This window comes from Streptomyces sp. NPDC088725, assembly GCF_044751305.1.
Lineage (GTDB): Bacteria > Actinomycetota > Actinomycetes > Streptomycetales > Streptomycetaceae > Streptomyces.
In genome coordinates this window covers 1-226,138 of record NZ_JBIVLO010000003.1, presented here as the reverse complement: position 1 = coordinate 226,138, position 226,138 = coordinate 1, and the positions used below count along the sequence as shown (strand labels likewise).

General features: G+C 70.1%; 210 protein-coding genes and 2 pseudogenes (1 of these 212 cut by a window edge). 116 read left to right on the top strand and 96 right to left on the bottom strand.

Going from position 1 to position 226,138, the window contains the following annotated elements:
- The 3 genes from ACIP6N_RS08040 to ACIP6N_RS08030 all read left to right on the top strand — a co-directional run.
- On the top strand, positions 1–1,137 hold the 3' portion of the coding sequence (locus ACIP6N_RS08040) for an ABC transporter permease (protein WP_401813803.1). It extends 153 nt beyond the left edge of the window; only the last 1,137 of its 1,290 coding nucleotides appear in the window; its start codon lies beyond the left edge, outside the window; its stop codon occupies positions 1,135–1,137.
- Entirely contained in the window at positions 1,134–1,541 is a 408-nt protein-coding gene (locus ACIP6N_RS08035) for a cytidine deaminase (protein ID WP_401813801.1), read from the top strand. The genes ACIP6N_RS08040 and ACIP6N_RS08035 overlap by 4 nt, the downstream gene beginning before the upstream one ends.
- A gap of 64 nt (positions 1,542–1,605) precedes the next feature.
- A complete protein-coding gene (locus tag ACIP6N_RS08030; protein ID WP_401813800.1) occupies positions 1,606–2,892 on the top strand; it encodes a thymidine phosphorylase in 1,287 nt (428 codons plus the stop codon).
- 64 nt (positions 2,893–2,956) lie between these two features.
- On the opposite strand, the gene ACIP6N_RS08025 is transcribed toward ACIP6N_RS08030, so the two are convergent.
- Entirely contained in the window at positions 2,957–3,679 is a 723-nt protein-coding gene (locus ACIP6N_RS08025) for an HAD family hydrolase (RefSeq protein ID WP_401813798.1), read from the bottom strand.
- Positions 3,680–3,727: 48 nt separating this feature from the next.
- Between ACIP6N_RS08025 and ACIP6N_RS08020 the strand changes: the two genes are divergently transcribed.
- Positions 3,728–4,060 carry an STAS domain-containing protein gene (locus tag ACIP6N_RS08020; protein WP_401813796.1) on the top strand — a complete coding sequence of 111 codons (333 nt, stop codon included), beginning with the start codon at positions 3,728–3,730 and terminating at the stop codon, positions 4,058–4,060.
- 184 nt (positions 4,061–4,244) lie between these two features.
- On the opposite strand, the gene ACIP6N_RS08015 is transcribed toward ACIP6N_RS08020, so the two are convergent.
- Together ACIP6N_RS08015 and ACIP6N_RS08010 are read right to left on the bottom strand one after the other, a co-directional pair.
- The gene (locus ACIP6N_RS08015) at positions 4,245–5,231 is read right to left on the bottom strand and encodes a sigma-70 family RNA polymerase sigma factor (protein WP_401813795.1); all 987 of its coding nucleotides are present in this window, start codon (positions 5,229–5,231) and stop codon (positions 4,245–4,247) included.
- A gap of 117 nt (positions 5,232–5,348) precedes the next feature.
- Positions 5,349–6,647 carry an MFS transporter gene (locus ACIP6N_RS08010; protein ID WP_401813793.1) on the bottom strand — a complete coding sequence of 433 codons (1,299 nt, stop codon included), beginning with the start codon at positions 6,645–6,647 and terminating at the stop codon, positions 5,349–5,351.
- A 62-nt stretch (positions 6,648–6,709) separates the two neighbouring features.
- On the opposite strand from ACIP6N_RS08010, the gene ACIP6N_RS08005 reads away from it, so the two are divergent.
- The gene (locus ACIP6N_RS08005) at positions 6,710–7,684 is read left to right on the top strand and encodes a LysR family transcriptional regulator (protein ID WP_401813791.1); all 975 of its coding nucleotides are present in this window, start codon (positions 6,710–6,712) and stop codon (positions 7,682–7,684) included.
- A gap of 17 nt (positions 7,685–7,701) precedes the next feature.
- Here the strand turns inward: ACIP6N_RS08005 and ACIP6N_RS08000 are convergent, their stop codons facing one another.
- A complete protein-coding gene (locus ACIP6N_RS08000; RefSeq protein ID WP_401814400.1) occupies positions 7,702–8,445 on the bottom strand; it encodes an alpha/beta hydrolase in 744 nt (247 codons plus the stop codon).
- A 175-nt stretch (positions 8,446–8,620) separates the two neighbouring features.
- Here ACIP6N_RS08000 and ACIP6N_RS07995 point away from each other — a divergent pair, with 175 nt between their 5' ends.
- Together ACIP6N_RS07995 and ACIP6N_RS07990 are read left to right on the top strand one after the other, a co-directional pair.
- Entirely contained in the window at positions 8,621–9,766 is a 1,146-nt protein-coding gene (locus ACIP6N_RS07995; protein WP_401813790.1) for an adenosine deaminase, read from the top strand.
- A gap of 133 nt (positions 9,767–9,899) precedes the next feature.
- On the top strand, positions 9,900–10,211 hold the full coding sequence (locus ACIP6N_RS07990; RefSeq protein ID WP_401813789.1) for an ATP-binding protein: 312 nt from the start codon (positions 9,900–9,902) through the stop codon (positions 10,209–10,211).
- Between the two features lie 85 nt (positions 10,212–10,296).
- Here the strand turns inward: ACIP6N_RS07990 and ACIP6N_RS07985 are convergent, their stop codons facing one another.
- The 5 genes and pseudogenes from ACIP6N_RS07985 to afsQ1 form a co-directional block, all read right to left on the bottom strand.
- Positions 10,297–10,500, bottom strand: a complete 204-nt coding sequence (locus ACIP6N_RS07985) for a PspC domain-containing protein (RefSeq protein ID WP_401813788.1) — start codon at positions 10,498–10,500, stop codon at positions 10,297–10,299.
- 332 nt (positions 10,501–10,832) lie between these two features.
- Positions 10,833–11,220 (bottom strand): annotated as a pseudogene (locus tag ACIP6N_RS07980) (VanZ family protein); the annotation flags it as partial.
- A 206-nt stretch (positions 11,221–11,426) separates the two neighbouring features.
- Complete coding sequence (locus ACIP6N_RS07975; RefSeq protein ID WP_401813787.1) at positions 11,427–12,104, bottom strand: hypothetical protein; 678 nt, start codon at positions 12,102–12,104, stop codon at positions 11,427–11,429.
- Positions 12,101–13,819 carry a sensor histidine kinase gene (locus tag ACIP6N_RS07970; protein ID WP_401813785.1) on the bottom strand — a complete coding sequence of 573 codons (1,719 nt, stop codon included), beginning with the start codon at positions 13,817–13,819 and terminating at the stop codon, positions 12,101–12,103. The genes ACIP6N_RS07975 and ACIP6N_RS07970 overlap by 4 nt, the downstream gene beginning before the upstream one ends.
- Positions 13,816–14,493 carry a two-component system response regulator AfsQ1 gene (gene afsQ1 / locus ACIP6N_RS07965; protein WP_401813784.1) on the bottom strand — a complete coding sequence of 226 codons (678 nt, stop codon included), beginning with the start codon at positions 14,491–14,493 and terminating at the stop codon, positions 13,816–13,818. The genes ACIP6N_RS07970 and afsQ1 overlap by 4 nt, the downstream gene beginning before the upstream one ends.
- A gap of 161 nt (positions 14,494–14,654) precedes the next feature.
- Here afsQ1 and ACIP6N_RS07960 point away from each other — a divergent pair, with 161 nt between their 5' ends.
- On the top strand, positions 14,655–15,347 hold the full coding sequence (locus tag ACIP6N_RS07960; RefSeq protein ID WP_401813783.1) for a SigE family RNA polymerase sigma factor: 693 nt from the start codon (positions 14,655–14,657) through the stop codon (positions 15,345–15,347).
- A 179-nt stretch (positions 15,348–15,526) separates the two neighbouring features.
- Here the strand turns inward: ACIP6N_RS07960 and ACIP6N_RS07955 are convergent, their stop codons facing one another.
- Positions 15,527–16,270 (bottom strand): uridine kinase, encoded by a 744-nt coding sequence (locus ACIP6N_RS07955; RefSeq protein WP_401813782.1) that lies wholly within the window; start codon positions 16,268–16,270, stop codon positions 15,527–15,529.
- A gap of 173 nt (positions 16,271–16,443) precedes the next feature.
- Complete coding sequence (eno, locus tag ACIP6N_RS07950) at positions 16,444–17,751, bottom strand: phosphopyruvate hydratase (RefSeq protein WP_401813781.1); 1,308 nt, start codon at positions 17,749–17,751, stop codon at positions 16,444–16,446.
- Between the two features lie 162 nt (positions 17,752–17,913).
- Here eno and ACIP6N_RS07945 point away from each other — a divergent pair, with 162 nt between their 5' ends.
- Positions 17,914–18,336, top strand: coding sequence for a MarR family winged helix-turn-helix transcriptional regulator (locus ACIP6N_RS07945; protein ID WP_401813780.1), 423 nt, complete (start codon positions 17,914–17,916; stop codon positions 18,334–18,336).
- 379 nt (positions 18,337–18,715) lie between these two features.
- Positions 18,716–19,120 (top strand): hypothetical protein, encoded by a 405-nt coding sequence (locus ACIP6N_RS07940; RefSeq protein WP_401813779.1) that lies wholly within the window; start codon positions 18,716–18,718, stop codon positions 19,118–19,120.
- 108 nt (positions 19,121–19,228) lie between these two features.
- Here ACIP6N_RS07940 and ACIP6N_RS07935 read toward each other — a convergent pair whose 3' ends face one another.
- From ACIP6N_RS07935 to deoC, 3 genes are read right to left on the bottom strand one after another with little or no spacing between them, the layout of a single operon-like run.
- Positions 19,229–20,113: an aldehyde dehydrogenase family protein gene (locus ACIP6N_RS07935; RefSeq protein ID WP_401813778.1), complete on the bottom strand. Its 885-nt coding sequence runs from the start codon at positions 20,111–20,113 to the stop codon at positions 19,229–19,231.
- Positions 20,106–21,536, bottom strand: a complete 1,431-nt coding sequence (locus ACIP6N_RS07930) for an aldehyde dehydrogenase family protein (RefSeq protein WP_401813776.1) — start codon at positions 21,534–21,536, stop codon at positions 20,106–20,108. The genes ACIP6N_RS07935 and ACIP6N_RS07930 overlap by 8 nt, the downstream gene beginning before the upstream one ends.
- 7 nt (positions 21,537–21,543) lie before the next feature.
- A complete protein-coding gene (gene deoC / locus ACIP6N_RS07925; RefSeq protein ID WP_401814398.1) occupies positions 21,544–22,488 on the bottom strand; it encodes a deoxyribose-phosphate aldolase in 945 nt (314 codons plus the stop codon).
- Positions 22,489–22,633: 145 nt separating this feature from the next.
- Between deoC and ACIP6N_RS07920 the strand changes: the two genes are divergently transcribed.
- On the top strand, positions 22,634–23,266 hold the full coding sequence (locus tag ACIP6N_RS07920; RefSeq protein ID WP_401813774.1) for a PH domain-containing protein: 633 nt from the start codon (positions 22,634–22,636) through the stop codon (positions 23,264–23,266).
- An 89-nt stretch (positions 23,267–23,355) separates the two neighbouring features.
- Here ACIP6N_RS07920 and ACIP6N_RS07915 read toward each other — a convergent pair whose 3' ends face one another.
- The 3 genes from ACIP6N_RS07915 to ACIP6N_RS07905 all read right to left on the bottom strand — a co-directional run bounded on the left by ACIP6N_RS07915 (position 23,356) and on the right by ACIP6N_RS07905 (position 26,642).
- The gene (locus ACIP6N_RS07915) at positions 23,356–24,990 is read right to left on the bottom strand and encodes a phospho-sugar mutase (RefSeq protein ID WP_401814397.1); all 1,635 of its coding nucleotides are present in this window, start codon (positions 24,988–24,990) and stop codon (positions 23,356–23,358) included.
- 216 nt (positions 24,991–25,206) lie between these two features.
- Positions 25,207–26,037 (bottom strand): purine-nucleoside phosphorylase, encoded by an 831-nt coding sequence (locus ACIP6N_RS07910; protein ID WP_401813772.1) that lies wholly within the window; start codon positions 26,035–26,037, stop codon positions 25,207–25,209.
- Between the two features lie 167 nt (positions 26,038–26,204).
- Positions 26,205–26,642 carry a gamma-glutamylcyclotransferase gene (locus ACIP6N_RS07905; protein WP_401813770.1) on the bottom strand — a complete coding sequence of 146 codons (438 nt, stop codon included), beginning with the start codon at positions 26,640–26,642 and terminating at the stop codon, positions 26,205–26,207.
- A gap of 260 nt (positions 26,643–26,902) precedes the next feature.
- On the opposite strand from ACIP6N_RS07905, the gene ACIP6N_RS07900 reads away from it, so the two are divergent.
- Both ACIP6N_RS07900 and ACIP6N_RS07895 read left to right on the top strand, forming a co-directional pair.
- Positions 26,903–28,342 carry an NAD(P)H-quinone dehydrogenase gene (locus ACIP6N_RS07900; protein WP_401813769.1) on the top strand — a complete coding sequence of 480 codons (1,440 nt, stop codon included), beginning with the start codon at positions 26,903–26,905 and terminating at the stop codon, positions 28,340–28,342.
- Between the two features lie 102 nt (positions 28,343–28,444).
- Positions 28,445–29,416 (top strand): DeoR/GlpR family DNA-binding transcription regulator, encoded by a 972-nt coding sequence (locus tag ACIP6N_RS07895; RefSeq protein WP_401813768.1) that lies wholly within the window; start codon positions 28,445–28,447, stop codon positions 29,414–29,416.
- Positions 29,417–29,597: 181 nt separating this feature from the next.
- On the opposite strand, the gene ACIP6N_RS07890 is transcribed toward ACIP6N_RS07895, so the two are convergent.
- Both ACIP6N_RS07890 and ACIP6N_RS07885 read right to left on the bottom strand, forming a co-directional pair.
- Positions 29,598–30,194, bottom strand: a complete 597-nt coding sequence (locus tag ACIP6N_RS07890; RefSeq protein WP_401813767.1) for a TetR/AcrR family transcriptional regulator — start codon at positions 30,192–30,194, stop codon at positions 29,598–29,600.
- 147 nt (positions 30,195–30,341) lie between these two features.
- Positions 30,342–32,096, bottom strand: a complete 1,755-nt coding sequence (locus tag ACIP6N_RS07885) for an acetyl/propionyl/methylcrotonyl-CoA carboxylase subunit alpha (protein ID WP_401813766.1) — start codon at positions 32,094–32,096, stop codon at positions 30,342–30,344.
- A 349-nt stretch (positions 32,097–32,445) separates the two neighbouring features.
- Between ACIP6N_RS07885 and ACIP6N_RS07880 the strand changes: the two genes are divergently transcribed.
- Positions 32,446–32,907: a hypothetical protein gene (locus ACIP6N_RS07880; protein WP_401813765.1), complete on the top strand. Its 462-nt coding sequence runs from the start codon at positions 32,446–32,448 to the stop codon at positions 32,905–32,907.
- Between the two features lie 61 nt (positions 32,908–32,968).
- On the opposite strand, the gene ACIP6N_RS07875 is transcribed toward ACIP6N_RS07880, so the two are convergent.
- The 4 genes from ACIP6N_RS07875 to ACIP6N_RS07860 all read right to left on the bottom strand — a co-directional run bounded on the left by ACIP6N_RS07875 (position 32,969) and on the right by ACIP6N_RS07860 (position 35,670).
- Positions 32,969–33,583 (bottom strand): Maf family protein, encoded by a 615-nt coding sequence (locus ACIP6N_RS07875; RefSeq protein WP_401813764.1) that lies wholly within the window; start codon positions 33,581–33,583, stop codon positions 32,969–32,971.
- 49 nt (positions 33,584–33,632) lie between these two features.
- Positions 33,633–33,761 carry a morphogenic membrane protein MmpB gene (gene mmpB, locus ACIP6N_RS07870; RefSeq protein ID WP_401813763.1) on the bottom strand — a complete coding sequence of 43 codons (129 nt, stop codon included), beginning with the start codon at positions 33,759–33,761 and terminating at the stop codon, positions 33,633–33,635.
- A 72-nt stretch (positions 33,762–33,833) separates the two neighbouring features.
- Complete coding sequence (locus tag ACIP6N_RS07865; RefSeq protein ID WP_401813762.1) at positions 33,834–34,043, bottom strand: acyl-CoA carboxylase subunit epsilon; 210 nt, start codon at positions 34,041–34,043, stop codon at positions 33,834–33,836.
- 13 nt (positions 34,044–34,056) lie between these two features.
- Positions 34,057–35,670: an acyl-CoA carboxylase subunit beta gene (locus ACIP6N_RS07860; protein WP_401813761.1), complete on the bottom strand. Its 1,614-nt coding sequence runs from the start codon at positions 35,668–35,670 to the stop codon at positions 34,057–34,059.
- Between the two features lie 166 nt (positions 35,671–35,836).
- Between ACIP6N_RS07860 and ACIP6N_RS07855 the strand changes: the two genes are divergently transcribed.
- From ACIP6N_RS07855 to hutH, 5 genes are all read left to right on the top strand, one after another.
- Positions 35,837–36,715 (top strand): biotin--[acetyl-CoA-carboxylase] ligase, encoded by an 879-nt coding sequence (locus ACIP6N_RS07855; protein WP_401813760.1) that lies wholly within the window; start codon positions 35,837–35,839, stop codon positions 36,713–36,715.
- Between the two features lie 672 nt (positions 36,716–37,387).
- Positions 37,388–38,548 carry an adenylate/guanylate cyclase domain-containing protein gene (locus tag ACIP6N_RS07850; RefSeq protein ID WP_401813759.1) on the top strand — a complete coding sequence of 387 codons (1,161 nt, stop codon included), beginning with the start codon at positions 37,388–37,390 and terminating at the stop codon, positions 38,546–38,548.
- 74 nt (positions 38,549–38,622) lie between these two features.
- The gene (locus tag ACIP6N_RS07845) at positions 38,623–39,417 is read left to right on the top strand and encodes an enoyl-CoA hydratase/isomerase family protein (RefSeq protein ID WP_401813758.1); all 795 of its coding nucleotides are present in this window, start codon (positions 38,623–38,625) and stop codon (positions 39,415–39,417) included.
- Between the two features lie 61 nt (positions 39,418–39,478).
- Positions 39,479–40,612, top strand: a complete 1,134-nt coding sequence (locus ACIP6N_RS07840; protein WP_401813757.1) for a diguanylate cyclase domain-containing protein — start codon at positions 39,479–39,481, stop codon at positions 40,610–40,612.
- Positions 40,613–41,274: 662 nt separating this feature from the next.
- Entirely contained in the window at positions 41,275–42,822 is a 1,548-nt protein-coding gene (gene hutH, locus ACIP6N_RS07835) for a histidine ammonia-lyase (RefSeq protein ID WP_401813755.1), read from the top strand.
- A gap of 102 nt (positions 42,823–42,924) precedes the next feature.
- On the opposite strand, the gene ACIP6N_RS07830 is transcribed toward hutH, so the two are convergent.
- Positions 42,925–43,215 (bottom strand): hypothetical protein, encoded by a 291-nt coding sequence (locus ACIP6N_RS07830; protein WP_401813753.1) that lies wholly within the window; start codon positions 43,213–43,215, stop codon positions 42,925–42,927.
- A gap of 106 nt (positions 43,216–43,321) precedes the next feature.
- Here ACIP6N_RS07830 and ACIP6N_RS07825 point away from each other — a divergent pair, with 106 nt between their 5' ends.
- The 4 genes from ACIP6N_RS07825 (at position 43,322) to ACIP6N_RS07810 (ending at position 47,565) form a co-directional block, all read left to right on the top strand.
- Positions 43,322–43,699 (top strand): hypothetical protein, encoded by a 378-nt coding sequence (locus tag ACIP6N_RS07825; RefSeq protein WP_401813752.1) that lies wholly within the window; start codon positions 43,322–43,324, stop codon positions 43,697–43,699.
- A 188-nt stretch (positions 43,700–43,887) separates the two neighbouring features.
- Positions 43,888–45,174, top strand: coding sequence for an Ig-like domain-containing protein (locus tag ACIP6N_RS07820; RefSeq protein ID WP_401813751.1), 1,287 nt, complete (start codon positions 43,888–43,890; stop codon positions 45,172–45,174).
- Between the two features lie 126 nt (positions 45,175–45,300).
- Positions 45,301–46,779: an ABC transporter permease gene (locus tag ACIP6N_RS07815; protein WP_401813749.1), complete on the top strand. Its 1,479-nt coding sequence runs from the start codon at positions 45,301–45,303 to the stop codon at positions 46,777–46,779.
- A gap of 102 nt (positions 46,780–46,881) precedes the next feature.
- Entirely contained in the window at positions 46,882–47,565 is a 684-nt protein-coding gene (locus ACIP6N_RS07810) for an ABC transporter ATP-binding protein (protein ID WP_401813747.1), read from the top strand.
- 73 nt (positions 47,566–47,638) lie between these two features.
- On the opposite strand, the gene ACIP6N_RS07805 is transcribed toward ACIP6N_RS07810, so the two are convergent.
- The 4 genes and pseudogenes from ACIP6N_RS07805 to ACIP6N_RS07790 all read right to left on the bottom strand — a co-directional run bounded on the left by ACIP6N_RS07805 (position 47,639) and on the right by ACIP6N_RS07790 (position 52,227).
- On the bottom strand, positions 47,639–49,324 hold the full coding sequence (locus tag ACIP6N_RS07805) for a hypothetical protein (RefSeq protein WP_401814395.1): 1,686 nt from the start codon (positions 49,322–49,324) through the stop codon (positions 47,639–47,641).
- Positions 49,325–50,170: 846 nt separating this feature from the next.
- Entirely contained in the window at positions 50,171–50,383 is a 213-nt protein-coding gene (locus tag ACIP6N_RS07800) for a FeoA domain-containing protein (RefSeq protein ID WP_401813746.1), read from the bottom strand.
- A gap of 161 nt (positions 50,384–50,544) precedes the next feature.
- Positions 50,545–51,321, bottom strand: a pseudogene (locus tag ACIP6N_RS07795) (ParB/Srx family N-terminal domain-containing protein); the annotation flags it as partial.
- A gap of 120 nt (positions 51,322–51,441) precedes the next feature.
- Positions 51,442–52,227: a phosphodiesterase gene (locus ACIP6N_RS07790; protein WP_401813745.1), complete on the bottom strand. Its 786-nt coding sequence runs from the start codon at positions 52,225–52,227 to the stop codon at positions 51,442–51,444.
- A 121-nt stretch (positions 52,228–52,348) separates the two neighbouring features.
- Here ACIP6N_RS07790 and ACIP6N_RS07785 point away from each other — a divergent pair, with 121 nt between their 5' ends.
- Positions 52,349–52,906: an NADPH-dependent FMN reductase gene (locus ACIP6N_RS07785; protein ID WP_401813744.1), complete on the top strand. Its 558-nt coding sequence runs from the start codon at positions 52,349–52,351 to the stop codon at positions 52,904–52,906.
- Between the two features lie 370 nt (positions 52,907–53,276).
- Here the strand turns inward: ACIP6N_RS07785 and msrA are convergent, their stop codons facing one another.
- Both msrA and ACIP6N_RS07775 read right to left on the bottom strand, forming a co-directional pair.
- Positions 53,277–53,936, bottom strand: a complete 660-nt coding sequence (gene msrA / locus ACIP6N_RS07780) for a peptide-methionine (S)-S-oxide reductase MsrA (protein ID WP_401813742.1) — start codon at positions 53,934–53,936, stop codon at positions 53,277–53,279.
- Positions 53,937–54,236: 300 nt separating this feature from the next.
- Positions 54,237–55,340 (bottom strand): hypothetical protein, encoded by a 1,104-nt coding sequence (locus ACIP6N_RS07775; RefSeq protein WP_401813740.1) that lies wholly within the window; start codon positions 55,338–55,340, stop codon positions 54,237–54,239.
- Between the two features lie 149 nt (positions 55,341–55,489).
- On the opposite strand from ACIP6N_RS07775, the gene ACIP6N_RS07770 reads away from it, so the two are divergent.
- Entirely contained in the window at positions 55,490–56,650 is a 1,161-nt protein-coding gene (locus ACIP6N_RS07770; protein WP_401813739.1) for a cystathionine gamma-synthase, read from the top strand.
- Between the two features lie 22 nt (positions 56,651–56,672).
- Here ACIP6N_RS07770 and ACIP6N_RS07765 read toward each other — a convergent pair whose 3' ends face one another.
- The 3 genes from ACIP6N_RS07765 to ACIP6N_RS07755 form a co-directional block, all read right to left on the bottom strand.
- Positions 56,673–56,912: a hypothetical protein gene (locus ACIP6N_RS07765; RefSeq protein ID WP_401813738.1), complete on the bottom strand. Its 240-nt coding sequence runs from the start codon at positions 56,910–56,912 to the stop codon at positions 56,673–56,675.
- Positions 56,913–57,066: 154 nt separating this feature from the next.
- Positions 57,067–57,549, bottom strand: a complete 483-nt coding sequence (locus tag ACIP6N_RS07760) for an RNA polymerase subunit sigma-70 (RefSeq protein WP_401813736.1) — start codon at positions 57,547–57,549, stop codon at positions 57,067–57,069.
- A gap of 158 nt (positions 57,550–57,707) precedes the next feature.
- Positions 57,708–58,304, bottom strand: coding sequence for a MarR family winged helix-turn-helix transcriptional regulator (locus ACIP6N_RS07755; RefSeq protein ID WP_401813735.1), 597 nt, complete (start codon positions 58,302–58,304; stop codon positions 57,708–57,710).
- Between the two features lie 158 nt (positions 58,305–58,462).
- Between ACIP6N_RS07755 and ilvA the strand changes: the two genes are divergently transcribed.
- From ilvA to ACIP6N_RS07740, 3 genes are all read left to right on the top strand, one after another.
- Positions 58,463–59,692: a threonine ammonia-lyase gene (gene ilvA / locus ACIP6N_RS07750; RefSeq protein ID WP_401813733.1), complete on the top strand. Its 1,230-nt coding sequence runs from the start codon at positions 58,463–58,465 to the stop codon at positions 59,690–59,692.
- Between the two features lie 764 nt (positions 59,693–60,456).
- Positions 60,457–61,461, top strand: coding sequence for an ATP-binding cassette domain-containing protein (locus ACIP6N_RS07745; RefSeq protein WP_401813731.1), 1,005 nt, complete (start codon positions 60,457–60,459; stop codon positions 61,459–61,461).
- 53 nt (positions 61,462–61,514) lie between these two features.
- Positions 61,515–62,309 (top strand): ABC transporter permease, encoded by a 795-nt coding sequence (locus ACIP6N_RS07740; protein ID WP_401814393.1) that lies wholly within the window; start codon positions 61,515–61,517, stop codon positions 62,307–62,309.
- A 123-nt stretch (positions 62,310–62,432) separates the two neighbouring features.
- Here ACIP6N_RS07740 and greA read toward each other — a convergent pair whose 3' ends face one another.
- Both greA and ACIP6N_RS07730 read right to left on the bottom strand, forming a co-directional pair.
- Complete coding sequence (gene greA, locus ACIP6N_RS07735; protein WP_401813729.1) at positions 62,433–62,930, bottom strand: transcription elongation factor GreA; 498 nt, start codon at positions 62,928–62,930, stop codon at positions 62,433–62,435.
- 166 nt (positions 62,931–63,096) lie between these two features.
- On the bottom strand, positions 63,097–63,504 hold the full coding sequence (locus ACIP6N_RS07730) for a DUF4307 domain-containing protein (protein ID WP_401813725.1): 408 nt from the start codon (positions 63,502–63,504) through the stop codon (positions 63,097–63,099).
- A gap of 98 nt (positions 63,505–63,602) precedes the next feature.
- Between ACIP6N_RS07730 and mca the strand changes: the two genes are divergently transcribed.
- Both mca and ACIP6N_RS07720 read left to right on the top strand, forming a co-directional pair.
- Complete coding sequence (gene mca, locus ACIP6N_RS07725) at positions 63,603–64,484, top strand: mycothiol conjugate amidase Mca (RefSeq protein ID WP_401813724.1); 882 nt, start codon at positions 63,603–63,605, stop codon at positions 64,482–64,484.
- Positions 64,477–64,725: a hypothetical protein gene (locus ACIP6N_RS07720; protein ID WP_401813723.1), complete on the top strand. Its 249-nt coding sequence runs from the start codon at positions 64,477–64,479 to the stop codon at positions 64,723–64,725. Before mca ends, ACIP6N_RS07720 begins: the two co-directional genes overlap by 8 nt.
- A 309-nt stretch (positions 64,726–65,034) precedes the next feature.
- Here the strand turns inward: ACIP6N_RS07720 and ACIP6N_RS07715 are convergent, their stop codons facing one another.
- Positions 65,035–65,601 (bottom strand): Uma2 family endonuclease, encoded by a 567-nt coding sequence (locus tag ACIP6N_RS07715; RefSeq protein WP_401813721.1) that lies wholly within the window; start codon positions 65,599–65,601, stop codon positions 65,035–65,037.
- 230 nt (positions 65,602–65,831) lie between these two features.
- On the opposite strand from ACIP6N_RS07715, the gene ACIP6N_RS07710 reads away from it, so the two are divergent.
- The 5 genes from ACIP6N_RS07710 to ACIP6N_RS07690 all read left to right on the top strand — a co-directional run bounded on the left by ACIP6N_RS07710 (position 65,832) and on the right by ACIP6N_RS07690 (position 74,788).
- Positions 65,832–67,859, top strand: a complete 2,028-nt coding sequence (locus ACIP6N_RS07710) for a thioredoxin domain-containing protein (protein WP_401813719.1) — start codon at positions 65,832–65,834, stop codon at positions 67,857–67,859.
- A 212-nt stretch (positions 67,860–68,071) separates the two neighbouring features.
- Positions 68,072–69,328: a glycosyltransferase gene (locus ACIP6N_RS07705; protein ID WP_401813717.1), complete on the top strand. Its 1,257-nt coding sequence runs from the start codon at positions 68,072–68,074 to the stop codon at positions 69,326–69,328.
- Positions 69,325–70,971, top strand: coding sequence for an ArnT family glycosyltransferase (locus tag ACIP6N_RS07700; protein ID WP_401813716.1), 1,647 nt, complete (start codon positions 69,325–69,327; stop codon positions 70,969–70,971). Before ACIP6N_RS07705 ends, ACIP6N_RS07700 begins: the two co-directional genes overlap by 4 nt.
- The gene (locus ACIP6N_RS07695) at positions 70,968–72,329 is read left to right on the top strand and encodes a glycosyltransferase (protein WP_401813715.1); all 1,362 of its coding nucleotides are present in this window, start codon (positions 70,968–70,970) and stop codon (positions 72,327–72,329) included. The genes ACIP6N_RS07700 and ACIP6N_RS07695 overlap by 4 nt, the downstream gene beginning before the upstream one ends.
- A 68-nt stretch (positions 72,330–72,397) precedes the next feature.
- Positions 72,398–74,788 (top strand): galactose oxidase-like domain-containing protein, encoded by a 2,391-nt coding sequence (locus tag ACIP6N_RS07690; protein WP_401814392.1) that lies wholly within the window; start codon positions 72,398–72,400, stop codon positions 74,786–74,788.
- A 123-nt stretch (positions 74,789–74,911) separates the two neighbouring features.
- Here the strand turns inward: ACIP6N_RS07690 and ACIP6N_RS07685 are convergent, their stop codons facing one another.
- A complete protein-coding gene (locus ACIP6N_RS07685; RefSeq protein ID WP_401813714.1) occupies positions 74,912–75,625 on the bottom strand; it encodes a hemolysin III family protein in 714 nt (237 codons plus the stop codon).
- Positions 75,626–75,849: 224 nt separating this feature from the next.
- On the opposite strand from ACIP6N_RS07685, the gene ACIP6N_RS07680 reads away from it, so the two are divergent.
- Positions 75,850–77,679: a phosphoenolpyruvate carboxykinase (GTP) gene (locus ACIP6N_RS07680; RefSeq protein ID WP_401813712.1), complete on the top strand. Its 1,830-nt coding sequence runs from the start codon at positions 75,850–75,852 to the stop codon at positions 77,677–77,679.
- 82 nt (positions 77,680–77,761) lie between these two features.
- Here ACIP6N_RS07680 and ACIP6N_RS07675 read toward each other — a convergent pair whose 3' ends face one another.
- From ACIP6N_RS07675 to ACIP6N_RS07645, 7 genes are all read right to left on the bottom strand, one after another.
- Positions 77,762–78,358, bottom strand: a complete 597-nt coding sequence (locus tag ACIP6N_RS07675) for a hypothetical protein (RefSeq protein WP_401813711.1) — start codon at positions 78,356–78,358, stop codon at positions 77,762–77,764.
- 77 nt (positions 78,359–78,435) lie between these two features.
- Positions 78,436–79,332 carry a hypothetical protein gene (locus tag ACIP6N_RS07670; protein ID WP_401813710.1) on the bottom strand — a complete coding sequence of 299 codons (897 nt, stop codon included), beginning with the start codon at positions 79,330–79,332 and terminating at the stop codon, positions 78,436–78,438.
- 10 nt (positions 79,333–79,342) lie between these two features.
- A complete protein-coding gene (locus ACIP6N_RS07665) occupies positions 79,343–80,551 on the bottom strand; it encodes an enoyl-CoA hydratase/isomerase family protein (RefSeq protein ID WP_401813709.1) in 1,209 nt (402 codons plus the stop codon).
- Positions 80,552–80,603: 52 nt separating this feature from the next.
- On the bottom strand, positions 80,604–80,909 hold the full coding sequence (locus tag ACIP6N_RS07660) for a hypothetical protein (RefSeq protein WP_401813708.1): 306 nt from the start codon (positions 80,907–80,909) through the stop codon (positions 80,604–80,606).
- 355 nt (positions 80,910–81,264) lie between these two features.
- Positions 81,265–81,657 carry a hypothetical protein gene (locus tag ACIP6N_RS07655; protein ID WP_401813707.1) on the bottom strand — a complete coding sequence of 131 codons (393 nt, stop codon included), beginning with the start codon at positions 81,655–81,657 and terminating at the stop codon, positions 81,265–81,267.
- A 101-nt stretch (positions 81,658–81,758) separates the two neighbouring features.
- Entirely contained in the window at positions 81,759–82,970 is a 1,212-nt protein-coding gene (locus ACIP6N_RS07650) for a pyridoxal phosphate-dependent aminotransferase (RefSeq protein ID WP_401813706.1), read from the bottom strand.
- A gap of 154 nt (positions 82,971–83,124) precedes the next feature.
- Complete coding sequence (locus ACIP6N_RS07645) at positions 83,125–83,985, bottom strand: helix-turn-helix domain-containing protein (RefSeq protein WP_401813705.1); 861 nt, start codon at positions 83,983–83,985, stop codon at positions 83,125–83,127.
- A gap of 155 nt (positions 83,986–84,140) precedes the next feature.
- Here ACIP6N_RS07645 and ACIP6N_RS07640 point away from each other — a divergent pair, with 155 nt between their 5' ends.
- Positions 84,141–84,488 (top strand): DoxX family protein, encoded by a 348-nt coding sequence (locus ACIP6N_RS07640; protein WP_401813704.1) that lies wholly within the window; start codon positions 84,141–84,143, stop codon positions 84,486–84,488.
- Positions 84,489–84,523: 35 nt separating this feature from the next.
- On the opposite strand, the gene ACIP6N_RS07635 is transcribed toward ACIP6N_RS07640, so the two are convergent.
- Positions 84,524–86,149, bottom strand: coding sequence for an amidohydrolase family protein (locus tag ACIP6N_RS07635; RefSeq protein WP_401813702.1), 1,626 nt, complete (start codon positions 86,147–86,149; stop codon positions 84,524–84,526).
- Between the two features lie 125 nt (positions 86,150–86,274).
- A complete protein-coding gene (locus ACIP6N_RS07630; protein WP_401814390.1) occupies positions 86,275–87,567 on the bottom strand; it encodes an amino acid deaminase in 1,293 nt (430 codons plus the stop codon).
- A 120-nt stretch (positions 87,568–87,687) separates the two neighbouring features.
- On the opposite strand from ACIP6N_RS07630, the gene ACIP6N_RS07625 reads away from it, so the two are divergent.
- From ACIP6N_RS07625 to ACIP6N_RS07615, 3 genes are read left to right on the top strand one after another with little or no spacing between them, the layout of a single operon-like run.
- On the top strand, positions 87,688–88,833 hold the full coding sequence (locus tag ACIP6N_RS07625) for a sugar kinase (protein ID WP_401813701.1): 1,146 nt from the start codon (positions 87,688–87,690) through the stop codon (positions 88,831–88,833).
- Entirely contained in the window at positions 88,830–89,591 is a 762-nt protein-coding gene (locus ACIP6N_RS07620) for an IclR family transcriptional regulator (protein WP_401813700.1), read from the top strand. Before ACIP6N_RS07625 ends, ACIP6N_RS07620 begins: the two co-directional genes overlap by 4 nt.
- Positions 89,588–90,007, top strand: coding sequence for a RidA family protein (locus ACIP6N_RS07615; protein ID WP_401813698.1), 420 nt, complete (start codon positions 89,588–89,590; stop codon positions 90,005–90,007). The genes ACIP6N_RS07620 and ACIP6N_RS07615 overlap by 4 nt, the downstream gene beginning before the upstream one ends.
- Before the next feature lie 133 nt (positions 90,008–90,140).
- Here ACIP6N_RS07615 and ACIP6N_RS07610 read toward each other — a convergent pair whose 3' ends face one another.
- Positions 90,141–91,151, bottom strand: a complete 1,011-nt coding sequence (locus ACIP6N_RS07610; RefSeq protein WP_401813696.1) for a chitinase — start codon at positions 91,149–91,151, stop codon at positions 90,141–90,143.
- A gap of 285 nt (positions 91,152–91,436) precedes the next feature.
- On the bottom strand, positions 91,437–93,161 hold the full coding sequence (locus ACIP6N_RS07605; protein WP_401813695.1) for a chitinase: 1,725 nt from the start codon (positions 93,159–93,161) through the stop codon (positions 91,437–91,439).
- Between the two features lie 328 nt (positions 93,162–93,489).
- On the opposite strand from ACIP6N_RS07605, the gene ACIP6N_RS07600 reads away from it, so the two are divergent.
- From ACIP6N_RS07600 to ACIP6N_RS07545, 12 genes are all read left to right on the top strand, one after another.
- Positions 93,490–94,380, top strand: coding sequence for a hypothetical protein (locus ACIP6N_RS07600; protein WP_401813694.1), 891 nt, complete (start codon positions 93,490–93,492; stop codon positions 94,378–94,380).
- A gap of 182 nt (positions 94,381–94,562) precedes the next feature.
- Positions 94,563–95,285: a Flp pilus assembly protein CpaB gene (gene cpaB / locus ACIP6N_RS07595; RefSeq protein ID WP_401813692.1), complete on the top strand. Its 723-nt coding sequence runs from the start codon at positions 94,563–94,565 to the stop codon at positions 95,283–95,285.
- A 7-nt stretch (positions 95,286–95,292) separates the two neighbouring features.
- A complete protein-coding gene (locus ACIP6N_RS07590) occupies positions 95,293–96,546 on the top strand; it encodes a CpaE family protein (RefSeq protein ID WP_401813691.1) in 1,254 nt (417 codons plus the stop codon).
- Positions 96,547–96,559: 13 nt separating this feature from the next.
- On the top strand, positions 96,560–96,961 hold the full coding sequence (locus ACIP6N_RS07585; RefSeq protein ID WP_401813690.1) for a TadE/TadG family type IV pilus assembly protein: 402 nt from the start codon (positions 96,560–96,562) through the stop codon (positions 96,959–96,961).
- A 77-nt stretch (positions 96,962–97,038) separates the two neighbouring features.
- Positions 97,039–97,464 carry a TadE/TadG family type IV pilus assembly protein gene (locus tag ACIP6N_RS07580; protein ID WP_401813689.1) on the top strand — a complete coding sequence of 142 codons (426 nt, stop codon included), beginning with the start codon at positions 97,039–97,041 and terminating at the stop codon, positions 97,462–97,464.
- A gap of 52 nt (positions 97,465–97,516) precedes the next feature.
- Positions 97,517–98,857, top strand: a complete 1,341-nt coding sequence (locus ACIP6N_RS07575) for a CpaF family protein (RefSeq protein WP_401813688.1) — start codon at positions 97,517–97,519, stop codon at positions 98,855–98,857.
- Between the two features lie 81 nt (positions 98,858–98,938).
- On the top strand, positions 98,939–99,880 hold the full coding sequence (locus ACIP6N_RS07570; RefSeq protein WP_401813687.1) for a type II secretion system F family protein: 942 nt from the start codon (positions 98,939–98,941) through the stop codon (positions 99,878–99,880).
- A gap of 18 nt (positions 99,881–99,898) precedes the next feature.
- The gene (locus ACIP6N_RS07565; protein WP_401813686.1) at positions 99,899–100,786 is read left to right on the top strand and encodes a DUF5936 domain-containing protein; all 888 of its coding nucleotides are present in this window, start codon (positions 99,899–99,901) and stop codon (positions 100,784–100,786) included.
- Positions 100,787–101,331: 545 nt separating this feature from the next.
- Complete coding sequence (locus ACIP6N_RS07560; protein ID WP_401813685.1) at positions 101,332–101,565, top strand: hypothetical protein; 234 nt, start codon at positions 101,332–101,334, stop codon at positions 101,563–101,565.
- On the top strand, positions 101,562–102,212 hold the full coding sequence (locus tag ACIP6N_RS07555) for a pilus assembly protein TadG-related protein (RefSeq protein WP_401814389.1): 651 nt from the start codon (positions 101,562–101,564) through the stop codon (positions 102,210–102,212). Before ACIP6N_RS07560 ends, ACIP6N_RS07555 begins: the two co-directional genes overlap by 4 nt.
- A 2-nt stretch (positions 102,213–102,214) precedes the next feature.
- Positions 102,215–102,838: a hypothetical protein gene (locus tag ACIP6N_RS07550; protein ID WP_401813684.1), complete on the top strand. Its 624-nt coding sequence runs from the start codon at positions 102,215–102,217 to the stop codon at positions 102,836–102,838.
- Positions 102,838–103,518, top strand: coding sequence for an OmpA family protein (locus ACIP6N_RS07545; protein ID WP_401813683.1), 681 nt, complete (start codon positions 102,838–102,840; stop codon positions 103,516–103,518). Before ACIP6N_RS07550 ends, ACIP6N_RS07545 begins: the two co-directional genes overlap by 1 nt.
- 68 nt (positions 103,519–103,586) lie before the next feature.
- Here the strand turns inward: ACIP6N_RS07545 and ACIP6N_RS07540 are convergent, their stop codons facing one another.
- Positions 103,587–104,300: a 1,4-alpha-glucan branching protein gene (locus ACIP6N_RS07540; RefSeq protein ID WP_401813681.1), complete on the bottom strand. Its 714-nt coding sequence runs from the start codon at positions 104,298–104,300 to the stop codon at positions 103,587–103,589.
- A gap of 61 nt (positions 104,301–104,361) precedes the next feature.
- Positions 104,362–104,739: a DUF192 domain-containing protein gene (locus ACIP6N_RS07535; RefSeq protein ID WP_401813680.1), complete on the bottom strand. Its 378-nt coding sequence runs from the start codon at positions 104,737–104,739 to the stop codon at positions 104,362–104,364.
- An 83-nt stretch (positions 104,740–104,822) separates the two neighbouring features.
- Between ACIP6N_RS07535 and ACIP6N_RS07530 the strand changes: the two genes are divergently transcribed.
- The gene (locus ACIP6N_RS07530) at positions 104,823–105,596 is read left to right on the top strand and encodes a prepilin peptidase (RefSeq protein ID WP_401813678.1); all 774 of its coding nucleotides are present in this window, start codon (positions 104,823–104,825) and stop codon (positions 105,594–105,596) included.
- A 67-nt stretch (positions 105,597–105,663) separates the two neighbouring features.
- Entirely contained in the window at positions 105,664–106,560 is an 897-nt protein-coding gene (locus ACIP6N_RS07525; RefSeq protein WP_401813677.1) for a methyltransferase domain-containing protein, read from the top strand.
- Positions 106,561–107,294: 734 nt separating this feature from the next.
- On the opposite strand, the gene mgrA is transcribed toward ACIP6N_RS07525, so the two are convergent.
- The gene (gene mgrA, locus ACIP6N_RS07520; protein ID WP_401813675.1) at positions 107,295–108,332 is read right to left on the bottom strand and encodes an L-glyceraldehyde 3-phosphate reductase; all 1,038 of its coding nucleotides are present in this window, start codon (positions 108,330–108,332) and stop codon (positions 107,295–107,297) included.
- A gap of 164 nt (positions 108,333–108,496) precedes the next feature.
- Here mgrA and ACIP6N_RS07515 point away from each other — a divergent pair, with 164 nt between their 5' ends.
- The 4 genes from ACIP6N_RS07515 (at position 108,497) to ACIP6N_RS07500 (ending at position 113,719) form a co-directional block, all read left to right on the top strand.
- Positions 108,497–109,258, top strand: coding sequence for an isoprenyl transferase (locus tag ACIP6N_RS07515; RefSeq protein WP_401813674.1), 762 nt, complete (start codon positions 108,497–108,499; stop codon positions 109,256–109,258).
- Positions 109,259–109,729: 471 nt separating this feature from the next.
- Positions 109,730–111,052 carry a PhoH family protein gene (locus ACIP6N_RS07510; RefSeq protein ID WP_401813673.1) on the top strand — a complete coding sequence of 441 codons (1,323 nt, stop codon included), beginning with the start codon at positions 109,730–109,732 and terminating at the stop codon, positions 111,050–111,052.
- A 372-nt stretch (positions 111,053–111,424) separates the two neighbouring features.
- A complete protein-coding gene (locus ACIP6N_RS07505) occupies positions 111,425–112,144 on the top strand; it encodes a lytic transglycosylase domain-containing protein (protein WP_401814387.1) in 720 nt (239 codons plus the stop codon).
- Between the two features lie 153 nt (positions 112,145–112,297).
- The gene (locus tag ACIP6N_RS07500) at positions 112,298–113,719 is read left to right on the top strand and encodes an AI-2E family transporter (RefSeq protein WP_401813672.1); all 1,422 of its coding nucleotides are present in this window, start codon (positions 112,298–112,300) and stop codon (positions 113,717–113,719) included.
- Positions 113,720–113,750: 31 nt separating this feature from the next.
- On the opposite strand, the gene ACIP6N_RS07495 is transcribed toward ACIP6N_RS07500, so the two are convergent.
- From ACIP6N_RS07495 to ACIP6N_RS07485, 3 genes are all read right to left on the bottom strand, one after another.
- Positions 113,751–114,335 (bottom strand): carboxymuconolactone decarboxylase family protein, encoded by a 585-nt coding sequence (locus tag ACIP6N_RS07495; RefSeq protein WP_401813671.1) that lies wholly within the window; start codon positions 114,333–114,335, stop codon positions 113,751–113,753.
- A gap of 83 nt (positions 114,336–114,418) precedes the next feature.
- Positions 114,419–114,709 carry a hypothetical protein gene (locus ACIP6N_RS07490; RefSeq protein ID WP_401814385.1) on the bottom strand — a complete coding sequence of 97 codons (291 nt, stop codon included), beginning with the start codon at positions 114,707–114,709 and terminating at the stop codon, positions 114,419–114,421.
- Positions 114,655–115,590, bottom strand: a complete 936-nt coding sequence (locus ACIP6N_RS07485; RefSeq protein WP_401813670.1) for an SPFH domain-containing protein — start codon at positions 115,588–115,590, stop codon at positions 114,655–114,657. The genes ACIP6N_RS07490 and ACIP6N_RS07485 overlap by 55 nt, the downstream gene beginning before the upstream one ends.
- Positions 115,591–115,881: 291 nt before the next feature.
- Between ACIP6N_RS07485 and ACIP6N_RS07480 the strand changes: the two genes are divergently transcribed.
- On the top strand, positions 115,882–118,116 hold the full coding sequence (locus ACIP6N_RS07480) for a transglycosylase domain-containing protein (protein ID WP_401813668.1): 2,235 nt from the start codon (positions 115,882–115,884) through the stop codon (positions 118,114–118,116).
- Positions 118,117–118,237: 121 nt separating this feature from the next.
- Here ACIP6N_RS07480 and ACIP6N_RS07475 read toward each other — a convergent pair whose 3' ends face one another.
- From ACIP6N_RS07475 to ACIP6N_RS07460, 4 genes are all read right to left on the bottom strand, one after another.
- Positions 118,238–119,719 carry a catalase gene (locus ACIP6N_RS07475; RefSeq protein WP_401813667.1) on the bottom strand — a complete coding sequence of 494 codons (1,482 nt, stop codon included), beginning with the start codon at positions 119,717–119,719 and terminating at the stop codon, positions 118,238–118,240.
- A gap of 146 nt (positions 119,720–119,865) precedes the next feature.
- Positions 119,866–121,752, bottom strand: coding sequence for a SpoIIE family protein phosphatase (locus ACIP6N_RS07470; RefSeq protein WP_401813666.1), 1,887 nt, complete (start codon positions 121,750–121,752; stop codon positions 119,866–119,868).
- Between the two features lie 463 nt (positions 121,753–122,215).
- Positions 122,216–122,908 (bottom strand): DUF402 domain-containing protein, encoded by a 693-nt coding sequence (locus tag ACIP6N_RS07465; RefSeq protein ID WP_401813665.1) that lies wholly within the window; start codon positions 122,906–122,908, stop codon positions 122,216–122,218.
- A gap of 52 nt (positions 122,909–122,960) precedes the next feature.
- A complete protein-coding gene (locus tag ACIP6N_RS07460) occupies positions 122,961–124,358 on the bottom strand; it encodes a class II fumarate hydratase (RefSeq protein ID WP_401813664.1) in 1,398 nt (465 codons plus the stop codon).
- A 579-nt stretch (positions 124,359–124,937) separates the two neighbouring features.
- Here ACIP6N_RS07460 and ACIP6N_RS07455 point away from each other — a divergent pair.
- A complete protein-coding gene (locus ACIP6N_RS07455) occupies positions 124,938–125,765 on the top strand; it encodes a LuxR C-terminal-related transcriptional regulator (protein ID WP_401813662.1) in 828 nt (275 codons plus the stop codon).
- A 46-nt stretch (positions 125,766–125,811) separates the two neighbouring features.
- Here ACIP6N_RS07455 and ACIP6N_RS07450 read toward each other — a convergent pair whose 3' ends face one another.
- Positions 125,812–127,476 carry a fumarate hydratase gene (locus ACIP6N_RS07450; protein WP_401813661.1) on the bottom strand — a complete coding sequence of 555 codons (1,665 nt, stop codon included), beginning with the start codon at positions 127,474–127,476 and terminating at the stop codon, positions 125,812–125,814.
- A gap of 323 nt (positions 127,477–127,799) precedes the next feature.
- Between ACIP6N_RS07450 and ACIP6N_RS07445 the strand changes: the two genes are divergently transcribed.
- Both ACIP6N_RS07445 and ACIP6N_RS07440 read left to right on the top strand, forming a co-directional pair.
- Positions 127,800–128,462 carry a DUF1707 domain-containing protein gene (locus ACIP6N_RS07445; RefSeq protein ID WP_401813660.1) on the top strand — a complete coding sequence of 221 codons (663 nt, stop codon included), beginning with the start codon at positions 127,800–127,802 and terminating at the stop codon, positions 128,460–128,462.
- A gap of 187 nt (positions 128,463–128,649) precedes the next feature.
- A complete protein-coding gene (locus tag ACIP6N_RS07440) occupies positions 128,650–129,021 on the top strand; it encodes a WhiB family transcriptional regulator (protein ID WP_401813659.1) in 372 nt (123 codons plus the stop codon).
- A 162-nt stretch (positions 129,022–129,183) separates the two neighbouring features.
- Here ACIP6N_RS07440 and glpX read toward each other — a convergent pair whose 3' ends face one another.
- Positions 129,184–130,215 carry a class II fructose-bisphosphatase gene (gene glpX / locus ACIP6N_RS07435; protein WP_401813658.1) on the bottom strand — a complete coding sequence of 344 codons (1,032 nt, stop codon included), beginning with the start codon at positions 130,213–130,215 and terminating at the stop codon, positions 129,184–129,186.
- Between the two features lie 123 nt (positions 130,216–130,338).
- Between glpX and ACIP6N_RS07430 the strand changes: the two genes are divergently transcribed.
- Positions 130,339–130,869: a DUF4245 domain-containing protein gene (locus ACIP6N_RS07430; protein ID WP_401813656.1), complete on the top strand. Its 531-nt coding sequence runs from the start codon at positions 130,339–130,341 to the stop codon at positions 130,867–130,869.
- 123 nt (positions 130,870–130,992) lie between these two features.
- On the opposite strand, the gene ACIP6N_RS07425 is transcribed toward ACIP6N_RS07430, so the two are convergent.
- The 4 genes from ACIP6N_RS07425 to ACIP6N_RS07410 all read right to left on the bottom strand — a co-directional run bounded on the left by ACIP6N_RS07425 (position 130,993) and on the right by ACIP6N_RS07410 (position 134,848).
- Complete coding sequence (locus tag ACIP6N_RS07425; protein ID WP_401813654.1) at positions 130,993–131,586, bottom strand: malonic semialdehyde reductase; 594 nt, start codon at positions 131,584–131,586, stop codon at positions 130,993–130,995.
- A gap of 114 nt (positions 131,587–131,700) precedes the next feature.
- Positions 131,701–131,961 carry an exodeoxyribonuclease VII small subunit gene (locus tag ACIP6N_RS07420; RefSeq protein ID WP_401813653.1) on the bottom strand — a complete coding sequence of 87 codons (261 nt, stop codon included), beginning with the start codon at positions 131,959–131,961 and terminating at the stop codon, positions 131,701–131,703.
- 125 nt (positions 131,962–132,086) lie between these two features.
- Positions 132,087–133,295 (bottom strand): exodeoxyribonuclease VII large subunit, encoded by a 1,209-nt coding sequence (gene xseA, locus ACIP6N_RS07415; protein ID WP_401813652.1) that lies wholly within the window; start codon positions 133,293–133,295, stop codon positions 132,087–132,089.
- A gap of 146 nt (positions 133,296–133,441) precedes the next feature.
- Positions 133,442–134,848 (bottom strand): APC family permease, encoded by a 1,407-nt coding sequence (locus tag ACIP6N_RS07410; RefSeq protein WP_401813650.1) that lies wholly within the window; start codon positions 134,846–134,848, stop codon positions 133,442–133,444.
- Positions 134,849–135,030: 182 nt separating this feature from the next.
- Between ACIP6N_RS07410 and ACIP6N_RS07405 the strand changes: the two genes are divergently transcribed.
- Together ACIP6N_RS07405 and ppgK are read left to right on the top strand one after the other, a co-directional pair.
- Positions 135,031–136,026 (top strand): 4-hydroxy-3-methylbut-2-enyl diphosphate reductase, encoded by a 996-nt coding sequence (locus tag ACIP6N_RS07405; RefSeq protein ID WP_401813649.1) that lies wholly within the window; start codon positions 135,031–135,033, stop codon positions 136,024–136,026.
- Positions 136,027–136,060: 34 nt separating this feature from the next.
- Positions 136,061–136,801 carry a polyphosphate--glucose phosphotransferase gene (ppgK, locus tag ACIP6N_RS07400; RefSeq protein ID WP_401813648.1) on the top strand — a complete coding sequence of 247 codons (741 nt, stop codon included), beginning with the start codon at positions 136,061–136,063 and terminating at the stop codon, positions 136,799–136,801.
- A 224-nt stretch (positions 136,802–137,025) separates the two neighbouring features.
- On the opposite strand, the gene ACIP6N_RS07395 is transcribed toward ppgK, so the two are convergent.
- Positions 137,026–137,622: a DUF6542 domain-containing protein gene (locus ACIP6N_RS07395; RefSeq protein WP_401813647.1), complete on the bottom strand. Its 597-nt coding sequence runs from the start codon at positions 137,620–137,622 to the stop codon at positions 137,026–137,028.
- A 190-nt stretch (positions 137,623–137,812) separates the two neighbouring features.
- On the opposite strand from ACIP6N_RS07395, the gene ychF reads away from it, so the two are divergent.
- From ychF to ACIP6N_RS07365, 6 genes are all read left to right on the top strand, one after another.
- On the top strand, positions 137,813–138,901 hold the full coding sequence (gene ychF, locus ACIP6N_RS07390) for a redox-regulated ATPase YchF (RefSeq protein ID WP_401814384.1): 1,089 nt from the start codon (positions 137,813–137,815) through the stop codon (positions 138,899–138,901).
- Between the two features lie 469 nt (positions 138,902–139,370).
- Positions 139,371–140,123, top strand: a complete 753-nt coding sequence (locus tag ACIP6N_RS07385) for a GntR family transcriptional regulator (RefSeq protein WP_401814382.1) — start codon at positions 139,371–139,373, stop codon at positions 140,121–140,123.
- A 475-nt stretch (positions 140,124–140,598) separates the two neighbouring features.
- The gene (locus ACIP6N_RS07380) at positions 140,599–140,778 is read left to right on the top strand and encodes an SPOR domain-containing protein (protein WP_401813646.1); all 180 of its coding nucleotides are present in this window, start codon (positions 140,599–140,601) and stop codon (positions 140,776–140,778) included.
- Between the two features lie 130 nt (positions 140,779–140,908).
- Complete coding sequence (locus tag ACIP6N_RS07375; protein ID WP_401813644.1) at positions 140,909–141,394, top strand: (deoxy)nucleoside triphosphate pyrophosphohydrolase; 486 nt, start codon at positions 140,909–140,911, stop codon at positions 141,392–141,394.
- 171 nt (positions 141,395–141,565) lie between these two features.
- Entirely contained in the window at positions 141,566–141,970 is a 405-nt protein-coding gene (locus ACIP6N_RS07370; protein ID WP_401813643.1) for an ATP-binding protein, read from the top strand.
- Between the two features lie 146 nt (positions 141,971–142,116).
- Positions 142,117–144,966: a SpoIIE family protein phosphatase gene (locus ACIP6N_RS07365; protein ID WP_401813642.1), complete on the top strand. Its 2,850-nt coding sequence runs from the start codon at positions 142,117–142,119 to the stop codon at positions 144,964–144,966.
- An 86-nt stretch (positions 144,967–145,052) separates the two neighbouring features.
- Here ACIP6N_RS07365 and ACIP6N_RS07360 read toward each other — a convergent pair whose 3' ends face one another.
- Positions 145,053–145,355 (bottom strand): hypothetical protein, encoded by a 303-nt coding sequence (locus ACIP6N_RS07360; RefSeq protein ID WP_401813641.1) that lies wholly within the window; start codon positions 145,353–145,355, stop codon positions 145,053–145,055.
- A 170-nt stretch (positions 145,356–145,525) separates the two neighbouring features.
- Between ACIP6N_RS07360 and ACIP6N_RS07355 the strand changes: the two genes are divergently transcribed.
- The 3 genes from ACIP6N_RS07355 to ACIP6N_RS07345 all read left to right on the top strand — a co-directional run bounded on the left by ACIP6N_RS07355 (position 145,526) and on the right by ACIP6N_RS07345 (position 147,820).
- Complete coding sequence (locus tag ACIP6N_RS07355) at positions 145,526–146,605, top strand: hypothetical protein (protein WP_401813639.1); 1,080 nt, start codon at positions 145,526–145,528, stop codon at positions 146,603–146,605.
- 72 nt (positions 146,606–146,677) lie between these two features.
- Positions 146,678–147,121: a MarR family winged helix-turn-helix transcriptional regulator gene (locus tag ACIP6N_RS07350; protein WP_401813637.1), complete on the top strand. Its 444-nt coding sequence runs from the start codon at positions 146,678–146,680 to the stop codon at positions 147,119–147,121.
- 138 nt (positions 147,122–147,259) lie between these two features.
- Complete coding sequence (locus ACIP6N_RS07345) at positions 147,260–147,820, top strand: isochorismatase family protein (RefSeq protein ID WP_401813635.1); 561 nt, start codon at positions 147,260–147,262, stop codon at positions 147,818–147,820.
- A gap of 60 nt (positions 147,821–147,880) precedes the next feature.
- On the opposite strand, the gene ACIP6N_RS07340 is transcribed toward ACIP6N_RS07345, so the two are convergent.
- From ACIP6N_RS07340 to ACIP6N_RS07325, 4 genes are all read right to left on the bottom strand, one after another.
- Positions 147,881–148,669, bottom strand: coding sequence for a succinate dehydrogenase/fumarate reductase iron-sulfur subunit (locus ACIP6N_RS07340; RefSeq protein ID WP_401813634.1), 789 nt, complete (start codon positions 148,667–148,669; stop codon positions 147,881–147,883).
- On the bottom strand, positions 148,666–150,612 hold the full coding sequence (locus ACIP6N_RS07335; RefSeq protein ID WP_401813633.1) for a fumarate reductase/succinate dehydrogenase flavoprotein subunit: 1,947 nt from the start codon (positions 150,610–150,612) through the stop codon (positions 148,666–148,668). The genes ACIP6N_RS07340 and ACIP6N_RS07335 overlap by 4 nt, the downstream gene beginning before the upstream one ends.
- A 175-nt stretch (positions 150,613–150,787) precedes the next feature.
- A complete protein-coding gene (locus ACIP6N_RS07330) occupies positions 150,788–151,639 on the bottom strand; it encodes a hypothetical protein (RefSeq protein ID WP_401813632.1) in 852 nt (283 codons plus the stop codon).
- Between the two features lie 58 nt (positions 151,640–151,697).
- Positions 151,698–151,928, bottom strand: coding sequence for a hypothetical protein (locus tag ACIP6N_RS07325; protein ID WP_401813630.1), 231 nt, complete (start codon positions 151,926–151,928; stop codon positions 151,698–151,700).
- A 334-nt stretch (positions 151,929–152,262) separates the two neighbouring features.
- On the opposite strand from ACIP6N_RS07325, the gene ACIP6N_RS07320 reads away from it, so the two are divergent.
- The 7 genes from ACIP6N_RS07320 to ACIP6N_RS07290 all read left to right on the top strand — a co-directional run bounded on the left by ACIP6N_RS07320 (position 152,263) and on the right by ACIP6N_RS07290 (position 162,983).
- Positions 152,263–154,521, top strand: a complete 2,259-nt coding sequence (locus ACIP6N_RS07320; protein ID WP_401813628.1) for an ABC transporter substrate-binding protein — start codon at positions 152,263–152,265, stop codon at positions 154,519–154,521.
- Positions 154,522–154,837: 316 nt separating this feature from the next.
- Positions 154,838–156,712: a translational GTPase TypA gene (gene typA / locus ACIP6N_RS07315; protein ID WP_401813627.1), complete on the top strand. Its 1,875-nt coding sequence runs from the start codon at positions 154,838–154,840 to the stop codon at positions 156,710–156,712.
- 430 nt (positions 156,713–157,142) lie between these two features.
- The gene (locus ACIP6N_RS07310) at positions 157,143–158,777 is read left to right on the top strand and encodes an ABC transporter substrate-binding protein (RefSeq protein ID WP_401813625.1); all 1,635 of its coding nucleotides are present in this window, start codon (positions 157,143–157,145) and stop codon (positions 158,775–158,777) included.
- Positions 158,778–158,914: 137 nt separating this feature from the next.
- The gene (locus tag ACIP6N_RS07305) at positions 158,915–159,841 is read left to right on the top strand and encodes an ABC transporter permease (protein ID WP_401813623.1); all 927 of its coding nucleotides are present in this window, start codon (positions 158,915–158,917) and stop codon (positions 159,839–159,841) included.
- Positions 159,834–160,772, top strand: a complete 939-nt coding sequence (locus ACIP6N_RS07300; protein ID WP_401813622.1) for an ABC transporter permease — start codon at positions 159,834–159,836, stop codon at positions 160,770–160,772. The genes ACIP6N_RS07305 and ACIP6N_RS07300 overlap by 8 nt, the downstream gene beginning before the upstream one ends.
- A gap of 11 nt (positions 160,773–160,783) precedes the next feature.
- The gene (locus ACIP6N_RS07295) at positions 160,784–161,842 is read left to right on the top strand and encodes an ABC transporter ATP-binding protein (protein WP_401813620.1); all 1,059 of its coding nucleotides are present in this window, start codon (positions 160,784–160,786) and stop codon (positions 161,840–161,842) included.
- On the top strand, positions 161,835–162,983 hold the full coding sequence (locus ACIP6N_RS07290) for an ABC transporter ATP-binding protein (protein WP_401813618.1): 1,149 nt from the start codon (positions 161,835–161,837) through the stop codon (positions 162,981–162,983). Before ACIP6N_RS07295 ends, ACIP6N_RS07290 begins: the two co-directional genes overlap by 8 nt.
- A 150-nt stretch (positions 162,984–163,133) precedes the next feature.
- Here the strand turns inward: ACIP6N_RS07290 and ACIP6N_RS07285 are convergent, their stop codons facing one another.
- From ACIP6N_RS07285 to ACIP6N_RS07265, 5 genes are all read right to left on the bottom strand, one after another.
- On the bottom strand, positions 163,134–164,138 hold the full coding sequence (locus tag ACIP6N_RS07285; RefSeq protein WP_401813616.1) for an ABC transporter ATP-binding protein: 1,005 nt from the start codon (positions 164,136–164,138) through the stop codon (positions 163,134–163,136).
- 26 nt (positions 164,139–164,164) lie between these two features.
- Positions 164,165–165,190 (bottom strand): ABC transporter ATP-binding protein, encoded by a 1,026-nt coding sequence (locus ACIP6N_RS07280; RefSeq protein WP_401813614.1) that lies wholly within the window; start codon positions 165,188–165,190, stop codon positions 164,165–164,167.
- 10 nt (positions 165,191–165,200) lie between these two features.
- On the bottom strand, positions 165,201–166,181 hold the full coding sequence (locus ACIP6N_RS07275) for an ABC transporter permease (RefSeq protein WP_401813613.1): 981 nt from the start codon (positions 166,179–166,181) through the stop codon (positions 165,201–165,203).
- 84 nt (positions 166,182–166,265) lie between these two features.
- Complete coding sequence (locus ACIP6N_RS07270) at positions 166,266–168,053, bottom strand: ABC transporter substrate-binding protein (protein WP_401813611.1); 1,788 nt, start codon at positions 168,051–168,053, stop codon at positions 166,266–166,268.
- 76 nt (positions 168,054–168,129) lie between these two features.
- The gene (locus tag ACIP6N_RS07265; RefSeq protein WP_401813610.1) at positions 168,130–169,158 is read right to left on the bottom strand and encodes an ABC transporter permease; all 1,029 of its coding nucleotides are present in this window, start codon (positions 169,156–169,158) and stop codon (positions 168,130–168,132) included.
- A gap of 372 nt (positions 169,159–169,530) precedes the next feature.
- Here ACIP6N_RS07265 and ACIP6N_RS07260 point away from each other — a divergent pair, with 372 nt between their 5' ends.
- The 5 genes from ACIP6N_RS07260 (at position 169,531) to ACIP6N_RS07240 (ending at position 175,403) form a co-directional block, all read left to right on the top strand.
- Positions 169,531–171,174, top strand: a complete 1,644-nt coding sequence (locus tag ACIP6N_RS07260; protein WP_401813608.1) for an ABC transporter substrate-binding protein — start codon at positions 169,531–169,533, stop codon at positions 171,172–171,174.
- Positions 171,175–171,256: 82 nt separating this feature from the next.
- Positions 171,257–172,180, top strand: coding sequence for an ABC transporter permease (locus tag ACIP6N_RS07255; RefSeq protein ID WP_401813606.1), 924 nt, complete (start codon positions 171,257–171,259; stop codon positions 172,178–172,180).
- On the top strand, positions 172,173–173,189 hold the full coding sequence (locus ACIP6N_RS07250) for an ABC transporter permease (protein WP_401813604.1): 1,017 nt from the start codon (positions 172,173–172,175) through the stop codon (positions 173,187–173,189). The genes ACIP6N_RS07255 and ACIP6N_RS07250 overlap by 8 nt, the downstream gene beginning before the upstream one ends.
- A gap of 14 nt (positions 173,190–173,203) precedes the next feature.
- Positions 173,204–174,178, top strand: coding sequence for an ABC transporter ATP-binding protein (locus ACIP6N_RS07245; RefSeq protein ID WP_401813602.1), 975 nt, complete (start codon positions 173,204–173,206; stop codon positions 174,176–174,178).
- Positions 174,171–175,403 carry an ABC transporter ATP-binding protein gene (locus ACIP6N_RS07240; RefSeq protein ID WP_401813600.1) on the top strand — a complete coding sequence of 411 codons (1,233 nt, stop codon included), beginning with the start codon at positions 174,171–174,173 and terminating at the stop codon, positions 175,401–175,403. The genes ACIP6N_RS07245 and ACIP6N_RS07240 overlap by 8 nt, the downstream gene beginning before the upstream one ends.
- Before the next feature lie 240 nt (positions 175,404–175,643).
- Here ACIP6N_RS07240 and ACIP6N_RS07235 read toward each other — a convergent pair whose 3' ends face one another.
- Entirely contained in the window at positions 175,644–177,779 is a 2,136-nt protein-coding gene (locus tag ACIP6N_RS07235) for a prolyl oligopeptidase family serine peptidase (RefSeq protein ID WP_401813599.1), read from the bottom strand.
- Between the two features lie 157 nt (positions 177,780–177,936).
- Here ACIP6N_RS07235 and ACIP6N_RS07230 point away from each other — a divergent pair, with 157 nt between their 5' ends.
- The 4 genes from ACIP6N_RS07230 (at position 177,937) to ACIP6N_RS07215 (ending at position 181,826) form a co-directional block, all read left to right on the top strand.
- Entirely contained in the window at positions 177,937–178,131 is a 195-nt protein-coding gene (locus tag ACIP6N_RS07230; RefSeq protein WP_401813598.1) for a hypothetical protein, read from the top strand.
- A gap of 29 nt (positions 178,132–178,160) precedes the next feature.
- Positions 178,161–179,048, top strand: a complete 888-nt coding sequence (gene mshB, locus ACIP6N_RS07225; RefSeq protein ID WP_401813596.1) for an N-acetyl-1-D-myo-inositol-2-amino-2-deoxy-alpha-D-glucopyranoside deacetylase — start codon at positions 178,161–178,163, stop codon at positions 179,046–179,048.
- Positions 179,045–179,458: a DUF6113 family protein gene (locus ACIP6N_RS07220; RefSeq protein ID WP_401813595.1), complete on the top strand. Its 414-nt coding sequence runs from the start codon at positions 179,045–179,047 to the stop codon at positions 179,456–179,458. The genes mshB and ACIP6N_RS07220 overlap by 4 nt, the downstream gene beginning before the upstream one ends.
- Before the next feature lie 196 nt (positions 179,459–179,654).
- Positions 179,655–181,826: a hypothetical protein gene (locus tag ACIP6N_RS07215; protein WP_401813594.1), complete on the top strand. Its 2,172-nt coding sequence runs from the start codon at positions 179,655–179,657 to the stop codon at positions 181,824–181,826.
- Positions 181,827–181,994: 168 nt separating this feature from the next.
- Here the strand turns inward: ACIP6N_RS07215 and ACIP6N_RS07210 are convergent, their stop codons facing one another.
- Together ACIP6N_RS07210 and ACIP6N_RS07205 are read right to left on the bottom strand one after the other, a co-directional pair.
- A complete protein-coding gene (locus ACIP6N_RS07210; RefSeq protein WP_401813593.1) occupies positions 181,995–182,852 on the bottom strand; it encodes a tetratricopeptide repeat protein in 858 nt (285 codons plus the stop codon).
- Positions 182,853–182,869: 17 nt separating this feature from the next.
- Complete coding sequence (locus tag ACIP6N_RS07205) at positions 182,870–183,883, bottom strand: GNAT family N-acetyltransferase (RefSeq protein ID WP_401813591.1); 1,014 nt, start codon at positions 183,881–183,883, stop codon at positions 182,870–182,872.
- 141 nt (positions 183,884–184,024) lie between these two features.
- On the opposite strand from ACIP6N_RS07205, the gene fdxA reads away from it, so the two are divergent.
- Together fdxA and dapC are read left to right on the top strand one after the other, a co-directional pair.
- Entirely contained in the window at positions 184,025–184,345 is a 321-nt protein-coding gene (gene fdxA, locus ACIP6N_RS07200) for a ferredoxin (RefSeq protein WP_369034909.1), read from the top strand.
- A gap of 103 nt (positions 184,346–184,448) precedes the next feature.
- Positions 184,449–185,543 (top strand): succinyldiaminopimelate transaminase, encoded by a 1,095-nt coding sequence (gene dapC, locus ACIP6N_RS07195; RefSeq protein WP_401813589.1) that lies wholly within the window; start codon positions 184,449–184,451, stop codon positions 185,541–185,543.
- Positions 185,544–185,703: 160 nt separating this feature from the next.
- Here the strand turns inward: dapC and ACIP6N_RS07190 are convergent, their stop codons facing one another.
- Both ACIP6N_RS07190 and ACIP6N_RS07185 read right to left on the bottom strand, forming a co-directional pair.
- Positions 185,704–186,138, bottom strand: coding sequence for an ATP-binding protein (locus tag ACIP6N_RS07190; protein WP_401813588.1), 435 nt, complete (start codon positions 186,136–186,138; stop codon positions 185,704–185,706).
- 290 nt (positions 186,139–186,428) lie between these two features.
- On the bottom strand, positions 186,429–187,370 hold the full coding sequence (locus ACIP6N_RS07185; RefSeq protein WP_401813586.1) for a hypothetical protein: 942 nt from the start codon (positions 187,368–187,370) through the stop codon (positions 186,429–186,431).
- 277 nt (positions 187,371–187,647) lie between these two features.
- Here ACIP6N_RS07185 and dapE point away from each other — a divergent pair, with 277 nt between their 5' ends.
- The gene (dapE, locus tag ACIP6N_RS07180) at positions 187,648–188,727 is read left to right on the top strand and encodes a succinyl-diaminopimelate desuccinylase (RefSeq protein WP_401813585.1); all 1,080 of its coding nucleotides are present in this window, start codon (positions 187,648–187,650) and stop codon (positions 188,725–188,727) included.
- 95 nt (positions 188,728–188,822) lie between these two features.
- Complete coding sequence (locus tag ACIP6N_RS07175) at positions 188,823–189,572, top strand: TIGR00730 family Rossman fold protein (RefSeq protein ID WP_401813583.1); 750 nt, start codon at positions 188,823–188,825, stop codon at positions 189,570–189,572.
- Between the two features lie 6 nt (positions 189,573–189,578).
- Here ACIP6N_RS07175 and folP read toward each other — a convergent pair whose 3' ends face one another.
- Positions 189,579–190,448: a dihydropteroate synthase gene (gene folP, locus ACIP6N_RS07170; protein WP_401813582.1), complete on the bottom strand. Its 870-nt coding sequence runs from the start codon at positions 190,446–190,448 to the stop codon at positions 189,579–189,581.
- Positions 190,449–190,542: 94 nt separating this feature from the next.
- Between folP and ACIP6N_RS07165 the strand changes: the two genes are divergently transcribed.
- Both ACIP6N_RS07165 and ACIP6N_RS07160 read left to right on the top strand, forming a co-directional pair.
- A complete protein-coding gene (locus tag ACIP6N_RS07165) occupies positions 190,543–190,896 on the top strand; it encodes a hypothetical protein (protein WP_401814380.1) in 354 nt (117 codons plus the stop codon).
- Positions 190,893–191,471, top strand: coding sequence for a DNA-3-methyladenine glycosylase I (locus ACIP6N_RS07160; protein ID WP_401813580.1), 579 nt, complete (start codon positions 190,893–190,895; stop codon positions 191,469–191,471). The genes ACIP6N_RS07165 and ACIP6N_RS07160 overlap by 4 nt, the downstream gene beginning before the upstream one ends.
- A 315-nt stretch (positions 191,472–191,786) precedes the next feature.
- Here the strand turns inward: ACIP6N_RS07160 and ACIP6N_RS07155 are convergent, their stop codons facing one another.
- On the bottom strand, positions 191,787–192,590 hold the full coding sequence (locus tag ACIP6N_RS07155; protein ID WP_401813579.1) for an enoyl-CoA hydratase/isomerase family protein: 804 nt from the start codon (positions 192,588–192,590) through the stop codon (positions 191,787–191,789).
- 299 nt (positions 192,591–192,889) lie between these two features.
- On the opposite strand from ACIP6N_RS07155, the gene ACIP6N_RS07150 reads away from it, so the two are divergent.
- The gene (locus tag ACIP6N_RS07150) at positions 192,890–193,057 is read left to right on the top strand and encodes a DUF3117 domain-containing protein (protein ID WP_003966491.1); all 168 of its coding nucleotides are present in this window, start codon (positions 192,890–192,892) and stop codon (positions 193,055–193,057) included.
- A gap of 148 nt (positions 193,058–193,205) precedes the next feature.
- On the opposite strand, the gene ACIP6N_RS07145 is transcribed toward ACIP6N_RS07150, so the two are convergent.
- Positions 193,206–193,907 (bottom strand): O-methyltransferase, encoded by a 702-nt coding sequence (locus ACIP6N_RS07145; protein WP_401814379.1) that lies wholly within the window; start codon positions 193,905–193,907, stop codon positions 193,206–193,208.
- 104 nt (positions 193,908–194,011) lie between these two features.
- On the opposite strand from ACIP6N_RS07145, the gene sigE reads away from it, so the two are divergent.
- From sigE to ACIP6N_RS07120, 5 genes are all read left to right on the top strand, one after another.
- On the top strand, positions 194,012–194,770 hold the full coding sequence (gene sigE / locus ACIP6N_RS07140) for an RNA polymerase sigma factor SigE (RefSeq protein ID WP_401814378.1): 759 nt from the start codon (positions 194,012–194,014) through the stop codon (positions 194,768–194,770).
- Positions 194,767–195,657, top strand: a complete 891-nt coding sequence (locus ACIP6N_RS07135) for an anti-sigma factor family protein (protein ID WP_401813578.1) — start codon at positions 194,767–194,769, stop codon at positions 195,655–195,657. The genes sigE and ACIP6N_RS07135 overlap by 4 nt, the downstream gene beginning before the upstream one ends.
- Positions 195,658–195,758: 101 nt before the next feature.
- A complete protein-coding gene (locus tag ACIP6N_RS07130; protein WP_401813577.1) occupies positions 195,759–197,423 on the top strand; it encodes a trypsin-like peptidase domain-containing protein in 1,665 nt (554 codons plus the stop codon).
- 126 nt (positions 197,424–197,549) lie between these two features.
- Entirely contained in the window at positions 197,550–198,023 is a 474-nt protein-coding gene (locus ACIP6N_RS07125; RefSeq protein ID WP_401813575.1) for a sec-independent translocase, read from the top strand.
- 117 nt (positions 198,024–198,140) lie between these two features.
- On the top strand, positions 198,141–198,806 hold the full coding sequence (locus ACIP6N_RS07120) for a hypothetical protein (protein WP_401813573.1): 666 nt from the start codon (positions 198,141–198,143) through the stop codon (positions 198,804–198,806).
- A gap of 84 nt (positions 198,807–198,890) precedes the next feature.
- On the opposite strand, the gene ACIP6N_RS07115 is transcribed toward ACIP6N_RS07120, so the two are convergent.
- The 3 genes from ACIP6N_RS07115 to ACIP6N_RS07105 form a co-directional block, all read right to left on the bottom strand.
- Positions 198,891–200,051, bottom strand: a complete 1,161-nt coding sequence (locus ACIP6N_RS07115) for an Mrp/NBP35 family ATP-binding protein (protein ID WP_401813571.1) — start codon at positions 200,049–200,051, stop codon at positions 198,891–198,893.
- A 135-nt stretch (positions 200,052–200,186) separates the two neighbouring features.
- The gene (locus ACIP6N_RS07110) at positions 200,187–200,810 is read right to left on the bottom strand and encodes a DUF1003 domain-containing protein (protein ID WP_401813570.1); all 624 of its coding nucleotides are present in this window, start codon (positions 200,808–200,810) and stop codon (positions 200,187–200,189) included.
- Positions 200,800–202,077 carry a magnesium transporter MgtE N-terminal domain-containing protein gene (locus ACIP6N_RS07105; protein ID WP_401813569.1) on the bottom strand — a complete coding sequence of 426 codons (1,278 nt, stop codon included), beginning with the start codon at positions 202,075–202,077 and terminating at the stop codon, positions 200,800–200,802. The genes ACIP6N_RS07110 and ACIP6N_RS07105 overlap by 11 nt, the downstream gene beginning before the upstream one ends.
- Positions 202,078–202,266: 189 nt before the next feature.
- Here ACIP6N_RS07105 and ACIP6N_RS07100 point away from each other — a divergent pair, with 189 nt between their 5' ends.
- Positions 202,267–203,037 carry a hypothetical protein gene (locus ACIP6N_RS07100; protein WP_401813567.1) on the top strand — a complete coding sequence of 257 codons (771 nt, stop codon included), beginning with the start codon at positions 202,267–202,269 and terminating at the stop codon, positions 203,035–203,037.
- A gap of 57 nt (positions 203,038–203,094) precedes the next feature.
- On the opposite strand, the gene ACIP6N_RS07095 is transcribed toward ACIP6N_RS07100, so the two are convergent.
- The 3 genes from ACIP6N_RS07095 to ACIP6N_RS07085 all read right to left on the bottom strand — a co-directional run bounded on the left by ACIP6N_RS07095 (position 203,095) and on the right by ACIP6N_RS07085 (position 206,121).
- A complete protein-coding gene (locus tag ACIP6N_RS07095) occupies positions 203,095–204,222 on the bottom strand; it encodes a 3-deoxy-7-phosphoheptulonate synthase (protein ID WP_401813565.1) in 1,128 nt (375 codons plus the stop codon).
- 219 nt (positions 204,223–204,441) lie between these two features.
- A complete protein-coding gene (locus ACIP6N_RS07090; RefSeq protein ID WP_401813563.1) occupies positions 204,442–204,951 on the bottom strand; it encodes a hypothetical protein in 510 nt (169 codons plus the stop codon).
- 45 nt (positions 204,952–204,996) lie between these two features.
- Positions 204,997–206,121 carry a magnesium and cobalt transport protein CorA gene (locus tag ACIP6N_RS07085; protein WP_401813561.1) on the bottom strand — a complete coding sequence of 375 codons (1,125 nt, stop codon included), beginning with the start codon at positions 206,119–206,121 and terminating at the stop codon, positions 204,997–204,999.
- Positions 206,122–206,549: 428 nt separating this feature from the next.
- On the opposite strand from ACIP6N_RS07085, the gene ACIP6N_RS07080 reads away from it, so the two are divergent.
- The 4 genes from ACIP6N_RS07080 to ACIP6N_RS07065 all read left to right on the top strand — a co-directional run bounded on the left by ACIP6N_RS07080 (position 206,550) and on the right by ACIP6N_RS07065 (position 209,885).
- Positions 206,550–207,158 (top strand): suppressor of fused domain protein, encoded by a 609-nt coding sequence (locus ACIP6N_RS07080; protein WP_401813560.1) that lies wholly within the window; start codon positions 206,550–206,552, stop codon positions 207,156–207,158.
- Positions 207,159–207,407: 249 nt separating this feature from the next.
- Positions 207,408–208,049 (top strand): DUF6758 family protein, encoded by a 642-nt coding sequence (locus tag ACIP6N_RS07075; RefSeq protein ID WP_401813558.1) that lies wholly within the window; start codon positions 207,408–207,410, stop codon positions 208,047–208,049.
- Positions 208,050–208,345: 296 nt separating this feature from the next.
- Entirely contained in the window at positions 208,346–209,206 is an 861-nt protein-coding gene (locus tag ACIP6N_RS07070) for a PHP domain-containing protein (protein WP_401813556.1), read from the top strand.
- Positions 209,207–209,279: 73 nt separating this feature from the next.
- Positions 209,280–209,885, top strand: coding sequence for a MarC family protein (locus ACIP6N_RS07065; protein ID WP_401813555.1), 606 nt, complete (start codon positions 209,280–209,282; stop codon positions 209,883–209,885).
- A gap of 195 nt (positions 209,886–210,080) precedes the next feature.
- Here ACIP6N_RS07065 and ACIP6N_RS07060 read toward each other — a convergent pair whose 3' ends face one another.
- A complete protein-coding gene (locus tag ACIP6N_RS07060) occupies positions 210,081–210,233 on the bottom strand; it encodes a hypothetical protein (protein WP_401813554.1) in 153 nt (50 codons plus the stop codon).
- Between the two features lie 179 nt (positions 210,234–210,412).
- Between ACIP6N_RS07060 and ACIP6N_RS07055 the strand changes: the two genes are divergently transcribed.
- On the top strand, positions 210,413–211,324 hold the full coding sequence (locus ACIP6N_RS07055; RefSeq protein WP_401813553.1) for an NYN domain-containing protein: 912 nt from the start codon (positions 210,413–210,415) through the stop codon (positions 211,322–211,324).
- A gap of 33 nt (positions 211,325–211,357) precedes the next feature.
- On the opposite strand, the gene ACIP6N_RS07050 is transcribed toward ACIP6N_RS07055, so the two are convergent.
- Positions 211,358–212,197, bottom strand: coding sequence for an alpha/beta fold hydrolase (locus ACIP6N_RS07050; RefSeq protein WP_401813552.1), 840 nt, complete (start codon positions 212,195–212,197; stop codon positions 211,358–211,360).
- Positions 212,198–212,308: 111 nt separating this feature from the next.
- On the bottom strand, positions 212,309–214,285 hold the full coding sequence (locus ACIP6N_RS07045) for a DEAD/DEAH box helicase (RefSeq protein WP_401813551.1): 1,977 nt from the start codon (positions 214,283–214,285) through the stop codon (positions 212,309–212,311).
- Between the two features lie 534 nt (positions 214,286–214,819).
- On the opposite strand from ACIP6N_RS07045, the gene ACIP6N_RS07040 reads away from it, so the two are divergent.
- Positions 214,820–215,560 carry a ferritin-like fold-containing protein gene (locus ACIP6N_RS07040; RefSeq protein ID WP_401813550.1) on the top strand — a complete coding sequence of 247 codons (741 nt, stop codon included), beginning with the start codon at positions 214,820–214,822 and terminating at the stop codon, positions 215,558–215,560.
- 126 nt (positions 215,561–215,686) lie between these two features.
- Here the strand turns inward: ACIP6N_RS07040 and ACIP6N_RS07035 are convergent, their stop codons facing one another.
- From ACIP6N_RS07035 to ACIP6N_RS07020, 4 genes are all read right to left on the bottom strand, one after another.
- The gene (locus ACIP6N_RS07035; protein WP_401813548.1) at positions 215,687–215,956 is read right to left on the bottom strand and encodes a hypothetical protein; all 270 of its coding nucleotides are present in this window, start codon (positions 215,954–215,956) and stop codon (positions 215,687–215,689) included.
- 146 nt (positions 215,957–216,102) lie between these two features.
- Positions 216,103–216,330 (bottom strand): DUF3107 domain-containing protein, encoded by a 228-nt coding sequence (locus ACIP6N_RS07030; protein WP_401813547.1) that lies wholly within the window; start codon positions 216,328–216,330, stop codon positions 216,103–216,105.
- Between the two features lie 144 nt (positions 216,331–216,474).
- Positions 216,475–217,116: a TetR/AcrR family transcriptional regulator gene (locus tag ACIP6N_RS07025; RefSeq protein ID WP_401813545.1), complete on the bottom strand. Its 642-nt coding sequence runs from the start codon at positions 217,114–217,116 to the stop codon at positions 216,475–216,477.
- A gap of 159 nt (positions 217,117–217,275) precedes the next feature.
- On the bottom strand, positions 217,276–217,479 hold the full coding sequence (locus ACIP6N_RS07020) for a hypothetical protein (protein ID WP_401813543.1): 204 nt from the start codon (positions 217,477–217,479) through the stop codon (positions 217,276–217,278).
- A gap of 210 nt (positions 217,480–217,689) precedes the next feature.
- Between ACIP6N_RS07020 and ACIP6N_RS07015 the strand changes: the two genes are divergently transcribed.
- From ACIP6N_RS07015 to ACIP6N_RS06985, 7 genes are all read left to right on the top strand, one after another.
- On the top strand, positions 217,690–218,649 hold the full coding sequence (locus tag ACIP6N_RS07015; protein WP_401813542.1) for an alpha/beta fold hydrolase: 960 nt from the start codon (positions 217,690–217,692) through the stop codon (positions 218,647–218,649).
- 7 nt (positions 218,650–218,656) lie between these two features.
- Positions 218,657–220,246, top strand: a complete 1,590-nt coding sequence (locus ACIP6N_RS07010; protein WP_401813541.1) for a DUF3152 domain-containing protein — start codon at positions 218,657–218,659, stop codon at positions 220,244–220,246.
- A complete protein-coding gene (locus tag ACIP6N_RS07005; protein ID WP_401813539.1) occupies positions 220,210–220,398 on the top strand; it encodes an Ms4533A family Cys-rich leader peptide in 189 nt (62 codons plus the stop codon). The genes ACIP6N_RS07010 and ACIP6N_RS07005 overlap by 37 nt, the downstream gene beginning before the upstream one ends.
- Before the next feature lie 175 nt (positions 220,399–220,573).
- Positions 220,574–222,295, top strand: a complete 1,722-nt coding sequence (locus tag ACIP6N_RS07000; RefSeq protein ID WP_401813538.1) for an ABC transporter substrate-binding protein — start codon at positions 220,574–220,576, stop codon at positions 222,293–222,295.
- Positions 222,292–223,293 carry an ABC transporter permease gene (locus ACIP6N_RS06995; protein WP_401813536.1) on the top strand — a complete coding sequence of 334 codons (1,002 nt, stop codon included), beginning with the start codon at positions 222,292–222,294 and terminating at the stop codon, positions 223,291–223,293. Before ACIP6N_RS07000 ends, ACIP6N_RS06995 begins: the two co-directional genes overlap by 4 nt.
- A complete protein-coding gene (locus ACIP6N_RS06990) occupies positions 223,293–224,282 on the top strand; it encodes an ABC transporter permease (RefSeq protein ID WP_401813534.1) in 990 nt (329 codons plus the stop codon). The genes ACIP6N_RS06995 and ACIP6N_RS06990 overlap by 1 nt, the downstream gene beginning before the upstream one ends.
- The gene (locus tag ACIP6N_RS06985; RefSeq protein WP_401813533.1) at positions 224,279–225,949 is read left to right on the top strand and encodes a dipeptide ABC transporter ATP-binding protein; all 1,671 of its coding nucleotides are present in this window, start codon (positions 224,279–224,281) and stop codon (positions 225,947–225,949) included. Before ACIP6N_RS06990 ends, ACIP6N_RS06985 begins: the two co-directional genes overlap by 4 nt.
- Positions 225,950–226,138: the final 189 nt, after the last annotated feature.

Here is a 226,138-nt window from a genome sequence, read left to right as displayed (position 1 = left end):
GAACAGCTCGACTCCGTGGGCCAGATCAGCGCCGCACTCGGCCTCGCCGTCCCGATCGGTCTCGCCGGACTCGCCGGTCTGTGGTCCGAGCGCGCCGGTGTGGTCAACATCGGCCTCGAAGGCATGATGATCCTCGGCACCTTCGGCGCCGGCTGGATCGGCTGGCAGACCAGCCCCTGGCTCGGCCTGATCGCCGGTGTCGCCTTCGGTGTGCTGGGCGGACTGCTGCACGCGGTGGTCACCGTCACCTTCGGCGTCGACCACATCGTCTCCGGTGTGGCGATCAACCTGCTCGCGCTCGGTGTCACGCAGTACCTCGCCAAGCTCTTCTTCAACTCCGGTGAGGCGCTGGCCAAGGGCGGCAACCCCAAGCAGTCGCCACCGGTCGGTTCCATCCCGGACGTGACCGTCCCGGGGCTCTCCGACGGGCTGAAGACGCTGGCCGGCCACCACTGGTTCCTGATCTCGGACCTCGCGGGCATCGTCGGCGGCCTGGTCACCAACGTCTCCGTGCTGACGCTCTTCGCGGTGGTCCTGTTCATCGCCACCTGGTGGATCCTGTGGCGCACGCCGTTCGGGCTGCGGCTGCGTTCCGCCGGTGAGAACCCGATCGCCGCCGAGTCGCTCGGTGTCAACGTCTACTCGTACAAGTACATGGCGGTCGCCATCTCCGGCGGTCTCGCGGGACTCGGCGGCGCGTTCCTCGCCACCGTCCCCTCGCACGTCTACCTGGAGAACCAGACCGGCGGCCGCGGTTACATCGGTCTCGCCGCGATGATCTTCGGCAACTGGCGTCCGGGCGGACTCGCCATGGGCGCGGGCCTGTTCGGCTTCTCCGACGCGCTCCAGCTGCGCAACGGCGGCGACACCGTGCACGCCCTGCTGCTGATGCTGGTGGTCCTGCTGGTGCTGCTCGCCGCGTGGAAGGCGTACCGCAGGGCGAAGGTCCAGGCCCTGGCGAGCGCGGCCGTGGCGGCGCTCATCCTCGTCTGGTACCTGGTGACGGACACCGTGCCCGAGGACTTCGTCGGCGCGACGCCGTACGTCGTCACCCTGCTCGTTCTGTCACTGTCCGCGCAGCGCCTGCGGATGCCCAAGGCGGACGGCATGCGCTACCGCAAGGGACAGGGCAAGTGACGGGCACCGCGGAGTCCGCCGCCGTCGACTGGGAAGCCCTGCGGGCCGCGGCACGGGACGCCATGTCCCGTGCGTACGCCCCGTATTCGGGCTACCCGGTCGGCGCGGCGGCGCTCGTCGACGACGGCCGTACGGTCACCGGATGCAACGTCGAGAACGCCTCGTACGGCATCGGCCTGTGCGCGGAATGCGGCCTCGTCTCCGCGCTCACCCTGGGCGGCGGTGGCCGGCTCACCCACTTCACCTGCGTCGACGGCGCGGGCGACGTGCTCGTGCCGTGCGGCCGCTGCCGGCAGCTGCTGTACGAATTCGGCGGCCCCGCACTGGTGCTGGAGACCCCGGACGGGCTCCGCACGCTGGACGAGATGCTGCCGCAGGCGTTCGGCCCCCAGCACCTCAACTGACCGCCGGATCCACGGAATCACCGGACCACCGAACCACCACAGCAGAAGCACTGGAAGGACCGTCATGGACGTCATCTCCGTCATCCGCACCAAGCGGGACCGGGGCGAACTGAGCCCGGAGCAGATCGACTGGGTGATCGACGCCTACACGCGCGGCGAGGTCGCCGACGAACAGATGTCGGCGCTGGCGATGGCGATCCTGCTCAACGGCATGAACCGTACGGAGATCGCCCGCTGGACCGCCGCGATGATCGCGTCCGGCGAGCGCATGGACTTCTCCGCCCTGTCGCGCCCCACGGCCGACAAGCACTCCACGGGCGGTGTCGGCGACAAGATCACCCTGCCGCTCGCCCCGCTGGTGGCGGCCTGCGGAGCGGCCGTACCGCAGCTCAGCGGCCGCGGCCTCGGCCACACCGGCGGCACGCTCGACAAGCTGGAGTCCATCCCCGGCTGGCGGGCGGCGCTCTCCAACGCGGAGATGCTGAACGTCCTGGACACCACGGGCGCGGTGATCTGCGCGGCGGGCGACGGCCTGGCCCCGGCCGACAAGAAGCTGTACGCGCTGCGCGATGTCACCGGCACGGTCGAGGCGATTCCGCTGATCGCCTCCTCGATCATGTCGAAGAAGATCGCCGAGGGCACGGGCTCGCTCGTGCTCGACGTCAAGGTCGGCTCGGGCGCCTTCATGAAGACCATCGAGGACGCCCGCGAACTGGCGGCGACGATGGTCGGCCTCGGCAACGACCACGGCGTACGCACGGTCGCCCTGCTCACCGACATGGCCACCCCGCTCGGCCTGACGGCGGGCAACGCCCTGGAGGTACGCGAGTCCGTCGAGGTCCTGGCGGGCGGCGGCCCCGCGGACGTCGTGGAGCTGACCCTCGCGCTGGCGCGGGAGATGCTCGACGCGGCCGGTCTGAAGGACGCGGACCCGGAGAAGGCGCTGGCCGACGGCTCGGCGATGGACGTCTGGCGGCGCATGATCGCGGCGCAGGGCGGCGACCCGGACGCGGCGCTCCCGGTCGCCCGCGAGCAGCAGGTGATCACCGCCCCGGCCTCGGGTGTCCTCACCCGCCTGGACGCGTACGACATCGGCGTGGCCGCCTGGCGCCTGGGCGCGGGCCGCGCCCGCAAGGAGGACCCGGTCCAGGCGGGCGCGGGCGTCGAACTCCACGCCAAGCCGGGCGACACGGTCAGGGCGGGCGAGCCGCTGCTCACCCTGCACACGGACACCCCGGAGAAGTTCGACTACGCCCGCCAGTCCCTGGCCACGGCGTACGACATCGCGGCGGCGGGCACCCCGGAGTCCGCGTACCGGGCGACCCCGGTGGTGCGGGAACGTATCGCCTGATCGAGGCCGTCACACGCGCCTGTCGGAGCGGGACCGGTGGATGGCCGCCGGTCCCGTTTTCCGTTCAGCCGGTGGACGCGGGCCCGGCGTCCGCGCCGCCGCTTGCGTCCGCGCTCGTGTCCGCGCCCACGCTCGCCAGGAGCTTCGGCAGGTCGCGCATCGTGCCGAAGACCACCGTGCCGGGGCCTTCGAGCCGGTGCGCGGCCGTCAGGCCGCCGGCGTAACCGAAGGAGCGCATGCCTGCGGCGCGGGCCGCCCGCACGCCGTGCGGGCTGTCCTCCACGACCACACAACGCGCCGGGTCCGCGCCCATCGTCCGGGCCGCGTGCAGGAACAGGTCGGGCGCCGGCTTGCCCCGGGCCACGTCCGAGGCGCAGAAGACGCGGCCCGCGAAACGGTCGTAGAGGCCCGTGGTGGTCAGGTTCTGCCGTATGCCCGCGTGGTTGTTGTTCGACGCGAGGCAGAAAGGTGTGGCGAGGGCCTCCAGGACGTCGGCTATGCCGTCGACGGCGGTCAGTTCGGCCGCGAACGCCTCTTCGTAGAAGTGCTCGTACGGGCGGTGCCAGTCCCGTTCCAGCGGGCGGCCGAGGCGTTCCTCGACCTGCCGGTGGAAGTCCTCCGCCGAGCAGCCGACGAACAGCTCGATCATCTCCGCATCGGTGAAACGACAGCCCATCGCCTCGAACACCCGCGCGTTCACCCGCACGGCTATGCGTTCGCTGTCCACGAGGACGCCGTCACAGTCGAAGATGACCAACTCGACCGGGGGCGCGGATTCCTGGGCCATCCCCGCAGCGTACGGGCTGTGCCCGGACGGATGCGATGAGTTTCGGACGTGAGCGCGGTCTCAGTGGGCGTGGATCCCGTGCGACCGATCGTCCTCGTCCTCACGGGCCGGCTGACCTCCGCCGACGTGCCCGGACTGTGCGACGCGCTGACGGCGCGACTTGCCGCGGAAGCAGGGGACGGAAGCTTCGGCGGGCGCGAGGTGATCTGCGAGGTCGGCGGGCTCGTCCGCCCCGGCCTGGCGGCCGTCGACGCGCTGGCCAGGATGCAGCTCACCGCCCGCGGGCACGGATACCGGATCCGGCTGAGAGGAGCAGATCAGGAGCTGCGGCTGATGCTGGAACTGGCCGGTCTGCCCTGGCTCGCAGCTGACGGTCCCTGACCTGGGGCCTGTCTGACACATCCCGCCTGGCTGGCGACGCCCGACACGCACACTGGCCGCGTTGCCGAAGTCGCCCGAGTACGTCCGGGCCATCGACGGCGCCGACCCTCCGCCTGGCGATCGCACGCACCGGACGCCACGAGCCCCGCCCTTCGGGCGGACGGCGCTGCGCACGCCCTCGCGCTCACGCCTTTTCGAGGCGCGGCGGCAGACCGAACATCGGGAACCAGCGCTCCGTGTCCAGGAAGGAGTTGATGCCCGATACCCGCCCCTCGGTGATCTCGACGACCATCAGCGCCCACGGCACATGCCCGTCGCCGTCCTCGCTCCGGTGGTAGTGCGCGAACGCCGGAGTGCCGTTGGCGACCGTCGGGACGAGCCGTGAGCCACGGCAGACGGAGCCGACGCCCAGCATCCAGCCCACGATGTCCGCGTGGCCCTGGAGCCACAGGCCGTACGGCGGCATGGACAGCGTGGCGTCCTCATGGAGCAGCGCCGTCAGCGCCTGCATGTCGTAGCCCTCGAAGGCCGTCACATACCGGTCCAACAGCTTCTTCTGCTCCTCGTCCAGCGGCTCCGCCAGGTCCGTCCCGGCGGGCTCGCACTCCGCCAGCGTCGCCCGCGCACGCTGGAGCGCGCTGTTGACGGAGGCGACCGTCGTGTCCAGCAGCTCGGCGACCTCGCTCGCCTTCCAGGCCAGCACCTCGCGCAGGATCAGCACCGCCCGCTGTTTCGGCGGCAGCCGCTGGAGCGCCGTCATGAAGGCGAGCCGGATCGTCTCGCGCTCCACCGCGGCCTCGGCCGGGTCGGCCACCGACGGCAGCACCCGGCCGTCCGGCACCGGCTCCAGCCAGGTGGCCTCGGGGAGGGCGCTGAGCTGCGCCTGAGCCACCGGCGTCGCCTCGGACAGGTCCATCGGACGGGCCCGGCGGTTGCCGGCGTGCAGCATGTCCAGGCAGACGTTCGTGGCGATGCGGTAGAGCCACGACCGCAGCGAGGAGCGGCCCTCGAACTTCGCCAGGCCCCGCCACGCGCGCACCATCGTGTCCTGCACGGCGTCCTCGGCCTCGAAGGAGGAGCCCAGCATGCGGTAGCAGTAGCCGGTCAGCTCCGTCCGGTATTTCTCCAGCCGGAAGTCCGGATCCTCTGCCGTCGTCGCCAGATCACTCATCAGGTCACCCCTGTCGCCACCGCGGAACCGGTCGGTCCTCCGGAAGCTATCGCGGCCCACTGACAATGGGGCCGGGCGCCCGGTCCGCCACGTCGGCCGACCGCGACTGCCGCGCGACTACCGGGCGGCGAGTGGCCGCCGCCCCCGTCGCTCGGCGCGCGCCGCGTGCGACCCGTACAGCGTGATCGACACGACGCCGAGGCCGGCGATCAGCCCCAGCAGGACCGTCGCTTCCCATCCTCCCGCGTGGAACGCGATGGCGCCCAGCGCGCCGCCCGCGCTGCTGCCCGCGTAGTACGCCGACTGGTAGAGCGCCGACGCCTGCGCGCGGCCGGTCCTGGCCGTACGGCTCACCGACGAGGACGCGACCGCGTGACCGGCGAAGAAGCCCGCCGTGATCAGGACCAGACCGAGCAGGACGAGGGCCAGTGTGTCCGACAGGGACAGCAGCAGGCCGGCCGTGGTCGTGCTCACCGCCAGATACAGCGCGCCGCGCCGGCCGAGCCGTGCGACGAGCCCGCCGGCCGCCGCGGAGGAGACCGTACCGACCAGATAGACCACGAAGACCGAGCCCACGACACCCTGCGGAAGGCTGAACGGCTCGGCCACCAGCCGGTACCCGATCACCGTGTACACCGCGCCGAACACCGTCATGAACAGCGCGCCGATCCCGTACAGGCGCAGCAGCAGCGGGTCGGACAGATGGCCCCTGACCGTCGTCGCCAGGCCCCGGAAACTCAGCGCCCCGGGCGTGAAGTTCCGCGCGGGCGGGAGCAGCGCGCGGAAGACCGCCGCGCACACCACCGCCAGCATTCCGACGGCCAGCAGTGCCGCGCGCCAGCCCCACAGCTGGGCGACCCAGCCGGTGAGGATACGGCCGCTCATGCCGCCGATGCTGTTGCCCGCGACGAACAGACCGATCGCGGTGACCAGCGCCTTCGGCTGCACCTCCTCGGCGAGGAACGCCATCGCCGACGCCGGGAGCCCGGCGAGCGCCGCGCCCTGCACGGCGCGCAGCGCCACCAGTATCTCCAGGTTCGGCGCGAACGGCACCACGAGACCGACCACCACGGCGATCAGCAGCGCGGACGTCATCAACGTACGCCGCCCGAACCGCTCGGACAGCGCGCTCAGCGGCAGCACGAAGAGGGCCAGTGCGCCCGTCGCCGCCGACACCGTCCAGCTGGCCTGGCTCGCCGTGACCCCGAGGCCGGTGGAGACGGCGGGCAGCAGGGCCTGGGTGGAGTAGAGGAGCGCGAAGGTCGCGACTCCGGCGGCGAAGAGCGCGAAGCTCATCCGGCGGTAACCGGGGCGGCCGGGGGAGAGGAGCGACGGGGAGGACATCGGGGACGGCGAAGGAGAGGGTGCGGCGGAGGCACCCGGAGTGGCGGGCGCCTCGGTACTGACGGAAGTCATACGACGAACGTAGGGACCCCGTTTTCATGCGTCCAATGCATGGAATGGCCATAATCGTTCCCATGGTGCATGAACAGAGGTCAGAGGATCGGCCGTCACGGAAAAGTGACGTAGACGACTTCCCGCTGGACCCCGAGTCCTGGCCGGCCGTCCTGGCCCCGCGCCTCGCGCACTTCGCCGGAGTGGCCCGTCACGAGCACGTGACACGGGCCGCGCTGGACATGGACGTCCCGCAGTCCACGCTGTCCCGCGCCATGGTCAGGCTCGAACAGGACCTGGGTGTCGCACTGTTCGCCCGCAAGGGCCGTACGGTCTCGCTCACTCCCGCCGGGCGTACGTTCCTCATCTCGGTCGAACGGGCCCTCGCCGAGGTGGAAAGGGCCGCCGAGTCCGTACGGGCGGACGCCGACCCGGCCTCGGGCAAGGTCGCGTTCGGCTTTCTGCACACCATGGGCTCGGAGACCGTACCGGCGCTGATCCGGGGCTTCCGCGCCGACCACCCGCGCGTCCGGTTCCAGCTCGTGCAGAACTACGGCGAGGCGATGCTCGAACGGCTGCGCGCGGGCGAACTCGACCTCTGCCTGACCTCGCCGGTGCCCGACGCGCCCGATCTCGTCGCCCGAAGGGTCGACGAGCAGCGGCTGCGGCTCGTCGTCCCCGACGACCACCGCCTCGCGGGCCGCAAACGGGTACGCCTCGCCGAGGCCGCCGACGAATCCTTCGTCACCCTCGAACCGGGCTACGGGCTGCGCCGCATCACCGACGACCTGTGTGCCCAGGCGGGCTTCAGGCCGCGTGTCGCCTTCGAGGGCGAGGAGGCGGAGACGCTTCGCGGCCTGGTCGCCGCGGGCCTGGGCGTCGCACTGCTGCCGCCACCGGCCGTGGCGCGTCCGGGAGTTGTCGAACTGACCGTCACCGCGCCGCGTGCCGTCCGCGAGATCGGCCTGGCCTGGCTGGACGGCCACCCCGACACCCCGCCGGTCGCGGCCTTCAAACGCTTCCTGCTGTCCCGCAGGGGCCAACTCCTGCCGGACTGAGGGGCTTTCGCGACCCATTACCGCAGCGACCGCCCGAAACCCGCGGCCAGCGGCATCCGCAGCCCCAGCGGCGGCGGCGCGGCCAGCGCGTCGGCGACCGGGCGCGAGTACGACCGGGGGAGCAGCGCGCCGAGGACGAAGTCCGTTGCCAGCGCGACTATTTCGCTGTGGTGCTGACGCAGCGCGTGACCGTCGGAGTGCACTTCGAAGCGGCAGGTGTCGCGGTTGATCTTCTTGGCGCGTTCGGCCAGCCGGTAGGAGAGTTCCGGATCGGTGCGCGCGTCATTGGTGCCGTGCGCGATCAGCACCTGGCGTCCGGTCAGCTGCTTCACCGGCTCGGGAGCGCGCGCGATGTCGTCCTCCGGCAGCCAGGGGGCCAGCGCGAGAACGGAGTTGACGGCGCTGTGCCCGGCCGCGCGCAGCGCCGCCCGGCCGCCCATCCCGTACCCGACGAGACACACCGGCACATCGCCGTAGCGCCTCCCGACCTCCTCCGCCGCCCATTCGGCGTCGGCGGCCGGCCGCGCTTCCGTGCCGTTCCAGCCCCGGCCCCGGTAGCGGACGATGTGGACGGCGAGCCCCTCCGGAGCCCCGGCTCTGGCCAGCGACCGCGCGAGGGGCCGCACGGCGAGGCCCGCGAGCCGCGAGGGGCCGCGACCGGACACCGGCCGGCCCGTGGGCAGTACGAGAACCACACCGCCGATCGCGGATCCGGCGGCCGGTGAGGCCACCGCCCGCCCCAACCCGGCCTTCGCCTCCATGCTTTCCCCGCGCGCCGCCCCGGCCCGGCCCGCCGCGCTGTCGCGCGGCCCGGGAACTGATTCCTGTCCCATGGTGGAACAGTCTCAGAAATACAGGTGTACCCGACCCATCCGCGCGATCACTGTTACGTATCGACACCGGACGATCTACGCGCGTAGGAGTTACAGTACGCAGATGACGAGCCAGACCTACCGTCCGCCCACCGCCGATCAGATCCGCCGCGCGCCCAAGGTCGTTCTCCACGACCATCTGGACGGCGGGCTGCGCCCGGGCACGATCATCGACATCGCCCGGGAGACAGGCTACGAAGGACTCCCCGAGCACGATTCGGACAAGCTCGGCGTCTGGTTCCGCGAGGCGGCGGACTCCGGTTCGCTGGAGCGCTACCTGGAGACGTTCGCGCACACCTGCGCCGTCATGCAGACCCGGGACGCGCTCTTCAGGGTCGCGGCGGAGTGCGCGGAGGACCTGGCACAGGACGGCGTCGTGTACGCCGAGGTGCGGTACGCCCCCGAACAGCACCTGGAGAAGGGGCTCACCCTCGAAGAGGTCGTCGAGGCCGTCAACGAGGGCTTCCGTGAAGGCGAGCGGCGGGCGCGCGAGAGCGGTCACCGTATCCGCGTCGGCGCGCTGCTCACCGCCATGCGGCATGCGGCGCGCTCGCTGGAGATCGCTGAACTCGCCAACAGGTATCGCGACTTGGGCGTTGTCGGATTCGACATCGCGGGCGCGGAGGCCGGCTTCCCGCCCACCCGCCACCTCGACGCCTTCGAATACCTCAAGCGCGAGAACAACCACTTCACCATTCACGCGGGCGAGGCGTTCGGGCTGCCGTCGATCTGGCAGGCGCTCCAGTGGTGCGGCGCCGACCGGCTCGGCCACGGCGTGCGGATCATCGACGACATCACGGTGGCCGAGGACGGCTCGGTCACGCTGGGCCCGCTCGCCGCGTACGTACGGGACAAGCGCATCCCGCTGGAGCTGTGCCCCAGCTCCAACCTCCAGACCGGTGCGGCCGCCTCGTACGGAGAGCACCCCATCGGGCTGCTGCGTAAACTGCATTTCCGGGCCACCGTGAATACGGATAACCGTTTGATGAGCGGTACGAGCATGAGCCGTGAATTCGAGCTGCTGGTCGACGCGTTCGGCTACTCGCTCGACGACATGGCCTGGTTCACAGTCAATGCTATGAAATCAGCATTCATTCCTTTCGATGAACGACTCGCCATGATCAATGATGTGATCAAGCCGGGGTATGCAGAGCTGAAGTCCGAATGGCTGTTCAAGCAGACGTCTGTGACCAGCGAAAGTCGCATCTGAATCAGTCCATCACATATATCGGAAAGCCGTGGGAAACGCCTCTTCCTTCGGCTTTCCGGTATTTGCGGAGAGGAGCCTGGATGGCTAACTTGCGGAGTCGCCCCATTTCCCTCTCTCCAAGGACGAAACTCAAATGACGTATTCCGCAGCCAGGACTCTCGGCGTCGCCGTCCTCGGTGCCGTCTTCGCCGCCGCCGCGGCGGGCAGTGCTTCCGCCGCAGCAGGACCGCTCCCCGTCCCGGTCAAGGGTGACGCGCTCGGCACCCTCACGCAGGCTGTCCCGCTCAACGGGGTCACCTCCCAGGTCCCCGGATCCCCCGAGGCGCTGACCGCGACCGGCAACTCTCTCGGCGGCGTCGGCCAGGTCGCCCCCATCGCCCTCTCGGCGCTCCAGACCGCCAACCCGGTGGGAAGCCTGCTCGGCGGCCTCGCGCTCAACCGCTGAACCACGTACTACGCCGTCGCAGGCGCCCGCGGGGCCCGGCGCGGGCCCAGCGGGGCGGTGGGCTGTCGGGCGGCCGGGCAGTGGGCTACCAGGCGGTGGGCGCCGCGCGCTTCTCGCTGGGCAGCAGGACCCACAGGGCCAGATAGATCAGGAACTGCGGGCCGGGCAGCAGGCACGAGACAACGAAGATCACGCGCATCGTGCCGGCCGAGGTGCCGAAGCGCTGGGCCAGCGCGGCGCACACGCCGCCGATCATGCGTCCTTCGGTCGGACGGACCAGTGCGGCCATGACGGGCTCCTTTGTGAGACGTGAGGAGAAAGCCTCTCCTTGTGCTTTCCCCTGTATTCATGGTGCCCTCGGAGCTGGGGACAAAGCATCGCTCTACGGGGCGATACCGACCCTGGGAATCGTCGGGGTCGCCCCCTGAGGGACGCCCTCCCAGGGGCAGGGTTCGTCCCACGGACAGGTTTCGCGGGCTCTGTCCGCGTGAGGACGGCCCCTGTCCGGATGGAGCCGGCCCGTATGCCCGTGGGACGTATCCCCGTGGGACCGTCCCGTGTCCGCGTGCGCGCGCCCCTTGTCCGGGTGAGGCGCCCGGCGCGGGGCGTGGGAAGCGCGCCTGCGGCGCATCCTGGCGCGGCCCGCCGGGACTACCACCAGATGCGCCAGCGCCACCCCGCCCGTGTTCAGCAGCAGCGAATCCACATCCACCACCTGCCCCGGCACACCGGTCTGCAACAGCTCGATCCCCAGCGAGATCAGACCGCCCGCCGCGACGGTACGGGCCAGCGACAACCAGGGTGAGACGGCGAGCCGCCCGCCCGCCATCGGCAGCAGCACCCCGAGCGGCGCCAGCAACAGCAGCCCTTCGCCGATCCTGCGCACGGCGCCCACCGCGCCCAGCGCCAGATCGGCTCTGATGCCCGCCAGCGGCCGAAGATTGGCCGCCGTCACCCACAAGACGTCCAGTGGGCGCAGCGTCAGCCAGGCGACCAGCAGCAGATGCATGACGAGGAGGACGATTCCAGCCACGCGGAAACGGATGACGGCACTGCCGCCCGGACCTTGACCCACGCCATCCAGGACGCGGCGGGCCGCCGGTACGGTTCCGGTTTCCGCGAGGAAGAGGCCGATGAGACAGGCGTCACGGCCCGGCGCCGGGCTGTCACCGGAGCGCGCCGCCCCGGCGCCAGAACGGCAGGTGAGGCCCGGCCCTACGACGGCGTCGGCAGCGGCCCGAGCGTGGGCACCCCGGCGTCGGGACGGCTCTTGGCCGCCTCGTCGCACGTGTAGCCGCGCGGCGGATAGCCCTCGGGGCCGCCCAGGAGGACCTTTCCGCCTGTGCCACCGTTCTCCGCGACCGTACAGACAATCTGCGCCAGCGCCTCCGTCGGCAGATCCTCCGGCTGCCGGCTGAGCCGCAGAGTGCCCTCCGGGTCGTCCTGGTCCGGCCCCGAGACGAGCAGCGGCCCTCGCACGCGCGTGGTGAAGCCGGCCGCGCGCTCGTCGGGCGACGGCTGCGCCACCAACTCGTCGATGAGCGCCTGCGCGAGCTGCCACCGGTCCGGGGTCTTCTGCTCGGGAATCGGCGCCGCGCGCTCCACCGACCGCAGCTCGGACGCGCACAGCAGATAGACGCGGACCGGCCTGCCCGTGGGCGGCTGCGCGCCGGCCTTCTCCGGGACATCGCACGCCACCCGTGAGGGCGCGGGCCCGGCGTCCACCGGCACTGACGTGGTCCTGATCCCGCACCCGGCGGCGCAGACGGCCAGCGCGAGCACCGCGGCCGGCCGGAGCCCGTTCCGCAGCTGTGCGAGGAGGCGCGTACGGCGGTCCGTGCGGAAGCCCGTGTGTGAGCCCGTACGGAAGCCCGTGCGGCTGTGGCGTGTCACCGTGCGTCGCCTCCCTCGTCCGGCTCGCCCGGTGCTCCGAAACCCTCGTCGCGACCATCCTCCCGGTCCGGGTCGCCGTCCGGGACCGCGGGCGTGGAACCGTCGCGCGGCAGCCGCAGGACGAACACGGCCCCGCCGTCCGGTACGTTCGCCGCCGTGATGTCACCGCCGTGAATGTGCGCGTTCTCCCTCGCGATCGACAGGCCGAGACCGCTGCCGTCGGAACGCGGCCGTGACGCGCTCGCCTTGTAGAAACGGTCGAAGACATGCGGCAGGACGTCCTCGGGGATGCCGGGGCCGTGGTCCCGTACCTCGATCACCAGCGCGTCGCCCACCGTCGTGACGGACACTCCCACCGGCGAGCCGCCGTGCTTCAGCGCGTTGCCGATCAGATTCGCGAGGATGACGTCGAGCCTGCGCGGGTCGAGCCGCGCCATGATGCCGCGCTCCGCGTCGAGTTCCACCGCGTCCAGCCAGGCACGCGCGTCGATGCAGGCCGTGACCTGGTCGGCGACATCGACATCGTCCAGCACGAGCCTGGCGGTACCGGCGTCGAAGCGGGTGACCTCCATCAGGTTCTCCACCAGCACGTTGAGCCTGCGCGTCTCGCTCACCACCAGGGTCACGGCCGGCGCGATCATCGGGTCGAGGCTCTCCGTCTCGTCCTCAAGGATCTCCGTGACGGCCGTGAGCGCGGTCAGCGGTGTGCGCAGCTCGTGCGACATGTCGGCGACGAAGCGGCGGCTCGACTCCTCACGCGCGCTCATCTCCGCGACCCGCGTTTCGAGCGATTCCGCGGCCCGGTTGAACGTCCTTGAAAGATCGGCCAGTTCATCCGTACCCGTCACCCGGAGCCGGGTGTCGAGCCGGCCCTCGCCCAGCAGCCGCGCCGCCTCGCCGAGGCGCCGTACCGGCTTGAGCACGGTTGTCGCGGCGGCCTGCGCGAGCAGCGCGGAGCCCATGAGCGCGAGCGCCGTGGCGATACTCAGCGACCAGGCCAGCGAGTTGAGGTCCGCACGCTCCTGGTCGAGGGACTTGAACAGATACCCGGTGGTACGACCGCCGTTGATCACCCGCGTACCGCCCACCAGATACGGCTTGCCCGCACGCTCGACGCGCTGCCAGAACAGGTGGTACGGAAACTTGTTCCCCGAGGCCACCGGCTGCCGGTCGTTCACCGCGTTCTGGAGCGAGGGCGGTACGTCACCCAGCGTGAAGGTGTCGGGGTCGGAGGCGCCGGTGACCGGCCTGCCCTTGGCGTGCTCACCGATCAGCAGCACGCTGTAACCGGGAGTCTCGCCCGCCATCAGCTCGGCGGTGACCTGGAGATCGCTCTGGCTCGGCCGCAGCGGCAACTGTGCGGCGCGGTTCTGCATCTCCTGCCGGAAACCGTCCAGAGTCGCGTCCTGCGTCCTGGTCAGCACGGCCTCGCGGTTGAGCCAGTACGCGATCCCCGACGCGGAGACCGCGGCGGTCAGCGCGACGACCCCGAAGACGACAACGAGCCGCAGCCGCAGGCTTGTCCAGCGCATCCCGGCCAGAGCCGTGCCCTTCTTCGCGGCGCTCTCTCCCGCTTTCCTCCCGGCGCCTTTCCCGGGGCCGTGACCCGGGTCACCGTCCGTGCCGTGGTCCCTGGAGTGTTCCGTGCCGTGGTGCTCCGTGCCGTGCTCCGCGGGCCCGCCGCCGGGACCGTCCGCAGCGGGTACGCCGGTCACGAAGGCGCGTCCAGCCGGTAGCCCACTCCGCGCACCGTACGGATCAGGGTCGGCGAGGACGGTACGTCCTCCACCTTCGCCCGCAGGCGCTGCACGCACGCGTCGACGAGGCGGGAGTCGCCCAGGTAGTCGTGTTCCCAGACCAGCCGGAGCAGTTGCTGCCGTGACAGCGCCTGGCCCGGCCGCCGGCTCAGCTCCAGCAGCAGCCGCAGCTCGGTCGGTGTGAGCTGAAGATCCTCACCGTTCTTGGTGACCGTCATCGCGGAGCGGTCGATCACCAGACTGCCGAACGTCGCCGAGTCGGTGGACTCCCGCTCACCGCGCCGCAGCACCGCCCGGATCCTGGCGTCAAGCACCCGCCCCTGTACGGGTTTCACCACGTAGTCGTCCGCACCGGACTCCAGGCCGACCACCACGTCGATGTCATCGCTGCGCGCGGTCAGCAGGATGATCGGCAACTGGTCGGTACGCCTGATGCGCCGGCACACCTCGAAACCGTCGATTCCGGGCAGCATCACATCCAGAACGATCAGATCCGGCCGCTGCTCTCGCAACAGATTCAGGCCGTCCTCTCCCGTCGCCGCAGTGGCCACACGGTGGCCCTGGCGGGAAAGCGAGAGCTCAAGGGCCGTGCGGATGGCGTCGTCGTCCTCGATCAGCAGCAGGAAAGGCACAGGGGTCATTCTGACCCATGAGGGGACCGGAGATCGACAGTTGGGGTGCCGCGATCCCCTGTGACAGCCCTGTGACAGTCGGCGGACAGCGTGATGAAACTGCCCGTGCAGGATTCTCGGCAGACGGCAAGAAGCACACTCCAACCGACGGGGGGCGCGGGATGAACGCACCGCACGGCACACCAACGAGCGCAGTTGTCACGCGTCTGCACGACGTCACGCGGAGCAACGAGAAGTCCGGCGCCGTGAACGGGCGGGGGTGCGTTCGCGGCGCCGGGCGCCAGCAGCGGCCGCCGTACATGGCGGTGGTGGAGGAGAGCGCTCCGGGCGACGCGGACACGGCGTTCACCGCCTACGTCCAGGAGCGCAGGGCCTCGCTGTACGCGACGGCCTACCACCTGACCGGCGACCGGTTCGAGGCCGAGGACCTGCTCCAGAGCGCGCTGTTCTCGACGTACCGCGCATGGGACAGGATCAGTGACAAGGCCGCGGTCGGGGGCTACCTGCGGCGCACGATGACCAATCTGCACATCAGCGCCTGGCGCAGGCGCAAGCTCAACGAGTACCCGACGGAAGAGCTGCCGGAGACGGTGGGCGACACCGACGCGATGCGCGGTACGGAGCTGCGCGCGGTGCTCTGGCAGGCGCTGGCACGCCTTCCCGAGCTGCAGCGGACGATGCTCGTCCTGCGCTACTACGAGGGCCGCACCGATCCCGAGATCGCGGACATCCTCGACATCAGTGTCGGCACGGTGAAGTCGAGCATCTGGCGGTCACTCCGCCGGCTGCGCGAGGACGAGGTCCTCAGCTTCGGCCGTGACGAGGAAGAGTCCTTCGGCGAGCTGGTGGCCTGAAGGCTGCGGGGGAACGGGGGCCGCTGCCGTCTCGGGGGATACGGCGGCGGGGACCACGGGGGCGCGGGGGACCCCCGGGGAAAAGGGGGATCACGGGGGGATACGGGGGATCGCGGGGGGGAAGAAGCGCGACCGGACACGCCAGAGCCATACGGCGCTGTCCGGTCGCGCTTCTTTGTTCAGTGACCGCTCGTGGCGGGTGCGGGCGCGACCGGGGTGTCGCGCACGTGCGCCGCGCGACGGCCGGCCGCCGCGGCCGCGATACGGCCCAGCGCCTCGTCGCGGTCGCACGCATACGCGCCCAGCGCCGACTGCCGCGCGACGATCGAACGCTCGGAACGCATCAGCCGCCACCCGCGCCGCAGCAGGAACGGGACCGACTTCCGCCCCTCACGCAGATCGCGTACGAGCCGCCGCCGGAAGGTCGTGGAGGGGCGCCCGCGCAGACAGATCGCGTCGGCCAGCACGTCCAGCTCCTTGCACCGCGCGACGATGTCGGCGGCGAAGATGCCCTCCGCTATGAACAAGGGGGTGTGCCCGACGCTCAATACCTCCCTGTCCACCCGGGAACTGGTGGCGATGGAGTACACGGGAACGGTCGTACGTCCCGTACGGCACAGCTCCACGATCGCCGCGACGGCGGCGTCCGCGTCCCAGGAGAGCGCCGAGTCCCAGTCGATGTCCGTACTGTCCGCCACCAGCGGCAGCGTGGGGTCGTGGCCCTCTTTGTAGAAGTCGTCGAGGTGCAGCACGGGCAGGTCGGTGCGGGCGGCGAGAGACGACTTGCCGGAGCCGGAGGGGCCGGCGAGAAGCACGACCCGGGCCGTGTGGAATTGAGGGCTCACGGGACACCAGTGTGCGGCATGCGTCCGCGCGGGTGACGGGCGGGGACCGTTCAGCGGGCCGCGGCGAGCCCCCTCCATCCCACCGGCCGGGCCGATCGGCCCGGGAAGGCACAGGTCACACGGGGGTGAACAGCCCGAGAAGATTCGCCTCCCCGACGCGCGAGCGTGCCCCGATCGTGATCGGGACACGCGTGCCTCCGGCCGGCCGTCCACGACCGGCCGGCCGCTGTTCACGCCCGGCTGCCCGTTGTTCACGCGCGGCGCAGTGCGGAGCGGCCCGCGAAGCGCGCCGAGTCGCCCAGCTCCTCCTCGATCCGGATCAGTTGGTTGTACTTCGCCGTGCGGTCGGAGCGGGAGAGCGAGCCGGTCTTGATCTGACCGCAGCCGGTCGCCACCGCCAGGTCCGCGATGGTGGTGTCCTCCGTCTCGCCCGAGCGGTGCGACATGACGGCCGTCCAGCCCGCCTGGTGGGCCGTGGTCACCGCGGCCAGCGCCTCGGTCAGGGTCCCGATCTGATTGACCTTGACCAGGACCGAGTTGCCGACGCCGGTGCGGATGCCTTCGCGCAGCAGTGTCTCGTTGGTGCAGAACACGTCGTCGCCGGTGAGCTGACAGCGGTCGCCGACGCGGGCGGTCAGCTCGCGCCAGCCGTCCAGGTCGTTCTCCGCCATCGGGTCCTCGATGGAGACGACCGGGTAGGCGTCGATGAGCCCGGCCAGGTAGTCGGCGTGCTCGGACGGGGTGCGCCGCACCCCCTCGCCCGCGTAGTCGTACTTCCCGTCGCGGAAGAACTCCGACGACGCCGGGTCCATGACCAGGCCGATGTCCGTGCCCGGGCGGTAGCCGGTGCGTTCGATGGCGGCCATCACGAAGTCGAGCGCCTCCTCGGCGGTACGCAGCGCGGGCGCGAAGCCGCCTTCGTCGCCGACGCCCGTGGAGTGCCCGGCGGTCAGCAGGTCGCGGCGCAGGGTGTGGAAGACCTCACTGCCCATGCGGACGGCTTCGGCGAAAGTGTCCGCGCCCACGGGCGCGATCATGAACTCCTGGAAATCCAGCGGATTGTCGGCGTGGGCGCCGCCGTTGACGATGTTCATCATCGGCAGCGGCAGGAGGTGGGCGCCGGCGCCGCCGAGGTAGCGGTAGAGGGGCCGGCGGTGGGCCGCCGCGGCGGCCTTGGCGGCGGCCAGGGAGACGCCGAGGATCGCGTTGGCGCCGAGCCGGGACTTCGTGGTGGTGCCGTCGAGGGCGACCAGCGCGGCGTCGAGACCCGCCTGGTCTGCCGCGTCCCGGCCGCGCACGGACGCCGCGATCTCCCCGTTGACGTGGGACACCGCGCGGTCGACGCCCTTGCCGTGCCAGCGCGCGGAGTCTCCGTCGCGCAGTTCCACGGCCTCCCGGGCGCCGGTGGAGGCGCCGGAGGGGACGGCCGCGCGCCCCAGGGACCCGTCCGCGAGGACGACGTCGACCTCGACCGTGGGGTTGCCCCGGCTGTCGATGATCCGGCGGGCGGTGACGGTCTCGACGGAAGCGTTGACGGTTCCGACTGCCTCTGTGGACATGGGAGTTCCTTCCCTTTGCCGTGTGCCGTGGCCCCGGTTGCGACAGTGCTGGCGCTGAGCCCGACAAGGCAAACCATACAGCAATGCTGTTCAGTTTTGCTGTACAGTATTGCTGTGCAAGTCGGCTGTGCAGCTTTGCTGACCAACGGGGTAAAGTGCCCTATGCCCACCTCGGAAGCCGCCGTCATCGCCGCCGAACTGCGCACCGCGATAGGCAAGCTCACCCGGCGTGTCAAGCACGAGGACCACATCCCGCTCAGCCAGGTCGCCGTGCTCGGCGCACTTGACCGCGACGGCGCCATGACCACCAGCGACCTCGCCGCCGATCAGCGCGTGCGCCCCCAGTCGATGGCCCGTGCGGTGGGGCTGCTCATGGAGCAGAACCTGATCACGCGCCGCGCGCACCCCGTGGACGGCCGTAAGTCGCTGGTCGAGCTGTCGGACGCGGGCCGGGCCGCGCTCGAAGCGGAGCGGGGTCGCAGGGCCGGCTGGCTCGCGCAGGCCATTGAGGCCGAACTCACGGATGAGGAGCAGGCGGTGCTGGCTCGGAGCGCCGCCCTGCTGGAGCGTCTCGCCATGCGTTAGGTCCTGTCCGGCGGATCTTCGTGGATCGGCCCGGGTGTCTGGTGCGGTGCATCGCAAGGCGAAGGGGCGTTCTCGTACTGGCGTACTTGGATGACTCCGGCGACAGGGAGAGGTGTCGTGCCGGGCGTTCCGGGCCTGCGAAGATCCGCCGGACCGGGTTTGGGCGTCCAGGAGTTCCGGTGCCGGGGGTGTCCGGTTGAAGGAGTCCACCTGGCGCCGCGTTGGTCTCTGTCTCCCCATTCGGCCGTTGGCGGCCTGGTCGGTTGACGTGAATTGTCGGTCCCGCTCAACTACTCTGCGTGTCACCTTGATTACGTAAAGCTTCGGGCCGCGTTGGGGCACCCCGGCGGGACCCGACACAGCAGACAGGAATCCCCCCATGGCACGTCACGCAGCCCCCACCCCTCCGCGCCGCGCTCTGCTGCGGGCAGGACTGACCGTCACGGCGGCGGGTGCGGTTCTCGGTCTGGCCGGTACGGCGGCCCAGGCGGCGCCTGCCTCGCCGCTGGCCGTGTCGGACATCGACTCCCCGCTGCCCGGAGCGGGCACGGCGGCGGTCAACGGCCTCACAGGCGCGGTCGGCTACTCACTCGACCCGATCACCAAGCTCAAGCTCAACCCGCTGGCGCACACGGGCGTCGATCCGCTGGACAACGCGGTGGGCACCCAGGTCGCGGACTTCAAGCCGGTGTCCACGGCATCGCTGACCGCCCCGCTGACCGACGGTGCGGCGCTCAGTGACCTGCCGGTGGTCGGCGGGGTGACGAAACTGGTGACGGGGTGACCGGGTGACGGGACCGCCCGGCCGGGATCGGCGAAGGCCCCACTTCCGCCGGACGGGTGAAAGTGGGGCCGTGCGCCTGGCAGGGCTGTCAGGACCGTCGGGGCGGCATCAGTAGGCCGAGCCCGAGGCTCCCAGGTTGCCCGTGGGGTGCCAGACCGTCTTGGTCTCCAGGAAGGCCGTCAGCCGGTGTGTGCCGGGGGCGGCCTGCCAGTCCGTGGCGTGGGGGCGCAGGACCCGCTTCAGGTTGTCCGCCGCCGCCACCTCCAGTTCCTTCGCCAGGACCTCGTCCGCGCCGGTCAGGTCGATGCCGTTGACGTCCTGGTGCGCGGCGAGCGAGGGCGCGATCTCCGCGGCCTTGCCGGTGAGGACGTTCACCACGCCGCCCGGCAGGTCGGAGGTGGCCAGCACCTCGCCCAGCGAGAGCGCGGGCAGCGGGGACTTCCCGCTCGCGATGACGACCGCCGTGTTACCCGTGGCGATCACCGGCGCCACGACGGAGACGAGGCCCAGGAACGACGAGTCCTGCGGGGCCAGCACCGCCACCACGCCGGTCGGTTCGGGCGTCGAGAGGTTGAAGTACGGGCCCGCCACCGGGTTCGCGCCGCCCGCGATCTGGGCGATCTTGTCCGTCCAGCCCGCGTACCAGACCCAGCGGTCGACCGCCGCGTCCACGATCGCCGCGGCCTTGGACTTGGAAAGCCCCTCGGCCTCCGCGACCTCGCGCGTGAACTGGTCCCTGCGACCCTCCAGCATCTCCGCGACGCGGTAGAGCACTTGGCCCCGGTTGTACGCGGTCGCGCCCGCCCAGCCGCCGAACGCCTTGCGCGCCGCGACGACCGCGTCACGCGCGTCCTTGCGGGACGACAGCGGAGCGTTGGCCAGCCAACCGCCCTTGGAGTCCGTCACTTCGTACACCCGGCCGCTCTCGCTGCGGGGGAACTTGCCCCCGACGTACAGCTTGTAGGTCTTGAAGACGCTCAGCCGATCAGACATCTAGGTACGCCTCCAGGCCGTGGCGACCGCCCTCGCGGCCGTAACCCGACTCCTTGTAACCGCCGAAGGGCGAGGTCGGGTCGAACTTGTTGAACGTATTGGCCCAGACGACACCCGCCCGGAGCTTGTTCGCGACCGCGAGGATGCGCGAACCCTTCTCCGTCCAGATGCCCGCCGACAGGCCGTACTGGGTGTTGTTGGCCTTCGCGACCGCCTCGTCCGGCGTACGGAACGACAGCACGGACAGCACCGGGCCGAAGATCTCGTCCCGCGCGATCGTGTGCGCCTGCGTGACGTTCGTGAAGAGCGTCGGTGCGAACCAGTAGCCGGACGACGGCAGTTCGCACTCCGGCGACCAGCGCTCCGCGCCCTCCGCCTCGCCCGTGTCCGACAGCGCCTTGATACGGGCCAGTTGCTCGGCCGAGTTGATCGCGCCGAGGTCGGTGTTCTTGTCCAGCGGGTCGCCGACGCGCAGCGTGGAGAGCCGGCGCTTCAGCGCGTCGATCAACTCCTCCTGGATCGACTCCTGTACGAGCAGCCGGGAACCGGCGCAGCAGACCTGGCCCTGGTTGAAGAAGATGCCGGTGACGATGCCCTCGACCGCCTGGTCGACGGGGGCGTCGTCGAAGACGAGGTTGGCGCCCTTGCCGCCCAGTTCGAGCGTGACCTTCTTGTCCGTGCCGGCGATCTGCCGCGCGATCGCCTTGCCGACCGCCGTGGAGCCGGTGAACGCGACCTTGTTGACGTCCGGGTGGCCGACCAGCGCCTCACCGGTGCTGCCGTCGCCCGTGACGATGTTCACGACGCCCCTGGGCAGCCCCGCCTGGCGGCAGACGTCCGCGAAGAAGAGGGCCGACAGCGGGGTCGTCTCGGCGGGCTTCAGCACCACCGTGTTGCCGGTGGCCAGCGCGGGAGCGATCTTCCACGCGAGCATCAGCAGCGGGAAGTTCCACGGGATGATCTGGCCGGCCACACCGAGCGGGCGCGGATCCGTCCCGTACCCGGCGTGCTCCAGCTTGTCGGCCCAGCCCGCGTAGTAGAAGAAGTGCGCGGCGACCATCGGAAGGTCGAAGTCGCGCGTCTCCTTGATCGGCTTGCCGTTGTCCAGCGTCTCCAGGACGGCCATCTCGCGCGAGCGCTCCTGGATGATCCGCGCGATACGGAACAGGTACTTGGCGCGCTCGGCGCCGGGCAGCGCCGACCACTTCTCGAACGCCTTGCGCGCGGCCTTCACCGCGCGGTCCACGTCCGCCGCGCCGCCCTGCGCGACCTCGGAAAGCACCTCTTCCGTGGACGGGGAAACGGACTTGAAGACCTTGCCGTCCGCGGCTTCGGCGAACTCGCCGTCGATGAACAGGCCGTAGCTCGGCGCGATGTCGACGACGGAGCGGGACTCCGGTGCGGGTGCGTACTCGAATGCCATCTCTGCCTCAGTCCACCGTGACGTAATCGGGGCCGGAATACCGGCCGGTGGCCAGCTTCTGACGCTGCATCAGCAGGTCGTTCAGCAGGCTGGAAGCGCCGAAGCGGAACCAATGGCTGTCCAGCCAGTCCTCGCCCACGGTCTCATTGACCAGCACCAGGAACTTGACCGCGTCCTTGCTGGTACGGATGCCGCCCGCGGGCTTCACACCGATCTGCACGCCGGTTTGCGCGCGGAAGTCGCGCACCGCCTCCAGCATCAGCAGGGTGTTCGCCGGGGTGGCGTTGACGCCCACCTTGCCGGTGGAGGTCTTGATGAAGTCCGCGCCCGCGATCATGCCGAGCCAGGAGGCACGGCGGATGTTGTCGTAGGTGGACAACTCGCCGGTCTCGAAGATGACCTTGAGCCGGGCGGAGCCCGCCGCTTCCTTCACGGCGCGGATCTCGTCGTACACCTTCAGGTAGCGGCCCGCGAGGAACGCGCCGCGGTCGATGACCATGTCGATCTCGTCCGCGCCCGCGGCGACGGCGTCACGGACATCCGTGAGCTTCACCTCCAGGGAGGCGCGTCCCGCCGGGAACGCGGTCGCGACGGACGCGACCTTCACCCCGGAACCCGCGAGCGCGGACGCGGCGTACTGCGCCATGTCCCCGTACACGCAGACCGCGGCGGTGGCGGGCGTGGTCCTGTCGGTCGGGTCCGGGCGCAGCGCCTTGGCGGCGAGCGCGCGGACCTTGCCGGGGGTGTCGGCGCCTTCGAGGGTCGTCAGGTCGATCATCGAGATGGCGAGATCGATGGCGTACGCCTTGGCCGTGGTCTTGATCGAGCGCGTACCGAGCGACGCGGCGCGTGCCTCCAGGCCGACGGCGTCTACGCCGGGGAGCCCGTGGAGGTAGCGGCGCAGTGTGCTGTCGGACGCTGTCACGTCAGCGAATGCGGGTGCGATGGGCATGGTCACCAGGGGAGCATATCTACGCGCGTAGCGGTATGTACAGATCCGTGGCGCCGCTCCCGGCCCCACGGGCGGGGACAGCGAGCAGGACGGCCGGTGATGTGCGCCACACGGGCCCGGCGTCGGCATGCGGCAGAATCGTCGTATGACCAGTTCCGATCAGTCCACCGAGCCGACCTATGCCGACCGGGTCTTCCGGTCGTCCCCGGGTATCGCCGGCGGTGCGCTCCTGCTCGCCCTCGCACTCTGGCTCGGGGTCGACGCGCTGATCTCTGGGGCCGGCAGCGCCCCCTGGCTGGCGCTCGCCGGGCTGCTGCTCGTCGTGCCGCTCATCGTCGCCTTCACCCTGCGTCCGGCCGTCTTCGCGAGCGCGGACCGGGTGCGGATCAGGAACCCGTTCCGCACGATCACGCTGCCCTGGGGGTCCGTGGAATCCGTACGGGCCGGTTACTCGACCGAAGTGCTCACCGGGAGCGGCAAGCGGTTCCAGATGTGGGCCGTCCCGGTCTCCCTGCGTCAGCGCAAGCGTGCTTCCCGCCGGCAGGCGAGGGATTCGATGGACGACCCGAGCGGCAGGACCTCGGTGCACGCCGACGTCACCGACAGGGCGCGTCTTGCCACGGCCGACCGGACCGTAGGTGACCTGCGCGAACTGCTTGAGCAGTCCGCGATCCGGCCGACCGCGAAGGGGGAGCCGCAGGTGCGCTGGGCGTACGAGATCGTCGGCCCCGGCCTGGCCGGTCTCGTCCTGCTGATCGTGCTGCTGGCCATCGGCTGAGCGGGAATCCCTCCGCCTCGGCCGACGCGGGTGGCGGTGCCGGGCGGCGGTGCCGGGTCTGCCGGCCCCGCCGCCTCGGAGCACCGCCCTCAGAGCCCCGCCGCCGCGCCCAGCTCGCGCTTCATCGCGTCCAGCAGCTCCGCACCCGTCGCCCGCGCCGCCGCCAGCTCAGTGGCGTCCGCCACCGGGATGACGACCTCCAGGTAGCACTTCAGCTTCGGCTCTGTCCCGCTCGGACGCACGATCACCCGCGCCCGGTAGTCACCCTCCAGGTGATACCGCAGCCCGTCCGTGGGCGGCAGCGCGGCCGAGCCGCGCGACAGGTCCTCGGCCGAGACCACGCGCAGCCCGGCCAGGGACACCGGCGGCCGCTCCCGCAGCGTGCGCATCGCGTCCGCGATCAGCGACAGGTCCTTGACCCGCACCGAGAGCTGACCCGTGGCGTGCAGGCCGTGCGCGACCGCGAGATCGTCCAGGAGGCCGGAGAGCGTACGGCCTTCGGCCCTCAGCCCGGACGCCAGCTCGGCCACGAGCAGCGCCGCCGTGATGCCGTCCTTGTCGCGTACGCCGTCGGGGTCGACGCAGTAGCCGAGCGCTTCCTCGTATCCGTACCGCAGTCCCTCGACGCGGGCGATCCACTTGAAGCCGGTCAGCGTCTCCTCGTACCCGAGACCCGCCGCTTCCGCGATCCGGCCGAGCAGTGAGGACGAGACGATCGACTCGGCGAGGACACCGGTCGCGCCCTTGCCCACCAGGTGCGCGGCGAGCAGGGCGCCCACCTCGTCGCCGCTGAGCATGCGCCAGCCGCCGTCGACGGCGGGATCGGGGACGGCCACCGCGCACCGGTCCGCGTCCGGGTCGTTGGCGATGATCAGATCGGGCCCGACGCGCCGGGCCGTGGCGAAGGCCAGGTCCATCGCGCCGGGCTCCTCCGGGTTGGGGAACGCGACGGTCGGGAACGCCGGGTCCGGCTCGGCCTGCTCCGCGACGGGGACCGGCGCGGGAAAGCCCGCGCGGGCGAACGCGGCGAGGACGGTCTCCGTACCGACGCCGTGCAGCGCCGTGTGGACGACGCGCGCGGTCCGTGGCGAGCCGGGCGTCAGCGCCGCGTCCGTACGCTCCAGATACGCCGCGAGGACCTCGTCCCCCAGCGTCTGCCAGCCGTCGTCGGGACGCGGTACGGAGGCCAGCGGCCCGACCGCGGCGATGGCCGCGGCGATCCCGCTGTCCGCGGGCGGCACGATCTGGGAGCCGTCGCCGAGATAGACCTTGTAGCCGTTGTCCCGGGGCGGGTTGTGGCTGGCGGTGACCTCGACGCCCGCGACCGCGCCGAGATGCCGTATCGCGAAGGCCAGCACGGGCGTCGGCAGCGGACGCGGGAGGACGGCGGCGCGCAGCCCGGCGCCGGTCATCACGGCCGCGGTGTCCCGGGCGAAGTCCGCCGACTTGTAGCGCGCGTCGTAACCGATGACGACGAGGCCCGAGCCCTGTCCCTGAGCCCTGAGGTACGCGGCGAGCCCGGCGGCGGCCCTGATGACCACCGCGCGGTTCATCCGCATGGGTCCTGCGCCCAGCTCCCCGCGCAGCCCGGCGGTGCCGAACTGGAGCGTGCCCGCGAACCGTTCGGCCAGGGCGTCGAGATCACCGGCGTCGATGAGCGCGCCCAGTTCCGCGCGGGTGTCGCTGTCCGGGTCCTCGGCCAGCCACGCCTTCGCGCGGGTCATGATGTCCTCTTGTGAGCTGTGCACGCTCTGCACGCCTCCTCGCGCCCGAACGGGCGCCTCTGCTCTGCCGGATCGTCTGCCGGACTGCTCTGCGGGACTGCTCCGGGACCGGTCTGCCGGATCGCGACCGCCGGATCGCCGCTGGATCCCGGATCGCCGCTGGACCGCCGCCCCGGGTAACGCTGCCCCCGGGTAACGCTGCCCCGGGAACGGTGCTCAGATGCGCTGAAGCACCTTCGCGAGCAGCGCGCCCATCTGGGCCGCCGAGTCGCGTCCCGCCTGAAGGACCTCCTCGTGGTTGAGGGGTTCGCCCGACAGGCCCGCGGCCAGGTTGGTGACCAGCGAGATGCCGAGCACCTCGGCGCCCGCCTCGCGCGCGGCGATCGCTTCGAGGACCGTGGACATCCCGACCAGGTCGCCGCCGAGGACGCGGACCATGTTGATCTCCGCCGGGGTCTCGTAGTGCGGCCCGGGGAACTGCACGTACACGCCCTCTTCGAGGGCGGGGTCGATCTCCTTGCACAGCGCGCGCAGGCGCGGCGAGTACACGTCCGTCAGATCCACGAAGTTCGCCCCGACGATCGGCGAGACCGCGGTCAGGTTGAGGTGGTCGCTGATCAGCACCGGCTGCCCCGGGCGCATGCCCTCGCGCAGTCCGCCGCAGCCGTTGGTCAGCACGACGGTCTCGCAGCCCGCCGCGACGGCCGTACGGACGCCGTGCGCGACGGAGGCCACACCGCGGCCCTCGTAGTAGTGCGTACGGCCGAGGAAGACCAGCACGCGCTTGTCGCCGATCTTGTACGAGCGGATGCTGCCGCCGTGGCCGCGTACGGCCGGCGCCGGGAAGCCGGGCAGCTCCGTGACCGGGAACTCCGCCTCGGGGGTGCCGAGCGCCTCGACGGCCGGGGCCCATCCCGAGCCCATCACCAGGGCGACGTCATGGGTCTCGGTGCCGGTCAGCTCGCGCAGGCGCGCGGCTGCCGCGGCGGCGGTGGCGTGGGGGTCGGCGGGTCCGTCGGCGTTGGCCGGGATAACAGATGCGTTCACGCGGATGAGCGTAACCGCTCGCGCCCTACGCGCGTAGATGTTCTCCACAGGGCCGTCAGGATCGTTGTGTTGTCGTTTCTTGCGAAAAGCCCGGTCGCGTCCCGCGAGAAGCCCCTCGCGCCTCGCGAAAAGCCCGGCGCGGGTCCGCCGGGCCCGCCGCGCCCCGCTCAGCAGGGGCGCTTGCGCAGCTCCATCACGTAGTCGTGCGGCGCGCCCGCGGACTCCGCCGCGTCGGCCAGTTCGCCCAGGTAACGGGCGGAGGGCAGCCCGCCCTCGTAGCCGTTGAGCACGTACAGCCACGCCGGCTCCTCGCCGTCCAGCGTGTCGACCCGCACCCGCATGCGCCGGTAGATGTCGAGGCCGACACCCTCCCAGCGGTCCATGGAGTCCTCATCCATGGGGGCGATGTCGTAGAGCGCGATGAAGATCTGGGAACGCGGCGCCTCCACGATCGTGGCCAGCGCTCCCTCCCAGCCCATCTGCTCCCCACCGAAGGTGAGCCGCCAGCCGTTGAGCCAGCCGGTGCCCCGCAGCGGGGAGTGCGGGGCGCGGCGGGACATCAGCCGCGCGTCGAGGTTGCCGGCGTACGCGGCGTAGAGCGACATGTGTCGAGGGTACGGGAGGTACGGGCGTGACGGCCGATGCCCCGGTCCGACGCCTGGAACGGGTGCCTTTGGGGCTTGTCGTACCGGCGCGCCGTCTCAAGATCCGGTCGCCCCGGGATCCCGGACGGAGGCCCCGGGGCGAAACGACTTGGCGCGTGCGGGACAATGGGGTACGTACTGCATCTCCCCCGGGGGCACCCCCGGAACCCCGGACGGGGTGACAGCCGGGCCGGGTCAATTTATGCGAGGCGGACTTTTTCGTGACCCGGATCGTGATCATCGGCGGCGGCCCCGGCGGCTATGAGGCGGCTCTGGTGGGGGCCCAGCTCGGCGCGGAAGTGACCGTGGTCGACACCGACGGACTCGGGGGCGCCTCGGTGCTCACCGACTGCGTGCCGTCGAAGACCCTCATCGCGACGGCCGAGGTGATGACCTCCTTCGACTCCTCCTACGAGGAGCTGGGCATCATCGTCGCGGACGACACCCCGCCCCTCGAACAGGTGGCGCAGGTCGTCGGCGTCGACCTGGGCAAGGTGAACCGCCGGGTGAAGCGCCTCGCGCTCGCCCAGTCCCACGACATCACGGCCTCCGTCACCCGGGCCGGCGGGCGCGTCCTGCGCGGCCGCGGCCGCCTCGACGGACGTCAGGCGCTCGACGGCTCGCGCCAGGTGATCGTGACCGCGGCCGACGGCACCGAGCAGTCACTGACCGCCGACGCCGTACTGATCGCCACGGGCGCGCACCCGCGCGAGATCCCGGACGCGCAGCCGGACGGCGAGCGCATCCTCAACTGGACGCAGGTCTACGACCTCGACGAACTGCCCGCGGAACTGATCGTGGTCGGCTCCGGTGTCACGGGCGCCGAGTTCGCCGGCGCCTACCAGGCGCTGGGCTCGCACGTCACCCTCGTGTCGTCCCGTGACCGCGTGCTGCCCGGCGAGGACCCGGACGCCGCCGCCGTCCTGGAGGACGTGTTCCGGCGGCGCGGCATGAACGTGATGTCACGTTCGCGCGCCGAGTCCGCGAAGCGGGTGGGCGACCGCGTCGAGGTGACCCTCTCCGACGGCCGCGTGATCTCCGGCACACACTGCCTGATGGCGGTCGGCGCGATCCCGAACACCGAGAACATGGGCCTGGAGGAGGCCGGCGTCCTGGTCAAGGAGTCCGGCCACATCAAGACCGACCGCGTCTCCCGCACCTCGGCGCCCGGCGTCTACGCGGCGGGCGACGTCACCGGCGTCTTCGCCCTCGCCTCGGTCGCGGCCATGCAGGGCCGTATCGCGATGTACCACTTCCTGGGCGACGCGGTGGCCCCGCTCAACCTCAAGACGGTCTCCTCGAACGTCTTCACCGACCCGGAGATCGCCACCGTCGGCTTCAGTCAGTCGGACGTCGACAGCGGCAAGATCGACGCCCTCGGCGTCAAGCTGCCGCTGCTCCGTAACCCCCGCGCCAAGATGCAGGGCATCAGGGACGGCTTCGTCAAGATCTTCGCCCGTCCCGGTACCGGCATCGTGGTCGGCGGAGTGGTCGTCGCGCCGCGCGCGAGCGAGCTGATCCATCCGATCTCGATCGCGGTCGACAACAACCTGACGGTGGAACAGATCGCCAACGCCTTCACCGTGTACCCGTCCCTCTCGGGCTCGATCGCCGAGGTGGCGCGGCAGTTGCACAACCGGAAGACGGCCGACGAGAGCTGAGAACGGTCGCCTATACCACGCGGAACGCTCTTCCGAGTGCAACTTCTCCAATTCGGCGCAATCTGCTGAAAGCAGGCGGACAACGGGGTTACTGTCAGTTTCGTGTTCGCTGCAGAACGTCGTCAATTGATCCTCGAAATGGTGCGCGCCAACGGGGCCGTGTCGCTCCGTGAGCTCGCCCGCGTCGTCCAGACCTCCGAAGTGACCGTCCGGCGGGACGTGCGGGCGCTGGAGGCAGAAGGACTCCTCGACCGCCGGCACGGCGGTGCGGTACTGCCGGGCGGATTCACGCGAGAATCCGGCTTTCCGCAAAAGTCCCATCTCGCAACGGCGGAGAAGACGGCCATCGCCGACCTCGCCGCGAGTCTCGTCGAAGAGGGCGAGGCCGTGGTGGTCGGCGCCGGTACGACCACGCAGGAGCTGGCCCGCCGGCTCGCGCGTATCCCCGGTCTGACGGTCGTCACCAACTCCCTGCTGGTCGCCCAGGCGCTGGCGCACGCCAACCGCGTCGAAGTCGTCATGACGGGCGGCACGCTGCGCGGTTCGAACTACGCGCTGGTCGGCAGCGGTGCCGAGCAGTCCCTCCAGGGGCTGCGGGTCAGCCGCGCCTTCCTGTCCGGGAGCGGTCTGACCGCCGAGCGCGGTCTGTCCACGTCCAACATGCTCTCGGCGAGCGTGGACCGGGCGCTGGTCCAGTCCGCGGCGGAAGTGGTGGTGCTGGCCGACCACACGAAGCTCGGCGCCGACACGATGTTCCAGACGGTGCCGACGGACATGATCAGCCGCCTGGTCACCACCGAACCACCGGCGCAGGACGAGCGCGCGGCGACCGAGCTGCAAGCGCTCGCGGACCAGGGCGTGCAGATCGCGGTCGCGGGCGGCGCGGCCGGCGCCCAGGCGGGCGGCGACGCGCCACCACCGGGCCGTCCACCACGCCGTGACGTCCCGCTCCCGGCGCAGCGCCGCACCCGCGGCACGGGCGTCGCGGGCCCGCAGCTGCGGAGCGCGGCGGCGCCGCTGCCGGACCAGCAGCAGAGCGACCGGGCGAGGGTCGCGGACCTGCGCCGACGGTGACGGCGGGCGACCGGTCGCTCAGGCGGCGCGGGTGGCGGTGCCGGGGCCCCGCCCCGACACGCGCCCGTACTCAGGATGGCCGCTGTTCCGTCGCACGGTGAACCGCCGGCCGACGAACGGCCGGTTGAAGCGCCGGACGACGAACCGCCGCACGGTGAACCGCCGGACGGCGATCTCGTCGTCACACAGGACCGCGCGCCGTCCTGAGGCCCGTCAGCATCAGCGTCAGCAGACGGGTGCCCAACTCGGTCTCTTCCGGAGCCTGTTCCGCCGCCAGCGCGATCGCGTTCGTCAGCCGCATCACGTCGTCGATGGACACGTCCGCCCGTACGGAACCGTCCCGCTGCGCCCGTACGAGCAGCCGCTCGCCCGCGTCCCGCAGCGGCACGCCGCACTTCGAGAGCGCCGAACTCTCGTCCTGCGCAGCCGACATGAGCGCCCGGGACAACCCTCGGTATTCACCCGCATGAGTGATTATTTCGCCCAGCCACGCCATCAGTGCGGCGCAGGGCTCCTCGGCCTCCGCGCTGACGCGCGCGTGCTCGGTCAACTCGGTCAGGGCGTCCTGGAACACCGCGCTGATCAGCGTGTGCCGGTCCGGGAAGTGCCGGTACAGCGTGCCGATCCCGACGCCCGCGCGGCGGGCGATGTCCTCCAGCGAGGCGTCCGTGCCGTGCTCGGCGAAGCTGCCGCGGGCCTCGGTGAGCAGCCGCTCGTAATTGCGGCGCGCGTCTGCGCGCATGGGCCGCGGCGGCGTCTGCGCCGTACTCCTCGCCATCGCGCGGTCCTCTCTGTCGCCCGGCCGTGCCTTCGCTCCAAGGATGCTTCCACGCACGCTTCCAAGGATGCTACGGGGACGACCGAGGCCCCGCCCGGTGTCGGATGTGCCGACAGTGTCCGGACGGGGCCTCGACGTACAGCGGTGTCAGTCCTTGATCTCGCAGATCGCGGCGCCGGACGAGACCGACGCGCCGATCTCCGCCGCGAGGCCCTTGACGGTGCCCGAGCGGTGCGCGTTCAGGGGCTGTTCCATCTTCATGGCCTCGAGGACGACGATGAGTTCGCCTTCCTTGACCTCCTGGCCCTCCTCGACCGCGACCTTGACGATCGTGCCCTGCATCGGGGACGCGAGGGTGTCGCCGGTGGCCGCGGACGCCGACTTCTTGGCGGCGCGGCGCTTGGGCTTGGCGCCGGCGGCCAGGCCGGTACGGGCCAGGCTCATGCCCAGGCTCACGGGCAGCGACACTTCGAGGCGCTTGCCGCCGACCTCGACCACGATGGTCTCGCGGCCGGCTTCGGTGTCCGCGTCCGCGTCGAGGCCCGGTGCGAAGGGCTTGATCTCGTTGACGAACTCGGTCTCGATCCAGCGCGTGTGGACCGTGAACGGGTCGCTGGTGAACGCCGGGTCGGTGACGACCGCACGGTGAAACGGGATGGCCGTGGCCATGCCCTCCACCTGGAACTCCGCCAGCGCGCGGGAGGCCCGCTGGAGAGCCTGCTCGCGGGTGGCGCCCGTGACGATCAGCTTGGCGAGCAGGGAGTCCCACGCCGGGCCGATGACCGAGCCGCTCTCGACGCCCGCGTCCAGCCGGACGCCGGGGCCGGTGGGCGGCGCGAAGGCGGTGACCGTACCGGGAGCGGGCAGGAAGCCCCGGCCCGGGTCCTCGCCGTTGATCCGGAACTCGAAGGAGTGCCCGCGCACGGCCGGGTCGTCGTAGCCCAGCGCCTCGCCGTCGGCGACGCGGAACATCTCGCGCACCAGGTCGATGCCGGTGACCTCTTCGGAGACCGGGTGCTCCACCTGGAGGCGGGTGTTGACCTCGAGGAAGGAGATCGTGCCGTCGGTGCCGACGAGGAATTCGACGGTACCGGCGCCGACGTAACCGGCTTCCTTGAGGATCGCCTTCGACGCCGCGTACAGCTCGTCGTTCTGGGCCTGCGTCAGGAACGGCGCGGGCGCCTCCTCGACCAGCTTCTGGTGACGGCGCTGGAGCGAGCAGTCACGGGTGGAGACGACCACCACGTTGCCGTGGGTGTCGGCCAGGCACTGGGTCTCCACGTGCCGCGGCTTGTCCAGGTAACGCTCGACGAAGCACTCGCCGCGCCCGAAGGCCGCGACGGCCTCGCGGACGGCCGAGTCGTACAGCTCGGGGATCTCCTCGAGCGTGCGGGCGACCTTCAGTCCGCGGCCGCCACCGCCGAACGCGGCCTTGATCGCGATCGGCAGTCCGTGCTGCTCGGCGAACGTCACGACCTCGTCGGATCCGGAGACCGGGTCGGGCGTACCGGCGACGAGCGGCGCACCGGCGCGCTGCGCGATGTGCCGGGCGGCGACCTTGTCGCCGAGGTCACGGATCGCCTGCGGCGGCGGTCCGATCCAGGTGAGTCCCGCGTCCAGTACGGCCTGGGCGAACTCCGCGTTCTCCGACAGGAATCCGTAGCCGGGATGGACCGCGTCCGCTCCGGAATCCTTCGCGGCAAGCAGCACCTTGGCCATGTCCAGGTAACTGGTGGCCGGGGTCTCACCGCCCAGAGCGAACGCTTCGTCGGCGGCACGGACATGCAGGGCGTCCCGGTCCGGGTCGGCGTAGACGGCTACGCTCTTGATCCCGGCATCCCGGCAGGCACGGGCAACGCGGACAGCGATTTCGCCACGGTTGGCGATGAGCACCTTGCGCACGATGGCTCCCTCCTATGAACAAGCTGATTTTAGGGACAGCCGACACGGGCTTTCGACCCGTCCCGAGTAGTGTGCTTGCCCACACGGAGTGCGGATCGAGGCCCGCTCACGACGCGAAATCCCTTGTGGCACCACGGTACGCCGGGAACCTTCCCCGCACAGTAGCGGTCCGGCATGCTCCAACTCTCTGTCCGAGTGCCCTGCCCTGGATCATGTTTCTTTGTCGAGTCTCTACGAAGCGACCGGGGATTCTTTGCCTGGGCGCAGGCTCTTGTCCGTGCGTTTACCGATTAGTAGCGTGCTTGATGGCATCTTTACTTGCGGTAACAGGGGAAGAGGGTGGGCGCGGGTGGACGCTGTGGGGCGCAGACCGGTGGCGTGGGTGGCCGCGATCGTGCTGTTGCTGGAGGCGCTCGGCGTGGTGCTCGTCAACGCGCTGCTGGCCAGGGTGGTCGACAACCAGCAGATGTCCCTGGCGGGACTCGCGGCGAGCGCGATGGCGGTGGGCGCGTGGGTGATGGGCGCGCTGGCGGCCTTCTACCTGGCGGTGTGCGGGGTGCTCCTGCTGCGCGCGGCCGTGACGAACCGGGCGCCGGGGCGGGTCGGCAGGGTCGTGCTGATCAGCTGCGCGGTCGCGCACGGGGTGCTGGGGGCGCTGACGGTGGGGCTGGCGGGATGGCCGGCGTTCGCGTTCATGATGGTGGTGCTGGGGCTCGTGGTCTGGGTGCTGGTGGCGTACGGGCCGCGCGAGGCCGCCCCGGCGCCGGCGGCCGCCGCCTCCGACATACCGCCGCCGGTCGCGTCCGTCTGACAGGCGGATCCGGCGGCCGTACGTGCGGTGAACGCTCGCACAGGCACCGGGTGTTGACCGCTCAGGCCCACAAGTCGGTGATGCCGACGTTCAGTTCGGCAAGCAGCCGGCGAAGCAGCGGCAGGGAGAGCCCGATGACGTTGCCGTGACTGCCCTCGATCGAGTCCACGAAGGGCGCGGAGCGTCCGTCCAGCGTGAAGGCGCCCGCCACGGCCAGCGGTTCGCCGGAGGCGACGTACGCGGCGATCTCGGCGTCCGTGGGGTCACCGAAACGCACGGTGGTCGAGGCCGTCGCGGCGGCGCTCAGACCGTTCGCCGTGTCGATCACGTGGTGGCCGGTCTGGAGGATCCCCGTACGGCCACGCATGGACTTCCAGCGCGCGGTGGCCTCTTCGGCGCCGGCGGGCTTGCCGTAGGCCGTGCCGTCCAGTTCGAGTACGGAGTCGCAGCCGATCACCAGCGCGCCCGCCACCTCGGACAGCCCGGCGACGGCGGTGGCCTTGGCCCCGGCGAGGACGAGCGCCAGTTCCGCGGGCGTCGGCGCCGACAGCGCGTCCTCGTCCACGCCGCTGACGATCACCTCGGGAGCCAGTCCGGCCTGCCGGAGCAGCCCGAGCCGGGCGGGGGAGGCGGAGGCGAGCACGAGCCGGCGGCGCTGATCTGTCTTGCTGGTCATGCCGGCCATCGTAGGTCGCGCGAGCGTCCTCGGTGTCCTCGATACCGCCTCAGCGGATCCCGAGCACGATCATGGCCACCACCATCCCCAGGGCGAGCAGTGTCCCGGCGCGACGCAGCATGGCCTGCGCCCGGCGGATGTCCTCGGGCGGCTCGTTCTCGGGATCGGACCACAACATGCCTCCGATCCTGCGGCCGCCGAGCCCCGCGGCGCCTGAGTACACGTACTCAGGCGCCGCGAACACCCACGCCTAGCCGGGCCAGTACGTACGCGCCCAGGCGCCCGGTGACGGGGCCGGGAGCGGGTGGCGGGTGATGCGGGCCGGGGAGGACCAGGCGGCGCGCGCCTGGGCCGTGGAGGGCCGCCCGGCGCCCTCCGCCGCGGCGGCGCGTGCCTGCACCACGGTGACGGCGGCGGCCAGTTCCTCCGGGGTCGGGTTGCCCCGTATGACCTTGATCACGTCAAGTGCCTTCCTAGAGGGGGATGTTGCCGTGCTTCTTCGGCGGCAGGCTCTCCCGCTTCGTACGCAGCTGGCGCAGGCCCTTCACGATGTGCGCCCGGGTGTCCGACGGCATGATCACCGCGTCCACGTACCCGCGCTCCGCCGCCACATACGGGTTCAGGAGCGCGTCCTCGTACTCCTGGATCAGCCCGGCGCGCGCCTCCTCCTGCGCCGCCTCGTCGCCGGCCGCCGCGATCGTCCTGCGGTGCAGGATGTTCACCGCGCCCTGCGCGCCCATCACCGCGATCTGCGCCGTCGGCCAGGCCAGGTTCAGGTCCGCGCCCAGATGCTTGGAGCCCATCACGTCGTACGCGCCGCCGAACGCCTTCCGCGTGATCACCGTGATCAGCGGGACCGTGGCCTCCGCGTACGCGTAGATCAGCTTGGCGCCGCGCCGGATGATGCCGCCGTACTCCTGGTCCACACCGGGCAGGAAACCAGGCACGTCCACGAACGTCAGCACCGGGATGTTGAAGGCGTCGCACGTCCGGACGAACCGCGCGGCCTTCTCGCTCGCGTTGATGTCCAGGCAACCCGCCAGCTGCGTCGGCTGGTTGGCGACGACCCCGACCGGAAAGCCCTCGACCCGGCCGAAGCCCGTGAGGATGTTCGGCGCGAACATCCCCTGCGTCTCCAGGAATTCGGCGTCGTCCAGCACATGCTCGATCGCGGTGTGCATGTCGTACGGCTGGTTCGCCGAGTCCGGGATCAGCGTGTCGAGTTCGCGGTCCTCGTCCGTCGTCTCCAGCGCGGCCTCCTCCGGGAAGGCGGGCGCCTCGGTGAGGTTGTTCGACGGCAGGTACGAGAGCAGCGACTTGACGTACTCGACGGCGTCCTTCTCGTCGCCCGCCATGTGGTGCGCGACGCCGGACGTCGTGTTGTGCGTACGGGCTCCGCCCAGCTCCTCGAAGCCCACGTCCTCGCCCGTGACCGTCTTGATGACGTCAGGGCCCGTGATGAACATGTGCGAGGTCTGGTCGACCATCACCGTGAAGTCCGTGATCGCGGGCGAGTACACCGCGCCGCCCGCGCACGGCCCGACGATCAGGCTGATCTGCGGGACCACTCCGGACGCGTGCACGTTGCGCCGGAAGATCTCCGCGAACAACCCGAGCGCGGCCACGCCCTCCTGGATCCGGGCGCCGCCGCCGTCGTTGATCCCGATGATCGGACAGCCCGTCTTCATCGCGAAGTCCATGACCTTCACGATCTTCTCGCCGTACACCTCGCCGAGCGAGCCGCCGAAGATCGTGAAGTCCTGCGAATACACGCACACGGGACGGCCGTCGACCGTGCCGTAACCGGTCACCACACCGTCACCGTACGGACGGTTCTTCTCGATCCCGAAATTCGTGGAACGGTGCCTGGCGAACTCGTCCAGCTCGACGAAGGACCCCTCGTCCAGCAGCAGACCGATCCGCTCGCGGGCCGTCAGCTTGCCCTTGGCGTGCTGCTTCTCCACGGCGCGCGCGGACCCCGCGTGCGTGGCTTCGTCGATGCGGCGCTGAAGATCCGCGATCTTGCCCGCGGTGGTGTGCGCGGCGTGGCTGCTCTCGGGATCGGGCACGGTTACCGGTTCGGACATCGGGGTGCGGCTCCCTGCGGGTTGCGGGCGGTTGCGCGTGCGGTGGCGACGGGACGCCGCCGTGACAACGGGACACCGCCGTGACGGCCGGACGCTACTGAGCCGTAGCGTATCGGCGTCGATACCGTTCAGCAGTGCCGCCTTTGCCACACCTAGGCTGGCCCGCATGACTGAGCCGAAAACCCCGCACTCCGAGGGCGGCCGCTGGTCCGACCTCGACCGTCCGCCGCTGAACGCGCCCGCGCTGCGCCGCGCCCTCATCCGTCCCGGCTCCCTGTGGACCTCGCTCGACGTCGTGCCCGCGACCGGATCCACCAACTCCGACCTGGCGGCGCGCGCCGCGGAGGGGCTGGCCGAGGGCGCGGTGCTGGTCGCCGAGGAACAGACCGCGGGACGCGGCCGCATGGACCGGCGCTGGTCGGCCCCCGCGCGCTCCGGCCTCTTCTTCTCCGTACTCCTCAGACCGGGCGCGGACGTGCCGGTCGAGCGGTGGGGCTGGCTGCCGCTGCTCGCGGGTGTCTCGGTGGCGACGGCACTGGCGCGGGCCGCCGGCGTCGACACGTCCCTCAAATGGCCCAACGACCTGCTGGTGAGCGTGGACGGCCGTGAACGCAAGGCGGGCGGCATCCTCGCGGAGCGCGCGGGCGACGGCGCCGTCGTGATCGGCATCGGCCTCAACGTCACCCTGCGGGCCTCGGAGCTGCCGGTGCCCACGGCGGGCTCCCTCGCCCTGGCGAACGCGGTGGCCCTGGACCGCGACCCCCTGCTGCGGGCCGTCCTGCGGACGCTGGAGCACTGGTACGGCGACTGGCGCGCGGCAGGCGGCGACCCGGCCGCGTCCCGGCTCCAGGAGGCGTACGCGGCGGGGTGCGCGACGCTGGGGCGCTCGGTGCGGGCGGAATTGCCGGGGGGACGGGAGCTGGTGGGCGAGGCGGTGGCTCTCGACGGGGACGGACGCCTGGTGGTGGCCGCGGCGGACGGGGCGCGGACGGCGGTGGGGGCGGGGGACGTGGTGCATTTGCGGGCGGCGGAGCCGGGGGCCTGAGCGGTTGCCGGGGGTCTCGCCTTGCGGCGGGCGGGCGGGCGGGCGGGCGTTGGCGCTGGAGTGGGCGTCGGGGCGCCGGGGGCGCCGTTCGGTGCGGCCCGTGCGGGTCGGCGTTCGGCCGGGGTGTTGTGCGCTGGGGTTGGTGCCGGGGTCCGTGGAGGGGTCATGTCCGCCACTGCATTATTTACGGCGCGCTGACCCATAGTGGACACCGGGCCGGTGGTGTCCGCGCCGCAAAGTAACGCTTTACGTTCTGGACATCACCCCTCCACGGCCCCCTTCCACCCGCGGACCGCCGGTCGCTGGGGTGATCGGGGTGCCGGCCTTCGCCGGGGTGGTCTGCGTCGCGGGTGTGCTGTCCAGCCCTGGGGGCGCCGTTTGGACCACGCCTCCACGGCCCCCTTCCGCCCGCGGGCCATCCGTTACCGCGCAGCGCAATCGGGCGAGGTGGGAAGCGGGTCGGTAATCGTTCGCTCCGGTGGTCGTATGGGGCCTTGCGGGCCGTTCGTCTCCGCGAGCGGGACGGTGGAGTGCCCGCAGGCAACCGGTCGCCCGGGCGTCGGAGGTGGTGATCGCCTCCGGGACGTGAGCCAGCGCACAGCTGTCGTATCGTTGAGGCGATCCACGACAGATCGGCAGGGCAGTGCGCAGGGAACGGGCAGGAGGCGGCGTGTGACCGTCGACGACACGACTTCCGGCGCGGATGACGCGCAGCCGCCGTCGGACTTCTCGGTCCACCCCCACCCGCACCACGCCGTCGACCACACGGCCGAGCCGACCGACAACCCGCTGGCCATCCGCCTCGAACAGCTGATCCTCGGCGCCGAGCGGCGCTACACGCCCTTCCAGGCCGCTCGTACCGCCGGCGTCTCCATGGACCTCGCGTCCCGCTTCTGGCGGGCCATGGGCTTCGCCGACATCGGGCAGGCCAAGGCGCTCACCGAGGCGGACGTACTGGCGCTGCGGCGGCTCGCCGGGCTGGTCGAGGCCGGGCTGCTCAGTGAGCCGATGGCGATCCAGGTCGCCCGGTCGACCGGGCAGACCACCGCCCGTTTGGCGGAGTGGCAGATCGATTCGTTCCTGGAGGGGCTGACCGAGCCGCCCGAGCCGGGAATGACGCGTACCGAGGTCACGTATCCGCTGGTGGAGCTGCTGCTGCCGGAGCTGGAGGAGTTCCTCGTGTACGTGTGGCGGCGCCAGCTCGCCGCAGCCACGGGACGGGTCGTGCAGGCCGCGGACGACGAGGAGATGGTCGACCGCCGTCTCGCCGTCGGTTTCGCCGATCTCGTCGGGTTCACGCGGCTGACCCGCCGGCTGGAGGAAGAGGAGCTGGGCGAGCTGGTCGAGGCGTTCGAGACGACCTCGGCCGACCTCGTGGCCGCGCACGGCGGCCGGCTCATCAAGACGCTCGGTGACGAAGTCCTGTTCGCGGCGGACGACGCCGGTACGGCCGCCGAGATCGCGCTGCGGCTCATCGAGACGATGGCCCACGACGAGACCATGCCGGCGCTGCGTGTCGGTATCGCGTTCGGCACGGTCACCACGCGGATGGGCGACGTCTTCGGCACGACGGTGAACCTGGCCAGCCGGCTCACCTCGATCGCCCCCAAGGACACGGTTCTGGTCGACGGCGCGCTGGCGGAGGAGTTGATCCGTACGCGCGAGGCGCCCGTCTCCGAGGCGCGGGCGGCCGAGGCGGCGGAGCAGGCCGAGGGCGAGGGCGTCGCGCCTGACCGGTACCGGTTCGGGCTCCAGCCGATGTGGCAGCGGCCGATGCGTGGTCTGGGCGTGGTGGAGCCGTGGCTGCTGGCGAGGCGTCCGCGGACACCCTGAGGGCGCTGTGGACGGTTCCGTCCGCGGTGCGATGATGGCCCGCGTCGATTCACGGTCGTCAACCGGGAGGGCGCATGGCACAGCAGGGGTACGGGGAGTTCGTCGTCGTACGGCGGCACGGGCACGTCGCGGAGCTGGTCCTCGACCGGCCGAAGGCCATGAACGCCGTGTCGACGGAGATGGCACGCTCCATCGCCGCCGCGTGCGCGGCGCTGAGCGCGGATCCCGGTGTACGGGTCACGGTCATGACGTCCACCCACGCACGGGCCTTCTGCGTCGGCGCGGACCTCAAGGAGCGCAACTCCCTCACCGACACCGAGCTGCTGCGCCAGCGGCCGGTCGCGCGGAGCGCGTACACCGGCGTACTGGAGCTGCCGATGCCCACGATCGCGGCGGTGCACGGGTTCGCGCTCGGCGGCGGGTTCGAGCTGGCGCTCTCCTGCGATCTGATCGTCGCCGACCGTACGGCCGTGGTCGGCCTGCCCGAGGTGTCGGTCGGCGTGATCCCCGGTGGCGGCGGTACGCAGCTGCTGCCGCGCCGGGTCGGCGCGGCGCGCGCGGCGGAACTGGTCTTCAGCGCGCGGCGCGTGGAGGCGGCCGAGGCGCGGGAACTGGGCCTCGTGGACCAGCTGGTGGACGAGGGCACCGACCGGGACGAGGCGCTGGCCCTGGCGGACCGTATCGCCGCGAACTCACCCGTCGGCCTGCGCGCCGCCAAGCGCGCGCTGCGCCTGGGACACGGCCTCGACCTGCGCACGGGCCTGGAGGTCGAGGACGCGGCCTGGCGGTCCGTGGCGTTCTCCGGCGACCGGGCCGAAGGCGTGGCGGCCTTCAACGAGAAGCGGAAGCCCGCGTGGCCCGGCGCATGAGCGCAGAGTGATCGCCCATCGCTCCGAGTGACAACGCGCGGAAGCGTCCTAAGGTGGGGAGATGGGAGTGGACGGGCGGCTGCGAGCGGTGGTGTCGCTGGCCCAGGCGATGGCCTCGGCGCATACGCCACGCGATTCCTGGCGGGCCGCCGCCGAGGGCGCGCGTGAGGCGCTGGCGGGCAGTTTCGCCGCGCTGTCCCTGTGGGAGCGTGACCTCGGACGGCTCAGGGTGCTCGTCAACGCGGGGGAGCGGGTGGCGGGGGAAGAGGAGTTCCCGGAGGACGAGACGTACCCCGTGCACCAGTTCCCGCAGATCGCCGAGTTCCTGCACGAACGGTGGGCGGGCGGCGGCGCGAACGCCTGGGTGGAGACCGTGCCCGGAGAACCGGGCTCCTGCGACCAGCGCGTCGCCGCGCTGCGCCGCCGCGGACGCGGCTGCTGTGTCATCGCACCGATCGTGCTGCACGGACGTGCCTGGGGCGAGCTGTACGTGGCGCGCCCGCTGGGCGCGCCGCACTTCGAGGCGGACGACGCGGACTTCGCGACCGTCATCGCATCGGTCGTCGCGGCCGGTATCGCCCAGACCGAACGGCTCGAAGAGGTCCGCCGCCTGGCGTTCACGGACCCCCTGACAGGCCTCGCCAACCGCCGCGCGGTCGACATGCGGCTCGACGAGGCGGTGGCGCGGCACCGCGCGGAGGAATGCGTCGTGAGCCTCGTGGTCTGCGACCTCAACGGCCTCAAGACGGTCAACGACACGCACGGCCATGCGGCGGGCGACCGACTGCTGGAACGATTCAGCACGGTGCTCTCGCTGTGCGGCGCGAAGCTGCCCGGCGCGCTGGCGGCGCGGCTCGGCGGCGACGAGTTCTGCCTGCTGACGGTAGGGCCACCGGCGGACGAGGTGATCGCGGTGGCCCGCGAACTGTGCGAGCGGGCGGCCGAGTTGGACTTCGGCGAGGGAGTGGCCTGCGGAATCGCGTCCACGGGCGACCCGATCGGCGACGTCAGATCGGCGCGCCGCCTCTTCCGTCTGGCGGACGCGGCGCAATACCGGGCGAAGGCGGCGCGCGCGCCGGAACCGGTGGTAGCGGGCCGCGACAGCGGCATCCTGCGCCTGGCAGACGCACCCCCACCAGCCGCCGACAGGCGCCGCTTCAGGGACGCCCCGGTCCCCCCGGCCCCGCCGGACTGACCCCGGCGCCCGCACCACCGGAACGACAGAGGGATGGCCCGCTGGTGGCAGAGGGCCGTGGAGGGGAGGTGTCCACTGTGCCTGTACATGTCGTAAGTCATGCAGTGGCGGACACCCTGCCGGACCCGCACCGGACAGCACACCTGCGACGTACAACACCCGGCCCGCGCCAGCGCCTTGCCGAACGGCGACAAGGACCCGACGGTATCCGCGGGTGGAAGGGGGCCGTGGAGGGGTGGTGTCCAGAACGTAAAGCGTGACTTTGCGGCGTGAACACCACTGGCCCGGTGTCCACTGAGCCTGTACACGCCGTAAATCATGCAGTGGCGGACACTTCCCCTGCGCGGAACCCGGCACCAACCGCGCCCAAGACACCCCGGCCCACGACGACGCGCGTGGAACCCGGCACCAGCATCAGCCACAGCACCCCCGGCCCACGACGACGCGCGTGGAACCCGGCACCAGCATCAGCCACAGCACCCCGGCCCACAACGACCCGCGCGGAACCGACCGACCGAACCCAAGACGCCCCGGCCCACGGTGACCCACGGGCCGGGGGCGACCACAGCGACCACGACAAGACGACGCACCCGCCGGACGGCGACCCGGCGCCGCTCAACCACCCCGTGACACCCCGCGATTCAGTCCGTACGCTTCTGAATATGGATATGCACACTGTCGTGGTGGGGACGTCCGGGACCACCGCCGAGGACGTCATCGCCGTGGCCCGCGGCCGCGCTCGCGTAGAGCTTTCCGCGGGCGCCCTGGACGCGCTCGCCGCCGCGAGGCGGATCGTGGACGCGCTGGCCGCCAAGCCCGAGCCCGTGTACGGCGTCTCGACCGGGTTCGGGGCGCTGGCCAGCCGGCACATCGGCCCGGACCTCCGCGCGCAACTGCAGCGCAACATCGTGCGCAGCCACGCGGCCGGGATGGGCCCGCACGTCGAGCGGGACGTCGTGCGCGCGCTGATGTTCCTGCGGCTCAAGACCGTGGCGTCCGGCCACACCGGCGTACGCCCCGAGGTCGCGCAGGCCATGGCCGACGTGCTGAACGCCGGAATCACACCCGTCGTGCACGAGTTCGGCTCGCTCGGCTGCTCCGGGGACCTCGCGCCGCTGTCGCACTGCGCGCTGACGCTCATGGGAGAGGGGGACGCCGAGGGGCCCGACGGCGTCGTCAGGCCCGCGGGCGAGCTGCTCGCCGCGCACGGGATCAAGCCCGTCGAGCTGCGTGAGAAGGAGGGCCTGGCCCTGCTCAACGGCACGGACGGGATGCTGGGGATGCTGGTCATGGCGCTCGCGGACCTGCACAGGCTCTACACGTCCGCCGACATCACCGCCGCGCTCACCCTGGAGGCCCTGCTCGGCACGGACAAGGTGCTCGCGCCCGAGCTGCACGCCATCCGGCCGCATCCGGGGCAGGGCGCCAGCGCCGACAACATGCTGCGGGTGCTCGCGGGGTCGGGGCTCACCGGGCACTTCCAGGCGGACGCGGCGCCCCGCGTGCAGGACGCCTACTCGGTGCGCTGCGCGCCGCAGGTGGCCGGCGCGGGCCGGGACACGCTGGCGTACGCGAGGACCGTGGCGGACCGCGAGCTGGCCGCCGCCGTGGACAACCCCGTGGTGCTGCCGGACGGCCGCGTGGAGTCGAACGGGAACTTCCACGGCGCGCCCGTGGCGTACGTACTGGACTTCCTGGCGATCGTCGCCGCCGACCTCGCCTCCATCGCGGAGCGCCGTACCGACCGGCTGCTGGACAAGAACCGTTCGCACGGGCTGCCGCCGTTCCTGGCCGACGACGCCGGGGTCGACTCGGGGCTGATGATCGCGCAGTACACGCAGGCCGCGCTGGTGAGCGAGATGAAGCGGCTTGCGGCTCCCGCCTCGGTGGACTCGATCCCGTCGTCCGCGATGCAGGAGGACCACGTCTCGATGGGCTGGTCGGCGGCGCGCAAGCTCCGTACGGCCGTGGACAATCTGACGCGCGTCATCGCGGTGGAGCTGTACGCGGCGACCCGCGCCATCGAGCTGCGTACGGGGCTGACGGCCGCGCCGGCCTCACGGGCCGCGATCGGGGCGCTGCGTGCCGCGGGTGTGGAGGGCCCGGGGCCGGATCGTTTCCTCGCCCCGGATCTCGCGGGCGCGGACGCTTTCGTGCGGGGCGGCGATCTGGTCACGGCCGTGGAATCAGTGACCGGGCCGCTCGCCTGAGAGACGCCCACACGGAAACGCCCACAAGGAGACGCCCGCGCAGGCGCACCCGCGCGGAGGTGCCCACGGCAGAGGCTGGGACCCCTGCCGTGGGCGGGCGGCTCAGAGTGCCTGTGCGTCTCTGTGTGCCGCGTGCGCGACATGTACCGCGTGCGCGACGAGGCCCGCTCCGAGACCGCGGACCGGCGTCCCGCCGTTCAGGTACGGCGTGGTGTTCACGCCGCCCGTCCCGGTCAAGGAGGCGCTGTCGTCGGCCGGTTGGGCGGACTCGCTGGTCTCCTGGTGCGTGGCGCCCCGGACCCCGTCCGCGTGCGCGGACGGCACAAATGACAGTCCGCAGAGCAGAGTTCCGGCCGCCGTCGCGGTCAGGAGCAGTCGGCGTGTGATGGACACGTAATGGATCCCCCTTGTGCAACGCCGAATTGGCTGAGTGCGTGATGCTAGTGAAAGCAGCGGGTCGTGGGAAAGTCGTCGACGTCAGGGGCCCTACGCTCCGTCTATGACCACTTCTGAGACCTCACGGTATGTACGTCTACGAGTTGAATTAGTACTGGAGATCGACAGCTCCGATCAGTTGAGCGCCGCGGCCCTCGCCCGTATCGCCGCTGATGAGTTCATGCCGGAGGGCGAGCGGATGCATGCCGGAGCAGCGGTGCGGGCAGACGAGGCCGAGGCGCTGGCCTATCTCATCGAGCCGTTCGACCTGGTCAGGGGCGTGCCGGGGGCGGAACTCGCGGAGGCTTCGTGGACGAGTGAGCAGATCGACTACGACCCCGACGCGATGGATTGGGATGCCGACGAAGATGTCAAAACGGACGAAAGTGATGAACGAGACAGCGTGAAGGATGCTGAAAACCACTACGGGGGTCGGCTCTAGCGCGGGAACGTGTCACCCTGGTAAACCCCGGCCCTCCGTGGCTGACGGTCCAGGGGGGCCGTCCATGAACAGGACGAGTGGCCTCCGCCACATCTTCTGCGGATGTGGAACCGTACGCCCGGTCACGGGTGTTCTTAGAGGTCATCCGGCAGGGAATTCGCAGGGTAATCGCAGGGCAATCGGCGACGATGGAGATACGTGTGATGACGGTCAGCAAGCGGCGCAGGGGCCTCGTGGCCGCGTCCGCACTGCTCGGCGGCGTTCTGGTGCTTGGTGCCTGTACCGGAGGCGGTACGGACAACAGTGGCGGCGGTGGCGACAACGCCTCGGCCTCCGCGAGCGACAAGACGCAGGCGCAGGCGGACGAGGCGGCGGCGAAGGACACCTCCGACGCTCTGATAGCCATCTCGCCGAAGAACGGCGCGACGAACGTGGGCATCAACGACGACGCGAAGGTGTCGGTCACCAAGGGCACTCTCACGGACGTGTCCATGACCTCCGCCGACGGCACCGATGTCAAGGGCACCCTGGCCGCCGACGGCCTGAGCTGGCGGCCGGACGGTCAGCTGGCCCGCTCGACCACGTACAAGATCGCCGCGACGGCGAAGGACTCGAAGGGCCGCACGGCCACCGAGAACCAGTCCTTCACCACCGTCTCTCCCGCCAACAGCTTCATCGGGAACTTCACGCCCGAGGACGGTTCCACCGTCGGCGTCGGTATGCCGGTCTCGATCAACTTCGACAAGCCGATCACCGACAAGAAGGCCGTCCAGTCCGGGATCACCGTGACGTCGACCAGCGGCCAGGAAGTCGTCGGCCACTGGTTCAACTCGCAGCGTCTCGACCTGCGCCCCGACCAGTACTGGCAGGAGGGCTCCAAGGTCACCCTCAAGCTGAACCTGGACGGGGTCGAGGGCGCGGACGGCGTGTACGGCGTCCAGCAGAAGACCGTCACGTTCACCATCGGCCGCAACCAGGTCAGCACGGTGGACGCGAAGGCCCACACCATGGTGGTCCAGCAGGACGGCAAGACGATCAAGACGATCCCGATCTCCGCCGGCTCGCCCGAGAACACCACGTACAACGGGCAGATGGTGATCTCCGAGAAGTACAAGAAGACCCGCATGGACGGTGCCACGGTCGGCTTCACGGACTCCGACGGCAAGGGCGAGTACGACATCAAGGACGTCCCCGACGCCATGCGGCTGTCCAGCTCCGGCACCTTCATCCACGGCAACTACTGGGGCGCCCCTTCGGTGTTCGGCTCCGTCAACACCAGCCACGGCTGTGTGGGCCTCCAGGACGTGAAGGGCGCGAAGGACCCCAACATGCCGGCCCGCTGGTTCTTCGACCACTCGCTCGTCGGTGACGTGGTCATCGTCAAGAACTCCGAGGACAAGGTCATCGCGCCGGACAACGGCCTCAACGGCTGGAACCTGGACTGGGCGGCCTGGAAGGCCGGTTCAGCGGTCTGACGCGGCTGATTCCTCCGTTCGCCGTCGGCGGCGGTGCCCCAACGGGCGCCGCCGCCGACGGCGTTCTCATCCAGCTCTCACCCGGGGCTTAACTCCTCATCACACCGGGTGCCTACCTTCACCCACATGTTCTTCACCTATCTCGGGCGCGAGTTGCGCCGTCGCAGAAAGGCGGCGCTCGTCGTCGCCTCGGGGCTCGCTCTGGGCATTGCGCTGGTCATCGTCGTCAGCTCGGTCACGGCAGGCATGAGCCGGGCCCAGGACAAGGTCCTCCAGTCGCTGTACGGCCTCGGTACGGACATGACGGTCACCAAGGCAGCCGCGCCGCCGGGTACGGACGGCGCCGCCCAGCGCCCGCGCTTCCGGTTCGACGCCAAGGGAAGCGACGACGACGCCGAACAGAGCAGCGACCGGGTCATGGTCCAGGGCTTCCAGACCCTGGCTTCCTCCACCGTCACCAAGGTCGGCGGCCAGAAAGGCGTCGCGGAATCCGTCGGTGGACTGAGCCTGACCGTGCTGAAGGTCAACGGCCAGTTCAAGCGCGGGGACTTCAAACAGACCGAGGGCGGCCAAGGGCCCGGCCGCGGTGGCCAGGGCGGTATGCCGCAGGGTGAAGTGCGGGGCGGAGGAGCCAACTTCGACGTCGACTCCTTCACCGTGTACGGAACTGACGTCGCACACCTGGGCCTTGGGCCGCTCACCTCCTCGAAGATCACCTCCGGCCGCACGTTCGCGGCCGACGAGACCAACGCGAAGGTCGCGGTCGTCGACAGCGCGTACGCCAAGGAGAAGAAGCTGACGGTCGGCTCGACGGTCACCGTCTCCGGAACCGCGTACAGGACCGTCGGGATCGCCACCGCGGACAGCGGCGACGCGGCCGCCAACGTCTACCTGCCGCTCACCCAGGCCCAGACCCTCGCCGACGCCAAGGACAAGGTCACGACGGTCTATGTGAAGGCCGCCGACTCGCAGCGGATCGACGCCGTCAAGTCCGCCATCCAGAAGAACGTCCCGGACACCACGGTCACCACCTCGGCCGACCTCGCCGACACCGTCTCCGGCTCGCTGTCCACCGCCTCGGGCCTCGCCACGAACGTCGGCACCTGGCTCTCCGTCGCCGTCCTGATCGCCGCCTTCCTGGTGGCGGGACTGCTCACCTCCTCGGCGGTCAGCCGCCGGGTACGGGAGTTCGGCACCCTCAAGGCGCTCGGCTGGAAGAGCGGCCGCGTCACCCGCCAGGTCATCGGCGAAGCCCTGGTCAACGGGCTGCTCGGCGGCGTGCTCGGCATCGCCCTGGGCCTCGCCGGCGCCTACGCCGTCACCGCCTTCGCCCCGACGCTCACAGCCCAACTCGCCCCGACGGGCGGCTTCGGCGGCGGTGGCGGCGGTTTCGGTGGCGGCGGCATGGCCGGCGGCCCCGGCGGCGGTCCCGCCAGGGAGGCCGCGTCCAAGGCGCTCGACATCACCCTGACCGCGCCCGTGTCCCTCGCGACCATCGCCCTCGCGGTCGGACTCGCCGTCGCGGGCGGGCTGATCGCGGGCGGCTTCGGCGGCTGGCGCGCCGCACGGCTCCGCCCCGCGGACGCCCTGCGGCGCGTGCAGTAGACCGTCCGCCGGGCCTCCGTCCGTCCCGCGCGCCTCTCCGAACAGCGCCGAGCGCGTCCCGTACGCCGAACTTCCCTCCGTACAGCAGGAGTCATCGTCACCATGTACCAACTCAGAGGCGTCACCAAGCACTACACGCGTGGCAAAAAGACCGTCCACGCGCTCGACGGAGTCGATCTGACCATCGAGGACGGCGGCAGGCTCGTCATCCAAGGCCCCACGGGCGGCGGCAAGTCCACGCTCCTCCAGATGCTCGGCGGCCTCGACAGGCCCACCGCGGGCAGTGTCGAATTCGACGGCGTGGACCTCGCCGCGCTGCCCGAGGCCCGCCTCACCAAGGTGCGGGCGGAGAGCATCGGCTTCGTCTTCCAGAGCTTCAACCTCATCCCCACCCTCACCGCCCAGGAGAACGTCGAAACGGCCCTCGTACCGCTGGGCCTCAAGGGCGCACCCCGCCGCGAACAGGCCGCGCGTGCACTGGAGTCGGTCGGACTCGGCGAACGGCTCGGCCACCTTCCGGGCGAGCTGTCCGGCGGCCAGCAGCAGCGGGTCGCCATCGCCAGGGCCCTGGTCAAGCGGCCGAAGGTACTGCTCGCCGACGAACCGACCGGAAACCTGGACGAGTCGATGCGCGACGAGATCATGGAACTGCTGGAAGGCCTCTGGAAGGAGCACGGGCTGACGTTCATCATGGTCACCCACGACAGCTCCATCGCCCGGCGCGCGCCCCGGCTCGCGACGATCAGGAAGGGGCGGGTGACGATCACCGAGAACGCGGCGGCCTGAGCGGCGCGGGCGCCTGCGTTTCCGGGCGCCCGCCGCCACGTCTCATGCTGCTGTGACGCTTCGGGTTCAGCTGTCAGGGCGTGCGGCGGCAGTGGCTGTTCCGGGGCAGGCCGTACACGGAGCCCAGGGTGTAGTCACCGGCAGCCGGTACGGTCAGCTCGGTCCAGGCGCCGGCCCGGCGCACACAGGCGCCGCGCGCCCTGAGCCACGGGGAGTACGCGATCCGTACCGTCACCGGGCCCGCCTCCGGCACCCGTATCACCAGCTCCGCGTCGCTCCCGCGCACCACCGTCGCCGGGACCGACACCAGCGGGACGGCGTCCTCGACCCGGTAGACCGTCCAGCCGTCGTCCTGCCAGACCTGTGCCAGCCACGGGAGCCCGCTCCTGACGAGCGCGGCCTCCGCCTCGGCGGGACCGTCCGGCCGGCCGTGCGGCAGGACGACGATGCCGACGGCCCAGCGGTCCAGCCAGGCGCGGTACGCGGCGGGCGTCAGCGTCCCCTCGTAGAACAGCCGGCCGCGCACGACGTCGAGTTGACGGTTCCAGCCGCGCGCCATGCTGATGTGCGGGGCGAGGACGTCCGCCTCGCGGTGGTCGCGGGCGGGGACCACCTCGACACGGGTCCGGTCGGCGCGGAGCCCGCGCAGCGCGGCGACCACGCCCTCGGTGTGCGCGGCCCAGGCGGGGACGGTGGTGGAGACGGAGAGGTCGTCGTCCGTCTTGTTGATCAGCCAGCCCGTGTTGACGGCGACCGCGGCGGCGAGTGTGAGATGGGGGCCGAGGCGACTGAGGTTGCCGAGGCGGTGGACGCTCCTGAGGACTGGGCTCGAACCGGGGCCGTAGGCCCCGTTCGCGACTCGCGCCAGCAGCGCCGCGAGCAGCACCGGCGGGCCCGCGAGTCCGGCCAGCCGTTCCACGTTCGTACCGATCGGTGAGGCGATCAGGAAAGTCAGCACGACCCCGACGGCGTACACCGAGGAGCCGTACCGTACGACACGCCAGGCACGGGGCGCGGCGAGGCACAGCGCCGCGCACACCAGGACCGGCAGCCACAGTTTGCCGGGAGCCATGGGCTGTTCGCCCTGGAACGGGAAGAGCAGGGTGATCGTCCCCACCACGGCGAACGGGGGCACGCCCAGCAGAGCCGCTCGCGACCACTGCCGGTCGAGCAGAAACGCCGCGCCCGCCACGAGGAGGAAGAGCGCGGCGACGGGACTCGTCAGGGCGCTGAGGGCGCTGAGCAGGGCCGTGGCGGCCGCCGCGGTTCTGGTTGTCCGTCGCGCGCGGGTCGCGGGACCCGCGTCGGTGGCGGGGCACACGCCGGTCGCGAGGCTCGTTCCGGTCGCCGGGATCGTGCCGGTCGCGGGGCTCGTGCGCGTCGCGTGCCTCGCGCAGAGCAGGGCGAACAGTCCGGCCGCCGTGCCCAGGGCGAACGTACTGCGCCCCGAGGCGACATCGCACCAGACAGTCAACGCGCCGAGCAGCGCGGGCCAGATCGGCCGCGCCGCCCGTGCCCGCACGAACAGCGCGGCCATCGCCCACGTCCCGGCAAGACCAGCCACGACGGACACGGTCCGCACGCCAAGCAGCGCCATCAACGGGGGCGCGAGAACGCTGTAGTTGGCGGTGTGCGCGCCGCCGTACCAGGAGAGGTTGTACGCGGAGCCGGGGTGCCGCCGCGCGAACCCGGCCCAGGCGAGCTGTGCGGCGAGATCGCCGCCGCCGGTCGCGAGGTGCGTGGCCCAGACGACGTACAGCGGTACGACGACGGCGGTGGCGACGAGCGGTACAAGCGGTACGTGCGGCGCTTTTTCGCGGTGCGCGGTGTCGCCGGCGGGCGGGCTGTACGTACGGACGCGCTGGTCGGCGGGGACGGCCCCTGGCCGCCGGGCCGTTCTCTCAGTGATCCCCACGTCGCTCAGCGTAGGCGGGGGCGGGGCGCTTGCGCGGGCGTTTCACCGTGTTGCGGGCGGGTTCGCCGTTCGGCGGGACGCGTGTGGGTGCGGTTGGCGCGGGGGCCGCGCGCGCCGTCGTGGCCGGGGGTGGCGTGGCCGGGGTGGCGTGCGTTGCCGGTCGTGCCGGGGTCTTATGCGTTGCCGTGTCGCCGGGTTCCGCGCGGGGCGGCGTTCGCCGGGGTGTCGCGCGTTGCGGGTGTCGCCGGTTCCGCGCGGGTCGTCGCGGCCGGGGTGTCGCGCGTTGCGGGTGTCGCCGGTTCCGCGCGGGTCGTCGCGGCCGGGGCGTTGTGCGTTGCGGTTCGCGCCGGGTTCCGGGTCGTCGTGGGCTGGGGTGTGGTGGCTGGTGCTGTCGCCGGGTTCCGCGCAGGGGAAGTGTCCGCCACTGCATGATTTACGGCGTGTACAGGCGTAGCGGACACCGGGCCGGTGGTGTTCACGCCGCAAAGTCACGCTTTACGTTCTGGACACCACCCCTCCACGGCCCCCTTCCCCCCGCAGCTGTCACCAGGGCCGCGCCGCCTTTCGCCAAGGTGCTGGCGCGGGCCGGGTGTGGTGCATCGCGGGTTCGTTCTGGACACCACCCCTCCACGGCCCCCTTCCTCCCGCGAGCCGTCATTTGCTCGGGTGGTCGGAAGGTCCGTGGCCCCTTCACCACCGCGTGCCGTCCGTCCCCGCGCTCGACCGTGCGAGAGAGAGGGCGGACGGCCGCAGGCGTATGGCGAACGGATCGCCCACAGGCGAGGGCGTTACAGCTTGGCGCGGTAGTCCAGGGCGTAGGCCAGCTTGCCGGGCTCGTCGCTGGTGATCTTCTTGCTCAGCTTGTCGAACTCGCCGCCGCTCGCCTTCTTGCCGTCGTTCCACTCATCCATCTGGCCCAGGTCTTCAGCGGTTTTGCCGTTCGCGATGACGGTGTCCTCGTCCACGTCCGTCATCTCCTTGGACGCGTCCTCGATCGCGTCCAGGTAGTCGTCGCGGTCGTTGAGGTCGTAGTCGTTCAGGTTCACCTCGCCGCGCAGCCAGCTGCCCCACAGGAATTCGAGGAACTCGGCGCCGTCGTCCGGGGCTTGGTAGCCGATGTCACGGGTGAAGAAGACGAGGCTGCGGTACGGGTCGTTCTGGAAGCCCGACAGGCCGAGGCGCTGCGGGAGTTGAGCCGTGGTGATCGGCTGGTTGTCGGCGTCGCGGAGCCAGACCCAGTTCTTCTGTTCCATGGTGTTCCAGAAGGTGTCCTGGGAGAGCGTGCTGAGGTTGTCGGCGACCCGCACCCGGATGTGCAGGTTCGGACCGCCGTCGGACGTCTCCAGGAGAGAGGTCAGGGAGTGGTGTCCGTCGGTGAGGTACAGCTCGCCGCCGGGGCCGACGACGGCCGTCTTCATCTCGGCGATGGTGTCCTTGGTCTCCTTGCCCACCTTCACCTTGCAGGTGAAGCTGGCCGGATCGGCAAGCGTGGCGCCGGACGTGACCTTGTCGGCCTCCTGCTGGCCGTTGGTCTCGCAGAAGTCGTCGAAGCGCTTGTTCGGGTCGCCGGCCTTCTCATCCTTGTCGCTGCCGTAGCGGCCGAGTTTGTAGTAGATCTGGTCGAAGCCGAGGGTGGACTGCGTGGGGTGCAGATCGCTGAGCTTCACATCGACGAGGTCACCGGTCTGCGCGCACTCGTACGAGGCGCAGCTCGCCGCGGTCGCCGGAGCGCCGGTCGTGAGGACAGCTCCGAGCGCGAGGGCGCCCGAGGCGAGGCCCGCCGCCAGGCCGCGGAACGTGCCGCTCGTCCGGAGGGGCTGGGGGCTCACCTGACTGGTCATGCGTCTCTCCCTGTTCGATGTGACCGCGCCTGCGTCACGATCATGCGCGGGAGTACCCAACTGGCCAGTAGAAATTGGTTACTTGGGGATGTCGAGATGGGGGCGCGGGGGTGAACCCTCTCAGTAGCCGCCGATGAGCGCGGCCGCGTGACTCACCGCCACGGTGTGTGTGACCCACGCCGTTCGGGTCCTGAGGTGGAGCAAGAACGCGGTGGGCTCGGGCAGATACCCGATCATGCGGTCCGTCCGCATGCACAACTCGCTCTGCCGGTACGTACTTGGCGCGGTCGCCAGTACCGTCCCGGCGAACGGCGCGACGACCGGCCTGTGCACGTGTCCCGCCAGTACCCGGACGACGTGCGGATGACGCGCCACGACCTCGGCCAGCGCGGCGCCGTCGCGCAGCCGCATCCCGTCGAGGAAGGGAACGCCGATGTCGGCCGGTGGGTGATGCAGACAGACGAAGGCCGGCAGTTCGGGGCGGCTGCCCAATGCGCATTCCAGCCAGGCCAGTTGCTCCCGCCCCAGCTCCCCGTCCCCTGATCCGGCCACGCGCGAGTCCAGCGCGACGATCGTCAGGCCAGGGTGTTCCACCACGTAATACGCCTCATGACGCCCGCCCAGCCACTTCGTACCGCCGAAGGCCGCCACCAGCTCTCCGGGGCTGTCGTGATTACCGGCGATCAGATGCAGGGGCAGGGGGAACCCTTCGATCACCTGGCGCAGGGCCGCGTACTCGTCGGTCCTGTCGTGGTCGGTCAGATCGCCGGTGACAACCACACAGTCGGGCCTGGGGTCGAGTGCCAGCACGCGGGCCAGTGCCTGCTGGAGTCCGGCTGCGGGCTGGGCGGCGAGCGGCCCGGTGGTGATGTGCGGGTCGCTGAGGTGGGCGACGGAGAGCGTCATGACGTCAATCTGCCCGGCGCTGTCACGGGCGATCCGGGACCGTGACGTTTTAAATTCTTACCGAGTGTTACCTATGTCTGGAATCCGCCCGCTTGCTGTGACCCCTCGGGAAGAGACGCACATGCTGAAGATCGCCATCATTCTGGGCAGTACCCGACCCAACCGTGTGGGCGAGAGCGTCGCGTCCTGGGTGCTCGACGCGGCACGGAAGCGGAGCGACGCCGAGTTCGCCCTGGTAGATCTGGCGGAGATCGATCTGCCGATGCTCGACGAGGGCGTGCCGCCGAGTCTGGGGCAGTACGCCAACCAGCACACCAAGGACTGGGCCGCCATCGTGGCCGCCTACGACGCCTTCATCTTCGTCGTGCCGGAGTACAACCACTCGATCTCCGGTGCGCTCAAGAACGCGCTCGATTTCGTGTACGGGGAGTGGAACAACAAGGTGGCCGGGTTCGTCGGCTACGGGTCCGTGGGCGGCGCCCGCGCGGTGGAACACCTGCGGCTGGTGATGGCGGAGCTTCAGGTCGCCACCGTACGCGCGCAGGTCGGGCTGAGCCTGTTCACGGATTTCGAGAACTTCTCCGAGTTCAAGCCGATCGCCCGTCACGAGCAGGAGCTGAACGGGGTCATCGACCAGGTGATCGCGTGGGGCGGCGCGCTGAAGACCCTGCGCGGCTGAGTGCACCGACCCCGGCCCCGCCCGCCACCGCGGTCCCGTCGGCCCGAGCCTGCCGGCTACTCGTCCGTTCCGAGGTCCGCGCGCATGGCGTCCCGGAGTGACCTCATGGCATGGATCAACGCGTCGAATTCCATGCCCATACGCCGGTCGGGAACGCCGGACTGAGGGGGCCGTGGAGGGGCGTGTCCAGATGTAAGGCACGGCTTGTGGCGGATGGAACCACTGGTCCGGTGTCCGCGCGCGGGCACGCGCCGTCATCACAATGCCGCTCACCTCTCCTGCTCGGAACGCGGCACCAACCGCAACCACGACATTTCTCGCGCCCGCCGGACGGGGAAGCGCCTCAAGGTGCCCGCCCCGGCCGTCGCGGTTACGCCCTGGCCACACCGATCGGGCAGGAGACGCCCGTGCCGCCGATGCCGCAGTAGCCGCCCGGGTTCTTGTCCAGGTACTGCTGGTGGTACGGCTCCGCCGGGTAGAACGTGCGGCCTTCCGCCGGGAGCAGTTCCGTGGTGATCTCGCCGTAGCCCGAGCCCCGCAGGACCTCCTGGTACGCCTCGCGCGAGGACTCCGCGGCCGCCTGCTGGGCCGGGGTGTGCGGGTAGAGCGCCGAGCGGTACTGCGTGCCGACGTCGTTGCCCTGGCGGAAGCCCTGCGTCGGGTTGTGGGACTCCCAGAAGAGCTTCAGCAGCTCCGGGTACGAGACGATCTTCGGGTCGAAGACGACGCGTACCGCTTCGGTGTGGCCCGTCAGGCCCGAGCAGACCTCTTCGTACGACGGGTTCGGCGTCGAGCCGCCCTGGTAGCCGACGAGGGTCGTCCAGACGCCCTCCGTCTGCCAGAAATTACGCTCCGCACCCCAGAAACAGCCCAGCGCGAAGTCCGCGACCTCGAAGCCTTCGGGGTACGGGCCCAGCAGTGGGTTGCCGAGGACGGTGTGGCGCTCGGGGACCGAGAACTCGGGCTCGGGGCGGCCGCGCAGCGCCTGTTCGGGGGTGGGCAGCTCGGGGGTGCGGTTGGTCAGGAACATGGGGCAGCTCTCCTCGGCGTGGGACCTGTCTCTTTCAACGCATGGACCGGGGCCCAAATTCCACCGGTCCCGGTCGCCTCAGCGGCTCGCCGTCCTGACCGTGGTCTCGCTGGCCAGCTCGGTCAGGCGCGGGTGGCCGGTGGAGTCCGAAGCTTCCGCGGTCCCACCGTGTCCGGGCGGTCGGCCACCGCCGCGGCCGGCGTGGCGGGCGCAACAGGCCGGTCGGCGCAGGCTGGTCGAGTCGGTCCCGCAGCGGCGAAGCCCCGCAGGACCCACAGGACCCACGGCCCCCACAGGCCGTCAGCGCGGCAGCGTCGCCGGGCTGCCGCCGTTCGCCTCGTACCCCGCCACCGCGAGGGCCCGGTACACCGCGTACTCCGCCGCCGGGTTCCCGCTGTACGTCCAGGGCAGCGCTCCGACATGACCGTCCACCCGCACCAGCTGGTTCATCGCCTCCGACCAGCGCTCGGACCGTACGAGGAAGAGGACCAGCAGATGCCGTACGTGGGCGAGCATCGGGTCGTCCTGGCGTGCGGAGTGCACGGCGAACAGCGCGCCCCCGACCGCCTTGGTGACCACCGCGCTCTGGTAGAAGCCCCGCACCAGATTGACCTCGGGCAGGTGCTCGTACACCGCGAACAGCGGCAGCGCCGCCAGCAGCGAGCCCCGGGGGGCCCGCGCGGCGGATGCCGTCGCGAAGTGGTCGGCCTCCTCGCGTGAGCCGTGCCAGTTCTCCGACCAGTAACGAAGCGCCGCCAGGTGCGCTCCCATGTGCGCCGGCGCGCGGTCGATCACCTTGGCCCACAACTGGTCGAACTGCTCGTGCGGATAACCGAGTCCGCGCGCCACCGCCAGCTCGGCGATGTACGGCACGGGATCGCCGGGCGCCAGCAGCGCGGCCGTGCCGCAGACCGTACGGGCCTCCTCCAGGATGATCCGGAAGTCGTCGGTTCCGGGGCTCGACGTGCGCCATGCCTGCTGCACCAGGAATTCCGCGTGTACGGCTGCCCCGCCCGGGTCCTTCGGCGACTCGGCGCGCCACGCCCGCAGCCACGCGCCACCGATGCCCGGCTTCTGCTGGAGTTCGAGCGAGGCCGCGCCCGCGAACGCCTGGACGCGCTGCCAGCGCACCTCGCCGTCCTTGCCGGTGCCCGCGAGCAGTTGCGCCGCCGCGTGCCAGTCCTGGGTGTGCTGCACGACGTCGAGCACGTCCAGCAGGTCCTGGTCGGGGCCCGGCATCCGGATGTCCAGCTGCTCCTGCCGTACGAAGCCGTACGACGCCGGGTCCGCGGCGTCCGGTGCGCCCGGGGCGACCTGGCGGATGTTGCCGCGCCTGCGCAGCACGTACGGCCCGACGACCGCGGCCAGGAGGCCCAGCGCGAGCAGGAACCAGAGAATCTGCATGCGTCCCATTGTCCCGGACGCCGCGCGGGCCCGGAACGCGCCAGGAGGGCCCGGCCGGGAACCCCGAACGCCTGCCCAGGAGCGCCCGGCATTCGAACGCGTCCGTCGTGGGTCCTTCGCGGCTCCGTCCGGCACTACCCTCGGTTTCCATGAGCCACCAGCACATCAGTGAGCAGTACAACTTCGAGACCCGCGCCATTCACGCGGGCAACACCGCCGACCCCCTCACGGGCGCGGTGGTCCCACCGATCTACCAGGTGTCCACGTACAAGCAGGACGGCGTGGGCGGCCTGCGCGGAGGTTACGAGTACAGCCGCAGCGCCAACCCCACGCGTACCGCGCTGGAAGAGAACCTGGCGGCCCTGGAGGGCGGCAGGCGCGGTCTCGCCTTCGCCTCGGGTCTCGCGGCGGAGGACTGCCTGCTGCGCACGCTGCTGTCGCCCGGCGACCACGTGGTCATCCCGAACGACGCCTACGGCGGCACCTTCCGGCTGTTCGCGAAGGTCGTCTCGCGGTGGGGCGTGGACTGGTCGGTCGCCGACACGTCCGACGCGGCCGCCGTACGGGACGCGATCACCCCCCGCACGAAGGCGATCTGGGTCGAGACCCCGTCGAACCCGCTTCTCGGCATCACCGACATCGCGGGCCTCGCGGGTGTCGCGCGCGCGGCGGGCGTGAAGCTCGTCGTGGACAACACCTTCGCCAGCCCGTACCTCCAGCAGCCGCTGGCGCTCGGCGCGGACGTCGTCGTCCACTCGACCACGAAGTACATGGGCGGGCACTCGGACGTCGTCGGCGGCGCGCTGGTCACGAGCGACAGTGAACTCGCCGACGAACTGGCCTACCACCAGAACGCGATGGGCGCGATCGCCGGTCCGTTCGACGCGTGGCTGGTGCTGCGCGGCATCAAGACGCTCGCGGTCCGGATGGACCGGCACAGCGAGAACGCGACCCGGATCGCGGAGATGCTGACCCGCCACCCCCGGGTCTCCAAGGTCCTCTACCCGGGCCTGCCCGACCACCCGGGCCATGAGGTCGCCGCCAAGCAGATGAAGGCGTTCGGCGGGATGATCTCGTTCCAGATCACGGACGGCGAGGAAGCGGCGGTCGCGGTCTGCGACCGGACGAAGCTGTTCACGCTCGGCGAGTCGCTGGGCGGCGTCGAGTCCCTGATCGAGCACCCGGGCCGGATGACGCACGCCTCGGTGGCGGGCTCCGCGCTGGAGGTGCCGTCCGACCTGGTCAGGCTGTCGGTCGGCATCGAGTCGGGCGACGACCTGATGGCGGACCTCCAGCAGGCGCTGGGCTAGGTCCTGTCCGCCGCGGGCGGGTTCAGAAGCCCTCCAGCGGTGGTGTCGTGCCGGCCGGCGGCGCGGGCCACGGGTCCGTGACCGACGCCCAGACGACAAAGACGATCACGGCCGCCGCGAGCAGCCACCACAGCGCGCGGCGGACCGCGCGGCGCCTGCGCAGCAGCCGGGCGCCGCGCGCGGTGGCGCGTACGGCCAGATCGGCGGGGACGGCCGGACGCGGCAGGTCGAGCATCCGGCGGACCGCGTCCTCTTTGCGCACGGGACGGGGTGTACGTACGGGACCAGGTCTGCGTACGGGACCCGACCGCGCCGGGCCTTCAGGCTCAGGCCCACGCTCCGGCCCGCTCATGGCGTACGTCCCGGCCCACTCATCGCGTACGTCTCTCTCCGCACGCGCCGGGCGGACGCGCCCCTCATGGCGCGTCCGCCGGCCCGGGCGTGTCCGGCCTGGTCGTGTCCCACAGCCGGGTGACGGCCCGCGCGCAGGTCGCCCGTACGCGCTCCACCGGCAGCCCGGTCAGCGCCGCCGTCTGCTCCTCGGCCGCGCCCTCGTACAGGCGCAACACCACGACCAGGCGTTCCTGGGCGCCGAGCGCGCACAGCACACCGCCGGCCGCCCGGCGCTCGCGCCAGGCGCCGCGTGCGAAGCGCGCGACGAGTTCCCGGCGGGCGTGGTCGTACGGATCCTCGCCGTGCAGCGGGTCCCGCAGCCGGTCCCAGTCCGCGTACGTGGCGGCGAGCGCGGCGGTCAGCAGCCGCTGGGCGCGCGGCGTGGCGTCGGGCGGCTCCGCGGTGAGCAGCGCGGCCGCATGCAGAAGCCGGCCGCCCGCACCCGCCACGAACGCGTCGAACTCCCGGGCGCGGCGGCGCTCCATGGCCGACTGCCGCTGTCGCACGTCTCATCTGAGACCCGGAGGCCACCGCTGGTCAAGAGCGCGTCCAGGGCGCAGGAAGCGCGGAGGGAACGGGGAGCGCAGGGAGCTGGGAGAGCACGGGGAGCGGCGCGGAGGGGCCGCCGGGAGCTGTGCCGACGGTACGCGCGGCTGCCGCGGGCCTACGCGTCGGACGCGTGCTCGCCCGCCGCCTCCCTGGCGGCCTCCGTCGCGTCCGCGGCCTCCGCCGCCTCACCGGCCGTGATCCCCGCGGCCTGCCGGGCGGAGAGCGAGGAGTTGAACCGGGTCAGCAGCGTGGTGAAGGCGTCCCGTTCCGTCTGCGACCACCCGTCCGTGACCTGTGCCATCAGCTCGCGCCGTGACGCCCGTACCTCGTTGAGGCGGGTCTGTCCGCGCGCCGACAGCTGGAGCACGACGGCCCGGCCGTCCTCCGGGTGCGAGGTGCGCTTGACGAGACCGGCGTCCACGAGCGGCGCGACCTGCCGCGTGACGGTCGAGGAGTCGATGCCCATCCCGGCGGCCAGCGCCTTGACGCCCATCGGGCCTTCCTGGTCGAGCCGGTTGAGCAGCAGGTAGGCGGCGCGGTCCATCGAGTTGCGGACCTTGCCGAGTCCGCCGAGCCGGGTCTGCTCCGCCCGCCGGGCGAAGACGGCCACCTGGTGCTGGAGGGCGTCAAGAAGGCGAACGGCGTCCGGCTCCCCGGGCGACGCCTTCCCGGAGGCCGACGCAGCGGAAGTCATGTCCTGAATGGGGGGCATGGCTGGGGGCTCTTTCGTGCGGGAGTCGGTTGGTGCAGGACAGAGTACGCGGCCACAAGGGAAGTCGTACCAGCCCGGACGCGACCTTCCGGGCATCCGGGCCCGGCCCCGGGCCGTCCCGTGAGGCGGCCCCGCGGTGAGCTGCCAGACTGGCGTACATGAGCTTCGGTACGTCCAGCCCCGTGCGCCCGCTGATACTTGACGACATCCGAGGGGCACAGAAGATGCTCGCCGGTGTGGCCAGGACGACCGCGATCGAGGGCAGCAGGTATCTGACCGGTCTCGTCGGCGCCCCGGTGCTCCTGAAGTGCGAAAACCTCCAGCGGACCGGCTCCTTCAAGCTGCGCGGCGCGTACGTGCGGATCGCGGGCCTGTCCCCGGAGGAGCGCGCGGCGGGCGTCGTCGCGGCCAGCGCGGGCAACCACGCGCAGGGCGTCGCGCTCGCCTCCACGCTGCTCGGGGTCCGCTCGACGGTGTTCATGCCGATCGGAGCGCCCCTGCCGAAGGTGGCGGCGACCCGGGAGTACGGCGCCGAGGTGCGGCTGCACGGCCATGTGGTGGACGAGACGCTGGCCGCCGCGCAGGAGTACGCGTACGAGACGGGCGCGGTCTTCATCCACCCGTTCGATCACCCGGACATCATCGCGGGACAGGGCACGGTCGGGCTGGAGATCCTGGAGCAGTGCCCCGAGGTGCGCACGATCGTCGTCGGCATCGGCGGCGGTGGTCTCGCCGCGGGCCTGGCCGTCGCGGTCAAGGCGCTGCGTCCGGACGTGAAGGTCGTCGGCGTCCAGGCGGAGGGCGCGGCGGCGTACCCGCCCTCGCTCCGGGCCGGCCGGCCGACGTCGGTCGACGCGCCGCACACCATGGCCGACGGAATCAAGGTGGGCCGCCCCGGCGACATACCGTTCCAGATCGTCGAGGAACTGGTCGACGAGGTACGCACGGTCACGGAGGACGAGCTGTCCAGCGCGCTGCTGCTCTGCCTCGAACGGGCGAAAATGGTCGTCGAACCGGCCGGCGCGAGCCCGGTGGCGGCGCTGCTGAGCGACCCGGCGAGCTTCCGCGGGCCGGTGGTCGCGCTGCTGTCCGGCGGCAACGTCGACCCCCTGCTGATGCAGCGGATACTGCGCCACGGCATGGCTGCGGCCGGGCGCTACCTGAGCCTGCGGCTGCGCGTGACGGACCGGCCGGGTGCGCTCGCGACGATGCTCGGGGTGCTGTCGGTGGCCGACGCCAATGTGCTCGACGTGAGCCACGTACGGACCGACCCGAAGCTCGGTCTCGGTGAGGCGGACGTGGAAGTGCACCTGGAGACGAAGGGGCCGGAGCACTGCGTGGAGGTGTCCACGGCGCTGCGGCGTGCGGGGTACACGATCCTGGGCTGAGGGCGGTTTGCCGTGTGGCGGGTTTCGCCGTGTGGCGCGGTTTCGCCGTCCGGCGTGGGTTCGTCGTGCGGCGCGGGTGTTTCGCCGTGCGGCGGGGGCCGGGGTGTGGTGGTCGCGGGTCCACGGTCGGGTGCGGGTCGGCGTCCGGCGCGGGTCGGCGTCCGCCCGGGGTGTGGTGCGTTGCGGGTGTCGCCGGTTCCGCGCGGGTCGTCGCGGCCGGGGCGTTGTGCGAATCGCGCGGGTCGTCGTGGGCTGGGGTGTGGTGGCTGGTGCTGTCGCCGGGTTCCGCGCAGGGGAAGTGTCCGCCACTGCATGATTTACGGCGTGTACAGGCGCAGTGGACACCGGGCCGGTGCTGCTCACGCCGCAAAGTCACGCTTTACGTTCTGGACACCACCCCTCCACGGCCCCCTTCCGCCCGCGGACGACCAGTCGCTCCGGTGATTGCCGGGGTGTTGGCGTGGGCCGGGTGTTGCGCGTCGGGGGTGCGCTGTTCAGCGTCGCCGCCCGGCGCTGATCCGGCAGGGTGTCCGGCATTGCGTGATCCACGGCGTGTACCGGCGTAGTGGATACCGGGCCGGTGGTGTTCACGCCTTCTGTTTTCGGTTTCGCCTCGCGGACGGGGCGGGTCGTCCGGCGTGCTCGCGGATTCACGTGTCTGCCGGGCGCGCGGGCGACCGGGCTCTTAGGCTCGGCACAAGCCGCGTCGTCAGCGGCGCAACGACGTGAGTACGGCCATCTCCGTCCACTCCGGGAGAATCCACATGCCAGGCGCCATCTACGCCGAAGGGCTGGTGAAGACCTTCGGCGACGTCAGGGCCCTGGACGGGGTCGATCTCGATGTTCCCGAAGGCACTGTCCTCGGGCTCCTCGGCCCCAACGGCGCGGGCAAGACCACTGCCGTACGCGTCCTGACGACCCTGCTCCAGCCCGACAGCGGCCGGGCGACCGTCGCCGGCATCGATGTCGTCAAGAACCCCAACGAGGTCCGGCGCTCCATCGGTCTCTCCGGGCAGTTCGCGGCCGTGGACGAATACCTCACCGGCCGCGAGAACCTGCGGATGGTCGGCCAGCTCTACCAGATGAGCGGGCGCGACGCGAAGGCCCGCGCGACCGCGCTGCTGGAGCGTTTCCACCTCTCCGACGCGGCCGACCGCACCGCCAAGACGTACTCGGGCGGTATGCGCCGCAGGCTCGACCTCGCCGCCGCGCTCGTCGTCTCGCCGCCCGTGATGTTCATGGACGAGCCGACGACCGGCCTCGACCCGCGCAACCGCCAGCAGCTGTGGGGCATCATCCAGGAACTGGTGGCGGGCGGTACGACGCTGCTGCTCTCCACGCAGTATCTGGAGGAGGCCGACCACCTGGCCCACGACATCTGTGTGGTGGACCGGGGCAAGGTCATCGCCCGTGGCACGGCCGACCAGCTCAAGGCGCAGACGGGCGGCGAGCGCGTCGAGGTCGTCGTCCATGAACGCGACCAGATCGGCCCCACCCGTACGGTCCTGGCGCACTTCAGCGGAGCCGGCAAAGACGACGAGTCCACGGTCGCGGTCGACGAGCACACCAGGAAACTGACCGTCCCGGTCACCGGCGGCGCGAAGCTGCTCGCCGAGGTCATCAGGGAGCTGGACACCCGTGGCGTCGAGATCGACGACATCGGGCTGCGCCGTCCCACGCTCGACGACGTGTTCATCTCGCTGACCGGCCACGCGGCCGAGGAGGGCGAGGAAGAGGGCGACCACCGTCCCGAGGAGGCCAGGAAGTGAGCATCACCGGTGATCCGTCGCGGCTGACGACCCCGACGCCGCGCGGCGGCCTCATGCAGTCGGCCAGGGACTCCCTGGTGGTCGCCCGGCGCAATCTGATCCGGATGACCAGGATCCCGGAGGTCGTCCTCTTCGGGCTGATCCAGCCGATCATGTTCGTGGTGCTGTTCAGCTACGTCTTCGGCGGGTCCCTGAACGTCGGCGGCACCACCAGCGCCACCGTCTACCGCAACTTCCTGATGGCCGGGATCTTCGCGCAGACCGTCACCTTCGCGACGGCGGGCGCGGGCGCCGGTATCGCCGACGACATGCACAAGGGTCTGGTCGACCGGTTCCGCTCACTGCCGATGGCGCGGGGCGCGGTCCTCACCGGACGTACGCTCGCGGACCTCGTGCAGACCGCGCTGACCGTCGTGGTGCTGGCCGTCGTCGCCGTGCTCGTCGGCTGGCGCATTCACGAGGGCGTGCCCAAGGCGCTCGGCGCGTTCGGGCTGCTGCTCCTGCTGGGGTACGCGTTCTCGTGGATCGGCGCGCTGATCGGCCTGTCGGTCCGTACCCCGGAGGCGGCCACTTCGGGGGGCCTGATCTGGCTCTTCCCGGTGACGTTCATTTCCAACGCCTTCGTGGACTCCAGCAATATGCCGGGCTGGCTCCAGCCAATCGCGGAGTGGAATCCGTTCAGTGCGACCGTGCAGGCCTGCCGCGTGCTGTTCGGCAATCCGGGGGTCTCGAAGGCCGACGCGTGGCCGATGCAGCATCCGGTGTGGGCCTCGCTGATCTGGTCGGTCGTGATCATCGGGGTGTTCCGGACGCTGGCGGTACGCAAATACCGCTCGGCGACGGTCTGAGCGACGGGCGATGGTCTGAGCGACAGGCGACGGCGCTGCCGGGCGCTTCGGGCAGCCGGGCGTGACGTGAGGGGGCCGTACCGCTGCCGGGTACGGCCCCGTCCCGTTGAAACAGGTGGTGGCTCAGTCCGTGTACGGCTTGGCCGCGAGGATCCGCACCGAGGCCTTCTTGCCGTTCGGCAGCTCGTATTCCGCGTCCTTGCCGACCTTCATGCCGTTGACGGCGGAGCCGAGCGGGGACTGCGGTGAGTACGTCTCGATGTCCGCGCTCGCGTACTCGCGGGAGGCCATGAGGAAGCTCAGGGTGTCGTCCTCGTCGCCGTCGAAGGCGATCGTGACGATCATGCCGGGCTCCACCACGCCGTTGTCGGCGGGGGCCTCGCCGACCTTGGCCTTTTCGAGCAGCTGGGTCAGCTGGCGCACACGCAGCTCCTGCTTGCCCTGCTCCTCCTTGGCCGCGTGGTACCCGCCGTTCTCCCGCAGGTCGCCCTCCTCGCGCGCAGCCTCGATCTTCTTCGCGATCTCGGTGCGGGCCGGACCAGACAGGTGCTCCAGCTCGGCCTTCAGCTGGTTGTACGCCCCTTGGGTGAGCCAGGTGACGTTCTCGCTGGTCTGGGTCACAGGTGCTCCTCGTAGGTACTGGGAATACAAAGCAACGCCCTACCCAGAGGATTGTGCTTTCTCGGGTGGGCGAAACCACGAGCCTAACAATTTCGTGGCGAAAGGGGGAGGATAAAAGCCCTTACAACTGCGTTGTCGCAGGTCAGGGCGGAGCGCGTCGGCGGGTTCAGCCGTCCGAGTCGCTGCAGCCCACCAGCTCGGCGGCGGTCGCGCGCTCCGTCGTACGTACGGTGATGATCTGATCCACCCGGGTCTGCGACGCCGTGAAGCGGACGTCCTTGCGGCCCACTTCCTCGTGCCCGTCGTTCAGCGCGCGGAGCGTGCAGGTGCCGGTCGCGCCCTCGTCCTTGCGTACCTCGAGGTGCACCTCGACCGCATTGGCCGAAACCCGCTTGAACTTGATGATTTCGCCGGACACGCTGGTACCCGCCACGTAGTGGTAGCCGAACCAGCCGACCAGGACGACCGTCACGACGCCGAACACCACCGCCAGGATCCTGAGCCTGTGGTCCGCGCGCGCGTCCGCCGAACGGCCGTACCGGCCGGGGGGAAGCTGCTCGCGCACCACGGCCATGATCGTTCCTCCTGGAGTGGGGCGGCCGGAATTTTCCGCCCCCCGGTATCCGTCACTATAGAAGCCGCCTAATGCGACGAATGACTGAGGATCGTGTCTTGACTGACCAGCTGCGACTGATGGCCGTCCACGCCCACCCCGACGACGAGTCGAGCAAGGGTGCGGCAACCATGGCCAAGTACGTGTCCGAGGGGGTGGACGTGCTGGTTCTGACCTGCACGGGAGGCGAGCGCGGCTCCATCCTCAACCCGAATCTCCAGGGTGACCCTTCCATCGAGGAGAACATCCACGAGGTCCGCAGAAAGGAGATGGACCGGGCGCGCGAGATCCTCGGCGTCAAGCAGGAGTGGCTCGGCTACGTCGACTCGGGGCTGCCCGAGGGCGACCCGCTGCCGCCGCTGCCCGAGGGCTGCTTCGCCCTCGCCGACGTGGACGAGGCGGCGGGCCGGCTCGTCCGCTCCATCCGTTCGTTCCGGCCGCACGTCATCACCACGTACGACGAGAACGGCGGCTACCCGCACCCCGACCACATCATGACCCACAAGATCTCGATGGTGGCGTTCGAGGCGGCGGACGACAAGGAGAAGTACCCGGAGGACGAGTTCGGTCCCGTCTGGCAGCCGCTGAAGCTCTACTACAACCAGGGCTTCAACCGTCAGCGCACGACCGCGCTGCACGAGGCGCTGCTCGCCCGCGGCCTGGAGTCGCCGTACGGGGACTGGCTCAAGCGCTGGGCGGAGTTCGGCCAGGTGGAGCGGACGCTGACCACGCACGTCCCGTGCGCGGACTTCTTCGAGATCCGCGACCGCGCGCTGCTCGCGCACGCCACGCAGATCGACCCGAACGGCGGCTGGTTCCGCGTGCCGATGGACCTCCAGCAGGAGGTCTGGCCGACGGAGGAGTACGAGCTGGCGCAGTCGAGGGTCGATACCTCCCTCCCCGAGGACGACCTCTTCGCGGGCATCCGCGACAATGCCTGATATGTATGCGACCCAGGCAATGACGCACTTCGTTCCTCTCGCCGCGGACCTCGACGAGAACAAGGTGACGCCCGGTGTTCTCGGCTTCGTCGTCTTCGCGGTGATGGCGCTGGCGGTGTGGATGCTGATGAAGTCGATGAACAGGCACATGAACAAGGTCGACTTCAAGGAATCCCCGGACGCCTCGGCGCCCACGGCCACCACCCCGCACACCCCGGCCCAGGGCCGAGCCGCGGAGTAACGCCGGCACTCGGGGGGGGGAAAACACGCGTCGTCGCCCTGATTGGTCCCGGCCTCATGGCACCCAGCGCGGGGGCCATGAGGCCACCGGCCCGGACCGTCCGGTTGCGTCCGGAGCGCCGGCTGCTCACCACGCGGCTCGTCCCCGGCGAGAACGTGCAGGTCGGCATCTGGTTGAAGCTCTGCACCCCCGGACCGCCTACGAGGGGTCCGGGCCGAGCTGGGGCCGCCGCCCAGAGGCTCCCGGTGGCGGACATGTCTTAGTCCACAGGACGTCGGAGGCGCGAGGGTGCGGGCGATTCCTTGTTGCTTACAGGGCCCCAAGGTCGGCCGTGACGGAGAACGGGGCGGTGGCTTTCACGGTGCCGGTGAAGATCTCGCCGTCTCGGTAGGACTTGTTTGCGGGGTCGAGGACGTAGGTGTAGACGATCGGAACGCCAGTGGCGGCCTGCTCGATGCGCCAGTAGAAGGGGATGCCGGCCTTGGCGTACTGGTCCACCTTCACGATCCGGTCTGTGGTTTCTGACCCTGGGGACACGACCTCGACGACCAGGAGGACGTGCTCGGGGCGGGTGGGTGTGAGGTCGATGGTCTCCGCCCGGTACACGGTGACGTCTGGACGGCGGTTGGTGAGCGGCACGTCCTGCAAGCGGACGTCGAAGTCCGTGTCGGCGTTCCAGTCCGGGCCCGCGGCGGCGTCCAGGGCATTGGCCAGGAGCCGAGCCAGCCGGTTGTGCCGTTTGGAGGCGCTCGGGCTCACGACGACCATCCCGTCCACGATCTCGATGCCGGCGCACTGCTCCTCGGACCAGGAGTCGTACTGGTCCGCGCTGATCTGCGTATGCATCCACGCGGGCGCCACCATCTCGGCGGTCATGGGTACCTCCTTCGAGGATGCGGTACTGCTCGACTCAGCGTACTGCCCGCTTCCAGTCGGGCAGTAGCTTGGGGCCGGGGCGGAACCTCCAGCATCCGCAGGGCGAACTGGGTGCAAAAGGGGCGATCCGCATTCACCGCGTGATGGCGTATGAGTGCAAATCGGCCAAGTAGGGCGGTGGCTTGCGGGCCGAACCGGCAGGGCCGCGTCGGCGTGAGAGGCTGGGCCGTATGAACCGGTTGGCTGGTGTGACCTCGCCTTATCTGCTTCAGCACGCCGACAACCCGGTCGATTGGTGGCCCTGGTCGCCGGAGGCTTTTGAGGAAGCGCGACGGCGCGATGTGCCCGTTCTGCTGTCGGTCGGCTACTCGGCGTGCCACTGGTGCCATGTCATGGCGAGCGAGAGCTTCGAGGACGCCACGACCGCCGCGTACATGAACGAGCACTTCGTCAACATCAAGGTCGACCGCGAGGAGCGGCCCGATGTCGACGCCGTGTACATGGAGGCCGTGCAGGCCGCCACCGGTCAGGGCGGGTGGCCCATGACCGTGTTCCTCAATGCCGAGGGGGAGCCCTTCTACTTCGGTACGTACTACCCGCCCGCGCCCCGCCACGGCATGCCGTCCTTCCCGCAGGTTCTGGAGGGCGTCAGCTCCGCCTGGACCGATCGGCGCGGCGAGGTGACAGAGGTCGCCGGGCAGATCGTGCGGGAGCTGGCCGGGCGCTCGCTCGCGCGGGGCGGGGACGGGGTGCCGGGGGAACCGGAGCTGGCGCAGGCGCTGCTCGGGCTGACGCGGGAGTACGACACGCTGCACGGCGGGTTCGGTGGCGCGCCCAAGTTCCCGCAGTCGATGGTGCTGGAGTTCCTGCTGCGGCACCACGCGCGTACCGGGGCCGAGGGCGCGCTCCAGATGGCCGCTGACACCGCTGAGGCCATGGCGCGCGGTGGGATCTACGACCAACTCGGCGGCGGGTTCGCCCGGTACGCCGTGGACCGTGAGTGGATCGTGCCGCACTTCGAGAAAATGCTGTACGACAACGCCCTGCTGTGCCGGGTCTACGCGCACCTGTGGCGGGCCACCGGATCCGCTCTCGCGCGGCGGGTGGCGCTGGAGACCGCGGACTTCATGGTGCGTGAACTGCGCACGGCCGAAGGCGGGTTCGCCTCCGCGCTGGACGCGGACAGTGATGACGGCAGCGGCAGGCACGTCGAGGGCGCGTTCTATGTGTGGACGCCGGAGCAACTACGCGAGGTGCTGGGCGAGGAGGACGCGGAGTTCGCCGCGAACCACTTCGCGGTGACCGAGGAAGGCACCTTCGAGGAGGGCGCCTCCGTGCTTCAACTCCCGCAGGGCGGCGGGGTGGTGGACGCCGGGCGCGTCGAGTCCGTCCGGCAGCGCCTGCTCGCTGCGCGCGAGACCCGGCCGCGTCCCGGGCGGGACGACAAGGTCGTCGCGGCCTGGAACGGGCTCGCGATCGCGGCGCTCGCCGAGACCGGCGCGTACTTCGACAGGCCGGATCTGATCGAGCGCGCCACCGAGGCCGCCGATCTGCTCGTACGTATTCACATGGACGGTACGGCCCGGCTCTCGCGGACATCCAAGGACGGCCGGACCGGAGCGAACGCGGGGGTGCTCGAGGACTACGGCGATGTCGCGGAGGGGTTCCTCACGCTCGCCGGGGTGACGGGCGAAGGCGTGTGGCTGGAATTCGCCGGGTTCTTGTTGGACATCGTGCTCGACCAGTTCGTCGCCGAGAACGGCACTCTGTTCGACACCGCGCACGACGCCGAGCAGTTGATCCGCCGCCCGCAGGACCCGACGGACAACGCCACGCCGTCCGGCTGGACGGCGGCCGCCGGCGCGCTGATCTCGTACGCCGCGCACACCGGCTCCGAACCGCACCGTACGGCCGCGGAAGCCGCGTTGGGCGTGGTGAAGGCGCTGGGCCCGCGTGCTCCGCGCTTCACCGGCTGGGGTCTCGCGGTCGCGGAAGCGGTGCTGGACGGGCCGCGCGAGATCGCCGTCGTGGGGCAGAGCGCGAAGGACGCGGCCGCGTTGCACCGTACGGCTCTGCTGGGGACCGCGCCCGGCGCTGTGGTGGCCGCCGGGGTGGCGGGCGGCGACGAATTCCCGCTGCTGGTGGACCGCCCGCTGGTGGACGGCCGGGCCGCGGCCTATGTCTGCCGGCGCTTCGTCTGTTCCGCTCCCACCACTGAAATGGCCTCCCTCCAAGGCGAGTTGGGGGTCTCCCGGTAGTCGGGGGCCAAATCTGGCCGAAAAGCGATGCGACGGGAATCGGCCGGAAATACGGCATTCACCCAATCGGCCCACTGGCCGACACACCTTCCCCTTATTGTCTTCACAAGGGGAAGGTCAGGGGCGCATGAGTACCGTGCGCCCAGGGGGATGACGGGCGACGCGGCGGCCGGGGGGCCTGTCACGGTTCAGCCCTGGCCAAGGGGGGCCGTGTGTTCGCGTCCGTGTTCATCGCTGCCGTTTCGCTCGCGCTTTTCTGGATGGCGGCCTTCACGCTGTGGTGGCAGATGCATGCCTGGCGCACGCCGGAGACGCTGGCGTCGACCAGCTTCGACCGCCCGGACGGCGGTCGCGAGGGATCGTTCTCCCTGCTCCTGCCCGCGCGGCACGAACAGGCCGTGCTCGAACACACCATTCAGCGGTTGCTGGAGTCCAGCCACACCGACTTCGAGATCATCGTCATCGTCGGACACGACGACCCGGAGACCGCGGGGGTCGCGGAGTGGGCCGCCGCCTGCGCCCCGGGCCGGGTCAGGGTCGTGACCGACACCCATGAGGCGAAGAACAAGCCCAAGGCGCTCAACACCGCCCTGCCGTACTGCACCGGCGACTTCGTCGGGGTCTTCGACGCGGAGGACCAGGTCCACCCCGCGCTGCTGACCCACGTCGACCACGCCTTCCGCACCACCGGCGCCGATGTCGTCCAGGGCGGCGTCCAGTTGATCAACTTCCACTCCAGCTGGTACAGCCTGCGCAACTGCCTCGAATACTTCTTCTGGTTCCGCAGTCGCCTGCACCTGCACGCGCAGAAGGGGTTCATCCCGCTCGGTGGCAACACCGTCTTCGTCAGGACCGACGTCCTGCGCGAGGCGGGCGGCTGGGACCCCGACTGCCTCGCCGAGGACTGCGATCTGGGCGTACGCCTGTCCAGCGCAGGCAAGAAGGTCGTCGTCGCCTACGACTCCGACATGGTGACCCGCGAGGAGACTCCGGGCTCCCTGATGTCGCTGCTCAAACAGCGAACTCGCTGGAATCAGGGCTTCCTTCAGGTCTACCGCAAGAAGGACTGGAAGCAACTCGCCACACCCGGACAGCGGTTGCTCGCCCGCTACACCCTGATGACCCCGTTCCTCCAGGCATGCACGGGCGTGATCATCCCGCTCAACGTGGCGATCGCGCTCTTCCTCGACGTGCCGGTGGGGATCGCGTTCGTGACGTTCCTGCCCCTGGTGACCGCCATGGTCACCTTCGTCTTCGAAGTCGTCGGGCTCCACGACTTCGGCAAGCAGTACGGATTCCGGGTCCGCTTCGCGCACTACCTCAAGCTCGTCATCGGCGGCCCCTTCTATCAGGTGCTTCTCGCGGGCGCGGCCATCCGTGCCGTCTGGCGCGAGTACCGGGGACACGGCGACTGGGAACTGACCAGTCATGTCGGCGCGCATCTGACCCGAGAGGACATCCACGCGTGACCTCCACACTTCCCGCGGTGACGACGCAGCAGCCGGCGGCCGTTCCCGTGCAGCGACGGCACGCCCGCGTCCGGCCCGCGAGCCCCCTCAGACCTCTGGTGCGCTTCCGCACCTCGCGCCCCGACCTGCTGCTGTGCGGGGTACTGCTCCTCGCGATCCTGCTGGTCCAGGGCTGGAACATCCAGCACTTCCCGGCTCTCAGCGACGACGAGGGCACCTATCTCGCCCAGGCGTGGGCCGTCCAGCAGGGCAAGGGCCTAGCCCACTACACGTACTGGTACGACCATCCGCCGCTCGGCTGGCTCCAGATAGCCGGCCTCACCTGGCTGCCCTCGCTCATCGCGCCCGACACGATGGCCGTCGCACCGATGCGCTTCGCGATGCTGCTGGTCAGCGCTGCCAGTTCGGTGCTCCTGTACGTCCTGGCCCGGCGCCTCGCGCTGCCGCGCTGGGCCGCGGGCCTGGGCATGCTCCTCTTCGGGCTCTCCCCGCTGTCGGTGGTCCTCCAGCGGGAGATCTTCCTCGACAACATCGCCGTGATGTGGATGCTGCTCGCCTTCTGCCTCGCGGCCTCGCCCAGCCGTGACCTCTGGCACCACTTCGGAGCCGGACTCGCGGGCGCCGTGAGCGTGCTCACGAAGGAGACGATGCTGCTCGTCCTGCCGGCCCTGCTGGTGACGATGTGGCGCCACGGCCACCGTGACACCCGCAAGTTCGCCCTCACCGGCGCCATAACGGCCTGCGCGATGATCGGCCTCGCCTACCCGCTGTTCGCCCTGCTCAAAGGGGAGTTGGTGCCGGGCGCCGGACACGTCTCGCTCTGGGAGGGCATCACGTACCAGATGAGCCGCCCCGGCTCCGGCTTCGTCCTCGACCCGGGCAGCGGTTCCTACGGTGTGCTCCAGTCCTGGCTCTACTACGACCGGATTCTGCCCCTGGGCGGCATCGCCGGAGCCGTCCTGCTGCTGCTGACCTTCCGCTGGTCGGTCACCGCGCGTGCGCTGGCGGGCCCCGCGCTCGCCGTCGTGGTCCTCACGGCCGTCGCGCTGCGTCCGTCCGGCTACCTGCCCGCGATGTATGTCATCCAGGCGCTGCCGTTCCTGGCGCTGGTGCTGGCGGGCGGTGTGGCCAGTGTGACCCACGCGGTGCTGCGCAGGGGGCTCGGCGCCGGGGAGGGCCGGGTGCTGACGGCCGTACGGTGGACGGCGCTCGCGGCGCTGGTCGCCGGGGCCGCCGTATACACACTGCCACGGTGGTACGACGGCGACCGCACGGCGCTGACCGCGGACGCCAACGCCCCGTACCGGGCCGCCGCTTCATGGATGGCGACGGAAGTGCCCGATCCCGCGTCGAGCCGTGTCCTGGTGGACGACGGGCTGTGGCTGGACCTCGTGCACGACGGATACGAACCGGGTCTCGGGGCCATCTGGTTCTACAAGGCAGACCTCGACCCGGCCGTGACGAAGACGATGCCGGGCGGCTGGCGCGACCTCGACTACGTGGTCGCCTCACCGACCGTACGGCGCGACGCGCGCGACCTGCCCAACGTCCGTGACGCGCTGGCCCATTCGAAGCCGGTCGCCGTCTTCGGGGACGGCGAGGACCGGATCGAGATCCGGCGGATCGTGGGAGGCGGGCGATGAGCATCGTTCCTCCCATGGGCGCGGGTGCCGGCGCGGAGTCCGGGCGCGAATCCGAACCGGGTTCCGGTTCCGGATCTGGTTCCGGTTCCGGGGACGGCCGTGGATTCGGTCCAGGAGCCGGGGCCCTCGGTGATCCGCTGCTGGAGACCGGGGCGGTGGCCGAGCCCGGCGCCGTCACCGTCATCATCCCGACCTTCAACGAGGCAGCCAACGTAGGCGAGTTGCTGCGACAGCTGACCGACGCGGTGCCTGCCAGGCTGCCCTGCGAGGTGGTGTTCGTGGACGACTCCACGGACGACACCCCCGAGGTGATCGCGGCCGCCGCGCAGGACTGCCCGTTCCCCGTCAGTGTGATCCACCGCGAGATACCGGAGGGCGGCCTCGGCGGGGCCGTGGTGGAAGGGCTGCGGACCGCCGGATCCGACTGGATCGTCGTCATGGACGCCGACCTCCAGCATCCGCCCGCGCTCATCCCGGCCCTCGTCGCCGCCGGGGAACGCGCGTCGGCCGACCTCGTCGTCGCCAGCCGCTACCTCCCGGGCGGCAGCAGGGCCGGACTCGCGGGCGGCTACCGCGTGTTGGTGTCCCGGACGGCCACATGGCTCACCAAGGCGGTCTTCCCGGGGCGGCTGCGCGGGATCAGCGACCCGATGAGCGGGTTCTTCGCGATCAGGCGCGGCGCGGTCACGGACGCGGCGCTGCGCCCGCTCGGCTACAAGATCCTGCTGGAGCTGACCGTACGGTGCCGGCCCGAGCGCCCCGCCGAGGTGCCGTTCGTCTTCCGGGACCGGTTCGCCGGTGAGTCCAAGTCGACGGCGAGGGAAGGCCTGCGCTTCCTGCGGCACCTGGTGGAACTGCGTACGGTGTCGCCCGTCGCGCGGATGCTCGCCTTCGGACTGATCGGGCTCACCGGCTTCGTTCCGAACCTGCTCGCGCTGTCCGGGCTGACCGCCGCGGGTGTGCACTACCTCCCGGCCGAGGTGCTGGCCAACCAACTCGGTGTGCTGTGGAATTTCGTCCTCATCGAGCTGCTGCTGTTCCGCGGCAGACGGATCCACCGGCACTGGGCGGACCGGGTGAGCAGATTCGTCGTACTCGCCAACGCCGATCTGCTGCTGCGCATCCCGCTCATCGCGCTGTTCGTCTCGCGGCTCGGGATGGGCGTGCTGACGGCGACGGCCGCCGCGCTGCTGGCGACGTTCGTGCTGCGGTTCGCGGGCACGGAAGCGCTGGTCTACCTGCCGAAGCGCGTGGGGCGTACGAGGCGGACGAGACCCGCGGAACGCACGGGAGCCGCGGCGCGGACACTGCCGCCGACCGACTCGGCCCAGGAGGCCGCGGAAAGGACCGACCGGTGAGTTCCCTCCGTACGTCACGGACCCGGCGCGGCCATCGGCGCACGCCGGCCCTGCTGGCCGTCGCCGCATTGGCCGGAGGACTGCTGCTGAGCGTGCAGCAACCGGCGGTCGCCGACGTGAACTTGATCAAAAACCCCGGCTTCGAAACGGCGGGCACGGGCGGCGGCACCGGGGGCGCGACGGACATGCCGTACTGCTGGGAGCAGTCCGGCTGGGGCGACAACGACTTCACCTTCACCACCGTCGCCGACGCGCACACCGGCGCGAAGGCGCTCAAGGTCGCGCTGTCCCGGCGTGTCGACGGAGACCGTAAAACACTGATCACGGAGTCGGCGGAGTGTGCGCCGGACGTGGAGCAGGACCGTCAGTACGACCTCTCCCTCTGGTACAAGTCCACGACCCCGGACGCCTCGATCACCCTCTTCCGGCACGACACGACGGCCGGCTGGCAGTACTGGACCGACCTCAAGACGCTTGATCTGAGCACCGGTTACCAGCGCGCCGAGGTCCGCACGCCCGCCGTACCGCCCGGCACCGACCGGATCACCTGGGGCGTTTCCGTGTACGGGACGGGCAGCGTGACGACCGACGACTACGCGATGACGGAGGTCGCACCGCCGCCCGCGCAGCCGGAGTGCGCCGGGACCGCCGAGGAGTGCGCGGACGGCAAGTGGGAGGTACTGCCGACGGAGAACCCCGTGCGCTCGATGCACTCGGTGGTGCTCAACAACGGCAAGGTGCTGCTGATCGCCGGTTCGGGCAACGACCCGGAGATGTTCGAGGCGGGCACGTTCACCTCGGCGGTGTACGACCCGGAGAAGGGCACGTACCGTACGATCCCGACCCCCGACGACATGTTCTGCTCCGGCCACGTCCAACTGGCCGACGGGCGTGTGCTGGTGATGAGCGGCAACGAGGCGTATCCGACGGCGGACGGCACGGTCGGCTACCGCGGCCTGAAGGACTCGTACATCTTCGACGCCGTGACCGAGACGTACAGCAGGACCAACGACCTGAATGACGGCCACTGGTACCCCTCGGCCACGGTCATGGGCAACGGCGACGTCATGTCGTTCGGCGGCCTGCGCGAGGATTCCACCGGATCGGTGACGGCCGAGCGCTGGTCGGCGGAACAGGAGAAATGGCTGCCGCTGTCGCAGGTCAACCAGACCTGGTCGTACTGGGGTCTGTACCCGTCGATGATCCTGATGCAGGACGGCCGGCTGTTCTACTCGGGCAGCCATGTCTTCGGCAACGGCACGCCGGGGACCGGATCTTCGGTCTACGACTACGAGGCGAACACCGTCACGGACGTCCCGGGGCTCCAGGACAAGGACGAGCGGGACCAGTCGGCCAGTGTGCTGCTGCCACCCGCGCAGGACCAGCGCGTACTGACCATCGGCGGCGGCAACGTCGATTCCGACCCGGACGCGAACCGGCTCACCGACCTCATCGACCTCAAGGCCCCGAGCCCCCGGTACACCCCGGGCCCGCTCCTGCCGCAGGGCACCGTCGACCTCGGGGACGGCCCGCGGCCGGAGGCCGGGACGGAGGGGAAGATGTACGGCTCGGCCGTGCTGCTGCCCGACGGCAAGGTGCTGGAGACCGGCGGCGGACTGCACAACCGCGCCAACCCCGTTTACGAGGCGTCCCTGTTCGACCCCCGGACGGAGACCTTCGACCCGGTCGCCGCCGACCCGGAGTCCCGCGGCTACCACTCCTCCGCGTTCCTGCTGCCCGACGGCCGGGTGATGACGACGGGCGACAATCCCGGCAACGGGTCCTGGAACCACGCGGTTTCGCTCTACACCCCGCCCTATCTGCTCAAGGGCCCGCGTCCGAAGATCACTTCAGTGATCGACAGCCAGTGGCTGTACGGAGACACGCAGCGGATCACGGTCGACAGGCCCATCGAGAAGGCCGAGTTGATCAGGCCGGCCGCTGTGACGCACTCCTCCGATCCCAACCAGCGCTTCGTGGATCTGCCGCTCTCGGTCGACGGGAACAACATCGATCTGAACGTCACCAGCAATCCCAATCTGGCGCCGCCCGGCTGGTACATGCTGTTCGCCGTGGACGCGGCCGGCGTGCCCTCCGTGGCCCAATGGGTCCATCTGGGCGGCCCGGCGGCCCTCGCCGCCGACGCGGAGCCCGGCCATGTGCACGACTTCGCGGGCAAGCTGGCGCAGAGCCCCAAGAAGCCGCAGCAGAAGCGGACTTCGGCCCCGGTCAGTCGCCAGATCGCGGGCTGCGACCGGCACTACGGCTCGGCGAACGTCTGCGTACCCACCGTCTTCCCGACGGCGGTTCCGGCGACGACGAAGGCGCGCTGCGACTGGCTCGCGGCGAACGACTACGGGCGCCTCGCGGTCAACGGCAAGGACGACCCGCTGCGTCTCGACCCGGACCATGACGGTGCGGCGTGCGGCAAGGGAGACGTACGGCGGGCGGGTAACTGACGCGGGGCCCGGGGCCCTGGACATGGGCCCTGTCCCGGACGGTCTCAGGCGCCCGAGCCTCAAGTGATTGGGCCTCAGGCGTCCGCAGCTCAGAGCACCTGGTGTCGTCAGGGTGCTCGCGGCTCAGGGCGCCTGGTACGCCACGAGCGCGATCCCGACGAAGTGCACGACGAACGCGGCGAGGGTGAAGGAGTGGAACACCTCGTGGAAGCCGAACCAGCGCGGTGACGGATTGGGGCGCTTCAGTCCGTAGATCACACCGCCCGCGCTGTAGAGCAGACCGCCGACCAGCACGAGGACCAGCACGGCGATCCCGCCGCTGCGCATGAAATCGGGCAGGAAGAAGACCGCGGCCCAGCCCATCGCGATGTAACACGGCGTGTAGAGCCAGCGCGGAGCGCCGACCCAGAAGACCCGGAACGCGATCCCGGCGGCGGCCGCGGCCCAGACGGCCCACAGCAGCGTCCGGCCCGAGGCGCCGGGCAGCAGAAGCATGGTCAGCGGCGTGTACGTGCCCGCGATGATCAGGAAGATATTGGCGTGATCGAGCCGTCTCAGCACGGCCTCACCCCGCGGCCCCCACGTACCGCGGTGGTATATCGCGCTGACGCCGAAGAGCAGACACGCCGTCAGCACGTAGATCGCACAGGCGATCCGGGCGCGGGTCGAGTCGGTCAGGGCGATCAGGGACACGCCCGCGACGAGCACGGCGGGGAACATCCCGGCGTGCAGCCAGCCCCGCAGCTTCGGCTTGACCGGCGTCGGCAACACGATCTCGACCGGCCCTCCTTCGGGTGGTGCGGCCTTCGCGGGCGAGTCGGGCGCGGCAGAAGTCATGGGTTCATGCTACCTACGCCACCGTAGGTTACGTTCCGGTACAAAACGTCCGGCAGGGGGCGCTCCCGCAGTGGCGATGCTCACGTGTGCGGCCCTCTGGACATATGGGCGCGCCGGATGGATGATCAAATGAGTGCGGTCGGCACCGGATGAGCGGCTACGAAGCGTCCGGGTCGCAGCCCCCAAGGGGCACAAAACAACAGAACCCTCATCAAGGAGCAATCGTGGCGCGCGAGATCGCGGCTCCCCTCACCAGCGACATCCCCACCAACCACCAGGAGCTGCTCTCCTGGGTGGACGAGATCACCGAACTGACCGAGCCGGACCGGGTCGTATGGTGCGACGGTTCCGAGAGCGAGTACGAGCGCCTGTGCGGTGCGCTCGTCGCCAACGGCACCTTCAAGAAGCTGGACCCCGTCAAGCGGCCGAACTCGTACTACGCCGCCTCAGACCCCTCCGACGTGGCGCGCGTCGAGGACCGTACGTTCATCTGCTCCGAGAAGGAGGAGGACGCGGGCCCGACCAACCACTGGAAAGCACCGGCGGACATGCGCCGGATCTTCGCCGGCGAGGACGGCATCTTCCGCGGCGCGATGCGCGGCAGGACCCTGTACGTGGTGCCCTTCTGCATGGGCCCCCTCGGCTCGCCGCTCTCGGCGATCGGCGTCGAGCTCACCGACTCCGCGTACGTCGCGGTCTCGATGCGCACCATGACCCGCATGGGCCAGCCCGTCCTGGACGAACTCGGCTCCGACGGATTCTTCGTCAAGGCGGTCCACACCCTCGGCGCGCCGCTCGCGCCGGGCGAGAGCGACGTACCGTGGCCGTGCAACCCGACGAAGTACATCTCGCACTTTCCCGAGGACCGCGAGATCTGGTCGTACGGCTCCGGCTACGGCGGCAACGCGCTCCTGGGCAAGAAGTGCTATGCCCTGCGCATCGCGTCCGTCATGGCCCGGGACGAGGGCTGGCTCGCCGAGCACATGCTGATCCTCAAACTGACGCCGCCGCGGGGCGAGTCCAGGTACGTCGCGGCCGCCTTCCCCTCGGCCTGCGGCAAGACCAACCTCGCCATGCTGGAGCCGACCGTCTCCGGCTGGACCGTGGAGACCATCGGCGACGACATCGCGTGGATGCGGTTCGGCGCGGACGGCAGGCTCTACGCGATCAACCCCGAGGCCGGCTTCTTCGGCGTCGCGCCGGGCACCGGCGAACACACCAACGCCAACGCCATGAAGACCATGTGGGGCAACTCGGTCTTCACAAACGTCGCGCTCACCGACGACAACGACGTCTGGTGGGAGGGCATGACGGAGGAGCCGCCCGCACGCCTCACCGACTGGAAGGGCAACGACTGGACCCCGGAGTCCGGTACCCCGGCGGCCCACCCCAACGCCCGCTTCACCGTCCCCGCGGGCCAGTGCCCGATCATCGCGCCGGAGTGGGAGGACCCCAAGGGCGTCCCGATCTCGGCGATCCTCTTCGGTGGCCGCCGCGCCTCCGCCGTGCCGCTGGTGACCGAGTCCTTCGACTGGCAGCACGGCGTCTTCCTCGGCGCGAACGTCGCGTCGGAGAAAACGGCGGCGGCCGAGGGCAAGGTCGGCGAACTGCGCCGCGATCCGTTCGCCATGCTGCCGTTCTGCGGCTACAACATGGGGGACTACATGGCGCATTGGCTCAAGGTCGGCGCCGGCAAGGACCCGGCGAAGCTGCCGAAGATCTACTACGTGAACTGGTTCCGCAAGGACGAGGCCGGCAGCTTCGTCTGGCCCGGCTTCGGTGAGAACAGCCGCGTGCTGAAGTGGATCGTGGAACGCCTGGACAACGAGGCCGACGGCGTGGAAACCCCGATCGGCATCCTTCCCACGAGGCAGTCCCTGGACACCGAGGGCCTGGAACTCTCGGACTCTGAGCTGGACTTGCTGCTCACGGTCGACAAGGGCATCTGGCGCGAGGAGGCGTCGCTGATCCCCGCCCACCTGAACACCTTCGGCACCCACACCCCGAAGGAACTCTGGGACGAATACCGAGCCCTGGTGAACCGCCTCGGCTGACGCGCACCCCGGAGCCCTCTCTCAACGATGGCTCCGGGGCCTGCCTTCTCTGTCTTCCACGCCTCCCCCCGCCGCACCGGGATCAGAGGCCGGACTCCGTTTCGGGGAAGTCGACGGTCCGGAGAATGGCGGCGGTCATGTCGCAGAACTCGCCCCAGTACTCGGTCGACGCGGTGTGCAGTGTGAAGACCGCGGTGTACGGAGCCGTCGGGAAGGGGGCGTGAACCTGGATCTGTCCGGTGAGGAGAGTGGACTCCTCACCGTCGGCGGTGACTTCGGCGCCGAGAACCACTTCCCGCAGCGTGATGCACGAAACAGCAGGACCACACGGCAGATCGATCCACCGGACGTCATTCAGGGGATCCTGACGGAGGACGGCGAGGGTGCCCTGTGCGGCTACGTCGGGATCGCTCTGCTCGGTCTCGACAGCGGCAACGGTAAAGGCGCACTGCGCGACACCGCCCTCGTCTGTGGCGAAGAGCCCCATGGCCGAGTAGGAGAGCCCGCTGTCGCCCATGTACTTGGCGATGGCGGCGTAGTAAGGGGCGGCAGGAGCCCACAGAGACTCGTCGCCGCGAGAGTAGAGCTCTCGTACGAAGGCGTCGGCGAGGGCGGCGCGTTCTTCGGGGGTGGCGGCGAGGGGCAGGGCGAAGAATCCGTCGGGGGTGGCGAAAGTCATGGGCGGTATGCCGCCGTCCACATGCTCAGCAAGTGGACTCTTTCCGGCGGGGATTGTCATTCAGGGCTACCGTTCTGTTAGAAGTCGCCGGGTTTGAACCGTACGTCTTCACCGTTCGCGCCCATTGCTCTGAACATGGATTCGGCGCCGTTGGGGGCGAGGGAACTGTCAGTCTTGGCATCGATCAAATAGTTTCCGCTCGCCCGGCGGGTCACTACGGGATTGCCGATGAATCTCCACTTGCTGTTCAGGTCGGACACCCTGTTCCGCTGACCGAGTGAAAGCCCGTCAAGGCGGACCAGTTCGAAATCAAAGGCTAGATATCTCGGAAACGTCCAGATTACTTCCGCAGAAGGCGGTGCGAGTCTGCACCATGAACCGTCCGTGAACCTGATTTTAAGATCCATTCCGACGTTACTGAACGGCATCTCTTCTGCGCCGTCGATATCCGTGCGTGAGACTGTCCAGAGACTCACCTCCCGGTCGGCCTCGCTTTCGCTGATCCCCAGGACGACCAGCCGGCGGTCGGTGACGACTGCCTCGACGTGGTATTTCTCCGGACAGCGTGCAGGGTCGAGCTGCCAGGGCAAGGTGCGTGCGAGGGTCCCTGGTCCAGCCCACATGACAGGGAAGTCCTCGACCTCGTTCTCGGGATCCTTGGGAGGTCCCAATGTACTCGGGCCCTTGACGACGCTCCCTGAACCGGCCAGATTCTCGAGAATCCCGACGACCAGATAGAACGCTGCCTTGAGGGTGAATCCCGTCGCCCTCTTCGCCCGTGCTCGCTTCTTTTCCTCCGCCCGCCGTGTGAACTGCGGGCCTTCAGGCCAGCCGGTGAGTTCGTCTTGGATATCGTTTCGCTCGGTGTCGCGAAACCAGCGCATCCCGGCGACCCTGGCGGCGACGCCAGTCGCGAAGATCACCTTGTCGCGGGAGAGAACCGTCTCACCGGATTCTGGTTGCCATGCGGTCATGGAGAGACTCTCAATGTGAGGCAGCTGACTGATTGAAGCGGTCACCGGGATTCACGGCTTCTCCGATGTGCTGCGAGATGGTGTGGAACTTCGGCGCGATTTTGAGCGTGGCGTCGAAGGCGATGCCGCGCGCTCCGAGTGGGTCGACAGCCAGTCTCTCGGGGCTGAGCAGGTTCCACGTTTTGGTGCCAAGAGTCTGACCTCGGTGATATCCCTTCTGGGCGACCCCGGCCAGACGGTTCATCGTCGCGCTTTCATGGCTGATCACTCCGACTTCCTTGGTCCCCCAGAGTGTGACGGTCTTACCGAAGGCGGAAACGGCGCGACCGCCCCGTACCGCCGACGCGGCTTGGCCGAAAGCCATCAGATTACGGCCCGATGCCACTGCGCCAGTGAAACCCTTGCCGAAACTCTCCGCTGTCTTCGCAAGGTTGGCGGTCTTCGCCACGACTACGCCTCCCTTGCTGAATGCCCCGACGCCCGGCAGGAGCCCCAGTGAGTCAAGCCCCATCGTCATCCAGCTGACGTCGGCGCCGGCGGCTTTGGCGATTGAGTGGGAGAGGAGGGCCAGTCCGCTGGTGAGGAGCGCGGCCGCTCCGAAAATAGCCCCCAGCGGCTCGAAAGGCAGCGTAACGATGGCCAGGAAAGCCAGGACACCGGTCAGGTCGCTCAGCAGGTCACCGACGAGTTTGATCATGTCGGCGTGGTCTTTGATCCACTGGCCCGTCGCATTCCACGCCTCCGAGACTCCGTGGACCAGTTTTTCCCAGAAGTCGGGTTCGTCGGGCGCGATGTTCGCGGCCTTGTCGAGGTCCTTACTGATGAGCGCGGCGGCCGCCTTGTAGCGGTCCATCAGTTCGTACACTTCGCCAGTTATTTTGTGGACTGCCATGGAGGTGGGGCCGAGGTCCCCCTCCCTCGATTCGACCTCCGCTCTGGCCTCAAGTGCGGTTCCGGCGCGTTTGTCGAGGCTGTTGGCCTCCTCCTGGAATTCCTGGAGTTGTCCGGCCCAGCGGTTCAGGGCGCGGGCGGCTTTCTCGAAGGAGTCGTGGCTCTTGCGGATCAGCGGGGTGACGTCGGTCGAGATGTGATGCGTGAAGGCGAGTGCCGTCTTGCCCTTCCACGCTCCGCATTCGATCTGTTCCAACTCGTGCAGAGCCGTGCCGAGTTCGCCGGCCAGGCCGCCCAGCGTCCGCGCGAGGTGGCGGGTCTGTTCCACGTCGCCGGGGGTGGGGTCCCAGCCGATGCTCGGGAGTGGGGGGCGGGTCATGTCACTTGCCCGTCTTGTTCTTCGGGACCTTCAGGGTCTCGGCGAGTTCTTGGTCCAGTTTGTCGAAGGTCTTACCGATTTCGTCAATCATTTTGACCGCGTTTTCGGTGTGCTTGCCGAGCTGCTTGATGCCGTATTTCCATTCATCGGCGAAGTCGTGAACTTCTTCGACGAGTTGTGCTTCGCCGACGACCGAGCCGTCCGTATTGCCGACCGTGCGGCGCGCGGTGGCCATGCGGTCGGAGATGCTGGAGAACGTCTTCCTCAGGTCCTCGAAGATCGTTCCGCTTATCCGCAGATCGCTCACGGCAGTTGACCCCCTGTGGTGCGTGGATCGGCCGGGTGGTGTCCGGTCGATCTTGTCGGATCGGCCCTGGTGTCCGGGGCAGTGCGGCGCACGTCGGCGCTGTCGCCGCCTGTGCTCAGCAACGGTGAGGCCACCGTCGTCAGTGCGGCGGTGACCGGTTGGAAGCGGCGGTTCACTGGGACTCCGGGCGGGGCAGGCGCGGTGACATGTACGTCGACGCTATCGAAGGCGCTCTTGTTTTCGCCAGTGCCGATTCCCTGTCGGTATTGGGCTACCAGCCCTGCGGTCATGGGGGCCGCCGAACAGAATCCTTCAATTGCCTTTTGGCAGAACCCTTTTCGCCGGCCGGCATGGCTCAGTGGGCGGTGATCAGGCGGGAGGTCTGGAGCGTGTTCAGGGCTGCCGTGTGGGCGTCCATGCATTCCGCGGCGAGTATCGCGGACGCCGTGTCGGCGCGGGAGGCGGCGACGACCAGGGCGCGGCCCGCGAGGGCCAGGGCGCGGCGGTGCAGTTCGGGGCGGTCCTCTCCGGTGGGTGCTGTGTGCCGCGCCGGGGGTGTGCCGCGCAGCCGGGTGAGCTGCTGAGCGATGCGCTCCGCGGTCTCACCGAGGCCGAGCTCGTCGGTCACCGTGAGGAGTCCGGAGAGGTGTCCGGCAAGCTGGGTGTCCAGTTCCTCTTCGCGGGTGCGGTGGGGGAAGTCGGCGCCGGCCGTCGACTGGACCGATTTGGTGCGGATCGGTTCGTACATGGGACGGCCTCCTGCACGTGGACAGGAGACCATCCTACCTTGGAACCAGTCTAAAGTTGAGGGCTGTCGCGATCGGGGTGGACGCTACGCACGGCCGCGCGTCACGGCTGTGTGTAACCGTCCAGGAACGTACCGATCCGGGTCACCGCGTCCACGAGGTCCTGCACGGCGGGCAGTGTCACGATCCGGAAGTGATCGGGCTCCGGCCAGTTGAAGCCCGTGCCGTGCACCACCATGATCTTCTCGGCCCGCAGCAGGTCGAGCACCATCTCGCGGTCGTCCTTGATCTTGAAGACCTTCGGATCGAGGCGCGGGAAGAGGTACAGCGCGCCCTTCGGCTTGACGCAGGTCACGCCGGGGATTTGCGTGAGCAGCTCGTACGCCGCGTCCCGCTGCTCCAGGATCCGGCCGCCGGGCAGCACGAGATCCTCGATCGACTGCCGTCCGCCGAGCGCCGTGGCCACCGCGTGCTGCGAGGGCATATTGGCGCACAGTCGCATATTGGCCAGGATCGTCAGGCCCTCGATGTATGAGGAGGCGTGCGCCTTCGGGCCGCAGACCGCGAGCCATCCGGAGCGGAAGCCGGCCACCCGGTAGTTCTTGGAGAGCCCGTTGAAGGTGAGCGTGAGCAGATCGGGCGCGACGGCGGCGGTCGGGGTGTGCGTGGCGCCGTCGTACAGGATCCGGTCGTAGATCTCGTCCGAGCAGACGATCAAGTTGTTCCTGCGGGCGATCTCCGTCAGCGCGAGCAGCATCTCGTCGCTGTACACGGCGCCGGTCGGATTGTTCGGATTGATGATCACGATCGCTTTGGTGCGGTCGGTGATCTTGCGCTCGATGTCGGTGAGATCGGGCATCCAGTCGGCCTGCTCGTCGCAGCGGTAGTGCACGGCCGTGCCGCCCGCCAGGGAGACGGACGCGGTCCACAGCGGATAGTCCGGCGCCGGGACGAGCACTTCGTCACCGTCGTCGAGCAGCGCCTGCATCGACATCTGGATCAGCTCGGAGACTCCGTTGCCGAGGTAGATGTCCTCGACGCCCAGCTCGATGCCCTTGGTCTGGTAGTGCTGCATCACCGCGCGCCGCGCGGACAGCAGCCCCTTCGCGTCGCCGTAGCCGTGGGCCGACGAGAGGTTGCGCAGGACGTCCTCGAGGATCTCCGGCGGACATTCGAAGCCGAAGGCCGCGGGGTTGCCGGTGTTGAGCTTGAGGATGCGATGGCCTGCTGCTTCCAGCCGCATCGCCTCGTCGAGCACCGGACCCCGGATCTCGTAACCAACATTGGCAAGCTTCGTCGACTGGATGACCTGCATGTCCGACACCTTACGGCCGCGTAACGAGGGGCGCGCCGTGTTTTCCCCCACGTTGGTCCGCAGGTGTGAAGCCGTACGCCCGGTGGGCGGCGCAGACCGGTCCGGTGCGGACGAGCGGCTGTGCGCGCGTGCCCGCGCGTTCGGTACGGGAGGCTCAGCCGGCCACGGCGCGCAGCGCGCCCGGTCTGCGGCCCGTGAGACTGTCGAGCGCGGCCGAGGTGCTGTCGTCGGCGGGCAGATGTACGACCAGGCGCTGGCCCAGGCCGTCGGGCAGCTCAAGTGTTTCGTGGGCCAGCCGCAGTTCACCCGCGACGGGGTGCACGAGCTGCCGCACACCGTTGTGCGCGGGCGCGCGGGACGTGAGCTGCCAGCGGTCCGTGAACGGTGCGCCGACCATGAGGGTCAGCTCTTCCACCAGATTCATCAGGTGCGGGTCGTCGGGCACGGAGTCGTTCTTGAGGCGGGCGATCAGTTCGTCGCCGACCCGCTCCCACTGCGGGTGCGCGGTGCGGGCCCTGGGGTCGGTGAACAGGAAGCGCGGCAGGCTCGGCGCGGGGGAGTCCAGCAGGCCGAGCGGGCCGTAGACCCGTTCGTAGCCGCTCGTGAAGGCGAGGACTTCGCTCAGCCGGTTCAGCAGGACGGCGGGTGCCGGCTCCAGTTGGTTGATGAGGGCGCGCATCGTGGGCCGCACAGTGCGCTCGGGCGGCCGGGTGGCGCTCAGGCAGAGCTGGAGCGTGCCGTTCGTCGCCTTGACGGCGTGCAGCAGTTCGCCGCGTGCCTCCGGGGTGAGCCGCAGCGCGTCGGCGAGCGCCGCGAGCACCTGCGGGGACGGATGGCGGTCCCGGCCCTGTTCGAGCCGTGCGAGGTATTCGACGCTGATCCCGGCGAGCATGGCCAGCTCGGAGCGGCGCAGTCCGGGCGTACGCCGCCGGCTGCCCTGCGGGAGACCGGCCTCGGTCGGCGTCAGGGCCTCACGTCGGGCGCGCAGGAACTGCCCCAGCCGGTTGTCACTCACGGCACGCAATCTACCGCCCGGGTGGCCGCTTCCGATCGTGGCCCTGGCAGTACCCGTCTCGGCGCGGTCTTCCTCGCGGGCGCACGCGGGGGCACCCTGCATCGGGGTCACGACCCGTGCCCCGGCATGTACGTATTTCTCTCGAGAGGCCACCCATGTTCATCGCTTGTGCCGTTGTCAGCATCCTGCTCGCCGCCGGTCTTTTGTTCTCCGCCATTTCGACGTTCACCCGGCACGAGTCGATCACCGCTTCGATGAAGGCCGTGAACGTTCCTGACTCGTGGCTGCCCGGCCTGGCCACGCTGAAGACCGCGGGCGCGGTGGGGCTCATAGCCGGTCTGTGGGTGCCGCTGCTCGGCGAGGCCGCCGCGATCGGGGTGGCGCTGTACTTCGTCGGCGCGGTCGTCTTCCACCTGCGCGCCAAGGAATACCAGCTCGCACCGGCCGTCTTCTTCTTCGTGCTGGCCGTGGCCTCGTTCGTGCTGCGCGTGGCGTCGGCCTGAGGACCGGTGCGGGGCCGTGCTGTGCGACGAGGCTGTCAGTCCCCGCGCCGTACGGACCGGCCGGCAAGGACGTTCGTACGGCGGCCGTCCTCGATCACGAAACGGCCGTCGATCAGCACGTACGGGATGCCCACCGGCGGTGTGCGCGGGCTCTCGAAGGTCGAGCCCGCCGCGACCGTGTCCGGGTCGAAGAGGACCAGATCGGCGCGGTAACCCTCGCGGATCAGGCCACGGTCGCGCAGACGGAGCCTGGCGGCCGGCCGCGAGGTCAGATGGGAGACGCATTCCTCCAGGGTGAGGATGCCCAACTCCCTTGCGTACCGGCCCAGATAACGGGGGAACGTGCCGAACGCGCGCGGATGCGGTTTGGCGCCCTGGAGGATGCCGTCGCTGCCGCCGGTGTGGACGCGGTGGCGCATGATCGCCCGGACGTTCTCCTCGTGGCCGACGTGCTGGAGGATCGTGGAGCCGAGCCGGTCCTCGATCAGCAGGCGCCGGGCCGTGGTCCACGGCGTCTCATCCGCCCGCGCGGCCGAATCCGCGAGCGTCCGTCCCACGTACGGTGCGAGAGCCGGTTCGCGGACGCCGGAGATCTCGATGGTGTCCCACTCGATGGGCACGCCGTGACAGCCGTCCGAGCCGGTGACCTCCAGGTGGTGCCGGATCCTCTCCGCGGTGGCCTCGTCCTTCAGGCGCGCCGAAGTCGCTTCGGGGCCGCCCTCGTTGGCCCAGCTCGGCAGCATCGCGACGAGTGTGGTGGCGCCGGGGGTGTACGGATACGTGTCGAGCGAGATGTCGGCGCCCGCGTCCATCGCGTCGTCGAGGAGGGCGAGCAGCTCGGGCGCCCTGCCCTCGTTCACGCCGAAGTTCATGGTGGCGTGAGCGAGATGGAGGGCGCAGCCGGCGTGCCGGGCGAGGGTCACCATCTCCTCGTACGCCTGGAGCGCGCCCGCGCCGTACGACCGGTGGTGCGGGCAGTAGTAGCCGTCGTACCGCGCCACCACCCGGCACAGCTCGGTGAGTTCGGCGTCGTTCGCGTACATGCCGGGGGTGTAGGTGAGCCCCGACGACATGCCGACCGCGCCCTGTTCCATGGATTCCGCGACCAGTTGGCGCATCCGGGCGAGTTCGGCCGCGGTCGCGGGACGGTCGTCCCAGCCGACCGCGTGCATCCTGACCGTGCCCTGCGGGATCAGATACGCGGCGTTGACGGCGATGCCCCGGCCGTCGAAACCCTGGCCCTCGAAGGCGCGGTCGAGGCGGTCGAGGTATTCGCCGACCGTCCGCCAGTCGAAGTCGATGCCGGATCCGTCGCCGTTCCAGCCGGTGATCGTTCTGCGGACCTCGGCCAGCGTCACGTCGTCCACCGGTGCGTACGACAGCCCGTCCTGGCCGATCACCTCCAGCGTCACCCCCTGCGCGGCCTTCGCGGAGTGGTCGGGGTCGCGCAGCAGCGCGAGGTCGCTGTGCGCGTGCATGTCGATGAAGCCGGGCGCGAGGGCGAGCCCGGCGGCGTCGAGGACGCGGAGGGCACCGAGGCGTGCGCCGTCACCCTCCCGCCGGATCCCGGCGATCCGGCCGCCGGTCAGGCCGACATCGGCGCGGTACGACTCACCGCCCGTGCCGTCGATGACACGTACGTCGCGCATGACGAGATCCATGCCCGGCCTCTCGGAGGAACGAAGGAGTGCGAAGAACGAGAACGCGGCTCACGGTGCCCGGCGAAAGCCGACAGCGCCCGGCCCGACAGGAGCGCCGCCCGGCCTGACAGGAGCGGCGCCGGACGTCAGAAGAACGTGCGGATGAGATCCGTGACCGTCCCGTCCGCCTCCACCAGCGGGATCAACTGCCATTTGTCGAACGAGGTGCACGGGTGGGAGAGCCCCAGCCCGACCCAGTCGCCGACCTCCAGGTCAGCCTCCGGCGCGGTGGCCAGCTTGCCGTGCTGGTCGGAGAGGCCGGTGACCGTGACGCCGGTGGCCGGGCGGATCTCGCCGGTGCGGCTGTCCCGTACGACCTGCGCCTCCGGCAGGTCGAGGTCGTAGGCGGCGTCCCGCTTGCCCGCGTTGACGAACGCCTGATCCGGGGAGGGCCGGGAGACGACCTGTGCCCAGAGCCGGAACGCGGGCTGGAGTCCGCCCTCCTCCGGGACGCGGTTGAACGGGGTGACGCGGCGGTAGTGGCCGTCGTCGTGCGACACGTACGCACCGGAACGCAGCAGCTTGAGCACCGGCAGCGACAGCGCGGGGATCTCCGCGAACACGTCGGCCACCACGTCGAACCACGCGCTGCCGCCCGCGCTGATCACGATCTCCCCGGCATCGGCGAAGCGCCCCGCCGCGTCGAACTCGGCTGCCAGCGCGGTCAGCCGGCGCAGCCACGCGCGGACCCGGGCGCCGTCCGCCTGCGGCACCTCGCCCTCGTAACCGGCGACTCCGGTCAGCCGCAGGGTGGTTACGGCGGCCACCGCGTCCGCGACCGCCGCGCACTGGCCTTCCGTACGCGCGCCGGTACGGGCGCCCTCGCCGGCGCCCAGCTCCACGACGACCTCGACCGGACGGGTGGCTCCGGCGGCGCGCAGCGCCTCGTCCATCAACTCGACACCGCGTACGGAGTCGACGTAACAGATCAGCCGGAAACCGGGATCGCGGTCCAGCTCGGCGGCGAGCCAGCGCAGGGCCGAGGCGTCGACCACCTCATTGGCGAGGAAGATCCGCTGGATGCCGAACGCGCGGTACACGCGCACCTGGTGGGGCACGGCAGCGGTAATGCCCCAGGCGCCGTGGGCCAGTTGCCGGGCGAAGAGCTGCGGGGACATGGAGGTCTTGCCGTGCGGCGCGAAGGCGAGGCCGTGCCGCTGCGCGTACGTCTCCAGCTGGGCGAGGTTGTGGTCGAGGGATTCGGCGGACAGGGCCAGGACGGGGGTCGTGAAGCCGCCGGTGAAGAGATCGCGCCGCTCGGCCGCCAGCGCGGCGACGGTCAGGCCCTCGGCGTCCGGCGGGAGGCCTTTGAAACGGTGGTCGACGCGCTCGGCGCCGAGGCTCGCGACCGGCGCTCCGACGGTACCCGCGCCGGACATCCCGCCGGGTCGTGCGTCCGTGTTCTGGTCGGTGCTCATCGGAACTCCCTCACGTCCACGGTTGCGACATGTGCAACACCCATTGCGTAGATTGCTCACGGTTGTCTAACATCCGAGCCGATGTCGGGTCAATGGTGGCCCCCGCAACAGAGGAGCCCGAGCGTGACCGGAACCGTAGACGTGGACACTCGTCCCGCCGTGGATGTCGTCTGCCTGGGCGAGTCCATGGTCACCTTCCTGCCCTCGCACCCCGGCCGCCTCGCCGACGTCCCCACCTTCGCGCGCACCATCGGCGGCGCCGAGTCCAACGTCGCGTGCGCGCTGGCCGCCGCCGGGCACTCCGTGAAGTGGGTCAGCCGGGTCGGCGCCGACGGCTTCGGCGACCACCTGGTGGACGCCATAGCCGGGTACGGGGTCGATACCTCCGACGTACGCCGGGACCAGGACCGCCCCACCGGCATCTACTTCCGTACGGCGAACGACCGCGGCGACGAGGCGCACGAGGTGGTCTACTACCGGGCGGGTTCCGCGGCCTCCGCGATGTCCCCGGCGAACGTGCCGTACGAAGATGTCGGCGCGGGACGGATCCTGCACCTGTCCGGGATCACCGCCGCGCTCTCCGGCGACTGCCTCGCCCTGATGCGCGAGCTGACCGCGCGCCGCGAGGGCCGGCGCCCGCTGGTCTCGTTCGACATCAACTTCCGGCCCGCCCTCTGGCGCGACGCGTCCGGTGCGCGGGTGCTGCTGGACCTGGCGCGCGGCGCCGATCTGGTCTTCGTCGGCGAGGACGAGGCGGCGGAGGCGTGGGGGCTGCACGGCGCTGAGGCGATCCGCGAGGCGCTGCCGGAGCCCGCGACGCTGGTCGTGAAGCGCGGCAGCGAGGGGGCAACGGTCTATACGCGTGAGGCGGTTGGTGCGGGGGAAGCAACCGGGACCGGTGAGGCTGCCGGGACCCGTGAGTCGGGTGATGACGTCGTCGTCACCGTGCCCGCGCTCCGCGTCGACGTCGTGGCCCCCGTCGGCGCCGGTGACGCCTTCGCCGCCGGATTCCTCTCCGCGGCCCTCCGCGGCCTTTCCGCGGAAGCCCGCATCCGGCACGGCCACCTGATGGCCGCCGCCGTGCTCACCGTCCCCGCCGACCTCGGCACGCCGCCCTCCCGCGCCCACGCAGACCGGCTTGCGGGCCTCGACGCCGCCGCATGGGGCACACTTCGTCTCGGCCCCGGCTGGACGGCGGCCGGGGAGCCGGAGGTGCGTACGTCATGAGCCAGACGGTCGACAGGGCACTGACCATTCTGCCGCTGCTCGCCCAGGGGCCCGCCGACCTGGGACAGGTCGCGGCCCGGCTCGACGTACACAAGTCCACCGCGCTGCGACTGCTGCGTACGCTGCACGAGCACGGGCTCGTCTTCCGCCAGCAGGACGGGCGTTACCGCCTGGGCGCCCGCCTCTTCGCGCTCGCGCAGGAGGCCGTCGAGAACCTCGACGTACGCGAGATCGCCCACCCGCACCTGCTCGCCCTGCACGAGGAGTGCGGCCACACCGTCCACCTCGCGGTGTACGAGGAACGCGAAGTCCTCTACATCGACAAGGTCGAGAGCCGCTATCCGGTACGGATGTACTCGCGGATCGGCAAGCCGGTCGCGATCACCGTGGCCGCCGTGGCCAAGCTGCTGCTCGCCGACCTGCCGGAGGCCGAGCGCCGCGCACTCGCGGAACGCCTCGACTTCCCCCTGTACACGCCCCGTTCGACCCCCAACGCGGCCGCTTTCCTCAAGGAGTTGGCTGCCGTACGCGAACAGGGCTGGGCCACCGATCTCGGTGGTCACGAGGAGTCCATCAACTGCATCGGGGCTCCCATCCGCGGTGCGGACGGACGTGCTGTCGCCGCCATGTCGGTCTCCGCGCCGAATGTCGTCGTCACCGCGGACGAACTCCTCACTCTGCTGCCGCTGTTGCGCCGCACCGCCAACGCGATCAGCAGGGAGTACTCCGGCAACGCCCCTACCAAGGAAGCCTCATGAGCGACAGCACCCCCAAGACCGCCCTCACTCCGGCCACCCACACGACCCCGCCCGCGAAGTTCTCGCACGGCGTGCGCAAGGGCAACATCCTCCAGGTCGCCGGCCAGGTCGGTTTCCTCCCCGCCGTGGAGGGACAGCCGCCGACGCCCGCCGGCCCCACGCTGCGGGAGCAGACCCTCCAGACCCTCGCCAACGTGAAGGCCATCCTGGAGGAGGGCGGCGCCGGTTGGGACGACGTGATGATGGTGCGCGTCTACCTCACCGACGTGGACCACTTCGCCGAGATGAACGAGATCTACAACGCGTACTTCGAGGAACAGGGGCTCAAGGAAGCCGCGTCCGCGCGTACGACGGTCTACGTGGGCCTGCCCAAGGGGCTGCTCGTCGAGATCGACGCGCTGGCCGTGCTGGGCTGAGTCCTTCCCCGGCCGGGGCAACTCGTCTGCTGACGCGCAACAGCGCCGCCGGGTGGGTACGGCGGCGCTGTTGGCCCTGTGGGGGGTCTGATGGCCGGGGAGTCCCGCCGCCCGGCCGCGCGTCCCGCTGTGGTTACAGGCCGTGGACGTGTGCGCCCACGGAGTCGGACCAGGCGTTGCCGGCCGTCGCGTCCCAGTTGGTGGACCAGGTCATGGCGCCGCGCAGGCCCGGGTAGGTCGTGGAAGGCGTGAACGAACCGCAGTTGCTGCCCTTCGTCAGGCAGTCCAGGGCGTCGTTGACCACCGAGGGCTGCACGTAGCCGCTGCCCGCGCCGCTCGCCGAGGCGGGAACGCCGATGCCGACCTGCGACGGGTCGAGGCCGCCCTCCAGCTGGATGCAGGCGAGCGAGGTGAGGAAGTCGACCGAGCCCTGCGAGTAGACGTTGCCGTCGCAGCCGAGCATCGAACCGCTGTTGTAGTACTGCATGTTGACCACGGTGAGGATGTCCTTGACCGCCAGCGCGGTCTTGAAGTACTCGCCGGACGTCGACTGCATGTCGATGGTCTGCGGTGCCATCGTGAGGACGAACCCCGAGCCGGCCCGCGCGGCCACCGACTCCAGTGCCTGGCTCATGTAGGTGGAGTTGAGGCCGTTCTCCAGGTCGATGTCGACGCCGTCGAAGCCGTACTCCTGCATGAGCCCGTACACGGAGTTCGCGAAGGCGTCGGCGGAGGCCGCGTCGTTGACGGAGACCGTGCCGGTCTCACCGCCGATGGAGATGATCACGGACTTGCCGGCGGCCTGCTTGGCGGCGACGTCGGCCTTGAACTCGTCTGCGGTGTAGCCGCCGAGACCGGCAGAGTCGACGTTGAACGTGACCTCGCCCGGTGTGCCGGTGGCTTCGGCGAAGGCGACCGCGATGATGTCGTACTGGTCCTGTACGTCGCCGAGGGTCTGGACGGCCGCGCCGTTGTCGAAGTTCTGCCAGTAGCCGGTGAGGGCGTGGGCGGGTACGGCGGCCGGCGCGGCGGCTCTGGGGGCCTTGGCAGCCGTGTCCTGGGCGGTGTCGACGGCGTTCGCGGCGGGCATCGCGAATCCGGCGGCGGCGATGACGGCGACAGCGGCGAGAACCGCTTTCAGCATGCGGGGTCGTGCTATCCGGTGCACTGCATGGCCTCCGTGGGGGGAGAGTCCACACCGCAACACACAGTGAACACACTGCGTGGAAGCACGGTATGGGACGGGATGAGGAACGGTGGCCACCGTTGGACGTACAAACTGGTCCAGACCATTGTTCTTGTCAAGGCCCCGGGCGCGATCGCTGCCGTCCCGTGCCCTGCGGCGCCGCCGCCGGGGAGGCGGCGACGCCACACGTTCTGCGGCAGGGCGTGTGCGTGCGGTCCTGCGGCAGGGCGTGTGCGTGCGGCTCTACGGCAGGGCGTGTACGTGCGGTCCTACGGCGTTGGACCAGGCGTTGCCGGCCGTCGCGTCCCAGTTGGTGGACCAGGTCATGGCGCCGCGCAGACCCGGGTATGTCGTGGACGGTTTGAACGAACCGCAGTTGGTGCCCCTGGCGAGGCAGTCCAGCGCGTTGTTCACGACGGACGGATCGACGTAGCCGCTGCCCGCTCCCCGGGTGGAAGCCGGTACGCCGATGCCCACCTGCGAGGGGGCGAGGCCGCCCTGGAGCTGGATGCAGGCGAGTGCCGTGATGAAGTTGACCGAGCCCTGCGAGTAGACGTTGCCGTCGCAGCCGAGCATCGAACCGCTGTTGTAGTACTGCATGTTGACGACGGTGAGGATGTCCTTGACCGCCAGCGCGGTCTTGAAGTACTCGGTGCCCGTGGATTGCATGTCGAGCGTCTGCGGCGCCATCGTGAGCACCAGACCCGACCCGGCCTTCGCGGACAGCTGGCGCAGCGCCTTCGTCATATAGGTGGAGTTGACGCCGTTCTCCAGGTCGATGTCGACGCCGTTGAAGCCGTACTCCTGCATCAGCGAGTACGCGCTGTCGGCGAAGGCGGTCGCGGAGGCGTCACTGTTGACCGCGACACTGCCGGTCTCGCCGCCCACGGAGAGGATCACCGACTTGCCGGCGGCCTTCTTCGCGGCGATGTCCGCCTTGAAGTCGGCGGCGGACGCGTACCCGACGGCCGGGTCCAGGCTGAAGGCCAACTGCCCGGGTGTCGATGTGGCGTTGGCGAATGACACGGCGACGATGTCGTACTGCGCGGGAACGTCACGCAGCTTCTGGACCACCGCGCCGTTGTTGAAGTTCTGCCAGTAGCCGGTCAGCGCGTGCTTGGGTACGGCGGGGCTTCCGGGATCCGTCGGCGGATTGCCGCCTCCTGACGACGTGGTGACGTTGACCGCCGTGGACTTCGCGGACTCTCCCGCCGAGTTGGCCGCGGAGACCTGGAAGGAGTACGAGGTGCCTGCCGCGAGCCCCGACACGGTGGACGAGGTGCCGCTCGCGGACTGGACCTTCGTACCCGCGCGGTAGAGGTTATAGCCCGTCGCACCGGACACCGCACCCCAGTTGAGGGTGACGGACGACGCGGTCACCGACGATGCGGTGAGGCCGCCGGGTGTGGCGGGCACCTGTGGCGCGGGGTCGCTGCCACCGCCGCCGTCCGGCCCGAGGACGGCCACGTCGTCGGCGTAGTAGGGGCTCTGTCCGTACCAGCCGGTGAGGTAGACGGTCACCGAGCGGGTCGAGGCGCCGGTGGTGAAGCTGGTGGTGAGCTGCTTCCACCCGGTGCTGTCGGGCGTCCAGGTCGACACGTCGGCCGTGCCGGTGCCCTCCGCGCCGAGGTACGTATAGCCGCCCTGCACCCAGGCGCTCAGTGTGTAGCGTGAGTTGGGCTGGACGGCGACCGCCTGTGTGCATTTGGCGTTGTCCTGCCCGGCGGGTGTGCCCCGCAGCGCGGCCGCGCCGCCGTGCACGGGAGAGCCGACCGAGGCCCCACTGCCCGCGGAACAGGCCCAGTTGGAGAGGCCGGACTCGAAGCCCGCGTTCCTGGCCACATTGATGTCGGCGGCCTGAGCGGTCCCGGCGAGCCCGGTGACGGTCAGCGCGCCGGCGGCCAGCGCGGCCACCACCCCGCCGATCCAGGACCGCGGGATCCGTCTGCCGCTTGGTGCACGTTCCACTTGTTGCCTCCGCTGGGGTTTCGAGGATGGAGGTACATGAGAGGGAGATACGTGAGGGGTGTGAGGCACGCGAGATGCCTCAAGGGCAGTACGTGAGGGGGAACGGTGGCCACCGTCGGGCGTAAAGCTGGTCCAGACCAATTGACTTGTCAAGACCTCCGCCGGCAGGTCGTACCCACCGGGAGTGGCCCGGCCGGATAACGCTGTGGTACTCACATCCCAAAAGTGTTCTCTGCACCGGAAGACGCCGATAAAGTGCTGGAGCCACGGGCAGGAGAGATCTGCGATCGCCGGAACTCCGACGACCGGAGCCGAACGGGGAACGAGCGTGCCAACCGCCATTGCCGTCACCAGCCCTGATCTGGTGCTGCGACCAACAGACCGGCAGACGCCGACCGCTGCTCTGCTGCAGTCCCCGGACGCACAGCCGCTGGACGCCGCGCTCACCGACCTGCAGGTGCTCGTGGAGCAGCACGGCTACGTCGTGGCGCTCTACCCGTCCTCCGTCGCCGCCGCCCACGAACGGCGGCTGCACACCATGCGTTCGGTACTGGAGAGCGACCGTGTCGCCCTGCTGAAAGTCGACCTGCCGCCGCTCGGAGTCGCCGTACTCGCCCGGCAGCTGCGGCAGTTGTCGATCTGCGACTTCAGCGCGGGAATCGTCGCCTCCGCCGCCCGGCTGCTTTCTCATTACATTTACGCGGGAGCCGTGCTGAACTCGGTCACCAGACTCGACCGGCTTCCCGTCAGCCTCAAGACGCACGCCAAGTCCTGGGTGCCCGGATCCCAGTTCGGGGTGCTCGCCAACCCCACCCCGCAGTTGATCAGAATCGGGGCCGGGGAACTGGCGGGACCGGAGTTCGCCACCCAGCTCGTCGTCGCCAGGGGAACGGTCCAGTCGGACTGGGTGACATCCACGCTCGCGCCCTCATGGCGCGTCCAGGCGATTCACGAGACCGAACTGCCGGCCGATTCGCCTGGCTGGTGGGGGACTTCCAAGATGACGGAATTCGCCGCCTTCCTGCCCGACATCTCGATCCTTTATCAACTGGTCTCCTCCGTGCGCCGCGAGACGTGCTCCTGGTGCGGGATCGAACTCATAGGAGACCGCTGCGGGTTCTGTTCGGCGCCGCTGGTGCCTCCCGAGAGTCCGCCCCGCGCCGCGAGAACCGCTCGCGCCGCCCTGACCCAGGGAACGTCCACGCGCCACGGAACGTAAAACCGACCGGCACCGGAGGCTCCGGCACCCGACGGCAGGCCACCGGACGATCCCGTCACCAATCCGCTCGGCACACACGATCCGCTCGGCACGCACAATCCGGTCGGCACCAGATCCGGTCGGCACCAGATCCGGCCGCCCACCCAACTCGTCCCACGTCTTCGAACGAGGTCGCCCCGCTCATGAATTCACGGCAACGCCGCGGCATCATACTTCTGCTCCTCTCGGTGCTCTGCGCCCTCGGCGCGTTCGCCGGTGTGCTCTCGGTCATCGGCGACGTGAATTCGAAGGTCGGGCCCGAGGTCTCCGCGTACCGGCTGAAGGCGGACGTCGCGCCTTATACGCCGCTCCAGGCGGGGCAGTTCGAGAAAATCGAGATGCCGGAACGCTGGCTGTCCGAGAACGCCGTGACCGATCTGTCCGCACTCACCGGGAAGATCGCCGTCACGCGACTCAAAAAGGGCTCGCTGCTCCAGGACGACATGATCGTCAAGCGTCCCGCACTCGCCAGTGGTGAGGAGGAGATCGCCATCATGATCGATGCGGCGACCGGTGTCGCCGGCAAGATCACTCCCGGTTCCCGGGTCAATATCTTCGCGACCTTCGCCGCCGAGGGCGAAGGCACCCGGGCCCAGTCCCGGATCATCGTCTCCGACGCCAAAGTCATCGACGTCGGCAAACTCACCGCACTCGATCCCAGCGAGAGCGACAACGGCAGCACCCGCAGCCGCACGGCCTCCCAGGAAGCCGTGCCGATCACCTTCGCGCTGAAGACGAAGGACGCCCAGCGCGTCGCCTACGCCGAGTCCTTCGCGGAGCACGTACGGCTCGCGCTCCTCGCGGACGGCAGCGCCACCACCCTGCGCCCCGGGGAGAGCACCTACACCCTCGAAGGGGACAAGTGACGCCCGCATGACCACCCGAATCCTTCCGGTCGTCGGTGACGCCGACTCCGCACGCTCCCTCATCACCCTGCTCAGCCAACTCCCCGACGTGGAGCCCGCGGTGCCGGTCGGGGACTCGACCTCGCTGATCGACACCCTGGCGCGGCTGGCCGCCGAGTCGATCGACGAACTGCCCGAAGTCGTGCTGGTGCACGAGCGGATAGGACCGGTGCCGGCTCTCGAACTGATCCGCGAAGTGGCACTGCGCTTCCCGGCGGTCGGCGTCATCCTCGTCACCGGGGACGCGGGGCCCGCGCTCTTCGCGGCCGCGATGGACTCCGGCGCCCGGGGCCTGGTCGGACTGCCCCTCTCGTACGAGGAGTTGGCGCAGCGCGTGCTGGCGGCCGCCGCCTGGTCGGTGGGCGTACGGCGCCATCTCGGTCAGGGCGCCGAGGTGTTCGCGGGCCCCGGCGGCACCGTCGTCACCGTCAGCGGCGCGAAGGGCGGAGTGGGGACGACCCTGACGGCCGTCCAACTGGCCCTGGCGGCAGCGGCGTCCGGCATGAACACCGCGCTGGTCGACCTGGACCTCCAGGCCGGCGACGTCGCCTCGTACCTCGACGTGCAGTTCCGCAGGTCGATCGTCGACCTGGCCACCATCCAGGACATCACGCCCCGGGTCCTCCAGGACGCTCTCTTCGTCCACCACACCGGCATCGGGCTGCTGCTCGCGCCGGGTGAGGGGGAGCGGGGCGAGGAGATCAACGACCGTTCCGTACGCCAGATCGTGAGCGCGCTGCGGCACCGCTACGACGTGGTCGTCATCGACTGCGGTACGCAGATGAGCGGGGCGAACGCGGCCGCGATCGAGATGGCGGACACCACCCTGCTGGTGACGACGCCCGACGTGATCTCCGTACGCGGGGCCAAGCGCATGGTCAGGCTCTGGGAGCGGCTGCAGATCCGGAAGGGCGAGGAGACCGTCACGGTGGTCAACCGGCATACCCGGCACACCGAGATCCAGCCGCCGCTGGTCGAACGGATCACCGGCACCCGGGTCTCGCGGTCGGTCATTCCGGCCAACTTCAAGGAACTCCAGTCCGTGGTCGACGCGGGCAGGATGCAGGATCTGGAGTCCAAGTCCGCGGTGAAACAGGCGATCTGGGGCCTCGCGGGCGAACTGGGCCTCGTCAAGGCCGCTGAAGTCGCGGTGAGAACGGGCAAGGTCAAGTCGGACCGCGGATCGGCCGGGCTCCGGCGCGGACGCGGCAGGCAGGGCTAGGAGGCGTCGGGCCATGAGCGCGCCAGGAACCGGAACAGACGTACGGGCGGGACGCGGGCCGCGGCGGGGGGACGACCGCGGCCAGGCCGCCATCGAGTTCACCGGCATGGTCCCGATCATCCTGGCCACGCTGGCCCTGCTCTGGCAGGCCGCGCTGGTCGGCTACGCGTTCTCCCTCGCGGGCAACGCGGCCGACGAAGCGGTACGCGCGGGTACGGTCGGCGGCGCGGGGGCCTGCCGGGCCGCCGCGGCACGGCAGTTGTCCGGCGCCTGGAGCGTCGGAGCGGTCGCGTGCGGGGCCGACGGGGACCTGTACCGCGCGGATGTGCCGGTCAGCATCCCCGTGCTCTTCCCGGGCTTCAACATCCCGGTGCACGTCACCGGGCACGCGGCCGCGGCGAACGAGGAGGGGTGACGATGCCCGAGCGACACGGCGGCGAAGGGGCGGCTGGCCCGGCGCGGCAGCCGTCGGAGGTGCGGCAACTTTCTGGGGTGCGACAGCCATCCGGGGTGCGCGGCCGGGACGGGAGCCGCGACCGCCACCGGCACGGAGCCGGGCCCGCGGCCGAGAGCCGCGACCAGGGTCAGGCCGCGCTGGAGTACGTCGGTGTCATCACACTCCTGCTCCTCGTCGCTCTCGCCGCGATACAGCTCGGCATCGCCGCCTACACCGTGCAGCAGGCCGGAACCGCCGCTCGGGCGGCCGCCCGTACCGCCTCGTACCCGGACAGGGACTACGCCGCGGCGGGCCACGCGGCCCTCAGTGGCTGGCTGTCCAAGGGCGCCAGCTTCGGGATGGGCGGTGCGGGCGGGAACGGCGTCACGGTGACCGCGACGGTCCGGGTCCCGGCCATCCTGCCCGTCTTCCACTTCGGTTCAGCGACGCGGAGCGTCACCATGCCGCTGGACCGACCGTGAAAACCACCTGTCGTACCGCGCACCACACCAGCAGCATCAGGGAGTTGAGGTCATGAGCCTGCGGGCGCGCATCAACAGCCCCGAACCGGCGAACGGGCACGGCGAGGAGAGCGCCCTCGTCGGGGTCTACCGCGCGAAACTCCTGGAGGAGATCGACCTCGCCGAGATGTCCTCGCTCACCGCCGCGGACCGCCGCGCGCGGCTGGAGCGCGTACTCGGCCACATCATCAGCCGCGAGGGACCGGTTCTCTCCACCGCCGAACGCTCCCAGCTCATCCGCCGGGTGGTCGACGAGGCGCTCGGCCTCGGCATTCTCGAACCGCTGCTCGAAGACGCCTCCATCAGCGAGATCATGGTCAACGGCGCCGAACAGGTATACGTGGAACGCGGCGGACGGCTGGAACTGCTGCCGATGCGGTTCGCCTCCGACGAGCAGCTGATGCAGACCATCGAACGTATCGTCTCGACCGTCAACCGCCGTGTGGACGAGGCGAATCCGATGGTCGACGCCCGCCTGCCCACCGGCGAGCGGGTCAACGTCATCATTCCGCCGCTCTCCCTGACCGGTCCGATCCTCACCATCCGGCGCTTCCCGCGTTCCTTCACCCTGCCGGAGCTGATCACCCTCGGCTCGCTGGACGAGCAGATGATGATGCTGCTGTCGGGCCTGGTACGCGCCCAGTTCAACGTGATCGTCTCCGGAGCCACGGGCACCGGCAAGACGACGCTGCTCAACTCCCTCTCCGGACTGATCCCCGAGGGCGAACGCATCGTCACCATCGAGGACTCCGCCGAGCTGCAACTCCAGCAGAAGCATGTGATCACGCTGGAGAGCCGGCCGTCGAACGTCGAGGGAAAGGGCCAGGTCACCATCCGTGACCTGGTGCGCAACTCCCTTCGTATGCGCCCCGATCGCATCATCGTCGGCGAGGTGCGCGGCGGTGAGACACTGGACATGCTCCAGGCGATGTCGACCGGACACGACGGTTCACTGGCCACCGTGCACGCCAACAGCGCCGAGGACGCGCTGATGCGGCTCCAGACCCTGGCCTCCATGTCGGAGGTCGAGATCCCATTCGTGGCGATCAAGGACCAGATCAACAGCGCGGTCGATGTCATCGTGCAGCTCACGCGGCACGCGGACGGCTCGCGCCGGATCACCGAGATCGCCATCGTCGATTCGCACGGCCGTGACGAGTACCGGATCGTCTCCGTATGCCGTTTCCTCGCCCAGCCGTTGGCCGCCGACGGCAGGGTGTACGGGCAGTTCGCGTACTACCCGCTGCCGCGACGGATCGCCGAACGCCTCTACATGCGGGGCGAACCCATTCCTCCGGCGTTCGGAGTCGCCCAGTCGGAGGAGCAGTTGGCGCTGCGCAGCTCGGCCGCGTAACTCCGCCGACCCCACCGAACGCTTGTCCCCCCCGAACCCTCGTCCCCCGAACCCCGAGCCCCCCGAGAAGGCCCGTACGACATGGATAACCTCCCGCTTCTGACGGTCGGCGTCACACTGCTCACCTGTGTGCTCGCCGTCGTCGGCGTGCACGTCTACTCGTCGGGCAAGGCCCAGCGGGACGCGCTGATCGAGCGCATGTCCCAGACGGGGCAGATAACGGCGCCCGCCCACCGGCGCAGGCGTTTCACGTCGGTCGACCGCCGACTGCGCGGAACGGCGCTCGGCAAGCGCATCGCACAGAAGATCGCGGCGACGGGCCTGGACCTGACACCCGGCGAATACGCCGTGTACGTGGTGGCCGGGCTGCTCGCGCTGTACTTCATCGTCGGCGCGATCTTCGCGCCGTTCTTCGGCGTGCTGGCGGCGCTCGCCGGACTCTGGGGCGGAAACGCGTTCCTCAACTGGCATCGGGTGAAACGTACAGAGGCGTTCATCAACCAACTCCCTGAACTCACCCGGGTGCTGGCGAACGCGACCCAGGCCGGTCTCGCGATGCGTACGGCGCTGGCGATGGCCGCCGAGGAGCTGGATGATCCGGCGGGAGAGGAACTTCACCGGGTGGCCGACCAGTTGGGGGTCGGCCACTCCATGGACGACGCCCTGGGCGAGCTGGCCGACCGGCTACCGTCACGCGAACTCGTCGTCCTCGTCACGACATTGGTGCTCTCCAACCGGGCGGGTGGTCAGGTGGTGAGCTCGCTGCGCAACCTCACCCAGACACTGGAGGAGCGCAAGGAAACCCGCCGGGAGGTCACCACGATGCTCGCCCAGATCCGGGTGACCGCAGTGGCCGTGCCCCTGCTCGGACTCGGCTTCCTGTTGATGATCAACGCCATGGCGCCAGGAGCGCTGGACAAGATGACCGGCTCGCTGCTGGGACAGATCGCCACGGTCGTCGCCTTCGGCATGTACGCGGTCGGGTTCTTCCTCATTCGTCGTATGTCCCGGATCCAGGTCTGAGGCGGAAGGAGACACACCATGGGACTTCTCTTCGCCGCGGTCATCGGGCTCGCCGTGTACGGGGTCTTCCAGGGCGTCCGCATGTACCGCGCGGACGCCAAACTGCCGGGCGACCTGGCCATCGCCCTGGAGGTCGGCTCCAGCCGCACCACGGTTGTGGGCTCGGGCGTCGACCGGATGGGCATGAGGTGGGCGCCGTCCGTGCTGCGGCTGATGGGCCCCAAACGGGTGGACGCCCTGCGCCGGCGCCTCGACATGGCGGGCAACCCCGGCGGCCTGACCGTCCACCGCTTCGCCGCCCGCAGGGCCGTCTACGGCTTCCTCGGCGTGCTGGCGGCGCTGGCGCTGCTGACCAGGGGACAGCTGGTCGTCGCGCTGCTCGCCCTGGCCTTCGGCCTGGTCTGGCCCGACGTCATCATCAGGGCGGCGATCCGCAAACGGAAGTCGGACATCGAGCGCACACTGCCCGACTTCCTCGACGTACTCGCGGTCGTGGTCTCCGCCGGGCTCGGTTTCCGGCAGGCGCTGGAGCGCGTCGCGGAGAAGTACACGGGCCCCTGGTCCGACGAACTGCGCATCACCCTGCGGCAGATGGACATGGGAGTCAGCCGCCGCGATGCCTTCGACCAGCTCCGCAAACGCAACGCCTCCGACCAGGTCTCGATGTTCGTCACGGCGCTCCAGCAGGGCGAGGAGCTGGGTGCCCCGATCGTGGAAACCCTGATCCAGATCGCCACCGACATGCGCCGCACGGACGCCCAGAACGCCCGGCGCTCCGCGGCCCAGGCAGTCCCCAAGACCACGCTCATCGTCACGATGGTGATGCTTCCGGCCACGATGATCCTGATCGTCCTGAGCTTCTACTACGGTTCGGGCGTGGACTTCGCGGACATCCTGTCGGGATGACCATCTGCACCCGCACACGGGAAGCCGGACGCCGGACGCGCGGTCCCCTCGAAGGCGCCGCACGGGGCTCCCAACGGCCTCGCGGACGATCGGACTTGACGCTCGGGCCGGGCGGGTGACAATTCCTCGAATCCCCTTCGCTTCTGCAAGCGAATGTGGGACATTCACATCAGGGTCGGCAAGCCGGCAGGAGGCGGAGACCGTGAAGCTGAGCGCGCCGGAAATGCTGAATAGCGCTCCGGCAGCGGCGAAACCACCGCCGTTTGGCGCGGCATTGCGCGAGGGGAGCCGAGGGGCCATGGCTGATCACAGACCGGGCTCATGGTCATTTTCACGGTCGTTGACGGCGTCAACGTCAAGAGGGGTCTATTTTCGCCGCAGGAGCCGCAGTTGGGCCCTGTGGCCCATGGCGAGGAATGGTGCCCCGGCGTACGGTTCTTATGTCGTCGGCGAGCCGGACCGAGAACTGACCGGAAACGCGAGCGACACCACGAGCTCGTACGAGTCGGCCCCCGTGCGGCCGGCCGACGCTGGAGGGGTACACGATGTCGAACATCAAGCTGAAGGCCGCCGAGAACGCGATGGTTCACGTGGGCGCGCGGGTGAACACAGCGGTAGCGGCGATGAGGCGCCGGAGCGACGAGGGGCAGGGCGCGGTCGAGTACGTGGGGGTGATCGTGCTGGTGGCGATCATTATCGCGGCGCTGGTGGGGTCGGGCGTGGGCGGAACGATTGCCGACGGGTTGACCCGGCGCGTCGGCGAAATCCTGGGCGGCTGATAGCGCTCGGGTCTCACGAGACGGGGCAGGCCGTTCCCATCTACATCATGATGGTGGCGGCCCTGCTCTTTCTCGCACTCGCGTTCTTTGCCGTCGGCCAGGCGGGAGCTACACGTAACGGGGCGCAGTCCGCAGCGGACGCCGCGGCCTTGGCGGCAGCTCGGGACTCGCGGGACATGTTCGGTGACGGACTCCTCGAGCATCTGCTCGACCCCGCCTTTCTGGACGATGTCTTCAATGGCGACCCGATCGGTGCGAACGGCTGTGCGGCGGCTGGCTATTTCGCTCAGCTGAACAAGGCGAACGTGGACAGATGCGACTGGGCAGCGGGCGGCAGATGGGGCTTCACCGTTCACGTTGTCACCCAGCAGCCCATGGGTGACACCATTCTCCCCGGGGTCGGGAGCCAACCTGGCAGGGCGCAAGCCACGGCCGTTGTCGAACCCCGGTGCGGCTTCAAGCCCGCCGAAGACGGCGAAGCGAAGCCGCCCGCAGGGGATGGCGCCCCGGTAGGCCAAGCCGACGGTGATGTTGTATCGCCCGGTGAACTGCAGTGCGACGGTAAGAAATGGAAGATTGATCCGGAAGAACTGGACCTTCTCCCGGATATGGCCGATCTATTCTCCGTCCGACTGGCCGAGGACTGACCGTGAGCGAGCGTAAAGGAACATCATTCATGATTATGCGGCATGGGGCGAAGGTCCGTAGGGTCGCCGCAGCGGCCCTCGCAGCCACAGCTCTGACCGTTTCCCTGACGGCCTGCGGCAGCGACGCCGACTCGGGAAAGGCGAATGGCGGAGACGCGGCAACTGCCGTCACCAAGACGGAAAAGCCGAAGGACGACAACGTTGGCGGCGAACCGTCGGCGGACACCGATGCGATCTTGGCAACCATGCAGGGCGACGACGGGCTTGAGATCGTCATTCACTCCGCCAAGCGTGACGAGGGTGGATTTCTCACAGTGAGTGGAACTCTCAAGAATACAAGCGGCAAGCAGCAGTACGTTCCAAGCAGTTGGAGCGGCCAGGAGACGCAAGTGGTTCGTACCGGAAGGTCCTTGGCGGGTATCACCCTGGTGGACAAGGCTGAGAAGAAACGTTATTACGTGCTGCGGGACACTGACGGATATCCGTTGACCACGTCCGGAATCACCGGAGTGAGGGCGGGTGAGAGTATTTCCATCTTCGCCCAGTTCCCGGCCCCACCGGAATCCTCCTCGCAGGTGGACCTCCAGCTTCCGACCATGCCGACCGCCACGATTGCGATCTCCTGATGAGCGCGGCGATGGCGTCCCGTACCCGCAGGGCCTCGATCTCCGCGGTCGCCGCGGTCCTGCTCTGCACGAGCATGCAGTTCACCATGGCCGCAGGAGCCCGCGCCGACGAAGGCCCCAGCGTCCCGCCCGGCACCGAGGCGACCTCGCCGCCCCCGGAGGTGGACGGCAACGCGACCGGCCTCAAGCTCCGTGCCGGTGCCACGCTCGCTCCCGCGAAGGTCCTCGACATCGTCTCGGTCGTCGAGTCGGAAGGCGGCGAGGAACGCCGCGAGGACACCAGCGACAGCGTGAAGTTCGCGCTTCAGGCCGAGGTCCTCTTCAGTAAGGACAGCGCCAAACTGTCCCCGGACGCCAACTCCCGTATCAGCGCGATCGCGAACGAAGCGAAAAAGCAGGGCGCCACCACCATCCGCGTCTTCGGCTTCACGGACAATCTCGGTTCATCCGCACACGGCGACATCCTGTCCAGACAGCGCGCCGACGCCGTGCACGGAGTGCTTCAGCAGCAATTGTCCTCCGCCGGAATCACGTACGAGATCCGTGGCTATGGCGAGGACTACCCGATCGCCGACAACAGCTCCGAGGAGGGCCGCAAGAAAAACCGCCGGGTAGAAGTCTCCTTCCCACGCGGCGTTTCCCCGAGCGACGGCTCCCAGAACGACAGCTCCCAGAGCTGACGCGCCAAAGCTCTGAAGCCTCATACTTCCTCGGGCGGTACGGAATTCGGCCAGGGCCACCCCACGTGTCAACGGGCCTGGTCGCTGTCCGCGCGCGCCGCGTCGTACGCCACCGCGAACAGGCCTCGCGCCGTCGTGCCGTCCGGCAGAAGCCAGTTGGCGGTGACGTGTCCCAGGGGCTCCGCCGCGGAGGCGGGCGCGTCGCCCGCGTCCGACCCGAGTACGCGATTCACGCGGATGGTGAGGTCGGCCGACGCAGCGGATCCGACGGCCGCGCTGGTCCGTACGAGGAGATCGGTACCGTGCGGGCCGTTGGTCACCGCCGTGGTGCCGGTGAGTGGTCCATGGCCGGCCGGTGCGAAGTGGCCGGTGACAGTGGGGTCGGGGGTGTCGCTCAGACTCTGGGCCTGCGGCTCGGCTCCGCCCGTCATGAGGGCGAGCAACTGGGCCACCAGCACCGGGTCGTGGGTGCCGTCGTAGACCCACCGGCGTCCCAGCACCCCGTGTTCGGCGGTTCCGATGAGCGCCTGTCCCGCCCCGTCGAGCGGTGCCCCGCGGTACGTGAGCGGCACGTGGTAGGTGAGCGGTTGGTCGCCGGAGCTGTCGGTGACGACCATGAATTCGATCCCGACCGCCGCCTCCGGGTCGTCCAGGCGGAAGCCACCGGCCTTGGCCAGTACCGGTTCCCGCCCCTCGCAGCGGGACCACGGCTGCGTGGGAAGCCACGTCGAGAGCAGCTCCAGCTTGTTGGGCGTCAGCGTCGTCCGGTGGATGACAGCCATGTCCTGACTCTCCTTTGCCATCAGCGTGCGCTCGCCGTCCGCCGAGCGGTACGGAAAGCTATCAGCCGGTCATGGCGGCATCCCCCTGCGCTTCCACCCGCAGTCGCGCGCCCCGCCGTATGCCCCAGCGCTCCATCGCTCCCGCCTCCGACTCCAGCACATGGCGGGCACGCAGGCGAGGTCTGGGAAGGCGGCCCGGTTTCAGTGTGTGAACGTAGATGACCTTCAACTCCTTGTCCAGGTAAGCCACATCGATCGTCATCCGCATCCCGAAGGTGTGCACACTGCCGCACGGTGTGATCAGCAGCGCGCCCTCGATCTCCTCGCGGCCGAGCAGACCGCGGCGCCTGGTCCCGTACGACGCGGCGATCTCCAGCGCCACCGGGTCGTTCCGTCCCCCGACCGTCAGTGTGCCGGTGCCGTTACGCCAAGTCCCCATGGCCGTGACGGTATCGCCGTCGGTCGTCCGCCGACACCGTTCGTCCCGCAGCCCGTTCCTTCCCGGGGCACTAGGGTTTGCCCGTGTACGTCTCGCTGATCGTTCTCGCCGTTCTCTGGGGCGCCGCCACCGGGGTGCTTCTGCCGCGTGCCGCGTACCGGTTCTCCGTCGAGACGGGCGTCGGGTGGCGGGACAGCTGTCCCGCCGGGCATCCGATCACCGGGCCCGTACGTGGATGGCTCGGGCCACCCGGCTGCGCGGAGTGCGACGCGGTTTCCGCCCGGCCGGACGGGACGGTCGTCCTCGCGGGTGGTGGGCGGCGGTTTCCGTACGGTGCCTGCTTCGTCAACGCCCTCGCCTGCGCGGCCCTCGCGGCCGCCACCGGCCCCCGCCCCGAACTCGCCGTGTGGCTGCTGCTCACCCCCTTCGCCGTGCTGCTGGCCCTCATCGACCGGAAGGTCCACCGCCTCCCCGACCAGCTGACCCTGCCGCTCGCCGGAGCCGCCGCCGTCCTGCTGGGCGTGGTGGCGCCCGCTTCCGGCAGCGGCGGGTCCTGGACCACCGCGCTGCTCGGCGGCCTGGCCCTCAGCGCCTGTTACCTGGTGCTGTTCCTGATCAACCCGCGGGGCATGGGCTTCGGCGACGTCAAGCTCGCTCTGTCCCTCGGTGTCGTCCTCGGCTGGTACGGCTGGCCGGCGCTCTTCGCGGGCGGGTTCGCCGGGTTTCTGCTCGGGTCGGTGTACGGGGTCGGCCTGATCGTGCTGCGCCGGGCCGATCGCAAATCCGCCATCCCCTTCGGGCCCTTCATGATGGGCGGGGCGCTCCTCGGGGTCGTCCTGGGCGGCCTCGCGGCCTGACGAACGCCCTGGAAACGCGCGTCGAAAAGCGTTCGCGGACGCCCGGCCGCGCTGTCACCATCGCCCCATGGCCGACACCCCTCCCCGCGCTTTCGACGACCTGATCGCCGAGGCCGAAGCGGTGTCCGCCGACGGCTGGGACTTCTCCTGGCTGGCGGGACGGGCCACGGAGGAACGCCCCTCCTGGGGGTACGCCAGGTCGCTGGCCGACCGGATCTCCGGGGCCGAAGCCGTGCTGGACCTGGATACCGGCGGCGGTGAGGTCCTGGCCGAGGCCGTCGCCGCTTCCGCGACGAGGGCGGCGGGGTCCACGAGGGCTACGGCGTCTACGGGGTCGCCCGGTCAGCCGGAACCGCCGACGCGGCCCAGGGCACCGACGCCGATGCGGCCGCAGGCCCGGCTGACCGTCGCCACCGAGGCCTGGCCGCCGAACGTGACCAAGGCCGCCGCTCGGCTCCGTCCGCTCGGTGTCGCCGTGATCGCGACCTCCGACGAGCCGCCGCTGCCCTTCGCCGACTCCGCCTTCGACCTGGTGGTCAGCCGCCACCCGGTACGCACGTGGTGGGACGAGATCGCCCGGGTCCTGCGCCCGGGCGGAATGTATTTCTCCCAGGAGGTCGGCCCGGCCAGCGTCTTCGAGCTGGTCGAGCACTTCCTCGGGCCGCTTCCGCCGGAGGCGCGGTCGAGCCGAGACCCCGAGCGGGCCGCGCGCGCGGCGAGGGCCGCCGGCCTCGACATCGTCGATCTGCGAACCGCAGCCCTGCGCACCGAGTTCCACGACATCGGCGCCGTCGTCTACTTCCTCCGCAAGGTGATCTGGATGGTGCCCGACTTCTCCGTCGAACGCTACCGGCCCCAACTGGCCGCGCTGCACCGCCGTATTGAGGCCGAAGGCCCTTTCGTGGCGACCACGACGCGCTTCCTCGTCGAGGCGGTCAAACCGTTCGAGGCGGTCGCACCGTGAGGCGGGCCCGGCATTCACTGACCGGCCGGGTGAAGCGCGTCACGCGGCTCCGCTGCCCCTCACCTGAGGCGATGCCCACACGGACGGATCGCGGCGGCCACGCGCAGGGGGAGGCGGGGACGACGACAGCGATACGGGTGCCGAAGGGGTCTCCCGAGGCGGCTTCAGAGGGGCCTTCCCGGCCCCGCCAACTGCCGCGAACCACCCCGCGTGTCGCTCCTGTGGGTTACGGCGCGGTATGGCGAGTTCTCGCCACGCATTACCGCCAGAACCCTTACGTGGCCCCGGATTTGGGGCCACGTAAGGCACTCTCCTGATTCCGGAGAGTGATCAAATCGCCCTGCGGCGCGCGGCATCACTTACGAAGGGTTATGGTGGAAACCCCCCCTCGGGCCGGTCCGTATCCCCCCCACGGACCGGCCCGTTTTTGTGCCGTGAGCCGTGAGCCGTGAGCCGTGAGCCGTGAGCCGTGAGCCGTGAGCCGTGAGCCGTGAGCCGTGAGCCGTGAGCCGAGCGACCAGCTACGCCGCGAACCGACCCGCGGAGCGAACCGGGCCGACGAGCCCCGAGCGAGCCCCGGGAAACAGGCCGTTGACGGAAAGCAGGCCGTTGACGGCCCGGCGCCCAACACCCGGCACCCAACACCCGGCACCCAACACCCGGCCCAACACTCGCCCCAACACCCCGGCTCACAGACGCACCAGCCGTCTCAGCAGCCCGTCAGCCCACCCGCGTCACTTCCGTCCGGCCCAGATGTTGGTGCCCTCGGTGTCCACCGCGAAGGTGTCGATCTCCTCCAACTCCTCGGCGGACAGCGGCGCCCCGGCCAGCGCCTCGACGTTCTCGTCCAGCTGCTTGACGCTGGACGCGCCGATCAGCGCCGAGGTCATCCGCGGGTCACGCAGCACCCAGTTCAGCGCCAGCTGCGCGAGCGACTGACCGCGCCGCTGCGCGATGTCGTTCAGCCCGTTCAGCCGCCGCACGACCTCGTCGGACAGCAGGTCCGGGTCGAGGGACTTGCCCTGAGTGGCACGTGAGCCCTCCGGGATGCCCTTCAGGTACTTGTTCGTCAGCAGGCCCTGGGCGAGCGGCACATAGGAGATGCAGCCCATGCCGGCCGTCTCCAGGGTGTCGAGCAGCCGGTCGTCCTCGACCCAGCGGTTTATCATCGAATACGAGGGCTGATGGATGAGCGCGGGAACGCCCATCTCCTTGAGCAGCCTGGCCGCCTCGGCGGTCTGCTCCGCCTTGTACGAGGACACTCCCACGTACAGCGCCTTCCCCTGCTGTACGGCGGAGGCCAGCGCCCCCATCGTCTCCTCGAGCGGGGTGTCCGGGTCGAAGCGGTGGGAGTAGAAGATGTCGACGTAGTCGAGGCCCATGCGGTCCAGGGACGCGTCGAGCGAGTTCAGCAGGTACTTGCGGGATCCCCACTCGCCGTACGGGCCCGGCGTCATCCGGTAACCGGCCTTGGTCGAGATCACCAGCTCGTCCCGGTACCCGGCGAAGTCCTGCGCGAAGATCTTGCCGAAATTCAGCTCGGCGGAGCCGGCCGGCGGGCCGTAGTTGTTCGCCAGGTCGAAATGGGTGACACCCAGATCGAAGGCCCTGCGCAGAATGGAGCGCTGCGTGTTCAGTGCGTAATCGTCGCCGAAGTTGTGCCAGAGGCCGAGCGAGATCGCGGGCAGCTTGAGGCCGCTGCGTCCCGTGCGCCGGTACTCCATGGAGTCGTAGCGATTGTCGGATGCGAGGTAAGACGAGAAATCAGTCACACTTCCTGCTTATCACGGAGTTATGACACACCAGGTTGGGTTCCCGCGCCGGGCGCGCAGTAGTGTGACGGCTTCGGCGCCTGCGGGCGGCCCCGGCGGGCCCTGGATTTCCGGCAGCAGAGCAGCAGACCGGCCGGCCCGCACAGAATCGAGAGGGTGGACCAGTGAATCTGCGCGACCTGGTGTACAGGCTCTACGCACGCCGGGTGGAAGGCCGCCTCGACCACGCCCAGGTACCCAAGCACATCGGTGTCATCCTCGACGGCAACCGCCGCTGGGCCAAGGCGTCCGGCGGCACGGCGGTGCAGGGGCACGAGGCGGGTGCCACCAAGATCCTGGAGATGCTCGGCTGGTGTTCCGAGACCGACGTCCAGGTCGTCACCCTCTGGATGCTCTCCACGGACAACTTCGACCGTCCCGAGAACGAGCTGTTGCCCCTCCTCGGCATCATCGAGAACACCGTCCGCGCCCTCGCGGCCGACGGCCGCTGGCGTGTCCACCACGTCGGCACGCTCGACCTGCTGCCCGGACGGACCCAGACGATCCTCAAGGAGGCCGAGGAGGCCACCTCCGGCAACAAGGGCATACTCGTCAACGTTGCCGTCGGCTACGGCGGCCGGCAGGAGATCGCGGACGCGGTCCGCTCGCTGCTGCTGGACCACGCGAGCAAGGGCACGTCCTTCGAGGACCTGGCCGAGATCGTCGACACCGACCTGATCGCGTCTCACCTCTACACCCGGGGCCAGCCCGACCCCGACCTCGTCATCCGGACCAGCGGGGAGCAGCGTCTCTCCGGGTTCATGCTCTGGCAGAGCGCTCATTCGGAGTACTACTTCTGCGAAGTCTTCTGGCCGGCGTTCCGAAAAGTCGACTTTCTTCGCGCCCTGCGTGACTACGCGGCACGGCACCGCCGCTACGGAGCCTGACCCGGGCGCGGTAGTCGGTGTCCGAATCCCGACCCGACCGGATCGCGACAGCCGAGAGACCGGATCGCGACACCGGACCGAGAGACCAATCCGCGGCACCTGAGCGCGGCCGCACCGCCGCACCGGACCGACGCCCGGCCCGCGGCCGCCCCCCGGTCCCGCCGCGGCCCCCTCAGACCCGTTAACCCGAGATTCACCCGCCGTCCCGCCCATGACCCGGCATGGCGGCGGGTGTTCGAGGGAATACCTCCAGCAGGTCGGCGTCCGAAAAGCTCCGTAAGAGGACGCCGCATCTCAGTGGACGGCATGGGGCCGTCCGCCCGGGAGGCCCTTTGCACCAGGACGACCGTGCGCAGACAAGCACGGGCGACGTGGAGGGCCGGAGTTCGGCCCGCGCTTGGGGCCCGAGCCCGGCCCACCCGCCCGCGACGCCGTCGCTCCCCAACCTCATCCGAGGGGGTTCGTCCTTCCGTGGTGACCAGTACAAAGCGCCGTATGCCTGACAGGCGCACCTACGTTCTCGACACCAGCGTCCTGCTGGCCGATCCGAACGCCATGTCCCGCTTCGACGAGCACGAAGTGGTGCTCCCGATCGTGGTGATTACGGAATTGGAGGCCAAGAGGAGCCATCCGGAGCTCGGATACTTCGCCCGGCAGGCCCTGCGCCTGCTCGACGACTTCCGCATCCGGTTCGGCCGTCTCGACGCCCCGATTCCGCTCGGCGGTCTGGGCGGCACGCTGCGCGTCGAGCTCAACCACTCTGATCCCGGCATCCTGCCCGCCGGCTTCCGCTTGGGGGACAACGACTCACGGATTCTCGCGGTAGCGCGCAACCTCCAGGCCGAGGGGTACGACGTCACCGTCGTCTCCAAGGACCTGCCGCTGCGCATCAAGGCGTCATCGGTCGGGCTCCTCGCCGAGGAGTACCGCGCCGAACTCGCCATCACGGATTCCGGCTGGACGGGGATGAGTGAGCTGTCGCTCTCCGCCGATCAGGTGGACCTCCTCTTCTCCGAGGAGACCCTCTATGTGCCGGAGGCGAGCGAGTTCCCCGTGCACACCGGGCTCGTGCTCCAGTCCGAGCGGGGCAAAGCGCTCGGCCGCGTCACACCGGAGGGCAACGTCCGCCTCGTACGGGGCGACCGCGAGGCCTTCGGGATCCACGGCCGCAGCGCCGAGCAGCGCATCGCCCTCGATCTTCTCCTCGACCCGGACATCGGCATCGTGTCGATGGGCGGCCGGGCGGGCACCGGCAAGTCGGCGCTCGCTCTCTGCGCGGGCCTGGAAGCCGTCCTGGAGCGCCGTCAGCACAAGAAGGTGATGGTCTTCCGGCCGCTGTACGCGGTGGGCGGTCAGGAGCTGGGCTATCTGCCCGGCACCGAGGCCGAGAAGATGAGCCCGTGGGCGCAGGCGGTCTTCGACACGCTGGGCGCCGTGGCCGGCCGCGACATCATCGAGGAGGTGCTGGGGCGCGGCATGCTCGAGGTGCTGCCGCTCACGCACATCCGCGGCCGTTCCCTGCACGACGCGTTCGTCATCGTGGACGAGGCCCAGTCCCTGGAGAAGAACGTACTGCTGACGGTCCTCTCCAGGATCGGCGCCAACTCCCGCGTGGTGCTCACCCATGACGTGGCGCAGCGCGACAACCTGCGGGTCGGGCGGTACGACGGAATCGTCGCCGTGGTGGAGAAGCTGAAGGGCCATCCGCTCTTCGCGCACGTCACCCTCACCCGGTCCGAGCGCTCGCAGATCGCCGCGCTCGTGACCGAAATGCTGGAGGACGGCCAGATCTAGTACGGAATACGGCAGTTGGGCGCCGTCCGGCAAGGCTGAAAAGCCTAGCCGGGCGGCGTCGCCGCGCGCGGGTATTTCCGGAAAAATCGCGGGGCAAACGGGGTGTGAAGTATCCCACGCAACGGATAATTGCCTTGCGGCGTCCGTGTCGGGCAGAGTCTTGCTTTCGTCAGGCCCCCGCATACGGCACCCACGCGCCTCCACAGGCGCGGCACCACACAACTCAACAACCGCCGCCGTATGCCGCCCGCGTACTACGCGGCCGCCCCCGTCAGGGGATCGCCGCACCGGGTCCGCGTCTCCCGTGACCTGAGCAAGAGGGAGACCAGCGCAAGGGGCACGATTTCGTCCGTGAGGTCACGCAGGCGGACGATGCTGGAAGGACACCGTGTGAGCCGGATTTCGGTCCGGGGATTCGCCGTGGCGTCAGCTACTGCGGTCACCACCGTCGGCGCCGTCGTTGGCGTTGCCTCGGGCGAGCCCCAGCCCTCGAACGACAACATCGAGACGACCGCGTCCGACGCGACGCTCCTCTCGGACATCCCCACGGGTCAGCAGGCGCAGGTGCAGACCGCGTCGCTGGCCCAGCAGGCGAACGCGCAGGCCGCGGCGGCCGACGCGTTCGCGCAGAAGTCCGCGGAGGAATCGGCCCGTATCCAGGCCGCCAAGGACGCCAAGGCCAAGAAGGAAGCGGCCGACGAGAAGGTCGAGGCCGAGAAGAAGGCGGCAGAGGCGAAGAAGGCCGCCGAGGCCGAGTCCTCGTCGCTGGTCTCCCTCTCCGCCTCCGCGGGCGGCTCCTACTCGGTCGCCGATGTCCAGGCCATGGCCCGGCAGCTCATGCCCGCCGACCAGTTCCAGTGCTTCAGCAACATCGTGTCGCGGGAGTCGGGCTGGAACTACCAGGCCCAGAACGCGTCTTCCGGCGCCTACGGTCTCGTCCAGGCGCTTCCCGGCTCCAAGATGTCCTCGGCCGGTGCCGACTGGCAGACCAACCCGGCCACCCAGATCAAGTGGGGCCTGAGCTACATGGACGGCCGCTACCAGAGCCCGTGCGGCGCCTGGTCCTTCTGGCAGGCCAACCACTGGTATTAGACCGACCGCCGGATCGGGCCGACTGACGGCCCTCACGGCGCTCAACCCCACGAAGCCCCCTGCCGTCTTGGCAGGGGGCTTCGCGCGTGTACGTTTCGATTCGAATGACTGGGCGGGTGCGTGAACAACATGTCGGGGGGAAGAGGGGAATTCATGTCAAGGGTGCCGGCGTGGCTTGGTCAGGTGGGTGCGGAGCTGACCCACATGGGAGAGCGCTTGGAACAGCGCAAGGCCGAGGCCGAACGCGGCTCGGCCCACGAACCCGTTCCGGAGGTCATTCCGCCGCCCGTGCCTGTCCCCGAGACCCTGGCCAGGAACGAGCCCGAGCCCGTCGCCGCCATCCCCTGGGGGATCAGGGTCGCGGGTGAGGCCGCCTGGCGGCTTCTCGTCCTCGCCGGGACCGTATGGGTGCTGATGCGGGTCATCAGTGCCGTGCAGCTCGTCGTACTGGCCTTCGTCGGCGCGCTGCTCATCACGGCACTGCTCCAGCCCACGGTCGCCCGCCTCAGACGAATAGGTCTGCCGCACGGCCTCGCCACCGCCGTGACCGCGATAGCCGGGTTCGTGATCATCGGACTCATCGGCTGGTTCGTGGTGTGGCAGGTCATGGAGAACGCGGACGACCTCTCCAGCCGCGTCACGGACGGCATCAACGAACTCAAACACTGGCTGCTCGACAGTCCGTTCCATGTGACCGAGGATCAGATCAACGATGTCGCGCAGAGCCTGAGCGACGCCATCGGCACCAATACCGAAGAGATCACGAGCGCCGGGCTGCAAGGCGTGACCGTGATCGTCGAGCTGCTGACCGGCATCCTGCTCGCGATGTTCTCGACGCTCTTCCTGCTCTACGACGGCAAGCGGATCTGGCAGTGGACGCTCAAGCTCGTCCCGGCGGCGGCCCGTCCGGGCGTGGCGGGCGCCGGTCCGCGCGCCTGGCACACCCTCACCGCCTACGTGCGCGGTACCGTCATCGTCGCCCTGATCGATGCGATCTTCATCGGTCTCGGCGTCTACTTCCTCGACGTTCCGCTGGCCGTCCCGCTGGCCGTCTTCATCTTCCTGGGCGCCTTCATCCCGCTGGTCGGTGCGGTCGTGTCCGGCGCGCTGGCCGTGGTGGTCGCGCTGGTCACCCAGGGGGTCTTCACGGCGCTGATGGTGCTGATCGTGGTCCTCGCCGTCCAGCAGATCGAGGGCCACATCCTGCAGCCCTTCATTCTGGGCCGCGCGGTCCGGGTGCATCCCCTCGCCGTGGTCCTCTCCGTCGCCGCGGGCGGTCTGGTCGCCGGTATCGGTGGCTCGGTGGTGGCGGTGCCGCTGGTGGCGGTCTCCAATACGGTCGTCGGCTACCTGCGCAGGTACAGCCTGGAGCACTCCGCACGGCACGTACCGCCGCAGGGCGCGGGCGGCGGTGCGGTGGCGGAGGAGCCGTCCGCCGAGACACCGGAGCCGCCGGAGCCACAGGGCCAGTCCCAGGGGCAGTCGGAGGGCAGGCCGCAGGGTCAGTCACCGGGCGGGGCACAGAGTCAGTCACAGGGCCGGCCGCAGGGACACGCCGGAGAAGCCACGGAGTAGCGCGGCGGGCGGCATGCGGCCGGCAGCGCGCCTACGCGTCGCCGGCCCGGCCGGTACCCTCCGGCCCGCCGCCCGGTCCCCCGACCTCCGCGAGAACCGCCTCCGCGTCCAGCGTCGTGCCGACCGCCTGGATCACGGACGCCACCTTGAAGGCTTCCTGGACCGTCTCGCGGGACACCCCCGCCCGCCGCAGCGCCTGTTCATGGGCGTCCAGGCAGGCTCCGCAGCCGTTGACCGCGGAGACCGCCACCGACCACAGCTCGACGTCCACACCGTCCACACCGTGACCGGCCGGAACGGCCGTACGCAGCCCCGGGCGCAGCGATCCGTACTCCGGGTCCGACAGCAGATGCCGGGTCCGGAAGAAGACGTTGCTCAGCGCCATGACGGCGGCCGTCGACTTGGCGGCGGTGTACGCCTCCGGGGAGAGCCGGGCGGCCGCCTCGGCCGCCAGCGGGCGCAGTACTCGCGGCGACCGCGAGGCGATCGCACAGGCCAGTACGGTGCCCCACAGTTGCTGCGGGGTCAGCGTGCTCCGGCCGATGACGGACGTGAGGTTCAGCCGCAGGTCCCTGGCGTAGTCCGGCAGCGCGGCGGCCAGCTCATCGAGTGACATGACATCCGATGGTGGCACAAGCGGGACGCCGCTGAAGGCGGCCTCGCGCCGGCCCCCGCCGCCCCGCCCGCGGAGTCGGCGCCTCATTCCGCGCCCGGCGCGGGACCGCTCCCCTGCGGCGGGTCCCCGGTGACCTTCGGCGGCCTGCCCCGGCGCGGGATCGGGGCCGTGTTGCCGGGGAGCCGTCCCGCCTCCTCCAGGGCCCGGCGGAGCAGGAATTCGATCTGCGCGTTGGTGCTGCGCAGCTCGCCCGAGGCCCAGCGGGCCAGGGCTTCGTACACCGCCGGATCCAGTCGCAGGAGGACCTGCTTGCGTGTCGTCACTGGTAGAGCGTGCCCGTATTCACGACCGGCTGAGCGGCCCGGTCCCCGCAGAGCACGACCAGCAGGTTGGAGACCATCGCCGCCTTGCGCTCCGAGTCCAGCTCGACGATGTCCCGCTCGGTGAGCCGGGTGAGCGCCGTCTCGACCATGCCGACCGCGCCGTCCACGATCTGCCGGCGGGCCGCCACGATGGCGCCGGCCTGCTGGCGCTGGAGCATCGCGGAGGCGATCTCGGGTGCGTACGCCAGGTGCGTGAAGCGTGACTCGATGATGTGGACGCCGGCCGCCTCCACCCGCGCGTGCAGTTCGACGGCGAGCTTCTCGGTGATCTCCTCGGCGTTGCCGCGCAGTGACAGGCCGCCCTCGTCGTGGGCGTCGTACGGGTACTCGATCGCGATGTGCCGTACGGCGGCCTCGGTCTGGGTGGAGACGAACTCCAGGAAGTCGTCCACCTCGAACAGCGCCTGGGCGGTGTCCTCGACGTTCCAGACCACGACCGCGGCCAGTTCGATCGGGTTGCCGTAGGCGTCGTTGACCTTCAGGACCGCCGTCTCGTGGTTCCGTACGCGGGTGGAGATCTTGACCCGCGAGGTGAGCGGGTTGACCCAGCGCAGCCCGTCGGTGCGGATCGTGCCCCGGTAGCGGCCGAAGAGCTGGACGACCCGCGCCTCGCCCGGCGCGACCATGTTCAGCCCGCTCATCGCGAAGAACGCGGCGACGCCGAGCAGGATGCCGACCACGATGAGTGCCGCTTTCGCGCCCGCCGAGGTGACGGTGGCGCCGATCACGATCAGGCCGATGCCGACGGCGAGTCCGACGAGGCCGAGCAGCAGGGCGAGCCCGCCGCCGATGCTGTGCGCGGCCGTTTCCCGGACGCGTGGCTCGGGCATCTGGGGCAGTTCTTCTATGGGTGCGTTGCTGGTGGAAGCCATGGTCGTCCCCGTTTCAGGTGTTTGTCATGCCATCCGATGATGACTATCAAAGTGATACCACATTAATCTCCTTCGCAACCCTCCCAGGTCGTTATGGGTCGGTTCCAGTGGAACGGGTGCGGAAGCTCACGTCCTGAAAAGAACTGATCAGCCTGCTTTGTCACAGCGAGCGGTGTTAGCTTTCTGAGCTGATCCGGGCGACGGAGGGCTGGCGGCAAAGCGCTGTACGGGAGAGCCGCGAACGAGATCTGCGGGACGACGGACGACATGTGAGAGCGGAGCGGCAGACGGATGGGCCGAGCTGAAGAGAGACGAGCCCGGCAACGGGGTACGCGCCGGGTGCGAAAAGAGGGCGGCATACGCGGCTTCTTCACCCTCAGGAAGCTGTTCGGCACCTTCATAGGGCTCTGCCTGCTCGCCATGGGCGCCTTCGCCGTGATCTACCTGACGGTCCCCGTGCCGAACGCCAACGCGCGGGCCGAGATGCAGAGCAACGTCTACAAGTACAGCGACGGCACGGTCCTGACGCGCACCGGTGACGTCAACCGCGAGATCGTCGGTCTCGACGAGGTTCCCAAGGACGTCCAGCGGACCTTCGTCGCGGCCGAGAACAAGTCCTTCTACACGGACTCCGGCGTCGACATCAAGGGCACGGCCCGCGGTCTGCTCAACACCCTGTCCGGCAAGGGCAAGCAGGGTGGTTCGACCATCACCCAGCAGTACGTCAAGAACTACTACCTGAGCCAGGACCAGACGGTCAGCCGCAAGCTCAAAGAGCTGGTGATCGCCCTCAAGGTCGACCAGAAGAAGAACAAGAGCGAGATCCTCGCCGGGTACATCAACACCAGCTACTACGGGCGCGGCGCGTACGGTATCCAGGCCGCCGCCCAGGCGTACTACGGCATCGACGCCGAGCGGCTGAACGTCGCGCAGGGCGCGTACCTCGCCGCGCTGCTCCAGGCGCCCAGTCAGTACGACTGGGGCGTGGCCAGCGACCGCGCCAAACAGCTCGTCACCGCGCGCTGGAACTACGTCCTGGACAACATGGTCGAGCAGCACTGGCTCGACGCGTCGAAGCGCCAGGGCCTGAAGTTCCCCGTGCCGCAGAAGCAGAAGGCGGCTCCCGGCATGGAGGGCCAGGCCGGCTATCTGGTCGAGGCCGCCAACCAGGAGCTGGTACGGCAGGGGGTCAGCCAGGAGCAGATCGACGCGGGCGGCTGGACCATTACCCTCAACATCGACGAGAAGCGCCAGAAGGCCCTCGTCGACTCGGTGAATAAGCAGCTGGAGGACAAGCTCGACCGTAAGGAGAGCGAGGTCGACGCCCGGGTGCAGGCCGGGGCCACCTCGGTCGACCCGAGGACCGGGGCCGTGGTCGCGATGTACGGGGGAGTCGGCGCCACCGAGCACTGGGTCTCCAACGCGACCCGCGCGGACTACCAGCCCGCCTCCACCTTCAAGGCCGTCGTGCTCGCCTCCGCGCTGGAGAACGGCGCGAAGACCCAGGACGGCAGGAAGATAGGCGCCGGCACGATCTACGACGGCACCAGCAAGCGGCCCGTCGTGGGCAGCGACACCCCCTTTGCCCCGGAGAACGAGGACGACACCGACTACGGCCGCGTCTCCGTCCAGCAGGCGATGAACAATTCGGTCAACTCCGTCTTCGCGCAGATGGTCGTGGACGCCGGACCCGCGCAGGTCAAGAAGACCGCGCTCAGCCTCGGCATGAAGGACGACGGAAAGAGCTTCCCGGAACGGCCCGCGATCGCACTCGGCACGATGGACGCCTCCACGCTCCAGATGGCGGGGGTGTACGCGACGCTCGACAACCACGGCATGAAGATCACGCCCGCCGTCGTGAAGTCCGCCGAGCACAAGAACACCGAGGTCGACCTGGAGAATCCGGTGGGCAAGCGGGTACTGAGCCGCCAGACGGCCGACACCGTCACCAAGGTCCTCGAAGGCGTGGTCGACCACGGCTCGGGCGCCGCCGCCCACACCTCCGCGTACCAGGCGGCGGGGAAGACGGGCACCTCGGAGAGCAACAGGTCCGCCTGGTTCATCGGCTACACGCCCGAGATCACCACGGCCGTCGCGCTGTTCGGTGAGGCGCCCAAGGGCGGCGGCCAGGTCACCCTGACCGGTACCGCCAACTCGGGCCGGGCCAACGGCGGCGGTTTCCCCGCCAGGATCTGGGCCGACTACACGCTCGCCGCGCTGAACGGCGGCTCGAACGCGGCATTCGACCTGGACGTGCCGAAGCTCCCGCCCCGGGTGCCCAGCAGGGCGCCGAAGCCCAGCGCCACGGCGGAGACCCCGAGCGCGTCGCCCACCCCGTCCCGTACACCGCGGGAGCCGCGGCCCAGCTACACACCGCCGACCGCACCGGCCCCGCCGAGCTACACCCCGCCGGCCACCCCGCCCGAGCAGACCCCGCCGGCCTCGTCCCCGCCGCCGGAGCCCGGTACGGAACCCACCCAGGGCGAGGAACAGCCCGCCGGAGGAATCCCCTTCCCGGGGCGGTAGTTGCCAGGCGGTGGTTCCAGGCCGGTAGTTCTCGGGAGGCAGGCCGGGACGACCGGCGCGCAAAGCGGCCCCGGCTGACGCACACGCGTGCGTCAGCCGGGGCCGCTCCGCCGTACGGGGGTCAGCCGCCGTTGACCTTGGCGGCGATCCGGTCACCGACGTTCTTGTCGATGTTGCGCCAGTACTGGAGCGCCCGGTCGAGGACCGGCCTGCTCACGCCCTGCGCCAGGTGCCCCGACACGTTCCCGACGAGCCGGTCGCGCGCCGCGTCGTCCAGCACCTTGCGGACCTGCGTGCCCGCCTGGCCCCAGTCGTCGTCCTCGCTGCGCAGCTTGTACGCCTCGCGCACCATCTCGCCCGCCGAGGCCCAGCCCGCCGGGTCGCCGAAGCGCTGGAAGTCCGCCGCGGGACCACCGTACGAATTGGGCGCGTACGGCATCGAGGCGTTCGACGCGGTGTACCGCATCGGCCCGTCCTTGGAGAACGAGTTCACCGGCACATGCGGCCGGTTGGGCGGCAGCTGCGTGTAGTTGGGCCCGATCCGGTAGCGGTGCGTGTCCGGATACGAGAACAGCCGGCCGAGCAGCATCTTGTCCGGGGACGGGCCGATGCCCGGCACCATGTTCGAGGGCTCGAAGGCCGCCTGCTCGATATGGACGAAGAAGTTGTCCGGGTTCCGGTTGAGCGTCATCCGGCCGACATCGATCAGGGGGTAGTCGCCGTGCGGCCACACCTTGGTCAGGTCGAACGGATTGAAGCGGTAGTCCGGCGCGTCGTCGAACGGCATGACCTGGACCTTCAGGCTCCACGTCGGCGCGTTCCCGGACTCGATCGACTCGTACAGATCACGGCGGTGGTGGTCCGCGTCGGAACCCGCCATCGCGTCGGCGTCCGCCTGCGTGAGGTAGTCGATGCCCTGGTCGGTCTTGAAGTGGTACTTCACCCAGAACCGCTCGCCCGCCGCGTTCACCCACATATAGGTGTGCGAGCTGTAGCCGTTCATGTGGCGGAAGGACTTCGGGATGCCGCGGTCGCCCATCAGCCACGTCACCTGGTGCGCGGACTCGGGGGAGAGGGTCCAGAAGTCCCACTGCATGTCGTTGTTGCGCAGCCCGGTCGCGGGATGGCGCTTCTGCGAGCTGATGAAGTCCTGGAACTTGATCGGGTCCCGTACGAAGAAGACCGGCGTGTTGTTGCCGACCATGTCGTAGTTGCCGTGTTCCGTGTAGAACTTCAGCGCGAAACCACGCGGGTCACGCCAGGTGTCCGGCGATCCCATCTCACCGGCGACCGTGGAGAAGCGGGCGAGCATCTCTGTCGTCTTGCCCGGCTGAAAAAGATCGGCCTTGGTGAACTGGCTTACGTCGTTGGTCACTTCGAAGACACCGTAGGCGCCCGCACCCTTGGCGTGAACCACTCGTTCGGGGACCCGTTCACGGTTGAACTGGGCCATCTTCTCGATGAGGTAGTGGTCCTGCAGAAGAATGGGGCCGTCGGAGCTGACGGTGAGCGAGTGTTCGTCGCTCTCCACCGGAATGCCGACGTTGTTGGTCGTGTACGGCGCCTTGGGGGATGTCTCAGTCACGAGCGTCCTCCCGTCCATTGAAGGCCCGGGGTGCCGGAGGCGGACCCGGGGATGGCAGCGGTCACCATGACCGCCTGCCCCAGTCAACTCCGCCGACACCCCGTCGGCAACATGTGGACCTTGTCCACCTTTGCCCCGGGTCCTCGTCGGGAGGCCGGTCCTCGCTACGTACGGGTCGCGATCTCGAACCAGACCACCTTGCCGGTGGAAAGGCGCGTCGCTCCCCAACGCCTCGCCAGCCGGTTGACCAGGAACAATCCCCGGCCGCCCTCGTCGGTGTCGCGCGCCCGCCGCTGTCTCGGCAGCTGCGGCGAATCGTCCCCGACCTCGCAGCGAAGTACGTCCGTACGGAGCAGCCGCAGCGTCACGGGACGCTCCGCGTACCGCACGGCGTTGGTGACCACCTCGCTGATCAGCAGCTCGACCGAATCGCTCATCTCCTCCAGGTCCCAGCGGGCGAGCGCCTTGCGTGCCAGCCGCCTGGCCCGGCCCGGCGCCGCGTCCTCCGGCTCCAGGAACCAGTACGCGACGTCGCTCGGCGCGATCCCGTCGAAGCGGGCGGCGAGCAGCGCGATGTCGTCGTCGCGGTCACCGGGGCCGAGTACGTCGAGCACGTCGTCGCAGAGCGCTTCCAGCGGCGGCGCGTGGTCGGGGCCCGTGAGCTGCGCGGTGGCGGCCAGCCGCTCCCGCAACTGCTCGATGCCCGTCCACACGTCACGCACCCGCGACTCGACGAGACCGTCCGTGTACAGCAGCAGGGTCGCTCCGGCGGGCGCGTCCAGCTCGACGGCCTCGAAGTCCACGCCGCCGACGCCGATCGGCGCCCCCGGCGGAACCTTCAGCACCTCGGCGCGACCGCCCAGATGCAGCAGTATGGGCGGCGGATGGCCCGCGTTGGCGATGGTGATGCGGTGCGAGACCGGGTCGTACACCGCGTAGAGGCACGTCGCCATCCGGTCCGTGCCGAGCCGCTGCGCCTGCTCGTCCAGGTGGTGCAGCACCTCCTGCGGCGGCAGATCGAGACCCGCGAGGGTCTGCGCCGTGGTCCGCAGCTGGCCCATGATCGCGGCCGAGGTCATGGAATGGCCCATGACATCGCCGACGACCAGCGCGACCCGGCTGCCGGGCAGCGGGATCGCGTCGTACCAGTCGCCGCCGACACGCGCGGTCTCCGCGGCGGGCAGGTAGCGCGAGGCGAGCCGTACGCCGGTCGGCTGCGGAAGGTTCTCCGGGAGCATCGTGCGCTGCAGCTCGTCCGCGATGTACGCCTCACGGCCGTACAGCATCGCCTTGTCGATGCCCAGCGCCGTGTGCGTCGCGAGCTGCGCCGCGACCAGCAGGTCGTTCGGCTCGAAGGCGGCACGGTCGGGCCTGCGCAGGAAGACGGCCGCGCCGATGACCCGCCGCCGGCCGCGCAGCGGCGCGAGGATCGCGCGGTGCCCGGTCGGTACGGTGCGGTCCTCGCCCAGCAGCTCGGGCAGCGCGGCACGGGCCGCCGCCGAGTCGCCGAAGACCGGACGGACCCCGCGCAGCACCTCGCTCAGCGCCCCGCCGGAATGCACCTCGCACAGCTCGGCGGCCGGCATGACGTCGGACTGCGGGTCGAGCACCGGCAGCCGCGCACCGTCGGAGACCAGCAGCGGGATGCCCGCGGCCGTGTCGGCGTCCTCGTCGGTCAGCCGCAGCCGGTCGGTGCGCCGCAGCCGCAGCACGAACGGCGACACCGGGCGCTCGTCACCGACGGGCAGCGGGTCGCGCAGATAGACGAGTATCGCGTCGGAGAACGTCGGCACCGTCGCCCGGCACAGACCGAGCACGATCTCGTCCAGATCTATGCCGCGCGCGATACGCCGCGTCGCGGCCCCCACGAACCGCAGCCGGTCGCCTTCGCGCCGGGCGGTCACGGTGGGGTCGAGCGCGGTGCCTGGCGTCGTCGGCAGCGCGGGCTGCGGAACGGCGGCGGCCGCCGTCTCGTGCCTGGGCCGGGTGCGCTCCTGCGACCTGGCAGCCAGGGGCTGCCGGCCTTCGTGGGAGGTGGGCTGCTCCGTCACGCGTGGGATTCCGTCCGTCCGGGCCGGTGGTGCGATGCGATCGCTTCAGCTGGCGAGGTGCTCTGCCGGGGTCTCCACCGCGAACGACAGCCGCCGCTCGACCCCGGGCTTCCAGGCGAAACTACCGCTCGGCAAGCGGTGTCGACAGGGTGGACGCCATCCCGCACGGCTCCACCCCCCTCGTAGCGACTTTAAGGTGTGACTTACGGTCAGATCGCCTTCCGGAGGACGATCCTACGGTTGAACCCCCGTGGCAACGTCAAGGGTCTCACGACGGCGTATACGCCAGAACGCGATCTCGGCCCCGAATTGCGTCACTTCATGGGTAACGGACGGACCGCCCCAAGGTTCTCGGGAAGCCCGCTCTGTTCGAAACAGCCCGTCCGCCGGGCATCCGCGTGCGCGACAGCGCCACGCCTGACGGCCTGTTGGGCGCGAAGGTGCCGGGACTTCCGCGGCACGCCTACGGCGTCCGGACCGGGCCCGGGGGCCGGGAGGCCATCTGGGGCGGGGTACGGGACCAGTCCGCGGGGAGTTCGGGGACCGGCCAGGACGGGTCCGGGCGCCAGTCCTCCCAGCCGTCGGTGAACGGTGCGGACCAGGCGGTGATCGTCTTGAGCACCGCGCGTCCTGCCTCCTGGACGCGGCGGGCCTGGTCCTGGGTCATCAGGCCGTCCTGCTGCGCCTGCGCGAACTCGTCCTCGTCGCGCCAGCGCCAACTGCGGTCCGGGTAGACGTTGATGTCCAGGAAGTGGTCCTCGGAGTCGATGCCGCCGGCCCAGCGGGTGCGCGGCTCCTCCAAGTTCACGTACCAGGCCTGGAAGCGCCAGTCACGCTCCCACCACAGCCACACCGACCAAGGCTCGCCGGGGCGGGCCAGCTTCAGGACACCCATGCCGTACCACCGGTCGCGCACCAGCGTGCGCGGGGTGGTGTAGCGGGTGGCCAGCGGCTCGTGGTGGACCGGGGCGCCGTTGGCGAGGGCCGGGCGTACGCACTCCGTGCCGGGCGCCAGCCATACCGCGAGCACCTCGTCGGTGTCCTTCACCACCGTGACAGGACGGCAGATGTGTATGCGATCCGCTGCGTTCTGCCGGTATCGCCACAGGATCTGAGTGCCGGGCGTCCATTTCCCGATCGGTTCCGTCTCTGTCATGCGCAGATCCTAAAGGGGACACTCCGTTCGCGCTGCGGGCCGGGAGGGGGATTTACGGACGCGTCATCCGCAGGACATCCAGCGCTTCGTCCAGTTGTTCCAGTGTGAGATCGCCGCGTTCGACGTATCCCGAGGCCAGCACCACCTCGCGGATCGTCTTCTCCTCGGCGAGGGACTTCTTGGCGACCTTCGCGGCTTCCTCGTACCCGATGTACTTGTTCAGCGGGGTGACGACGGAGGGCGAGGACTCCGCGTACGCGCGGGCCCGCTCGACGTTCGCCGTGATGCCGTCGACCGTGCGGTCGGCCAGCAGCCGGGAGACGTTGCTCAGCAGCCGTACGGATTCCAGCAGGTTCTTGGCGATCACCGGGAGCATCACGTTCAGCTCGAAGTTGCCGGCGGCACCGGCCGCGGCGACCGTCGCGTCGTTGCCCGTGACCTGGGCGGCGACCTGGAGCACGGCCTCCGGGATGACCGGATTGACCTTGCCCGGCATGATCGAGGAGCCCGGCTGGAGATCCGGCAGGGTGATCTCGGCCAGTCCGGTACGCGGCCCCGAGGCCATCCAGCGCAGGTCGTTCGCGATCTTGGTGAGCGAGCCGCCGAGCGTACGGAGCTGGCCCGAGGTCTCCACGAGTCCGTCGCGCGCGCCCTGCGCCTCGAAGTGGTTGCGCGCCTCCGTCAGCGGCAGCCCGGTCGCGCGCGCGACCTCCGCGATGACGGCGGCCGAGAACCCCGGCGGGGTGTTGATGCCGGTGCCCACCGCCGTACCGCCGAGAGGCAGTTCGGCGAGGCGCGGCAGCGAGGCGGCCAGCCGTTCCACGGCGTACCTGATCTGCGCGGCGTAACCGCCGAACTCCTGGCCGAGCGTGACGGGCGTGGCGTCCATCAGGTGCGTACGGCCCGACTTCACGACCTCCTTGAACTCCTCCGCCTTGCGCTCCAGCGCGAGCGCCAGATGGTCGAGCGCCGGGATCAGCTCGCCGGTGACGGCGGCCGTCGCGGCGATGTGGATGCTGGAGGGGAAGACGTCGTTGGACGACTGCGAGGCGTTGACGTGGTCGTTCGGATGGACGGTACGGCCCAGCCGCTCGGTGGCGAGCGTCGCGAGCACCTCGTTCGTGTTCATGTTCGAGGAGGTGCCGGAACCCGTCTGGAAGACGTCCACCGGGAAGTGCTCGTCCCAGCGGCCGTCAGCGACCTCGGCCGCCGCGTCCTGGATAGCGTCCGCGACGTCCTTGTCGACCACCCCGAGACCGGCGTTGACCTTGGCGGCGGCGGCCTTGATCCGGGCCAGGGCCTCGATGTGGGCCCGTTCCAGGCGCTGGCCCGAGACCGGGAAGTTCTCCACCGCGCGCTGCGTCTGGGCGCGCCACTTGGCGTGTGCGGGCACCTGTACCTCGCCCATCGAGTCGTGCTCGGTCCGGTACTGGCTCGCGTCGGTCGTCATGGTTGTCGTACCTCCTGAGGGGGTCAGCGTTCGTCCGGAGCCATGTGTTCCCCGTCGCCGGGCGACTCCAACAGCCCCGCCCGGCCCTGCGGCGGACAGCGCAGGCCGTGACGTGGACAGTTCAGGCCCTGACGCGGACGGTTCCGACCGCCGGGGCAGGGCGCGGCGGCCAAGGCGATGAGCGCGACGGAGCAATACCGCCGACCCGCCTTGTCCCCGCCGCCGAACCCACTTCCCCCTTCGTGCGCCGTCCGGGCAACCCCTGTACGCCCGGCTGAGCTACCACGAGGAATCGACAACGCCATTGACCGGTCCACGTGTTGTCCGTGAGACCGGTGCCGCGTGTCACTCATTCATAATGGGTGAGCACACGCTGTCACGGGGTGAGGGCAGGTATGTACAAATGTAATCTGCATACTTGTGAAGGATGATCATTCCAGTACAGGGGCATGCGATTGCCATGAATCATCGCGGGACCGGCCGTGCGGAAAGGCCCTGGCGGCCTATCGGAAAGCGCTGGTCGACGGCGCCCTTCCGCAGGGGGAGACCCCCGACTGCCTGCGCGCTCTGAATCTGGTCGTGGAAGACGGCGACAGACCGGGGCTCGTCATGCCCGCCTCGCCCGAGACCGCCTCGTTCGCCACGCTCGGTCCGATGGAAGAGGCGCTGGTGGAGCACCAGCGGAGTCTGCGCTCCACCCGTTCGGCCCTCTCCGCCTTCGAGACCCTGTACACGGACGTGCAGCGAGTGGAACAGCCGGTCTTCACCCGGCTTCTCGGGGCCGCCGTCATCCGGCAGGCGATCGAGGCGGCGGTGGCCAACTGCCGTGAGGAACTGCTGACGATGCAGCCGGGCGGCAGCCGTCCACCGCGCTCCCTGGACGAGGCGCTGCCTCCGGTGCTGAAACTGCTGCGGCGCGGTGTCCGGCAGCGGACCGTCTACCAGCACACCGTACGGTCGGACCCCGCGACGCTCGCGTACATCGAGCAGGTCACCCGGGCGGGAGCCGAGGTCAGGACGCTCGCCGAGATCGTCGACCGGGTCATCATCTGCGACCGGACGGTGGCGTTCATCCCGTTCTCCGAGGAGCGGCATCTCGCCCTGCGGGTCCAGCACCCGGCCCTGATCCGCTTTCTGGGCAGGTGCTTCGAGGACGCGTGGGCGCGCTCCGTCCCCGTCGGACCTGCCGGCGAGCCGCCGCGCAGTCCTGTCATCACGTCGGATCTCCAGCGGACCATTCTGCTGGCGGTGGTCAACGGGGAGACGGACGCGTCGATCGCGCGGCGGATCGGGATGAGCCGTCGCAGTGTGGCGGAGCACATGCGCCGGGTGTCGGAGCAACTGGGCAGCAACAGCCGTGCCCAGCTGGGCTACTTGCTCGCCACCTCGGGGCTGCTCGACCCCTGAGCGCGGCCGGGCCCGGCCGCGCTCAGGGGTCGAGCGCCGCATACGGTCAGACGAGGCCGGGGCCCCGGACCGGGATGGACGTGAAGGTGGGGGACGGGGCCGGCTCGGTGAAGAAGTCGTTGCCCTTGTCGTCCACGACGATGAACGCGGGGAAGTCCTCCACCTCGATCTTCCAGACCGCCTCCATACCCAGCTCCTCGTACTCGACGACCTCGACCTTCTTGATGCAGTCCTGGGCCAGCCGCGCGGCGGGGCCGCCGATCGAGCCGAGGTAGAAGCCGCCGTGCGTGTCGCAGGCGCTGGTGACCTGCTGGGAGCGGTTGCCCTTGGCGAGCATGACCTTCGAGCCGCCCGCCGCCTGGAACTGCTCCACGTAGGAGTCCATCCGGCCGGCCGTCGTCGGGCCGAAGGAGCCGGACGCGTACCCCTCGGGCGTCTTCGCGGGGCCCGCGTAATAGACCGGGTGGTCCTTCAGGTACTGCGGCATCTCCTCGCCGGCGTCGAGCCGTTCCTTGATCTTGGCGTGCGCGATGTCGCGGGCCACGACCAGCGGTCCGGTGAGCGAGAGGCGGGTCTTGACCGGGTACCTGGTCAGCTCGGCGAGGATGTCGTCCATCGGCCGGTTGAGGTCGATCCGTACGACGTCGCTCTCGTCCAGGTGCTCGTCGGTGGTCTCCGGGAGGAAGCGCGCCGGGTCCGTCTCCAGCTGCTCCAGGAAGACGCCCTCGGCGGTGATCTTCGCGACGGCCTGGCGGTCCGCCGAGCAGGAGACGGCGATCGCGACCGGCAGCGAGGCGCCGTGGCGGGGCAGCCGTACCACCCGTACGTCGTGGCAGAAGTACTTGCCTCCGAACTGCGCGCCGATCCCGATCTTCTGCGTCAGCTCGAAGACCTTCTCCTCCAACTCCTTGTCACGGAAGCCGTGTCCGGTGGGGGAGCCCTCCGCGGGCAGCTCGTCCAGGTAGTGCGCGGAGGCGTACTTCGCGGTCTTGAGCGCGAACTCCGCCGACGTACCGCCGACCACGATCGCCAGGTGGTACGGCGGGCACGCGGCGGTGCCGAGCGAACGGATCTTCTGCTCCAGGAACTTCATCATGGCGCCCTCGTTGAGGATCGCCTTGGTCTCCTGGTAGAGGAACGACTTGTTGGCGGAGCCGCCGCCCTTCGCCATGAAGAGGAACTTGTACGCGCCTCCGTCGGTCGCGTACAGCTCGACCTGCGCGGGCAGGTTCGAGCCGGTGTTCTTCTCGTCCCACATGGTGAGCGGGGCCATCTGCGAGTAGCGCAGGTTGAGCTTGGTGTACGCGTCGAAGATGCCGTGCGACAGGGCCTCTTCGTCGCCGCCCTCGGTGAGGACCTGCTGTCCGCGCTTGCCCATGACGATCGCGGTGCCGGTGTCCTGGCACATGGGGAGGACGCCCGCGGCCGCGATGTTCGCGTTCTTCAGCAGGTCGAGCGCCACGAACTTGTCGTTCGAGGACGCCTCGGGGTCGTCGACGATCCGGCGCAGCTGGGCGAGGTGCGCGGGGCGCAGGTAGTGCGAGATGTCGTGCATCGCCTCGGCGGCGAGGGTACGCAGCGCCTCCGGCTCGACCTTGAGGAACGTACGCCCGTCGGCCTCGAAGGTGGAGACACCTTCGGAGGTCACCAGCCGATAGGGGGTGGTGTCCTCTCCCAGCGGGAGAAGATCGGAGTACGCAAACTCTGGCATTACGGCCATTCCTCACTCGAAAGACGGCGGCGCGGCCTCCGTTGGCGGCGCGCACTCCAGCGTAGGCCGCGCCGGAGGCGCCTCCGCTGTGAGGTAGGGCTCAGTTCCGCCGGGTACGGAGGGCTCCGCCGCGTACGGGGGGAACGGACGGGAACGCACCGCTTCGGCCGGGGCGGGGGCCGGCCGGGTCCTGGTCTCGTCCGGCCGGGGCCCGTATCTTGTCCGACCGGGTCCCGGCCTCGTCCGGCCGGCTTTCGCGGGTCGGCGACATCGGTGAGGTCAAGCTCTGGTCGCGATCTATCGCGTCTCGCTAGGCTGGGGCCGTGGACCTCGAAAAGCACCCCAAGAAGCCGGTCGCGCCGACGGAACCGGCCGGGATCCGGGCCTCCGACGCCGACCGGGACCGGATCGCGGACATCCTCCGGGAGGCGCTGGCGGAGGGCCGCCTCGACGCGGAGGAGCACGCCGAGCGGATCGACTCCGTCTACCGCGCCAAGACCATGGGTGAACTGGAGCCGCTGGTGCGGGATCTGCCGGTGCCGGGCGCCGGCGGACGGACCGCAGCCGGCTCCACGACCTCCGCGTACGCCTACGGTCCGCAGGACCCGCACGCCTCGGCCGAGGCGGTGGTCGCCATCTTCAGCAGCGCGACCCGCAAGGGCCGTTGGCGAATCGGCGCCAAAACCAATACGTTCGCGCTCTTCGGCAATGTCGAGATCGACGTCACCGAAGCGCTTTTCGGACAACGCACGAGCGTGATCAACGCGACCTCCATTTTCGGCAGTGTCGTCGTGCGTGTCCCGGAGAACCTGACGCTGCGCGGCCGCGGTGTCGGGATCTTCGGCAATTTCGACGTGGTGACCCTGGAGGACGGCGACCCGAACGCTCCGGTCATCGAAGTGCAGGGCTGCTCGGTCTTCGGGAGCGTCGAGGCGAAGCCCAAGCGGGGCAAGCGCATCGCGGATCTCCGTGGCGGATCCCGTTGAGGGTTGAGGCTGCTGACCGGCTTCGGTGATTTCCGGCCAGAGCCGTACGGCCGCGACTGCCCGCGCGCGATTCCGTGCGGCGTTCCGGACTCCGGGACCGGGCGCCACTCAGTGCATGGGCGCGCGCACAGCGGGTAGGGAAAGCTGCATCGTCTCTTGCTCGCGTAGCCGTCGTCAGGAGTGGACCGTGCTGCAACCGCCGCATCAGCCCCTGCAGGTCGCCGCCGTTCCGTCCCAGCGGAGTCCCGCTCGGGAGGATCAGGCCGGTCCCTGGCATTCGGAGGCCGTGTGCCGCCGGGATGAAGCCGGGTTGTTCTTCGCTCCCTCCAAGGAGCCGACAGCTTCGCGGCTGTCGCGGGAGGAGGCCGCGAAGCGGGTCTGCGCCCGCTGTCCCGTCATGGTCGAATGCCGGGAGCACGCGCTCGTCCAGCCCGAGCCCTACGGCGTGTGGGGCGGACTGACCGCCGCTGAGCGCCGCGTGGTGCTGGCCCGCCGCAGGCGGCGCGACGTGGAGCTGCGGCAGGCGGCGTCGGCGGGCCGGGTCGCCGCGGCCGGCTGACGCCTCGTACGTACGCGAGGGGCGCCCTCGCCGCACAACGGGAGCGCCCCCTCCGTACACCGGCTGATCCGGCGGTGCCCGCACGTGCCCGCGTGAGTGCTGCGAGTCGCGTACGCGGCACGGACCCGGTGGAGAGCCGGTCGGACTGCCCGCGCCGGGTGCCTACTTGGCGCGGTCGAAGTCGACCGTGCTGTACGCCCTGAGCTTCGACAGCCGGTGCGTCGAGTCGATCTGCCGGATCGTGCCGGACTTGGAGCGCATCACCAGCGACTGCGTGGTCGCGGTCTCCGCGCGGTAGCGCACGCCGCGCAGCAGCTCGCCGTCGGTGATGCCGGTGGCGACGAAGAACACGTTGTCGCCGCTGACCAGATCGTCGGTGGAGAGCACCCGGTCCAGATCGTGCCCGGCGTCGATCGCGTGTCGCCGCTCCTCGTCGTCCTTGGGCCAGAGCCTGCCCTGGATGACACCGCCGAGGCATTTGATCGCACACGCCGAGATGATGCCCTCGGGTGTGCCTCCGATGCCCATCAGGAGGTCGACGCCGGTGCCGTCGCGCGCGGCCATGATCGATCCCGCGACGTCACCGTCCGAGATGAACTTGATCCGGGCGCCGGTCTCGCGGATCTCCTTCACGATGCCGTCATGGCGCGGCCGGTCCAGGACGACGACCGTGACGTCCTCGGGGGAGGAGTGCTTGGCCCGGGCGACCCGGCGGATGTTCACGGAGACAGGCGCGTTGATGTCGACGAAGTCGGCGGCCTCGGGGCCGGTCACCAGCTTGTCCATGTAGAACACCGCGGACGGGTCGAACATCGCCCCGCGGTCGGCGGCGGCGAGCACCGCGATGGCGTTCGGCATCCCCTTGGCGTTGAGGGTCGTCCCGTCGACCGGGTCCACGGCGATGTCGACCTCGGCGCCGGTCCCGTCGCCGACGTGCTCGCCGTTGAACAGCATCGGCGCCTCGTCCTTCTCGCCCTCGCCGATGACGACGACGCCGTTCATCGACACGGTGGAGACGAGGGTGCGCATGGCGTTCACGGCGGCGCCGTCCGCGCCGTTCTTGTCGCCGCGCCCGACCCACCGGCCGGCCGCCATCGCGGCGGCCTCGGTGACCCGGACGAGTTCGAGGGCGAGGTTGCGGTCGGGCGCCTCGGGAGACACCTCAAGGGGAGAAGGCAGTTGATGTTCGGGCATCGGACCGTACCTTTCTGTACGACGACGGCCGGAAAAGAGGGTGTTACGACTCTATCTGTACACCGACAATATGAGCAGAGGGGCCCACGTATGAGCGGACGGGCCTGATGCGACGATGGTGGGGTGGCAGGTAACCGAGGCAGACAGACAGTGCGGGACATGTTCCTGTCGATGGCGGTCATCGGGGCCGTCGTCGCGGCGATGTACATCTTCATCCCGCATGACGACAAAGCGGACCCGGTCAAGGCCGTCGACTACCGGGTCGAGCTGTTGACCTCACGGCGTGCGGCTCCGTATCCGGTGGCCGCGCCCAAGGGTCTGGCCGGCGAGTGGACGCCTACGTCGGTCTCGTACGAGCGGCGGAACAACGACGCCTGGCACCTGGGCTTCCTGGACCCGGACCGCGAGTACGTCGCGATCGAGCAGTCCACGGCGCCGGCGGGGAAGTACATCGCGGAGGTCAGCCAGCAGGCGACGGACACGGGCGAGACGCAGCAGGTCGCGGGCGAGGCCTGGCAGCGCTGGAAGGGCCCGAAGTACGACGCCCTGGTCCGCAGGGACGGCGGAGCGACGACGGTGGTGACCGGTACGGCGTCGTACGAGCGGCTGGCGGAGATGGCGGCGGCGCTGGAGTTCGAGAAGACGGCGAACTGACGCCCGCACCGCGGGGGATTCTCCGACGGTCTGTGGCGCCGTCCGGGGCGCGTGCGTACGCGGAAGGCCGCCGCCCCTCGGAGGGGTGGCGGCCTTCGTGCCGTTTGCCGCGTGCTCGGCGTCTCAGACGGTGGTGACGACGTCGTCGAAGGGGAGGCGCGGGTTGCGCGCGGGGCTCCACGCGTCCTCGCCGGGCTTGCCGATGTTGACGATCATCAGCGGGGTGTGGTCGTCGTCGAGGAATTCCTTCTGGACGCCCGCGAAGTCGAAGCCGGTCATCGGGCCGGCCGCGAGGCCGGCGGCGCGGACGCCGACGATGAAGTAACCGGCCTGGAGCGAGGCGTTCATCGCAGCGCTGCGCTCACGCGTCGAACGCTCGCCGAAGAAGACGTCCTTCAGGTGCGGCGCCTGCGGGACCAGGCGGGGAAGCTCCTCGTGGAACTCGTTGTCGGCGGCGAGGATCGCCACGAGGGGCGCGGCGCCCGTCTTCGCCCTGTTGCCCTCGGCCATGTGCGGCAGCAGGCGCTCGCGGGCCTCGGCGGAGCGGACCAGGACCACGCGCAGCGGGGTCTGGTTGAAGGCGGTGGGGCCGTACTTCACCAGGTCGTAGATCGCCTGGACCTGCTCCTCGGTCACCGGCTCGTCGGTGAACGTGTTGGCGGTGCGGGCGTCGCTGAAGAGGAGTGCCTGGGTGGCGGGGTCAAGAACGAGGGACATCGGGGTATGGCCTTCCGAGCGCGCAAATTGCTTAAACGTTCAAGGGCACCGTACCGCTGTGGTGTTCGGATTATTTTTGAAATCGGCCGCTCGTGATCGGGCTCACACCCGGCCTCAGCGGTTCCCGGGGGATTCGTCCGGATCCGCGTCGGGCGTCGTGAGCGAGGCGTCCAGCCGGGCCCTGGCACCCTCCAGCCAGCGGCGGCACACCTTCGCCAACTCCTCGCCGCGCTCCCACAGGGCCAGCGAGTCCTCCAGGGTCGCGCCGCCCGCCTCCAGCCGGCGTACGACCTCGATCAGCTCGTCCCGCGCCTGCTCGTAGCCGAGCGTGCTCCCGGCCGCGCCGGCATCCGTCCTGGCATCTGTACTGGCCATGCGATCCACCCTACGAGCGTTCTACGACGATGACGATGACGATGTAATGACTGTGACGACCGCTGCGACGACAGCTGTGACGGCTGCGACGACGGCCGGGGCCTGCCCGGCCCCCGCCCCGCCGCTCACTCCCCGACCCGCACGGTGAACTCGCCCTCCGCGACCCGGGCCCGCAGCTCATCGGCCGCGGAGACGTCCCCGGGCGACCGTACGACCGTCCCGTCCGGCCGCTGGAGCACCGCGTACCCCCGCTCCAGCGTCGCCGCCGGCGACAGCGCGACCACGCGGGCCAGCGTGTGGGACAGCTCGGAGTCGGCGCGGTCGAGCAGATGCCGCAGCACCCGCCTGCCCCGGTCGGCCAGCGCGGCCACCTCCGCCTCGCGCTCCTCCACCATCCGCTGCGGCCGCTCCATCACAGGCCTGGCCAGCGCGTGCGCGAGGCCGCGCTCCTCGCGGTCGAGCAGCCCCTGCACCGTCCGCAGCGCGCGGTCGCGCAGCGCCTGTACGCGGTCCAGCTCCTCGCCCACGTCGGGAACGGCCTTCTTCGCCGCGTCGGTCGGCGTCGACGCCCGCACGTCCGCCACGAGGTCGAGCAGCGGCGAGTCCGGCTCGTGCCCGATCGCGGAGACGACGGGCGTCGCGCACGCGGCCACCGCGCGCACCAACTGCTCGTCCGAGAAGGGCAGCAGATCCTCCACGCTGCCGCCGCCGCGCGCCACGATGATCACGTCCACCTCGGGCAGCGCGTCCAGCTCCCGCACGGCCTGGACGACCTGCGTGACCGCGTTCACCCCCTGCACGGCGGTGTTGCGGACCTCGAAGCGGACCGCCGGCCACCTCCGGCGCGCGTTCTCCAGGACATCGCGCTCTGCGGCGGACGCGCGCCCGCAGACCAGGCCGATGAGCTGCGGAAGGAAGGGCAGCGGCTTCTTGCGTTCGACGGCGAACAGCCCCTCGGCGCCCAGGGACTTCTTCAACTGCTCCAGGCGTACGAGCAGTTCACCGATCCCCACCGGCCGTATCTCCGTGGCCCGCAGCGACAGCTGCCCGCGCGGCGCGTACCACTCCGGCTTGGCCCGCACCACGACGCGCGCGCCCTCGGAGACCACGTCCGCGATCGCGTCGAAGACCTGGCGGAAGCACGTCACGCCGACCGAGATGTCGTGCGAGGTGTCCCGCAGCGTCAGGAACACCACCCCCGCGCCCGGCCTGCGCGACAGCTGCGTGATCTGACCCTCGACCCAGACCACCCCGAGCCGGTCGATCCACCCGCCGATGAGCCGCGACACCTCGCCCACCGGCAGGGGGGCGTCAGCGGACGTGTTGAGAGCCATGTACGTGAGCGTATCGGCACCCTGTGACAACGCTCCCGGAAACGCCCGCGCAGACCGCCGAGGACGCCCGCGCAGACCGCCGAGACCGCCGACGACGGCCGGAGAGACCGCCGACGACGGCCGGAGGGGTCGGAGCAGCCGCGCCGCTAAGGAGTCGTACGGTCCTGATCCTGGCCCGGATGCCGTCCCCCGCGTCCCCACTGCACCGCCAGCACCCCGAGCCCCAGCACCAGCCAGATCGCGCCCACCACCTGCGCGGACCCGGCGGCCTCCACGATCACCGCGATCAGGATCCCGGCGCCCACCACCGGCAGCACCACGTGCGTGAACCAGTTCGGCGGCCCCGCGCCGCGCTTCACCGCGAACCACCCGACCACCGACGCGTGCAGGAGCACGAAAGCCGACAGCGCCCCGATGTTCACGACCGAGACGAGCCGGTCGAGGCCGTCGTCCCGCCGCGCCGCCCACACCGCCGCCAGCAGCGTCACCACCGCGGCCAGCAGCAGCGCCACCCTCGGCACGCCCGAGTACGTCCGCGACAGCGCCCCCGGCAGCCGCCGGCCCCTGCCCATCGCGAAGAGCAGCCGCCCGGCAGCCGCCTGCCCCGCCAGCGCCGCGAACGCCGCGCCGATCGCCTTGCTCGCCGCGACCAGATCGTGCAGCCACCTCCCGACCGCGCTGTCCACCGCGTCGTAGAACGCGGACCCCTGCTTGGCCGGGTCCGCCGCCAGCTCCGTCGATTTCAACGGCTCCAGCAGCGCCACCAGGTACGTCTGCGCCACGAACAGCACGCCCGCGAGCACCAGACAGAACAGCACGGCCCGCGCCACCTGCCGCGACCCGCCCGTCACCTCCTCGGCGAAGGAGGCGATCGCGTCGAAGCCCAGATACGACAGCACGGCGACCGACACCGCGCCGAAAACCGCCGTCATCGAGAAGCCCGCGTCGCTGGTGAAGGGCGTCGACCAGCCGCGCGTGGGACCGTCCTGGACGAGCACCACGATGGCGGACACGACGAACACCAGCAGCACGCCGATCTCCATGGCCAGCACCGCGAAGCCGACCCGCGCGGCCGCCCGTACGCCCCAGAGGTTGAGGAACGTGGTGATCACGACCGCGATCGCGGTCCACACCCACCGGTCCACGGAGGGCACCAGCGCCTCCATGGCGATCCCGGCGAAGAGGTAGGCCACGGCCGGGATCAGCAGATAGTCGAGCATCGCCATCCACCCGGCGATGAACCCGGGTCCTTCGCCGAGGCCCTTGCGCGCGTAGGCGAACACGGAGCCCGCCTGCGGCGCGACCCGCACCATCTGCGCGTAACTGAACGCGGTGAACGCCATAGCCACCGTCGCCACCACATAAACCAGCGCCACCGACCCGTGCGACTTGGCGTCGAGCGTGCCGAAGACACCGACGGGGGCCATGGGGGCGATGAAGAGCAGCCCGTACACGACGAGATCACGGAACCCCAGGGTGCGCCGCAGCCCGTGATCGCCTGGCGGCTGCCGGTCCTCGGCGTGTCCGTACGTACTGCTGCCGGTGTCGGCCATCGGGTGCCTCGTCCCTGCGTCGGTCGCGTGCCGTCAGTCGCCTGCCGCCAGTGTCGGTCGTGCGATGACCTGGCCCGGCCTGTCCTGTCGTGCCGTCAGGCGCGTGTCGTCGGTCGCGTACGGACAGTCTCGGCCGGGTGGGGCGCCTTTCGCCTCTTCTGGTCGGCCTTACGATGGGACGCATGACTGCTACGTCCCGCCCTTCGCCCGCCGGCAAACGTGTTCTGCTCGCCGCCCCGCGCGGATACTGCGCGGGCGTGGACCGCGCCGTGATCGCCGTGGAGAAGGCCCTGGAGCAGTACGGGGCCCCGATCTACGTCCGCCACGAGATCGTCCACAACAAGTACGTCGTACAGACCCTGGAGAAGAAGGGCGCGATCTTCGTCGAGGAGACGGCGGAGGTCCCCGAAGGGTCGATCGTCATGTTCTCCGCGCACGGCGTCGCGCCCGTCGTCCACGACGAGGCGGCGAGCCGCAACCTCGCCACCATCGACGCGACCTGCCCGCTGGTCACGAAGGTCCACAAGGAAGCCGTCCGCTTCGCGGAAGAGGACTACGACATCCTGCTGATCGGCCACGACGGTCACGAAGAGGTCATCGGCACCTCGGGCGAGGCCCCGGACCACATCACCCTGGTCGACGGCCCCGACGACGTGGCGAACGTCGAGGTGCGGGACGACTCGAAGGTCGTCTGGCTCTCGCAGACCACGCTCTCCGTCGACGAGACGATGGAGACGGTCGACAAGCTCAAGGAGAAGTTCCCGCTCCTGATCGCGCCGCCGAGCGACGACATCTGCTACGCGACGCAGAATCGCCAGATCGCGGTCAAGCAGATGGGCGCCGACGCGGATCTGGTGATCGTCGTCGGCTCGAAGAACTCGTCCAACTCGGTCCGGCTGGTCGAGGTCGCCCTCGGCGCGGGCGCCGGTGCTGCCCACCTGGTGGACAGCGCGGACGAGATCGACCCCGCGTGGCTGGAGGGCGTCACCACGATCGGCCTCACCTCCGGCGCGTCCGTGCCCGAGGTTCTGGTGGAGGGCGTACTCGAATGGCTCGCGCCGCGCGGATACGAGGACGTCGAGATCGTGAAGGCGGCCGAGGAGACCATCACGTTCTCGCTGCCGAAGGAGCTGCGCCGCGACCTGCGCGCCGAGGCGGCGGCACTCGCGAATAAGTAACACCGCAGCGGTGTCTGCCCGTAACGTTGTGTCCATGAACGTCTTCGGAGTGGACATCGGCGGCTCGGGCATCAAGGGCGCGCCCGTGGACCTGGAACGCGGCGATCTCAGTGAGCCGCGCCACAAAGTACTCACCCCGCACCCGGCCACGCCGGAGAGTGTGACCGACGGCGTGGCCGAGGTCGTGGAGCACTTCGGCTGGTCGGGCCCGGTCGGCATCACGTTCCCCGGCGTCGTCACCGGGTCGGTGATCCGTACGGCGGCGAACGTCGACAAGAAGTGGATCGACACGGACGCGGGCAGCCTCCTCGGCGACCGCCTCGGTCTGCCGGTCACGGTCCTCAACGACGCCGACGCGGCGGGCGTGGCCGAGATGACCTTCGGCGCCGGGAAGGGCCGCGAGGGCACGGTGCTCGTCATGACCTTCGGTACGGGCATCGGCAGCGCGCTCTTCGTGGACGGCAAGCTCGTCCCCAACACCGAGCTGGGTCACCTGGAGCTGAACGGTCACGACGCGGAGAAGCACGCGTCCACCAAGGCGAAGGACGACCACGAGCTGAGCTGGCACCACTGGGCGCACCGGGTCCAGAAGTACCTGGCGCACGTCGAGATGCTGTTCTCGCCCGAGCTGTTCATCATCGGCGGCGGGGTCAGCAGGAAGTCCGACAAATTCCTGCCGCTGATCGAGGGGATCAGGGCGGAAATCATTCCGGCACAGCTTCAGAACAACGCGGGGATCGTGGGCGCGGCGATGGCGGCGGCGGAGAAGAGCTGATCCCGTCGCGGGTCGCGGTGAGCGCTGTCAGGCAGGGCTTCGGCCCTGCCTGACGTGTGTCGGGGGCGTACGCTCCGTGGCCAGGCGCCGAGACGCGGCGCCCGCGAACGCTGTCCCGCGCGGTGCTGTCCGTGCGTTCCGTCCGCGTGGCCCTGTCCGCGCCGCACGCCCCTGACGCCGCACTGGTCCGCGTGTTCAGTCCGCGTCGTGCTACCCGCGCCGCGCTACCCGCGCCGCACGGCCCTGGCGGCTCCGGCGCCCGCACCCGCTCGCGCACCCGCCCCGGCTCGCGCACCGGCCGCGGGGCCCGCCCCGGTCCTGGGCGCGGGCGCGCGACGGACCGGCTGTCGCTGTCCCATCAGCCACACCTTCCGCACGGCCGAGATGAGCCCGGCGATGAGCGTGCCCCCGTACAGCCAGCCGGCCTGCACGGCCAGCGCGGTGACGACCGCCATGACCTGCTCGCCGAAGCCGCTGCCGCCGCCGGCGATAGGCAGCGTTCCGCACGCGAAGGCGATCGGCATGCCGATCGGCGCGGTCACCAGGTCGGCCGTCCGGACCCACAGCGCCGTCAACGCGCTGACCAGCAGGAACAGCACTCCGTACACCAGCGGCTCACCATCGAGGAGCAACTGGTCCAGGAAAGCGATCACCAGCATCGCCGCGACGGCGAACAGCCCGGCGCCGATCCCGGTCAGCCGGGGATTGGGGAGTCTGCGCAGGGCGACGACGACTGGTGGGACCCGCCGGCCGGCCGACGTGGGACGAGGGGGCTGCCGCCGCTGCGGGCGCTGGGGGGGACGTGTCCTGTGCTGCTCCACCGGACCAACGTAGGGGGGAGAGGGTGCCGAAGCACAGATGGGACACACCCTTTGGGTGATCTTCGCGCCGAGTTCGACGGCCACGGGCGTGTCGCGAGGCGCCCACGACCCGTCGTCGACCGCCTCGCGGCGCCCGTAAACTGGGCAATCAGCCAGTCTCGCCATGTCCTCACTTCAGGAAGTCGCCAACGTGTCGCTCACGATCGGAATCGTCGGTCTGCCGAATGTCGGCAAGTCGACCCTGTTCAACGCCCTGACCAAGAACGACGTGCTGGCGGCCAACTACCCGTTCGCCACGATCGAACCCAACGTCGGCGTCGTCGGCGTCCCCGACGCCCGCCTGAACAAGCTCGCGGAGATCTTCGCCTCGCAGAAGGTCCTCCCGGCCACGGTCGACTTCGTCGACATCGCGGGCATCGTGCGCGGAGCCTCCGAGGGTGAGGGCCTGGGCAACAAGTTCCTGGCGAACATCCGCGAGTCCGACGCGATCTGCCAGGTCATCCGCGCCTTCAAGGACGAGAACGTCGTCCACGTGGACGGCAAGGTCTCGCCCAAGGACGACATCGAGACGATCAACACCGAACTGCTGCTCGCCGACCTCCAGACCATCGAGAAGGTGCTCCCGCGCCTCCAGCGCGAGTCCCGCATCAAGAAGGACGTCGGCCCCAAGGTCAAGGCGATCGAAGAGGCGCAGGCCATCCTGGAGAAGGGCGACACGCTGTTCTCGGCGGGCATCGTCCAGGGCACGGAGAAGGCCGAACCGCTCCACGACCTGCACCTGCTGACGACGAAGCCCTTCCTCTACGTCTTCAACGTGGACGAGGAAGAGCTGACGGACGAGACCTTCAAGGACACCCAGCGCGCCCTGGTGGCCCCGGCGGAGGCGATCTTCCTCAACGCCAAGCTGGAGTCCGACCTCGCGGAGTTGGACGACGAGGAGGCCCTGGAACTCCTCCAGTCCGTGGGTCAGGAAGAACCGGGCCTCGCCACCCTCGCCCACGTCGGCTTCCGCACGCTCGGCCTCCAGACCTACCTGACGGCAGGCCCGAAGGAATCCCGCGCCTGGACCATCAAGAAGGGCGCGACGGCCCCGGAGGCGGCGGGCGTGATCCACACCGACTTCCAGAAGGGCTTCATCAAGGCGGAGGTCATCTCCTTCGAAGACCTGGTCGAAACAGGCTCGGTCACCGACGCCCGCGCGGCCGGCAAGGCCCGCATGGAGGGCAAGGACTACGTGATGCAGGACGGCGACGTTGTGGAGTTCCGCTTCAACGTCTGAGCGGATGAGACAGCACCACGTCGCTCACCTGGCAACATACCGGTCAGAAGGGGTCGGGCTCGCAAGAGCCCGACCCCTTCGTCGATCCCGTGCTGGATCGGTGGTGGATTCTCCTCCGCGTACCGCCACAGTGAACTGACGCGCTGCGGGAGGGCGTTGAGCGGCACGGGCGCCGCTTCGAAGTCGAGGTCCCACGGCCCTCCGCAGGCGGGGCAGCACCACGTCAGTGAGTCGGCGGGGGAACGTGTGCCGTCGGTCGGGCAGAGGTACGTCGTCATGCCCGGCAGCATGCCAGGAGAGGTGACGGTGCGGTGGGGAGAGAGTCGTCCGGCGGCCGGAGAGCGCGCCACCTGTGGAAAGTGGCACGTAAACGTAAATCATCACTTCGGGTGAAACTCTGGCCCATGCTTGCGGTGATCAACCGAACGTTGTCACGCTGTTGCTGTCTGTCAACCTGATGGGAGTGCCAGTGGCTTTCGGTGAGCAGCCCGCCTATCTGCGCGTTGCGAGTGATCTCCGCCAGAAGATCGAAAATGGCGCACTGCCACCACACACCCGGCTGCCCTCGCAGGCCCGTATCCGCCAGGAGTACGGCGTCTCCGACACGGTCGCGCTGGAAGCGCGCAAGGTGCTCATGGCGGAGGGGCTGGTCGAGGGCCGTTCCGGCTCCGGCACGTACGTACGCGAGCGCCAGGTCCCGCGCCGCATCGCGCGCTCCGGATACCGGCCGCCGGCGGGGGCCAACCCGTTCCGGCAGGAGCAGGCGGAGGGCGGTGCGCGCGGCACCTGGGAGTCGAGCAGCGAGCAGGACGTCGCGGCCGAGGACATCGCCGCCCGGCTCGGGATCGAGCCGGGGGACCGGGTGATGCGTACGCACTATGTCTTCCGGGACGCGGGCGAGCCGATGATGCTCTCCACCTCCTGGGAGCCCCTCGCGGTGACGGGGCGTACGCCGGTGATGCTGCCGGAGGAGGGGCCGCTCGCCGGCTGCGGGGTCGTCGAGCGGATGGCGGCCATCGATGTCGTCGTGGACAACGTGCTGGAGGAGGTCGGCGCGCGCCCCGGGCTCGCGGAGGAGCTGATGACGCTCGGGGGCGTGCCCGGCCACGTCGTGATGGTCCTGACACGTACGTATTACGCGTCGGGGCGGGCGGTGGAGACGGCGGACGTGGTGGTGCCGGCGGACCGTTACCGCCTCGCGTATCACCTCTCCGTGAGGTGACCTCCGGGCGCCGGGGCCGCCGTTCCCCCGCGTGCAATCCGACCGCGCCCGCGCGGGAACGGCTCGGGCCGTCCGGCGTGGCGGCCGCTCTCCCTCCGGCCGCGTTCCTTCCGCTCGTATTCCCTCCCGTCGCGCAGCCTCCGGCCGGTGGCCGGGTCCTCGTCCGGGCGCTGTGACGGCGCGCCGGCTCCGGTTCCGGATCGACGCTGATCGCGTCCGCCCTCTCGATACCCCTGCCGACGCCCCCTCAGGAGTGCGACGATCAATACGGTTTGACGCTCGGTAGGTTTGCGGGGAGCGGAAGCGCGTGCGCCGGCGTGCGCCCCCAGTATTCGACGCTTCATTGGCCTGATGCGTACCTCTTTGCGCAAACTTGCCTCCGCAGTGTAAAGGTCAGGCGTAGGGTCGGGCATATGCGGATTGCGGTTTTCCGGGGGCCCGCATGGAGATGTGGGCCGGCAGCGGGAGGGGCACGATGAACGACAGCAAGGTCCTGCTTCCATGGCTGGTCATACGGCAGGACGACCCCGACAATCACTATCGCGTGGGCACGTACGCCACGAGGGACGAAGCGGAAAAGCTCGTCAGCAGCCTGGACAGGCGAGGAAAGACGCCGCTCTACTCCGTGGAGTGCGTCAGGAGCACCACCCCGTAGCGCCTCTGTACTTCTGGTACCCACAGAACCTTTCGGGCCCTTGAGGTCTCCACGACCCGAGGGCCCGGCGGATCCGCCGCACAGCCCGTCCGCCCCCTGCTCACGCGCCTCTGGAGTTACGCTCCGGCGCATGACTGATCGTGTGGTGGTGGCAGGCGCCGTGTACGGCGAAGGACGACTGCTGGCGGCCCGCCGCAGCGCGCCTCCCGAGCTCGCGGGCCGCTGGGAGCTGCCCGGCGGCAAGGTCGAGCGGGGCGAGCGGCCGGAGCAGGCGCTCGTCCGTGAACTGCGTGAAGAGCTGGGCGTGGAAGCGGAGCCGGTCGAACGGATTCCCGGTGAGTGGCCGCTGAAGCCCGGGTATGTCCTCCAGGTGTGGATGGTCCGGCTGCTCTCGGGCGAGCCGCGTCCGCTGGAGGATCACGACATGCTGCGCTGGCTCGCCCCGGGCGACGTTCATACGGTGGACTGGCTCGACCAGGACCGCCCCGCCGTGGCTGAGGCCGTCCGGCGATTGCGCGAGCCGGGGGCGCGCGGGACGGGAGCGCCCGAGTCGGCGGGAGCACAGGGGACGGGGACGCGCGGGACAGGGGGCGCCCTGTCGGATTCGGCCGGATGACGGGTGGCGGGGGCTGATGCACCCCGCGCCCCCTGCGCCCCGTACGCGTACTCCGTACGCCGTTCGTGCCACTGTGCGCCCGCCGTGGAGATAGCCCCTCTCGAATGCGTGGTATGTCATGGATTGACCCACCTCGACCGGGGTACACGGGTCTGCCGCCGGGCTGGGGAAGTGGACGGCTTGACCGACGCAGAGGGCGCGCGCGCCGAGTGGGTTTTCCCCGCGGAGCCCGATGCGGTGCGCGGTGCCCGTCATGCCGTTCAGGACGCGCTCCGCGCGCGGGGCGTTCCTGTCGCGGTCGGCGAGGTGGCTGTCTTGCTGGTCAGCGAGCTGATGACCAATTCCCTGCGGCACGCGTCCGGTCCGATCGGGCTCAGGCTGACCATCCGTGAGACGGGCGACCTGAGGGTGGAAGTCTCCGATCCACTTCCGGATGCGCCCACCGCGCGCGCCCCCGGACCGGAGGACGAGGGCGGTCGGGGCATTCAGCTCGTGGCCTGTTCGGCGCGGCGCTGGGGCACGCGGCGCGGGAAGACGGGTAAGACCGTGTGGTTCGAGCTGCCCCTCCTTGGTTAGAAGTGTGGAGGGACAACGATCACGTCGGGCTCGGCTCAAAAAGAACGAGACCGTGCTGTGATCGTGAACGCCGTGTCGGCTGGGACCGTAGTGCTGAATACTGCGGACATGGCCGGTCCGGTGCGTGAGCTGGAGGGGACGGTCGCGTGAGCGAAATATCTGGGACGGCGGGCGACGTCGTATGGCAGAGCAGTCCGCCCGGCTCTCTCTATGACTACATCCGGGTGGCTTCCTTCTCGATCGGGCCGGACGGCCTGGTCGATCAGTGGAGTGCCCGGGCTGCCGAGTTGTTCGGGATCGACGCGCGGGACGTCAGGGGCAAGGACCCGGTCGAGGTCTTCATGCCCGCTGACCTGCGCCCGCGCGGGCATCGCAAGATGAGCGAGATTCTTGACGGCAAGGAATGGACCGGCCTGGTGCCGTTCCAGGTGCCCGGCCGGACGGACGCGCCTGACATATCCGGGGCGTCCGGCATACCCGGCATGCGGGGTGTGGTCGGTGCGCCCCATGAGGCAGATGCGCAGGGGAGGGCCGGAAAGGACAGGAAAGCCGGAAGGGACGGGAGCGCCGGCAGAGACGGGAAGGCCGGATCGGCGCGGAAGGGCCCAGCGGCCCGTACAGCCGGTAATGCCCGTACGGCTGGCAATGCCCGTACAGGCGGTAATGCCCGAACGTCCGGCAACGCGTCAGGCAACGTCCGTGTGGGCGGTATGTCCGACGCCACCGGCAGGGCCGGGACGACGGGCCTGGCCGAGATCTATGTGATGCCCAGCGAGACCGATCGGGGCGAGCGCGGCGCGGTCTGCATCGTGGTCGACGTCCACGCGCTGCGCGGGATCGAGACGGATCTCGCTTCGGCGCAGGCCATTTTCGGCCAATCTCCCTTCGGCTTCATGCTCTTCGGGACCGACTTCACGGTGCAGCGCGTCAATGAACGTTTCGCCACCGTCTACGGCGGCACGGTCGAGGGGCACCGCGGCCGCACGGCGTACGACTATCTCGCCCGGCCCGAGGCCGACCGGCTGACCGCCGCGCTCAAGCGCGTGCTGGCCACCGGCGATTCCGTCACGGAACTCCCGATCGTGGGCACCGTGCCCGGCACCGACGAGCGCAGGCACTGGGCCATGAGCCTCTACCGCGTGAACAGCGCGGGAGGCCGGCCCCTCGGGGTCGCGGGGCTCAGCCTCGATGTCACCCGCCGCCATATCGCCGCCCGCGAAGCCGCCAGCGCCCGTCGTAACCTCGCGCTGCTCAACGAGGCGAGCGCCAGGATCGGCAACTCGCTCGATCTGGAGACCACCGCGCGGGAACTGCTCGACGTCGCCGTTCCCGGCTTCTGCGACCTCGCCTCCGTCGACCTCTACCAGTCCCTGCTCACCGGAGAGGAGGCGCCGCCCGGACGCTGGGGTTCCTCCGGATCTGAAACCGGCGGCGGCAGCGCGCGCCTGCGCAGGGTCGCCTTCGCGAGCGCCGTCTCCGACGCTCCGCTGCCGGGGCCCGAGGGCGAGGCGGCCGGCGGACACGAACCGCCTGAGGTCGGTGCGGTTCACCGCTACCCCTTCAGCTCGCTCAACGCGAACGCGTTGCGCACCGCGCGCGTGCAGGTGATTCCCGGCGCCGTCGGCAGCCTCGTCAGCTCCACGCTCTCCGTGCCGATGATGGCGCACGACACCGTCGTCGGACTCGTCCAGTTCTCCAGGACGAAGGGCAGCGAGCCCTTCGGCGAACGGGACAGGGCGCTCGCCGTCGAGCTGGCCGCCCGCGCGGCCGTCTGTATCGACAACGCCAGGCTCTACCGCAGGGAACACGAGCGCGCGCTGATCCTCCAGCGCAGCCTGCTCCCGCCCGGCGACCCCGAGGCCGCCGGCCTCGACATAGCCTGCCGTTATCTGCCCGGCAACACCGCGACCGAAGTGGGCGGCGACTGGTTCGACGTCATCGAACTGCCGGGCCACCGCACCGCCCTGGTCGTGGGGGACGTCATGGGGCGCGGCCTGCGGGCCGCCGTCGCCATGGGGGAGCTGCGCACGGCCGTACGCACCCTGGCCCTGCTCGACCTGGAACCCGCGGAAGTGCTCTCCGCGCTCGACGAGATCGCCCGCGGCCTCGGCACCCCGAGCGGCGCCCAGCAGGCCTCGCGCGTCGCCCACCGCTCACGCGACGCCGACCTCTCCGAGGTCTACCTCGCGACCTGCGTCTACGCGGTGTACGACCCGGTCACCCGGCGCTGTACGTTCGCCAACGCCGGTCACCTGCCGCCCGTGGTCGTGGAGCCGGGCGAGAAGGCCCTCATGCTCGACGTGCCGCCCGGCATGCCGCTGGGCGTCGGAGGCGAGCCCTTCGAACAGGTCGAGGTGGACCTGCCGGAGGGCGCGCTTCTCGCCCTCTACACGGACGGGCTCGTCGAATCCAGGGATCACCCGCTGGACGAGGGGCTGACGGGCCTGCGCTCGGCGCTCACCAACAGCTCACGTCCGCTGGAGGACGTCTGCGACCACGTGCTCAACACGCTCGACACCCGGCACGGCGAGGACGATATCGCGCTGTTGATGGCCAGGATTCAGGGTCTGTCCACAGAGGCGGTCGGCGACTGGCGGCTGCCGCGCGAGCCGCGCTCGGTGGGCCGGGCCAGGGAGCTGGCCCGCGGCCAGCTGCTCGCCTGGGATCTGGAACCGCTGGTGGACACGGTGGAACTGCTGGTCAGCGAGCTGGTCACCAACGCCATGCGCTACGGCGAGGGCGAGATCAGGGTCCGGCTGCTGCGCGACCGCACACTGGTCTGCGAGGTGTGGGACGCGGGTCTGGTGCAGCCGAGGCGCAGGCGCGCCCGGGACACCGACGAAGGCGGCCGGGGGCTCCAGCTGGTCGGGCTGCTGAGCGCGGCCTGGGGTTCGCGCCGTACGCCACGGGGCAAGACGGTCTGGTTCGAACTCGCCCTGCCGGACGGTGACTCCATGTCCGAACCGTCCGTGGAGCAGCTGCTGAGCATGTTCTGACGCCACGGGCGCCCTGCCCGGACACGGTTCTCCGCTTGTTCTCCGCTTCGCGGGGGCCGGCTGGTTCCCCGTGTCCCGGGCGCCGTTCAGCCCTGTCGCCGCCGCCATTCCTGCTCGCGGCCGCCGGTCTGCGGTGTCGTACGGGTCGCCGCCCGGTGCCTGCGCTTGCGGTACGTGTAGGCGGCCGCGGCCGCCACCGCCACCGCCACGGCGATGGGCAGCACCAGGTTGGCCGCGGCGCCGGCGGCCTTGCCGCTGCCCGGGCCGGCCGCCTGCGAGTCCTGAGCCCCCGGTACGACCAGCCACCCGGCCGTGACCATGAGTACGGTCAGCGCGGTCAGGGCGGCTCGGTACGTCCGGGTCCGGTCACAGCTCGGTGAGGGCGTCACATTCGGGAGGCTATGTCCGCTCACGGGCGTTCGCGACCGCAGGGCACGCCGCATAGCCTGTGGCTGCTGTGCCCAGGGGGGCCTGGGGCTCGCAGTGGAAGGGCAGCTCACTCAGTTCAGCGGTTCAGGGATCGGGTTCTGTCGGACAGGCCCGAGGGGGAGGGGCAGTCATGCGTGCACAGCTGCGCGGATTCGGCCGGATGCTGAGACGGGGCTGGGGGAGCCCACGCGCGCGGTGGCCCAAGCGCCTCGCGTCGGCGCTCGCCGTCCTGCTGGTCGTGCCCCTCGTCGCGGGCGCCGTCGCCCTGCGGGTCAGTGACACGGGCGACCTCAAGGACGGCACGCGGACCCGTGGCCGTGACGCCATCTGGCTGGGCCACGCCTGGGTCGACGGCCGGAAGAAGGACGCGGATCTCGCCGCGTTCGCGCGACGGATCCAGGGGACCGGCATCCGCGACCTGTACGTCCACGCCGGGCCGCTGGAGCACGACGGCACCCTGCCCACCGCCGCGTACCCGCGCGCCCGGTGGCTGATCGCCGCCGTGCACCGCGTGATCCCGGGCGTACGCGTGCAGGCCTGGCTCGGTGACGAGCTGGCCACCGAGAAGCCGGACGGCCTGCGCCTGGAGCGGGCCGCGACCCGCTCCGCCGTTGTGACCTCCGCCCGGCAGATCCTGGACGCGGGCTTCGACGGCGTCCACTTCGACCTGGAGCCGCTGCACTCCGGCGACCGCGACTACCTCTCGCTCCTCGACGACCTGCGCGACCTCACCCGGTCACGGGACGTGCCGCTCTCCGTCGCCGCGCACCAGATCGACCCGCTGCCCGGGCTGCACTCAGTCAGGGGCTTTACCACCGGACATCCCAAATGGTGGTCGCAGGCGTTCTTCGCCGAGGTCGCGCGCCGGGTCGACCAGGTCGCCGTCATGTCGTACGACACGGCCATGCCGCTCCAGAGCCTGTACGGCGGATACGTCGCCCAGCAGACCACGCTCGCGCTCGAAGTGACCTCCGGGTCAACGGACTTGCTGATGGGCCTGCCGTTCTACTACGAGGACGACATGAGCCACCACGGGCACGCGGAGACGGCCGCGGCCGCGATCCACGGCGTGCGCCTCGGGCTCGGGCGCACGGATCGCGACCGGGAGCGCTTCGGGGTCGCGCTCTACGTCGATTTCGCGGCCTCGGAGGCCGACTGGACCGCCTATCGCAAGGGATGGGGCTGCGCGCCGGCCGGGTGCCGGAAGTAGGGCCGGCGGAAGCTCCTACGAGATAGACAGGAAGCCTTGCAAGATTGCCTGTCTATCTCTTAGGCTCGGGGCATGTCAGAACAGGCCGGAGATCCGACCGCCGAGCAAGTCGCCGTCGACATGGGCGCCGTCGTCGGCACCCTGATACGGCGGCTGCGGTCGGCCTCGCCCGACGGCGGGCTCACGCCCACCCAGCGGTCCGTCCTGGCGCGGCTCGTCAGGGAGGGGCCCGCCACCACGGCCGCGCTGGCCCGCGCCGAGTACGTACGGCCGCAGTCCATGCGGCTGACGCTCGGCGCCCTGGAGGAACGGGGGATGACCGAGCGCTCGCCCGACCCCGACGACGGCAGGCAGTCCGTCGTGTCCGTCTCCGAGGCGGGCCGCCGCACGCTGGACGGAGTGCGCGCCGCCAAGAAGGACTGGCTCACGGAGGCGATCGCCTCCGAACTGGACGGCGCCGAACGCCGGGTGCTGGCCGACGCCGTGGTGCTCCTTCAGCGGCTGGTCGAGAAGTAGCCGCCGCAGCAACCGCGTTCCGCCTTCCGTCCGTTCAACTCCCCTCCGAGCAGCAGGCCTTCCGGCCCCCGGGCTCATGACTCCCCTCTCCGACCCTCCGCACTCTCCGCCCCCACCGCACACCGCAGGAGCAGCACCATGAGCGCCACCACTCTCGATCCCCGGACCGCCCTGGTCGTCGTCGACCTCCAGAACGGCATCGTCCGCATTCCCTCCGCCCAGCCCCACACCGCGGCCGACATCGTCGAGCGTTCCGGCCGGCTCGCCGCCGCCTTCCGCGAGAAGGGGCTGCCGGTCGTACTCGTACGCGTCACCGGCGGTGCCCCCGGCCGTACGGAGAACTCGCGAGGCGCCGGCGGTGAGCTGCCCGCCGACTGGGCCGACCTGGCCCCCGGCCTCGGCCGGCAGGACAGCGACATCGTGGTCACCAAGCAGGTGTGGGGCGCCTTCCACGGCACCGACCTCGACCTCCAGCTGCGCCGCAAGGGCGTCACGCAGGTCGTGCTGACCGGCGCCGCCACCAGCATCGGCGTCGAATCCACCGCCCGCGCCGCCTACGAGCACGGCTACAACGTCACCGTCGCCGTGGACGCCGTGACGGACATGGACGAGAGCGCACACCGCAACGCCGTGGAGAAGATCTTCCCGCGCCTCGGCGAGACGGACACCACCGACGCGATCATCAAGCTGCTCGGCTGAGTCCGCGGGCGCGTACGAGGCAGGGCCCGCGTCCGGCCCGGACGCGAGCTCTGCCTCCGGTCACCGTTCGCCGCGCCGCCGGATCTTGTCGCCCAGCCACACCAGCGGGTCGTACTTGCGGTCCACCGCCCGCTCCTTCAGCGGGATCAGGGCGTTGTCCGTGATCCTGATGCCCTCGGGGCACACCTCCGTACAGCACTTGGTGATGTTGCAGTAGCCCAGGCCGTGTTCGTCCTGCGCCGTCTTCCTGCGGTCGAGCCCCGACTCCCCGGCCGCGTCCAGCGGATGCATGTCCAACTCGGCCACCCGCATGAGGAATCGCGGTCCGGCGAAGGCGGTCTTGTTCTCCTCGTGATCACGCACCACGTGGCAGGTGTCCTGGCACAGGAAGCACTCGATGCATTTACGGAACTCCTGCGAGCGCTCCACGTCGATCTGCTGCATCCGGTACTCACCGGCCGCCACCCCCGGCGGCGGCACGAACGCCGGTACCTCTCGCGCCTTCTGGTAGTTGAAGGACACGTCCGTCACCAGGTCCCTGATCACGGGGAACGCGCGCAGTGGCGTGACGGTGACCGTCTCCTCGCGTGAGAAGACCGACATCCGGGTCATGCACAGCAGCCGTGGACGGCCGTTGATCTCCGCGCTGCACGAACCGCACTTGCCCGCCTTGCAGTTCCAGCGCACCGCCAGATCCGCGGCCTGGGTCGCCTGGATGCGGTGGATGATGTCGAGAACGACCTCCCCGTCGTTCACCTCGACGGTGAAGTCCTTCAGTCCGCCGCCGCCGGCGTCACCGCGCCAGACCTTGAAGGCGGCCTCATAGGTGGTGGAAGCGCTCGTACTCACTCGTGCAGCTCCTCTGCGGCAAGGTACTTGGCCAGCTCTTCCCGGTCGAACAGGGCGAGCAGGTCGGGACGGATCGGCTCGGTCGTCGTGCGGGTGAGGGTGATCCGGCCCTGCGCCGGACCGGAGGCCGCGAGATCATCCGTGGGATCGGTCAGCCGGCAGAGCAGGTTCACCCGGCGCCAGTCGGCGTCCATGGCCGGCCGGTCCTCGCGGGTGTGGCCGCCGCGGCTCTCCGTACGCTCCAGGGCGGCCCGTGCGACACACTCGCTGACCAGCAGCATGTTCCGCAGGTCGAGCGCGAGGTGCCAGCCCGGATTGAACTGCCGGTGCCCCTCGACTCCGGCGCGCCCGGCCCGTACGCGCAGACCGGCCAGTCTCTCCAGTGCCTGTTCCATCTCGGCCTCGCGCCTGATGATGCCGACCAGGTCGTTCATCGTCTGCTGGAGTTCCTGGTGCAGGGTGTACGGGTTCTCCGGCGGCTTCCCGCTCTCCTCGTCGGGCCCCGGGGTCTCGGCGCTGAACGGGCGCAGCGCCTCGGTCGCGGCCGCGTCGATCTGGGTCTCGTCCACGGCGGGGCGCTCGCCCGCGCCGAACCCGGTCGCGTACCCGGCCGCGTGGAGTCCGGCCCGCCGCCCGAACACCAGGAGGTCGGAGAGGGAGTTGCCGCCGAGCCGGTTGGAGCCGTGCATCCCGCCCGCGACCTCGCCCGCCGCGAAGAGGCCCGGCACACCGGGGGCGGCGGCGGTCTCGGAGTCGACGGCGACGCCGCCCATCACGTAGTGGCAGGTGGGTCCGACCTCCATCGCCTCCGTCGTGATGTCGACGTCCGCCAGCTCCCTGAACTGGTGATACATCGACGGCAGCCGGCGCTTGATGACCTCGGCGGGCATCCGGGTCGAGACGTCGAGGAACACACCGCCGTGCGGAGAGCCGCGGCCCGCCTTGACCTCGGAGTTGATGGCCCTGGCGACCTCGTCACGCGGCAACAGCTCAGGCGGGCGGCGGTTGTTGTCCGCGTCCTCGTACCAGCGGTCGCCCTCCTCCTCGGTCTCCGCGTACTTCTCCTTGAAGACATCGGGGATGTAGTCGAACATGAACCGCTTGCCGTCGGCGTTGCGCAGCACCCCGCCGTCGCCGCGCACCGACTCGGTGACGAGCAGCCCCTTGACCGAGGGCGGCCAGATCATCCCGGTCGGATGGAACTGCACGAACTCCATGTTGAGCAGCGGAGCGCCCGCGAGCAGGGCCAGCGCGTGCCCGTCGCCCGTGTACTCCCAGGAGTTGGACGTCACCTTGAACGACTTGCCGATGCCGCCGGTGGCGAGCACGACGGACGGCGCCTGGAGGACGAAGAAGCGCCCGGACTCCCGCTCGTAGCAGAAGGTGCCGGCGACGCGGTCGTTCTCCTTCAGCACCCGGGTGACCGTGCACTCCTGGAAGACCTTCAGGCGCGCCTCGTAGTCGCCGGACTCCCGGAAGTCCTCCTGCTGGAGCGAGACGATCTTCTGCTGGAGGGTGCGGATCAGTTCCAGACCGGTGCGGTCGCCGACGTGCGCGAGGCGCGGGTATTCGTGGCCGCCGAAGTTGCGCTGGGAGATCCGGCCGTCGGCCGTACGGTCGAAGAGCGCGCCCCAGGTCTCCAACTCCCATACGCGGTCCGGTGCTTCGCGAGCGTGCAGCTCCGCCATCCGCCACTGGTTGAGGAACTTTCCGCCGCGCAGGGTGTCGCGGAAGTGCGTCTGCCAGTTGTCGCCGGAGTTCACATTGCCCATGGAAGCGGCTATCCCGCCCTCCGCCATCACCGTATGGGCCTTGCCGAAAAGGGACTTGCAGATGATGGCCGTACGGGCGCCGCGCTCGCGCGCCTCGATGGCGGCCCGCAGCCCGGCGCCGCCCGCGCCCACCACCACGACGTCCCATTCCTGGCGGTCGAGTCGAGTCATGTACGGAGCCCCCTGGGTCGTGTTGCGGAAGTAGCGTCGTCCGCCCGGAGGGCGGGCCACGCGGCGTTCGGTGCGTGCGATCGCAAGGCGGAGGATCGCTCGTGTACTGGCCGCACTCGGGCGACTCCGGCAATGCGGTGAGCGTGCGTGCCGGGCGTCGCGGGGCAGACAGGCCCTAGAGGAAGCGGGGGTCGGCGAACGTCCCGGTGGCGAGCAGGTAGACGTAGAAGTCGCAGACGGCGACGCTGATCAAGGACGCCCAGGCGAGCTGCATATGGCGGTTGTTCAGCTTGCCGACCCAGCCCCAGAGCCGGTAGCGCACCGGATGGGCGGAGAAGTGCCGCAGCCGCCCGCCGATGACGTGCCGGCAGGAGTGGCAGGAGAGGGTGTACGCCCAGATCAGCACGATGTTCACGACGAAGACCAGCGAACCGAGGCCCATATGGCCCCAGGCGTAGGTCTCGTCGCGGAAGGAGAGCACCGTGTCGTACGTCAGGACGCAGGCGACGAGCAGCGCCGCGTAGAAGAAGTACCGGTGGATGTTCTGGAGGATCAGCGGGAAGCGGGTCTCGCCGCTGTACTTCGTGTGCGGCTCGGCGACGGCGCAGGCGGGCGGCGAGGCCCAGAAGCCCCGGTAGTACGCCTTGCGGTAGTAGTAGCAGGTCAGCCGGAAGCCCAGCGGGAAGATCAGGATGAGCAGCGCGGGCGACAGGCCCCACCAGCTGCCGAACAGATCCCAGTTGGGGCCGTGCCGCATCGGCGCGCAATTGTCCGCGACGCAGGGCGAGTAGAACGGTGAGACGTAAGGCGCCGCGTAGTAGTGGGATTGCACGAACGCCCGCCAGGTCGAGTACACGATGAAGGCGAGCAGCCCGGCGGCGGTTCCGGCGGGCGCCAGCCACCAGCGGTCGGTCCGCAGGTGGCCGGCGGCGATGGATGCGCGGGTGGGGCCGCGTACGCCGGTAGCGCGTACGCCCCTGCCGCCTAAGCCCGTGCTGTCTGGTGGAGGTTGGGTGCCGGTGGCCAACGAGTTCTCCCAGGGCCGGTGTTCAGGAATGGAGCCGGACTCTCCGTACCGGTGCGGCTCAGGGTGCGCGCCGGTCGCGTACGCCCAGGCCCTCGTCGTCCGAGTCCGTCCACAGCGCGGTGTCGTACGGGGTGTCGGGGATGCTGACCAGGGAGGTGGCACGGCCGGCCGGCGGGGACCCGGCCTCCGTCCCGCGCAGCTCGGCGACTGTCCGTTCCAGCCGTCCGACCGTGCGGACCAGGTCGTCGATGCAGCCGCGGACCGCTGTCAGTTCTTCCTGCAGGGACATGAAAAGTCCTCACTTCCGCTGTCGCGGATGGCATGCGGGGGTCCGGGGAAGCAGGCCCCGGAGGTCTCTGTATGCGCCTGAGAGTGTTGCGTGTCACACCCGGCCTTCACAAGGGTTTCGGTCCGTCTCTAGGGGCTTTCGGCTCCCGGGGCACGGGCGCGGGCCGATTCGGCTCGCCGTCCCGGGGTGCCGGTGGTGCTGTTGCGCCGCATGGGTGGCGTTTGGGCGCCGTCGCGCCGTGTCGCCGCGTCCATCCTCTTTTCGTCCTCTTCAGTGGGTGGGCAATAGGTGTGATCATCCCTAAATTCCACAATCAGGACGAAGAGGTAAAGCCATGTCCCACGTCGGTGCCCCACGCGGGAGGACATGCTCCCGGACCCTCCGCTCCGTCGCGCTCCTCACCACCGGTGTACTCGCCCTGCCCGCCCTGTCCGGGTGCAGCTCGGACAAGGACGGCGGCGGCTCGCAGGCCGCCCCCGCGGACATCGCGCCCGCGGCCCGGGACGAGGTCGCGCAGGGCGGCACGCTGCGCTGGGCGGTCGACACCATGCCCGCGACGCTCAACGCCTTCCAGGCGGACGCCGACGCCTCCACCTCCCGCATCGCCGGCGCCGTGCTTCCCGCCCTCTACACACTCGACGGCGGCGGCCGCCCGCAGCTCAATCCGGACTACCTGGAGTCCGCGAAGACAGTGGACCGTGAGCCCAAGCAGGTAGTCGTCTACAAGCTCAACCAGCAGGCGGTCTGGAGTGACGGACGGGAGATCGGGGCGCCCGACTTCGTCTCCCAGTGGCAGGCGCTGCGCGGCAAGGACTCCTCGTACTGGACCGCGCGCAACGCCGGTTACGAGCGGATCGAGAAGATCGAGCGCGGCGCGGACGACCTGGAGGTGCGGGTCACCTTCAACAAGCCCTACGCGGACTGGAAGTCCCTCTTCACCCCGCTGTACCCGAAGCAGGTGACGGGTACCGCGAACTCCTTCAACGACGGCGCCAGGACCACGCTGAAGGCGACGGCGGGCCCCTTCCTGCTCAAGGGAGTGGACCGCAAGGGCAAGGAGGCCGCACTCGTCCGCAACCCGCGCTGGTGGGGGTCGCCCGCCAAGCTCGACTCGATCCTCCTGCGAGCGGTCTCCGGCAAGGAGCGCGCCAGGGCCGTGAAGGCCGGCGATCTCGATCTCGCGGACGTAGACAGCGGAGCGGCGGACCGTATCTTCGACGGGGGCAAGGGCACGGCCGGCGGAGCCGGGCAGCCGCTCGCCCAGGGTCCCGGCGCCTCCCCGGGACCCTCGCTGCACGCCTGGGCCGTGGTGCCCAGCCCAGCGCCCTCGAACTCGAAGGCCTCGGCCCAGCCCGCCGACCGGCATCCGGTGGCGCTCGGACCGTACGCGGCGGGGCAGCGCGGGCCGCACGGTTACGTGATCCGCAAGTCGCTCGCGCCCGCGTACACACAGCTCGCGCTGAACGGTGAGTCGGGACCGCTCGTGGACGACAGGGTACGGCGGGCCGTGGCCCGCGCGCTCGACCGCAAGGAGCTGGCCCGGTTCGTGCTGGGGCCGCTCGGACTGCCCGCGCACCCGCTCGGCAGCCACCTGGCGCTGGCGGGTCAGCAGGCGTACGCGGACAGCAGCGACGCACTCGGCGACCAGAACACGCACGAGGCGCAGGCCCTGCTGACCGACGCGGGCTGGACGCCCGGCGGAGCCGTCAAGCTCCCGGCCGGTACCAAGGCGGGCAGCGAGGGCGAGAGCAGGAAACCCGGGGCCGAGAAGACCGACAAGGCTGAGAAGGAGGACGCGGAGAAGAAGGACGCCGAGAAGAAGGCGGCCGGCACCAAGACTGCCTCGGCCAAGCCGTCCACCTCCGCGAAGCCCTCCGCCTCCGCCTCCGACGAGGCCGAGGCCGAGGACGGTGACGAGGACGACAACAAGCCCGCCAGGGCCCCCGGCTCCGATCCCAAGGACCAGAAGCCCGGAGGCATGGCAGGCGCCTACGCCCCACGTGGTACGGCCGCCCCCGCCGCCGGCCCGCGTGCTCCGCTCGGCAAGAACGGCAAGGCCCTCTCGCTGCGCTTCGTGCTCCCCGCCGGCGAAGGCTCGGAGTCGCTGCGGGCCGTCGGCGAGCGGATCGCGCGGATGCTGGACCATGTCGGTATCGGCACCCAGATCATCAAGGTCGACGACGACAGCTACTTCAAGGACCACATCGCCTCCGGCGACTACGACCTGGCCCTCTACTCCTGGCCCGCCAGCGCCTACCCGGCGACCGACGGACGGCCGATCTACGCCAAGCCCGTGCCCGCCTCCGACGGCTCGCTCGTGGTGGAGCAGAATTACACCCGCGTCGGAACCGATCACATCGATCAGCTGTTCGACCAGGCAGCCGGTGAGCTGGACGAGAAGGCCTCCCGCGCTCTCCTGAAGAAGGCGGACGCCAGGATCTGGGCCGCGGCGGGATCCATTCCGCTCTACCAGCGGCCGCAGCTGGTGGCCGCCAGGTCCAATCTCGCGAACGCGGGCGCCTTCGGCCTCGCCACCCCGCGCTACCAGGACATCGGGTTCCGGGCCGGAACTGAAATTCCGGGGAAGAAGTAACAGCCGCCGCGGGAATACCAGACGAAGTCGCTGATCAGAGCGGAATGATCAGCCCAGAACGGACATCGCGAGCTTGCCCGCCGGGCTGTCGGCGGGCAAGCTCGTACCGCCTTGACCCGGGCAGCTCAGCACCTCCTCAGCACTCCTCGCGCCACCCCCTCACGCCCCCCTGAACCACCGGTATCCAGCCCCAGCGATCGGACCGGGAAGCCCTTGGTGCGCCAGGCCCGTACCATGGGACGAGCCGTGGCGTGTCCGCCCGGCGGGCGGTACGACGAAACGCCGCATCCCACGATCGAGAGAAGCGCCAGCCAGCATGCCCACGCGCCACGACATCCGTAACGTCGCCATCGTCGCCCACGTCGACCATGGCAAGACCACTCTGGTCGACGCCATGCTGAAGCAGGCCGGCGCGTTCGCCGCGCACGCCGCTGAGCACCTCGACGACCGGATGATGGACTCGAACGACCTGGAGCGTGAGAAGGGCATCACGATCCTGGCCAAGAACACGGCCGTGAAGTACCACCCCAAGTCGGGTGGTGATGTGATCACGATCAACATCATCGACACCCCCGGCCACGCCGACTTCGGCGGCGAGGTCGAACGAGGCCTGTCGATGGTCGACGCGGTCGTGCTGCTCGTCGACGCCTCGGAGGGCCCCCTCCCGCAGACCCGGTTCGTTCTGCGCAAGGCGCTCGACGCGCGCCTGCCCGTGATCCTCTGCATCAACAAGACCGACCGTCCCGACGCCCGGATCGACGAGGTCGTCGACGAGACGTACGACCTCTTCCTCGACCTGGACGCCGACGAGGACCAGATCGAATTCCCGATCGTCTACGCCTGCGCCCGTGACGGCATCGCCTCGCTGACCAAGCCGGAGAACGGCACGGTCCCCACCGACAGCGAGAACCTGGAGCCGTTCTTCAGCACCATCCTGGAGAGCGTCCCGGCCCCGGAGTACGACGAGTCCGCGCCGCTCCAGGCTCACGTCACCAACCTGGACGCCGACAACTTCCTCGGCCGTATCGCGCTGTGCCGCGTCGAGCAGGGTGAGCTGAAGAAGGGCCAGACCGTCACGTGGATCAAGCGTGACGGCACGATGTCCAACGTCCGCATCACCGAGCTGCTGATGACCGAGGCGCTGACCCGCAAGCCGGCCGAGAAGGCCGGCCCCGGTGACATCTGCGCCATCGCCGGTATCCCGGACATCATGATCGGCGAGACGCTGGCCGACCCGGAGAACCCGATCGCGCTGCCGCTGATCACGGTCGACGAGCCCGCGATCTCGATGACCATCGGTACGAACACCTCGCCGCTGGTCGGCAAGGGCGGCAAGGGCCACAAGGTCACCGCCCGCCAGGTCAAGGACCGCCTCGACCGCGAGCTGATCGGTAACGTCTCGCTGCGCGTCCTGGACACAGAGCGCCCGGACGCCTGGGAGGTCCAGGGCCGCGGTGAGCTGGCGCTGGCGATCCTCGTGGAGACCATGCGCCGGGAAGGCTTCGAGCTGACCGTCGGCAAGCCCGAGGTGGTCACCAAGCACGTCGACGGCAAGCTGCACGAGCCGATCGAGCGCATGACGATCGACTGCCCCGAGGAGCACCTCGGCGCCATCACGCAGCTGATGGCGACCCGCAAGGGCCGTATGGAGACCATGACCAACCACGGCTCGGGCTGGATCCGCATGGAGTGGATCGTCCCGTCCCGCGGCCTCATCGGCTTCCGTACGGAGTTCCTGACGCAGACCCGCGGTACGGGCATCGCCCACTCCATCTTCGAGGGCCACGAGCCGTGGTTCGGCGACCTGCGCACCCGTAACAACGGCTCGCTCGTCGCGGACCGCGCCGGTTCCGTGACGCCGTTCGCGATGGTCAACCTCCAGGAGCGCGGGGTCATCTTCACCGACCCCGGCACCGAGGTCTACGAGGGCATGATCGTCGGCGAGAACTCCCGCGCCGACGACATGGACGTGAACATCACCAAGGAGAAGAAGCTCACCAACATGCGCGCCGCCTCCGCGGACACCACGGAGAACGTCGTGCCGCCGCGCAGGCTCTCCCTGGAGCAGTCGCTGGAGTTCTGCCGCGACGACGAGTGCATCGAGGTGACCCCGGAGACGGTCCGGATCCGCAAGGTCGTCCTGGACCAGAAACTGCGTGGCCGCGCGGCCTCCCGCGCCAAGCACGGCTGACGTAGCATCCGGACATCCGGCGCAGCGCCTGACGATCTGTCATGACGACGGCCCGGCACCCGCGGATTCCGCGTGGTGCCGGGCCGTTCGTCAACCCGTTTTCCCGCACCGTGTGTCCGTATTTCGGACACCGTTCTCCGGAAGTTGTGTTAACAGTCCGTTTCGGGCGTGTCTGTCTGCACTTACTTTGTCCGGATATAAGGCAAGCGCGGCCCGCCGATGTTGTCAAAACGAGACCCTTTAAGTGTGGTTTACAGCCCGGTCGTACTCAATAGTTGGCTCATCGAGCTCGGGTCAATGGGTCATGCGCGGTGGGGAGCGCCGACTCACGAGCACACTTCAGGGCATTTTCGGAGCGCGTCGACAGGGGTGTCACCGCGCGTAGACAGTGCCTTTTTCAGGTGATCAGTGGACTCATGAGGAGGAACCCATGCGTGGTGCCAAGAGCGCTAAGTGGGTGGCGGGAGCGGCAGTCGTCGCCCTGGCAGCTACGGCCTGTGGCAGCAGCGATTCGGGTGACGGCAAGGGCGACAAGGCCGCGGTGAACGCCAAGGGCGTCTACAGCTACCAGAGCACCGAGCCGCAGCACCCGCTCCAGCCCGCCAACGCCATGGAGGTCGGCGGCGGTCGCATCGTCAAGAACCTCTTCCGGGGTCTGGTGAACTACGACCCGGCCGACGGCAAGCTGCGCAACGCGATGGCCGAGAAGATCGAGACCAAGGACGCTCAGCACTACGACGTCACGATCAAGTCCGGCTGGACCTTCCACGATGGCACCCCGGTGACCGCCGCGTCCTTCGTCGACTCGTGGAACTGGTCGGCGGACGTCAAGAACAACCAGGTCAACAGCAACTGGTTCTCCGACATCGTCGGCTACTCGGACGTCCACCCCGACAAGGGCGACCCGAAGGCGGACAAGATGTCCGGCCTCAAGGTCGTGGACGACACGCACTTCACGATCGACCTGACGAACCCGGTCTCGTACTTCGAGTACAAGCTCGGCTACACCGCCTTCTCCCCGCTGCCGAAGGTCTTCTTCACCGACCCGGCGAAGTACGGCGAGAGCCCGATAGGCAACGGCCCCTACAAGTTCGTCAAGTGGGAGCACAACAAGGCCGTCACGCTGGCCGCGTACCCCGACTACAAGGGTGACGACAAGCCGAAGAACGGCGGCATCGTCTTCAAGAACTACACGCAGGCCGAGGCCGCCTACAAGGAACTGACCTCGGACACGCTGGACGTGCTGGACCAGGTCGACCCGACCGACCTGACCAACTACAAGGCCGACCTCGGTGACCGCGCGGTCGACCAGCCGCAGGGTGGCATCGTCTCCGTCGCCTTCGCGACCTACAGCCCCGGCTGGAAGGACGCCGACAAGGCCAAGGTCCGCCAGGGCCTGTCGATGGCGATCGACCGCGACACCATCACCAAGACGGTGCTGCAGGGTTCGCGTCTGCCCGCCGACAGCTGGGTCCCGCCGGGCGTCGCCGGTTACAAGAAGGACACCTGTGGCGAGGCGTGCACCTACAACCCGGCCAAGGCCAAGGAGCTGATCAAGGCCGGCGGTGGCGTCCCGAACAACAAGGTCACCATCCTGTACAACGCCGACGGCGGTCACAAGGAGTGGGTGGACGCCACCTGCAACTCCATCCGTCAGGCCACCGGTGTGGACTGCGCCGGCGCTCCGAAGCCGGACTTCAAGACCGCTCGTGACCTCATCGACGGCCACAAGGTCGACAGCATGATGCGTTCCGCGTGGGTGCAGGACTACCCGCTGAACGCGAACTTCCTGCGGGACATCTACGGCACCGGCGCTTCGGCGAACGACTCGCTGTACTCCAGCCCGGAGTTCGACAAGCTGGCGAAGGCCGCCGACAAGGCCACCTCGGTCGAGGAGACCACGTCGCTGTACCAGCAGGCCGAGACGGTTCTGGCGAAGGACATGCCGTCCATCCCGCTCTGGTACTACAAGACGAACGCCGGCTGGTCGAACAACGTCCAGAACGTGAAGTACGACTCCTTCGGTGACCCGGTCTTCACCGACGTCGAGGTCAAGCAGAAGTAATCAGGTCGGCACCGCTGGCCCACCCCACGCTCCGCTTGCGGAGCAGGCACCTGTGAAGACGGCAGCCGGCGTACTGCTCCTCCCGAGAGGGAGGGGCGTACGTCGGCCGTCGTCGCGCCGACACCAATGGAGGCACGATGGGGCGCTACGTCGCGAGGCGACTGCTCCAGATGATCCCGGTCTTTATCGGGACCACACTGCTCATCTTTCTGATGGTCTACGCCCTGCCGGGCGACCCGGTCCGAGCCATGTGGGGGGACAAGGCACCGGATCCCGCTCAGCTGGCGGCCATCAAGCATCAACTCGGTCTGGATCAACCCCTGTGGAAGCAGTACGGGGACTACATCTGGAACCTGCTCCACTTCGACTTCGGCACCACGCTGGCGGGCCGCGAGGTGACGGACGTCATCGGCGAGGCCGTGCCGGTCACGATCAGGCTGGCCCTGCTGGCCTTCGTGATCGAGCTGGTTCTCGGCATCACGCTGGGCGTGGTGTCCGGAATCCGCCGCAACAAGCTGGCCGACAAGATCGTTCTGGTGGTGACCCTCGTGGTCATCTCCATCCCGGTCTTCGTCCTCGCCTACATCTTCCAGACGGTCTTCGCCGACAACCTGCACTGGGTCACGCCCACCGTGCAGGACTCGATGAACTGGTCGCAGCTGCTGCTGCCCGCGTTCGTCCTCGGCTCGCTGTCCCTGGCCTACGTGGCCAGGCTGACGCGTACCACGATCGTGGAGAACGTCCGCGCCGATTACATGCGCACCGCGGTGGCCAAGGGCCTGCCCAGGAGGCGGATCATCTTCCGTCACCTGCTGCGCAACTCGCTGATCCCCGTGGTCACCTTCCTCGGTACCGACCTCGGAGCCCTGATGGGCGGCGCGATCGTCACCGAGGGCATTTTCAACGTGCAGGGCATCGGAAACGCCCTGTACCGGGCTGTCAACCAGAAGGAAGGCGCCACGGTCGTCGGTTTCGTCACCGTCCTCGTCCTCGTCTATCTCGTGGCCAGCCTGCTCGTCGACCTGCTCTACGCGGTCCTGGACCCGAGGATCCGGTATGCCTGAAGCCACCATTGAGAAGACGGGGACCGAAGAACAGGGAACGCCGCCCGTCGCCGGGCAGCAGCAGGAGAAGGCCCGCAGTCTCTGGTCCGACGCCTGGGGCGAACTCCGGCGCAAGCCGGTCTTCATCATCTCCGCGCTGCTCATCCTGATTCTGATCGTCATCGCGCTGGTCCCCGGACTGTTCACTTCCGTGGACCCCCGGGCCGCGGATCTGCGTGATCACTATCTGACGCCGCCGAACTACGGTCACCTCTTCCAGGGCGACTGGTTCGGATACGACGGACAGGGCCGCAGCATCTACTCGCGGATGCTGTACGGCGCCCGCGCCTCGATCACCGTGGGTATCTGCGTGACCGCCGCGGTGACGCTGTTCGGCGGCCTGGTCGGCATGCTCGCCGGGTACTTCGGCGGCTGGCTCGACGCGCTGATCTCCCGGATCACCGACATCTTCTTCGGCATCCCGATCATGCTCGGCGCCCTGGTGATCCTCAACGCGTTCACCGACCGCACCGTGTGGAGCGTCGTCTTCGCGATGACGTTCCTGGGCTGGACCCAGATGGCGCGTGTCATGCGCGGCTCCGTGATCACCACGAAGGCGTCCGACTACGTCACCGCCGCCAAGGCGCTCGGCGCGAGCACTCCCCGGATCATGCTGAGGCACATCCTGCCGAACGCGATCGCTCCGGTGATCGTGGTCGCGACCATCGCCCTGGGCGGCTACATCTCCCTGGAGGCCACGCTGAGCTATCTCGGCATCGGCCTGCAGGACCCGACGATCAGTTGGGGCATCGACATCTCGTCGGCCAAGAATGTGATCCGCACGGCTCCGCACGCACTGTTCTTCCCTTCGGGCATGCTCAGCGTCACGGTCCTCGCGTTCATCATGCTCGGCGACTCGGTGCGCGACGCTCTCGATCCCAAGTTGCGCTAGGAGGGCGTACGTTGACCACCATCGATAACACCGCGGACGTCCCCGCGTCCCGTACGGGAGACGAGAGCGGCGCTCCGCTGCTCGATGTCCGTGACCTGCACGTCGAATTCCACACCCGTGAGGGCGTCGTCAAGGCCGTCAACGGAGTCAACTACTCCGTGGGCGCCGGCGAGACGCTGGCCGTGCTCGGCGAGTCCGGCTCCGGCAAATCGGTGACCGCCCAGGCGATCATGGGCATTCTCGACATGCCGCCCGGGAAGATCCCGCACGGCGAGATCCGCTTCCGCGGCCAGGACATGCTCGCGATGTCCAACGAGGAACGCAGGAAGATCCGTGGCCGGAAGATCGCCATGATCTTCCAGGACGCCCTTTCCGCGCTGAACCCCGTCGTGTCCGTCGGGACGCAGCTCGGTGAGATGTTCCGCGTCCACGAAGGGCTGTCGAAGAAGGAGGCCAGGGCCAAGTCCATCGAGCTGATGGACCGGGTCAGGATCCCGGCGGCCAAGGAGCGGGTCGGGGACTACCCGCACCAGTTCTCCGGCGGTATGCGCCAGCGCATCATGATCGCCATGGCGATGGCGCTGGAACCCGAGCTGATCATCGCCGACGAGCCGACCACCGCGCTCGACGTCACGGTGCAGGCCCAGATCATGGAACTGCTCGCGGAGCTTCAGCGCGAGCTGAACATGGGGCTGATCCTGATCACCCACGACCTCGGTGTCGTCGCGGACGTCGCCGACAAGATCGCGGTGATGTACGCCGGACGGATCGTCGAGACGGCCCCCGTCCACGACATCTACAAGGCGCCCGCCCACCCGTACACCCGGGGTCTGCTCGACTCGATCCCGCGCCTGGACCAGAAGGGCCAGGAGCTGTACGCCATCAAGGGCCTGCCGCCCAACCTGCTGAAGATCCCGGCCGGTTGCGCGTTCAACCCGCGCTGCCCCAAGGCGCAGGACATCTGCCGTACGGAGGAGCCCCCGCTGCTCCAGGTGACCGGGCGGGACGGCGGCGAGCTGCCGGGACGCGGCAGCGCCTGCCACTTCTGGAAGGAGACGCTCCATGCCTGAGCTCAGCGACAACAACGAGCCGGTGGACGCCACCCCGAATCTGGCGCGGACCGTGACCTCGGACGCGGTCGGCACCGCCGAGGTCGAGGCGGCCATCGAGGCGCCGGTCGAGCGCGGCGAACCGATCCTCCAGGTCCGCAACCTGGTCAAGCACTTCCCGCTGACCCAGGGCATCCTGTTCCGGAAGAACGTCGGCGCGGTCAAGGCCGTGGACGGCATCTCCTTCGACCTCTACCAGGGCGAGACCCTGGGCATCGTCGGTGAGTCCGGCTGTGGCAAGTCCACCGTCGCCAAGCTGCTGATGACGCTGGAGCAGGCCACGGCCGGCGAGGTCTTCTTCAAGGGCCAGGACATCACCAAGCTGTCCGGGCGCGCCCTGAAGGCGGTCCGCAGGAACATCCAGATGGTGTTCCAGGACCCGTACACCTCGCTCAACCCGCGGATGACGGTCGGCGACATCATCGGCGAGCCCTTCGACATCCACCCCGAGGTGGCTCCCAAGGGCGACCGGCGCCGCAAGGTGCAGGAACTGCTCGATGTCGTGGGTCTGAACCCGGAGTACATCAACCGCTACCCGCACCAGTTCTCCGGCGGTCAGCGCCAGCGCATCGGCATCGCGCGCGGACTCGCGCTCAACCCCGAGATCATCATCTGCGACGAGCCCGTCTCGGCGCTGGACGTCTCGGTGCAGGCGCAGGTCATCAACCTGATGGAGCGGCTGCAGGACGAGTTCAACCTGTCGTACGTCTTCATCGCGCACGACCTGTCGATCGTCCGGCACATCTCCGACCGCGTCGGTGTGATGTACCTGGGCAAGATGGCCGAGATCGGCACGGACACGCAGATCTACGACCACCCGACCCACCCGTACACGCAGGCGCTGCTGTCCGCCGTGCCGGTGCCGGACCCGGAGGCCCGCGAAGGCCGCGAGCGGATCATCCTCACCGGTGACGTGCCGTCCCCGGCCAACCCGCCGTCGGGCTGCCGCTTCCGCACCCGCTGCTGGAAGGCGCAGGACAAGTGCGCCACCGAGATCCCGCTGCTGGCGATCCCGGAGCGCTTCAAGGACTCGTCGGGCCCGGTCGCCCACGAGTCGGCGTGCCACTTCGCCGAGGAGAAGGACGTCGTCCACGCGGCCTGATCCCTCCTTGTACGTACGCGCGAACGGCGGCGCCCGGACCTTCCGCAGGTCCGGGCGCCGCCGCGTTCCCGGGAACCGGCATCCCAGGGCTCGGGTCAACCCGGACCGGTTCTTGCGAGCGGGAGCCGGGAGCCTGGAGGTCCAGGCGGGTCAGGCCCCCGCCTCCTCCGGGTGGTGACAGGCGGTCAGGTGGCCTTCGCCACTGCCCGCCACGCGCACCAGCGGCGGCGTTTCGCTCGCGCAGATGTCCGTCGCCTTCCAGCAACGGGTACGGAACCGGCAGCCGGAAGGGGGCCTGACCGGCGAGGGCACATCCCCGGTCAGCCGGATGCGCTCGCGCCCCGGGCTGTCCCCGGCCATGGCCTCGGGCACGGCCGACAGCAGCGCCTTCGTGTACGGGTGGCGTGGACTGCCGTACAGCTCGTCCCGGCTGGAGATCTCCACGATCCGCCCGAGGTACATGACCGCCACACGCTGGGAGAAGTGGCGCACGACGGCCAGGTCATGGGCGATGAAGAGAAAGGCGATGCCCAGGTCCCGCTGGAGCCGCTGGAGCAGATTGACCACCTGCGCCTGGATCGACACGTCCAGCGCGGAGACCGGCTCGTCGGCCACGATCAGTCTGGGCTCCAGGGCGAGCGCCCTTGCCACGCCGATGCGCTGACGCTGACCGCCCGAGAATTCGTGCGGGAAGCGATTGTAGTGCTCGGGGTTGAGCCCCACGGTCTCCAGCAGTTCACGTACCCGCTTCTCGCGCCCGCCGGCCGGGTTGATGCCGTTGATCTCCATCGGACCGGAGATGATCTTCCCGACGGTCTGCCGGGGGTTGAGCGAGGCGTACGGGTCCTGGAAGATCATCTGGATCTCGGGGCGCACCGGGGCCAGTTGCCTGCGTGAGGCGTTCGTGATGTCCTGCCCGCGGTAGGTGATCCGGCCGCCGGTCGGCTCCAGCAGCCTGGTGATCAGCCGCCCTGTTGTCGACTTGCCGCAGCCGGATTCGCCCACGAGACCCAGGCTCTCGCCTTCGCCGATGCTGAAGTCCAGACCGTCCACCGCCTGGACCGCGCCGACGGTCCGCCTGATGGGGAACCCGCCCAGGATCGGGAAGTGCTTGGTGAGTCCGGCTACGTCCAGGAGGGGGGTAGTGGCGCTCATGGTGGTGAAGTCCCGTCTCTTGTACGTCAGTGGGGCCGTGAACCGGCGAGGTCGGCGGAGAACCGGGCGCGCTGCCCGTCGTCGAGGTGGCACGCGGCGCCACGCCCGTTCTCAAGCTCCAGCGGCGGTACCACCGTGGTGCACCGCTCGCCCGGGACACTGTCCGTATAGGTGCAGCGCGGGTGGAAACAGCAGCCCGTCGGCGGATTGAGCAGGCTGGGCGGGGTGCCTGGGATCGGTACCAGCGGTACGTCGACGGGTGAGTCGAGGCTGGGCATGGAGCCGAGCAGCCCCCAGGTGTACGGGTGCTCCGGCGTCCGCAGCACCTCCTGCTTGGTGCCGCTCTCCACGCACCGCCCGCCGTACATCACCAGCACGTCGTCGGCGATGTCGGCGATGACGCCGAGATCGTGGGTGATGAAGATGATCGACGTGCCCGTCTCCTGCTGGAGGTCCTTGAGCAGGTCCATGATCTGGGCCTGCACGGTGACGTCGAGGGCCGTCGTCGGCTCGTCGGCGATCAGCAGCTCGGGATCGCAGACCAGCGCCATCGCGATCATCGCGCGCTGGCGCATACCGCCGGAGAACTGGTGCGGGTAGTCGTCGACCCGCATGTCCGGCTGCGGGATGCCGACCCGCCTCAGCATCTCGACGGCGCGGGCACGGGCCTCCTTCTTCGAGGCGCCGGTGTGCTTGCGGTACGCCTCCGATATCTGCCGGCCGACCGTGTGGTACGGCGAGAGCGACGCCAGCGCGTCCTGGAAGATCATGGACATCTTGTTGCCGCGCAGATGCTCCAGCTCCCGCTCGCTCGCGGCGAGCAGTTCCTTGCCTTCGAGCTCGATCTCGCCCTCGATCGTGGTGTGTTCACGGTCGTGCAGACCGAGGATCGCCAGATTGGTGACGGACTTGCCGGAACCCGACTCGCCGACGATGCCGAGCGTCCTGCCCTTCTGTACGTCGAAGGAGAGCCCGTCGACGGCCTTGACGACGCCGTCCTCGGTGGAGAAGTGGACGCGCAGATCGCGTACGGAGAGGAAAGGGGTGCTCATGGAATCTCTCCTAGGCGAGTCGCACGCGCGGGTCGATGAGGGCGTACACCGCGTCGACGACGATGTTGAAGACGACGATGGCGGCCGCGGCCACCAGGACGACGCCGAGCAGCAGGGGCAGGTCGTTGTCCGTCACGGCCTTGATGGAGAGCGCGCCGATGCCGTGCAGGTTGAAGGTCTTCTCGGTGATGATCGCGCCGCCGAGCAGATAACCGAGGTCGAGGCCGAAGATCGTGACGATCGGACCCATCGCGCCTCGCCAGGCGAAGCGGAAGAAGACCGTCCTGCGGGACAGGCCCTTGGCGCGGGCGGTGCGCACGTAGTCCTCGCTGAGCGATTCGACGAGCTGGGAGCGGGCCATCCTGGTGTAGTTGGCGGTGAAGATCAGCGCCAGCACGAACCACGGAAGCAGCAGTCCCGCGAACCAGCCGGCCGGATCCTCCGTGATCGGGACGTCCCTGGGACGGCTGAGGATGTGCCACTGGTCCGTCAGGTAGTACATGGCGACCACGCCGACGATGTAGATCTGCAGCGAGGAGCCGATCAGGGAGGCGGAGGAGGCCACCTTGTCGAGAGCCTTGCCCTGCTTGACCGCGGCGAGCATGCCCGTGCCCACGCCGAAGACGACGAACACCACCGCGCTGCCGACCGAGAGCGAGAGCGTGGTGGGGAAGCGGTCGAGGATGGTGCCGAGGACCGGCTCGCGGTTGTGGAAGGAGTAGCCGAGGCACGGCGCGGGGCAGTGTCCGAACGACGCGTAGTCGCGGCCGACGAAGACGGCCTCCAGCCAGTGCCAGTACTGCACGGGCAGGGGGTCGGCGATGCCGAGGTTCTGCCGCACCAGAGCCAGCGTCTCGGGGGTGCAGACCTTGCCGCAGGCGACCCGCGCGGGGTCGCGTGGTGCGACGTAGAAGAGGACGAAGGTGATGGCGCTGATGATCAGCAGGATCACCAGCGCGCCGATGGTCCGGCGGACGAGGAAGCGGAGCATGCGATGGGATTCCCTGGCAGACGCCGATGAGGGGGAGTGGAGCCGGCGGGGCGCCGTAGGGGCGCCCCGCCGCGGGTGCGGGCGTCAGGCCTTCGCGTACAGCTTGTAGAGGACGTACGAGGAGTTCAGCGGGTCGAAGAGCGCCCCGCCGACCTTCGACCCATGAAGGTAGAAGCGGCGCTGGTACGTCTCGGGAATGATCGGTGCCTGCTCCGTCATGATCTTCTTGTCGAGCGCGGCCCAGGCCTTGCCCGCGGCGGCAGGATCCGAGATGACGACATTCGTGTCGATCTGCTTGTTGATCGCGTCGATGTTCAACTGGGAGATGTTGTTCGCGCCGTTGGCGATGGTGCGGCCGTCGAAGAGCGGCTGGATCAGGGTGTAGCCGGTCGGCCAGTCCGGGGACCAGCCGAACCACATCACGTCGAACTGGTTGTCGATCTGCTGGATCTGGTCGTAGTAGCTCGTCGAGTCCAGCGGCTTGACGACCGGGTCGAAACCGGCCTTCTTCAGGGCGTTCTCGATGACGACCTTGGTCTTGTCGTAGACATCGCTCTGCGGGAAGGCGTAGACGATCTTCTGACCGGTCTTGCCGGCCTCCTTCAGCAGCTGCTTCGCCTTCTCCGGATCACCCTGCGGCTTCGCCAGCTTGCCGTAGACGTCGAACTTCTCCCGGCCCAGGATGTCCGGGCTGAGGATGGTGGTCGCGTAGTCGCCGGCCGAGGGGCCGCCGTAGATCGTCCGGATCTGCTCCAGCGGCCAGGCGTGGTTGAGCGCCTGACGCACCTTGAGATCGGTGACCCGCTTCATGTTGATGGCGTAGTAGTAGAGACCGGTCAGCAGGCCGTTGATGGTGCGCTTCTTCAGCTCGGGGTCCGTGAGGATCTGTTGCATGCGTTCGGCGGGCACCCCGTTGTATGCCATGAGGGCGTACTGGTCGTCGCCCGAGTCGGCGATCAGCCGGTCCGTGAGCGGGAGTTTCTCCGGTCCGAACTCGAAGATGAAGGAGTCCGGATAGGCGTTGCGTATCGCGTCGGTCTTCGGGTCCCAGTGCGGGTTGCGCACCAGCGTCAGCGACTTGTCGATGGCATGCTGCTTGATCCGGTAAGGACCGGCGGAGACCGGGTCCTTGTCGTACTTCTCCTTGGTGTCGAGCTTGACCGGCACGGCGCCGTAAGCCTGCATCGCCAGCGTGAAGTTAAGGTCGGGCCGGGCCAGCTTCAGGTGGAAGACGATCGTCTTCTTCGCGGCGTCGGTCACGACGGAGTCGAGGTGCTTGCCGCTGAACGGACCCTTGTACACGGACCGGAAGTCGGCCTTGCCGGTCAGGGCGGTCTGCGTGTAAGCGGCGCCCTCGGTGGTGAAGCTGGCGAAACCGCGCTCGATGCCGTGGCGGACATCCTCCACGGTGAGTTCGCTGCCGTCCTCCCACGTGAGACCGTCCTTCAGCGTGAAGGTCCAGGTCTTGCCCTCGTTGGACACGGTGCCGGCGTCGGTGGCGAGGTCACCCACCAGCTTCATGGAGCCGTCGGCCGCGATCTTGTAGCCGGTGAGGCACCGGATGTACATATTGCCAATGGCGTAGTTCCACGAGAAGTACATGCGCTCGGGGTCGAGATGGGAGAAATCGTCGGGTGAGACGGGACGGATCGTGCCGCCCTTCCTCGCACCGGCCACCTCGGGAGCCGGTCCGGTGGAGTCGGCCTCGGTACCGACGGCGACCGAGCCGCCGGTGTACTTGTCGGTACCCGCGTGCCCGCCCCCTCCCTTGCTGTCGCCGCCACCGCCCCCGCTGCTGCACGCGGACAGGGCCATGGACCCGGCGGCCGCGACCGACGTGGCGATGAGGAAGTTTCTGCGGGAGAACGACATGGATTCCTGCCCTGGTTCGGTGGAGAGGACGGTGACTCCGCCGGGCCCCGTCGCCCGGTCCGGAGGAAAGCGGGTTTCAGCGCTTGGTCTTGGGGTCCAGAGCGTCCCGGACCGAGTCGCCGAGGAGATTGAAGGCGATGACGAAGACGACCATCGCGACACCGGGGAAGAGCATGAACGTGATGTCGTTCTGGTAGACGCTGGAGGCGCGCTGGATCATCACGCCCCAGTCGGGCGTCGGCGAGGTGAGTCCCACCCCGAGGAACGCGAGGCCCGCCTCCGTCGTGACGTACAGGGGAAGCGCGAGCGTCGCCTGGATGAGGATCGGCGTCCACAGGTTGGGCAGCAGCTCCTTGAAGATGATCCGGGCGGGAGAGGCACCGGTCACCTTCGCCGACTCCACGAACTCCCGCTCACGCAGGGCGAGTACCTCGCCGCGGAGCAGCCGGGCGATGGGTGCCCAGCCGAAGGCGGTCATGACCGAGATGAGACTCACGACGGTCAGCCAGACCGGGGTGTTCTCCTCCGGAGAGACCAGGATCGAGAGCATCACGGGCCAGAACGCGATGAAGAACAGGGTGGACGGGAAGGCCAGCAGGATGTCGATGATCCGGCCGGCGAGGTAGTCGGTCTTCCCGCCGAGGTAGCCGGCGCTGATGCCGACGACCACCCCGAGCAGCGTCACCAGCAGGGTCGTCGCGGCGGCGATCAGCAGCGAGTTGCGGATGCCGTAGAGCAGGAACGTGAAGACGTCCCGGCCGAGACCGGGCTCGATGCCGAACCAGAAATCGCCGCTGATCCCGCCGTTGGGCTGGATCGGGAAGCCGAACTCGTTGAACAGGCTCGGATCGTCCTGGCCGTACGTGTCGTACGGGTTCTTCCCGTACACCTTGGCTATGAGCGGCGCGCAGAGCGCCACCACGAAGAAGAAGAGGACGACGTACGCCGAGATGATCCCTGTGCGGTCGCGCTTGAAGCGCAGCCAGGCGAGCCGGCCGGGAGAGCGACCCTCACCACCGTGCGGGGCGGACGGCGGCACTGTCGCGCCCGTCAGTCCAGCCACGGCCTCGAGCGGGACTGCGGCTGGCGGAGGTGGAGAGGTCATGGTGCTCCCGGCCCGAAGAGGTCAAAGAACCCCGCAGGTCAGGCCTGCGGGTTATGCGGACCTTTTCAACGCAATTTGTGCAGGGTCAATGAATTCCCGACTCCTTGAACTCCTCTTTTAAGAGTTGACCTGTGCATGGCGATCGACTGGGACCGTCTTTGCCTCGACGTGGCGCTTTTCAGGGGATGTTCGCGAACTATCGGGATCATCTGGTCAATGTGTTCGATAGTCGTTCGCTCGCGCCCGGTTATGCCTGTGCCCGGAGGGTTCGGTGCTGGTCCGTTACTCGGATGGCTGGCACAAACATGCGTTCTCCCTCCTATCGGTCGATATTGAGGTTTACGCACGACAAGCACCCTGAGGAGGCACTCCATGCGTGGAGCCACAAACGCCAAGTGGGCCGTATGCGCGGTGGCCGTGGCCCTGGCCGCGACGGCCTGTGGCGGGGGGAGCAGCAGTGGCGGTGGTGGCGGCGGCGGAGGCAACGGCGGCGGGGTCGTCAGCGCCTCCTGGGGTGATCCGCAGAACCCGCTGGAGCCGGCGAACACCAACGAGGTGCAGGGCGGAAAGGTCCTCGACCTGATCTTCCGGGGGCTGAAGCGGTACAACCCCAAGACCGCCAAGGCCGAGAACGTCCTCGCCAAGAGCATCGTCACCAAGGACTCGAAGACGTTCACCATCACTGTCGTGGACGGCTGGACCTTCAGCAACGGCGAGAAGGTCACCGCGAAGTCCTTCGTGGACGCCTGGAACTACGGCGCGGACCTGAAGAACAACCAGAAGAACGCGTCTTTCTTCCGGCAGATCGACGGCTTCGACAAGGTCCACCCGGACACCGGCAAGGCCACCGCCACGACCCTCTCCGGGCTCAAGGTCACCGGACCCATGACCTTCACCGTCCGGCTGTCGGCGCCGTTCTCCACCTGGCCGGACACCCTCGGGTACGTGGCCTTCGCCCCGCTGCCCCAGGCGTTCTTCACCAACCACTCCGCGTGGCTCTCCAAGCCCGTCGGCAACGGCCCTTACACGATCCAGAACTACGCCAAGGGCTCCCAGATGTCGCTGCGGACCTGGAAGAAGTACCCGGGCACGGACAAGGCCCAGAACGGAGGCGTGGACCTCAGGGTCTACACCGACAACAACACGGCCTACACGGACCTGACCGCGGGCAACCTCGACCTGGTCGACGACGTACCGGCCGCGCAGCTCAAGAACGTGAAGTCGGACCTCAACGGGCGCTACATCAACACCCCGGCCGGCATCATCCAGACCCTCGCGTTCCCCTTCTACGACAAGAAGTGGAACGGCCCGAACTCCGCCAAGCTGCGCACCGGTCTCTCCATGGCGATCAACCGCAAGCAGATCACCAAGACCATCTTCCAGAACACCCGCACCCCCGCCACCGACTGGACCTCACCGGTCCTCGGTACCGCCGGCGGCTACAAGGCGGGGCTGTGCGGGAAGTCCTGCGACTACGACCCCGCCGGGGCGAAGAAGATGATCATGGCCGGCGGCGGCATCCCCGGCGGTCGCATGACGATCTCGTACAACGCGGACACCGGCTCGCACAAGGAATGGGTCGACGCCGTCTGCAACAGCATCAACAACGTCATGGGCAACGACAAGACGTGCGTCGGCGCGCCCGTCGGCACCTTCGCGGACTTCCGCAACCAGATCGGCCAGCACAAGATGACCGGGCCCTTCCGGGCCGGCTGGCAGATGGACTACCCGCTGATCCAGAACTTCCTCCAGCCGCTGTACTACACCGACGCCTCCTCGAACGACGGCAAGTTCTCCAGCCCGCAGTTCGACAAGCTCCTCAACCAGGCGAACGCCGAGACCGACACCGCCAAGGCGATCACGCTGTTCCAGCAGGCCGAAGGGGTCGTACGGGACCAGATGGCCGCCATCCCGCTCTGGTACCAGAACGGCAGCGCCGGCTACTCGGACAAGATCTCGCACGTCGCGCTGAACCCGTTCAGCGTCCCCGTCTACAACGAGATCAAGGTCAGCTGACGCCGGACGGCAGACGGCCCGGTGCGCGGCACGCGCCGGGCCGTCAGCCGTCTCCCCGCACCCACGACCCCCGGAGCCCTTCATGGGACGTTATGTGATCCGGCGTCTGCTGCAGATGATCCCGGTCTTCATCGGCGCCACGCTGCTGATCTTCCTGATGGTCAATGTCATGGGCGACCCCATCGCGGGCCTGTGCGGCGACAAGACGTGCGACCCGGCGACGGAGGCCCAGCTGCGCTCGCAGTTCGGCCTCGACAAGCCCGTGTGGCAGCAGTACGCGACCTATATGGGACACGTCTTCACCGGCGACTTCGGTACCGCGTTCAACGGCCAGAAGGTCATCGACCTGATGGGCACGGCCTTCCCGATCACCATCCGGCTGACCATCGTGGCGATCGTCTTCGAGATCATCATCGGGATCGCCCTCGGCGTGATCACCGGGCTGCGCCGCGGCCGCCCGGTCGACACCGGTGTCCTGCTGCTGACGCTGGTGGTCATCTCCGTACCGACCTTCGTCACCGGTCTGCTCGTGCAACTGCTGCTCGGGGTGAAGTGGAACATCATCGAGCCGTCGGTCTCCTCCGGGGCGCCGATCGACCAGCTGATCGTGCCGGGGCTGGTGCTCGCGTCCACGTCGCTGGCGTACGTGACCCGGCTGGCCCGTACCTCCATCGCGGAGAACGCGCGCTCCGACTACGTGCGCACCGCCACCGCCAAGGGGCTGCCGAGGCGGCGCGTGATCATGCGGCACCTGCTGCGCAACTCGCTGATCCCGGTGGTCACTTTCATCGGTACGGACATCGGCGGGCTGATGGGCGGGGCGATCGTCACCGAGCGCATCTTCAACATCCACGGCGTCGGCTTCCAGCTCTACCAGGGCATCCTGCGCCAGAACACCCAGACCGTCGTCGGCTTCGTGACCGTGCTCGTTCTCGTGTTCCTGGTCGCGAACCTGCTGGTCGACCTTCTGTACGCCGTTCTCGACCCGAGGATCCGGTATGCCTGAGCCACTGAATCCCCAGCCCGACGGCCCAGAGGGATCCTCCACCCCGGCCGGCGCGGGCGGATCCATCGCCCCGACCGGCGCGGGCGGTGGCGCGGACCTCGCCATGAGCGAGGGGATGAGCCTGGAGGGGCCCGACGGCCCCGACGGCAGCGGCCCCGGCAACGCACCGCGCAGCCTCTGGTCGGACGCCTGGCGCGACCTGCGCCGCAACCCGGTCTTCATCGTCTCCTCGCTGATCATCCTCTTCCTGGTGTTCATCGCGATCTGGCCGCAGGCCATCACCACCCAGAACCCGCTCAGCTGCGACCTCGCCAAGGCCCAGGAAGGCTCCCAGCCCGGCCACCCCTTCGGATTCAACGGCCAGGGCTGCGACGTCTACACGCGGACGGTGTACGGGGCGCGCGCCTCGGTCACCGTCGGCGTCTGCGCCACGCTCGGCGTCTCCATCCTCGGGTCGGTCCTCGGCGGGCTCGCCGGGTTCTACGGCGGGGTCTGGGACGCGCTGCTGTCCCGTCTCACCGACATCTTCTTCGGCATCCCCGTCGTCCTGGGCGGGCTCGTCCTGCTGTCCGTGGTGACCAGCGCCACCGTCTGGCCGGTGATCGGCTTCATGGTGCTCCTCGGCTGGCCGCAGCTCTCCAGGATCGCCCGCGGTTCCGTCATCACCATCAAGCAGAACGACTTCGTCGAGGCGGCGCGCGCCCTCGGCGCGTCCAATTCACGGATGCTGCTGCGGCACATCATGCCCAACGCCATCGCGCCGGTGATCGTCGTGTCGACGATCGCGCTCGGTACGTACATCTCGCTGGAGGCGACCCTCTCGTACCTCGGCGTGGGCCTCAAACCGCCCACCGTGTCCTGGGGCATCGACATCTCCGCGGCCTCCCCCTACATCCGCAACGCCCCGCACATGCTGCTCTGGCCGGCCGGCGCGCTGGCGGTCACGGTGCTCGCGTTCATCATGCTCGGCGACGCGGTGCGCGACGCCCTCGACCCCAAGCTGCGCTGAGGAGTTGCGTTCCCATGCTGCTGGACGTGCGCGATCTGCAGGTCGACTTCCACACCCGCGACGGGGTCGCCAAGGCCGTCAACGGGGTCAGTTACTCGGTCGACGCGGGCGAAACCCTCGCCGTCCTGGGCGAGTCGGGTTCCGGCAAGTCCGTCACCGCCCAGGCGATCATGGGAATCCTCGACGTACCGCCCGGCCGGATCGCGGGTGGTGAAGTCCTCTTCAAGGGGCGGGACCTGCTCAAGCTCAAGGAGGACGAACGGCGGAAGATCAGGGGCGCCGAGATGGCGATGATCTTCCAGGACGCGCTCTCCTCGCTCAACCCCGTGCTGAGCGTGGGCGACCAGCTCGGCGAGATGTTCACCGTGCACCGCGGGATGTCGCGGAAGGCGGCCAAAGCGAAGTCCATCGAGCTGATGGAACGGGTCAGGATCCCGGCGGCCAAGGAACGGGTGGGGGACTACCCGCACCAGTTCTCCGGCGGTATGCGCCAGCGCATCATGATCGCGATGGCGCTGGCGCTCGAACCCTCGCTGATCATCGCCGACGAACCGACGACCGCGCTGGACGTGACCGTCCAGGCACAGGTGATGGAACTGCTCGCCGACCTCCAGCGCGAGCTGAACATGGGACTGATCCTGATCACCCACGACCTCGGTGTCGTCGCGGACGTCGCCGACAAGATCGCGGTGATGTACGCGGGACGCATCGTGGAGACCGCGCCGGTCCACGACATCTACCAGGCGCCCGCCCACCCGTACACCCGTGGCCTGCTGGACTCGATCCCGCGCCTGGACCAGAAGGGCCGGGAGCTGTACGCGATCAAGGGCCTGCCGCCCAACCTGCTGCACATCCCGCCCGGCTGCGCCTTCAACCCCCGCTGCCCGCTGGCCCAGGACATCTGCAGAACGGACGTTCCGCCGCTCTTCGAGGTGTCGGAAACCCGGCGGAGCGCCTGCTACTTCTGGAAGGAGACGCTCCATGGCTGAGGCCATTCTGGAGGTGCGGGACCTGGTCAAGCACTTCCCGCTGACCCAGGGAATCCTGATCAGGCGACAGGTCGGTTCCGTGAAGGCGGTCGACGGGGTCTCCTTCGAGCTGGCCGCGGGCGAGACGCTCGGCATCGTGGGGGAGTCGGGCTGCGGCAAGTCGACCGTGGCGAAGATGATGGTCAACCTGGAGCGGCCGACCGGCGGCCAGATCCGCTACAAGGGCGAGGACGTCACCAAGCTGTCGGGACGCGCGCTGAAGGCGGTGCGCAGGAACATCCAGATGGTGTTCCAGGACCCGTACACCTCGCTCAACCCGCGGATGACGGTCGGCGACATCATCGGGGAGCCGTTCGAGATCCATCCCGAGGTGGCGCCGAAGGGCGACCGGCGGCGCAAGGTGCGGGACCTGCTGGACGTGGTGGGTCTGAACCCGGAGTACATCAACCGCTATCCGCACCAGTTCTCCGGCGGTCAGCGCCAGCGCATCGGCATCGCGCGCGGGCTCGCGCTCAACCCCGAGATCATCGTCGCGGACGAACCGGTCTCGGCCCTCGACGTGTCCGTCCAGGCGCAGGTCATCAACCTGATGGAGCGGTTGCAGGCGGAGTTCGACCTGTCGTACATCTTCATCGCGCACGACCTGTCGATCGTGCGGCACATCTCCAACCGCGTGGGCGTGATGTACCTGGGGCGCATCGTCGAGATCGGCACCGACGAGCAGATCTACGACCACCCGACGCATCCGTACACGCAGGCGCTGCTGTCCGCCGTACCCCTGCCCGACCCCTCGGCCCGCGACCGCCGGGAGCGGATCATCCTCACCGGTGACGTGCCGTCCCCGGCGAATCCGCCGTCGGGCTGCCGCTTCCGCACCCGCTGCTGGAAGGCGCAGGAGCGGTGCGCGCTGGAGGTGCCGCTGCTGGCGGTTCCGGCGGTCTTCCGCGACCAGGAGGGCCCGGCGGCGCACCCGTCGGCCTGTCATTTCGCGGAGGAGAAGACCATCGTGCCGCCGGAGGGCGGTCCGAGACGTGTCTCGGACGTCAATACGGACTTCCGTACGGGCGGAACGGGCGGCGGACCGGGCTTCGGGACGGACGGAACGGACGAGGGGCCGGGCTTCCGTACGGGCGGAACGGACGAGGCGCCGGGCTCCGGGACGGGAGAAGGGCCGGAGGACGAGCGAGACGACGACGGCCCCGACCCGGGGGGCAAACCCCTCTGAATACCCACAAAATCGTTAACACGCAGGCAACTTGGCGGACGCGACACCGATATGTGAACACGTCACGCTGGACCGCGTACGGCCGTGCGGGTGCCGTGGACCGGCCGGGACTCCAGCAGTCCCGGCCGGTCTCTTGTGCTGCCCTGCGGAGGGCGGCGGGGTACGGCGACACCGGCCGGCGGCAGCGGACGGCGACACCGGCCGCCGGCGGCCGTCAGGTGCCCGGCCGCCGGTGGCCCGTCAGGCCATCCCCAGGGACCGCTTGAGGAAGTCCACCTGGAGCAGCAGCAGGTTCTCCGCGATCTGCTCCTGCGGCGTCATGTGCGTCACGCCCGTCAGCGGCAGCACCTCGTGCGGACGGCCCGCGGAGAGCAGGGCCGAGGAGAGTCGCAGGCTGTGCGCCACCACCACGTTGTCGTCCGCCAGACCGTGGATGATCATCATGGGCCGTGCCGGGTTCTCCGGGGCGGACAGCCCGTCGTCCGTCACCAGCGAGTTGACGGCGTACGCCTCGGGTTCCGCCTCCGGGGTGCCCAGGTAGCGCTCCTGGTAATGCGTGTCGTACATCCGCAGGTCGCTGACCGGTGCACCGGCGATCGCCGCGTGGAAGACGTCGGGGCGGCGCAGGGCCGCGAGACCGGCGAGGTAGCCGCCGTACGACCAGCCGCGGATCGCCACCCGTCCGAGGTCGAAGGGGAAGCGGTGCGCGAGGTCGTGCAACGCCTCGATCTGGTCGTCCAGGGTGAGCAGCAGATTGCCCTTGACCGCCTTCTCCCAGGCGGGCGAACGGCCCCGGGAGCCCCGGCCGTCGGCGACGAGCACCGCGAACCCCTGGTCGGCGAACCACTGTGACGTCAGATGCGGGTTGTGCGCGGCCAGGACGCGCTGGCCGTGCGGTCCGCCGTAGGGGTCCAGCAGCACGGGAAGCGGACCATCCGATTCCTGGTAGCCGGTCGGGAGCAGCACGGCGCACGGAATCCGCCGCGCGCCCGCTTCGGTCAGCCGTACCTTCGCCGTGAGCGTCGGCAGCTCGGCGTGCGAGGCGATCGTGGCCAGTGGTTCACCGTCCCGCAGCACTTGTACGGAGACGCCGGGAGACGTGGGCCCGGACGACGCGAGCACGGTCACGCGGCCCGCCCGTACGGCTGTGTGCACGCCCGGTCCCGCGGAGAACCGTTCCACTCCCAGCTCGTTGACCCGGTACACATGGACCTCGCCGGTCTCCGGCCCGGCGGCCTCCTCGCCGGCGGACGCCGAGAGGAGAATGTCGTCCTCGCCGATGTCCAGCACCGTACGCACGTGCAACTGCGCACCTGTCAGCGGCCGGTCGCCGACCATCAGGACACGTGCTCCCCCTTCGTCCGCGACCCGCACCAGACGCCCGTCCGGCGCCCAGGCGGGCAGGCCGGCGAACAACTCCAGCCACTGCGGGTCCTCGTCGTGGTGCACGGTCCTGGTCGCCCCGGTGCCGGGGTCCACCGCCAGGTAGAGCTGGCTCGTCTGGTCGCGGGTCTGTACGAGCAGCAGCGGGGCGCCCGCGGCCGACCAGTGGACCCGGGCCAGATACGGGTACCGGTCCCGGTCCCACTCCACCTCCGTACGCGAACCGGCCAGGTCCATCACGCAGAGCCGCACCTCGGCGTTGGGCGTGCCCGCCGCCGGGTACGCGACCTGGACCGGCTCCCGGTCCGGATGCGCGGGGTCGGAGATCCACCACCGGCGCACCCGTGCGGTGTCGGCGCGCGCGACCAGCAGGCGGTCCGACCCGGGAGACCACCAGAAGCCCCGTGAGCGGGCCATCTCCTCGGCCGCGATGAATTCCGCCATGCCGTACGTGATGTCGCCGTGCTCGGGCCCCGCCAGCTCGCGGTCGCCCTCGCCGTCCGTACCGACGACGCGCAGCGCGCCCCGGGTCACGTACGCGATGTGCCGGCCGTCCGGTGAAGGGCGCGGGTCGAGCACCGGTCCCGGGACGGGCAGTTCGCGCACCGGGCCGCCGCGCAGGCCCACCGTGAACAGCCGTCCCGACAGCCCGAAGGCGGCCTGTTCGACCGCGCCGTCAACCGCGTAGCCGACGATTCCCCCCGCACCCTCACGACTTCGCTCACGTCTGGCGCGCTCCTCCGCCGACAGCTTCTCGTTCGCACCGCCCAGCAGTACTCCGGGGTCCGCCACGACCCGCTCGCCGCCGCCCCCGGCGGTCCCGTCCAGGTCCAGCGACCAGAGGCGGTTGACCCGGTCCGTACCGGAGGCCGAACGCAGGAACACCACCCGCGCGCCGTCGGGCGACACCGTGAACGCGCGGGGGACGCCGAGTGAGAACCGCTGGGTCCTGGCGAACTGACGCGGAAAGGAGAGCTGCTGCCTCAAGGTCATACGACCGAACCTAGCGGTCGTGCGCCCCCATGTGCTGCCGTGCACCGACCGATGCGTCGGAACAGATAGTTATGATCCGTAGCGCTTGGTGGGTATGAATCTCCCGGCACATGCAGGCTGCGTCTTTCCGACCGAATATTTATGGAGGTGAACCGCCGTGGCACTCTCGATTTCGGCGGTGGTGCTGCTGGCGATCGTCGTCTTCCTGCTGGTCCGGAAATCCGGGCTGAAAACAGGACACGCGGTGGTCTGCATGCTGCTCGGCTTCTACCTCGCCAGCTCCACGATCGCGCCCACGATCAGGGACCTGACCTCCAACGTGGCGGGGATGGTCGGCGGCATCAAATTCTGACCGGGGGCGCGGCCTCGTAGGCTGTTCCCATGACGGACCTAGCCGCTCGGCGTCTGCTGCTGGTGCACGCGCACCCTGACGACGAGTCGATCAACAACGGCGCCACGATGGCCAAGTACGTGGCAGAGGGCGCCCGGGTCACCCTGGTGACCTGCACCCTCGGCGAGGAGGGCGAGGTCATTCCACCGGACCTCGCCCACCTCGCGGCCGACCGGGACGACCGTCTCGGTGAACACCGCGTCGGTGAACTGGCCGACGCCATGCGGGAGCTGGGCGTCACCGACCACCGCTTCCTCGGCGGCCCCGGCAGATTCCGGGACTCCGGGATGATGGGCCTCGACCAGAACCACCGGCCGGGCGCCTTCTGGGACACGGACGTCGAGGAGGCCGCCGCGCATCTCGTCGAGGTGATCCGCGAGGTACGCCCGCAGGTGCTCGTCACGTACGACGCCGACGGCGGATACGGGCACCCGGACCACATCCAGGCCCACCGCGTCGCCATGCGCGCGGCCGTGCTCGCGGGGCGGGACGGCTACCGCCCCGACCTCGGTGAACCGTTCGCGATCGGCAAGATCTACTGGAATCGCGTACCGCGCTCGGTCGCCGAAGAGGGGTTCGCCCGGCTGCGCGCGGCCGGAGCCGGCTTCCCCGGTGTCGCGGCGCTCGGCGACGTTCCCGGCGTGGTGGACGACACGGAGATCACCGCGGCGGTCGACGGCACGGCGTACGCGGCCCGCAAAACGGCTGCGATGCGCGCCCACGCCACCCAGATCGCCGTGGACGGACCTTTCTTCGCGCTCTCCAACGACCTCGGGCAGCCGATCTTCGCCACCGAGTACTACCAATTGGCGCACGGTGAGTCGGGCGCGCCCCCCGGCGAACGCGAGAACGACCTCTTCGCCGGAGTGAGCGCGTGAGCGCCCCGCGGCAGGACGCGGGCGGCTGGCTCGCGGACACCCCCAAACCCGTCAGAATCGTCACCTATGTGGGTCTGATCCTGCTCGGGGCGGTGGTGGGCACCGCGGGCGCGCTGGTCCAGGGCGGCCTGTTCCCCGGAGGGTTGCTGCTGGCGCTGTTCGCCACGACCGGGCTCTTCTTCGGCGGGCTGCGGCTCACCGGGACCCAGGTGGGAGTGGGGGCGCCCGCACTCGGCTGGCTGGCGGCTGTCATCCTGCTCAGCATGGGCCGGGCCGAAGGCGACGGTGTCCTCGCGGCGGGAGCGGGCCCGCTCCTGTACCTGTTCGGCGGGACACTGATCGCTGTGATGTGTGCCACCATGTCGCGGTTGCCGCAACCGGACGCGAAGTCCGGGCGGCTCGGCAAGTGACGTGCCCGGCTGCTGCTGAATTGACCATGTCCGTACGGGCGCCCGAGCGAACCCTTCATACGGCCGTCAGGAGTCCGACGGCGCAGGACAGTATGGTGGTGCGCGCTCCGGGCCGTCCCCTCGCCTCCGGCATGAGGGACCTGAACAGTTGAGTACCAGTAAGAACGGGCGGCGGAGCCAACCGGGAGATCCTGCCTTGAGTCGTGAAACCGACAGTTCGTCCTCCGGGCCCCTGGGCCGCGGCGGAGCCGCTTACCCCTCAGGGACACCGCCGTACGGATCACACGAGTATCCGTCGCTGCATCCCCAGCAGGACGCTCCGGAGGAGCCAGAAGCCGTAGCACCACGGGACGAGCCGAGAACCGAGACCACGCTGACCACCCGCATCCGGATCAACATCCCGGGCTCGCGGCCGATCCCGCCCGTCGTGATGCGTACGCCCATGGGCGAGAGCGACCCCATCGACGGCCGGGGAGTCCCGGGCGCCCCGAAGGGCGAGCGTACGGGCGCCACCCCGCGCCCCGAGGCGCCCAGGGAACCGGCCGACGGCCGGGGACCGGGCGCGGCGGACGAGAAGCCGGCCGGGAGCAAGCCGCCCGCCAGCGACTGGTTCGCACCCCGCAAGCCCTCGGGACCGGCCACCGGAGCGGGCGCCGGTATGGGGGCCGGCGCGGCCGCCGTGTCGGGCCCCCCGGCCACGCCGGAACCGCGCCCCGCGGACGACGGACGTCCCGAGACCCCGTACTACGCCGACGCGCCCTTCGGCACCCGTCCCCCGGGAAGCGGCGACGGGCCGAGCGGACCCACGACGGGCCCGGCCCCCGGCAGTTCGCCGCTGGGCAGCCCGTCGGCGGGCGGCTCGTCCCTGGGCGGCGCGCCGACGTCGGCCCTGAGCGCCCTGCACGGGACGGGCCCCGACGCACAGGACCCGAGCGGTCCGGGCCGGAGCGTTCCTGGTCAGAGCGATACCGGCAGGCACGGCATCCCCGGCCAGAGCGGTCCCGGCCAGGACGGTCCGGGCGCCCGGGGCGGGGCCGGTGCGCCGCGGTTGTCCGACGACACCGCCGAACTGACGCCCCAGACACCCGCGCCCGAACCCCCGGGCCATGTCTCCGGCGACACGCTGACCAGCGGCATCCCCGTGGTCCCGCCGGACCACCGCACCCCCTTCCCCGGCCAGGGCACGCCGGGCGGCGGCACACCGGGCGGCAGGCCCGGCACGGGCCCGCAGGGCGGCGGCCCGCGCCCCGACCTCACCTCCCGTCCCTCCCCGCTCGCGCACGGCCAGATCCCCGGTCAGTCCTCCGGGCCGGGCCCGGACTTCTCGTCGCCGGATTTCGCGGGCCTCCCGGGGACCCCGCGCGTCACTCCCTCGGCGGGACCGTCCCCCGTACGCCCCGCGGCTACGGCACCGCCCGCCAAGAAGGGCCGTTCCAAGCGTGTCCTGCTCGCCGCCGCCGTCGTCGTGGTGGCCGGTGGTTTCTACGGCGCGGGCCTGCTCATGAACCACTCCGACGTGCCCAAGGGTTCTACGGTCCTCGGCGTCGACATCGGCGGCGGCACCCGTGATCAGGCCGTCAACAAACTCGACAGCGTGCTCGGCGAGCGGGCCGCCACCCCGCTGAGGCTCAGCATCGGCGGCAAGACGGAGGAACTGGCTCCGGAGAACGCCGGACTCAGCCTGGACAGCCAGGCGACCGTCCGCGACGCGGCGGGCAGCGACTACAACCCCGTCTCGGTGATCGGCTCGCTCTTCGGCCAGGCCCGGATCGTCGACCCGGTGATCCCCGTCGACCAGGAGAAGCTGAGCGTCGCGCTCACCGACCTGGCGGGCGTCTCCGGCTCGGCCAGCGAGGGCACGATCAAGTTCGAGCCCAACAAGGCCGTCGCCGTCCCCGGCAAGGTGGGGAAGGCGCTGGACGTCGGCCAGTCGATGGTCGCGGTGCGTGACGCGTACCGCGCGCAGGTGCAGACGGGCAAGCCGAACACCGTCCAACTGCCCGTCACCACCCGGCAGCCGACCATAAGCCAGGCCGAACTCGACCGGGCGATGAAGGAGTTCGCCGAGCCCGCGATGTCCGGTCTGGTCACCATCAAGGCCGGTGACAAGCAGATCCAGTTCGGGCCCGCCCTCTCCCTGCCGAAGATCCTCTCCATGAAGGCGATCGACGGGAAGCTGGTGGAGGTCTACGACAAGAAGGCCGTCACCGAACTGCTCGACGGCGTCTTCGACGGGATCACCATCACCAAGGGCGACGGCCAGCAGCACCCCGTCTCCACCGACGACGTGACGCAGGCGCTCCAGAAGGCGCTGCTCGGCAAGACCCCCGCGGAGCGCACCCAGGTGATCGCTCTCGACCCCAGCTGAGCAGCCCAGCTGAGCAGCCGCGCACCGGCTCGGCGAAGGCCCCCGCCCGGATCGGCGGACGCTGTTGGCGGATACCGACAGCGTCCCGGTCCACGGGCGGGGGCCTTGCGTGTGTCCGCGGCAGGTCAGTCGGGCATCGCGCGCGACCCTCCGCGCCTCCGCGACAAGTCAGTTGAGCATCGCGCGGGCCGCGCGCGCCTTGCGGCGGATGGCCTCCGCCGTGGACGGCTCGACGGCTTCCACCACACGCGCGTACTCGTCCATCTCCGCCGCCCCCGCCAGGTACTGCCCGCGCCGCACGAGCAACTGGGCCCGGTCGTAACGCAGCCGTGCCGGATGCGTGGGCAGCAGCAGGGAGAGTTCGACCGCCCACAGGGCCACATCGGTGCGCTCCAGGCGCGCCGCCGACCAGGCGCGGATGTTGTTCAGGATCCGCAGGACGATGTCGAGCGGATCGGCCGGGGCGAAGTCCGGGGGAGTGGCCGGCTCGCCCGTCGCGCTCGTGACCAGCAGTTCGGCCTCCGACCCCGTCAGCAGCCTGCCGCCCGCGAACGGATCCGCGAGGATCCGCTGCGCCGGGTCGCCGAAGCCGACCACGAAATGGCCGGGCAGGGCCACGCCGTACACCGGCGCGCCCGCCCGGCGTGCGACCTCGATCCAGATCACGGACAGCAGGATCGGCAGTCCGCGCCTGCGCCGCAGCACCTCGGGCAGCAGCGAGGACTCCAGCCGCTGGTAGTCCGACGCGGTGCCGAGGAATCCGCAGCGCGCGCCCAGCAGTTCGGTGAGCGCGGCGGCCCAGGCGCGCGGCTCGCGGAGCCCGAAGGGCAGCAGCCCGGCCAGCCGGTCCAGCTCGACCTGCGCCTCGTCGAGGCCGGCCTCGCCCAGCGACGGATCCGCCTCCGCGCCGATCAGCAGACAGAGCGCGGCCAGATCCGGCCGCTCGGCACGCGCCTCCCGCGCGAACCGCTGCCGGACCGCTTCGGGCTCAGGCTGCTCCGGTTGCTCGGGTTCTTCCGGTTGCATATGCGACTCGTACCCACTCAGGAGGTTCGGAAGTGGTGGTAGCGGTGGTGGACCGTGAAGCCCAGCGCGTCGTAGAGCGCGCGTGCTCCGTCGTTCTCCGACTCGACCTGGAGCCAGGCCGCCGACGCGCCCTCCTCCAGCGCCCGGCGGGCGAGCGCGGTCATCACGGCGGTCGCCAGGCCCTCGCGCCGGCGCGCGGGATCTACCTCGACGGCCATGAAGCCCGCCCAGCGGCCGTCGATCACACACCGGCCGATCGCGGCGGGCACGCCGGCTTCCCCGGGCGCGCCGGCCTCCCCGGGTACGGAGGCGAACCACACGGAAGGCCCGCTGCCCAGGACGTGCAGCACATGCGGTCCCGGTACGGAGAAGCGCTGATAGCGCCGGAGCCATGCCTCGTCGCAGTGCCGGTCGAGCCGCACCGCCGAGACGTCGGCGTCACGGTCCCCGAGCGGCGCCAGCGCGGCGATCCGTGTCTCCGCGCTCACCTCGGGCCGCAGGCCGCGCCGTTCCAGCTCGGCGTACAGCAGCTCCTGCGTGCCCTCGGCCCCGGTCGCGGCCTGTACGTAGGCGGGCAGCCCGCGCTCCTCGTACCACCGGCGCACCCGCTCCAGCGCCTCGTCGAGCGGCAGCCCCGGATCGCCGAGCGCCAGCGCGGAGTTGGCGCGCCGGGTGAAGCCCGAGGACGCGCGCAGCGTCCAGCCGCCCAGCGTCTCGCTCTCCACCGGCTGCCAGGCGCGGGCGCCTGCCCGGGCCAGCTCCTCGAACGTCGCGGCCGGACCGCGCCGTCTGGCCGGTGCGGCCGGTACGACCTTGCCCGCGACCAGATCGGCTGCCGGAATGCGGACGCTCCGGCCGTCCCGGCATGTGATGTGCAGCACACCGTCGTCCCAGGATGTGAGAACCCCGATCGTGTCGCTGAACTTCTCCCCGCCGCCCCCAGGTCTGGTCATCTTCCTGACCGACACGCGTTTGCCCACGTCAGCGGCTGTCACACGGACCTCAAGCCGTCCGCCCGCAGTGAATTCCACAGCTCTGCCCGCCCCTCCTGTTCGGATCGTGCCCAGGAACGGAGATACTAGGTGTGGGCATCGACGACGCCGCGCTCCCGCGCGCCTGTGGACGGAGCCGCAGATCGGCCCGCCGCCGCCCTATCGAGGAGGAACGACAGCGTGACCTACGTCATCGCGCAGCCTTGTGTCGACGTCAAGGACAAGGCGTGCATCGAGGAGTGCCCGGTCGATTGCATCTACGAGGGCTCCCGGTCCTTGTACATCCACCCGGACGAATGCGTCGACTGTGGTGCATGTGAGCCGGTCTGCCCGGTCGAGGCGATCTTCTACGAGGACGACACCCCGGAGGAGTGGAAGGACTACTACAAGGCGAACGTCGAGTTCTTCGACGAGCTCGGTTCGCCGGGCGGTGCTTCCAAGCTCGGCCTGATCGAGCGCGACCATTCCTTCATCGCCGCACTGCCGCCGCAGAACGGCTGACAGCGCCGCACACCCCGGCCCCGTACGGCACCGCCGCCGTACGGGGCCGGGGCGTTTTCCGTTCGTACGCGTTCGTACGAAAGTACGAGAGAGAGTGAGCACCGTGTCCGCAGTCTCTTCGCGCCTTCCCGTCTTCCCCTGGGACAAGCTGGAGTCCTACAAAGCGACGGCGTCGGCGCACCCCGACGGGATCGTGGACCTGTCGATCGGCACGCCCGTCGACCCGGTCCCCGCGTTCATCCAGCAGGCTCTGGTCGAGGCGGCCGACTCGCCCGGCTACCCGACGGTGTGGGGCACGCCGGAGCTGCGCGACGCGCTGACCGGATGGGCGGAGCGCCGGCTCGGCGCGCGCGGGCTGACGCACAGGAACGTGCTGCCGGTGGTCGGCTCCAAGGAACTGGTGGCCTGGCTGCCGACCCAGCTCGGTCTCGGCGCGGGCGACCGCGTGGGTCATCCGCGGCTCGCGTACCCGACGTACGAGGTCGGCGCGCGGCTCAGCGGCGCCGAGCCCGTGCCGTACGAGGACCCCACGCAGCTCGACCCCGCGGGCCTGAAGCTGCTGTGGCTCAACTCGCCGTCGAATCCGACCGGGGCGGTCCTCTCCAAGGAGGAGCTGACCCGGATCGTCGCCTGGGCGCGCGAGCACGGCGTCCTGATCTTCAGTGACGAGTGCTACCTGGAGCTGGGCTGGGAGACCGAGCCGGTCTCGGTGCTGCACCCGGACGTCTGCGGAGGCACGTACGAGGGCATCGTGGCGGTCCACTCGCTCTCCAAGCGCTCCAACCTCGCCGGCTACCGGGCAGCCTTCCTGGCGGGCGACGAGGCCGTCCTGGGGGAGCTGCTCCAGATCCGCAAGCACGGCGGGATGATGACCCCCGCGCCGGTGCAGGCGGCCACGGCCGCGGCGCTCGGCGACCAGGAGCACGTACGGGAGCAGCGCGAGCGGTACGCCGCCCGCCGCACCGCGCTGCGCGCCGCGCTGGAGGGCCACGGCTTCCGGATCGATCACAGCGAGGCCAGCCTCTACCTCTGGTCGACGCGCGACGAGCCGTGCCTGGACACGGTCGCGTATCTCGCGCGGCTCGGCATCCTGGTCGCGCCCGGGGACTTCTACGGGCCCGCGGGCGCGCGCCATGTGCGGGTGGCGCTGACCGCCTCGGACGAGCGCGTCGCGGCGGCGGTCAAGCGCCTGAGCTGAACGGGCCGGGCGCCGGCGGCGGGGCCGGGCGCCCGGGCTGGAGGGGCCGTACGCCGGCCGCGGGTGGGCTGAATGCAGGCCGTCCGGGCGTACGGAAAGGGCCCGGGGAGTTCGTGCTCCCCGGGCCCTTTCCGTCTCTGCAGGGGTTCGCGCGTGCGGGTCAGCCGATCGGCAGGCCCTTGAGCGGCAGCGAGTCGGTGGACAGGCCGCCGAGGGGGCTCGCGGGCGCGGCGCCGGCGGCGCTCGTGGCGGTCTGGCCCAGGACCTCGCCGGCGCTGCCCGCGGTGTCACCGGCCATCTTCTGCGCGGCCGGGGTCACGGTCTTGGCGGTCTGGCCGACGGTCTTGCCCGCCGCCGGGATGGCCGTCCCGACGACCTTGCCGCCGACACCGCCCGCGGCCTTGGTGGCCTGCTGGGCGCCGCTGTCGATGGTGTCGCCGACGTGGGCGCCGTCGAGCGCGGTCAGCGCGCCGAGGTCGGCGGTCTGCGGAAGCGTGGCCGCGCCCGCGGAGCCGGCCGCACCGACCACGGGGGCTGCACCCGCCGCGATGAGCAGCGCGGCACGGGCGATCCGACGGGTCAGGGGGAGGGACATGATGCTCCTTTGACGGGGGAGAAACTGTGCGGTGTCCGTCGATCGGACGCCGTGACAACCCCTCGAAGGGCAGCGGAAGTTGCGGTGCGAGCGGGTAAAGAGTTAGTAATGCGTCGCATTATCGGGTACGGATAAAAACGGTCAAACGGGCCTGTCCCGTACCCCCCTGAAGAACCGTCACTTCGCCCGTGCCTCAAGGCTTTTGACGCACCGGCGCCTCCGGACGGAATCATCGGAAGAGACGCCGTCCGGAGGATGCCGGGACTTACCCGTCCGGGCGACCCGTTGTACTACTGCACGGTCCGGATTCGAACTGCCGTCGTGCTCGCGTCCGCGTCACCGCCGGCGCTCTGCCAGCCCCGGCCGGCCTCCTTCGCCTTCCAGACCCGGCCCGCGTAGCTCACCTCGCCGATGCGCAGCGCCGCGGACTGGGCCACCGCCCAGTGCGCCAGTTCCCAGCCGCGCCGCGCCGGTTTGCCGCCGGCCATCTCGCCGCGCGCGCCGCCGGCCGCGACCGGTACGGAGACCTCCGCCACGCGCGGCGCCCCGGCCTGCCCTGACGTCTCGGCCGCGGGCAGCACCTTGGGGCCGAAGGCCCGTACCAGTTCGGCCCGTACCTTCGCCGGGTCGCCGACGGCGGTCCCGCTGAGCGCGGGGCAGGTCAGCACGGCGGGCGTCCTGCCGGTGAGCGCGGCGGCCAGGAGCGTGGCGTCCGGCTCGTGCTTCGCGTACGCCTGCGGGAAACCGCTGCGCTGGACGCGCTGCGCGGCCTCCGTCAGCGGGAGCCGCGAGTATCCGGGAACTGTGGCCAGGTGGTCGTAGAACTCGCCCGCCGAGTAGACCGGGTCGAGGATCTGCTCCTCGGTGCCCCAGCCCTTCGACGGGCGCTGCTGGAAGAGTCCGAGCGAATCGCGGTCACCGTGCTCCAGATTACGCAGCGCGGACTCCTGGAGTGCCGTCGCCAGCGCGATCGTCACGGCGCGCTCCGGCAGGCCGCGCGTGGTACCGACCGCGGAGATCGTGGCCGCGTTCGCGGCCTGCTCCGGGCTCATCTCGTACGTCGATCCGGCGCCGTCACCGGACTCGGTCGCACGCACGACACAGCGCGGCGGACCCGCCCCGCCTGTCATGTACTGGACGACTACATACCCGGCCAGAGCCAGCAGCACAACAAGGGCGGCCGCGATACGCAGGAGGCGGCCGTGACGGATGGGGGAGGCGGTCTCGGACACGGCACCACGTTACTAGGGCCGGGGAGCAGCGCCGTCCGCCCGGAGGGCGGGGCTTGGCGTCCGGTGCGTGCCCTCGCAAGGAGGAGGATCAGCGTCGTCGATGGCCCGGACGCACGTGGATGACTCCGACAACGCCGCGCGTGCGCGTGCCGGGCGTCGCGAGCCGGGTGGGACTTTCACAACACGCCCCAGGGCCAGGGAGCGGCGCCGTCCGCCCGCAGGCCGCTCCCTGGCGGGCGGACCTCCCCGGCCGGACGGAACGGCTAGGGTCAAAACCATGTCTGAGACCGTTCTTGACCTCACCCTCGACGGCCCGGCCCTCACCGCGAGCCTGGTCGACTTCCCCTCGGTCAGCGGCGAGGAGAAGTCCCTCGCCGACGCGATCGAGCAGGCACTGCGGGGGCTGCCGCACCTGACCGTCGACCGGCACGGCAACAACGTCGTGGCGCGCACCACTCTGGGACGGGGCGAACGGATCGTCCTGGCCGGGCACATCGACACCGTGCCCATCGCGGACAACCTGCCCTCCCGGCTGGACGAGAACGGCGTCCTGTGGGGCTGCGGCACCAGCGACATGAAGGCGGGCGTGGCCGTACAGCTGCGGATCGCGGCGACGGTCCCCGAGCCCAACCGCGACCTCACCTTCATCTTCTACGACAACGAAGAGGTCGCCGCCGACCTCAACGGTCTCGGGCACGTGGCCGACGCCCACCCGGAGTGGCTGGAGGGCGACTTCGCCGTACTCCTCGAACCGTCCGACGGCGAGGTCGAGGGCGGCTGCCAGGGCACGTTGCGGGTCTACCTCCGTACGACGGGCGAGCGGGCGCACTCCGCGCGCAGCTGGATGGGGTCCAACGCCATTCACGCCGCGACCCCGATCCTCCAGCGCCTCGCCGCGTACGAGCCCCGGCGGCCGGTGATCGACGGGCTGGAGTACCGCGAGGGGCTGAACGCCGTACGGATCGAGGGAGGCGTCGCCGACAACGTCATCCCCGACGCCTGCACGGTCGTCGTCAACTACCGCTACGCGCCCGACCGCAGCGCGGAAGAGGCGCTGGCCCACGTCCACGAGGTCTTCGCGGACTGCGGAGTCGCGGAGTTCACCGTGGACGACCACTCGGGAGCGGCCCTGCCCGGCCTCTCGCACCCGGCGGCAGCCGCCTTCATGGCCGCTGTCGGCGGTACGGCGCGGCCCAAGTTCGGCTGGACGGACGTCTCACGGTTCGGCGGCCTCGGTGTGCCCGCGGTCAACTACGGGCCCGGCGACCCGCTGTTCGCGCACAAGCGGGACGAGCATGTCGTGACCGAACGGATCACCCACTGCGAGAAGAAGCTCCGGGACTGGCTGACCGCCTGACCCGCAGCACGGCCGACTGCCGCGATTTCGCCGCTTGTGTCACGTCCTGGGACCTACTCTGGCCGAGAACGTGACACAAGCGGAGGGAGCAGGTCATGGGCATGCCTGAGGAAGCGCCTAAGCCGGAGGAACAGCGGCTCGGACCGGTGATCCGCCGTCGGGAACAGGTACAGGCCGGCACCACCGACCAGCGGCTGCTGGACACCGAGGGTGATTCCGAGTGGGTGCACACCGATCCCTGGCGGGTGATGCGCATCCAGTCGGAGTTCGTGGAGGGCTTCGGCGCCCTCGCCGAACTGCCCAGCGCCATCAGCGTCTTCGGCTCCGCACGCACCCCGGTCGGCTCTCCGGAGTACGAGGCGGGGACCCGTATCGGCAAGGCGCTGGTCGAGGCAGGATTCGCGGTGATCACCGGCGGCGGTCCCGGCGCGATGGAGGCCGCGAACAAGGGCGCGCGGGAAGCGGACGGCGTGTCCGTCGGCCTCGGGATCGAGCTGCCCTTCGAGCAGGGCCTCAACCCGCACGTCGACATCGGCGTCAACTTCCGCTACTTCTTTGTCAGAAAGACAATGTTTGTCAAGTATGCGCAAGGATTCGTCGTGCTCCCGGGTGGCCTCGGCACCCTGGACGAACTGTTCGAGGCACTGACCCTGGTGCAGACGCGCAAGGTCACCCGCTTCCCGATCGTCCTCTTCGGCACGGAGTACTGGGGCGGCCTCGTCGACTGGCTGCGCGGCACGGTCGTCGCGCAGGGCAAGGCCTCCGAGAAGGACCTGATGCTCTTCCACGTCACGGACGACGTGGCCGAGGCGGTTGCCCTGGTGACCAAGGAGACCGGCAAGTAACCCGCGTCAGGCCAGCCCCCGGCGGGCGACCGCCGGGGGCCTGTGCCCCGCGAGGGACGCCACCATGTCCAGCACCTGCTTCGTCTCCGCCACCTCGTGAACGCGGTAGATCCGGGCGCCGAGCCACGCCGACACCGCGGTCGTCGCGAGCGTGCCGAGCAGCCGCTCCTTGACCGGCTTGTCGAGCGTCTCGCCGACGAAGTCCTTGTTGGACAGCGAGACGAGCACCGGCCAGCCGGTCTCCGCCATCTCCCCGAGCCTGCGGGTCGCCTCCAGCGAGTGCCGGGTGTTCTTGCCGAAGTCGTGCCCCGGATCGATCATGATCGCGTCCCGGCGCACCCCCAGCGCGAGCGCGCGCTCCGCGAGGCCCACCGTCACGCGCAGGATGTCCTCCATCACGTCGTCGTACGCGATCCGGTGCGGCCGGGTACGCGGCAGCGCACCGCCCGCGTGCGTACAGACCAGCCCCACGCCGTGCCGCGCCGCGACCTCGGCGAGCTTCGGATCCACCCCGCCCCAGGCGTCGTTGAGCACATCCGCGCCTGCCTCGCACACCGCGTCCGCCACGTCGTGACGCCAGGTGTCGACGCTGATCACCACGTCGGGGAACCGCCGGCGCACCTCGGCGACGAAACCGACCGTACGGCGCGCCTCCTCCTCGGCGGTGACCTCGTCACCGGGCCCCGCCTTCACCCCGCCGATGTCGATGATGGCCGCGCCCTCGGACACCGCCTGCTCCACGCGGCCGAGCGCGGGCTCGTCGCGGAAGGTCGCGCCCTGGTCGTAGAAGGAGTCCGGGGTCCGGTTCACGATCGCCATGATCACCGGCTCGCGCGCGTCGAATTCCCGGCGTCCCAGCCGCAGAGTCCCGCCCATTCGCTGTTCCTCCTAGAGTCACGTCGTCTGAGACCCTAACCGTCCGCATGACACGATCTGTGTGAACGGTTTCCTGCCCGGGGAGAAGCACGTGTTGTTCTTGTTCTTGCTCATCGCGATGGTCGTGGTGGTCGCCGCGGTCACGCTCGCGGTGGTCGGCGGCGGCGACCGCGCGGTCCTGCCGGAGACCGCGCCGGAACAGCTGGTGGACCCCCTGCCCGCGACACGCCCGGTCGGCCGCGCGGACATCGATTCCCTGCGCCTGCCGGTCGCGGCGCGCGGCTACCGGATGGCCGACGTGGACGACGTGCTCAGCAGGCTCGGCGCGGAACTGGCCGAGCGCGACGCCCGGATCGCCGAGCTGGAATCGGCGCTCGCGGGCGCGCAGGCGACGGCGGTCTCCCCGCCGGGCCTCCTGCGGGAGCCGGGAGAGGACACCGACCGGTGACATCCGACGACCTGGTGCCGGGCCCCGACGGCCGGCCGCGCTGCCCGTGGGGCCTGTCCACCGAGGACTACGTCGCGTACCACGACACCGAGTGGGGCCGCCAGGTACACGGCGACGACGCGCTGTTCGAACGGCTCTGCCTGGAGGCCTTCCAGTCCGGCCTGTCCTGGCTCACGATCCTGCGCCGCCGCGAGGGTTTCCGCAGCGCGTTCGCCTCGTTCCACATCGCCTCGGTGGCGACGTTCACGGACACCGACCGCGAACGCCTCCTCGCCGACCCGGGCATCATCCGCAACCGCGCCAAGATCGACGCGACACTGGCGAACGCGGCTGTCCTGGCGGACTGGGCACCGGGCGAACTGGACGCCCTGATCTGGTCCCACGCCCCCGACCCGAAGACGCGCCCGGCCCCGCGCAAGGCGGCGGACATCCCGGCGGTGACGGACGAGTCGGCGGCGCTGGCGAAGGCACTCAAGAAGCGCGGCATCCGCTTCGTGGGCCCGACGACGGCGTACGCGCTGATGCAGGCGTGCGGCCTGGTGAACGACCACCTGAAGGGGTGCGTGGCGCGCTGACGTGAGGTCTTCCGGCGCGGGCCCCGGGTTGTTGTGCGTTGCGGGTCGCGTCGGGTTCCGCGCCGCCGTCGTGGGCTGGGGTGTTCTGTGCTGGGGTCGGTGCCGGGTTCCGTGGAGCAGCCATGTCCGCCACTGCATTATTTACGGCGCGTGGACGCGTAGTGGACACCGGGCCGGTGGTGTCCGCGCCGCAAAGTAACGCTTTACGTTCTGGACATGGCCCCTCCACGGCCCCCTTCCACCTGCGAGTCTCACCGGGTTCGCCCTGCCGCTTGCCACCCCGCACGGCCCGTTTCACCGTGCGGGCGGTCCGCGTCACCGCCCTACATACCGCGGCTTCGTCTTGGTCAGGAACGCGTCCACCGCGATGCCGTGGTCCTCCGACGCGCCCGCCCGGGTCTGGAGTTCGTTCTCCTTCTCCAGGGTCTCCGGGAGCGAGTGCCCCGCGCCGTACGCCAGGGACGCCTTCAGGGCCGCGTACGCCACCGTCGGGCCCTGCGCCAGGGTCCTGGCGACCGTGGTGGCCACCGTCGTGAGGTCCGTGGCGGGGACGAGTTTGTTCACGAGGCCCAGTTCGTACGCCGCCTCCGCGCGGACCGTCCGGGGAAACATCAGCAGGTCCGTCGCGCGGCTCGTCCCGATCAGCCGGGGCAGCGTCCAGGAGACGCCCGAGTCGGCGGTCAGCGCGACACCCGCGAAGGCCGTGTTGAACGCCGCCGTGTCCGCGACGACCCGGTAGTCCGCGGCCAGGGCGAAGCCGAGACCGGCTCCCGCCGCGACCCCGTTCACACCTGCGACCACCGGCTTCGGCATCTCGGTGATGGCCCGGACGATCGGGTTGTAGTGCTCGCGCACCGTGGTCATCGTGAGATCCGTACCGTCGGCGCGGTCCGCCGCGAGCAGCGTCGTGTGCTCCTTGAGGTCCTGCCCGACACAGAACGCCCGGTTGCCGGCCGCCGTCAGCAGCACTCCACGTACGGCGGAGTCGGCCGCGGCCGACTCCAGCGCGTCCCGGAGAGCCACTTTGGCGGCGATATTCAGCGCATTCATGGCTTCGGGCCGATTGATCGTGATCGTTGCGAGTCCGTCACTTACCTCGTACAGCACGGTGTCGGCCATGATCGGTTCCCTTCGCGGCTGGGGCAGTCCTGTCGGGCCCCAGCATGGCGGAGATCTTTCGGCCGGCGCCTTGTGCGCGACGGAGAAGTCTCGCCGAGGCGCGGCGAAGTATCGCAGGCGGAGAGCCGAATTGAGGGGCTTTGAGAGAGCGCGTTGCGCAAGCGATGCCGTCCGATGTTGGTCATCGGGTCCAGCCATGCGGGATAATGGCCAGGAAGCAATGTGTTCGATGCCGGTGACACAGCGCCTGTCATGGGGCCGCCGGCTGCGATGAGCTGGTTTCAGGAAGGGGAACGAGCATGGCGGCCATGAAGCCGCGGACGGGCGACGGCCCGCTCGAGGTGACCAAGGAGGGGCGGGGCATCGTCATGCGCGTTCCGCTCGAAGGCGGCGGTCGGCTTGTCGTCGAGCTGACTCCGGACGAGGCTGATGCGCTCGGTGATGCGCTGAAGAAGGTCGTCGGCTGAGCGGGACGCTCACAGTCTTCGGGGTCGTGGGTCACCCCCGGATTGACTCCGTCGCTGCCCCGTCGCGGATAAGACTCCGCGGCGGGGCAGCGTTCTGTCCGCGGACAGGGACAGGGACACGGTCACGCACGCGTACACGACCCCGGCCTCAGCCGCGCCGCACCGCGCAGAGCAGCCCGTCGCCCACCGGCAGCAGCGCGGGAAGCAGCTCCTCGCTCTCCCGGACCGTCCGCAGCAGCTCCCGTACGCGTACGACCTCCGCCGGCTGGGCGGAGGAGTCGACGGTACGGCCGTGCGCGAACATGCCTTCGAAGCAGACCAGTCCGCCGGGTCTCAGCAGACGCAACGATTCGGCGAGGTATTCCAGGCTCTCCAGCCGGTCACCGTCGCAGAAGACCAGGTCGTAGCCGCCGTCCGCGAGGCGCGGGAGTACGTCGAGGGCGCGGCCGGGGATGAAGCGCGCGCGGTTTCCGGTGAAGCCGGCGGCGCGGAAGGCCTGCCGGGCGAACTGCTGGCAGTCCGGTTCCGTGTCGACCGTGGTCAGCACGCCGTCGGTGCGCATGCCCTGGAGCAGGTAGCTCCCGGAGACGCCGGTGCCCGTGCCGATCTCCGCGACCGCTTTGGCGTCCAGGGTGGCAGCGAGCAGCCGCAGCGTGGCGCCGGTGGCCGGTGACACGGAGCGAAGGCCCGTCTCCCGGGCCCGGTCACGGGCCCAGTCGAGTGCTTCGTCCTCGCCGACAAAGGCGTCGGCGAACGCCAAGCTCGTCTGCCGGTTGGCGGTAATGACCCTCTCCTGTCCCCGTAGCGGCGCAACCGTGACTGTATCCGCTGCGCTCGGGAACCCGCAGATGGGACCGGGCGTTGTCCAGAGGCGGGGAACACATGGATCGAGACCTGCGAACGGGTCTAAATTCACCTAAAGATTCTTATCCGGAGCTAACGGGCGAGGTGGCTATGGTAGGGGCTCCGCTGGACACCACCAGAGCCGATAGGGGAGGTGCGGCTACGGCTGCGGATCGCAGGGGAGTGCTGACGCGCTTCCTCAGGTCGGCAGGTGAGCCGAAATCCGTGACCAACACCGCTGACCGTTCTCGCTCCACCGACTCCGCAGTTACGGCGACCTTCGCATCGGATGCGGAATCGCAGGCGTGGACGCCTCCCACCTGGGAGGAGATCGTCAGCACGCACAGCGGACGTGTCTACCGCCTCGCCTACCGCCTGACGGGCAACCAGCACGACGCGGAGGATCTGACCCAGGAAGTCTTCGTCCGGGTCTTCCGTTCCCTGTCGACGTACACCCCCGGCACGTTCGAGGGCTGGCTGCACCGCATCACGACGAACCTGTTCCTCGACATGGTCCGCCGCAAGCAGCGCATCCGGTTCGACGCGCTCGGTGACGACGCGGCGGAGCGGCTGCCCAGCCGTGAGCCGTCCCCTCAGCAGGTCTTCCACGACACGCACTTCGACGCGGACGTCCAGCAGGCGCTCGACACGCTCGCGCCCGAGTTCCGCGCCGCGGTGGTGCTCTGTGACATCGAGGGCCTGTCGTACGAGGAGATCGCGGCGACGCTCGGCGTCAAGCTCGGCACGGTACGCAGCAGGATCCACCGCGGGCGCTCCCACCTGCGCAAGGCCCTGCAGCACCGTTCGCCGGAGGCCCGCGCGGAGCAGCGCGCCTTCGTGAGCGTGGCAGGGGAGGGTGGAACGGCGTGAGCGGTACCAGCCCGACCCCGGCCGAACAGCACCTGGGGGACCGACTCGCCGCCCTCGTGGACGGGGAGCTGGACCACGACGCCCGGGAGCGCGTGCAGGCGCATCTGGCGACCTGCTGCAAATGCAAGGCCGAGGCCGATTCCCAGCGCAGGCTCAAGAGCTTCTTCGCGCAGGCCGCTCCGCCGCCCCCGTCGGCGGGCTTCCTCGCGAAGCTCCAGGGACTGCCGGAGAGACCACCGGGCTCGCCGGACGGAGACGACGACGGCGACAGCGGTCGCGGGTTCCCCGACGCGGGCCGGTTCGGCAGCGGTGTCTTCGGGGTCCGCACGGACGGCTTCGGCTATGTGCCGGCCCCCTCGCACTCCACGAGCCTTCCCGGTTCCGGCTCCGGCTTCCGTATCCATGAGGTGGGCCGCCAGGAGGCGGAGCGCTCCCCCTGGCGCGGAAAGCGGTTCGCCTTCGCGGCCGCGAGCGCCGTGTCGTTCGCGGCGATGGCGCTGGGCGGCACGATGCCGCTCGGTACGGGCGCAGACGTGATGCCGCAGGGTGCGGGCAACAGCGTCACTCCGGTCCGGGCGCCCGGCGTCCCGGCCGCCGCGTCCGTGTCGACCGAGACCGGCCGGCGTCAGAGCGGTCGTGGCGGGGCTCCGCGGGAGTCCGCCGACCGCGCCACCGACGGCCCGCCTCCGGGCATGCTCCAGGAGCGGACGGCGTCCGCTCCGCTGTTCTCGACAGTCTCCCTGAGGTCGCCGTCACCGCTGGTCGTGCCTCCGGGAGCGGCGCTCAGGGCGGACGCGGTCTCCGCCGTCGGTCCGTCGGTCACGCCGAGCCCCACGGCGCTCGCGGCCCCGACGCTGCCCGCCGCTCCGCGTTCGCTCCGGCACTGACCGGGTCTTTGACCGGGCCGCTGCGCGGAGATTCGTAAACCTGGTTGAATCCCTGCACAGGCGCCCCCGCCGGGGCGCTGAGCGGCAGTGGCGGGGAGAGCATGGACGACGGGAAGCCCACCGGATCCAAGGCGCCGTGGTGGAGCCGTCCCCCGGCGGGGCGTGCGACACCTCCGGAGTCCGCGGCGCCCGGGTCCGGGGTACCGGAGCCCGGGGCATCGGAGTCCGGCAGCGGCGCGGTCGCGGAGCCGGAACCGGCCGCGGAGCCCGCTCCCGTACCGCCTCAGAACCGCCGTCGGCCGCTGCACGAGCCGGACGAGTACGGCACACCGCCCCACGGCGGTCCCGGCCCCCTGACTCCCGCACCGCCCGTGCAGCGGCCCCGCCCGACCCCCGCGTACGGGGTGCAGCCTCCGGCGCAGACCCCCGCGCACGGCGTGACGGCGGCGCAGGCGGCCTTCCCGCCCCCGCCGCCGGTCCAGCCACCGCATGGCCGGCCGGTGCCCGCCAGGCCCGAGTCCCCGTACGACCCCGAGCCGTCCCAGTCCGAGTCGTCCCAACCGGAACCGTCCCAGCCCGGCACCTCGCAGTGGCCGGTGTACGACCCCTGGGCGGCCCCGGACCGGCAGCAGCCCCTCACGTATGCGGGCGAGCCGCTGAAGCGGCGCCGCAGGACGGGCGTCGCGGCCACCGTGGCGCTGGCCCTGGTCACCGGCGTCATCGGGGGCGCGGTCGGCGCGTACGTCGAACGCAACGACGGTTTCGGCAGCGTCTCGCTCCCGCAGTCCGATCCGGACAACGGCGGCCGGGCGCCCGACAGCGTCGCCGGGATCGCCGCCAGCGCGCTGCCCAGCGTCGTCACCCTGCACGTCAGCGGCGACAGCGAGCAGGGCACGGGTACCGGGTTCGTCCTCGACCGCGCCGGCCACATCCTGACGAACAATCATGTCGTCGAGCCGGCCGGGTCCGGCGGCGAGATATCCGTCACGTTCAGCGGCGGTGAGACCGCCAGGGCCACGCTCGTCGGCAAGGACAGCGGCTACGACCTCGCCGTCGTCAAGGTCACCGGCGTCTCCGGGCTCAAGCCGCTCCCGCTGGGCAACTCCGACAGCGTCCGGGTCGGTGACCCCGTCGTGGCCATCGGCGCCCCCTTCGACCTGTCCAACACGGTCACGTCCGGAATCATCAGCGCCAAGGACCGTCCCATCACCGCGGGCGGCGAGGAGGGCGACGGCAGCGACGTCAGCTATGTGGACGCGCTCCAGACCGACGCGCCGATCAACCCCGGCAATTCCGGCGGTCCGCTGGTGGACACCCGCGCCCGCGTCATCGGCATCAACAGCGCGATCCGCGCGGCGGACAACGGCTCCGGTCTCGCCGGCGGCCAGGCCGGATCCATCGGTCTCGGCTTCGCGATACCGATCAACCAGGGCAAGCGCGTCGCCGAAGAACTCATCAACACGGGCAAGGCCACGCACCCTGTGATCGGTGTCACGCTCGACATGGAGTTCACGGGCGACGGCGCCCGGGTCGGCACGAAGGCCGCCGACGGCCCCGCGGTGGTCCCGGACGGTCCCGGCGCCAAGGCCGGCATCAGGCCGGGGGACGTGATCACCGAGGTGAACGGGGACCGGGTGCACAGCGGAGAGGAGCTGATCATCAAGATCCGCGCCCACCGCCCCGGCGACAGCATGGAGCTGACGCTGCGCCGCGGAAGCCGGGAGCACACCCTGACGCTGTCCCTGGGTTCCTCGGACGCCATCTGACGCTCACCGGGAGGTACCGCGGGGACACTTCGGGCAGGTACGGTGGAACGGCCCGGATCCTGACACACCTCGGACCAGGGCGAACACGTCCGGTCCACGGGCACGGAGACTCCGAGGAGCAGCAAGGTGTTCAATGACATCGGCGTACTCGAGATAGTGACGCTCGTGGTTCTCGCTGTGATCATTTTCGGTCCCGAGAAGCTGCCCAAGGTCATCCAGGACACCGCGGGCTTCATCCGCAAGATCCGGGAGTTCTCCGAGAGCGCCAAGCAGGACATCCGTACGGAGCTGGGCCCGGAGTTCAAGGACTTCGAGTTCGAGGACCTCAACCCCAAGACGTTCGTCCGCAAGCAGTTGATGGACAACGACGACCTGGGGCTGAAGGAGATCCGCAGCAGCTTCGACCTCAGGAAAGAGATGTCCGAGGTCGCCGACGCGGTGAAGGGCCACAGCGCCGAGTCCGAGTCCTCGGACACACCCGTGGCGCAGGTCACTTCGGGCGCCGGGACAGCCGCCGCCTCCGCCGGTCCCGACCTGCTCAAGAAGCACGAAAAGCCCGATACGGTCGTGCACCCGCCCTTCGACGCAGACGCCACCTGAGCACGAGCAATCCCTACGAGTCGGTAGCGGGTGGCTATCCTCCATCTGTTCGGCAGTGAGCTGCCCGTGGGGCGCGGGCCGCTGCGAACGACAGAGATCGAGGAGGCGGCCGAGTAGATGGAGACCACGAGTCGGGTCGGCGCACATGGTGTGTCCAGCTCATCCACTGCCGAGGGGGTGTCAGCAGCCCGGCGTACGGTCGACGGCTATCTGCGCGCGCCGTTCCCCTGGTACGGCCTTGACGAGGCGTTCACCGGGCCGCGCCGGCTGATGCAGGTGGGTGTCGCCGCCGACGGCGCCGTACAGCACGGCTCCATCGGTCACGGTGAAGAGCCGTCGATAAGACCGGACGCGTCGGGCGCGGAGAAGGAGCGGTTCGCGGTGGTCGTCACGGTGGCCACCAGCCCCGTACGCCTGACCGGCGACGGCACGGGCCACCTGGACGCCACGACGGCCTCCTCCGCGGCCTGGCTCGCGGGTTCCGGGCTGCTGGCCTCCACCTGGCCCGCGCAGCTCGACCACACGCTGCGGGACGACTGGCTGACGCAGCAGACCGAGGCGGCGTTCGAGATCGCCGACGATCTGGGCGGTCCCGAGTGGTCGGAGCTGTCGCTGCCGGTGGACGGGGTCCCGACGACCTTCCACTACCGCGAGTCCGAGTATGGCTGGGTACTGGCCGGTTCGCCGGAGGGCGATGTGCACCTCGGTGCCTACGGGCGCGGGATGAGCGCGTACGGTCTCGGCTTCTCGGTGATCGGCGACATCGCGTCGTACGCGTCGTAGGCCCTGACCAAGGCGCGAGAGCAGAGCTTGCGCGTACAGGTAGGGGGCGGCCGCCACAGCGGCCGCCCCTTACTTCTTCTGTCTTCAGAACTTGTTGCGCGGGGTGATCCCCAGCGACATGCCCGACAGGCCGCGCTGCCGCCCGCCCAGCTTGCCCGCGATCGAGCGCAGCGCCGCGCCGGCCGGCGCGTCCGGGTCGCTCAGCACGATCGGCTTGCCCGCGTCGCCGCCCTCACGCAGCCGTACGTCGATCGGGATCGCGCCCAGCACGGGCACCGTCGCGCCGGTCGTCTTCGTCAGCCCGTCCGCGACCAGCTGTCCGCCGCCGGTGCCGAAGACGTCGATCACCTCGTCGCAGTGCGGGCACGGGAACCCGGACATGTTCTCCACGACGCCGACGATCTTCTGATGGGTCTGCACGGCGATGGAACCCGCACGCTCGGCGACCTCGGCGGCGGCCTGCTGCGGGGTGGTGACGACCAGGATCTCGGCGTTCGGCACGAGCTGTGCGACGGAGATCGCGATGTCACCGGTGCCCGGCGGCAGGTCGAGCAGCAGCACGTCCAGGTCGCCCCAGTAGACGTCGGCGAGGAACTGCTGGAGCGCGCGGTGCAGCATCGGCCCGCGCCATACGACCGGTGCGTTGCCCGGCGTGAACATGCCGATGGAGATGACCTTCACACCGTTCGCGGCCGGCGGCATGATCATGTTCTCGACCTGGGTCGGCTTGCCGTCCACGCCGAGCATGCGCGGCACGCTGTGCCCGTAGATGTCGGCGTCGACCACACCGACCTTGAGCCCGTCGGCCGCCATCGCCGCGGCCAGATTGACCGTCACGGACGACTTGCCGACACCGCCCTTGCCCGACGCGACCGCGTACACCCGGGTGAGTGAGCCGGGCTGGGCGAACGGGACTTCGCGCTCGGCGGTGCCGCCGCGCAGCGAGGCGGCGAGTTCGCGGCGCTGTTCGTCGCCCATCACGTCCAGCGTCACGTCGACGCGCGTGACCCCGGCGACCCCGGCGACCGCGTCCGTCACATTGCTGGTGATGGTGTCGCGCATCGGGCAGCCGGAGACCGTCAGGTAGACCGTGACGGCCACCACGCCGTCCGCGCCGATGTCCACCGATTTGACCATCCCCAGGTCGGTGATCGGCCGGTGGATCTCGGGGTCGTTCACCGTCGCCAGCGCGGCGCGCACCGCGTCTTCCGCGGGGGCGGCGGTTCCGTACGTGTCGGTAGCCATACGGAGATGGTACGGCGCGCCCGGCCGCCCGCGGAAAGCCGACCGGCGGTCGGATTCCTCACGTTCGCGGACCGCCGCGCGGCCGCCGAGGGCGGACTTCCGCAGGGCTTCCTCAGGACGTGCTCAGGACCCTGCTCAGGTACGCCGGTCGGAATCCTCCGGACCCTGCCGGTTCTCCGCGGGGAGGAGCAGGTGCTGCTCCTCCATGTCCCGCACGAGGTCCTGGAGCTCGGAGCGGATCCAGTCGCGGGTGGCGACCTCGCCGAGCCCGATCCGCAGCGCCGCGATCTCCCGCGTCAGGTACTCGGTGTCCGCGATCGCCCGCTCGTTCTGCTTGCGCTCCTGCTCCTGCGTGACCCGGTCCCGGTCGTCCTGCCTGTTCTGCGCCAGCAGGATCAGCGGCGCCGCGTACGAGGCCTGGAGGGACAGCGCCAGCGTCAGGAAGATGAAGGGGTACTCGTCGAAGCGCACCTCGACGGGCGCCACGATGTTCCAGAGCACCCAGACGATGATGGTCACCGTCATCCAGACGATGAAGCGGCCCGTCCCGAGATAACGGGCGACCCGCTCCGAGAGCCGCCCGAACGCCTCGGGGTCCCACTCCGGCAGTACCCTGCGCCGCTGCGGTCGCGGCTGGTCGAGCCTGACCCGGGGACTGCGTACGATCGCGGTCGCGCCGATCCCCGACCCCGTTCTCGTACGCTCCTTGGCCGCCTCGTTCTCCGGGCGTTCCGGACGGTTTCCGCGTTCAGCCGCCATGGCTCACCTCGCCCGGGCCCCGGAATCCGGTCTCCCGCCAGTCGTCGGGCAGCAGGTGGTCCAGTACGTCGTCCACGGTCACCGCGCCGAGCAGCGACCCGCTCGCGTCCACCACGGGCACGGAGACCATGTTGTACGCGGCGAGATGGCTGGTGATCTCGGGCAGCGGGGTGTCGGGGGCCAGCGGCGGCAGGTCGCTGTCCACGAGCGAGCTGATCAGGGTGAACGGCGGGTCCCGCAGCAGCCGCTGGAAGTGCACCGTGCCCAGGTACTTGCCGGTCGGCGTGTCGTCCGGTGGCCGGCACACGTAGACCTGCGCGGCGAGGGCGGGGGAGAGGTCCTGCTGGCGTACCCGCGCCAGCGCGTCCGCGACCGTCGCGTCGGGGCGCAGCACGATCGGATCCGTCGTCATCAGACCGCCGGCCGTGCGCTCCTCGTACGACATCAGACGCCGTACGTCCGCCGCGTCATGCGGCCGCATCAGCGTCAGCAGCCGCTCCTTCTCCTCCTCGGGCAGCTCGGAGAGCAGGTCGGCCGCGTCGTCCGGGTCCATCGCCTCCAGGACGTCCGCGGCGCGCTCCTCCTTCAGTTTGCCGAGGATCTCCACCTGGTCGTCCTCGGGCAGTTCCTCCAGCACGTCGGCGAGCCGGTCGTCGTCCAGGGCGGCGGCCACCTCGGCCCGGCGCTTGGGCGAAAGGTGGTGCAGCACGTTGGCGAGTTCGACGGGGCGCAGCCGCTCGAAGGTGGCCACCAGGTTCTCTGCGCCCTGTCCTTCCTCCTCCAGCGAGAAACCGGAGACCGCCGACCACTCGACGGTCAGCGCCTCCCCGCGCCGCCGCAGCGCGCCGCCCTTCCTGCCGAGCCGGACGAACACCTTGTCGATCTCCCAGTCGCGGCGGGCCGGCAACTGCTGGATCGCGACATCGAGGACGGTCACCTCCTCGCCGCTCTCCACGAGCCGTACGCGGCGGTCGAGGAGTTCACCGAGGACGAGCCGTTCGGTGGGGCGCTGCTCGAAGCGGCGCACATTGATGACACCCGTGATGATGACCTGGCCGGACTCGATGCCGGTGACGCGGGTCATGGGCAGGAAGATCTGGTGCCTGCTCAGCATCTCGACCACCATGCCGAGCAGCCGGGGCGGCCGGTTGCCGACCCGCAGCATGGCCACCAGATCGCGGACCCGTCCCACCTGGTCGCCGCTGGGGTCGAAGGCCGGCACACCGGCCAGATGGGAGACGAAGACCCGCGGGGCGCCTGCCGCCATACCGTGCGCCTCCTTCGCCTCAAAGTCGTTGATTGTCGCTTTATCCGGTGGGATTACGGGTTCAGGCTAGCCCGTACCGCTCCGCGCCGCCCTGGCGGATCCCTCCGTCCGGCTCTCTGTCGAACCGTTCGTTCGGCCCGGGTACGCTGCGGTCTGCCACCCCCCATTCACGTATGAGAGGCAGCGTCCGTGACCGCTCTCCGGCCGTCCGACCGTGCCCGCAGGGCCGCTCTCCCCGTCGCCCTGTGCGCCGGTCTTGCCACGGTACTGACGGCGTGCGGCGAGGACCCCGACGCCGGAACGAACGGCGTCGGCAAGCTCTCCGCCACCCAGATCGAGCACCGGGCACAGACGGCCGCGGGCAGCGCGGCGGCGGTCCGCCTGTCCGGCGCGCTGGTCACCGAGGGACAGACGTACAAGCTCAACATGCGGCTCAAGAAGACCGGCGGAACGGGCTCCGTCACACTGAAGAACGACACCTTCGAGCTGCTGCGCGTCGAGGACGAACTCTTCCTCAAGGCCGACGCCGGTTTCTGGAGCCACGGAAGCGGTGACGGCGACTCGAAGTCCGGAAACGCGGACTCCCAGGCCGCCGACAAACTGAACGACAAATACGTGAAGGTCCCGCAGGACGACCCCTCGTACAAGCAGCTGCGCGGTTTCACGGACATGAAGGTGCTGCTCGGCGGCCTGCTGGCGCTGAACGGCGACCTGAACAAGGGCGACCGCGACAAGATCGGCGGCGTACGCACCATCAAGGTCGCCGCGGGCGAGGACGGCGCGGGCGGCACGCTGGACGTCTCCCTCATGGGCACGGCATACCCCCTGCGCCTGGTACGCGCGGGCGGCGCGGGCACGCTGACGCTGTCGGACTGGGGCAAGGACTTCCCGCTGGAAGCCCCGGCCAAGGGCCAGACGGTCGACTACGGCAGCAAGCTCCCGTCGACGAGCGACGAGTAGGCCCTGCCCGGCAGACCCGGCCGGGCGGGTCCTCTCCGGGCCCGCCCGGCCCGGCCATCAGGGGTGGGACCGGCGGCGCCGGCGGACTGCTTCGGCCACTTCCGTGAGCAGGCGTTCTGTTTCTTCCCAGCCGACGCACGCGTCCGTCACGCTCTGGCCGTACGTCAGCGTCGCGAGCGGTCCCGGTTCCTGGCGGCCGGGGACGAGGAAGCTCTCCAGCATCAGCCCGGCGATCCCGCGCTCCCCGGCGGCGACCTGGTCGGCGATCTCCCGGACCACCTCCGCCTGGCGTACGTGGTCCTTGCCGCTGTTGGCGTGGCTGGCGTCGATCACCAGGCGGCCCGGCATACCGGCCTTGTCCAGCAGGGCCAGGGCCTGGTGGATGTCCTGCCGGCCGTAGTTGGGGCCGCCCCGGCCGCCGCGCAGGATGACGTGGCAGTCGGGGTTGCCCGCCGTCGAGACGACCGAGCCGCGGCCCTCCTCGTCGATGCCGAAGAAGACGTGGCTGCCCGCGGCCGTCAGACAGCCGTCGACCGCGGTCTGTACGTCGCCGTCCGTGGCGTTCTTGAAGCCGACCGGCATCGAGAGGCCGGAGGCCAGCTGCCGGTGCACCTGGCTCTCCGGTGTGCGGGCGCCGATCGCGCCCCAGGTCACGGCGTCCGCGATGTACTGCGGGCTGGTCGGCTCAAGGAACTCGCAGCCGACGGGAAGCCCGGTGTCGAGCACGTCGAGCAGTACCTGGCGGGCGATCCGCAGGCCCCGGTGGACGTCGTGGGTGCCGTCCAGGTCCGGATCGTTGATGAGGCCCTTCCAGCCCAGCGTCGTCCGCGGCTTCTCGAAGTACACGCGCATCACGACGCACAGATCCTCGCTCAGCGGTGCCACGGCCGCCGCGAGCCGCCGCGCGTAATCCCGCGCCGCCGCGGGGTCGTGCACCGAACAGGGGCCGACGACCAGCAGCAGCCTGTCGTCCTCCCCGGAGAGCACCCTTCTGACGGCCTGCCGGCTCTCCTGGACGAGCGCCGCGCGTGCCGTGCCCAGCGGGAGGGCGGCGCGCGAGGCGGCGGGCGGTACCAGCGGCTCGAAGCCGGTGACGCGCAGATCGCCGGTCTCCGGCCGGTCCGGGCCCGGGTTCCGGCTCTCGCTGCGGCCGTGGTCCCCGGCTCCGGCGGGTGGTGTGCTCATCGACGTACATCCCCTGACTTGTCCGGCGGGGGCCCGGTCCTGTGATGTCCACACCCGGTGCCGGCCCGCCTCAACGACGAAGGGCAGAGACGGATCGTCTCTGCCCTGCTGGCTCCGGGTGGTGGGATGGTCAGCGCACGCGACCACCGGCTCCACCCGGAGCTGGCGCGTAGCGCCAATACCAACGAACCACCACAGACATGCCGCCGATCCTAGCGCCTACTTCCGCTTCTTCCGCTTCATCAGCAGCCGCCCCAGCGAGGCGGGGACCGGCTCACGGGTCGTCGCCGTGGTGGGCAGCGGCACGGCGGCCAGGGAATCCCGCGGCAGGTCCGTGATCGCGTCCTGGGGCACGAGGCGCAGCACGCGGCATTCGCGCGCCCAGCGCTCCGTCATGTGCTCGCCGTCGGGCGCGTTGAGCCGCTTGCCCTTCAGCTCGGCGACGGCGGCCTCCCAGGCGTCCGAGCGCGGCGCGAGTTCGGTGACGGCCGCCGTCCAGGCCACCAGCCGCCCGCCCTTGTCCTTGCTGCGTACGGTCACCTCGGCGGTGGAGCCGTCGGCGAGGCCGGGCAGCGGCTGCTCCCCCTGGCCGTCACCGACGAGATACACCGCACCCTCGTGCCAGACATGCCACAGCGCACGGGCGGGACCGGGGCCCCGCACCCAGATGAGGCCGGACTTCTTCGTGGCCTCCTCGACCAGCGCCTGTCCCAGCAGCAGTTCCGTCATGGTGAGCAGCTTAGGGCGTGCCCCCGCAGCGGAGCCCGGGCAGCCCTACAGCCAGCCGTTGCGCTTGAGCGTGCGGTGGATCATCAGGCAGATGCCGCCGATCGCGGCGAGCACCATCGGGTAGCCGTACCGCCACCGCAGTTCCGGCATGTGGTCGAAGTTCATGCCGTAGATGCCGCAGACCGCCGTCGGCACGGCGATGATGGCCGCCCAGGACGTGATCTTGCGCATGTCCTCGTTCTGGGCCACCGTCGCCTGGGCCAGATTCGCCTGGAGGATCGAGTTCAGCAGCTCGTCGAAGGCGATGACCTGCTCGTGCACCCGGGCCAGGTGGTCCGCGACGTCCCGGAAGTACTTCTGGATGTCCGGGTCGATCAGCCGCATCGGCCGCTCACTCAGCAGCTGCATCGGCCGCAGCAGCGGGGAGACGGCCCGCTTGAACTCCAGTACCTCGCGCTTGAGCTGGTAGATGCGCCCCGCGTCCGAGCCGCGCGGGCTGCCCTTGGCCGGGGCCGAGAACACGTCGATCTCGACCTCGTCGATGTCGTCCTGCACGGCGGCCGCGACCGCGACGTACCCGTCGACCACATGGTCGGCGATCGCGTGCAGGACCGCCGAGGGTCCCTTGGCGAGCAGTTCGGTGTCCTCCTCCAGGCGGTGACGGAGGTTGCGCAGCGAGCCCTTGCCGCCGTGCCGCACGGTGATGACGAAGTCCCGGCCGGTGAAGCACATCACCTCGCCGGTGTCGACCACCTGGCTGGTCGCGGTCAGTTCGGTGTGTTCCACGTAGTGGATGGTCTTGAAGACGGTGAACAGGGTGTCGTCGTACCGCTCCAGCTTGGGCCGCTGGTGCGCGTGGACGGCGTCCTCCACCGCCAGCGGGTGCAGCCCGAACTCGGCCGCGATACCGGCGAATTCCTCGTCGGTCGGCTCGTGCAGGCCGATCCAGGCGAAGCCGCCGCCGTCACGCACCCGCAGCATCGCCTCGTGCGGCGTGGCGCAGGGGTCCGTCTCCAGCCGCCGTCCGTCGCGGTAGACCGCGCAGTCGACGACCGCGCTGGAGGCGGAGGGGTCACGGGTGGCGTCGTACGTGTCGTACTTGCTGTAAGCGGCGCTGGTCTTGCGCAGGGAGGGACGTACTGCTGCGCGCAGGTCACGGATCATCGACATGGCTGGCTCCTCACGGAGAGGCCGTCGGCGAGCGTGGCGCAGCCCGGAATGAGGACGTGAGTGCGTACGTCCGCAAAGCGGGCGGCACCGCGGAGACGCGGTGACGGCGTTCGCTACAGACAGGCAAAAACACAGGCTGTGATGAAGTGCTCTTCCGCTGTGCGCCGCGCTGCGGAACTGCTGGCCCGCAAAGGAAGGCCTCAGATCAGGAAGCAGCGAAGAGAGCGGAAGAGCGGCTGGTACTGGCCGGGTGACTTCGATCCACCGCAGCCCCACCTCCTCCGGCCGGTCCCCCTTGGGGGATGACGTGTGGTCAGGACTGGAAGGCGACGCTTCTGCGTGCTGTCCCGACCGGCGGCCAAGACTATCAGCAGACAGCAGGCCAATCTCGTCTCTTCCCCCATTCGCACGCGATCTATGCTCGCCGGATGGAAGAAATTCTCACGCTGGTCGAGGCCCGGCTGTGTACGGCCCTGGGCGAACCGGACGCGCGTGCCGCGGTGACCTTCCTGGGGACCGACCGCATCGAGGTACTGCGTTTCCTGGACGCGCGGGATCAGGATTCCGGGGGCCGCGGTCTCGTGCGCTACGCCACACTCGGCATGTCGGCGCAGCCGATGGCGGACCCGACCGCGGTGCTGGCGGATCCGGTGAAGGGGCCGAGGGCCGAGCTGGTCCTCTCCGTGAGAGCCGGACTCGCCGACACCGACCAGGTGTTGCGCAAGCTGGCGGTGCTCGCTGCCTCGCCCCAGGTCGAGGGGGTGATCGTGGCTCCGGGCGCGTCGCTCGACCTGGGCGAACCGCTGTGGCCCGGCGCGCCGTTCAGCTCCGTACTGGTCGCGGAGCCCGGCGGCCTGGTCGCGGATCTGGAGCTGGACGCACCGCTCGATCCGGTGCGGTTCCTGCCTCTGCTGCCCATGACGGCCAACGAGGCGGCCTGGAAACGGGTCAGGGGCGCGCAGGAGCTGGAAGAGCGCTGGCTCGCGCGGGGTACGGATCTGCGTGACCCGCTGCGCCGGCCGGTCGCGCTGGACTGAGCGGCGGGTATCGGGCGCTGGTTGCTGAGCGCCGGAGTGGCGCCGGACCGAGCGTCGGTCACTGGACTTCGCCGGCGCCGGACCGAGTGGCGCCGTAACGCACCACGTTCCGTGGGGTGATGACAGTCACCTCCGGAATCCGCACTCCAACGAGTGCTTTGTGACGGACTGGTGGCCGTCGTCGGCAGGGTCGGGGCGGGCGGCTGATCGTCCTTGACGCGACGTCGGCCGGGGAGGACCGTGGGCGTCATGAAGGGCCAACCCAGTTGCCCGAAGTGCGGAGGCCGGGTCGGCGCGCCCGGTCTTTTCGCCGACTCCTGGCAGTGCGAGGCGCACGGCGCGGTGTATCCGCTGCAACCGGTGATACCACCCAGCGTCGAAGCCCTCGGGGTGGCCGTGCACCGCGCGGAGGTCCCGGTGTGGATGCCCTGGCCGCTGCCCGTCGGCTGGCTGTTCGCGGGCGTGACGTACGCGGGCGACGACCGCAGCGGCGGCCGGGCCACGGCCGTCGCGTGCTCGGGCCCGGGACCGCTCGGCGGCTCCGGTGAGCTGCTGCTCGTCGCCGAGGAGATGGGCGTCGGGCTCGGAGCGCGGTACGCGGGGATCGAGGGACCCGACCCGGGACCGCGGATCGAGATCGACCAGCCGCCGCACGCCAAGCTGCTCGCCGCCGGCCGTCCCACCCCGCTCTGGCATGTCGCGGGGGCTCCCGAGGACCGCGCGGTGTTCGCGGGCGAAGCGCTCGGACTGTGGCTGTGGGCGATCGTCTGGCCCGAGCGGTCGGGGCTGATGATGTACGACGAGCAGCTGGTGCTGACCGACCTGCGGGAGGCGGGCACCGAGGTCGAGCTGCTGCCGTGCGGAGCGCTGTCACCGCGCCTGCTGTCCTGACCGCCGCCTCCGCCCGGCCCGCTGCCCTGACCGGCGCTTCGGCGCTGTTGCCCCCGCTACCGTCTCTGCCGGCCGGGCGGTCTGACCGGCGCTTCGGCGTTCGCCGAGACGGCCTCTGCCGCGACCACCTTCGCCCGGCCCCGCCACCCGGTCGGTGGTTCGGCGTCCACCCCGCCGCGCCGACCTGGCGCCCGGCCCGCTCTCCGCCTCCGCCGCGACCTGTTGCCGACCTGTGCGGAACGACCGTTACCCTTCTGACTGTCCCTTTATCCGTCCGAGCCTGAGGAGTACGCGTCGTGCGCATCGATCTGCACACCCACTCCTCCGCCTCCGACGGCACGGACACCCCGGCCGAGCTGGTGCGCAACGCCGCCGCCGCCGGACTCGACGTCGTCGCGCTGACCGACCACGACTCCACCCGGGGCCACGCGGAGGCCGTAGCCGCGCTCCCCGAAGGGCTCACGCTGGTCACCGGCGCCGAGCTGTCCTGCAACCTCGACGGCGTCGGGCTGCACATGCTCGGGTACCTCTTCGACCCCGGGGAGCCGGTGTTCGCCGCCGAGCGGGAGCTCGTACGCGACGACCGCGTGCCGCGCGCGCGGGCCATGGTCCGCAAGCTCCAGGAGCTGGACGTCCCGATCACCTGGGAGCAGGTGACCCGTATCGCGGGCGACGCCTCCCTGGGCCGTCCGCACCTCGCCACCGCCCTGGTCGAGCTGGGCGTCGTCCCGACCGTCTCCGACGCCTTCGTGCCGGAGTGGCTGGCGGACGGCGGTCGCGCGTACGCCGACAAGCACGAACTCGACCCCTTCGAGGCGATCCGCCTGATCAAGGCTGCCGGGGGCGTCAGCGTCTTCGCGCATCCCGCCGCTGCCAAGCGCGGCAGGGTCGTCTCCGAAGAGGCGATCGCCCGCCTCGCCGCCGCCGGACTCGACGGCATCGAGGTCGACCACATGGATCACGACGCCCCGACGCGCGCCCGGTTGCGCGGCCTCGCCGCCGATCTCGGGCTGCTGACCACCGGGTCGAGCGATTACCACGGCAGCAGAAAGACCGTGGCGCTGGGGGAGTACGCCACCGACCCGGAGATCTACGGCGAGATCACCCGGCGCGCCTCCGGCGCGTTCCCGGTGCCTGGCGCGGGCGGACGCGTGTAAGTCCCTCCCCTCTCCTCCCCGCTTCCGGCGGCTCCTCCGCTTTTCTCCGCTCACTCCCGCAAGGCACCTGACTGTGTTCGACGCTGCCGTTTTCGGCTCTCTCTTCCTGACCCTCTTCGTGATCATGGACCCGCCAGGGATCACGCCGATCTTCCTCGCGCTCACCTCCGGGCGGCCCGCCAAGGTCCAGCGCGCCATGGCCTGGCAGGCGGTGGCCGTCGCGTTCGGCGTGATCACCGTCTTCGGCCTGCTGGGCCAGCAGATCCTGGACTACCTGCACGTCTCCATACCCGCGCTGATGATCGCGGGCGGGCTGCTCCTGCTGCTCATCGCGCTGGATCTGCTCACCGGCAAGAACGAGGAGCCGACGCAGACCAAGGACGTCAACGTCGCGCTCGTGCCTCTGGGCATGCCGCTGCTCGCCGGGCCCGGCGCCATCGTGTCCGTCATCCTCGCCGTGCAGAACGCGCACGGCGCGAGCGCCCAGTTCTCGGTGTGGGCCGCCATCGTGGTGATGCACATCGTGCTCTGGCTGACCATGCGCTACTCACTGCTGATCATCCGGGTGATCAAGGACGGCGGTGTGGTGCTGGTGACCCGGCTCGCCGGGATGATGCTGTCGGCGATCGCGGTACAGCAGATCATCAACGGCATCACGTCCGTCATCCGCGGTTCCTGAGACGGCGAACGGCGAACCGCCGTGGACGCTCCCCGTACGTACGGGGCCGGTTTCCGTACGTACGGACCCGGCGCGGCGGTACGTACCGGACCGGGCGCTGCGGTACGTACGGGGGCCCGGTACAGCAGCGCCCCCGTACGGTCGTTCCGTACGGGGGTCGCTTCGTCGGTATTCAGTCGTCTGTGCGGGTAAGGGTTATGAGGCCGGGGATTCGGCCGGCCGGATATAGATGCGCTGGCCCAGGGAAGCGGCCTGTTGCACGATCCGGTTGACGGAGGCGGCGTCCACGACGGTGCTGTCCACGGCGGAGCCGTCGACGTCGTCAAGACGCATGATTTCGAAGCGCATGGCTTCTCCCTTCGTCTGATCCTCCAGCAGGAGAACTGTGTACGACGGGGGTGGGCCCCGTCGGTTGCGACTTACATCTATAACGGCTTGCCCTCTGCAATCATTCCCTACACTAAGGAAATTTTTTGGATGCCTAACTACTGGCGAGTACGACGACATCCGCAGAGAATGAAACGTGTATGAACGAGGCAGAGATCAACCCAGAGGCCACTGAGCTCGGCGCCCGTCTGGAGCGCACCAACGAGCTGCTGCACCGCATGCTCGCCGAGGTCGCCAAGACCCCGTCCACGCACGCCATCTTCGTCGACGCGGGTTACGTCTATGCTGCGGCCGGGTTGCTTGTGGCGGGTACCGAGGACCGGCGTTCCTTCGACCTCGACGCCGAAGGGCTCATCGAGGCCTTCATCGACAAGGCCAGGACCATCTTCGCGGACAGCAGGCTGCTCCGCGTCTACTGGTACGACGGTGCCAGACGCCGTATCCACACCCCCGAGCAGCAGGCCATCGCCGAGCTGCCCGACGTCAAGGTCAGGCTGGGCAATCTCAATGCCAACAACCAGCAGAAGGGCGTCGATTCACTGATCCGCACGGATCTCGAATCGCTCGCCAGGCACCGGGCCATCAGCGACGCCGCGCTGGTGGGCGGCGACGAGGACCTGGTGTCCGCAGTCGAGGCCGCCCAGGGGTACGGCGCCCGCGTCCATCTGTGGGGCATCGAGGCGTCCGAAGGGCGCAACCAGGCCGAGCCGCTGCTGTGGGAGGTCGACAGTCAGCGCACCTTCGACCTCGACTTCTGGAAGCCGTACGTCACCCGGCGCCCGGTCACGACGTACGAGCACGAAGGGGATCCGCCGCCCTCCCGCGACGAGGTCCGCTTCATCGGCGCGCAGATCGCGGCGACCTGGCTGGTGGAGCGTGGCAGGCAGACGATGGGCGAGCTGCTGCCGGGCGCTCCCTACCTGCCGGGGCCCGTGGACCAGGACCTGCTGATCGAGGCGGAGAAGCTGCTCCAGCGGTCGCTGCGGGGCCATTCCGTACTGCGGCGGGCCCTGCGCGACGGCTTCTGGCAGCATGTACGGTCCCAGTACTGACCCTCCGGCGGCCCGGGGCCCGTTGGTGCGGACCTACGGGTGGCTGTTCCAGAAGTCGATCAGGGCGGCGGCGGTCTCCAGCGGCCGGTCACGGTTGGGGGAGTGCGCCGCGCCCGGGATGACCGTCCTGCGGGCCGACAGCCGCTCCGCCATCGAGTCGAACAGCGCCACGGGCCACTTGTCGTCCGATGCGCCGGACAGCACGTGCTTGGGAAGCGGTACGGCGGCCAGTTCGGCGACCCGGTCGCGCTCCACCGTCAGCTGCCTGCCGGTGACGGTCAGCGCCACCGGGTTGTTGCGCAGCCAGCTCTCCCGCAGGAACGCGCCGTTCGTGATGGTCGCGGGCAGCGGATCCAGCTCCCGCATCGCGTCCCAGACCTGGTCCATCGTCATGGCCGCGAGCGCGTCGCTGAGCATCTTCACGCGCTCCCGCTGGGACGGCACGATCTCGGCGGGACCGGAGCACATCAGCGTGAGCGTGCGGAACGGAACCGGGTCGAGCAGCACCGCGGCGCGGGCGATCTGTCCGCCCATCGAGTGCCCCACGACATGCGCCGGAGCGCCGATGGCCTCGATCTGCGCCAGGACGTCGGCTGCCAGCTCGCTCTGGGCGTACGCGTCCTCGGTGTCGGGCCCCTCGGTCTCGTACTGACCGCGGCCGTCCACGGCTACGGCGCGGTAGCCGGCCTCCGTCAGCGGGCCGAACAGCGGGACGAACTCGTCCTTGTTGCCGGTGAATCCGGGGATCACCAGCACGGTGCCCCGCGCCTCTCCGTCCGGACGGGCGTCGAGCGCGGCGAAGGAACCCCGGCTGGTCGACAGGGTGCGGGCCTGGACCCGGGAGGGCGGGGTGGGGCTGGCGGACCGACTCATGCGAAGAGGCTAGCGCCGCGCTCCGTGTTCTGTCCCGGGACCCCGGTACAGCGTTGGCCCGGCGCCCCCAGGAGGGGGCGCCGGGCCAACGGGTGTTCGTGGTGCGGCCGGTCAGCTCTCGGTCGTGGCGGCCGTCGTACGCGCACGGCGGCGGCGCTGCTTCGGAGGAGCCGTGGGCTCCCCGTCCGCCGCGACGCCCACGGACGCCCCGGAAGCCTGCGCGGCCGTCTCCGCCGCCTCGGCGGCGGGCTTGGCGACGCGCGTACGGCGACGGGGCTTCGTCTCCGCGGCGGGAGCCCCGGAAACGTCGGCGGCCTCGGCCGCCTTGGCGGTCGTCTTCTTCGCCGGGGCCTTCGTGGCGGTGGCCTTCTCCGCCACTTTGTCCGCGGCGGGCTTCGCGGCCCGGGTGCGGCGGCGCGGCCTGGTGGGCTCCGGCTCCGCGATCGGGGCGATCTGGAAGTCGGGCTCGACCGGCTTCTCGAACGGCGCGAGCGGAACCAGCGCCTCGACCGCCGGCTTCGCGGCGCGGGCACGGCGGCGGCGCGGCTTGGCCGCGGGCTCCGCCTCCGGCTCGGCGACCGTCACGCTCTCCACTGCGGCGCTCTCCACAGCGGCGGCGGCCTTCGCGGGCTGCGCCACCGGCGTCTCCACCGCGTCGGCGGCGGTGGCGCGGGTACGGCGGCGACGACGCGGGGTGCGCGGCTCGGCCGGCGCCTCCGCGCCCTCGACCGCTGCCGGGCCCGTCGACGTCTCCGTCGCGGGAGCCGGGGACGCCACGGCCTGCGGCTCCGCGCCTTCGGGGGTGCCTCCACGCGTGCGGCGGCGCTGGCGCGGCGTCCGGGCGGGACGCTCCTCCTTCACCGCGGTGGCGGCGGACTTGGTACGGCCGCGGCCGCCCGTCTCACCGAGGTCTTCCAGCTGCTCGGCGGAGAGACCCGCGCGCGTCCGGTCCGTACGGGGCAGGATGCCTTTCGTACCGGCCGGGATGTTCAGCTCCTCGAACAGGTGCGGGGACGTGGAGTACGTCTCCGGCGGGTTCGGGAAGCCGAGGTCCAGCGCCTTGTTGATCAGCTGCCAGCGGGGGATGTCGTCCCAGTCGACGAGCGTGACGGCGATGCCGGACGCTCCCGCGCGGCCGGTGCGGCCGATGCGGTGGAGGTAGGTCTTCTCCTCCTCGGGCGACTGGTAATTGATGACGTGGGTCACGCCCTCGACGTCGATTCCGCGCGCGGCGACGTCCGTGCAGACCAGCACGTCCACCTTGCCGTTGCGGAACGCGCGCAGCGCCTGCTCGCGCGCTCCCTGGCCCAGGTCGCCGTGGACGGCGCCGGAGGCGAAGCCGCGCTGGGCGAGCTGGTCGGCGATGTCGGCGGCGGTGCGCTTCGTACGGCAGAAGATCATCGCGAGCCCGCGGCCCTCGGCCTGGAGGATGCGCGCGACCATCTCCGGCTTGTCCATGGAGTGGGCGCGGTAGACGCGCTGCGTGGTGTTGGCGACGGTCGCGCCCGCGTCGTCCGGCGACGTGGCGCTGATGTGCGTCGGCTGCGACATGTAGCGGCGGGCGAGGCCGATGACCGCGCCCGGCATGGTCGCGGAGAAGAGCATCGTCTGGCGCTTCGGCGGCAGCAGCTGGATGATCCGCTCGACGTCGGGCAGGAAGCCCAGGTCCAGCATCTCGTCGGCCTCGTCGAGGACGAGTCCGCGGATGTGCGAGAGGTCGAGCTTCTTCTGGCCCGCCAGGTCGAGGAGGCGCCCGGGCGTACCGACGATCACATCGACGCCCTTCTTGAGGGCTTCGACCTGCGGCTCGTAGGCCCGGCCGCCGTAGATGGCGAGCACGCGTACGTTGCGCACCTTGCCGGCGGTCTGAAGGTCGTTGGTGACCTGCTGGCACAGCTCGCGCGTGGGGACGACGACGAGCGCCTGCGGGGCGTTGGTCAGCTGCTCGGGCACGGCGCGGCCGGCCTCGACGTCCGCGGGCACGGTGACGCGCTCCAGCAGCGGCAGTCCGAAGCCCAGCGTCTTGCCGGTGCCGGTCTTGGCCTGCCCGATGACGTCCTTGCCGGACAGGGCGACCGGGAGAGTCATCTCCTGGATGGGGAAGGGAGACATGATGCCGACGGCTTCGAGTGCTTCGGCCGTCTCGGGGAGGATTCCGAGTTCTCGGAAAGTCGTAGTCAGGGTGCTGCCTCTTCTGTGAGACGCGGCGAGAGGCGAACGCTGGGGGTCGTACCGCGCCTGGACTCGGCCGGCCGTGGATTGGCCGGATGGCGCGGGACCACTGCCGTCGCTCGAGCGCTCGTGCCGCTGAGGGGGCCCCTCATCTGCAGGTCGTGCGCAGCTGTGCGCACGGTCCGCGCGGAGGGCGGTCGGGTCGGAGCCGATCGGGCCACCGACCGGGCATCCTCTGGGGCCTGTCCGGGGGAACGCGGGAAACGCCCCTCGGTCAAACACTGCGATGGCCCGCCGGATACTCGGCAGGCGCCCTACCACTGTACCCCGGAATCGCGCATGTGTGTTGGGCGAATTCGGCGGAAGTGGGTGACGTGGGTGTTCGGTCACCTCCTTGACGTGTTCGGGCACCCCCTTACAGGGGACGGAGAGCGGGATATTGTGCGGTCCATGGAGACGCCCGACCACGCCACCGAGCCCGAATCCGCCGCACCCACCGGGATCGCGGCCCAGAACTGGGACACCGCCTCGACCGAGCCGCAGTACCACGCCGCGGTCGTGGACCTGCTGGGAGCGCTGGCCTACGGAGAGCTTTCGGCCTTCGAGCGGCTCGCCGAAGACGCCAAACTCGCGCCGACCCTCGCGGACAAGGCAGCGCTCGCGAAGATGGCCTCGGCCGAATTCGGGCACTTCGAGCGGCTGAACGACCGGCTCAGGGCCATCGACGTCGAGCCGACGAGCGCGATGGACCCGTTCGCCAAGGCGCTGGACGAGTTCCACCGCCAGACCGCGCCGTCCGACTGGCTGGAGGGCCTGGTCAAGGCGTACGTGGGTGACTCGATCGCCAGCGACTTCTACCGTGAGGTGGCCGCCAGGCTCGACACGGACACCCGGGCCCTCGTGCTCGCCGTGCTGGACGACACCGGCCACGGCAACTTCGCCGTGGAGAAGGTGCGCGCGGCGATCGAGGCCGAGCCGCGCGTCGGCGGACGCCTCGCGCTCTGGGCGCGCCGGCTGATGGGCGAGGCGCTGTCCCAGGCGCAGCGGGTGGTCGCCGACCGCGACGCGCTCTCCACGATGCTGGTGGGCGGGGTGGCGGACGGCTTCGACCTCGCCGAGGTCGGCCGGATGTTCTCCCGGATCACCGAGGCGCACACGAAGCGGATGGCCGCGCTCGGCCTCGCCGCGTAGGAGTACAGCCGCGTACGCGCGGCACGGGAACACAGCCGACGGCAGCACCGGACAGGGGCGCCCGCGCGGCGGGCCGCGGACCCCGGGCGGAGGCCCGGGTACGCGGCCCCGGTGCGGGCCCCGCGGTCAGGACGGCATCGGACCGTGCAGGCGGCGGGACTCGGGCCGCAGCAGCAGCGAGAGCACCACCGCGCCCACCGCCAGGCCGCCGGCCAGCGTGAGCAGGCCGTGCCCCGGGCCCAGTGCCGTATGCGTCACATAGGCGCCGAAGAGAGCTCCGAGCGGTCCGGCGCCGAACACGAGCCGCCGCGAGGGCAGCCGGCGGGACAGCCGGTGGTCCGCGGACCACGAGAGACCGAGCCCGAGCAGGACGGATCCGAGAGCTTCCAAGATCACTGCTGATCACCTCATTGCGCGATCGGTCGGGCAGATCGGGTCCACCGGTCACTACCCGGCGTACGCGGAACGCAACCCTCCCGTAACCATCGGAACGGCCCGGCGGAAACTCCGCCGGGCCGTTCCGATGTCACTGCCGACAGCGCCTACAGGGCGCCGAATCCGACCCGTCGTGTGGTCGGCTCACCGATCTCCACATACGCGATCCGCTCGGCCGGTACGAGGACCTTGCGCCCCTTTTCGTCCTTCAGGCTGAGCAGCTGCGCCTTGCCGGCCAGCGCGTCGGCCACGGCGCGCTCGACGTCCTCGGCGGATTGCCCGCTCTCCAGAACGATCTCCCGGGGCGCGTGCTGCACGCCGATCTTGACCTCCACGGCTATGTCCCTCCGAACGGTCTGTGCGTTGCGCGGTAAGCCGCGCGGTACGGAGCACACATTAGCCCGGAGAGACCACGGGGAAGACGCCGCGGGACAACGCCCGCAGCGAACACGCGCCTCCGGTGCCGCCCCCGGCGGTGCTCAGTGCTGCTCGCTGCCGTGCAGCGGGAAGCCCGCGATCCCGCGCCAGGCCAGCGAGGTGAGGAGCCGCACGGCCTGCTCCCTGGGGATGTCGGACTCGCTGGAGAGCCAGTAGCGCGCGACCACCTGCGAGACACCGCCGAGACCGACGGCCAGCATCATGGACTCCTCCTTGGAGAGGCCGGTGTCCTCGGCGATCACGTCCGAGATGGCCTCCGCGCACTGGAGCGCGACCCGGTCGACCCGTTCGCGGACCGCGGGCTCGTTCGTCAGGTCCGACTCGAAGACCAGGCGGAACGCGCCGCCCTCGTCCTGGACGTAGGCGAAGTACGCGTCCATCGTCGCCTCGACGCGGAGCTTGTTGTCCGTCGTCGACGCCAGGGCCGTGCGGACCGCGAGGAGCAGCGCTTCGCAGTGCTGGTCGAGCAGCGCGAGGTACAGCTCCAGCTTTCCGGGAAAGTGCTGGTACAGGACGGGCTTGCTGACGCCCGCCCGCTCGGCGATGTCGTCCATCGCCGCGGCGTGGTAGCCCTGCGCCACGAATACTTCCTGGGCCGCACCCAGCAGCTGATTGCGTCGGGCGCGGCGCGGCAGGCGCGTCCCCCGTGGGCGTGCCGCCTCTGTCTGCTCTATGGCTGTCACGCCGCCTCCCAAAAATTTCGTTCCGTGCGCGCGGTGCGCCGCGTTTGCCATCGTACTTTCGGGTAACCCGGCTGTGCGGCGTGTGGCGGCACAATTTCGCCGGGCGTACCTCCCGCGCTCCTCCGGCATCTGCGGAAAATCCCGCCGGGGGGAGGCGGATCAGCGGCGGCCGTCTTCGTCTTCCTCGTCGTCGGAGCCTGCCGCGCGTGCCTGTTCCACGGCGTCGCCCTCGTCGGCCGTATCGGTGTCGAGATGGGTCGGCGGTTCCTCTTCGCGCTGCCGTACCTCGGCCCGCTGCTCCGCGGCATCGGCTTCCGGGGTCTCGTCCGTGGGGTCCGTAGGGTCCGTGGGATCGACCGACATGCTGGCGCCTGCCCTCTGCTTGTCTTCACTCCGGGGCTTGTCTTCACTCCGGGCCTGTCTTCGTGTCGCTCCGGCCTTTCTCGCCTCTTTCCCGCCGCTCCGGGCGGCGCGCCCCTCTGTCGAGCGTAGAAGCCGGGACCGCGCGGCGCCATGCGGTCCGTGAGGGGCGGCACGCGAACCCACGCGTGATGGTCTCGTAACATTGCCCGCATGTCTTCGACCGAGCTGCCGGACACTCTCATCGCCAGCGTGGCTCCGCGAGTGAGCGCTGTACGGGTCGCCGAGGGGGAGAAGCTGAGATCCGTGTCACTGCCCGGGCTCACGCTGACCGTGCGGTCACGCCCTCCGGCGCGTGACGGACTGCCCCCGGCGCTCTACGTGCACGGTCTCGGCGGCTCCTCCCAGAACTGGTCGGCGCTGATGCCGCTGCTGGCGGACATGGTGGACGGCGAGGCCGTCGACCTGCCCGGGTTCGGTGACTCGCCGCCGCCGGACGACGGCAACTACTCCATCACCGCGCACGCCCGTGCGGTGATCCGGCTGCTGGAGGCGAACGGGCGCGGCCCCGTGCATCTGCTGGGCAACTCCCTCGGCGGCACGGTCGTCACGCGCGTCGCCGCCGCGCGGCCCGACCTCGTCCGTACGGTGACGCTCATCTCGCCCGCGCTGTCCGAGTACCGGGTGCAGCGCACCGCCCTGCCCACGGTCCTCGCGGCGCTGCCCGGTGTCACCGGGCTCTTCGCCCGGTTGACCCTCGGCTGGACGGCGGAACAGCGCACGCGCGGAGTACTGGCGCTCTGCTACGGAAATCCCTCTTCGGTCGACCCCGGGGAGTTGCGACACGCCGTGCGGGAAATGGAGCGGCGCCTCCAACTCCCTTATTTCTGGGACGCGATGACCCGCTCGGCGCGTGGTCTCGTCAACGCGTACACCCTGGGCGGTCAACACGCGCTGTGGCGGCAGGCCGAACGAGTCCTCGCGCCGACACTGCTTGTCTACGGCGGCCGGGATCAGCTCGTTTCGTATCGTATGGCTCGCAAGGCCTCGGCGGCTTTCCGCGATTCGAGACTCCTGACGCTTCCGGACGCCGGGCATGTTGCCATGATGGAGTACCCGGAGCAGGTCGCTCAGGCCTGCCGGGACCTCATTGACGACTACGGCAGGAGCTGACCCCGGCGTGGGACGACACAGCCGCAAAGGTCCCGTATCCCAGGGTTCGCAGAGCGGTGCGGACGCCGGTACGGACAGCACGGCGCCCGGTGGCGGACCAGAGGGCCGGCCGGCGGCCGACGCGGCCAAGGGCCGGCGCAGGCGGTCCGCGGAGGCCGGGGCGCCGAACCCGGAGCAGCACGGCGGGACCGATGCGGCCGGCTCCGCACCCGCGCCCGGTGCGCCACGGGTGCGCGGCGGCCATCCGGAGCAGCACGAGGCGGGCGGCGGCTGGGGGACGACGCACCGCTACGGCATCTGGCACGGCCCGCGTACCGCGTCCCCAGCCTCGTCGGCTTCATCCCCTTCCACGGCGGACCGGTCTTCGGCGGCGGACCGGTCTTCGGCGGTGGACCCGGCGAAACCGTCGGACCCGGCGCGACCGTCGGGCCGGCCGGACTCGGACGGGACCCCGCCGATTCCCGGGCCCCGACGTGAGTTCATCGACGCCTTTGATGCCTTCGACGCGTTCGGTTCCCGTTCCGCGCAGGTGAGTTCCGCCACGTCGGCGACCTCGGCGACCTCGGCACCCTCGGCGTCCTCCGCGTCGTCGGCCCCTCCGGCTTTCCGTGCGTCCTCCGCCTCCGCCGCCTCAGCCGACGACTCCGTGGCGCAGGGCCCGCACCGGTCGGGGCAGGACGGCCCGGGCCCCGGTGCCTCGGGCGGCGACCGGGGCAGTGGCGGGGCCGGCGGCGAGGGCGGATCCGACCCGGTGCCGGATCCGGCACCCGAGCCGGAACGGTCCGTCAAGGGCGGCAAGGGCCGCGCGCTCACGGGAATCGCCGCCGCCGCGGTGACCACCGTTCTCGCGGTCGTCGTGACCGGTCACATCACCGGTGGCGGCGAGGACGGCGTCCGGGCCGCGACGGCCGACGGGGCCGACCGCGAGATGGGCGACATCCCCTCACGCTCGGAGGGCAGACCCGCGCCGCAGGCGGCGAAGGCACCGCCGAAGCTGGGATACGACCAGCTGATGACCAAGCAGTTCCCGCTCGCCGCCGACCTGGAGGCGTCCGGCGACTTCAGCGCGGTGCCGGGGTTCGCCAAGGCTCCGGGGAAGGGGCAGAAGTTCCACTACCGCGTGGACACCGAGGACGGCCTCGGGCTCGACGGCGCGTTCTTCGCCGACGCGGTCCAGAAGACACTGAACGACGACCGCAGCTGGGCCCACAACGACGCCAGGACCTTCGAGCGGATCTCCACGGGCGACCCCGACTTCGTGATCACGCTGGCGAGCCCCGGGACGACCGCCGTCTGGTGTGCCAAGTCGGGTCTGGACACGACCGTCGACAACGTCTCCTGCGACTCCGCCTCCACACCCCGCGTCATGATCAACGCGTACCGCTGGGCACAGGGGTCGAAGACCTACGGCGACAAGGCGATGTACAGCTACCGGCAGATGCTCATCAACCACGAGGTCGGCCACCGGCTCGGCCACAACCATGTGAGCTGCCGCACGCCCGGGACTCTCGCGCCGGTGATGCAACAACAGACGAAATCGCTCGATATCGACGGAATTAAATGCCGTCCCAACCCCTGGGTGTTTCCCGAGGAATGAGACAGCTGTCTCAACTCGCGTTGACACGGGCCACGGGGTCCTCCATATTTCTCGGCATGTCGTCCCCCTGCGCCACGTCCGGTCACACCGCCTTTGAGCTGGCGCTCATCGGTGTGACCCCGCTGTGCGTCGCCGACATTCTCTGTAGCTGACGCCCGCCTCGGCGCGCGTCGGTTCTCCACCGTCGTATCTCCGCGCTCGGGCGTACTCGCCCACGGGCGCGGCGCGACGGGTTCTCTTTCCCCACCTCTTCGCCGCCGGCGCCTGTGCGGGTCCGTTCCCCGCCTTCATCTTCTGCCTGTGCAGCACACCGAGAGGTCTCTTCCGATGCGTCAACCGTCCCTCATATCCCGCCGTGTGGCCGTGGCCGCCGTCAGTCTGGCCGTGGCCGCCGGCGCCGCCGCCTGCGCGGGACCGCAGGACAGCAGCAAGGACGGGTCCGCCGGCCAGGGCAAGCCCCAGAAGGGCGGCACGCTGTCGGTGCTGAACACCCAGGCGCTGAACGACTTCGACCCGGCGCGCCAGTACACCTCCGGCGGCGGCAACGTCCCGACGCTCGTCTTCCGCACGCTCACCACTCGCGGCCCCGGCAGCGGCGCGGCGGGCAACAAGGTCGTCCCCGACCTCGCCACCGACACCGGCCGCCCCAACGCGGACGCCACGGAGTGGACGTACACGCTCAAGGAGGGGCTGAAGTTCGAGGACGGCTCCCCGATCACCAGCGCCGACATCAAGTACGGCGTCGAGCGCTCCTTCGCCGCCGAGCTGTCGGGCGGAGCACCGTACCTGCGTGACTGGCTGGCGGGCGGCGCCGAGTACCAGGGTCCCTACAAGGACAAGAAGGGCCTCGACTCGATCGTCACGCCCGACGCCAGGACCATCATCTTCAAGCTCAACAAGCCCGAGGGCGACTTCCCCTTCCTCGCCACCCAGACGCAGTTCGCGCCGGTGCCCAAGGCGAAGGACACCGGGGCGAAGTACGAGGAGCACCCGATCTCCTCGGGCCCGTACAAGCTCGTCAAGAACGAGGGCGACGGCGAGCACCTTGTCTTCGAGCGCAACACCTACTGGTCGGAGTCGACCGACCCGAGGCGCAAGCAGTACCCGGACCGGATCGACGTGAAGTCGGGGCTCGACTCGGCCGTCATCAACCAGCGCCTGTCGACCAGCTCGGGCGCGGACGCGTCGGCCATCACGACCGACACCAACCTCGGCCCCGCCGAGCTGGCCCAGGTCGGCAGCGACAAGTCGCTCTCCGACCGGGTCGGGACCGGCCACTTCGGCTACACCAACTACCTCGCGTTCAACACGAAGGTGAAGCCGTTCGACAACCCCAAGGTGCGTGAGGCGATCGCGTACGCCGTCAACCGCACGAGCGTCGTCAACGCGGCCGGCGGCTCCGCGCTCGCCGAGAGCGCGACGACCTTCCTGCCGAACCAGCCGGCCTTCGGCTACACGCCCGACGACCCGTTCCCGGCGGGCAGGACCGGTGACCCGGCCAAGGCCAAGCAGCTGCTGAAGGAGGCCGGTTACCCGAACGGCCTGACCATCACGCTCATGCACTCCACCATCGAGGACCGGGAGACGAGCCCCGAGATCGCCACGGCGATCCAGGAAGCGCTCAAGAAGGCCGGGATCACGGTCAAGCTGGACGGCCAGGAGAACAACGCGTACAAGCAGAAGACCAGGACCATCAAGACCGCTCCCGGTGTCTTCCTCGCGCACTGGGGCGCCGACTGGCCGGGCGGCGGCCCGTTCCTGGCCCCGATCTTCGACGGCCGGCAGATCGTCAAGGACGGCTCCAACTTCAACCACGCGCAGCTGAACGACCCGGCGGTCAACAAGGAGATCGACGAGATCAACAAGCTGACCGACCCGGACGCCGCCGCCAAGCGCTGGGGCGCGCTCGACCAGAAGATCGCCGGACAGGCCCTGGACGTACCGCTGTTCCACCCCGTCTACAAGCGGCTGGTCGGCAAGAACGTCAAGAACGTCGTCATCAGTGACTGGACCGGCGTCCTCGACATCTCGCGGATCGCGGTCAAGTGACCGCGGCGGATCTCCTGACGTCCGAGGCGGCGGCAACCCCCGCCGCCTCGGACGCGCGCCAGGTGTGGCGACGGCTGCGCGCCCGTCCCTCGGCCGTCGTGTCCGGAATCGTCCTGGTCCTGCTCGTGGTGCTGGCGATCGCGGCGCCGCTGCTCGCGGCGCTCGAAGGACAGGACGTGAACGCGTACCACGACTCGCTCGTGGACTCGGCGCGCGGCGGCGTGCCGGTGGGCTCGTTCGGCGGTGTGAGCGGCGACCACTGGCTCGGGATCGAACCGGGCACCGGACGCGACCTGTTCGTACGGCTGCTGTACGGAGCCAGGGTCTCGCTGCTCGTCGCGCTCGGCGCGACGGTCGTGCAGCTGGCGATCGGGGTCGCGATCGGTCTGGCGGCCGGACTCGGCAACCGTCTGCTGGACAGTTTCCTCAGCCGCGTCACCGACGTGATGGTCGCGCTGCCGATGCTCGTGCTCGGCATCTCCCTGACGGCCATCGTGCCGTCGGACTTCCCGCGTCCCGTGCTGCTGATCCTCTTCATCGGCCTGCTCGGATGGGGCGGGACGTCCCGGATCGTACGGGCGCAGACGCTGAGCCTGAAACAGCTCGACTTCGTCTCCGCGGCCAGGCTCGGCGGCTCGGGCCGGTGGCGGGTGGCACGCCGTGAGCTGCTGCCCTCGCTCGCCGCGCCCGTCATCACGTACGCGGCGCTGCTGCTGCCGTCGAACATCGTGACCGAGGCGTCGCTGTCCTTCCTCGGCGTCGGGGTCAAGCCGCCGACACCGTCCTGGGGACAGATGCTGTCGAGCGCGCAGACCTGGTTCAGGGCCGATCCGACGTACGTCCTGCTGCCCGCCGGGCTGCTCTTCGTGACCGTCCTCGCGTTCACCGTGCTCGGTGACGGAGTACGGACGGCGCTCGACCCGCGCGCGGCCAGCCGGCTGCGGATCGGCAGGCGCGCCTCTCGTACGTCCCCCAAGTCCCCCAAGGGAAACGGCTGATGACGAGCTATCTGCTCAAACGGCTCGGCGGCGCGGTGCTCGTGCTCCTCGTGCTGTCCGTGGTGATCTACGCGCTCTTCTACATAGCGCCGGGAGACGCGGCCAGACTCGCCTGCGGCGACCGCTGCAACCCGCAGCAGATCGCGCAGGTACGGGAACAACTCAGCCTGGGCGACCCGGTGTACGTGCAGTACGCGCACTTCCTCCAGGGCATCTTCGCCGGGAGCGACTACTCCACGGGCACGGCCGTGCTGCACTGCGACGCGCCCTGCCTCGGCTTCTCCTACCAGACCGACCAGCAGGTCACCCAGCTGATCCTCCAGCGGCTGCCCGCGACGCTCTCCCTCGGCCTCGGCGCGATGGTCGTCTGGCTGGTCATCGGCGTCGGCACCGGACTGGTGTCCGCGCTGCGCCGCGGCGGGATCACCGAACGGGCCCTGACGCTCCTCACGCTGGCCGGGACCGCCACGCCGGTGTTCACCCTGGGGCTGCTGCTCCTGATGCTGGTCTGCGCCTACCTCCGGTGGCTGCCGTTCCCGACGTACGTCCCGCTGACCGAGAACCCCGAGCAGTGGGCGTGGAACATGCTGCTGCCGTGGTTCACACTCGGCCTGTTCGAGAGCGCGAAGTACGCCCGTCTCACGCGCAGTTCGACGCTGGAGACGCTGGCCGAGGACCATATCCGCACGTTTCGCGCGTACGGCGTCCGGGAACGTTCCGTCGTCGGCAGGCACGCGCTGCGCGGCGCCGTACCGCCGGTCATCGCGCTCAACGCGCTCGACCTCGGCACGGTGCTCGGCAGCGCGGTCCTCACCGAGTCGCTGTTCGGCATCCCCGGCATCGGCAAGACGCTGATCGACGCGGTGCGGACGATCGACCTGCCGGTGGTGGTGGGCGTGGTGCTGGTGACCGGCGCGGCCGTCGTCCTGGCGAACGTCGTCGCCGACCTGCTGTACGCCATGGCCGACCGACGGGTGGTTCTCCAGTGACAGAGCGACTGGTCCTCGTGGAGGACCTGACGGTGGACTTCTCCTCCGGCACGGACGGAGCGATACGGGCCGTGGACGGCCTGTCGTTCTCGCTCGGCGCCGGAGAGGCGATCGGTCTCGTCGGCGAGTCGGGCAGCGGCAAGAGCACCGTCGCCTCGGCCCTCCTCGGGCTGCACCGGGGAACCGGCGCGGACGTGGGCGGTGTGGTGCGGGTCGGCGGTACGGACGTGAACGCGGCGTCCGAGCGTGAACTGCGCGCGCTGCGGGGTGCGGTGGCCGCGATGGTCTTCCAGGACCCGCTGTCGTCCCTGGACCCGTACTACGCGGTCGGCGACCAGATCGCCGAGGTCTACCGGGTCCACAACGACGCCTCGCGCCGCGTGGCACGGGCGCGGGCCGTGGAGGTGCTGGACAGGGTCGGCATCCCGGACGCGGCGCGCCGGGCGAAGTCCCGGCCGCACGAGTTCAGCGGCGGCATGCGCCAGCGCGCGCTGATCGCGATGGCGCTGGCCTGCGAACCGCGCCTGCTGATCGCGGACGAGCCGACGACGGCCCTGGACGTCACCGTCCAGGCACAGATCCTCGACCTGCTGCACGACCTGCGCCGCGAGACGGGGATGGGCCTGCTGCTCGTCACCCACGACGTGGGCGTCGCGGCGGAGAGCGTGGACGAGGTGCTGGTGATGCGCCACGGCCGCGAGGTCGAGCGCGGCCCGGTCGCGCGGGTCCTCGGTGGTCCGCGCGCGGACTACACGCGGGCGCTGCTGGACGCCGTCCCGAGGGTGGACGCCCCGACGGCGCGGCCCGCGGACACCAGCGAGGAGCGGCCTGCGCTGCTCGAAACCGTCGACCTGCGGCGGGAGTTCCGGCGAGGGAAGCAGACCGTCAGCGCCGTGGACGGGGTATCGATCGCCGTGCGGCCCGGCGAGACGCTGGGCATCGTCGGCGAGAGCGGCAGCGGCAAGACCACTCTCGGGCGGATGCTGGTGCGGCTGCTCGACCCGACCGGCGGCTCGATCCGCTACCAGGGAGCCGAGATCGGCGCGGTCTCGGAGAAGGAGCTGCGGCCCTACCGGCGCGAACTCCAGATGGTCTTCCAGGACCCCGTCTCCTCGCTCAACCCGCGCCGCTCGATCGGTGAGTCCATCGCGGATCCGCTGCGCGCGGCCGGGACGCTGGACGAGACACGGCTGGTGGCACGCGTACGGGAACTGCTGGATCGGGTCGGACTCGCCCCGGACCGGTACGACCGTTACCCGCACGAGTTCAGCGGCGGACAGCGCCAGCGCGTCGGGATCGCCAGGGCGCTGGCGGCCGAGCCCCGGCTGATCGTCTGCGACGAGCCCGTCTCGGCGCTCGACGTCACGACCCAGGCGCAGGTCACCGCGCTCCTCGCCGAACTCCAGCGGGAGCTGGGCCTCGCGCTGGTCTTCATCGCGCACGACCTCGCCGTCGTCCGGCAGGTCAGCGACCGCGTCGCGGTCATGCGCGGCGGCAGGATCGTCGAGCAGGGCACCGTGGACGAGGTGTACGGGTCGCCCGCCGACCCGTACACGAAGCAGTTGCTCGCCGCCGTACCGGCCCTCGATCCCGCGCTGGCCGCCGTGCGGCGCGCGGCCCGGAAGGAGATCCGCAAGGAGACCCAGAAGGAGCCGGCAGCCGCCTGACCTCGCCTGCCGAAGCGTCCCTTAGCGCGGATGAACGCTTCCGGCATCGATAAGTTACGTGCATTCACCCCTTCCGGTGGCGGGGGGGGGAAACGCCCCACGCGGCCCCCGCCGATGAGGCGTAGGTGTTTGCGCGGGGGGGGGGCCCCGCACCCCGCGCCCCCCGCCAACGGGTGGGGGGGGGGGTGG

Excerpts from the sequence above, each read along its gene's own strand:
- ACIP6N_RS07420 (WP_401813653.1), bottom strand. The coding sequence starts at position 131,961 with ATGGCCAGTACAGATGCCAGGACGGATGCCGGCGCGGCCGGGAGCACG.
- ACIP6N_RS07290 (WP_401813618.1), top strand. The coding sequence starts at position 161,835 with ATGCCTGAGCTCAGCGACAACAACGAGCCGGTGGACGCCACCCCGAAT.
- ACIP6N_RS07570 (WP_401813687.1), top strand. The coding sequence starts at position 98,939 with ATGGATAACCTCCCGCTTCTGACGGTCGGCGTCACACTGCTCACCTGT.
- ACIP6N_RS07270 (WP_401813611.1), bottom strand. The coding sequence starts at position 168,053 with ATGTCGTTCTCCCGCAGAAACTTCCTCATCGCCACGTCGGTCGCGGCC.
- ACIP6N_RS07250 (WP_401813604.1), top strand. The coding sequence starts at position 172,173 with ATGCCTGAGCCACTGAATCCCCAGCCCGACGGCCCAGAGGGATCCTCC.
- ACIP6N_RS07755 (WP_401813735.1), bottom strand. The coding sequence starts at position 58,304 with ATGCCCCCCATTCAGGACATGACTTCCGCTGCGTCGGCCTCCGGGAAG.
- ACIP6N_RS07320 (WP_401813628.1), top strand. The coding sequence starts at position 152,263 with ATGTCCCACGTCGGTGCCCCACGCGGGAGGACATGCTCCCGGACCCTC.
- ACIP6N_RS07380 (WP_401813646.1), top strand. The coding sequence starts at position 140,599 with ATGAACGACAGCAAGGTCCTGCTTCCATGGCTGGTCATACGGCAGGAC.
- ACIP6N_RS07275 (WP_401813613.1), bottom strand. The coding sequence starts at position 166,181 with ATGCTCCGCTTCCTCGTCCGCCGGACCATCGGCGCGCTGGTGATCCTG.
- mshB (WP_401813596.1), top strand. The coding sequence starts at position 178,161 with ATGACGGACCTAGCCGCTCGGCGTCTGCTGCTGGTGCACGCGCACCCT.
- ACIP6N_RS07810 (WP_401813747.1), top strand. The coding sequence starts at position 46,882 with ATGTACCAACTCAGAGGCGTCACCAAGCACTACACGCGTGGCAAAAAG.
- ACIP6N_RS07095 (WP_401813565.1), bottom strand. The coding sequence starts at position 204,222 with ATGAGCACACCACCCGCCGGAGCCGGGGACCACGGCCGCAGCGAGAGC.
- ACIP6N_RS07175 (WP_401813583.1), top strand. The coding sequence starts at position 188,823 with ATGGGCATGCCTGAGGAAGCGCCTAAGCCGGAGGAACAGCGGCTCGGA.
- typA (WP_401813627.1), top strand. The coding sequence starts at position 154,838 with ATGCCCACGCGCCACGACATCCGTAACGTCGCCATCGTCGCCCACGTC.
- ACIP6N_RS07245 (WP_401813602.1), top strand. The coding sequence starts at position 173,204 with ATGCTGCTGGACGTGCGCGATCTGCAGGTCGACTTCCACACCCGCGAC.
- ACIP6N_RS07460 (WP_401813664.1), bottom strand. The coding sequence starts at position 124,358 with ATGACGACCGACGCGAGCCAGTACCGGACCGAGCACGACTCGATGGGC.
- ACIP6N_RS07995 (WP_401813790.1), top strand. The coding sequence starts at position 8,621 with ATGACGAGCCAGACCTACCGTCCGCCCACCGCCGATCAGATCCGCCGC.
- ACIP6N_RS07310 (WP_401813625.1), top strand. The coding sequence starts at position 157,143 with ATGCGTGGTGCCAAGAGCGCTAAGTGGGTGGCGGGAGCGGCAGTCGTC.
- ACIP6N_RS07985 (WP_401813788.1), bottom strand. The coding sequence starts at position 10,500 with ATGGCCGCACTGGTCCGTCCGACCGAAGGACGCATGATCGGCGGCGTG.
- ACIP6N_RS07945 (WP_401813780.1), top strand. The coding sequence starts at position 17,914 with ATGCCCACCTCGGAAGCCGCCGTCATCGCCGCCGAACTGCGCACCGCG.
- ACIP6N_RS07105 (WP_401813569.1), bottom strand. The coding sequence starts at position 202,077 with ATGGCGGCAGGCGCCCCGCGGGTCTTCGTCTCCCATCTGGCCGGTGTG.
- ACIP6N_RS07930 (WP_401813776.1), bottom strand. The coding sequence starts at position 21,536 with ATGGCATTCGAGTACGCACCCGCACCGGAGTCCCGCTCCGTCGTCGAC.
- ACIP6N_RS07625 (WP_401813701.1), top strand. The coding sequence starts at position 87,688 with ATGTCGGGTCAATGGTGGCCCCCGCAACAGAGGAGCCCGAGCGTGACC.
- ACIP6N_RS08010 (WP_401813793.1), bottom strand. The coding sequence starts at position 6,647 with ATGACTTCCGTCAGTACCGAGGCGCCCGCCACTCCGGGTGCCTCCGCC.
- mmpB (WP_401813763.1), bottom strand. The coding sequence starts at position 33,761 with ATGTTGTGGTCCGATCCCGAGAACGAGCCGCCCGAGGACATCCGCCGG.
- folP (WP_401813582.1), bottom strand. The coding sequence starts at position 190,448 with ATGGGCGGGACTCTGCGGCTGGGACGCCGGGAATTCGACGCGCGCGAG.
- ACIP6N_RS07090 (WP_401813563.1), bottom strand. The coding sequence starts at position 204,951 with ATGACGGAACTGCTGCTGGGACAGGCGCTGGTCGAGGAGGCCACGAAG.
- ACIP6N_RS07785 (WP_401813744.1), top strand. The coding sequence starts at position 52,349 with ATGCTGAAGATCGCCATCATTCTGGGCAGTACCCGACCCAACCGTGTG.
- deoC (WP_401814398.1), bottom strand. The coding sequence starts at position 22,488 with ATGCCCATCGCACCCGCATTCGCTGACGTGACAGCGTCCGACAGCACA.
- ACIP6N_RS07565 (WP_401813686.1), top strand. The coding sequence starts at position 99,899 with ATGGGACTTCTCTTCGCCGCGGTCATCGGGCTCGCCGTGTACGGGGTC.
- ACIP6N_RS07235 (WP_401813599.1), bottom strand. The coding sequence starts at position 177,779 with ATGACCTTGAGGCAGCAGCTCTCCTTTCCGCGTCAGTTCGCCAGGACC.
- ACIP6N_RS07255 (WP_401813606.1), top strand. The coding sequence starts at position 171,257 with ATGGGACGTTATGTGATCCGGCGTCTGCTGCAGATGATCCCGGTCTTC.
- ACIP6N_RS07120 (WP_401813573.1), top strand. The coding sequence starts at position 198,141 with ATGGAGACCACGAGTCGGGTCGGCGCACATGGTGTGTCCAGCTCATCC.
- ACIP6N_RS07775 (WP_401813740.1), bottom strand. The coding sequence starts at position 55,340 with ATGCAGATTCTCTGGTTCCTGCTCGCGCTGGGCCTCCTGGCCGCGGTC.
- ACIP6N_RS07130 (WP_401813577.1), top strand. The coding sequence starts at position 195,759 with ATGGACGACGGGAAGCCCACCGGATCCAAGGCGCCGTGGTGGAGCCGT.
- ACIP6N_RS07920 (WP_401813774.1), top strand. The coding sequence starts at position 22,634 with ATGACCAGTTCCGATCAGTCCACCGAGCCGACCTATGCCGACCGGGTC.
- ACIP6N_RS07375 (WP_401813644.1), top strand. The coding sequence starts at position 140,909 with ATGACTGATCGTGTGGTGGTGGCAGGCGCCGTGTACGGCGAAGGACGA.
- ACIP6N_RS07670 (WP_401813710.1), bottom strand. The coding sequence starts at position 79,332 with ATGACCGCATGGCAACCAGAATCCGGTGAGACGGTTCTCTCCCGCGAC.
- ACIP6N_RS07820 (WP_401813751.1), top strand. The coding sequence starts at position 43,888 with ATGGAGATACGTGTGATGACGGTCAGCAAGCGGCGCAGGGGCCTCGTG.
- ACIP6N_RS07075 (WP_401813558.1), top strand. The coding sequence starts at position 207,408 with ATGAAGGGCCAACCCAGTTGCCCGAAGTGCGGAGGCCGGGTCGGCGCG.
- ACIP6N_RS07890 (WP_401813767.1), bottom strand. The coding sequence starts at position 30,194 with ATGGCGAGGAGTACGGCGCAGACGCCGCCGCGGCCCATGCGCGCAGAC.
- ACIP6N_RS07720 (WP_401813723.1), top strand. The coding sequence starts at position 64,477 with ATGCCTGATATGTATGCGACCCAGGCAATGACGCACTTCGTTCCTCTC.
- ACIP6N_RS07745 (WP_401813731.1), top strand. The coding sequence starts at position 60,457 with ATGCCAGGCGCCATCTACGCCGAAGGGCTGGTGAAGACCTTCGGCGAC.
- ACIP6N_RS07355 (WP_401813639.1), top strand. The coding sequence starts at position 145,526 with ATGCGTGCACAGCTGCGCGGATTCGGCCGGATGCTGAGACGGGGCTGG.
- ACIP6N_RS07675 (WP_401813711.1), bottom strand. The coding sequence starts at position 78,358 with ATGACTTTCGCCACCCCCGACGGATTCTTCGCCCTGCCCCTCGCCGCC.
- ACIP6N_RS07960 (WP_401813783.1), top strand. The coding sequence starts at position 14,655 with ATGAACGCACCGCACGGCACACCAACGAGCGCAGTTGTCACGCGTCTG.
- ACIP6N_RS07505 (WP_401814387.1), top strand. The coding sequence starts at position 111,425 with ATGCTGGAAGGACACCGTGTGAGCCGGATTTCGGTCCGGGGATTCGCC.
- ACIP6N_RS07940 (WP_401813779.1), top strand. The coding sequence starts at position 18,716 with ATGGCACGTCACGCAGCCCCCACCCCTCCGCGCCGCGCTCTGCTGCGG.
- ACIP6N_RS07955 (WP_401813782.1), bottom strand. The coding sequence starts at position 16,270 with ATGGAGGGGGCTCGCCGCGGCCCGCTGAACGGTCCCCGCCCGTCACCC.
- ACIP6N_RS07350 (WP_401813637.1), top strand. The coding sequence starts at position 146,678 with ATGTCAGAACAGGCCGGAGATCCGACCGCCGAGCAAGTCGCCGTCGAC.
- ACIP6N_RS07790 (WP_401813745.1), bottom strand. The coding sequence starts at position 52,227 with ATGACGCTCTCCGTCGCCCACCTCAGCGACCCGCACATCACCACCGGG.
- ACIP6N_RS07050 (WP_401813552.1), bottom strand. The coding sequence starts at position 212,197 with ATGAGTCGGTCCGCCAGCCCCACCCCGCCCTCCCGGGTCCAGGCCCGC.
- ACIP6N_RS08030 (WP_401813800.1), top strand. The coding sequence starts at position 1,606 with ATGGACGTCATCTCCGTCATCCGCACCAAGCGGGACCGGGGCGAACTG.
- sigE (WP_401814378.1), top strand. The coding sequence starts at position 194,012 with ATGGTAGGGGCTCCGCTGGACACCACCAGAGCCGATAGGGGAGGTGCG.
- ACIP6N_RS07485 (WP_401813670.1), bottom strand. The coding sequence starts at position 115,590 with ATGGCTTCCACCAGCAACGCACCCATAGAAGAACTGCCCCAGATGCCC.
- ACIP6N_RS07155 (WP_401813579.1), bottom strand. The coding sequence starts at position 192,590 with ATGGCCGACACCGTGCTGTACGAGGTAAGTGACGGACTCGCAACGATC.
- ACIP6N_RS07345 (WP_401813635.1), top strand. The coding sequence starts at position 147,260 with ATGAGCGCCACCACTCTCGATCCCCGGACCGCCCTGGTCGTCGTCGAC.
- ACIP6N_RS07845 (WP_401813758.1), top strand. The coding sequence starts at position 38,623 with ATGGCACAGCAGGGGTACGGGGAGTTCGTCGTCGTACGGCGGCACGGG.
- ACIP6N_RS07190 (WP_401813588.1), bottom strand. The coding sequence starts at position 186,138 with ATGTCCCTCCCCCTGACCCGTCGGATCGCCCGTGCCGCGCTGCTCATC.
- ACIP6N_RS07450 (WP_401813661.1), bottom strand. The coding sequence starts at position 127,476 with ATGCCAGAGTTTGCGTACTCCGATCTTCTCCCGCTGGGAGAGGACACC.
- ACIP6N_RS07695 (WP_401813715.1), top strand. The coding sequence starts at position 70,968 with ATGAGCATCGTTCCTCCCATGGGCGCGGGTGCCGGCGCGGAGTCCGGG.
- ACIP6N_RS07335 (WP_401813633.1), bottom strand. The coding sequence starts at position 150,612 with ATGACTCGACTCGACCGCCAGGAATGGGACGTCGTGGTGGTGGGCGCG.
- cpaB (WP_401813692.1), top strand. The coding sequence starts at position 94,563 with ATGAATTCACGGCAACGCCGCGGCATCATACTTCTGCTCCTCTCGGTG.
- ACIP6N_RS08015 (WP_401813795.1), bottom strand. The coding sequence starts at position 5,231 with ATGAGTGATCTGGCGACGACGGCAGAGGATCCGGACTTCCGGCTGGAG.
- ACIP6N_RS07875 (WP_401813764.1), bottom strand. The coding sequence starts at position 33,583 with ATGACCAGCAAGACAGATCAGCGCCGCCGGCTCGTGCTCGCCTCCGCC.
- ACIP6N_RS07260 (WP_401813608.1), top strand. The coding sequence starts at position 169,531 with ATGCGTGGAGCCACAAACGCCAAGTGGGCCGTATGCGCGGTGGCCGTG.
- ACIP6N_RS07635 (WP_401813702.1), bottom strand. The coding sequence starts at position 86,149 with ATGGATCTCGTCATGCGCGACGTACGTGTCATCGACGGCACGGGCGGT.
- ACIP6N_RS07825 (WP_401813752.1), top strand. The coding sequence starts at position 43,322 with ATGACCACTTCTGAGACCTCACGGTATGTACGTCTACGAGTTGAATTA.
- eno (WP_401813781.1), bottom strand. The coding sequence starts at position 17,751 with ATGTCCACAGAGGCAGTCGGAACCGTCAACGCTTCCGTCGAGACCGTC.
- ACIP6N_RS07905 (WP_401813770.1), bottom strand. The coding sequence starts at position 26,642 with ATGTCGCTCTACGCCGCGTACGCCGGCAACCTCGACGCGCGGCTGATG.
- ACIP6N_RS07425 (WP_401813654.1), bottom strand. The coding sequence starts at position 131,586 with ATGTCCCTCGTTCTTGACCCCGCCACCCAGGCACTCCTCTTCAGCGAC.
- ACIP6N_RS07060 (WP_401813554.1), bottom strand. The coding sequence starts at position 210,233 with ATGCGCTTCGAAATCATGCGTCTTGACGACGTCGACGGCTCCGCCGTG.
- ACIP6N_RS07005 (WP_401813539.1), top strand. The coding sequence starts at position 220,210 with ATGCCGTCCCAACCCCTGGGTGTTTCCCGAGGAATGAGACAGCTGTCT.
- ACIP6N_RS07935 (WP_401813778.1), bottom strand. The coding sequence starts at position 20,113 with ATGTCTGATCGGCTGAGCGTCTTCAAGACCTACAAGCTGTACGTCGGG.
- ACIP6N_RS07730 (WP_401813725.1), bottom strand. The coding sequence starts at position 63,504 with ATGGCCGTGGTGCGCGAGCAGCTTCCCCCCGGCCGGTACGGCCGTTCG.
- ACIP6N_RS07640 (WP_401813704.1), top strand. The coding sequence starts at position 84,141 with ATGTTCATCGCTTGTGCCGTTGTCAGCATCCTGCTCGCCGCCGGTCTT.
- ACIP6N_RS07305 (WP_401813623.1), top strand. The coding sequence starts at position 158,915 with ATGGGGCGCTACGTCGCGAGGCGACTGCTCCAGATGATCCCGGTCTTT.
- ACIP6N_RS07860 (WP_401813761.1), bottom strand. The coding sequence starts at position 35,670 with ATGTCCGAACCGGTAACCGTGCCCGATCCCGAGAGCAGCCACGCCGCG.
- ACIP6N_RS07650 (WP_401813706.1), bottom strand. The coding sequence starts at position 82,970 with ATGCAGGTCATCCAGTCGACGAAGCTTGCCAATGTTGGTTACGAGATC.
- ACIP6N_RS07710 (WP_401813719.1), top strand. The coding sequence starts at position 65,832 with ATGAACCGGTTGGCTGGTGTGACCTCGCCTTATCTGCTTCAGCACGCC.
- ACIP6N_RS07815 (WP_401813749.1), top strand. The coding sequence starts at position 45,301 with ATGTTCTTCACCTATCTCGGGCGCGAGTTGCGCCGTCGCAGAAAGGCG.
- glpX (WP_401813658.1), bottom strand. The coding sequence starts at position 130,215 with ATGCCCGAACATCAACTGCCTTCTCCCCTTGAGGTGTCTCCCGAGGCG.
- ACIP6N_RS07015 (WP_401813542.1), top strand. The coding sequence starts at position 217,690 with ATGTCTTCGACCGAGCTGCCGGACACTCTCATCGCCAGCGTGGCTCCG.
- ACIP6N_RS07495 (WP_401813671.1), bottom strand. The coding sequence starts at position 114,335 with ATGTCACTCGATGAGCTGGCCGCCGCGCTGCCGGACTACGCCAGGGAC.
- ilvA (WP_401813733.1), top strand. The coding sequence starts at position 58,463 with ATGAGCTTCGGTACGTCCAGCCCCGTGCGCCCGCTGATACTTGACGAC.
- ACIP6N_RS07840 (WP_401813757.1), top strand. The coding sequence starts at position 39,479 with ATGGGAGTGGACGGGCGGCTGCGAGCGGTGGTGTCGCTGGCCCAGGCG.
- msrA (WP_401813742.1), bottom strand. The coding sequence starts at position 53,936 with ATGTTCCTGACCAACCGCACCCCCGAGCTGCCCACCCCCGAACAGGCG.
- ACIP6N_RS07545 (WP_401813683.1), top strand. The coding sequence starts at position 102,838 with ATGAGCGCGGCGATGGCGTCCCGTACCCGCAGGGCCTCGATCTCCGCG.
- ACIP6N_RS07080 (WP_401813560.1), top strand. The coding sequence starts at position 206,550 with ATGGAAGAAATTCTCACGCTGGTCGAGGCCCGGCTGTGTACGGCCCTG.
- ACIP6N_RS07525 (WP_401813677.1), top strand. The coding sequence starts at position 105,664 with ATGGCCGACACCCCTCCCCGCGCTTTCGACGACCTGATCGCCGAGGCC.
- ACIP6N_RS07405 (WP_401813649.1), top strand. The coding sequence starts at position 135,031 with ATGACTGCTACGTCCCGCCCTTCGCCCGCCGGCAAACGTGTTCTGCTC.
- ACIP6N_RS07540 (WP_401813681.1), bottom strand. The coding sequence starts at position 104,300 with ATGGCTGTCATCCACCGGACGACGCTGACGCCCAACAAGCTGGAGCTG.
- ACIP6N_RS07300 (WP_401813622.1), top strand. The coding sequence starts at position 159,834 with ATGCCTGAAGCCACCATTGAGAAGACGGGGACCGAAGAACAGGGAACG.
- ACIP6N_RS07630 (WP_401814390.1), bottom strand. The coding sequence starts at position 87,567 with ATGTCCGGCGCGGGTACCGTCGGAGCGCCGGTCGCGAGCCTCGGCGCC.
- ACIP6N_RS07475 (WP_401813667.1), bottom strand. The coding sequence starts at position 119,719 with ATGGACGGGAGGACGCTCGTGACTGAGACATCCCCCAAGGCGCCGTAC.
- ACIP6N_RS08005 (WP_401813791.1), top strand. The coding sequence starts at position 6,710 with ATGGTGCATGAACAGAGGTCAGAGGATCGGCCGTCACGGAAAAGTGAC.
- ACIP6N_RS07020 (WP_401813543.1), bottom strand. The coding sequence starts at position 217,479 with ATGTCGGTCGATCCCACGGACCCTACGGACCCCACGGACGAGACCCCG.
- ACIP6N_RS07990 (WP_401813789.1), top strand. The coding sequence starts at position 9,900 with ATGACGTATTCCGCAGCCAGGACTCTCGGCGTCGCCGTCCTCGGTGCC.
- ACIP6N_RS07465 (WP_401813665.1), bottom strand. The coding sequence starts at position 122,908 with ATGACAGAGACGGAACCGATCGGGAAATGGACGCCCGGCACTCAGATC.
- xseA (WP_401813652.1), bottom strand. The coding sequence starts at position 133,295 with ATGGCTCTCAACACGTCCGCTGACGCCCCCCTGCCGGTGGGCGAGGTG.
- ACIP6N_RS07770 (WP_401813739.1), top strand. The coding sequence starts at position 55,490 with ATGAGCCACCAGCACATCAGTGAGCAGTACAACTTCGAGACCCGCGCC.
- ACIP6N_RS07240 (WP_401813600.1), top strand. The coding sequence starts at position 174,171 with ATGGCTGAGGCCATTCTGGAGGTGCGGGACCTGGTCAAGCACTTCCCG.
- ACIP6N_RS07560 (WP_401813685.1), top strand. The coding sequence starts at position 101,332 with ATGTCGAACATCAAGCTGAAGGCCGCCGAGAACGCGATGGTTCACGTG.
- ACIP6N_RS07500 (WP_401813672.1), top strand. The coding sequence starts at position 112,298 with ATGTCAAGGGTGCCGGCGTGGCTTGGTCAGGTGGGTGCGGAGCTGACC.
- ACIP6N_RS07115 (WP_401813571.1), bottom strand. The coding sequence starts at position 200,051 with ATGGCTACCGACACGTACGGAACCGCCGCCCCCGCGGAAGACGCGGTG.
- ACIP6N_RS07150 (WP_003966491.1), top strand. The coding sequence starts at position 192,890 with ATGGCGGCCATGAAGCCGCGGACGGGCGACGGCCCGCTCGAGGTGACC.
- ACIP6N_RS07715 (WP_401813721.1), bottom strand. The coding sequence starts at position 65,601 with ATGACCGCCGAGATGGTGGCGCCCGCGTGGATGCATACGCAGATCAGC.
- ACIP6N_RS07210 (WP_401813593.1), bottom strand. The coding sequence starts at position 182,852 with ATGCAACCGGAAGAACCCGAGCAACCGGAGCAGCCTGAGCCCGAAGCG.
- ACIP6N_RS07590 (WP_401813691.1), top strand. The coding sequence starts at position 95,293 with ATGACCACCCGAATCCTTCCGGTCGTCGGTGACGCCGACTCCGCACGC.
- ACIP6N_RS07285 (WP_401813616.1), bottom strand. The coding sequence starts at position 164,138 with ATGAGCGCCACTACCCCCCTCCTGGACGTAGCCGGACTCACCAAGCAC.
- ACIP6N_RS07110 (WP_401813570.1), bottom strand. The coding sequence starts at position 200,810 with ATGGCGGCTGAACGCGGAAACCGTCCGGAACGCCCGGAGAACGAGGCG.
- ACIP6N_RS07585 (WP_401813690.1), top strand. The coding sequence starts at position 96,560 with ATGAGCGCGCCAGGAACCGGAACAGACGTACGGGCGGGACGCGGGCCG.
- ACIP6N_RS07685 (WP_401813714.1), bottom strand. The coding sequence starts at position 75,625 with ATGACTTCTGCCGCGCCCGACTCGCCCGCGAAGGCCGCACCACCCGAA.
- ACIP6N_RS07325 (WP_401813630.1), bottom strand. The coding sequence starts at position 151,928 with ATGTCCCTGCAGGAAGAACTGACAGCGGTCCGCGGCTGCATCGACGAC.
- ACIP6N_RS07040 (WP_401813550.1), top strand. The coding sequence starts at position 214,820 with ATGGAGACGCCCGACCACGCCACCGAGCCCGAATCCGCCGCACCCACC.
- ACIP6N_RS08000 (WP_401814400.1), bottom strand. The coding sequence starts at position 8,445 with ATGGAGGCGAAGGCCGGGTTGGGGCGGGCGGTGGCCTCACCGGCCGCC.
- ACIP6N_RS07265 (WP_401813610.1), bottom strand. The coding sequence starts at position 169,158 with ATGACCTCTCCACCTCCGCCAGCCGCAGTCCCGCTCGAGGCCGTGGCT.
- ACIP6N_RS07655 (WP_401813707.1), bottom strand. The coding sequence starts at position 81,657 with ATGTACGAACCGATCCGCACCAAATCGGTCCAGTCGACGGCCGGCGCC.
- ACIP6N_RS07615 (WP_401813698.1), top strand. The coding sequence starts at position 89,588 with ATGAGCGACAGCACCCCCAAGACCGCCCTCACTCCGGCCACCCACACG.
- ACIP6N_RS07055 (WP_401813553.1), top strand. The coding sequence starts at position 210,413 with ATGAACGAGGCAGAGATCAACCCAGAGGCCACTGAGCTCGGCGCCCGT.
- ACIP6N_RS07915 (WP_401814397.1), bottom strand. The coding sequence starts at position 24,990 with ATGACCCGCGCGAAGGCGTGGCTGGCCGAGGACCCGGACAGCGACACC.
- ACIP6N_RS07855 (WP_401813760.1), top strand. The coding sequence starts at position 35,837 with ATGACTGAGCCGAAAACCCCGCACTCCGAGGGCGGCCGCTGGTCCGAC.
- ACIP6N_RS07045 (WP_401813551.1), bottom strand. The coding sequence starts at position 214,285 with ATGACTCTCCCGGTCGCCCTGTCCGGCAAGGACGTCATCGGGCAGGCC.
- ACIP6N_RS07535 (WP_401813680.1), bottom strand. The coding sequence starts at position 104,739 with ATGGGGACTTGGCGTAACGGCACCGGCACACTGACGGTCGGGGGACGG.
- ACIP6N_RS07000 (WP_401813538.1), top strand. The coding sequence starts at position 220,574 with ATGCGTCAACCGTCCCTCATATCCCGCCGTGTGGCCGTGGCCGCCGTC.
- dapE (WP_401813585.1), top strand. The coding sequence starts at position 187,648 with ATGTCTGAGACCGTTCTTGACCTCACCCTCGACGGCCCGGCCCTCACC.
- ACIP6N_RS07740 (WP_401814393.1), top strand. The coding sequence starts at position 61,515 with ATGCAGTCGGCCAGGGACTCCCTGGTGGTCGCCCGGCGCAATCTGATC.
- ACIP6N_RS08025 (WP_401813798.1), bottom strand. The coding sequence starts at position 3,679 with ATGGCCCAGGAATCCGCGCCCCCGGTCGAGTTGGTCATCTTCGACTGT.
- ACIP6N_RS07610 (WP_401813696.1), bottom strand. The coding sequence starts at position 91,151 with ATGCTGAAAGCGGTTCTCGCCGCTGTCGCCGTCATCGCCGCCGCCGGA.
- ppgK (WP_401813648.1), top strand. The coding sequence starts at position 136,061 with ATGAACGTCTTCGGAGTGGACATCGGCGGCTCGGGCATCAAGGGCGCG.
- ACIP6N_RS07575 (WP_401813688.1), top strand. The coding sequence starts at position 97,517 with ATGAGCCTGCGGGCGCGCATCAACAGCCCCGAACCGGCGAACGGGCAC.
- ACIP6N_RS07480 (WP_401813668.1), top strand. The coding sequence starts at position 115,882 with ATGGGCCGAGCTGAAGAGAGACGAGCCCGGCAACGGGGTACGCGCCGG.
- ACIP6N_RS07085 (WP_401813561.1), bottom strand. The coding sequence starts at position 206,121 with ATGTCGATGATCCGTGACCTGCGCGCAGCAGTACGTCCCTCCCTGCGC.
- ACIP6N_RS07410 (WP_401813650.1), bottom strand. The coding sequence starts at position 134,848 with ATGGCCGACACCGGCAGCAGTACGTACGGACACGCCGAGGACCGGCAG.
- ACIP6N_RS07620 (WP_401813700.1), top strand. The coding sequence starts at position 88,830 with ATGAGCCAGACGGTCGACAGGGCACTGACCATTCTGCCGCTGCTCGCC.
- ACIP6N_RS06990 (WP_401813534.1), top strand. The coding sequence starts at position 223,293 with ATGACGAGCTATCTGCTCAAACGGCTCGGCGGCGCGGTGCTCGTGCTC.
- ACIP6N_RS07280 (WP_401813614.1), bottom strand. The coding sequence starts at position 165,190 with ATGAGCACCCCTTTCCTCTCCGTACGCGATCTGCGCGTCCACTTCTCC.
- hutH (WP_401813755.1), top strand. The coding sequence starts at position 41,275 with ATGGATATGCACACTGTCGTGGTGGGGACGTCCGGGACCACCGCCGAG.